213 protein-coding genes, 1 pseudogene and 1 riboswitch (2 of these 215 running past the window's edge) are annotated in these 230,686 nt (G+C 59.8%); of the genes and pseudogenes, 111 read left to right on the forward strand and 103 right to left on the reverse strand.

Annotated elements, in window-relative coordinates:
* The 8 genes from PH558_RS07420 to PH558_RS07455 all read right to left on the reverse strand — a co-directional run.
* On the reverse strand, positions 1-751 hold the 5' portion of the coding sequence (locus tag PH558_RS07420) for a DUF1028 domain-containing protein (RefSeq protein ID WP_285203099.1). 8 nt of this gene lie to the left of the window's left edge; the window shows 751 of its 759 coding nt (coding positions 1-751); its start codon is at positions 749-751; its stop codon lies off the left edge, out of view.
* A 5-nt stretch (positions 752-756) separates the two neighbouring features.
* Positions 757-2,544: a gamma-glutamyltransferase family protein gene (locus PH558_RS07425; RefSeq protein WP_285203100.1), complete on the reverse strand. Its 1,788-nt coding sequence runs from the start codon at positions 2,542-2,544 to the stop codon at positions 757-759.
* Between the two features lie 23 nt (positions 2,545-2,567).
* A complete protein-coding gene (locus PH558_RS07430; RefSeq protein WP_095436919.1) occupies positions 2,568-3,446 on the reverse strand; it encodes an ABC transporter permease in 879 nt (292 codons plus the stop codon).
* The gene (locus tag PH558_RS07435; RefSeq protein WP_285203103.1) at positions 3,443-4,390 is read right to left on the reverse strand and encodes an ABC transporter permease; all 948 of its coding nucleotides are present in this window, start codon (positions 4,388-4,390) and stop codon (positions 3,443-3,445) included. Before PH558_RS07435 ends, PH558_RS07430 begins: the two co-directional genes overlap by 4 nt.
* Positions 4,391-4,460: 70 nt before the next feature.
* Positions 4,461-5,969 (reverse strand): ABC transporter substrate-binding protein, encoded by a 1,509-nt coding sequence (locus PH558_RS07440; protein ID WP_285203107.1) that lies wholly within the window; start codon positions 5,967-5,969, stop codon positions 4,461-4,463.
* Positions 5,970-6,048: 79 nt separating this feature from the next.
* Positions 6,049-6,786: a FadR/GntR family transcriptional regulator gene (locus PH558_RS07445; RefSeq protein ID WP_285203108.1), complete on the reverse strand. Its 738-nt coding sequence runs from the start codon at positions 6,784-6,786 to the stop codon at positions 6,049-6,051.
* A gap of 191 nt (positions 6,787-6,977) precedes the next feature.
* Complete coding sequence (locus tag PH558_RS07450; RefSeq protein WP_285203109.1) at positions 6,978-8,420, reverse strand: M81 family metallopeptidase; 1,443 nt, start codon at positions 8,418-8,420, stop codon at positions 6,978-6,980.
* A gap of 7 nt (positions 8,421-8,427) precedes the next feature.
* Positions 8,428-9,561: an ROK family transcriptional regulator gene (locus PH558_RS07455; protein WP_285203110.1), complete on the reverse strand. Its 1,134-nt coding sequence runs from the start codon at positions 9,559-9,561 to the stop codon at positions 8,428-8,430.
* A 381-nt stretch (positions 9,562-9,942) separates the two neighbouring features.
* Between PH558_RS07455 and PH558_RS07460 the strand changes: the two genes are divergently transcribed.
* A complete protein-coding gene (locus tag PH558_RS07460) occupies positions 9,943-11,442 on the forward strand; it encodes an MDR family MFS transporter (RefSeq protein ID WP_285203116.1) in 1,500 nt (499 codons plus the stop codon).
* A gap of 35 nt (positions 11,443-11,477) precedes the next feature.
* Here PH558_RS07460 and PH558_RS07465 read toward each other — a convergent pair whose 3' ends face one another.
* On the reverse strand, positions 11,478-12,272 hold the full coding sequence (locus PH558_RS07465) for a FadR/GntR family transcriptional regulator (protein WP_113407558.1): 795 nt from the start codon (positions 12,270-12,272) through the stop codon (positions 11,478-11,480).
* Positions 12,273-12,682: 410 nt separating this feature from the next.
* Between PH558_RS07465 and PH558_RS07470 the strand changes: the two genes are divergently transcribed.
* Positions 12,683-14,146 (forward strand): DHA2 family efflux MFS transporter permease subunit, encoded by a 1,464-nt coding sequence (locus tag PH558_RS07470; RefSeq protein WP_285203117.1) that lies wholly within the window; start codon positions 12,683-12,685, stop codon positions 14,144-14,146.
* 21 nt (positions 14,147-14,167) lie between these two features.
* On the opposite strand, the gene PH558_RS07475 is transcribed toward PH558_RS07470, so the two are convergent.
* On the reverse strand, positions 14,168-14,308 hold the full coding sequence (locus PH558_RS07475; RefSeq protein ID WP_285203119.1) for a hypothetical protein: 141 nt from the start codon (positions 14,306-14,308) through the stop codon (positions 14,168-14,170).
* 258 nt (positions 14,309-14,566) lie between these two features.
* On the opposite strand from PH558_RS07475, the gene PH558_RS07480 reads away from it, so the two are divergent.
* Positions 14,567-15,613, forward strand: coding sequence for an NAD(P)-dependent alcohol dehydrogenase (locus PH558_RS07480; protein WP_095436911.1), 1,047 nt, complete (start codon positions 14,567-14,569; stop codon positions 15,611-15,613).
* A gap of 171 nt (positions 15,614-15,784) precedes the next feature.
* Positions 15,785-17,527 carry a cation:proton antiporter domain-containing protein gene (locus PH558_RS07485; RefSeq protein WP_285203122.1) on the forward strand — a complete coding sequence of 581 codons (1,743 nt, stop codon included), beginning with the start codon at positions 15,785-15,787 and terminating at the stop codon, positions 17,525-17,527.
* Positions 17,528-17,531: 4 nt separating this feature from the next.
* On the opposite strand, the gene PH558_RS07490 is transcribed toward PH558_RS07485, so the two are convergent.
* Both PH558_RS07490 and PH558_RS07495 read right to left on the reverse strand, forming a co-directional pair.
* Positions 17,532-18,443, reverse strand: coding sequence for an acetamidase/formamidase family protein (locus tag PH558_RS07490; RefSeq protein ID WP_285203124.1), 912 nt, complete (start codon positions 18,441-18,443; stop codon positions 17,532-17,534).
* A gap of 135 nt (positions 18,444-18,578) precedes the next feature.
* Positions 18,579-19,529 (reverse strand): GlxA family transcriptional regulator, encoded by a 951-nt coding sequence (locus tag PH558_RS07495; protein WP_285203126.1) that lies wholly within the window; start codon positions 19,527-19,529, stop codon positions 18,579-18,581.
* Positions 19,530-19,614: 85 nt separating this feature from the next.
* On the opposite strand from PH558_RS07495, the gene PH558_RS07500 reads away from it, so the two are divergent.
* The 3 genes from PH558_RS07500 (at position 19,615) to PH558_RS07510 (ending at position 22,751) form a co-directional block, all read left to right on the forward strand.
* Complete coding sequence (locus PH558_RS07500; RefSeq protein WP_285203127.1) at positions 19,615-20,304, forward strand: DJ-1/PfpI family protein; 690 nt, start codon at positions 19,615-19,617, stop codon at positions 20,302-20,304.
* 251 nt (positions 20,305-20,555) lie between these two features.
* Positions 20,556-21,560, forward strand: coding sequence for an alpha/beta hydrolase (locus PH558_RS07505; RefSeq protein ID WP_285203795.1), 1,005 nt, complete (start codon positions 20,556-20,558; stop codon positions 21,558-21,560).
* Between the two features lie 357 nt (positions 21,561-21,917).
* Complete coding sequence (locus tag PH558_RS07510) at positions 21,918-22,751, forward strand: alpha/beta fold hydrolase (protein WP_285203130.1); 834 nt, start codon at positions 21,918-21,920, stop codon at positions 22,749-22,751.
* Positions 22,752-22,829: 78 nt separating this feature from the next.
* Here the strand turns inward: PH558_RS07510 and PH558_RS07515 are convergent, their stop codons facing one another.
* The gene (locus PH558_RS07515) at positions 22,830-23,003 is read right to left on the reverse strand and encodes a hypothetical protein (protein WP_015342656.1); all 174 of its coding nucleotides are present in this window, start codon (positions 23,001-23,003) and stop codon (positions 22,830-22,832) included.
* A 350-nt stretch (positions 23,004-23,353) separates the two neighbouring features.
* Here PH558_RS07515 and PH558_RS07520 point away from each other — a divergent pair, with 350 nt between their 5' ends.
* The 5 genes from PH558_RS07520 to PH558_RS07540 all read left to right on the forward strand — a co-directional run bounded on the left by PH558_RS07520 (position 23,354) and on the right by PH558_RS07540 (position 25,382).
* On the forward strand, positions 23,354-23,563 hold the full coding sequence (locus PH558_RS07520; RefSeq protein ID WP_095436905.1) for a cold-shock protein: 210 nt from the start codon (positions 23,354-23,356) through the stop codon (positions 23,561-23,563).
* A 115-nt stretch (positions 23,564-23,678) separates the two neighbouring features.
* Entirely contained in the window at positions 23,679-23,978 is a 300-nt protein-coding gene (locus PH558_RS07525; RefSeq protein WP_095436904.1) for a cold-shock protein, read from the forward strand.
* Positions 23,979-24,013: 35 nt separating this feature from the next.
* The gene (rpsU, locus tag PH558_RS07530; protein ID WP_285203131.1) at positions 24,014-24,253 is read left to right on the forward strand and encodes a 30S ribosomal protein S21; all 240 of its coding nucleotides are present in this window, start codon (positions 24,014-24,016) and stop codon (positions 24,251-24,253) included.
* A gap of 47 nt (positions 24,254-24,300) precedes the next feature.
* Positions 24,301-24,531 (forward strand): hypothetical protein, encoded by a 231-nt coding sequence (locus PH558_RS07535; protein WP_113407564.1) that lies wholly within the window; start codon positions 24,301-24,303, stop codon positions 24,529-24,531.
* Positions 24,532-25,163: 632 nt separating this feature from the next.
* Positions 25,164-25,382: a hypothetical protein gene (locus tag PH558_RS07540; protein WP_285203134.1), complete on the forward strand. Its 219-nt coding sequence runs from the start codon at positions 25,164-25,166 to the stop codon at positions 25,380-25,382.
* Between the two features lie 119 nt (positions 25,383-25,501).
* Here PH558_RS07540 and PH558_RS07545 read toward each other — a convergent pair whose 3' ends face one another.
* The 16 genes from PH558_RS07545 to PH558_RS07620 all read right to left on the reverse strand — a co-directional run bounded on the left by PH558_RS07545 (position 25,502) and on the right by PH558_RS07620 (position 46,696).
* Entirely contained in the window at positions 25,502-26,008 is a 507-nt protein-coding gene (locus tag PH558_RS07545) for a hypothetical protein (RefSeq protein ID WP_113407565.1), read from the reverse strand.
* A gap of 62 nt (positions 26,009-26,070) precedes the next feature.
* Complete coding sequence (locus PH558_RS07550) at positions 26,071-27,102, reverse strand: CorA family divalent cation transporter (RefSeq protein WP_152093296.1); 1,032 nt, start codon at positions 27,100-27,102, stop codon at positions 26,071-26,073.
* 129 nt (positions 27,103-27,231) lie between these two features.
* Complete coding sequence (locus PH558_RS07555; RefSeq protein ID WP_285203138.1) at positions 27,232-29,889, reverse strand: nitrate reductase; 2,658 nt, start codon at positions 29,887-29,889, stop codon at positions 27,232-27,234.
* A gap of 351 nt (positions 29,890-30,240) precedes the next feature.
* Positions 30,241-30,576 (reverse strand): nitrite reductase small subunit NirD, encoded by a 336-nt coding sequence (nirD, locus tag PH558_RS07560; protein ID WP_069614617.1) that lies wholly within the window; start codon positions 30,574-30,576, stop codon positions 30,241-30,243.
* Positions 30,577-30,580: 4 nt separating this feature from the next.
* Positions 30,581-33,031: a nitrite reductase large subunit NirB gene (nirB, locus tag PH558_RS07565; RefSeq protein WP_095436894.1), complete on the reverse strand. Its 2,451-nt coding sequence runs from the start codon at positions 33,029-33,031 to the stop codon at positions 30,581-30,583.
* A 4-nt stretch (positions 33,032-33,035) separates the two neighbouring features.
* On the reverse strand, positions 33,036-33,833 hold the full coding sequence (locus tag PH558_RS07570; protein ID WP_095436893.1) for an ABC transporter ATP-binding protein: 798 nt from the start codon (positions 33,831-33,833) through the stop codon (positions 33,036-33,038).
* A gap of 10 nt (positions 33,834-33,843) precedes the next feature.
* Complete coding sequence (ntrB, locus tag PH558_RS07575; RefSeq protein WP_095436892.1) at positions 33,844-34,740, reverse strand: nitrate ABC transporter permease; 897 nt, start codon at positions 34,738-34,740, stop codon at positions 33,844-33,846.
* 34 nt (positions 34,741-34,774) lie between these two features.
* Positions 34,775-36,073 (reverse strand): CmpA/NrtA family ABC transporter substrate-binding protein, encoded by a 1,299-nt coding sequence (locus PH558_RS07580; RefSeq protein WP_113407803.1) that lies wholly within the window; start codon positions 36,071-36,073, stop codon positions 34,775-34,777.
* 367 nt (positions 36,074-36,440) lie between these two features.
* Positions 36,441-37,739, reverse strand: coding sequence for a CmpA/NrtA family ABC transporter substrate-binding protein (locus tag PH558_RS07585; protein ID WP_113407570.1), 1,299 nt, complete (start codon positions 37,737-37,739; stop codon positions 36,441-36,443).
* 55 nt (positions 37,740-37,794) lie between these two features.
* Entirely contained in the window at positions 37,795-38,382 is a 588-nt protein-coding gene (locus PH558_RS07590; RefSeq protein ID WP_095436890.1) for an ANTAR domain-containing response regulator, read from the reverse strand.
* A 115-nt stretch (positions 38,383-38,497) separates the two neighbouring features.
* On the reverse strand, positions 38,498-39,550 hold the full coding sequence (locus tag PH558_RS07595; protein WP_285203142.1) for a siderophore-interacting protein: 1,053 nt from the start codon (positions 39,548-39,550) through the stop codon (positions 38,498-38,500).
* Positions 39,547-41,538, reverse strand: coding sequence for a Fe(3+)-hydroxamate ABC transporter permease FhuB (fhuB, locus tag PH558_RS07600; RefSeq protein WP_285203798.1), 1,992 nt, complete (start codon positions 41,536-41,538; stop codon positions 39,547-39,549). The genes PH558_RS07595 and fhuB overlap by 4 nt, the downstream gene beginning before the upstream one ends.
* The gene (locus PH558_RS07605) at positions 41,531-42,376 is read right to left on the reverse strand and encodes an ABC transporter substrate-binding protein (protein WP_285203143.1); all 846 of its coding nucleotides are present in this window, start codon (positions 42,374-42,376) and stop codon (positions 41,531-41,533) included. Before PH558_RS07605 ends, fhuB begins: the two co-directional genes overlap by 8 nt.
* 237 nt (positions 42,377-42,613) lie before the next feature.
* Positions 42,614-44,800, reverse strand: a complete 2,187-nt coding sequence (locus PH558_RS07610) for a TonB-dependent siderophore receptor (RefSeq protein WP_285203145.1) — start codon at positions 44,798-44,800, stop codon at positions 42,614-42,616.
* Between the two features lie 167 nt (positions 44,801-44,967).
* Positions 44,968-45,852, reverse strand: coding sequence for an AraC family transcriptional regulator (locus PH558_RS07615; RefSeq protein ID WP_285203149.1), 885 nt, complete (start codon positions 45,850-45,852; stop codon positions 44,968-44,970).
* A 205-nt stretch (positions 45,853-46,057) separates the two neighbouring features.
* Entirely contained in the window at positions 46,058-46,696 is a 639-nt protein-coding gene (locus tag PH558_RS07620; RefSeq protein WP_285203150.1) for a hypothetical protein, read from the reverse strand.
* Positions 46,697-47,019: 323 nt separating this feature from the next.
* Here PH558_RS07620 and htpG point away from each other — a divergent pair, with 323 nt between their 5' ends.
* The 5 genes from htpG (at position 47,020) to PH558_RS07645 (ending at position 53,852) form a co-directional block, all read left to right on the forward strand.
* Positions 47,020-48,909, forward strand: a complete 1,890-nt coding sequence (htpG, locus tag PH558_RS07625) for a molecular chaperone HtpG (RefSeq protein WP_285203151.1) — start codon at positions 47,020-47,022, stop codon at positions 48,907-48,909.
* Between the two features lie 281 nt (positions 48,910-49,190).
* A complete protein-coding gene (locus tag PH558_RS07630; protein ID WP_285203153.1) occupies positions 49,191-49,964 on the forward strand; it encodes a siderophore-interacting protein in 774 nt (257 codons plus the stop codon).
* A 333-nt stretch (positions 49,965-50,297) separates the two neighbouring features.
* Positions 50,298-52,037, forward strand: a complete 1,740-nt coding sequence (locus tag PH558_RS07635) for a type I secretion system permease/ATPase (RefSeq protein ID WP_285203154.1) — start codon at positions 50,298-50,300, stop codon at positions 52,035-52,037.
* Positions 52,034-53,344, forward strand: a complete 1,311-nt coding sequence (locus PH558_RS07640) for an HlyD family type I secretion periplasmic adaptor subunit (RefSeq protein ID WP_285203155.1) — start codon at positions 52,034-52,036, stop codon at positions 53,342-53,344. Before PH558_RS07635 ends, PH558_RS07640 begins: the two co-directional genes overlap by 4 nt.
* 115 nt (positions 53,345-53,459) lie before the next feature.
* Positions 53,460-53,852: a GFA family protein gene (locus tag PH558_RS07645; RefSeq protein WP_095436880.1), complete on the forward strand. Its 393-nt coding sequence runs from the start codon at positions 53,460-53,462 to the stop codon at positions 53,850-53,852.
* Positions 53,853-53,928: 76 nt separating this feature from the next.
* Here PH558_RS07645 and eglC read toward each other — a convergent pair whose 3' ends face one another.
* Both eglC and PH558_RS07655 read right to left on the reverse strand, forming a co-directional pair.
* The gene (gene eglC, locus PH558_RS07650) at positions 53,929-55,365 is read right to left on the reverse strand and encodes an endo-1,3-1,4-beta-glycanase EglC (RefSeq protein WP_095436879.1); all 1,437 of its coding nucleotides are present in this window, start codon (positions 55,363-55,365) and stop codon (positions 53,929-53,931) included.
* Between the two features lie 209 nt (positions 55,366-55,574).
* The gene (locus PH558_RS07655) at positions 55,575-56,570 is read right to left on the reverse strand and encodes an ABC transporter substrate-binding protein (protein ID WP_285203159.1); all 996 of its coding nucleotides are present in this window, start codon (positions 56,568-56,570) and stop codon (positions 55,575-55,577) included.
* Positions 56,571-57,051: 481 nt separating this feature from the next.
* Between PH558_RS07655 and PH558_RS07660 the strand changes: the two genes are divergently transcribed.
* From PH558_RS07660 to PH558_RS07680, 5 genes are all read left to right on the forward strand, one after another.
* Entirely contained in the window at positions 57,052-57,432 is a 381-nt protein-coding gene (locus PH558_RS07660; protein WP_095436876.1) for a pore-forming ESAT-6 family protein, read from the forward strand.
* A gap of 312 nt (positions 57,433-57,744) precedes the next feature.
* The gene (locus tag PH558_RS07665) at positions 57,745-59,376 is read left to right on the forward strand and encodes an ABC transporter substrate-binding protein (RefSeq protein WP_285203162.1); all 1,632 of its coding nucleotides are present in this window, start codon (positions 57,745-57,747) and stop codon (positions 59,374-59,376) included.
* On the forward strand, positions 59,357-60,307 hold the full coding sequence (locus PH558_RS07670) for an ABC transporter permease (protein ID WP_113407584.1): 951 nt from the start codon (positions 59,357-59,359) through the stop codon (positions 60,305-60,307). The genes PH558_RS07665 and PH558_RS07670 overlap by 20 nt, the downstream gene beginning before the upstream one ends.
* Positions 60,304-61,173: an ABC transporter permease gene (locus PH558_RS07675; RefSeq protein ID WP_285203163.1), complete on the forward strand. Its 870-nt coding sequence runs from the start codon at positions 60,304-60,306 to the stop codon at positions 61,171-61,173. The genes PH558_RS07670 and PH558_RS07675 overlap by 4 nt, the downstream gene beginning before the upstream one ends.
* The gene (locus tag PH558_RS07680; protein ID WP_285203164.1) at positions 61,170-62,852 is read left to right on the forward strand and encodes a dipeptide ABC transporter ATP-binding protein; all 1,683 of its coding nucleotides are present in this window, start codon (positions 61,170-61,172) and stop codon (positions 62,850-62,852) included. The genes PH558_RS07675 and PH558_RS07680 overlap by 4 nt, the downstream gene beginning before the upstream one ends.
* Positions 62,853-62,986: 134 nt before the next feature.
* Here PH558_RS07680 and PH558_RS07685 read toward each other — a convergent pair whose 3' ends face one another.
* Complete coding sequence (locus PH558_RS07685; protein ID WP_285203166.1) at positions 62,987-63,196, reverse strand: hypothetical protein; 210 nt, start codon at positions 63,194-63,196, stop codon at positions 62,987-62,989.
* Between the two features lie 378 nt (positions 63,197-63,574).
* Here PH558_RS07685 and PH558_RS07690 point away from each other — a divergent pair, with 378 nt between their 5' ends.
* Positions 63,575-64,096, forward strand: coding sequence for an invasion associated locus B family protein (locus tag PH558_RS07690; protein ID WP_113407587.1), 522 nt, complete (start codon positions 63,575-63,577; stop codon positions 64,094-64,096).
* Between the two features lie 93 nt (positions 64,097-64,189).
* Here PH558_RS07690 and PH558_RS07695 read toward each other — a convergent pair whose 3' ends face one another.
* Positions 64,190-65,074, reverse strand: coding sequence for a GntR family transcriptional regulator (locus PH558_RS07695; RefSeq protein ID WP_285203171.1), 885 nt, complete (start codon positions 65,072-65,074; stop codon positions 64,190-64,192).
* A 154-nt stretch (positions 65,075-65,228) separates the two neighbouring features.
* Between PH558_RS07695 and PH558_RS07700 the strand changes: the two genes are divergently transcribed.
* From PH558_RS07700 to PH558_RS07760, 13 genes are all read left to right on the forward strand, one after another.
* Positions 65,229-65,912: an amino acid ABC transporter permease gene (locus tag PH558_RS07700; RefSeq protein ID WP_095436868.1), complete on the forward strand. Its 684-nt coding sequence runs from the start codon at positions 65,229-65,231 to the stop codon at positions 65,910-65,912.
* Positions 65,913-65,922: 10 nt separating this feature from the next.
* Positions 65,923-66,576 carry an amino acid ABC transporter permease gene (locus PH558_RS07705; RefSeq protein WP_285203179.1) on the forward strand — a complete coding sequence of 218 codons (654 nt, stop codon included), beginning with the start codon at positions 65,923-65,925 and terminating at the stop codon, positions 66,574-66,576.
* Entirely contained in the window at positions 66,560-67,288 is a 729-nt protein-coding gene (locus tag PH558_RS07710; protein ID WP_095436866.1) for an amino acid ABC transporter ATP-binding protein, read from the forward strand. Before PH558_RS07705 ends, PH558_RS07710 begins: the two co-directional genes overlap by 17 nt.
* 47 nt (positions 67,289-67,335) lie before the next feature.
* A complete protein-coding gene (locus PH558_RS07715) occupies positions 67,336-68,127 on the forward strand; it encodes a transporter substrate-binding domain-containing protein (RefSeq protein ID WP_285203182.1) in 792 nt (263 codons plus the stop codon).
* Between the two features lie 65 nt (positions 68,128-68,192).
* Positions 68,193-69,206, forward strand: coding sequence for a zinc-binding alcohol dehydrogenase family protein (locus tag PH558_RS07720; protein WP_285203184.1), 1,014 nt, complete (start codon positions 68,193-68,195; stop codon positions 69,204-69,206).
* 14 nt (positions 69,207-69,220) lie between these two features.
* Complete coding sequence (locus tag PH558_RS07725) at positions 69,221-70,006, forward strand: SDR family NAD(P)-dependent oxidoreductase (protein WP_285203185.1); 786 nt, start codon at positions 69,221-69,223, stop codon at positions 70,004-70,006.
* Positions 70,007-70,032: 26 nt separating this feature from the next.
* Positions 70,033-70,731 carry an RraA family protein gene (locus PH558_RS07730; RefSeq protein WP_113407595.1) on the forward strand — a complete coding sequence of 233 codons (699 nt, stop codon included), beginning with the start codon at positions 70,033-70,035 and terminating at the stop codon, positions 70,729-70,731.
* Between the two features lie 4 nt (positions 70,732-70,735).
* A complete protein-coding gene (locus PH558_RS07735; RefSeq protein ID WP_285203186.1) occupies positions 70,736-71,068 on the forward strand; it encodes a UxaA family hydrolase in 333 nt (110 codons plus the stop codon).
* The gene (locus PH558_RS07740; protein ID WP_285203191.1) at positions 71,065-72,258 is read left to right on the forward strand and encodes a UxaA family hydrolase; all 1,194 of its coding nucleotides are present in this window, start codon (positions 71,065-71,067) and stop codon (positions 72,256-72,258) included. The genes PH558_RS07735 and PH558_RS07740 overlap by 4 nt, the downstream gene beginning before the upstream one ends.
* 386 nt (positions 72,259-72,644) lie before the next feature.
* Positions 72,645-73,205 (forward strand): FMN reductase, encoded by a 561-nt coding sequence (msuE, locus tag PH558_RS07745; protein ID WP_285203193.1) that lies wholly within the window; start codon positions 72,645-72,647, stop codon positions 73,203-73,205.
* A 60-nt stretch (positions 73,206-73,265) separates the two neighbouring features.
* Entirely contained in the window at positions 73,266-73,436 is a 171-nt protein-coding gene (locus tag PH558_RS07750) for a hypothetical protein (RefSeq protein ID WP_154660809.1), read from the forward strand.
* 61 nt (positions 73,437-73,497) lie between these two features.
* Positions 73,498-74,082 (forward strand): RBBP9/YdeN family alpha/beta hydrolase, encoded by a 585-nt coding sequence (locus PH558_RS07755; RefSeq protein ID WP_113407599.1) that lies wholly within the window; start codon positions 73,498-73,500, stop codon positions 74,080-74,082.
* A gap of 107 nt (positions 74,083-74,189) precedes the next feature.
* Positions 74,190-74,849, forward strand: coding sequence for a peroxiredoxin (locus PH558_RS07760; RefSeq protein WP_285203196.1), 660 nt, complete (start codon positions 74,190-74,192; stop codon positions 74,847-74,849).
* A gap of 59 nt (positions 74,850-74,908) precedes the next feature.
* Here the strand turns inward: PH558_RS07760 and PH558_RS07765 are convergent, their stop codons facing one another.
* The gene (locus PH558_RS07765; protein WP_285203199.1) at positions 74,909-75,814 is read right to left on the reverse strand and encodes a LysR family transcriptional regulator; all 906 of its coding nucleotides are present in this window, start codon (positions 75,812-75,814) and stop codon (positions 74,909-74,911) included.
* Between the two features lie 94 nt (positions 75,815-75,908).
* Between PH558_RS07765 and PH558_RS07770 the strand changes: the two genes are divergently transcribed.
* Positions 75,909-76,943, forward strand: coding sequence for an aldo/keto reductase (locus tag PH558_RS07770; RefSeq protein WP_113407601.1), 1,035 nt, complete (start codon positions 75,909-75,911; stop codon positions 76,941-76,943).
* A gap of 61 nt (positions 76,944-77,004) precedes the next feature.
* On the opposite strand, the gene PH558_RS07775 is transcribed toward PH558_RS07770, so the two are convergent.
* The gene (locus tag PH558_RS07775; RefSeq protein WP_285203202.1) at positions 77,005-78,036 is read right to left on the reverse strand and encodes an aldo/keto reductase; all 1,032 of its coding nucleotides are present in this window, start codon (positions 78,034-78,036) and stop codon (positions 77,005-77,007) included.
* A gap of 259 nt (positions 78,037-78,295) precedes the next feature.
* On the opposite strand from PH558_RS07775, the gene recX reads away from it, so the two are divergent.
* Together recX and PH558_RS07785 are read left to right on the forward strand one after the other, a co-directional pair.
* Positions 78,296-78,832, forward strand: coding sequence for a recombination regulator RecX (recX, locus tag PH558_RS07780; protein WP_285203203.1), 537 nt, complete (start codon positions 78,296-78,298; stop codon positions 78,830-78,832).
* 64 nt (positions 78,833-78,896) lie between these two features.
* A complete protein-coding gene (locus PH558_RS07785) occupies positions 78,897-79,511 on the forward strand; it encodes a DUF922 domain-containing Zn-dependent protease (RefSeq protein ID WP_285203205.1) in 615 nt (204 codons plus the stop codon).
* A 51-nt stretch (positions 79,512-79,562) separates the two neighbouring features.
* On the opposite strand, the gene PH558_RS07790 is transcribed toward PH558_RS07785, so the two are convergent.
* From PH558_RS07790 to PH558_RS07810, 5 genes are read right to left on the reverse strand one after another with little or no spacing between them, the layout of a single operon-like run.
* Positions 79,563-80,288, reverse strand: a complete 726-nt coding sequence (locus PH558_RS07790; RefSeq protein ID WP_095436853.1) for a ribonuclease activity regulator RraA — start codon at positions 80,286-80,288, stop codon at positions 79,563-79,565.
* A gap of 18 nt (positions 80,289-80,306) precedes the next feature.
* Entirely contained in the window at positions 80,307-82,043 is a 1,737-nt protein-coding gene (araD, locus tag PH558_RS07795) for an L-arabinonate dehydratase (RefSeq protein ID WP_095436852.1), read from the reverse strand.
* 55 nt (positions 82,044-82,098) lie between these two features.
* The gene (locus PH558_RS07800) at positions 82,099-82,962 is read right to left on the reverse strand and encodes an ABC transporter permease (RefSeq protein WP_285203215.1); all 864 of its coding nucleotides are present in this window, start codon (positions 82,960-82,962) and stop codon (positions 82,099-82,101) included.
* A gap of 3 nt (positions 82,963-82,965) precedes the next feature.
* The gene (locus tag PH558_RS07805; protein WP_095436850.1) at positions 82,966-83,781 is read right to left on the reverse strand and encodes an ABC transporter ATP-binding protein; all 816 of its coding nucleotides are present in this window, start codon (positions 83,779-83,781) and stop codon (positions 82,966-82,968) included.
* Between the two features lie 53 nt (positions 83,782-83,834).
* Complete coding sequence (locus PH558_RS07810; RefSeq protein WP_095436849.1) at positions 83,835-84,839, reverse strand: ABC transporter substrate-binding protein; 1,005 nt, start codon at positions 84,837-84,839, stop codon at positions 83,835-83,837.
* A 129-nt stretch (positions 84,840-84,968) separates the two neighbouring features.
* Here PH558_RS07810 and PH558_RS07815 point away from each other — a divergent pair, with 129 nt between their 5' ends.
* The 6 genes from PH558_RS07815 to nadC all read left to right on the forward strand — a co-directional run bounded on the left by PH558_RS07815 (position 84,969) and on the right by nadC (position 90,497).
* Positions 84,969-85,661, forward strand: coding sequence for a GntR family transcriptional regulator (locus PH558_RS07815; protein WP_095436848.1), 693 nt, complete (start codon positions 84,969-84,971; stop codon positions 85,659-85,661).
* Between the two features lie 155 nt (positions 85,662-85,816).
* Positions 85,817-86,026: a hypothetical protein gene (locus PH558_RS07820; protein WP_095436847.1), complete on the forward strand. Its 210-nt coding sequence runs from the start codon at positions 85,817-85,819 to the stop codon at positions 86,024-86,026.
* A gap of 130 nt (positions 86,027-86,156) precedes the next feature.
* Positions 86,157-87,059 (forward strand): NUDIX hydrolase, encoded by a 903-nt coding sequence (locus tag PH558_RS07825; protein ID WP_095436846.1) that lies wholly within the window; start codon positions 86,157-86,159, stop codon positions 87,057-87,059.
* A gap of 69 nt (positions 87,060-87,128) precedes the next feature.
* Positions 87,129-88,100, forward strand: coding sequence for a quinolinate synthase NadA (gene nadA / locus PH558_RS07830; RefSeq protein ID WP_113407602.1), 972 nt, complete (start codon positions 87,129-87,131; stop codon positions 88,098-88,100).
* The gene (locus tag PH558_RS07835) at positions 88,097-89,638 is read left to right on the forward strand and encodes an L-aspartate oxidase (RefSeq protein WP_285203218.1); all 1,542 of its coding nucleotides are present in this window, start codon (positions 88,097-88,099) and stop codon (positions 89,636-89,638) included. Before nadA ends, PH558_RS07835 begins: the two co-directional genes overlap by 4 nt.
* 1 nt (position 89,639) lies before the next feature.
* The gene (gene nadC, locus PH558_RS07840) at positions 89,640-90,497 is read left to right on the forward strand and encodes a carboxylating nicotinate-nucleotide diphosphorylase (protein ID WP_285203219.1); all 858 of its coding nucleotides are present in this window, start codon (positions 89,640-89,642) and stop codon (positions 90,495-90,497) included.
* Positions 90,498-90,513: 16 nt separating this feature from the next.
* Here the strand turns inward: nadC and PH558_RS07845 are convergent, their stop codons facing one another.
* Together PH558_RS07845 and PH558_RS07850 are read right to left on the reverse strand one after the other, a co-directional pair.
* Positions 90,514-91,290: an SDR family oxidoreductase gene (locus PH558_RS07845; RefSeq protein WP_113407603.1), complete on the reverse strand. Its 777-nt coding sequence runs from the start codon at positions 91,288-91,290 to the stop codon at positions 90,514-90,516.
* Positions 91,291-91,391: 101 nt separating this feature from the next.
* Positions 91,392-92,252, reverse strand: coding sequence for a MurR/RpiR family transcriptional regulator (locus tag PH558_RS07850; protein WP_285203220.1), 861 nt, complete (start codon positions 92,250-92,252; stop codon positions 91,392-91,394).
* 227 nt (positions 92,253-92,479) lie between these two features.
* Here PH558_RS07850 and murA point away from each other — a divergent pair, with 227 nt between their 5' ends.
* The 14 genes and pseudogenes from murA (at position 92,480) to PH558_RS07920 (ending at position 107,975) form a co-directional block, all read left to right on the forward strand.
* Positions 92,480-93,736 (forward strand): UDP-N-acetylglucosamine 1-carboxyvinyltransferase, encoded by a 1,257-nt coding sequence (gene murA / locus PH558_RS07855; RefSeq protein WP_285203222.1) that lies wholly within the window; start codon positions 92,480-92,482, stop codon positions 93,734-93,736.
* Complete coding sequence (locus PH558_RS07860; RefSeq protein WP_285203223.1) at positions 93,733-94,632, forward strand: glucosamine kinase nucleotide-binding domain-containing protein; 900 nt, start codon at positions 93,733-93,735, stop codon at positions 94,630-94,632. The genes murA and PH558_RS07860 overlap by 4 nt, the downstream gene beginning before the upstream one ends.
* A gap of 97 nt (positions 94,633-94,729) precedes the next feature.
* Complete coding sequence (locus PH558_RS34210) at positions 94,730-94,981, forward strand: type II toxin-antitoxin system Phd/YefM family antitoxin (RefSeq protein WP_095436838.1); 252 nt, start codon at positions 94,730-94,732, stop codon at positions 94,979-94,981.
* On the forward strand, positions 94,978-95,427 hold the full coding sequence (locus PH558_RS07870; protein ID WP_095436837.1) for a type II toxin-antitoxin system VapC family toxin: 450 nt from the start codon (positions 94,978-94,980) through the stop codon (positions 95,425-95,427). The genes PH558_RS34210 and PH558_RS07870 overlap by 4 nt, the downstream gene beginning before the upstream one ends.
* A 394-nt stretch (positions 95,428-95,821) precedes the next feature.
* A complete protein-coding gene (murQ, locus tag PH558_RS07875; RefSeq protein WP_285203225.1) occupies positions 95,822-96,745 on the forward strand; it encodes an N-acetylmuramic acid 6-phosphate etherase in 924 nt (307 codons plus the stop codon).
* A gap of 156 nt (positions 96,746-96,901) precedes the next feature.
* Entirely contained in the window at positions 96,902-98,347 is a 1,446-nt protein-coding gene (locus PH558_RS07880; RefSeq protein ID WP_285203799.1) for an ABC transporter substrate-binding protein, read from the forward strand.
* Between the two features lie 128 nt (positions 98,348-98,475).
* Positions 98,476-99,435 (forward strand): ABC transporter permease, encoded by a 960-nt coding sequence (locus tag PH558_RS07885; protein WP_113407608.1) that lies wholly within the window; start codon positions 98,476-98,478, stop codon positions 99,433-99,435.
* Positions 99,435-100,274 carry an ABC transporter permease gene (locus PH558_RS07890; protein ID WP_113407609.1) on the forward strand — a complete coding sequence of 280 codons (840 nt, stop codon included), beginning with the start codon at positions 99,435-99,437 and terminating at the stop codon, positions 100,272-100,274. The genes PH558_RS07885 and PH558_RS07890 overlap by 1 nt, the downstream gene beginning before the upstream one ends.
* Complete coding sequence (locus PH558_RS07895; protein WP_285203227.1) at positions 100,271-102,010, forward strand: ABC transporter ATP-binding protein; 1,740 nt, start codon at positions 100,271-100,273, stop codon at positions 102,008-102,010. Before PH558_RS07890 ends, PH558_RS07895 begins: the two co-directional genes overlap by 4 nt.
* A gap of 21 nt (positions 102,011-102,031) precedes the next feature.
* Positions 102,032-103,051, forward strand: a complete 1,020-nt coding sequence (locus tag PH558_RS07900) for a serine hydrolase domain-containing protein (protein ID WP_285203228.1) — start codon at positions 102,032-102,034, stop codon at positions 103,049-103,051.
* A gap of 10 nt (positions 103,052-103,061) precedes the next feature.
* Entirely contained in the window at positions 103,062-104,177 is a 1,116-nt protein-coding gene (locus PH558_RS07905) for an anhydro-N-acetylmuramic acid kinase (protein WP_095436830.1), read from the forward strand.
* A gap of 106 nt (positions 104,178-104,283) precedes the next feature.
* On the forward strand, positions 104,284-105,234 hold the full coding sequence (locus PH558_RS07910; RefSeq protein ID WP_113407611.1) for a lytic transglycosylase domain-containing protein: 951 nt from the start codon (positions 104,284-104,286) through the stop codon (positions 105,232-105,234).
* Positions 105,235-105,393: 159 nt separating this feature from the next.
* Positions 105,394-107,664: an FdhF/YdeP family oxidoreductase gene (locus PH558_RS07915; protein WP_285203233.1), complete on the forward strand. Its 2,271-nt coding sequence runs from the start codon at positions 105,394-105,396 to the stop codon at positions 107,662-107,664.
* 70 nt (positions 107,665-107,734) lie between these two features.
* A pseudogene (locus PH558_RS07920) lies at positions 107,735-107,975 on the forward strand (plasmid stabilization protein).
* Here PH558_RS07920 and PH558_RS07925 read toward each other — a convergent pair.
* The 7 genes from PH558_RS07925 to putA all read right to left on the reverse strand — a co-directional run bounded on the left by PH558_RS07925 (position 107,972) and on the right by putA (position 119,254).
* A complete protein-coding gene (locus PH558_RS07925) occupies positions 107,972-109,045 on the reverse strand; it encodes an ABC transporter ATP-binding protein (RefSeq protein ID WP_285203234.1) in 1,074 nt (357 codons plus the stop codon). The pseudogene PH558_RS07920 and the gene PH558_RS07925 overlap by 4 nt on opposite strands.
* A 1-nt stretch (position 109,046) precedes the next feature.
* A complete protein-coding gene (locus PH558_RS07930) occupies positions 109,047-110,978 on the reverse strand; it encodes a glycoside hydrolase family 127 protein (RefSeq protein WP_285203235.1) in 1,932 nt (643 codons plus the stop codon).
* Between the two features lie 23 nt (positions 110,979-111,001).
* A complete protein-coding gene (locus tag PH558_RS07935) occupies positions 111,002-111,865 on the reverse strand; it encodes a carbohydrate ABC transporter permease (protein WP_113231050.1) in 864 nt (287 codons plus the stop codon).
* A complete protein-coding gene (locus PH558_RS07940; protein ID WP_285203238.1) occupies positions 111,862-112,779 on the reverse strand; it encodes a carbohydrate ABC transporter permease in 918 nt (305 codons plus the stop codon). The genes PH558_RS07935 and PH558_RS07940 overlap by 4 nt, the downstream gene beginning before the upstream one ends.
* 66 nt (positions 112,780-112,845) lie before the next feature.
* Positions 112,846-114,084: an ABC transporter substrate-binding protein gene (locus tag PH558_RS07945; protein WP_285203239.1), complete on the reverse strand. Its 1,239-nt coding sequence runs from the start codon at positions 114,082-114,084 to the stop codon at positions 112,846-112,848.
* A 44-nt stretch (positions 114,085-114,128) separates the two neighbouring features.
* A complete protein-coding gene (locus tag PH558_RS07950) occupies positions 114,129-115,085 on the reverse strand; it encodes a LacI family DNA-binding transcriptional regulator (RefSeq protein WP_350223800.1) in 957 nt (318 codons plus the stop codon).
* Positions 115,086-115,549: 464 nt separating this feature from the next.
* Entirely contained in the window at positions 115,550-119,254 is a 3,705-nt protein-coding gene (gene putA / locus PH558_RS07955; RefSeq protein ID WP_285203242.1) for a trifunctional transcriptional regulator/proline dehydrogenase/L-glutamate gamma-semialdehyde dehydrogenase, read from the reverse strand.
* A gap of 185 nt (positions 119,255-119,439) precedes the next feature.
* Here putA and PH558_RS07960 point away from each other — a divergent pair, with 185 nt between their 5' ends.
* Together PH558_RS07960 and PH558_RS07965 are read left to right on the forward strand one after the other, a co-directional pair.
* The gene (locus PH558_RS07960) at positions 119,440-119,901 is read left to right on the forward strand and encodes an Lrp/AsnC family transcriptional regulator (protein ID WP_015342703.1); all 462 of its coding nucleotides are present in this window, start codon (positions 119,440-119,442) and stop codon (positions 119,899-119,901) included.
* A gap of 144 nt (positions 119,902-120,045) precedes the next feature.
* Positions 120,046-120,300: a hypothetical protein gene (locus PH558_RS07965; protein WP_285203244.1), complete on the forward strand. Its 255-nt coding sequence runs from the start codon at positions 120,046-120,048 to the stop codon at positions 120,298-120,300.
* 57 nt (positions 120,301-120,357) lie between these two features.
* On the opposite strand, the gene PH558_RS07970 is transcribed toward PH558_RS07965, so the two are convergent.
* Positions 120,358-120,543: a 4-oxalocrotonate tautomerase gene (locus tag PH558_RS07970; protein WP_095436818.1), complete on the reverse strand. Its 186-nt coding sequence runs from the start codon at positions 120,541-120,543 to the stop codon at positions 120,358-120,360.
* Positions 120,544-120,659: 116 nt separating this feature from the next.
* Here PH558_RS07970 and PH558_RS07975 point away from each other — a divergent pair, with 116 nt between their 5' ends.
* The 4 genes from PH558_RS07975 to vapC all read left to right on the forward strand — a co-directional run bounded on the left by PH558_RS07975 (position 120,660) and on the right by vapC (position 123,399).
* A complete protein-coding gene (locus PH558_RS07975) occupies positions 120,660-121,544 on the forward strand; it encodes a LysR family transcriptional regulator (protein ID WP_285203245.1) in 885 nt (294 codons plus the stop codon).
* 70 nt (positions 121,545-121,614) lie between these two features.
* Positions 121,615-122,619 carry a LacI family DNA-binding transcriptional regulator gene (locus tag PH558_RS07980; protein ID WP_285203246.1) on the forward strand — a complete coding sequence of 335 codons (1,005 nt, stop codon included), beginning with the start codon at positions 121,615-121,617 and terminating at the stop codon, positions 122,617-122,619.
* A gap of 148 nt (positions 122,620-122,767) precedes the next feature.
* The gene (gene vapB, locus PH558_RS07985) at positions 122,768-123,001 is read left to right on the forward strand and encodes a type II toxin-antitoxin system VapB family antitoxin (RefSeq protein WP_095436815.1); all 234 of its coding nucleotides are present in this window, start codon (positions 122,768-122,770) and stop codon (positions 122,999-123,001) included.
* Positions 123,001-123,399, forward strand: coding sequence for a type II toxin-antitoxin system tRNA(fMet)-specific endonuclease VapC (vapC, locus tag PH558_RS07990; protein ID WP_095436814.1), 399 nt, complete (start codon positions 123,001-123,003; stop codon positions 123,397-123,399). The genes vapB and vapC overlap by 1 nt, the downstream gene beginning before the upstream one ends.
* A gap of 53 nt (positions 123,400-123,452) precedes the next feature.
* Here the strand turns inward: vapC and PH558_RS07995 are convergent, their stop codons facing one another.
* On the reverse strand, positions 123,453-124,322 hold the full coding sequence (locus PH558_RS07995; protein WP_285203247.1) for a LysR substrate-binding domain-containing protein: 870 nt from the start codon (positions 124,320-124,322) through the stop codon (positions 123,453-123,455).
* Positions 124,323-124,448: 126 nt separating this feature from the next.
* Between PH558_RS07995 and PH558_RS08000 the strand changes: the two genes are divergently transcribed.
* Positions 124,449-125,309 (forward strand): urea carboxylase-associated family protein, encoded by an 861-nt coding sequence (locus PH558_RS08000; RefSeq protein WP_285203249.1) that lies wholly within the window; start codon positions 124,449-124,451, stop codon positions 125,307-125,309.
* 101 nt (positions 125,310-125,410) lie between these two features.
* On the opposite strand, the gene PH558_RS08005 is transcribed toward PH558_RS08000, so the two are convergent.
* From PH558_RS08005 to PH558_RS08035, 7 genes are all read right to left on the reverse strand, one after another.
* On the reverse strand, positions 125,411-125,755 hold the full coding sequence (locus PH558_RS08005) for a hypothetical protein (protein ID WP_095436811.1): 345 nt from the start codon (positions 125,753-125,755) through the stop codon (positions 125,411-125,413).
* 162 nt (positions 125,756-125,917) lie between these two features.
* The gene (locus PH558_RS08010) at positions 125,918-126,529 is read right to left on the reverse strand and encodes a thiamine phosphate synthase (protein WP_285203251.1); all 612 of its coding nucleotides are present in this window, start codon (positions 126,527-126,529) and stop codon (positions 125,918-125,920) included.
* The gene (locus PH558_RS08015; protein WP_285203252.1) at positions 126,526-127,299 is read right to left on the reverse strand and encodes a thiazole synthase; all 774 of its coding nucleotides are present in this window, start codon (positions 127,297-127,299) and stop codon (positions 126,526-126,528) included. Before PH558_RS08015 ends, PH558_RS08010 begins: the two co-directional genes overlap by 4 nt.
* Before the next feature lie 2 nt (positions 127,300-127,301).
* Complete coding sequence (gene thiS, locus PH558_RS08020) at positions 127,302-127,499, reverse strand: sulfur carrier protein ThiS (protein ID WP_095436808.1); 198 nt, start codon at positions 127,497-127,499, stop codon at positions 127,302-127,304.
* Positions 127,490-128,467, reverse strand: a complete 978-nt coding sequence (thiO, locus tag PH558_RS08025) for a glycine oxidase ThiO (protein ID WP_285203256.1) — start codon at positions 128,465-128,467, stop codon at positions 127,490-127,492. The genes thiS and thiO overlap by 10 nt, the downstream gene beginning before the upstream one ends.
* Before the next feature lies 1 nt (position 128,468).
* Positions 128,469-130,295 (reverse strand): phosphomethylpyrimidine synthase ThiC, encoded by a 1,827-nt coding sequence (gene thiC, locus PH558_RS08030; RefSeq protein ID WP_285203257.1) that lies wholly within the window; start codon positions 130,293-130,295, stop codon positions 128,469-128,471.
* A 93-nt stretch (positions 130,296-130,388) separates the two neighbouring features.
* Positions 130,389-130,521: riboswitch (TPP riboswitch) on the reverse strand.
* 131 nt (positions 130,522-130,652) lie between these two features.
* Entirely contained in the window at positions 130,653-131,396 is a 744-nt protein-coding gene (locus tag PH558_RS08035) for a hypothetical protein (protein WP_095436806.1), read from the reverse strand.
* 604 nt (positions 131,397-132,000) lie between these two features.
* Here PH558_RS08035 and PH558_RS08040 point away from each other — a divergent pair.
* Positions 132,001-133,092, forward strand: a complete 1,092-nt coding sequence (locus tag PH558_RS08040) for a porin (protein WP_069614542.1) — start codon at positions 132,001-132,003, stop codon at positions 133,090-133,092.
* 235 nt (positions 133,093-133,327) lie between these two features.
* Here PH558_RS08040 and PH558_RS08045 read toward each other — a convergent pair whose 3' ends face one another.
* Entirely contained in the window at positions 133,328-133,969 is a 642-nt protein-coding gene (locus PH558_RS08045) for a TetR family transcriptional regulator (RefSeq protein ID WP_095436805.1), read from the reverse strand.
* 452 nt (positions 133,970-134,421) lie between these two features.
* On the opposite strand from PH558_RS08045, the gene PH558_RS08050 reads away from it, so the two are divergent.
* From PH558_RS08050 to PH558_RS08075, 6 genes are all read left to right on the forward strand, one after another.
* Positions 134,422-135,255 (forward strand): EF-hand domain-containing protein, encoded by an 834-nt coding sequence (locus tag PH558_RS08050; RefSeq protein ID WP_285203261.1) that lies wholly within the window; start codon positions 134,422-134,424, stop codon positions 135,253-135,255.
* Between the two features lie 355 nt (positions 135,256-135,610).
* Positions 135,611-136,183: an RNA polymerase sigma factor gene (locus tag PH558_RS08055; RefSeq protein WP_285203262.1), complete on the forward strand. Its 573-nt coding sequence runs from the start codon at positions 135,611-135,613 to the stop codon at positions 136,181-136,183.
* Positions 136,176-136,628 carry a hypothetical protein gene (locus PH558_RS08060; RefSeq protein ID WP_285203268.1) on the forward strand — a complete coding sequence of 151 codons (453 nt, stop codon included), beginning with the start codon at positions 136,176-136,178 and terminating at the stop codon, positions 136,626-136,628. The genes PH558_RS08055 and PH558_RS08060 overlap by 8 nt, the downstream gene beginning before the upstream one ends.
* The gene (locus PH558_RS08065; RefSeq protein ID WP_113407626.1) at positions 136,625-137,074 is read left to right on the forward strand and encodes a periplasmic heavy metal sensor; all 450 of its coding nucleotides are present in this window, start codon (positions 136,625-136,627) and stop codon (positions 137,072-137,074) included. The genes PH558_RS08060 and PH558_RS08065 overlap by 4 nt, the downstream gene beginning before the upstream one ends.
* Positions 137,075-137,149: 75 nt before the next feature.
* Positions 137,150-138,682, forward strand: a complete 1,533-nt coding sequence (locus PH558_RS08070) for a DUF1800 domain-containing protein (RefSeq protein WP_285203271.1) — start codon at positions 137,150-137,152, stop codon at positions 138,680-138,682.
* A gap of 2 nt (positions 138,683-138,684) precedes the next feature.
* The gene (locus PH558_RS08075) at positions 138,685-139,905 is read left to right on the forward strand and encodes a DUF1501 domain-containing protein (RefSeq protein ID WP_285203274.1); all 1,221 of its coding nucleotides are present in this window, start codon (positions 138,685-138,687) and stop codon (positions 139,903-139,905) included.
* 48 nt (positions 139,906-139,953) lie between these two features.
* Here the strand turns inward: PH558_RS08075 and PH558_RS08080 are convergent, their stop codons facing one another.
* Positions 139,954-141,135 carry an MFS transporter gene (locus tag PH558_RS08080; RefSeq protein WP_285203276.1) on the reverse strand — a complete coding sequence of 394 codons (1,182 nt, stop codon included), beginning with the start codon at positions 141,133-141,135 and terminating at the stop codon, positions 139,954-139,956.
* A gap of 189 nt (positions 141,136-141,324) precedes the next feature.
* Between PH558_RS08080 and PH558_RS08085 the strand changes: the two genes are divergently transcribed.
* Entirely contained in the window at positions 141,325-142,038 is a 714-nt protein-coding gene (locus PH558_RS08085) for a FadR/GntR family transcriptional regulator (protein WP_285203278.1), read from the forward strand.
* Here the strand turns inward: PH558_RS08085 and aspA are convergent.
* The gene (gene aspA / locus PH558_RS08090; RefSeq protein WP_285203279.1) at positions 142,010-143,437 is read right to left on the reverse strand and encodes an aspartate ammonia-lyase; all 1,428 of its coding nucleotides are present in this window, start codon (positions 143,435-143,437) and stop codon (positions 142,010-142,012) included. The genes PH558_RS08085 and aspA overlap by 29 nt on opposite strands.
* Positions 143,438-143,709: 272 nt before the next feature.
* On the opposite strand from aspA, the gene PH558_RS08095 reads away from it, so the two are divergent.
* From PH558_RS08095 to PH558_RS08110, 4 genes are all read left to right on the forward strand, one after another.
* Positions 143,710-145,161: an amino acid permease gene (locus PH558_RS08095; RefSeq protein ID WP_285203280.1), complete on the forward strand. Its 1,452-nt coding sequence runs from the start codon at positions 143,710-143,712 to the stop codon at positions 145,159-145,161.
* Entirely contained in the window at positions 145,158-146,117 is a 960-nt protein-coding gene (locus PH558_RS08100; protein ID WP_285203281.1) for an asparaginase domain-containing protein, read from the forward strand. Before PH558_RS08095 ends, PH558_RS08100 begins: the two co-directional genes overlap by 4 nt.
* Before the next feature lie 107 nt (positions 146,118-146,224).
* On the forward strand, positions 146,225-146,494 hold the full coding sequence (locus tag PH558_RS08105) for an antitoxin (protein ID WP_285203285.1): 270 nt from the start codon (positions 146,225-146,227) through the stop codon (positions 146,492-146,494).
* Positions 146,491-146,895 carry a type II toxin-antitoxin system VapC family toxin gene (locus tag PH558_RS08110; protein WP_285203286.1) on the forward strand — a complete coding sequence of 135 codons (405 nt, stop codon included), beginning with the start codon at positions 146,491-146,493 and terminating at the stop codon, positions 146,893-146,895. The genes PH558_RS08105 and PH558_RS08110 overlap by 4 nt, the downstream gene beginning before the upstream one ends.
* Before the next feature lie 59 nt (positions 146,896-146,954).
* Here PH558_RS08110 and PH558_RS08115 read toward each other — a convergent pair whose 3' ends face one another.
* Together PH558_RS08115 and aceA are read right to left on the reverse strand one after the other, a co-directional pair.
* The gene (locus tag PH558_RS08115) at positions 146,955-147,200 is read right to left on the reverse strand and encodes an SMc00767 family acetate metabolism repressor (RefSeq protein WP_095436792.1); all 246 of its coding nucleotides are present in this window, start codon (positions 147,198-147,200) and stop codon (positions 146,955-146,957) included.
* 26 nt (positions 147,201-147,226) lie between these two features.
* On the reverse strand, positions 147,227-148,516 hold the full coding sequence (aceA, locus tag PH558_RS08120; RefSeq protein ID WP_285203288.1) for an isocitrate lyase: 1,290 nt from the start codon (positions 148,514-148,516) through the stop codon (positions 147,227-147,229).
* 206 nt (positions 148,517-148,722) lie between these two features.
* Here aceA and PH558_RS08125 point away from each other — a divergent pair, with 206 nt between their 5' ends.
* Positions 148,723-150,135 carry a helix-turn-helix domain-containing protein gene (locus tag PH558_RS08125; RefSeq protein WP_285203289.1) on the forward strand — a complete coding sequence of 471 codons (1,413 nt, stop codon included), beginning with the start codon at positions 148,723-148,725 and terminating at the stop codon, positions 150,133-150,135.
* A gap of 77 nt (positions 150,136-150,212) precedes the next feature.
* On the opposite strand, the gene PH558_RS08130 is transcribed toward PH558_RS08125, so the two are convergent.
* From PH558_RS08130 to PH558_RS08200, 15 genes are all read right to left on the reverse strand, one after another.
* Complete coding sequence (locus PH558_RS08130) at positions 150,213-151,934, reverse strand: ABC transporter ATP-binding protein (RefSeq protein WP_285203291.1); 1,722 nt, start codon at positions 151,932-151,934, stop codon at positions 150,213-150,215.
* A gap of 217 nt (positions 151,935-152,151) precedes the next feature.
* Positions 152,152-153,114, reverse strand: a complete 963-nt coding sequence (locus PH558_RS08135; RefSeq protein ID WP_285203292.1) for a sugar kinase — start codon at positions 153,112-153,114, stop codon at positions 152,152-152,154.
* Complete coding sequence (locus PH558_RS08140; RefSeq protein ID WP_113407632.1) at positions 153,111-154,169, reverse strand: ABC transporter ATP-binding protein; 1,059 nt, start codon at positions 154,167-154,169, stop codon at positions 153,111-153,113. Before PH558_RS08140 ends, PH558_RS08135 begins: the two co-directional genes overlap by 4 nt.
* A gap of 33 nt (positions 154,170-154,202) precedes the next feature.
* Complete coding sequence (locus tag PH558_RS08145; RefSeq protein ID WP_095436787.1) at positions 154,203-155,018, reverse strand: carbohydrate ABC transporter permease; 816 nt, start codon at positions 155,016-155,018, stop codon at positions 154,203-154,205.
* 1 nt (position 155,019) lies between these two features.
* Positions 155,020-155,955: a carbohydrate ABC transporter permease gene (locus PH558_RS08150; RefSeq protein WP_113407633.1), complete on the reverse strand. Its 936-nt coding sequence runs from the start codon at positions 155,953-155,955 to the stop codon at positions 155,020-155,022.
* Positions 155,955-157,286, reverse strand: coding sequence for an ABC transporter substrate-binding protein (locus PH558_RS08155; RefSeq protein WP_285203301.1), 1,332 nt, complete (start codon positions 157,284-157,286; stop codon positions 155,955-155,957). Before PH558_RS08155 ends, PH558_RS08150 begins: the two co-directional genes overlap by 1 nt.
* A 59-nt stretch (positions 157,287-157,345) precedes the next feature.
* Entirely contained in the window at positions 157,346-158,005 is a 660-nt protein-coding gene (locus PH558_RS08160) for a GntR family transcriptional regulator (protein ID WP_095436784.1), read from the reverse strand.
* A gap of 21 nt (positions 158,006-158,026) precedes the next feature.
* Positions 158,027-158,911, reverse strand: a complete 885-nt coding sequence (locus PH558_RS08165) for a dihydrodipicolinate synthase family protein (protein ID WP_285203304.1) — start codon at positions 158,909-158,911, stop codon at positions 158,027-158,029.
* Positions 158,912-159,172: 261 nt separating this feature from the next.
* Positions 159,173-160,465, reverse strand: a complete 1,293-nt coding sequence (locus tag PH558_RS08170; RefSeq protein WP_285203306.1) for an amidohydrolase family protein — start codon at positions 160,463-160,465, stop codon at positions 159,173-159,175.
* A gap of 14 nt (positions 160,466-160,479) precedes the next feature.
* Positions 160,480-161,421: an ABC transporter permease gene (locus PH558_RS08175; protein ID WP_285203307.1), complete on the reverse strand. Its 942-nt coding sequence runs from the start codon at positions 161,419-161,421 to the stop codon at positions 160,480-160,482.
* The gene (locus PH558_RS08180) at positions 161,418-162,467 is read right to left on the reverse strand and encodes an ABC transporter permease (protein WP_285203309.1); all 1,050 of its coding nucleotides are present in this window, start codon (positions 162,465-162,467) and stop codon (positions 161,418-161,420) included. The genes PH558_RS08175 and PH558_RS08180 overlap by 4 nt, the downstream gene beginning before the upstream one ends.
* Positions 162,457-163,983 (reverse strand): ABC transporter ATP-binding protein, encoded by a 1,527-nt coding sequence (locus PH558_RS08185; protein WP_285203313.1) that lies wholly within the window; start codon positions 163,981-163,983, stop codon positions 162,457-162,459. Before PH558_RS08185 ends, PH558_RS08180 begins: the two co-directional genes overlap by 11 nt.
* Positions 163,980-165,404, reverse strand: coding sequence for an amidase (locus PH558_RS08190; protein ID WP_285203314.1), 1,425 nt, complete (start codon positions 165,402-165,404; stop codon positions 163,980-163,982). The genes PH558_RS08185 and PH558_RS08190 overlap by 4 nt, the downstream gene beginning before the upstream one ends.
* A 15-nt stretch (positions 165,405-165,419) precedes the next feature.
* Positions 165,420-166,406, reverse strand: a complete 987-nt coding sequence (locus PH558_RS08195) for a BMP family protein (RefSeq protein ID WP_285203315.1) — start codon at positions 166,404-166,406, stop codon at positions 165,420-165,422.
* Between the two features lie 198 nt (positions 166,407-166,604).
* Positions 166,605-167,186 (reverse strand): TetR/AcrR family transcriptional regulator, encoded by a 582-nt coding sequence (locus PH558_RS08200; protein ID WP_095436776.1) that lies wholly within the window; start codon positions 167,184-167,186, stop codon positions 166,605-166,607.
* A gap of 69 nt (positions 167,187-167,255) precedes the next feature.
* Between PH558_RS08200 and PH558_RS08205 the strand changes: the two genes are divergently transcribed.
* The 3 genes from PH558_RS08205 to PH558_RS08215 all read left to right on the forward strand — a co-directional run bounded on the left by PH558_RS08205 (position 167,256) and on the right by PH558_RS08215 (position 169,478).
* Positions 167,256-167,687 carry a VOC family protein gene (locus PH558_RS08205; protein WP_113407641.1) on the forward strand — a complete coding sequence of 144 codons (432 nt, stop codon included), beginning with the start codon at positions 167,256-167,258 and terminating at the stop codon, positions 167,685-167,687.
* Positions 167,688-167,803: 116 nt separating this feature from the next.
* Positions 167,804-168,010, forward strand: a complete 207-nt coding sequence (locus PH558_RS08210; RefSeq protein WP_092706279.1) for a KTSC domain-containing protein — start codon at positions 167,804-167,806, stop codon at positions 168,008-168,010.
* Positions 168,011-168,167: 157 nt separating this feature from the next.
* Entirely contained in the window at positions 168,168-169,478 is a 1,311-nt protein-coding gene (locus PH558_RS08215) for an MFS transporter (protein ID WP_285203320.1), read from the forward strand.
* A gap of 85 nt (positions 169,479-169,563) precedes the next feature.
* Here the strand turns inward: PH558_RS08215 and PH558_RS08220 are convergent, their stop codons facing one another.
* From PH558_RS08220 to PH558_RS08240, 5 genes are all read right to left on the reverse strand, one after another.
* Positions 169,564-170,751, reverse strand: a complete 1,188-nt coding sequence (locus PH558_RS08220) for a galactarate dehydratase (protein WP_095436773.1) — start codon at positions 170,749-170,751, stop codon at positions 169,564-169,566.
* 129 nt (positions 170,752-170,880) lie between these two features.
* Complete coding sequence (locus tag PH558_RS08225; RefSeq protein ID WP_285203322.1) at positions 170,881-172,602, reverse strand: ABC transporter ATP-binding protein; 1,722 nt, start codon at positions 172,600-172,602, stop codon at positions 170,881-170,883.
* 7 nt (positions 172,603-172,609) lie between these two features.
* Positions 172,610-173,731 (reverse strand): ABC transporter permease, encoded by a 1,122-nt coding sequence (locus PH558_RS08230; RefSeq protein ID WP_113407642.1) that lies wholly within the window; start codon positions 173,729-173,731, stop codon positions 172,610-172,612.
* Between the two features lie 8 nt (positions 173,732-173,739).
* Positions 173,740-174,726 carry an ABC transporter permease gene (locus tag PH558_RS08235; protein ID WP_285203323.1) on the reverse strand — a complete coding sequence of 329 codons (987 nt, stop codon included), beginning with the start codon at positions 174,724-174,726 and terminating at the stop codon, positions 173,740-173,742.
* Positions 174,727-174,812: 86 nt separating this feature from the next.
* Positions 174,813-176,759 carry an ABC transporter substrate-binding protein gene (locus tag PH558_RS08240; RefSeq protein WP_095436769.1) on the reverse strand — a complete coding sequence of 649 codons (1,947 nt, stop codon included), beginning with the start codon at positions 176,757-176,759 and terminating at the stop codon, positions 174,813-174,815.
* Positions 176,760-176,971: 212 nt separating this feature from the next.
* Between PH558_RS08240 and PH558_RS08245 the strand changes: the two genes are divergently transcribed.
* Complete coding sequence (locus tag PH558_RS08245) at positions 176,972-177,685, forward strand: FadR/GntR family transcriptional regulator (RefSeq protein ID WP_095437639.1); 714 nt, start codon at positions 176,972-176,974, stop codon at positions 177,683-177,685.
* 88 nt (positions 177,686-177,773) lie between these two features.
* Positions 177,774-178,694 (forward strand): dihydrodipicolinate synthase family protein, encoded by a 921-nt coding sequence (locus PH558_RS08250; RefSeq protein WP_095436768.1) that lies wholly within the window; start codon positions 177,774-177,776, stop codon positions 178,692-178,694.
* A gap of 237 nt (positions 178,695-178,931) precedes the next feature.
* On the opposite strand, the gene ampC is transcribed toward PH558_RS08250, so the two are convergent.
* Positions 178,932-180,089 (reverse strand): class C beta-lactamase, encoded by a 1,158-nt coding sequence (gene ampC / locus PH558_RS08255; RefSeq protein ID WP_285203805.1) that lies wholly within the window; start codon positions 180,087-180,089, stop codon positions 178,932-178,934.
* Between the two features lie 130 nt (positions 180,090-180,219).
* Positions 180,220-181,113: a class A beta-lactamase gene (gene bla, locus PH558_RS08260; protein WP_285203328.1), complete on the reverse strand. Its 894-nt coding sequence runs from the start codon at positions 181,111-181,113 to the stop codon at positions 180,220-180,222.
* Between the two features lie 170 nt (positions 181,114-181,283).
* Between bla and PH558_RS08265 the strand changes: the two genes are divergently transcribed.
* A complete protein-coding gene (locus PH558_RS08265; protein ID WP_285203330.1) occupies positions 181,284-182,162 on the forward strand; it encodes a LysR family transcriptional regulator in 879 nt (292 codons plus the stop codon).
* 74 nt (positions 182,163-182,236) lie between these two features.
* On the opposite strand, the gene PH558_RS08270 is transcribed toward PH558_RS08265, so the two are convergent.
* Positions 182,237-183,739, reverse strand: a complete 1,503-nt coding sequence (locus PH558_RS08270; protein ID WP_285203336.1) for a globin-coupled sensor protein — start codon at positions 183,737-183,739, stop codon at positions 182,237-182,239.
* A 331-nt stretch (positions 183,740-184,070) separates the two neighbouring features.
* Between PH558_RS08270 and cml the strand changes: the two genes are divergently transcribed.
* On the forward strand, positions 184,071-185,267 hold the full coding sequence (cml, locus tag PH558_RS08275) for a CmlA/FloR family chloramphenicol efflux MFS transporter (RefSeq protein WP_285203338.1): 1,197 nt from the start codon (positions 184,071-184,073) through the stop codon (positions 185,265-185,267).
* A gap of 102 nt (positions 185,268-185,369) precedes the next feature.
* On the opposite strand, the gene PH558_RS08280 is transcribed toward cml, so the two are convergent.
* The gene (locus tag PH558_RS08280; RefSeq protein WP_285203340.1) at positions 185,370-186,392 is read right to left on the reverse strand and encodes an LLM class flavin-dependent oxidoreductase; all 1,023 of its coding nucleotides are present in this window, start codon (positions 186,390-186,392) and stop codon (positions 185,370-185,372) included.
* A gap of 360 nt (positions 186,393-186,752) precedes the next feature.
* Here PH558_RS08280 and PH558_RS08285 point away from each other — a divergent pair, with 360 nt between their 5' ends.
* The 8 genes from PH558_RS08285 to PH558_RS08320 all read left to right on the forward strand — a co-directional run bounded on the left by PH558_RS08285 (position 186,753) and on the right by PH558_RS08320 (position 195,981).
* Complete coding sequence (locus PH558_RS08285; RefSeq protein WP_095436760.1) at positions 186,753-187,253, forward strand: invasion associated locus B family protein; 501 nt, start codon at positions 186,753-186,755, stop codon at positions 187,251-187,253.
* 181 nt (positions 187,254-187,434) lie between these two features.
* Entirely contained in the window at positions 187,435-188,364 is a 930-nt protein-coding gene (locus PH558_RS08290; protein WP_095436627.1) for an ArsR/SmtB family transcription factor, read from the forward strand.
* A 218-nt stretch (positions 188,365-188,582) separates the two neighbouring features.
* A complete protein-coding gene (gene arfA, locus PH558_RS08295; protein ID WP_285203346.1) occupies positions 188,583-190,091 on the forward strand; it encodes an arabinosylfuranosidase ArfA in 1,509 nt (502 codons plus the stop codon).
* A 191-nt stretch (positions 190,092-190,282) separates the two neighbouring features.
* Positions 190,283-192,184, forward strand: a complete 1,902-nt coding sequence (locus tag PH558_RS08300) for an ABC transporter substrate-binding protein (RefSeq protein WP_285203350.1) — start codon at positions 190,283-190,285, stop codon at positions 192,182-192,184.
* A 117-nt stretch (positions 192,185-192,301) separates the two neighbouring features.
* Entirely contained in the window at positions 192,302-193,306 is a 1,005-nt protein-coding gene (locus PH558_RS08305) for an ABC transporter permease (protein ID WP_285203354.1), read from the forward strand.
* A gap of 3 nt (positions 193,307-193,309) precedes the next feature.
* The gene (locus PH558_RS08310) at positions 193,310-194,167 is read left to right on the forward strand and encodes an ABC transporter permease (RefSeq protein ID WP_015342901.1); all 858 of its coding nucleotides are present in this window, start codon (positions 193,310-193,312) and stop codon (positions 194,165-194,167) included.
* A gap of 3 nt (positions 194,168-194,170) precedes the next feature.
* Positions 194,171-195,160 (forward strand): ABC transporter ATP-binding protein, encoded by a 990-nt coding sequence (locus PH558_RS08315; protein ID WP_285203360.1) that lies wholly within the window; start codon positions 194,171-194,173, stop codon positions 195,158-195,160.
* Complete coding sequence (locus tag PH558_RS08320) at positions 195,157-195,981, forward strand: ABC transporter ATP-binding protein (RefSeq protein WP_095436622.1); 825 nt, start codon at positions 195,157-195,159, stop codon at positions 195,979-195,981. The genes PH558_RS08315 and PH558_RS08320 overlap by 4 nt, the downstream gene beginning before the upstream one ends.
* A gap of 10 nt (positions 195,982-195,991) precedes the next feature.
* On the opposite strand, the gene PH558_RS08325 is transcribed toward PH558_RS08320, so the two are convergent.
* Complete coding sequence (locus PH558_RS08325; RefSeq protein WP_285203372.1) at positions 195,992-196,423, reverse strand: Lrp/AsnC family transcriptional regulator; 432 nt, start codon at positions 196,421-196,423, stop codon at positions 195,992-195,994.
* A gap of 138 nt (positions 196,424-196,561) precedes the next feature.
* Between PH558_RS08325 and PH558_RS08330 the strand changes: the two genes are divergently transcribed.
* On the forward strand, positions 196,562-197,665 hold the full coding sequence (locus tag PH558_RS08330; RefSeq protein WP_113407656.1) for a saccharopine dehydrogenase family protein: 1,104 nt from the start codon (positions 196,562-196,564) through the stop codon (positions 197,663-197,665).
* Positions 197,666-197,747: 82 nt separating this feature from the next.
* On the opposite strand, the gene ydiJ is transcribed toward PH558_RS08330, so the two are convergent.
* From ydiJ to hglS, 4 genes are all read right to left on the reverse strand, one after another.
* Positions 197,748-200,783 carry a D-2-hydroxyglutarate dehydrogenase YdiJ gene (gene ydiJ / locus PH558_RS08335; RefSeq protein WP_285203378.1) on the reverse strand — a complete coding sequence of 1,012 codons (3,036 nt, stop codon included), beginning with the start codon at positions 200,781-200,783 and terminating at the stop codon, positions 197,748-197,750.
* 135 nt (positions 200,784-200,918) lie between these two features.
* Positions 200,919-202,154, reverse strand: a complete 1,236-nt coding sequence (locus PH558_RS08340; RefSeq protein WP_285203381.1) for a pyridoxal phosphate-dependent aminotransferase — start codon at positions 202,152-202,154, stop codon at positions 200,919-200,921.
* A gap of 5 nt (positions 202,155-202,159) precedes the next feature.
* Positions 202,160-203,692, reverse strand: coding sequence for an L-piperidine-6-carboxylate dehydrogenase (gene amaB / locus PH558_RS08345; protein WP_285203384.1), 1,533 nt, complete (start codon positions 203,690-203,692; stop codon positions 202,160-202,162).
* A 58-nt stretch (positions 203,693-203,750) separates the two neighbouring features.
* Positions 203,751-205,145, reverse strand: coding sequence for a 2-oxoadipate dioxygenase/decarboxylase HglS (gene hglS, locus PH558_RS08350; RefSeq protein WP_285203386.1), 1,395 nt, complete (start codon positions 205,143-205,145; stop codon positions 203,751-203,753).
* 104 nt (positions 205,146-205,249) lie between these two features.
* Between hglS and PH558_RS08355 the strand changes: the two genes are divergently transcribed.
* The 4 genes from PH558_RS08355 (at position 205,250) to PH558_RS08365 (ending at position 207,611) form a co-directional block, all read left to right on the forward strand.
* Positions 205,250-206,152, forward strand: coding sequence for a LysR family transcriptional regulator (locus PH558_RS08355; RefSeq protein ID WP_285203389.1), 903 nt, complete (start codon positions 205,250-205,252; stop codon positions 206,150-206,152).
* 194 nt (positions 206,153-206,346) lie between these two features.
* Positions 206,347-206,970 (forward strand): P-loop NTPase family protein, encoded by a 624-nt coding sequence (locus PH558_RS08360; RefSeq protein WP_285203390.1) that lies wholly within the window; start codon positions 206,347-206,349, stop codon positions 206,968-206,970.
* Positions 206,971-207,029: 59 nt separating this feature from the next.
* Positions 207,030-207,167: a nucleotidyltransferase family protein gene (locus PH558_RS34215; RefSeq protein ID WP_350223801.1), complete on the forward strand. Its 138-nt coding sequence runs from the start codon at positions 207,030-207,032 to the stop codon at positions 207,165-207,167.
* A 15-nt stretch (positions 207,168-207,182) separates the two neighbouring features.
* Entirely contained in the window at positions 207,183-207,611 is a 429-nt protein-coding gene (locus PH558_RS08365) for a nucleotidyltransferase family protein (protein WP_350223802.1), read from the forward strand.
* Between the two features lie 39 nt (positions 207,612-207,650).
* Here the strand turns inward: PH558_RS08365 and PH558_RS08370 are convergent, their stop codons facing one another.
* Both PH558_RS08370 and PH558_RS08375 read right to left on the reverse strand, forming a co-directional pair.
* Complete coding sequence (locus PH558_RS08370; RefSeq protein ID WP_285203393.1) at positions 207,651-208,568, reverse strand: ornithine cyclodeaminase family protein; 918 nt, start codon at positions 208,566-208,568, stop codon at positions 207,651-207,653.
* 37 nt (positions 208,569-208,605) lie between these two features.
* Entirely contained in the window at positions 208,606-209,853 is a 1,248-nt protein-coding gene (locus tag PH558_RS08375; RefSeq protein WP_285203394.1) for an argininosuccinate synthase, read from the reverse strand.
* 127 nt (positions 209,854-209,980) lie between these two features.
* Between PH558_RS08375 and PH558_RS08380 the strand changes: the two genes are divergently transcribed.
* The 4 genes from PH558_RS08380 to PH558_RS08395 all read left to right on the forward strand — a co-directional run bounded on the left by PH558_RS08380 (position 209,981) and on the right by PH558_RS08395 (position 213,609).
* Entirely contained in the window at positions 209,981-210,451 is a 471-nt protein-coding gene (locus PH558_RS08380) for an Lrp/AsnC family transcriptional regulator (RefSeq protein WP_285203396.1), read from the forward strand.
* 112 nt (positions 210,452-210,563) lie between these two features.
* Positions 210,564-211,313, forward strand: coding sequence for a nucleotidyltransferase domain-containing protein (locus tag PH558_RS08385; RefSeq protein ID WP_285203398.1), 750 nt, complete (start codon positions 210,564-210,566; stop codon positions 211,311-211,313).
* A 125-nt stretch (positions 211,314-211,438) separates the two neighbouring features.
* Positions 211,439-212,530, forward strand: a complete 1,092-nt coding sequence (locus PH558_RS08390) for an LLM class flavin-dependent oxidoreductase (protein ID WP_285203401.1) — start codon at positions 211,439-211,441, stop codon at positions 212,528-212,530.
* 416 nt (positions 212,531-212,946) lie between these two features.
* Complete coding sequence (locus tag PH558_RS08395) at positions 212,947-213,609, forward strand: hypothetical protein (RefSeq protein ID WP_285203402.1); 663 nt, start codon at positions 212,947-212,949, stop codon at positions 213,607-213,609.
* A gap of 171 nt (positions 213,610-213,780) precedes the next feature.
* Here the strand turns inward: PH558_RS08395 and PH558_RS08400 are convergent, their stop codons facing one another.
* The 8 genes from PH558_RS08400 to PH558_RS08435 form a co-directional block, all read right to left on the reverse strand.
* Positions 213,781-214,620 carry a mechanosensitive ion channel family protein gene (locus PH558_RS08400; protein WP_285203406.1) on the reverse strand — a complete coding sequence of 280 codons (840 nt, stop codon included), beginning with the start codon at positions 214,618-214,620 and terminating at the stop codon, positions 213,781-213,783.
* 121 nt (positions 214,621-214,741) lie between these two features.
* Entirely contained in the window at positions 214,742-216,208 is a 1,467-nt protein-coding gene (locus tag PH558_RS08405) for a sensor domain-containing diguanylate cyclase (protein WP_095436607.1), read from the reverse strand.
* Between the two features lie 222 nt (positions 216,209-216,430).
* Complete coding sequence (mntR, locus tag PH558_RS08410) at positions 216,431-216,880, reverse strand: manganese-binding transcriptional regulator MntR (RefSeq protein WP_069614474.1); 450 nt, start codon at positions 216,878-216,880, stop codon at positions 216,431-216,433.
* Positions 216,881-217,032: 152 nt separating this feature from the next.
* Entirely contained in the window at positions 217,033-218,103 is a 1,071-nt protein-coding gene (locus tag PH558_RS08415) for an LLM class flavin-dependent oxidoreductase (RefSeq protein ID WP_095436605.1), read from the reverse strand.
* A gap of 85 nt (positions 218,104-218,188) precedes the next feature.
* Positions 218,189-219,043: an ABC transporter permease subunit gene (locus PH558_RS08420; protein WP_095436604.1), complete on the reverse strand. Its 855-nt coding sequence runs from the start codon at positions 219,041-219,043 to the stop codon at positions 218,189-218,191.
* Positions 219,040-219,828 (reverse strand): taurine ABC transporter ATP-binding protein, encoded by a 789-nt coding sequence (locus tag PH558_RS08425; RefSeq protein WP_285203417.1) that lies wholly within the window; start codon positions 219,826-219,828, stop codon positions 219,040-219,042. The genes PH558_RS08420 and PH558_RS08425 overlap by 4 nt, the downstream gene beginning before the upstream one ends.
* A gap of 55 nt (positions 219,829-219,883) precedes the next feature.
* Positions 219,884-220,897, reverse strand: a complete 1,014-nt coding sequence (gene tauA, locus PH558_RS08430; RefSeq protein ID WP_285203418.1) for a taurine ABC transporter substrate-binding protein — start codon at positions 220,895-220,897, stop codon at positions 219,884-219,886.
* A gap of 270 nt (positions 220,898-221,167) precedes the next feature.
* Positions 221,168-221,521 carry a hypothetical protein gene (locus PH558_RS08435; protein ID WP_285203419.1) on the reverse strand — a complete coding sequence of 118 codons (354 nt, stop codon included), beginning with the start codon at positions 221,519-221,521 and terminating at the stop codon, positions 221,168-221,170.
* Positions 221,522-221,662: 141 nt separating this feature from the next.
* Here PH558_RS08435 and PH558_RS08440 point away from each other — a divergent pair, with 141 nt between their 5' ends.
* The 3 genes from PH558_RS08440 to PH558_RS08450 are packed head-to-tail and all read left to right on the forward strand — an operon-like array spanning position 221,663 to position 225,115.
* Positions 221,663-222,313, forward strand: a complete 651-nt coding sequence (locus tag PH558_RS08440; RefSeq protein ID WP_285203428.1) for a UdgX family uracil-DNA binding protein — start codon at positions 221,663-221,665, stop codon at positions 222,311-222,313.
* A 43-nt stretch (positions 222,314-222,356) separates the two neighbouring features.
* Positions 222,357-223,499, forward strand: coding sequence for an HlyD family secretion protein (locus PH558_RS08445; protein WP_285203440.1), 1,143 nt, complete (start codon positions 222,357-222,359; stop codon positions 223,497-223,499).
* Between the two features lie 5 nt (positions 223,500-223,504).
* On the forward strand, positions 223,505-225,115 hold the full coding sequence (locus PH558_RS08450; RefSeq protein ID WP_285203443.1) for a DHA2 family efflux MFS transporter permease subunit: 1,611 nt from the start codon (positions 223,505-223,507) through the stop codon (positions 225,113-225,115).
* A gap of 43 nt (positions 225,116-225,158) precedes the next feature.
* Here PH558_RS08450 and PH558_RS08455 read toward each other — a convergent pair whose 3' ends face one another.
* Complete coding sequence (locus PH558_RS08455; RefSeq protein WP_244575393.1) at positions 225,159-225,368, reverse strand: hypothetical protein; 210 nt, start codon at positions 225,366-225,368, stop codon at positions 225,159-225,161.
* Positions 225,369-225,734: 366 nt separating this feature from the next.
* Here PH558_RS08455 and PH558_RS08460 point away from each other — a divergent pair, with 366 nt between their 5' ends.
* The 5 genes in view from PH558_RS08460 to PH558_RS08480 are tightly spaced (at most 40 nt apart) and all read left to right on the forward strand, a layout consistent with a single transcriptional unit that may run on beyond the window.
* On the forward strand, positions 225,735-226,727 hold the full coding sequence (locus tag PH558_RS08460) for an LLM class flavin-dependent oxidoreductase (RefSeq protein ID WP_095436596.1): 993 nt from the start codon (positions 225,735-225,737) through the stop codon (positions 226,725-226,727).
* A gap of 24 nt (positions 226,728-226,751) precedes the next feature.
* A complete protein-coding gene (locus tag PH558_RS08465; RefSeq protein ID WP_285203455.1) occupies positions 226,752-228,101 on the forward strand; it encodes an LLM class flavin-dependent oxidoreductase in 1,350 nt (449 codons plus the stop codon).
* Between the two features lie 15 nt (positions 228,102-228,116).
* Positions 228,117-229,316, forward strand: coding sequence for a M20 aminoacylase family protein (locus tag PH558_RS08470; RefSeq protein WP_285203460.1), 1,200 nt, complete (start codon positions 228,117-228,119; stop codon positions 229,314-229,316).
* 8 nt (positions 229,317-229,324) lie between these two features.
* Complete coding sequence (locus tag PH558_RS08475; RefSeq protein WP_095437626.1) at positions 229,325-229,873, forward strand: GNAT family N-acetyltransferase; 549 nt, start codon at positions 229,325-229,327, stop codon at positions 229,871-229,873.
* A 40-nt stretch (positions 229,874-229,913) separates the two neighbouring features.
* Positions 229,914-230,686: the beginning of an amino acid ABC transporter permease/ATP-binding protein gene (locus PH558_RS08480; RefSeq protein ID WP_285203465.1), read on the forward strand. It continues 1,009 nt past the right edge of the window; 773 of the gene's 1,782 nt are visible here — the first part of the coding sequence; the start codon lies at positions 229,914-229,916; the stop codon falls past the right edge of the window.

A 230,686-nucleotide genomic window follows, 5' to 3' on the forward strand; every position in this document is an offset into this window, starting at 1 on the left:
GAACTGCTATCTTGGCGTGGGAGGCTGAAGGGCGACCTTCGGCAATCCTCTTGGCCTCGAGCGCGGCAATCTTTTCGTCGATCTCGCGGCGGTCGGTCATCCCGCTGGGGTTCTGCCGCGTTGGCATGGTTTCTGCGACATGCAAATAGCGTTCCTGCGCAACTGCATAGAGCCGTTCGAGTTCGGTCAGCGGATCAGCGCTGTCGTCGACTCGGATGTTCAGCCAGGCGTAATCCTGGTCGCGGTGGATGACGAGTGCTGCCGATTGCTTGCCACGCTTATCCCCGCCTGCATCTTCGCCCGCCCGCATGGCTTCGAGCAGCCGTTCGGCGAGTGGTTTGCCTGCGGTTTTCTTGAAGGTCGCAAGCGTTTCCGCGATCACCTGCGGGCCGGCCAGCATGTTGCCGGCCACTGATACATTGTCGTCGACCAGATGCCCCGCCCAATCGATACACCTGGCGCCGGTAAAGGCGGCGTTGTTACCCTTGTTGTCGATCAGGTGAAATTGCCGCTGCTCGCGGCCTTCGTCGCGGGCTCTCAGCGTTTCAAGAATTTCATGGGGTGCGTGACCGGATGCCAGCATCGCAAGTCCGTCAATGCCGTAAAGCGGGCTGGCAAAGGCCTGCGTCGCAACCGCGCCGATGCCGCCGCGAATATGCGGTACGATGCTGCCGACGGCAAAGAAGCGCGTGGCGACGGCGATGGCGAGATGGCCGGTTTCGGGTTCTCTGGCAACGATCGACCAGGTCATCGCCTCTATCTCCCAACGGCGTAAGCTTGCATCAAACGAGGTGTTGCCGCAGCGCGCAAGAGGCCGTCGGCGTCGCGCCGTGCGGCGGTCAGGCGGCCCACGGTCCATTCCGGCGCGACGGTCAGCTGGTGACCTCTCTTGCGAAGCGTATCGAGCACCTCGGCGCTGAAATTCGCTTCCGCCGTGAGGCCGCCCGGTTCGCGGGTGCGCGGATAGAAGGAGCTCGGGAAATGCGTGCTGTGGAACAGCGGCTTGTCGATCGCTTCCTGCAGGTTCAGCCCATGATGGACATAGCGCAGGAAGAAGGAGAGCTGCCACTGCTCCTGCTGATCGCCGCCGGGCGTGCCGAAAGCGAGCGTCGGGCGTCCCTCATGCAGTGCCATCGTCGGGGTCAGCGTCGTGCGCGGCCGCTTGCCCGGTGCCAGCGAGGAGGGCAGGCCCGGCTGCAGCCAGAACATCTGGGCGCGTGAATTGAGGCAGAAGCCGAGACCCGGAATGATCGGCGAGGATTGCAGCCAGCCGCCCGATGGCGTGACCGACACCATATTGCCTTCTCGGTCGATGACATCGATATGCACGGTGTCGCCGCGCTTCTCGGTGAGATGCGACATTGTCGGCTCGTAGACTGCGCCGCTCTTGGCTTCCGGCGCGTCGAGCATCGCCATTGTGAGATCGTACTGGCTTTCAAAGCCGGGCAGCTTACCGGGGCGCAAGGCAAGCGATGCCTCAGACGAAATCAGCCGCCTGCGTTCGTCGGCATAGGCATCCGACAGCAGAGTTTCGATCGGTACATTCGTGAAATTGGGATCGCCGTAATAGACCTCGCGGTCGGCAAAGGCGAGTTTCATCGCTTCCGTGACGGTATGGACGAAATCGGCGCCTGCGGGGTTCATCGCGGCCAGATCGAAACCCTTTAGCAGTGCCAACGTTTGGAGGAAGACGGGTCCCTGGCCCCACGGACCGATCTTGGCGACCGTCCAGCCGTGATAGTCATAGGTCAGCGGCTCTTCGATCGTAGCCTGCCAATTGGCCATATCGTCAGCGGTCAACACTCCCTTGTGGCGGGTGCCGCTCGCATCCATGACCTCGGTCTTGCTGACATAGCTGTCGATCGCTTCAGCGACGAAGCCGCGGTAATAGGCATCGCGTGCGGCTTCGATCTGCGCTTCGCGATCGCTCTTGCTTTCCGCCTCGGCGACGACCCGCTTCCAGGTTTCGGCAAGAACCGGGTTCTTGAAGTTGGACCAGGGTTCGGGGGCGGCACCGCCGGGAAGCCAAGTGTCGTAGGAGGTCGGCCATTCCTTGCGATAGAAATCGGCAAGACCTGCGATGGTGGCGGAGACGCGCGGCAGGACGGGATGGCCTTTTTCGGCATAATGGATCGCCGGTTCCAGCACGTCGCGGACGGTCAGCCGGCCGTAATCGCGCAGCATCAGCATCCAGCCGTCGAAGGAGCCGGGGATGACGGTGGCGAGCAGCCCATCGCCGGGAACGAGCTTAAGCCCCTCCCGCGTGTAGTGCTCGATCGTTGCAACGGCCGGCGCTGGCCCCTGGGCGCAGATGACCTCGACCTTGTCCTTCTTCTTCGAATAGAGGATGGCCGGCATGTCGCCGCCCGGCCCGCAGAGATGCGGCTCGACAATCTGCAGCACGAAGCCTGTCGCAACGGCGGCGTCGAAGGCGTTGCCGCCCTTTTCGAGAATGCTCATGCCGACGGCGGATGCGATCCAGTGCGTCGAGGTGACGACGCCGAAGGTGCCGAGGATTTCGGGGCGGGTGGTGAATGCGGTCATTGGGGGCATCCTTTTAAGTTTATTCATACTTCGCGAGGGTCGAGCGCATCGCGCAGGCCGTCGCCGAGGAGATTGAAGCCGATCACGACGAGAAAAATGGCGGCACCCGGCCACATGGCCATCCAGGGCGCCTGTTCGAGATAATTCTTGGCGACATTGAGCATCGAGCCCCAGCTAGGGGCAGGCGGCTGCTGGCCGAGGCCGAGGAAGGAGAGGCTGGCCTCTGCGATGATGGCGGTCGCGATGGTGAGTGTTGCCTGCACGAGGATTGGCGCGAAGACGTTCGGCAGGATATAGCGGGTGATGATGCTGAAATGGGTGAGACCGATCGATCGGGCGCCCTCGACATAATCCTCTGTCTTGACCGCCAGCACCTGGCCGCGCGTCAGCCGCACGAAGACTGGCGTTGCGGAAAATCCGATCGCGATCATCGCATTGGTGAGGCTCGGGCCGAGGAAGGCGGCAAGCGCAATGGCGGTGATAAGGAAAGGCATCGCCAGGAAGGCTTCGGTGATGCGCGAGATGATCTGGTCGATCCAGCCGCCATAGTAACCGGAGATCAGACCGAAGGGCACGCCGATCGCGACCGCAATAGCAACCGAGAAGACGCCGGCCATCAGCGATGCCCGTGCGCCCCAGATCATGCGGGAGAGAATGTCCCGGCCGAGGTCGTCGGTGCCGAGCCAGTGCGCAGCCGATGGCGCCTTGCGGATCGCCGACCAGCTGGTTGCGACCGGATCGGGAATAGGTAGGAGCGATGCCAGCGCGGCGAGTGCGGTAAAGAACAGGATGATCGCAAGCCCGACCAGTGCCCCTTTGTTGGCTCGCAGCTTACGCCAGGCCCGATTGGGAGCGCGTTTGGCGGAAGGGGTTGCCGCGGTCGTCTGAACGATCGTGCTCATAGGGCTGCCCTCATGCGCGGATTGAGGATGACGTAGAGAATATCGGCAATAAGGTTCATGGCGATGAAGCCGATGGCCGTGCAGAGCACCACGCCCTGGACGACGGCGTAATCCCGGTTGAAGACGGCGTCGACGATGAGCTTGCCGAAGCCGGGGATGGTGAAGATTTGCTCGGTCAGAACGGCACCGGCCAGGAGCTCCCCGAACAGCAGAGCGCTGACTGTCACGACCGGCAGGATGGCGTTGCGGAAGCTGTGCTGCAGCACGACGGCGGTTTCCGGCAGTCCCTTGGCGCGGGCCGTCCGGATATAGTCGGCGCTGAGCACGCTCAGCATCGACGAGCGCGTGTGGCGCATCAAGGTGGCCGCAAGCGCATTGCCGAGCACGAAGGACGGCATCAGCATCGTCTGGATCGAGCGCCATGGATCTTCGAAGAAGGGCTGGTATCCCGAGGCCGGCAGCCAATGCAGCTTCACCGAAACCAGCAGGATCAGCATGATGCCGAGCCAGAAATTCGGCACTGAGAGGCCGCACAGGGCGACGATATTGGCGAGAAAATCGATGAAGCTATTCTTCTTCACCGCCGCCAATATGCCCATGGGAATGCCGATGGCGAAGGCGAAGATCATCGACATCACGGCAAGCTGAATGGTGACCGGCAGTTTTTCGGCAACGAGCGTCAGCACCGGCTGATTGGTGCGCAGCGAAACGCCGAGATCACCCCTGGCGACGCCCTGCAGCCAGTAGCCATATTGATAGATGACTGGGTCGTTCAGGCGATATTTCTCGCGAAGCAGCTCCAGGACCTGCGGCTCGCGCTCCTCGCCGGCCATGGCAAGCACCGGATCGCCGGGCAGAAGCTTCTGTAGCGAGAAGACGAAGATCGAAATGATCAGCAGCGTCGGTATCGCGACGAGCAGCCTCTTTCCGATATAGCTATACATGGGCAGATCCTTGCCGCGATGTCGAATATGAAAGGGCCATGCAGGAAGGAGCCCGCATGGCGCTAGTCGCTCAGCTATTCTTCTTCACGCCAACGAGACGGATCATGCCATCCGGGGAGGGCACGAAGCCAGATACCTTCTTGTTGTAGGCCCAGATCCAGGCCTGATGCCCGAGGAAAATGATCGGCAGGTCCTGGCTGAGGATCGCCTCTGCAGCGTCGTATTTCTGCTTGCGTACGGCATTGTCCTGCGACTGGCGTGCCTCCAGCAGCAGCTTGTCGACTTCCGGATTGCTGTATTTGGAATCGTTAAGGCCGGCTCCAGTCGTCACAAACTGCTGGATGTTGCCATCCGGATCGGAGCGGCCGGACCAGTCGGAGCGGCTGAGCTGATAATTGCCGCTCGACTGTGCGTCGAGGAGGGTCGCGAATTCGGTCGTCTTCAGCGTCACGTCGAAACCGGCTTCGGCAACCATCGACTGGATGATTTGCATCATCTGCATGGAAACCGGATTGTTGGCGACGGCGAGCTCGACCGGGATGCGGTCGAAGCCGGCTTCCTTGACCAGCGCCTTGGCCTTGTCGATATCGCGAGCGGGCACCGGAATATCCTTGTCGAACCAGGGGCTGTTCGGTGCGAACGGCTGGTTGCCGGCAAGTCCCGTACCATCGAAGACGATCTGCATGGCGGCTTCGCGGTCGATTGCCAGCGAGAAGGCCTGGCGCAGGCGCTTGTCTTTGCCCATCGGATTGTCGGCGCGAGCGCCATTGCCGACATTGGCGTAGACGCCGAGCCAGCCGGTGCCGACAGCATCGGCGTAGACGAGATTGGGATCGCCCTTGACAGTGCCGGCATCGGAGGCTGCGACACGCTCGATCATGTCGAGGTCGCCCGAACGCAGGTTTGCGAGGCGCACCGTCGTATCGGGGATCGGCAGATAGGTCACCTTATCGATGAAGATATTGTCCTTGTTCCAGTAATCCTGGAATTTCTCCAGCACGATGCGGTCCTGCTGCACGCGCTCGACGAATTTGAAGGGGCCGGAGCAGACGGGATGATCGCCGAATTTGGCACCGGCAGCCTTTGCCGCTGTCGGTGAAACCATCATGCCGGAGCGGTCGGAAAGCTGGGCAAGCAGCGTGACGTCAGGTGCCTTCAGGGTGAAGGTGGCTTCGTATTCGCCGGATGCTTCGACCTTGGCGACAGAGGAAAGCTCACTCTTGCGGCGTGATTCCGGCATGGTCTGGTAGCGCTGGATGTTGTCGACAACAGCCTGCGCATTGAACGGTGTGCCGTCCTGGAATTTCACGCCCTGGCGCAGCTCCATGACGAGCTGCTTGCCATCGGCGGACCATTTCCAGGATGAGGCGAGCTGGGGCACGAACTTCAGGTCTGGCGTCACGTCGACGAGCTTGTCGCAGAGCGCGGTATAGACGATACGGCCGACGAAGGTGCGCGATTGGGCAGGGTCCAGCGCATCGGCATCGTCCTGCAGGCCGATCTTGAGTTCGACGGCGAATGCCGGCAGCGCGATCAGGGCGCCGGCGGCAAGCGATGCCATGAATTTGGCGATCTTCATTCTGTTCTCCTGTTTATCGTTTTCGTTCTTTGTGGTCTCGACCGGTTTCCTCTCCGGTCGTGGCAGGCAGGCTTTTGGGTCAGCCCACCTCCTCGGTCAGTGGCTCCTCAGCTTGGCGCGCATCCAGCGAGGTGATGCGGATCAGGCTTTCCTGCAGCATCAGCAAATGTTCGCGCATGGCCTCGGCCGCCTTCATCGGATTGCGCGCGGCAATCGCGTCGATGATCATTCTATGCTGGGCATAGGAGACCGGGCGGGTCTTGTTGACGTTGCGGGCCAATTCGCGAATGGTTTGCCAGGCTTCATCCTGACGGACATGGTTGATGACGTCGAAAATTGCCAGGAAGAACTGGTTGCCGGCGCTTTGCGCGATCAGCCGATGCAATGCGCCATCCCAGAGTTCGCGGCTGTCGGCATCGTCGCTGGCGGTGATCTTCTTTGCCAGTTCATACATGCGGTCGATGTCGTCAGGCTTGGCGCGCATGGCGGCGAGCTGGGCGAGCTGCGGCTCGATTCGCAGCCGGACTTCCATGACTTCCATGAGATCCGTGCCCGCCACAAGCGTGCTGACATGCTGGCTCCAGTCGTCCGGTCGCTGCCCGACATAGGTTCCGGACCCCTGGCGCCGCCAGACGCGACCTTCCGCTTCCAACACTTCTAGCGCTCGCCGGATCGCCCGCCGGCTGACACCCAGCGTCTCCGATAGAGCCCGCTCAGTCGGCAGTTTTCCGTCAGCCGGGAGATCGGCCGAATTCAAAAGCCCACGGAGCCTTTCCAGGGCATGGACCGAATTTTCCGGAAGGCTGTCGATTGCCATATTGAGAGGTGAACCAATTTGAAATTGGTTCAATAGAAATTGAACTCGCCCGCCTCGTCAAGCACTTTTTTGTGCAATTTCGGCGATGCACAATGTTTGTGCGCAATGCAGAAAGGCGACCCCCAAAAACGAGTCGCCTTCTTGAGATGACAGATCAACGATGCCGCTCTTGCGGTTCTTTGACTTGAGCCTCAGCGCCCGACGGCGCGCGCAGAAATCGCCGTCTCTGGCATGAAGTCGAAATCCTTGTCGAAGGGGTAAGTCGGCTTGGTCTTGCGCAGGCGCGGCAGGCGTTCGACGAACTGATCGACGACACCGGGGGACAGAGCCATTAGGCTCGGGTTGGCGATCGGCGCCAGCTCGGGCGAGAGGTAGCCGGATTTGACGACGATGATCTTTGCCTTGTGCGGATCGAGGCCAAGGCGGGTGAAATCGGCGATATTATGATAGGGGCGACGCTTGGCCGACAGCACAAGGTCGATGCCGCCGATGGAGACGACAGCCTGTCTGTCGCTCGCTTCCGTAGTGTCCAGCAAATGTTTGACGGTGAAGTTGCCTCGTACCGGCTTGCTGCCCTTGGTGTCGAGCGATGCGCCGACCGAGAGATCGAGGGTGGCGCCCAGGCCAGCGGCGTAGCAGGCTTCCGTGGCGGCCTTGTCGGCGATGCCGGCGAAAATGACGCCTTGTGCTTTCTTGGCAATCAGTGCCGCCAGCACATCGGCGCGGTCACCGACGCCGCCGCCCGTCGGATTATCGCCGGATTCCGCCAGAACCACGGGCGCGGTCGTGCTGGCGATTGCCTTGGCGACGCATTCCTCGATCGAGCCGGTCTCCGAGCCGAAAACGAAATCCTTGCGCACGTCCCAATAGGCCTGCGCCAGGCGTTTTGCTTCCCGCTCAAGCACGACGCGATCTGTGCCGGTCATGATGGCGGCAGCCGTGGCGCGCGGCTCGTCGGCCCAGACATAGCCGACCATGAGAGAGGCGTCCCAGACGCCGTCGAGGGCATCGATCCCGGGCAGCCTATCATAAAGGCTCTTGGCCGGCTCATCGACGGTACTGGTGCGTTCGCCCGGCAGCACGACGGGGATCGGCGCCCAGAGCAGGATCGGCTTCACGCCGGTCTTCAGACTCTCCGTCAGCATCTTGACGGCGCGGCGCATGGTTTCCTCGACATCGATATGCGGGGCAGTGCGATAGGTGGAGTACATGTCGAGCGCATCGATGATGCGCTGGGTGACATTGCCGTGCAGGTCGTAGCTTGCCGAGACCATGCAATCCTCGCCGACGACGGCGCGAGCCGCACTGATCCAGTCACCTTCGGCGTCTTCCATGCCTTCGACATACATGGCGCCATGCATGGCGAGATAGATACCATCGAGCGGCAGCAGCGCTTTCAATCCTTCCAGGAACTCCGCCTTGAAGGCCTCGTAGGTATGACGCGCGACAGGACCGCCGGCGATGGCTCTCGCATGGATGGTCGGCAGGAACTCGCCGTCATAATCTTTGAGAAAGGCGAAGTAGGGCGAGGTGGTCAGCTCCGCGCCGCGCAGAACGCGAAAATCCTTCTCTTCGTTCAGGACGGGATTGTAGGTGCTGCATTCGATGTGAATGCCTCCAACGGCAATGCGCATGGGAACCTCAATAGGGGTTGGGACCAATCAGGAAATTATGGGCGGCAATGCTGGCGGCACCGCGTGCCCAGACATCGCCATCGACGCGCTGCGTGCGGATCGGCGTCTGGCCGGCATAGCGCGGCAATACATTGCCCTCGACTGCCTGCCGCATGACAGTGCCGAACAGGCCATCAAACCGGCCTTCGACATGGGTAATCAGGATCAGGCCGGGATCGTTGAACTGGATGAGATGCGCAATCGCAAGCCCCAGTGCGCTGCCCGCGCGATGCAGGATGCGGATCGCCGCGGCATTGCCGAGTGATGCCTCCGTCTCCAGAGCGTCGAGGGATTGGCAGGCGAGACCTTCCGCCTTTGCCATTTCCTTGATCGCCTTCAGCGAGGCTACGGTATCGAGACAGCCGCGCTTGCCGCAGCGGCAGGGCGCACCATTGGGCTCGATCGTGCAATGAGCGATTTCGCCGGCGCCGCCATGATTGCCGCGGTAGAGTTTACCGCCGATGAAATGGGCGCAGCCGATGCCGTCGTCGAAGGAAACGACGCTGAAATTCTGCACGTCGCGGGCGCCGCCAAACAGCTTTTCGCTGACGGCGACCGCCTTGGCGTCGTTTTCGATAAAGGTGGCGATGCCGGTCTTCTGCCTGACAATGCCGGCAAGCGGCACATCCTGCCAGCCGAGTAACGTGGATTTGACGCAGCTCGCCTGCTTTTCATCGACGAAACCGGAGAGCGCAATACCAAGGCCTGAAAGCTTTCGTCCGGCATCTTTACATTCGGAAAGCAATTTCGGCAGCGTGTCGGCGATCATCGCGGCGATGACATCAGGATCGCGCGACAGTGGCATCGTCTGACGCGCGACGATATTGCCGTTGAAATCGCAGAGGACCAGCGGCGCCGGGTCTTCGAGCAGCGAGACGCCGCCGAAGAAGGCGCCTTCCGGATGCAGGTCCAGCAGGATCGAGGGCCGGCCTTGTCCGTAGATCGTTTCCGTTTCCCGCAAGACGCCGAGGGAAATCAGATCGCGCGCAATCCCGCTCATCGCAGCCTTGCTCAACCCCATGGAGGCTGCCAGAACCGTCCGGCTGGAAGGGCCTGATTGGCTGATGACCCGTAAAAGCTGCTGCTGGGAGGACGTTAGCAATTCGACGTTCCGCCTGGATTTTGCCTGTTTTGCGGAGAATAAGTTCAGAAAATAAACAAAGCAACCATATTTAGTTTTATTGCAGGCCTAATCATGCCGTGCCGCAATATATTGGAAGAGCGCATCGATTTGCTCGACCTGTTTTGTGAATGACGGCAGTCCAGGCGCCGTCTTGGGGCGATTTCGCGAAACATGTTCGCGTTTAAATAGTTGACATCGACCTGTATCAATATGCAAAGCTTATCATAACGATTCAGCCGGTGCTCGACCGCAATCGTCTCGTCCCTAGACTTTGATCCCACAAGCTAAGCGCTCGACCATGGCCGTTATAGCGGCATGTGCATGTTTCGATCCCGGGTGCCGCAGTCAGAAAGGAATGCCATGTCCAGCACGGTCGATCGTTCGAGACGCCCGTTGGTCATCGTCTCGATCATGCTTGCGACCTTCATGGTCGCCATCGAAGCGACCATCGTCGCGACCGCCATGCCGCGCATCGTCGGCCAGCTCGGCGGCTTCACCTATTATAGCTGGGTCTTCTCCGCCTTTCTGCTGGCGCAATCCACAACCACCGTCATCTATGGCAAGCTTTCCGATATTTTCGGCCGCAAGCCGATGCTGATCGGCGGCATCATCATCTTTCTCATAGGCTCGACGCTCGCCGGCTTCGCCTGGTCGATGGCCTCCCTTATCGTCTTCAGGCTGCTGCAGGGCCTCGGTGCGGGTGCCATTCAGCCTGTGACGATGACCGTCGTCGGCGATCTCTACAAGCTGGAAGAGCGGGCCAAGGTGCAGGGCGCGCTTGCCAGCGTCTGGGCGATCTCCGCCGTCATCGGCCCGCTCGCCGGTGGCATCATTGTCGACAATCTCTCCTGGGCCTGGATTTTCTGGATCAACCTGCCGCTTGGCGTGCTCGCCATCGCCGGGTTCATCCTCTTCCTGCACGAGTCGGTTACGCCGCGTGAGGCGAAGATCGATTATTTCGGCACGGTCCTGTTTTCGATATCGATCGTGTCGCTTCTCGTCATCCTGACGGAGACCGATGCAGGTTTCGCCGTTCTCTGTCCCCTGGCGATCGTCTTTATCGTTACCGGTATCCTGTTCCTGTGGCAGGAGCGGCGGGCGCCGGAGCCGATCATTTCGATCGCTCTCTGGAGCCAGCGCCTGATTGCGACCAGCAATGCCGCGACGCTGCTTGCCGGCATGGCGCTGATCGGCCTGACGACCGTTCTGCCGATCTATGTTCAGGGTGTCCTTGGCCGTTCGCCGCTGGAGGCCGGCTTTACGCTGACGATGCTGATTGTCGGCTGGCCGCTGGCCGTGATGCTGGCGAGCCGATTCTTCCGCATCTTCGGCATCCGCAACACCCTGCGCGCCGGCAGTCTCATGTTTCCCTTCGGCTCGCTTTTCCTGCTGTTCCTGACGCCGGAGAGCAGCCCGGTGATCGCCGGCATCGGCTCGTTCCTGATGGGCTTCGGCATGGGTCTCATCAGCCTTACGAGCGTCGTGCTGGTGCAGGAAAGTGTGGAGTGGTCGATGCGCGGCAGCGCCACCGCATCGATCATTTTCTCGCGCAGCCTCGGCAACACGCTTGGCGCAACCGCGCTCGGTGCGATCATGAATGTCGGCATCGCGCATTACGGCAGCGGCGAGCTGGCCAACAGGCTGCACGATATCCTCAACCAGCCGACCGGCCTTGCCGATCTCGTCACCGATCCGGCGATCAGAAGCGTTTTCGATGCGGCCCTGCACTGGAGTTTCTGGGGTGTCGTCATCGTCGCTCTGACGACCTGCGTGACCATCTGGCTGATCCCGGTTACGCGAGATGCCGGTCGCGGGTCGTCGGCGCCCAAGGCGGATGCGCAGGAAGCCATGACCCATTAGCGCAAGGGCAGGGCGGTCGAGCAGGGCTTGATCTGTCAGAAGCCGTAGTCGCGCGCAAGCCAGGCGTCCAGCAGGTTTCGCGATGCTTTGATTGCGGCGTCCGTGTCCTGCGTGACGATGGCGTCTAGGATGGCCTTGTGGAGGGGGAGGGCGCGTTTTTGCCCTTCGGCGACGTCCTCATGGCCGGAAAGCGTGCGATTGGCGTAGATCCCGACGGCGATCAGATCGATCAGCTGCGAATAGATCATGTTGTGTGTGGCGGCGAAGATCGCAGTATGAAAGCGCAGATCGGCATCGGCATTGCTGTTGACGTCTCCGATGGTGGACGCCATCTCCTCGTAGGCGGAGCTGATCGCGGCAATGTCGCTCTCGGTGCGGCGCAGGGCCGCGCGCGCCGTCGCCTCCGGCTCGAGTGCCAATCGCAGGTCCTTGATCGATCGCATGATTTCGACCGATGGGCCGGTCTCGTAGTACCAGACCATGACATCCGTATCGAGATGATGCCAGTTGGAGCGTTCCTTGACGCGCGTGCCGACGCGGGTCTTGATCTCGACCAATCCCTTGCCGGCCAGGCACTTCATCGCTTCGCGGATGACCGTGCGGCTGATGCCGAATTGTTCGACCAAATCAGGCTCGTTTGGCAGTGTTGCGCCGACTGGATAGTCTCCGCCGACGATACGGCGGCCGAGCTCGTGGACGAAATAGCCGAAGACGCCACGCCGGGGGATTGTGCCGTATTTTCGCACAAAGGCATCGAAGGGCGACTGTGTTACGATCAGTTTCGACTCCGGGGTAGCCCTGGAGGTTATTGCGTCCTGGCCATGTTTCATTATGCGGGACTCTCGTTCCTTATTGATTCGCCGTTCGTGAGAACAATCATCAGCCTACGGCGATTTGCGAGGCTTCTTGCTGGTATCTTGGCCAGTTTGGGGCTGTTCCATATTGATGTTGTATCGATCCCATTGTTCTTCCCGCGGCATTTTCCAGTGAAAACCCTAGCATGTCTTACGTATGCATGCCTACTGGCACCGAGTTGATCGATCTGTTCACCAATTTGAACATGCTGATGCGTTTCGCCCCGGGCCTCTATTGGGATCGGCAGCGGTGAGCAAATTGCGCACCATCCGCTAAGCGAAACGTGATCGCTCAATCGATTGATGGGACGATTTCGACTATCGTAAACGTTACCGAACCGGTTAAATGCAGCCGGGATGCGAGGCGGATTCGGAGTTGCTGATCCATGAATGACATGTCCACGCCTGGGCAAAGGGAGGATGCGCAGGAAGCGGGTTCGCGCTCGCTGTTGATTGCATTGCTGGTGGCCGGTGCCTTCTTCATGGAAAATCTCGACGGTACGGTCATCGCGACCGCATTGCCGCAGATGGCCGTTTCGTTCGGTGCTCGCCCGGTCGACCTCAATATCGGCATGAGCGCCTATCTTCTGACCCTTGGCGTCTTCATTCCGATCAGCGGCTGGATCAGCGATCGCTTCGGTGCGCGTCTGGTCTTCACAACCGCCGTCGTCATTTTCACACTCGCTTCGGTTCTCTGCGGCTTTGCCAATGGCGTCGGCTCCTTCGTTGCCATGCGCATTCTGCAAGGCATCGGCGGGGCGATGATGGTGCCGGTGGGCCGGCTTGTCGTCTTGAACAATACGCCGAAGGACAAGCTGATTTCGGCCATTGCGACGATCACCTGGCCGGCGTTGGTGGCGCCGATCCTCGGGCCGCCGCTCGGCGGCTTCATCACCGACCATGCAAGCTGGCGCTGGATCTTCTTCCTCAACCTGCCGCTCGGCATATTGGCCTTTATCTTCGCGCTCATGCTCATTCCGGCGACGAAAAGTACGGCGCGCCCGCCTTTCGACTGGATCGGCTTCGTCGTCAGCGGCATCGGACTTGCGAGCCTGATGTATGGGCTGGAACTGATCGGACACCCCGATCCCGTCTGGCTGGAAGCCTGGACCTATGTGATCGTCGGCTTTGTCCTGCTTGCGGTCGCCGTCTTTCATTTTCTACGCACGGAGCATCCGCTCATCGATCTCTCGGGGCTGAAGCTGCCGACGTTCGCCATCACCATCTCAGGCGGATCGCTGTTCCGCACCGCTATCGGCGCGGTGCCCTTCCTGCTGCCGCTGATGTTCCAGGTCGGCTTCGGGCTCAGCGCCTTTCACGCCGGCATGCTGACGCTCGCCGTCTTTGCCGGCAATCTGGCGATGAAACCGGCAACGACGCCCATTCTGCGCCGCTTCGGCTTCAAGCCGGTGCTGATCGTCAACGGCCTATTGAATGCCGTCTTCATTGCCGCCTGTGCACTGTTTTCGCCCGATACGCCGCTCTGGTTCATCGTGCCGGTACTGTTCATTGGCGGCATGTGCCGGTCGATGCACTTTACCGCACTCAACACGATCGCTTTTGCCGATATCCCGCCAGGGCAGATGACGGGTGCCAATACGCTGTTCAGCACAGTCTTTCAGCTGACGATGGGCATGGGCATCGCCGTTGGCGCGATCGGCATTCGCATCGGTCAGGCGATCAGCGCACCGCTCGGAGTGGAGAGCACCGTCGCCATCGAGTTCCGCCTGGCCTTTGTGCTGCTCGGCATCATCGCGCTACTCGCCGTGCTGGATTGCTTGCCGCTTGACCGCAAGGCGGGCGAAAACGTCTCGCGTAAGCCAAAGAAGGGCGTGTCGAAAGCGGCGTAGCGATGTCTTCTTTCGAAGCGGTTAGTATGAGAGTTGGATGAGATTGTAATGCAGCAATATCGCTGGAATCGCCATCAGGATGATCAGAACTATTGCGACGCTTGCAGCGCGCATCATCCTCCTCCGGCGGGCGCGCTGACCGGTCCAATCATATACTGTCATAATGAGCCCTCCTTCTCATTAGTGATTAGAAAGACAAGAAATGGAACGCCAGTCAATATCGGCAATAGCGAGCTAAATAATAAGCGTTATCTAATATTTGGAAGGCGAAGCATACTTCGATGGCCGAAGAGAGCCGTCGAACTTCATCTGTAAGAGCCTAAAGAGCGTTTTATGATGCCGGCTCGCACGATATAACGGAAAAGGATTTCGTCCCTGTGTCAGCGGGACGCCGGCTGCTTTGGAAAAGAGGAAAAGGCAATGAGCAAGATGCGTGCCCTGGTTTTGGAGCGTCAGCATGAACTGGCGATCCGTGATATCGATCTGCCCCAGGAGGTCGGGCCGGGCCAGGTGAAGATCAAGATCCATACGGTCGGTGTCTGCGGGTCGGATGTGCACTATTACACGCACGGAAAAATCGGCCCCTTCATCGTCAACGAGCCGATGGTGCTCGGGCACGAAGCGGCGGGAACGGTGGTGGAAGTCGGCGCTGGTGTGACGCATCTGAAAGTCGGTGACCGGGTCTGCATGGAGCCCGGCATTCCCGATGCCAATTCCAAGGCCAGCCGTCTCGGCATGTACAATATCGATCCTGCGGTCACCTTCTGGGCGACGCCCCCGATCCATGGCGTGCTGACGCCTTTCGTCGTGCATCCGGCCAACTACACCTTCAAGCTGCCTGATAATGTCAGCTTTGCGGAAGGGGCGATGGTCGAGCCTTTCGCCGTCGGCATGCAGGCAGCCACCAAGGCGCGCATCACGCCCGGCGACACCGCTGTCGTGCTTGGTGCCGGCCCGATCGGTATCATGGTGGCGGTTGCAGCGCTTGCCGGCGGCTGCGCGCGAGCGATCGTCGCTGATCTCGCCCAGCCGAAGCTCGATATCGCCGCACAGTATCAAGGCGTGATTCCGGTCAATATTCGCGAGAAAAACCTCGTCGAGGAAGTCGATCGCCTGACCGATGGCTGGGGCGCGGATGTTGTCTTCGAATGCTCGGGCTCGCCGAAGGCGTGGGAAACGGTCATGACGCTGCCATGTCCCGGCGGCGTGATCGTCGCCGTCGGCTTGCCGGTCAATCCGGTCGGCTTCGATGTTTCCACGGCGTCGACCAAGGAGATCCGTATCGAGACGGTCTTCCGCTATGCGCATCAGTATGAGCGTTCGATCGCGCTGATCGCCTCCGGTCGCGTCGATCTGAAGCCCTTGATCTCCGAAACATTCGACTTCGAGGATTCCATCAAGGCTTTCGATCGCGCTGTCGAAGCCCGTCCGACCGACGTCAAATTGCAGATTGTCCTCAAGCAATAGGCGCTCGCTGTCACATCGTCTTGTCTCAAGTCATCAGCCGGTTTCGCGCTTCGGCAAGGCGATGTTTTCCCAAGGTTTCATATCTCCCGTAGACGGCCTGGCAAAAGCGATGCTAGGTAGCCTTTCACAGAGGGAAACAGGCTTTAACGCCGTGAAACGGGAAGGACAGCCGTGCCGCACGACGTTGCATTGATCGCATTGATTGCCGCGGGCTTCGTATTCGCGGCCATTTTCGGCTATCTGGCCGACAGGCTGCATCTGCCGCCGCTGGTCGGCTATCTGGTGGCCGGCGTCATCATAGGCTCGTCCACTCCGGGTTTCGTCGCCGATGTTTCGCTGGCATCGCAATTGGCCGAGATCGGCGTCATCCTGCTGATGTTCGGCGTCGGCCTGCATTTCTCGGCCGCCGACCTGTTGGCCGTGCGCGGCGTCGCCATTCCCGGCGCCATCGGTCAGATTGCGATCGCGACGCTGCTCGGTGTGGGCTTGACGTCGCTATGGGGCTGGAGCGTCGGCGCCGGCGTGGTCTTCGGCCTCAGCCTTGCGGTTGCCAGTACGGTCGTGCTGTTGAAGGCGCTGGAGGAGCGCAATCTCGTGAGCTCGACGAATGGCCGCGTCGCCGTAGGCTGGCTGATCGTCGAGGATCTGGCCATGGTCCTTGCGCTTGTGCTCTTGCCGGCCTTTGCCGGTGTTTTGGGCGGTCATGCGGATGCCGGCGGCCATGCCGTTTCCGGTTCGATCTGGCTGACGATCGGCATGACGCTGCTCAAGGTCGCAGCCTTTGCGGCTGTCGCCATCTTCATCGGTCCGCGTGTGGTGCCATGGCTCCTGACCTCGGTTGCGCGCACAGGTTCGCGTGAACTGTTCACGCTGTCGGTTCTGGCGATCGCGCTCGGTATCGCCTTCGGTGCGGCAGAAATCTTCGGTGTGTCCTTTGCGCTCGGCGCCTTCTTTGCCGGCCTCGTGATGAGTGAATCCCACCTCAGCCATAGGGCGGCGGCCGACTCTCTGCCATTGCAGAATGCCTTTTCGGTTCTGTTTTTCGTGTCCGTCGGCATGCTCTTCGACCCGACGGTGCTGATCCGCGAACCATTGATGATCATCGGCGTGCTTGCGCTGATCATGCTCGGCAAGGCCTTGATCGCCTTCGGCGTCGTTCTGTTACTGCGCTATCCCGCCAGCATCGGCTTTGCAGTTGCAGCTGGTCTTGCACAGATCGGCGAATTCTCTTTCATCCTGGCAGGGCTCGGGGTTTCACTCGGGCTGCTGACGCGGGAAGGACAGGATCTCATCCTTGCCGGTGCGATCCTGTCGATCACGCTCAATCCGCTGGCTTTCTACGCCACGGAAAAGCTGGAAAACTGGGCCTTTGCGCGCTGGCCGTTCCTGGCGGACAAATATGGCATGGCCAAGCAGGAGGCTCTTCGCCGCCAGTTGACCATCATCAACAAGCAGCGTGAGGAGCGGGATCGCCAGCATCATCTTGAGATCGAGCAGCTCATAGAAACCTTCCCGATGTTTGCCGAACTTGATGATAACGAGCACGAGGAACTTCTGCTGCTCTTCCGCCCGAGATCGGCTTCGCCGGGTGACCGGGTTATCCGCACCGGCGATCGCGGCGACAGCATGTTCTTCATCGCTTCGGGCGCGGTCGAGGTACAGCTGGAGGATGACGAGATCCGGCTCGGCGCCGGGGCCTTCTTTGGCGAAATGGCGCTGCTGACGGGCGCGCGCCGCACGGCTGATGTCGTCGCCGTCGATTTCTGCCAGCTTTTCGTACTGGATCGCCGGGACTTCAATCTGTTCATGTCGCGCCATCCACAGCTGCGTGCCGCCGTCAGCCGCATGGCGCGGGAGCGGCAGGAGAGCAACGTGTCGCGCCAGCGGCGCGACCTTTCCCAGGACGCAGGCTGATATTTTATCGGCGTTTCAGCCAGGTTTTCGAGACACGGCAAGCCATCGTATAAGCAGGGTCGAAGACGTTGCCGACATCGTAGCGCACGACCTGACCGAGCAGGTGGCTGGCTGCGGTCCTGTCGAGACCGTAATCTGAGCCGAGCCAGCGCAGCATTTCGCTGGTGGCATGTTGCAGGGCCTGATCAAGCGGCCGGGCATTGCCAATGGTGAAAATATCCTCCGCCGTCTCGCCGCGCGGCCAGACGATCGTCCTTTTCTTTTCGACGCTGAGGCGCACCGTCACTTCGAAAGTGGTCTCGATCCCGGTGCCGACGATCTCTCCATCGCCCTGGACGGCATGGCAGTCGCCGAGGAAAAAGAGAGCGCCAGGCGTCGAGACCGGAAACCAGATGGTCGTCCCTGGCCCGAGCAGACGATAATCCATGTTGCCGCCGAATTCGCCGCTGGTGGCGGTCGATATGGCCTGGCCGAGAGATGGTGCGACCCCGAAGCAGCCGATCATCGGCGACAGCGGCAGAACAAGCGCTTCCAGGCCCGCAACGGGTTCGGCAAGCCGCGCCGTCAGGGCCTCTCGATCGATCTGCCAGTATACCTTCTTGCTCGCCGGCAAGTCGCGTACGTCATGCGGGTCGACGACGTTGCTTGCTACCACACTGCGGGTAAAACCCGTGTCGCGCGTCGGCACCATGGCGAGAATCTCGACCTTGAGGCTATCGCCCGGTTCCGCGCCGTCGACGAAGATCGGCCCATTCATCGGATTGGGGCCGGATATCTGGCGGACATCATGCTTGTCGTAGCCGGCGGCATCAAGGGTTTCGGTAACAACAGTATCGCCATCGGCGATATGTAAGGCTGGCGGCAGCGAGCCGATGACATTGTGATAGGTGTCGGGAACGAAACGATGGGTCGCCATTTTGCTGAAGCCTTGTGTGGAATCCGGTGGCGGTAGCCTATGACGAGTCCGAACGTCTGGGAAAGGGCGGGCGACGATATTAGGCAAAGATCACTTCGCTTGTCGCGCGCAAATGCCTGCCACGGCAAACAGCCCTCAAGCAAAATGATCGCGAAATGCCTGCGGTGTCGTCCCGAATTTCCGCATGAAATTGCGCCGCATGGTTTCTTCCGAACTGAAGCCGCAGCGCATGCGTGCCTGATGCACGCTAAGGCCTTCCTCCAGAAGGCGGCGGGCTGCCTCGATGCGGATTTCCTCCACCGCGCGTGCAGGCGTCCGTCCGGTCGCCTTCAGATAATGGCGCGAGAAGCTGCGTGCGCTCATATTCGCCTGCTCGGCCAGCGTCGGCAGGGAAAGGTCGGCGCGCAGATTGTCCATGATCCAGCCATGCAGACGGTCGAAGCGTTCGCCGCCCTCCTGAAGTCTCAGTGCCGCGCTGAACTGCGCCTGACCACCCGGGCGCTTGAGGAAGACGACGAGTTCGCGCGCGACGGAGAGCGCCAGCGAGCGACCAAGATCGGCCTCGACCAATGCAAGCGAGAGATCGATGCCCGCAGTTACGCCGGCGGAGCTCCAGATCTGCCCGTCCTGAACGAAGATCGGATCGGGCTCAAGCTTCACTTGCGGAAAGCGCTTGGCAAATTCTTCGCACCGGTTCCAATGCGTCGCTGCCCGTCGCCCATCCAGAAGACCGGCTTCCGCAAGCAGAAAGGCGCCGCTGCAGACCGAGGCTATCCGTCGGGTATTCGCGGCGCGCCGGCGCACCCATTCGATCAGGCCGAGGTTCTCGCAGGCTTTATTGACGCCCCAGCCGCCGGCGATGATCAAGGTGTCGGGCGGATTATGGATATCGGAAAGCGGGGCGGTCATGAGCGCGAGACCCGAGCTGGTTCGGGTCTGTGGGTTTTCCGCGACCACGATGGCTTCGTAGGGTTTCGGCTGATCGAGCTCACGCGCCGCCTCGTTGGCGCTGGTGAAAACCTGCAGCGGACCCGTGATGTCAAGCAGTTGGGCGTTGTCGAAGGCAAGAATTTCGATGGGGCGCATAATTGGCAAAAAATGACGGTGGTTTGGCAAATGTGCCAGAGCATTGTCGCATAGGCTTGGAAAAGTCAATCATTGGAGACATGCCATGACCATCCGCTTCGGCCTGCTTGCGTTTCCAGGCGTCCAGCAACTCGATCTGACCGCGCCCTACGAGGTATTCGCCTCGATGGATGATGCGGAGGTGCATCTCGTGTGGAAGGACACGTCCCCCATCGTATCGGCAACGAAGCTGGCGTTGCAGCCAACAACGACGTTTGCCGAATGCCCGCCGCTTGACGTCATCTGCGTGCCCGGCGGCGTCGGCGTCAATGCATTGCTGGAGGATGCGGACGTTCTGAGCTTTGTCCGGAAACAGGCGGCCAAAGCCCGCTTCGTAACATCGGTGTGCACCGGTTCTCTCGTCCTTGGAGCGGCCGGCCTGCTCAAGGGCAAGAAGGCCACGACCCATTGGAATGCGCTTGATTTCCTCGAGAGTTTTGGAGCCGTAGTCACGCCGGGCCGCGTCGTGCGGGACGGTAATCTCTTCACAGCGGGCGGCGTGACCGCCGGCATCGATTTCGGGCTGACGATTGCTGCCGCCTTGCGCGGTCGAGAGGAAGCCGAAGCGATCCAACTGTCGCTGGAATACGCGCCGGAGCCGCCATTTCATTCCGGATTGCCTGAGAAGGCTAGTGCTGAGGTATTGGCCAGAACCAGGCAACGCCTTGCCGGCTCGAGAATGGCGCGGCAGGAGATCATCGCCCGCCTTACGGCGGTCAGACATGAGCCTGAATGAACATCGACTTGTCCACCGGCGCTGTCACCTCAATGAAACGGAGCACCGATAGGCAAGCGATCATCGGTCGATCGTGTCGAGGCAATGATGGGTAACGGATGAATGGAAATTCCAGTCTCACATCGCCTATCATACTTGACACAAATAGCTTTTCTGCGACCGTGGCATCACAATAGCGTCCACGGCCTTACGGGGAAAAGGCTTATTTGATGAACGAGTTCCGATCATTGCGCCGCATATTCCGTTTCGTCATGGCAGTGACCGTTCTGATATGTGCAGGCCTGGGGTCGATATCGCAAGCTGCAGCCGCCGAGACATCCGAGATTGCTCCGCAAACAAAGACTTCGAGCGAGCAGACCGAGAAGCTGATCGGCACCTTGCGCGACAGCGGCGCGGTGTCCGGAGCCGACCTGTTGCAACGCCGCTCCGATTTCGAAAAGCTCATGTCATCGACCCCAGGCCCGGCGCGTGTCCAGATACGTCATGTCGACGCCAACGGGGTGGATGGCGATCTGATCTGGCCGGCACGGTTGCATCATCCGATCGGGCGGCGTGCCATCCTTTATTTGCATGGCGGCGGCTTCTATAGCGGCTCCCTTCGCACGCACGCCAACATAGCGGGTTCGCTCGCCAAGGCCGCCTCAGCCGATGTGCTGTTGATCGACTATCGCCTCACGCCCGAAAATCGCTTTCCCGCGCAAAGGGACGATGCCATTGCGGCCTATCGCTGGCTTCTGACATCAGGATACAAGGCCGGCAACGTCGTTATCGTCGGCGAGTCGGTTGGCGCAACTCTGGCCATCGAGGTCGTTTTGAACCAGCTTAGGCTGAGTGGTCCGCTTCCCGCTGCCGTGGTCGCGATGAGCCCGATTACCGATTTCGCCGCAACGGGCGCGTCCCTGGCCGCCAACGCCGCCAGCGATCCCTTCATGAACAAGGCCGAGTTGACCCTTATCCACGATGCGTTCGCGCGCGACCGTCCTCTTGCCGATCCCGATATATCGCCGCTCTATGGCAATGTCTCCGGGTTTCCTCCGCTGCTGATCCAGGTCGGCGCTCGCGAGGTGCTACTTGATGACGCCTCGCGGTTTGCAGACAAAGTACGCCAGGCGGGTGGTAACGTGAGCCTGGAAGTCTGGCCGGGGATGATCCATCAATGGCAGATTTTCCCGTTCTGGCTCGACGATGCGAGGAAATCGAACGAGCGCGTTGCGCAATTCGCGATTGCGCATTTTGTCGATAAGCCAGTGCAATAGCTCGCACACCTGGTCGAACTCAATCTGATTGCGAAAATGTCTGCTCTTCTGCGGTGCCTCATTAAGCGCGCTCGGCCGATTGGACTATGGCGTCTAATTATTTATCGCAATAAATAATCGTGGATCAATTTTTTATATGGACAGGGCAGGTGAAAGCCATTATGCATGTCCATGTCGCGATAATAAATCGCACAATAAATTTAAGTGGAGATTGAAATGAGCCAGTCTATCCCTCAAGCTACTCGTCGGGGCGTTATGACAGCCGGGCTTGGCCTTGCCGCTGCTGCAGCTGCCAGCCCCTTCGCTCAACCTGCGCAAGCCTCTACAAAGCAATCAACTTCGAAAGGTAAGGACACAATGAGCAGCAGCACGATCACCACCAAGGACGGAACCCAGATCTTCTACAAGGATTGGGGAACGGGCCAGCCGATCGTCTTCCATCACGGATGGCCCCTGAGCTCTGACGATTGGGATGCCCAGATGCTATTCTTCCTTCACCAGGGCTACCGCGTCATCGCCCACGACCGTCGCGGCCATGGCCGTTCCAGCCAGACCGCAACAGGCAACGAGATGGACACCTATGCCGCCGATGTCGCGGCGCTGGCAGAACATCTGGATCTCAAGGGCGCCATCCATGTCGGCCATTCGACAGGCGGCGGCGAAGTTGCCCGCTATGTCGCCCAGTATGGCGGCCATGGCCGCGTCTCGAAGGCCGTGCTGATCGGCGCCGTACCGCCGATCATGGTCAAGTCCGACAAGAACCCCGGCGGCCTGCCGCTGGAAGTCTTTGATGGCTTCCGTACAGCGCTTGCGGCCAACCGCGCTCAGTTCTTCCGCGATATTCCGGCGGGGCCCTTCTACGGTTTCAATCGTCCCGGCGCAGCTGTTTCGCAGGGCGTTATCGATAATTGGTGGCGCCAAGGCATGATGGGCGGCACCAAGGCCCATTATGATTGCATCAAAGCCTTTTCGGAAACAGACTTCACCGAAGACTTGAAGAAGATCGAAGTTCCGACCCTCGTCATGCATGGCGATGACGACCAGATTGTGCCGATCGCGGATTCGGCGCTTCTCTCCTCGAAGCTGCTAAAGAATGGCACGCTCAAGGTCTATAAGGGCTTCCCGCACGGTATGGCCACCACGTATGCGGACGTGATCAACGCGGACCTGCTCGCCTTCTTCAAGGCCTAAGCATTAAAAAGGTCATGCGCCCGCCAAAAAGGCGGGCGCTTCACAGCCTGCCGGGTGCTGGTTACAGCCCTTGCCTCTTCAGCTGTCGAGTTTCAACGAAAGCTGAACGGCGCGGGGCAAGGGCGGTAGCGGCCGGCTGATTTCAACGCGGCGCGTCCATGTGGCGCGCCGTTCCTGTTCGCGCTCCCGAAGGGCCTTCGAGACAGCGACAAAGGTCATTGCACGTTCGATGACTTGTTCTGCCTTGGTCATGGAAAACTCCATTTGTTCACTTTATGTTCTCATATGGAGTTCTGAAAGTCAAGCAAGACAGCGTCCGGGCCGCGGCCGCCGATAAGCGCAGCGGCTTGCCAATGAAAACGCTAACCAGCGATCCTAATTCCCTTGTAATGTATGGGTGATTTTTAGCCAAACTCATCAATCAGAAAATGTAGCCTTGCCTTCGCCCTATTTCATACCTATGTTCTTTTTGTCGATCTTGCTTGATGATCTTTGTTTGCCCGGAAGCGTGGCGCGAATTTTCTTTCAATTTCGGTTTGTAATACTGCCGAGAACGGTTTTCGGCGGAACGAAATCCCATGTCTAATTGAAAGGAAACCGCTATGAATTCAGGAACAGTAAAATGGTTCAATAGCGCCAAGGGCTTCGGCTTCATTCAGCCTGAAGATGGCGCAACCGATGTGTTCGTTCACATTTCCGCCGTCGAGCGCGCGGGTATGAATGCTCTCGCAGAGGGTCAGAAGGTCAGCTACGAACTGGTGCGCGATCGCAAGACCGGCAAGAGCTCCGCTGATAATCTGAGAGCAATCTAATTGTCACTCATCTTGCTGACCACGGATGTACTGGCAGCAATGATTTGATTGACGGAGAAGGTCGGGTTATGGCCCGGCCTCTTGTATTTCTGCGACCCATCTGCAAGGGGATGCGATGAGCAGAATGAAATATTCAGTTGGAGACACCGTGGCCCTGAAGGCTGATCTCACCCGGCTGAAAGCGGCTCCGAGACTATGTCGGATCGTAAATACACTGCCCTCAGATTCCGACGAGATCCATTATCAAGTGCGCTTTTTGGACGAGAGTTTCGAGCGGCGCATCTTGTCGACCGAAATCGAGAAATTGAGCACGGATCCAACTGCCGATCAGCAAGGATCAATTTCTCGTAAACAGGAGCCATGGCTCAAACCTCTCGCGATAGGTGGCAAAGGCAAGCATTCCGTTAAGACATAAAGCATCGCAGAAACACTCCAGGGAAAGAGTATGTTTTGCAAGTTTTTGTAAGAGATAACGATGTTGATCAAGCGCTGCGCGTGCTCAAGAAGATAATGATCCGAGATGGTGTATTCCACGAGATAAACATGCGCTCGGCCTATATAAAGCCATCCGAGCGCCGTGCTCGGGAAAAGACGCAAGCCATTCGGCGGCAGCGCAAGTTGCTGCGAAAAAAGTTGCAAAGAGGTGGTTTGCTGCCCAAAAGTAATCGCAGCAGGGGGCCAAGTCGTTAACATCTGGGCATTCATCCCCATTCGGTACTCCGCAGGAAGGAGCGATCATGTCAGCTACCAAGGAACAGTTCTTTAGAAAGACCGCGTCTCTCGGCAATGATAAAGCCACCATTACCGATAACGCGGCAAAGACCATTGTCGCGGCAGAAAACTCCGCACGGGAAAAGAAAACGGAGGCTTTACGAGCCCTTCGCCTGCAGCGAGAAGCAATGGTGGAACCGAAGGCAGAAAAGTCGGTCAAAGCACGGAAAAACTCCATGCGGCGTGGTAAGGCATGAGCTTGATTTTGTTTAACCGGCGCAATGAATAATACGCGGAGAATTCGGCTGCGGAAGCCGACACTGATAGTCTAAAATCCCAGTCGCTCGACGTCTTTGACGTTGAGAATGGTGCAATAAGCCTTCGCCTCTTTCTCAGTCAGAAGACTTAAAATCCAAGGTGTAGGCTGAGCAGCTCTTCCTGTGAAAATATCGTACACAGTCCAAGTGCGGTCACACTCCTGGCGAACCGCGTATCTGAGCGTCACCCTCGACATGTGCCACCTATGAAGGATGGCGGCGGAACGATTTCCGTGTCGCATCGATCGGTTTCAATTTATTAGCTATTCGATGTCCAGAGAAGCTGAATTGATGACTGCGCTTCCGTTTCGCGAAAACTCTTTTTATCCACGCGATCGAATGGCACTTCTATAGAAATAAATTTTCTAAACGCTTGAATTCTACGGAATAATGGCCTAAGTGTAGGAAATGGCATTGTTCGTGAGCGCCAATCAAATTTGGAGACTCGCAATGTCTTAGTCGCTTTCCTCTTCTGACCACGGATGTACTGGCATTGGTACGAAGGCGATATCGGGAAGGTCGGCGCGATTTCGCTCCGGCCTTTTTTGTTGCCGGCTGCTCAGGGAGGCAACATGAGTGCATATAGGATCAATCGGCAAAACAAGCCTTTGTCCAAAGCCGAGAAGGCTGCGATTGTTACGAATGAATCTGCGTGGACCATCATTCACAACGAAGAGGCCGCGCGTGAAACCAAGACTGAGCGGCTTCGCAAGGCAAGGCTGGCCAAGGAAACCTCTGAGCCGTTGGTTGAGAAGCCAGCGGGTAAACGGCCCCGCAAAAGCAGAAGCTGACCGATCGCCAAAATCCAATTCGACACGCATCTGTCGTGCCGACAGATCTGATCTCGACGAACGTCGGGCCGACGACCGGCTTTGGTTGACGAAGAAGCAACGGGCTTTCGTTTTCAGCCTCATTGGCGATGCAGATTGATCTCGCTGGTTACGACCGATTTGCCGGAGCTCAGATCCTTGTCGATGGTCCGGAGCGTCAGCTGGCCGTTGCCCTGCCTGCGAATGGTCATACTGGCATCGCGATCGCCGTTGACGAGACGTGCCCAGCGCACCTTCAGATCGATGACATCGCCCTGCCTGCTGCCCGACAGCTGCGATGTCGCACCGGAAGGACCGGTGTAGGTGCCTGAGTATCTGCTTCCGCGCGCCGTGAGCTGGGCCGATATCGCGCGACTGATGATGAGAAGGCCGCGGCAATTTCCTCTCATCGAAATCGACGAATCCGGCGCGCTGATGGTGAATCTGCAGGAGACATTGATCGGCGCGTCGCCGATCTTTCGAAGCACCTTGCCGGTTCCCGTCCAGCTGCCGTTCAGCGGCTTCAGAAATCCGATTTCATCGGCGGCGGCAGGTGTCGCCAGGCAAGCAGCGGCAAGGAGGGCAAGAAGGCACGCTTGATAACGCATGGTATCAATCCCTTCGTCAGATTAACTAGGAACGCCGCAGGCTATGCTCGGTTCCCAGATAGTCAGAGCCAGTTGATGCGTTTCAGAATATAGAGGGTGACGATGGAGGTGACGGCGACCAATACGACGATGATGACAAAGGCCCAGGTATCGTTGACGCCTGGAATGCCGCCGACATTCATGCCGAACAGGCCGGCAACGACGCTCGGCGGCAGCAGCAACGCGGCAAGCGCTGCAAGCCTGTTGGAGTTGCGGGCGATGCGCTCGCTGATGACGGTCGAAAGGTCATCGTGCAGGATGCCCGTCCGGTCGCGGATTGCATCCAGATACTCGATGCAGCGCATCAGCTTGTCGATCACCTCACGCATGCGCAGCTTGTCGCGTTCGGCAAGCCAGGGAGCGTCGTCATGTTCGATGCGATTGAGGGCATCGCGTTGCGGCGAAAGATAGCGTCTTAGCTGCACGGCGCGTCTGCGAAGTAGCTTTAGGCGCTCGCGGACTTCGGCGGCCTCGCCATGGAAGATCAGCTCATCCAGCTCGTCAACTTCCTCATCCATCTGATCAAGAACGGGCTCCAGGTCCCTCACGAGCTTGTCGCTGACGAGAGCAAGCAGTTCGCCGGTGCGCTTCGGCCCCTTGCCCTTTTCGAGCGCCTGGCGAATGTCCCGAAGAGCGGTGATGTAATGGCCGCTGTCGCGAAGCGTCACGACGCGGTTCTCGTCCACCCAGGCATGCAGGGGAACGAGATCCAGATCCTCGACCGCCACATCCGCCTCGTCGGGCGGTGCAGCGCAGACGCCACGAAGAATGATCAGCAGGCCGTCGTCAACCGGCTCGACACGGGGACGCGATTCATCCTCGAGCAACGCGTCGGCGACGAGCGGATCGAAACCGCCATTTCGTGTTATCCAAGCGGCCGCCGCATCATGGTCACGCTCGAGATGAACCCAGAGAATTCCATCTGCCGGCTTCCAACTCTGCAGGCCGGCGGCACCGATCTCGCGACAGCTGCCATTGCCGTCAAGAAGGACGGCGAAGCGTATGCCCGGCTCGGCGCCGTAGCTGAGTTGAACCTTCCGGCCCTCGATCTCCATCCGCTCCCATCCTCCCCCGAGTGTAAAAGGAAAGCGAAATCATGCAGCTATTTTCAATAGTTCTAGCACCGAGAACATTAAGGTGAAACTGCAGTTTAACACGAATGATCGGTTATGCTGCCAGACCGTTCATTCTGCCGCCGCGGCAAGACAGCTATCGACGATCGTACGGATCTCGGCTCGGCAGGAGCCGCAATTGGTTCCGGCATTAAGCTCCTTGCCGACGGCTTCGACACTGTAACAGCCGCCGCGAATGGCCGCGACGATCTGGTTGACGCCGACGCTGAAGCAGGAGCAGACCGTTGCACCGGCGTCGATCGTATCGGCTCCCGGTCTGCCGGCGATGAGCGCAAACCGTTTGCTGAGATTGCCATGCGATGCCGAAAGCTGCGCGATTGCCCAGTTTCGGGCGACTGCGACGGGTTGGCGGGCGACAAATAGGGCTGCTAGCAGCCGCTCGCCATCGAAGAAAGCAAGGCGCAGGTCTCCGGAGGCCTGATCGGCATAGCCGAGCGGTTCGAGGTCAACTGGTATATCGAATGTCGCGCGACACCACCCGATCCAGTCGTCCGGTGCCAGATCGAACGCAAGCTCTGTCCGCCAGCCGCCATCGGCCTTGGCGAGCGCCCAATAGGCGCTGTCGAGATCGTGCGGCTTTGCTGTGGAGACCGCGAAGCAATAATGCGAGGCCTGGAAGCGGCGGGCGCGGACTGCGACATTCTTCGAGGCGGGCTGGCCGGAAATCGGGTCCGTAAGGGGAGCGACTACGGCATCGACGCGGGCTTTGGCGGCGAAGCTATCGTTCCAGTGCATCGGTACGAAGAGGCTGCCGCGCGCCTGGCGCTCTGTCACCAAGGCGCGGACGATTACTCTGCCATACGGGCTCTCGATCTCGACCAGGCCGGCTTCGGCGACACCGATCTCGATTGCATCACGCGGATGGACCTCGACGAAGGGCTCGGCGATGTGGCCAGACAGGCGGGCGCTCTTGCCGGTCCGTGTCATCGTATGCCAGTGATCGCGAACGCGTCCGGTATTGAGCGTCAGGGGGAAGTGGCTGTCTGTTCGGTCGGTTGCCGGCGGCTCTATGGCGACGAAGCGCGCTTTGCGATCGGGATGATAGAAACCGCCATTCGCAAAGAAGCGGGTGATCCGTGGTGCCGCCCCGGCTGGCTGTGGCCATTGGAACGGCGTGAGCGCGTCATATTCTTCTGTGACGATCGCTTGATAAGCGCCGATGTCGAAGTCCCGGCTTCCCTCGTTTTCGAAGCCGGAAAGGCCCGCGTGCTCGGCGAATATCTCGGCATTCGTGCGAAAGGAGAAGGCTTGCGAAAATCCCATGCGGCGGCCGACTTCGGCCATTTGCCACCAGTCGGGCCTGGCTTCGCCGGGCGCTGTGAGAAACTGACGCTGCCTCGAAATCCGCCGTTCGGAATTGGTGACGGTGCCGTCCTTCTCGCCCCAGCCGAGCGAGGGCAGCAGCACATGCGCGTGCCGCGTCGTATCCGTCTCACGCAGGACGTCGGAGACGACGACGAACGGACAGGCCTTGATGGCCGCCTCGACGGCATCGGCGTCCGGCATGGAGACCACGGGGTTGGTCGCCATGATCCACAATGCCTTGATGCGGCCGTCGGCGACGGCGCGAAACATGTCGACCGCCTTCAATCCCGGCTTTCCGGCAATCCGCGGCGATTGCCAGAAGCGCTGAACGCGGTCGCGATCCCCGGCATTCTCGATCGCCATGTGAGTGGCGAGCATGTTGGCGAGACCGCCGACCTCGCGGCCGCCCATGGCATTCGGCTGGCCGGTCAGCGAGAAGGGTCCCATGCCGGGCCGGCCGATGCGGCCAGTCGCGAGATGGCAATTGATGATGGCGTTGACCTTGTCGGTGCCGGATGAGGATTGGTTGACGCCCTGGCTGTAGCAGGTAACGACCTTCTCGGTCTGGGCAAACAGCCGGTAGAATTCGCGAAGCTGCATGGCGGGCAGGCCTGTCAGCTCAAGCACGCGGTTGAACGACATGGAGCTGGCGGTGGCGAAAGCCTCGGCAAAGCCGCTGGTGTGCTCGGCAATGTAATTCTGGTCGATGGTGTTGTTTGTAATCAGATGCTCGAAGAGACCCAGGAACAGGGCGACATCGCCATCCGGCCGGATCGCCAGATGCAGATCGGCGATATCGCAGGTCATGGTCCGGCGCGGATCGATGACGACGATCTTCATCGCCGGCCGTGCCGCCTTTGCCGTCGCCAGCCGCTGATAGATGACCGGATGGCACCAGGCGAGATTGGAGCCGGTGAGGATGACAAGATCGGCCAGCTCGATATCCTCGTAAGTGCCGGGCACCGTATCCGACCCAAAGGCGCGGCGATGACCGGCGACCGAGGATGACATGCAGAGCCGCGAATTCGTGTCGATGTTGCCCGAGCCGATGAAGCCCTTCATCAGCTTGTTGGCAACGTAATAATCCTCCGTCAGCAGCTGGCCGGAGACGTAGAAGCCAACGGCATCAGGGCCATGCTCGGCAATCGTCTCACTGAAGCGCTTTGCGACCAGACCAAGCGCCTCGTCCCAGCTGGCCCTCTGGCCGGCAATTTCCGGATGGAGCAGGCGTCCGTCGAGGTCGATCGTTTCGGCAAGGGCGGAGCCCTTCGAGCACAGACGTCCGAAGTTGGCAGGGTGGTCAGGGTCGCCTTTGACGGAAACCTTGCCGTCATGGTCGACCTTGGCGATGACGCCGCATCCGACGCCGCAATAGGGGCAGGTGGTTTTGGTTTCAATGGACATGGATTGCGTCCATGAAGGTTAGAGCCTGGGAGAACACCCCCCTCTGTCCCTGCGGGACATCTCGCCTACAAGGCAGGGGTATCGCATATGAGCGGAGATCGCCGCTGTCCCCCTTCTCCCCAGCGGGAAGAAGGTGCCGCCAGGCGGATGAGGGGGTGCCCGCCAAGACCACAAAAATCCATGAATTCAAATAGATAATCCCCTCATTTGACCCTTCGGGCCACCTTCTCCCCAAGGGGAGAAGGAGCTTATGGTGCTCGTCCGCCTCCATATGCGATAGCCCTGCCCCTTGTGGGGGAGATGTCAGCGAAGCTGACAGAGGGGGGTGATTTTTCCCGCGCACCGTCATCGTCACTCCGCCGCCATCATCAGGCTTTCGAGCGCGATGAAAAGCGCACCGTCCTCGTTGCGGACGGGAATGGTCCGCACCTCGCCCTGGTCGGCTCCAAGTGCCTTGCCGGTTTCGAGCGAGATCACCCAGTTGTGCAGCGGGCAGGTCACGGCTTTCCCGTGAACGATTCCCTGGGAGAGCGGGCCGCCCTTGTGCGGGCAGTGGTCCTCGATGGCGAAGACCTCGTTTTCGGCCGTGCGGAACACGGCGATTTTGCCCTGCGGGGTTTTCACGCAGCGTGCGCCGCGAGGCGGGATGTCGGAGATGTCGCCGATTTCGATCCAGTTCATATTCATCTCCTCACTCGGCGGCCTGCGGGAAGCCGACTGTCGCCATCGGCTTGAACTCGTGTTTGTCCTTACCGGAGACGCGCTCGGACCAGGGGTCGACCTGTGCGAATTTCTGACTGAAGACGAAGCGCTCGTAATAGGCCTTGCGCTTTTCGGCATCGCCCATGATCTGGCGGCGGATTTCGTCGAGGCCGATGCGCTTGGCCCATTTGTAGATACGTTCGAGATAGCGGGCCTGCTCACGGTACATCTGCGTCAGCGCCACGATGTGTTCGAGCGCCTCGTCTTCCGTCTTGACGAGGCCCAGCACTTCCGTGCCTTTGATGTCGAGACCAGCGGCACCGGCGAAATGGATTTCGAAGCCGCTGTCGACGCAGATGACGCCGACATCCTTGCAGGTCGCCTCGGCGCAATTGCGCGGGCAGCCGGAAACCGCCATCTTCACCTTCGCCGGCGTCCACGAGCCCCACATGAATTTTTCGATGCGGATGCCGAGGCCGGTCGAATCCTGCGTTCCGAAGCGGCACCAGTCGGAGCCGACGCACGTCTTCACCGTGCGCAGGCCCTTGGCATACGCCTGGCCGGAGATGAAACCGGCCTTGCCGAGGTCGGCCCAGACGGCGGGCAGATCCTCCTTCTGCACGCCAAGCAAGTCGATGCGCTGACCGCCGGTGACCTTCACCATCGGGATCTCGAACTTGTCGACGACATCGGCAATCGCGCGCAGCTCGTTCGAACTGGTGACGCCGCCCCACATGCGCGGCACGACGGAATAGGTGCCGTCCTTCTGGATGTTGGCGTGAACGCGCTCATTGATGAAGCGCGACTGATAGTCATCGGCATATTCATCCGGCCAGTCGCAGACGAGGTAGTAGTTCAACGCCGGGCGGCATTTCGCGCAGCCGCAGGAGGTCTTCCATTCAAGCTCCTGCATGACGGCGGGAATGGTCTTCAGGCCCTTGGCTTTTATCAGCCTTCTGACATCGTCATGGCCGAGCTCGGTGCAGGTGCACATCGGCTGGACGGCGGCAGGATTGTAGCTGTCGCCGAGCGTGATCGACATCAGCTGTTCGACGAGGCCGGTGCAGGAGCCGCAGGAGGCCGAAGCCTTCGTGTGGGCGCGCACGTCGTCGAGTGAGGTTAGGCCTCTGGCCGTGATCGTCGAAGTGATCTTGCCCTTGCAGACGCCGTTGCAGCCGCAGATCTCCGCATCATCCGGCAAGGCTGCAACGGCCGCCATAGGGTCCAGCGGCGACCCTCCCTGATAGGCCTGGCCGAAGATCAGGGTCTCGCGCATCTCGGAAATGTCGGTCGCCTTCTTCTTCAGGTCGTTGAACCAGGCGCCGTCGGCCGTCTCGCCGTAAAGCACGGTGCCGATGATCTTGTTATCTTTCAGCACGAGGCGCTTGTAGACCCCGGCCGCCGCATCGCGCAGAACGATCTCCTCGCGGTCGTCGCCATCGGCGAAGTCACCGAGCGAAAACAAATCAATGCCCGTGACCTTGAGTTTCGTCGGCGTGTCCGAGTGCACGAAGGCGGCGCTCGTATCGCCGGCCAGATGCGAGGCGGCCACACGCGCCATCTCGTAGAGTGGGGCGACGAGGCCATAGACCATGCCGCCAACTTCGGCACATTCGCCAAGCGCCATGATCGAGCCGTCCGAGGTCTGCATGCCGTCATCGACGACGATGCCGCGGTTGACGGCGATGCCGGCTTCCTTGGCAAGGCCGACATTGGGACGGATCCCGACGGCCATGACGACGAGCGTGGCCGGGATCACGCGGCCGTCGTCCAGTTCGATCCCCTCGACCTTGCCATCACCGATGATCGCCTTGGTATTGGCCTTGGTGATGACCTTGATGCCGCGCTCCTCGACGGCCTTTTGCAGGAGATAGCCGGCGGCCGGATCGAGCTGACGTTCCATCAGCGTCGGCTGCACATGGAGAACGGTGACATCCATACCACGCAGGCTGAGGCCGGCGGCGGCTTCGAGACCGAGCAGGCCGCCGCCGATGACAACGGCCTTCTCGCGCGACTGAGCCGCAAGCAACATGGCCTGCACATCGTCTAGATCGCGATAGGTGATGACCCCGCGCAATTCCTTGCCCGGAACCGGAATGATGAAGGGGACGGAGCCGGTTGCGATGACAAGCTTGTCGTAGCTTTCGGTCACGCCGTGATCGGAGGTGACCGTCTTTGCCACCCGATCGATGGCGATGATCTTGTGTCCCTTGTAGAGGGTGATGCCGTGTTTGATGTACCAGCCGTCGCCGTGGATGATGATCTGCTCGAAGTCCTTTTCGCCGGAGAGAACCGGCGACAGCATGATGCGGTCGTAATTGACGCGCGGTTCGGCGTTGAAGATCGTGACCTGATAGAGATCCGGCGCTTTTTCCAGCAGGTGCTCCAGCATGCGCCCTGGCGCCATGCCGTTGCCGATGATGACGAGTTTCTGGGTCATGATATCACTCCGCGGCTTCAACGAAGCGGTGGCGTTCGTAGAGGAACTTCAGCACGGCCTCGCGGCATTTGAGGTAGGTTCTGTCGGATGCAAGCTCGATGCGGTTGCGCGGCCGCGAGATCGGTACTTCGAGGATATCGCCGATATGAGCGGCCGGGCCGTTGGTCATCATGACGATGCGGTCGGAGAGCAATACGGCTTCATCGACATCATGGGTAATCATCACCATTGTGCTGCCGAGGCGGGCATGGATTTCCATGACGGCATCCTGAAGATGGGCGCGGGTGAGCGCATCCAGTGCCCCGAAGGGCTCGTCTAGCAACAGGATCTTGGGCTGCATGGCGAGCGCGCGGGCAATGCCGACACGCTGCTTCATACCGCCTGATATTTCCGAGGGACGCTTGTCCTTGGCATGTGCCATCTGCACGAGATCGAGGTTGCGCATGACCCAGTCATGGCGCTCGGCCTTTGTCTTCGTGCCACGGAACACCTTCGAAACGGCGAGATTGACGTTCTCGTAGACGCTGAGCCAGGGCAGCAGGCTATGATTCTGGAAGACCACGGCCCGATCCGGACCCGGTGAGTTCACCTCGCGGTTCTCAAGCAGCACCGCGCCGGCAGAGACCGGCGTCAGGCCGGCAATGAGGTTCAAAAGGGTCGATTTGCCGCAGCCGGAATGGCCGATGATCGACACGAATTCGCCCTTGTCGATGACGAGTTCGATGCCATTCAGGACTTCGGCACGCTGGCCGCCGCGGTCGAAATACTTGTCGATATGATCGAGCTTCAGATAGGCGCTCATCCGGTTCTCCTCAATTGCCAGTCATGCCGCGGGTCACGACGGCACCAAGGCCAGCGACCAGACGATCGAGGACAAAGCCGGTGATGCCGATATAGGCGAGCGCGACGATGATGTCGGGCAGGCGCGACGAGTTCCACGCGTCCCAGATGAAGAAGCCGATGCCGACACCGCCGGTCAGCATTTCGGCGGCAACGATCGCAAGCCATGAGAGCCCGGCGCCGATGCGAAGACCCGTGAAGATGTAGGGGGCGGCCGCCGGCACCATGATGCGGAAGAAGAATTCGATCTGGTTCAGCCGCAGCACCTTGGCGACATTGCGATAATCCTGCGGAATGTTGCGAACGCCGACCGCCGTGTTGATGATGACGGGCCAGATCGAGGTGATGAAGATCACGAAGATCGCGGAGGGGTTGGAATTCTGGAAGGCCGCGAGCGACAGCGGCAGCCATGCCAGTGGCGGCACGGTGCGCAGCACCTGGAAGATAGGATCAAGACCGCGCATCGCCCAGACCGATTGCCCGATCACCGCGCCGACGAGCACGCCGGCAACGGCGGCAAGGCCGAAGCCATAGGCGACGCGCTGCAAGGAGACGAGCACGCGCCAGGCAAGCCCGATATCCTGGGGCCCGTTGTAGAAGAAGGGATAGACGATGAGGTCGTAGCTGTCCTGCCAGACTTGCGAGGGCGGCGGCAGGCTGGCGCCCGGCTGCTCACAGAGCAGCTGCCAGATAGCGAGCAGAAGCACGAGCACTACGAGGGGCGGCAAGACGTTGCGCAGGACTGCGAGCCCGATATGACGGATGTCGATGCGGCGAACAGGGCGGACCGCCAATGTCACGACATGGCTCTTTGCGGGAGCAGGCGTTTGCGCAACGGAGGCTTGCTGTTTGCGGGCGGTTACGGACATTGAACGAATCCTTTTTGGAGGAGAGTGCCGACCATCACGACGCCACCTTGATCGAGAGACTTTCGAGGTAGGCAGTCGGGTTTTCGGGATCGAAAACCTTGCCGTCGAAGAAGGTTTCCTTGCCGCGCGAGGTCGATGCCGGAATGTCCGATGCGGCGACACCGAGTTCCTTGGCGGCGTCGCGCCAGATGTCCTGGCGGTTGACCTGGCCGACCAGCGTCTTGATATCGGTATTGGGCGCGAACTTGCCCCAGCGAATGTTCTCGGCAAGGAACCAGGCGTCATGGCTCTGATAGGGATAGGAAACGCCGCCCTTCCAGAACTTCATGTAGAGATCGGTGCTTTTGGCGATCCGGCCGTTGCCGTAGTTGATGTCGCCCTTGAGTCGGCCGAGCACGTCCTTGGGTGGCACGTTGAACCATTGCCGCTTGCCGAGGATGGTGGCCATCTCCTCCTTATTGTCCATGCTGTCGCACCATTGCTGGGCCTCCATGACCGCCATCAGCAGGGCCTTGGCGGCATTCGGATTCTTCTCGATCCAGTCGGCGCGCATGCCGAGCGCTTTTTCCGGATGGCCTTTCCAGATCTCGCCGGTCGTACAGGCGGTGAAGCCGATGCCTTGGTTGACGAGTTGCTCGTTCCAGGGCTCGCCGACACAGAAGACGTCCATGTTACCGACCTTCATGTTCGCCACCATCTGCGGCGGCGGTACGACGATGGTCGAGACGTCCTTGTCGGGATGGATGCCGCCGGCGGCCAACCAGTAGCGGATCCAAAGATCATGCGTGCCGCCCGGGAAGGTCATGGCCGCCTTGATCTCCTTGCCCGCGGCTCTTTTCGCGTCGAAGGCTGCTTTCAGCTTGGATGCGTCAAGCTGCACACCGGTTTCCGCATATTCCTTTGCGACCGAAATGCCCTGGCTGTCGTAATTAAGGCGCGCGAGGATCGCCATCGGCACGGGCTGGTTGTTCTGCGTCACCTTGCCGGTGTGCATGAGGTAGGGGAGCGGCGAGAGAATATGGGCGCCGTCGATGCCGTTTGCCGCCCCGCCGAGCACGAGATTGTCGCGGGTTGCACCCCAGGATGCCTGCTTGGCCACATCGACATTGGAAAGGCCATGCTTTTCGAACAGGCCTTTTTCCTTGGCGATGACCAGGGGCGCGGCATCTGTCAGCGCGATATAACCCAGCTTCACGTCTGACACCTCAGGTCCGGCGGTTGCTGCGAAGGCACCGGAAGGGAAGGCGGCCTTGACCGCGCCGATCAGGGCTGCGGTGGCGGATGTCTTCAAAAGGTTTCGGCGCGTAACACCACCGGACAAGATCTTCTTCACTTGCAGTCCCCTTGTTTTGCTCGTGACGCGTGGATTTTGGACATAAAAAAACGCCGCTGGGTCGATGCAGCCCGGGACAGGAAGGAAATCCTCGGGGCAAGAACCTTGCGACGTCGATGTCTTTGCGAGCGCGTTTTCCGCGCATTGCTTGCTTCGATCGCCGTTGACCGAAGCGAAATTGAATAAGCAAGCCGCGTGCCAGTTTTTCACGGCGAGATCATGGCATTGTAATTGCTCGATTATTCAGGGGGATGGTCCGATGGCTCCTTTTGCGGGCAGTTGCGATTTCTGCAAATATTTTGAGCGGATGCCATTCATGCGGCTCTCGATCCTGCGCTTATTCTATGCAGAGCAGCATAAGTGGACGCTAGATGTCGTCGCTCGAAGACTGCGTCGCGCTTGTCGTTTTCACGGCAAATCCGGCGACATAGGCGGCGATCTCCGCTGGATCGAAAATATGGCCGTCCATGAAGCGGTCGCCATCCCGGTCACCCTCGATACGGATATCGGCATCGTCGGGAGACGCCTCGCTGCCGAGTGCCCGCCGATAGAGGTCGGAACGGTAGGCCGAGGCCGCCATCTTCATGTTCTGCTCGGAAAATGCGCTTTGCCCCCAGCGTATCATCTGGCTGAAGATCCAAAGCGCGTGGCTCGGGCGCGGATAGTTGGCAAAGCCGCCATGGAAACTGAAATACCTGTCGATGATGCGGCGATGGCCCCTGGCATCAAGGTTGAATTCGCCCGCCAGCACATGGCGGATGATGTGCACGGGTGCTGCAATATAGCGCTGATCGGCAAGCGCTTCGGCAAGGGCGTCATGATTTTCCGGCCGGTCACACCAGCGCGCTGCTGCGTCCAGCGCCACGATAAGGCGCGACACGGTTTCCGGATGGCTTTCGGCCCATTCCGGGCGCATGCCGATCACCTTTTCGGGTGCGGAGGGCCAGATATCCTGCTTGGCCGCGACGATGCGGCCGACGCCTCGTTCGGATGCGACCATGTTCCAGGGTGCGCCGACGCAGAAGCCATCGATAGCTCCGGCGGCAAGCGCGTCGGATGTGAGAGGTGGCGGCACGACGACAAGCTTCACGTCCCGGTCCGGATCGATGCCGCCGGCGGCCAGCCAATAGCGGAATTCGTAGTTGTGCGACGAGAAGGGATAGGTCATGCCAAGCGTTGGCGGCTGCTCCCCGCGCGCCTTCATGGTGTCGACCACTTTCGCAAGCGCCTGCGAATTTTCCAGTGCGCTTGCCTGATCGGAAAGACCTGTTTCTTCGCACATGCGGTCGAACAGCCGCGTCGATAGCGTGATGGCATTGCCGCCGCAGCCGAGAGAGAATGGCGTAATCGTGGGCGAGGGATTCGAGCCAAGCCCGAGCATCGCCGCGACCGGCATCGGCGAGAGCATATGGGCGATGTCGAACTGGCGAAAGGCAAGGCGGTCGCGGACATTGGCCCAGGAGACGTCCTTGACGAGATCGAGGGCGATCCCCTCCTTGCGGGCGAAACCGAATTCCGCCGCCGCAATCAGGACAGAAGCATCGACGAGCGGAATGAAGCCGGCGCGCAATGTACGCGGGCCTTCGCCGGTAATTTGGGCAGGCGCCGAAGGATTGCTGTCGCCTGCCCGTTGGGCTTTGGCGGAACGGGCTGTTTGCACTCTCATATTCACTCCGATGCCTCCCCTCTCAAGGCGACGGACAAGATGGAACTCGGTACGCTCACATCAGCAACCCCGCTGCCGTCACGACGCTTTGCGCGATCTCGGACATCTTCTTCTTCTCGTTCATGGCCGTCTGTCGCAGCAGCGCGAAGGCCTCGTCTTCCGAAAGGCCGCGCATCTTCATCAGGATGCCCTTGGCGCGCTCGACGATCTTGCGTTCCTCCAGCGCCGACTTGGCATCCGCCAACTCCCGCTGCAGCCGGCTGAAGGCATTGAAGCGGCTGACGGCCATGTCGAGGATCGGCTTGACCCTCTCCTTCTTGAGGCCGTCGACGATATAGGCTGAAACGCCGGCCTCGACGGCTGCCTCGATCGAGGCGGTGTCGGAGCGATCGACGAACATGGCAATCGGCCGCCCTACCGTCCGCGTCAGCTGAAACAGATGCTCCATCATGTCGCGATTCGGATTTTCGAGATCGATAATGATGACGTCAGGACGAAGTGTCTCGATCGTGCGTGCGACGCCCTGCACTTCGTGGATAACCGTCACCCGCGCATGACCAGCCTCCCGCAGCCCCTCTTCGATGATCGAGGCGCGGATCGTGTTTTCATCGATCACGAGAATGGTCAGGTCGAGACGGCTCATTGCATCTTTATGACGCAATGCAGCAAGGCGAACAAGTGTTGTTCGCTGAAATATTGGGCGATTTTAAAATCGCCTAAATATTAGGCTATTTCGACCTGTTCTGGCTATTTCCTCATCAACGCTGCCAATAGGCCGCGATGCTGAAGGTGCCGGGATCCCTGACGATCTCGCTCTTGACGAAAGCGCGAACGGCACGGGCCTGCTTCTGTTCGCAGGCAACCCAGACTAAGGTTTCCGGATCGGCCGCAGGCACGATGTCGCGCAGGATGCGTTCCAGCGCATCCGTCGTCCCGGCAGCGGCGCCATTGCGATGCAGCCAGGTGATGTCCATCGATGCTTTTGATGTCAGCGGCTGCTCTTCTTGTTTGTCGGCGACCTCGAGAAAGATGCGCAGCTCGGCATCGGCAGGCACGGAGGCTGCGATGCGGGCGATGGCGGGCAGCGCGGTTTCGTCGCCAGCGAGAACGAGCTTGCGCGCTGTCGGCACGCCGCCACCACCGGGGCCGATCAGGCCGGCACGATCGCCCGGGCGCGCGGTCATCGCCCACGTCGCTCCCGGCACATCGTCGCCTTCATGCACAACGAAATCGATGTTCATCTCGCCGCGGTCAAGATCGATGCTGCGTATCGTATAGGCGCGGATGGTCAGCGCATCATCGCCCTTCGGCCAATGGATGCGGCCGTCCGGCTCCGTATGCGGCCAGACCGGCTCGCGGCCTTTCGGCGGGATGAGCAGGCGGACATGCATGCCGCCCTCGACGAAATGCCTGGCGTCCTCGGTCGCGACGACGACGCGGCGCGTATGCGGCGTGATATTGTAGGCATCGGCGACGCTGATCTCGCGGAAGTTCGGTATGGCAGACGGCTGCGGCCCGTCAGCCCAATCGAGGGCGAGCGTGTGGCTGGTAGAGAGTTCGAACAGGCTTTCGGCGACCATGCTGCGGATCGTGAAGAGCATGGCTGCCGTCGGGCAACGCAGCTTTATGTCGAGACGATCGTTGCTGACGGCGATGTCGGCGCTGCCGATGACGGTATCGAGGCGGGCTCCGGCCACGCTTCGCGTGATGGTGACATGTTCGGCAAAACGCGCGCAGAACTGTTCCAGCAATTGACCGGCATCCTTGTGGGTCGCCACGCCGGAAGCGGTGAAATCCCTTGCATGCATCATTTTTTCGTCTCCTTGCGGGTCAGGAACCAGATGAGATAGGGGCCGCCGATCAGCGCCGCGAACAGGCCGACGGGAACCTCATAGGGAAAGATCACCATTCGCGACAGCCAGTCGGCCAGCACCAGCAGCATGGCGCCAAGCAGCAGGCTGGCCGTTAATTGCTTGACTGTATCGCGGAAGCCGATGAGGCGCCCGAGATGCGGCGCGATCAGCCCGGTCAGGCTGAGCGGGCCGACGAGGAAAGAGGGGATCGCAGTCAGGAGAGCCGCAAGAACTGCCAGAGTGAGGCGGCTTGCTGCAACCGAGAGGCCGATGGAGCGCGAAACGTCGCCACCGAGCGGCAGCACATCGAACCATCGCCGCAGGATCGGCAGGATCGGAACGAGAAGCGCAAGCGAGATGATGCCGGTCCAGGCTTCAAGGGAACCGGCCCGATTGGTGGAGCCCGACAGCCAGGTCAAGAGGAGATAGGCGCGCAGATCGCCGCGTGAGAGAACGACAGTGACGATTGCCATGCAGAGAGCGCCGATGGCGACGCCCGAAAGCAGCAGTCGCTCGGGGTCGAAGCTGCCGCGCGCGCTGAATGCCATCATGGCAAGGAATGCAATCAGCGCGCCGATCGTCATTGCTGTGATCGTGACGACGGGCGAGGGGAATGCAAAGAGAAAGAGCGCGATCGTCAGGCCCGCACCGCCGCCGGCGCTCACTCCCAGGACCTCGGGGCTTGCGAGCGGATTGGCGGTGAGGCGCTGCATGATGAAGCCGGCTGCAGCGAGCATCGCGCCGGCAGTCGCCGCAACGACGGTACGCGGCAGACGGAAAGGCAGAAGTTCCCGAAACTGGCTGCCGATCGCCACGTGCCAGCCATCGAAACTGCGCCCGACCGACAGAACAATGAGGATCAGAAGAACGAAGCCGAGCGCGAGCAAAGCAAGCGCTCGTCCCGGTGCTGCAATAGTCAGCCGCGCCCGAGGACCGCCAACGGCGCGGAGCGCATGGCCGGAATGCAGGCGCCGCAGAAGCAGCAACAGGAGCGGTCCGCCAAGGAGCGCGGTCGCTGCTCCCGTCGGGGCAAGATCGGTGAACCCCGACGAGAGGAGCTGCACCAGGCAATCCGTCAGGAACAGCAGGCCGGCGCCGGCGATGGGGGCGGCGATCAGCAGCTGCCGGGTGCACCGCGCGCCGCAGAATCTGGCGATGTGAGGTGCGGCAAGCCCAAGAAAGCCGATGATGCCGACCTGTGCCGTCACCGAAGCCGCAAGCCATACCGCGAGGGCCAGAATGGCAAAGCGCATGCTGTGCAAGGCAAGGCCGAGGTTCTTGGCGCTGCTGTCATCCAGGCTCATGACAGTCAGAGGACGGACCAGTACCAATGCGGCAGCAAGGCCGACGACCAGGCGCGGCGCAAGCGTGATGACGCCATTCCAGTTTTGCTGGTTCAGCGCGCCGGCGCCCCAGATGAAGACGGACATGGCATATTCGCCGCGCGCGAGAATGATCGTGACGCTAAGTGCGGTTGCTACCAGCGTCACCATCATGCCGCATAGCGCCACCGTCACCGGGTCGAGACCACGTCGCCAACTCAATGCCAGAACGATCAGGACCGCCGAAAGGCCGCCGACAAAGGCAGAGATTTCCCTTGGCAGGCCGATCAGCAACGGAAACAGCCCGACAGCGATCGTCATCGCCAGCTGCGACCCGGCGGCGATCCCGAGCGTCGAGGCGTCGGCGATCGGATTGCGCAAGACTCTTTGCAGCAAGGCGCCGGAAAGGCCGAGAGCCGCGCCGGCTATGATTGCGATCGCCGATCGCGGCAGCAGGCTATCGGTGAGCAAGATATGGTTGAGGGTGGTTGCCTCGCGCACATCGGCGGTAAGCTGTGGCCGCAGGAAGACGAGGGCCGCAAAAGCAAGGATGCAGATAGCACCGAGCAGAGCACCGTTGCGTGCCAGCGATTTGCCTTGGGCAATCACAGGCCGATCAACCATTCCATGCACGGTTGAGTCCTCCTGCAAGGAGATCGGCAAAGCGTTCTGCCGCCGGCAGCGCGCCATAGGGATTGATCGAGCCGAGCATGAGGACACGACCTTGCCGTACCGGCGGAAGCGCATTCCAGAACGCGCTTTGCTGGAGTTCCGCCAGAGCTTCGGCCGGATGCGGCGGGATGAGGACGATCCATGCATCCGGCATGGCGGCGAGCCGCTCAATGCCGACGGGTGCGGTCGCCGAATAACTCGTCAAATCCGGCCAGGCATTGGTCAGGCCGGCGCGGGTGAGAACTTCCCCGAACATGCTGTCGGAGCCGAAGACGCGAAAGTGCCTGGCGTCGCCCAGATTGATCGGCAGAATCGGCCGATGATCGCCCTTGCTGAAACTGGCGCGATAGACTTCGAGCTTCTCGCGCGCCTTATCGACGAGGGCGCGACCCGTCGTAAGCCCGAGCCGCTCGCCGATCGCAAGGGTTGCCTGCTCCGAAAGCTGGTAGGGGCTGGCTCCGGGTTGATAGATGGCGTGGCTCTCGACCGGTGCGATCAGCCGCATGCGATTGTCGGCCCAGGCATAGAAATTGGAATTGAAGATCAGATTTGGCCGGGATGCATAAAGGACTTCGAAGTTCGGCGTGCCGCGCAGCCCGAGATCGGCAACGCCTGCGGGGACGGCCGGGGTGACGGCAACGTCGCGGAATTGTAGTAATTCGGTGCCGGCAACCACATTTGCGCCGATCGCCAGAAGGGTTTCCAGAATGGCCCAATCGAGCGTCGCCACACGCGGGCTCGTCGCCGCGCGCGCAGGCGTCAGGCCGGCGATCGCGCCTGCGGCTGCCATCGCAATGAACTGTCTTCGAAACAGCTTATGAGCGTTTCCTGCTGTCATTGGAAATAGCTGACCAGGCTGCAGCACTGTGACTGGGCAAGCATCCCCGCGCCGACGCGGTAAATTCGCAGCCACTGCGTCGTCATGCGTAAGCGTTGCCTTCGGTTTGAAACGAGTTCGAGGATTGCCTTGCGGCAATCCCCGGTTTCTTGCCATGCTCGAAAATGAAAGTATACTCTAATTCTCAACTTACCACTTCTTGCTGAGCTTGAAGGTGATGGTTCTCGCTTCGCCGTAGCCGCAGACATTCTCGCCGGCGCAGCCCGAGACATATTCCTTGTCGAACAGGTTCGAGACGTTGAGTGCAGCACCCCAGCCCTTCTTCTCGTAGCGGATGCCCGCATCGAAGAGTGTTGCCGAGGGTACGCGCAGCGTATTGGCTTGGTCTGCCCAGGACTTGCCCTGGTAGCGCACGCCGGCGCCGATGCTGACCCCGTCAAGCGCATCACTCGTGAAGGCGTAGTCGAGCCACAGGGATGCGGTGGAATTCGGCACCAGATAGGGCGAGTTGCCGATGATGGAGGAGTCGAGGTCCTTGGTGATCGTCAGATCTGTGTAGGAATAGGAGCCGAGGAGCTTCCAACTATCATCCAGATTGACCTTGCCTTCAAATTCGACACCGCGCGAGCGAACCTCGCCGACCTGGCGCTGCAGGAAGGTGACTGGATCTGTCAGGGCCATGTTCTTGCGGTTAATCTGGAAGATGGAAGCCGTGAACAGACCGTCGATGAAGTCGGGCTCATACTTGATGCCAGCCTCGTACTGCTCGCCCTTCTCCGGCGTCAGGCCGCCACCGGTAACGCTGGTGCCGATCAGAGGATTGAAGAAGGTGCCGGCGCTGACATAGGGCGTGATGCCGTTGGAAAACTCGTAGGCGAGGCCCGCACGGCCGCTTGGCGCTGATGCGTTCGACTTGTAACTCGTGCCGACCTTCGAGTCGGAATTGGTGTCGACAAAGTCGTAACGGCCGTTGAGGGTCACCAGCCAGCCATCGCCGAAGCGCATCTGGTCCTGCGTATAGATACCGAGTTGCTGCTGCGTCATGACCTGATTGAGGTAGACGAAGTTGGTTCCCTGCGGCGTGCCGTAGACCGGGTTCGTTGCGCTGATCGGATTGGAGCCGCAGCACGCCTGGATCTGGTCGAGGCGGTAGATCGAATAGTCCGTGCCGATCAGGAAATCATGGCTGATCGGGCCGGTATCGAACTTGTTTTCCGCGCGCGTGTCGACGGAGAAGGTATCGACCTTGGAGCGCTCGAAGAAGCCGATGCGGTTTAGCATGTAGTTGGGATCGTCATAACCAGGGCTGAGCGGATTGCCGTCGACATAGCCGTTCAGATACGGGCCTTCCTCGCGCTTGTAGAGGTGACCGTAGCGCGCATTCTGCGACACGGTCCAGCCGCCGTCGAAATCGTGCGAGAATTCGTAACCCAGCATCTGCTGGGCATATTTGAGATTATCGATGCTTCGCTCGCCATAGAATGCGTCGCGCTTGATCTTGCCGAAGGGCGCATCGACAACGGTGCCGACGTAAGGGAAGAAGCCGTTGCCGCTGTGGATTTCGTCGAGACCGCTCAACATGCCGAAGACGGTGAGCTTGGTGGACTCGTCAGGCGAGATGGTGACCTGCGGCATGATGAAGCCGCGCAGGTCATGGGTGCCGTCGCTATAGGTGTCGCCGCCGGCAATCTTGCCGGTCAGGCGGTAGCGATAGACGCCGTCGGCCGAAAGCTTGTCGGAGAAATCGAAGCCGACGAAGGCATTGCCGAGATTGTTGATGCCGATCTCGGTCGAATATTGAGGAGTGTCCGTCGGCTCCTTGCGGACCATATTGACGAGGCCGCCCGGATTGGCGCCGCCGTAAAGCACGGAGGAAGGCCCCTTCAGCACTTCGACGCGCTCGAGCATATAGGGATCGATCTGGAAGCCGCCGAAGCCGTAGCTATAGAGCGTCAGGCCATTCATGAAAACGCCGCTCTGCGTCGCGTCGAAGCCGCGAATGTAGAACCAGTCGGTATCGCCATCATTGCCGAAGGGCTGCGCGGTGACGCCGGGCGTATAACGCAGAGCCTCGTCCACCTTGTTGGTGATGCCGCGATCCTGCATTTCCTGCTGGCCGATGACGGAGACCGATTGCGGTACCTCGGTGATCGGCGTGTCGGATTTCGAGCCCGACGTGGTCTTCTTGGCGACATAGCCCTTGACCGGCGCGGTGCCGCTGTCTTCGCTCTTCTGTTGCGAACCCTGAATAACCAAAGGCTGCAGCTCCGTCGGCGTTTCCTGCGCCATGACACTGGAGCCTGCCAGCAGCGCGATAATGGCTACGCCTGCCGCCATGAACCGCGCTCGCGATACGTCCTGCTTCAATCCCTGCATTTTAGTTATTTGTCCCGAATTCTTGCGCCCGTACGGCTCGTGGCCGATCCCTCGATAAGATGAGCAGTTAACTCATATTTACGGGCACGGCTTGTCTGTCATGGGGGAAATTGAATGTTTTTGGGCAATTCTCCGCAAAACGTGCAATTGCTCGCGGACTGTGGTTTTCAGGCAAGCCTGCTCCGCTTCCAACTGGCGGGCGCGGTGCCGACATTCTTGCGGAAGACACGGGTGAAATGCGCCTGATCGGCAAAGCCGGTTTCGACGGCGACGGTCGTCAACGGCATCTTGCTGTTCAGAAGAAGATGCTTCGCCCGTTCGAGCCTGGCCTGCGTTTGCCATTGATGCGGCGGCAGACCCGTCGACGCCTTGAAGGCGTGGCTGAAATGCGACTGCGAGAGGCCGGTCAGCGCCGCCAGTTCTTCCAGCCGGATGGCGCGCGTGCAGTTCTCTTCGATATAATCGACCGCGCGCCGCAGCTGCCAGGTAGCAAGGCCGCTGCGTTTGCGTGGCTGGGTTCCGCGTAACTGCAGCACGTCGATCAAAAGCGAAAGCGTCAGACCATCGCCGTAGAGATCGTGCAGCGGCTCGGGGTTTTCACATTCGGCGGCGATAAGCTCGGCGAGCGCCATTACCCGCGGGTCGTTGAAATGCAGCTGCGGCCGGTCGAGCTGTGCCGGATCGATATTTTCCATCAGGCGTTGGCTGACAACCCCAGCATCGAAATGAATATCGAGGTGGCGCACGAACTCGACGCCTGCCATGTCGACCCAGAGCTCCATGCCGGCGGGGATATAGGAGATGCGACCGCTACTATAATCCTGCAGCTGGGCCTGCGCGCGAGGCGAGGGGCGGACATTGGTCTTGCCTGCACCACGCTGTTCCAGAAGGATGAACAGGCGCGGATCGCGTGCCACATAATATCCGCCGGCCTGTGCGGCGCAATTGACGTTCCAGATATCGGCAACCATGCCGTTCCAGTAGCGGCGATGCATACCGCCGATGACGGAAAAGCCTCCGATCTTGTTCTGCATTCTCGGCTGAAACGTCATTTGCTGCTTCCGGCGTCGCCTTTGTGCAATAATCCTTCAAATTAAACTCAAGTTATTATAGCAACACTGCCCGGATAGCAATCCGCATGGTCGCGAGGGCGATTGCTATGCAAAAATATCTCCACCCGCGTCTCCAAAGACAAACGGGATGCCCTTTCGAGCATCCCGCCTTTGAGATCGATACTGCCGACTTGGGGTCTGTATCCTAGAACAGACCTGCCAATTTCACCGTTTTTGCATCGGGCTGAAACGAAGCCTGGATCACGTTGGACGGCTGATGGTTGGGAGATGGCTGAGGCGCAATGGCATGTGCCGGCCGGGTAGCCAGGCTCTGAGCCGGGCCGCAGCTTCCGGAGCTCGTTTTCTCGACCCGAGGTTTGCCGCTGCCGGAGCTGAAATACTCCACGGTTCGAGTGCAGGTGCCCTTGGCCGATGTGGTGGAGATGACCGTATATCCTTTCACGCCTGTGGGGAGCTTCGACAGATCGATCTTCATGAGATTATCCGAGCCATCCGGCCACGGCGCGAAAAGATGGGGATCATTCATCAGGGCTGCAGCCTCGCGATCCATGGCAGCCGAGATACGTTCTATGTCGGCGAAGGGCGAGATGTCGTCGAATGGAGCAAAGCCCGCCATCGACGCCGGATCGTCCCGGAAGGTAATCGTCGGTGGCTGAGCGCCGCTGTAGCGGATCAATTCCAGCGAGCCGTCCGGCAGGCGAACTGTCATTTGGTGCGTATTGGCGGATTGCTCAATCTTCTGCTGAGCGACGGCCTGGCTCGCCAATCCTGTGGCTGTGATAAGGCCGGCGCCGATAAGAAATGCATTGCGGAGGGTTAGCACGATGATCTCCTTTGCGTTGAGAGCATGTCGGATCGGCTCCCGCTTGAATGGCTTGGAGCGCCGATCGATGCGACCCTTTCGATCTTGGTCTCGCCTCTGCCAAATTTATGGCAGTGACTGCGGCACCGTGCCGCAGTCGGGCCGCACTGATGTCAATCCTGCGTGATAAGCCCGTGACAGAAGCGTCGCGTGAACGCTTCCGCACGCGAAAGCGGGCCTATTCGCTCGTTTTGAGCTCCGTGAGACAACGCAAGCTTGAAATTTCCCTCGTCTTCCGCCACCTGTGCGGCGCGACTTTTTTATTCCCAGGAGACTAGACGCTTATGACGACCACCACCGCAGAAAATACCGCCGAGAGCCACGTTTTCGAGGCCGACGTTGCCCGCCTTCTGCATATGATGGTTCACTCGGTTTATTCGGACAAGGATGTCTTCCTGCGCGAGCTGATCTCGAACGCGGCCGATGCCTGCGAGAAGCTGCGCTACGAAGCGATTGCCCATCCCGGCCTGCTTGCCAACGATCCCGACAGCCGCATCCTGCTGACGCTCGATGCCGATGGCGGCAAGCTCGTTGTCGAGGATAACGGCATCGGCATGAGCCGCGACGAGATGATCGAGGCGCTCGGCACGATCGCCCGCTCAGGCACGCGCGCCTTCATGGAGCGTATCGAGGCCAACAAGCAGGGCGAGGGTGCGCAGCTCATCGGCCAGTTCGGCGTCGGCTTCTATTCCTGTTTCATGGTTGCCGACCGCGTCGACGTCATCTCGCGCCGCGCCGGTGCCGAGGATGCCTGGCTCTGGTCTTCGGACGGCAAGGGCGGCTACAGCGTTGCGCCTGTTGACGTCGGCGAAGCGCCGGTGCGCGGCACCCGCATCACGCTGCATCTGATGGAAGATGCCAAGAGCTATGCTTCGCGCTGGAGCGTCGAGCGTATCGTCAAGGAGCAGTCCGGCCATGTCCCGGTGCCGATCAAGATCGCGGAGAAGCCCGGCGAGGAAGCGACGCAGCTGACCGACGGCACCGCGCTCTGGACGAAATCGAAGAACGACATCACGTCCGAGGAATATACCGATTTCTATCGCGGCGTTTCCGGCCAGTATGACGAGCCGGCGCTGACGGTGCATTTCCGCGCCGAGGGCCGCCATGAATATTCCGCGCTTGCCTTCGTGCCCGGTTCGCAGCCGTTCGATCTCTTCGATCCGGATCGCAAGGGCCGCATGAAACTCTATGTGAAGCGCGTCTTCATTACCGATGAAGCCGAATTGCTGCCGCGCTATCTCCGCTTTGTGCGCGGTCTCGTCGATACGTCCGACCTGCCGCTCAACGTCTCGCGCGAGATGATCCAGGAAAGCCCGATCCTGACTGCGATCCGCAAAGGCGTGACCAATCGCATCATCACGGCGATCGAGAAGCAGGCCGAGAGCGATCACGACGCCTTCCTGAAGATCTGGGAGAACTTCGGCAGCCTCATCAAGGAAGGCCTCTACGAGGACTTCGAGCGTCGCTCACAGCTTCTGGCGCTCTCGCGCTTCCGCACGACTACCTCGGGAGATGGCTATCGTTCGCTCGCCGATTACGTCAGGGATGCGAAGGAAGGTCAGCAGTCGATCTATTATCTGGTCGGCGGCAGCCTCGAGCAGCTGAAGGCGTCGCCGCAGCTTGAAGGTTTCCGTGCCCGCGGCATAGAAGTTCTGTTGTTGACCGATTCCGTCGACAGCTTCTGGGTGACCAATGCACCGGAATTCGAAGGCAAGAGCTTCAAGTCGATCACGCAAGGCTCGGCTGATCTCGCCCAGTTCAAGAAGCAGGATGAAGACAAGCCGGAAAGCGAAAGCGCACCCGCGGACGTGCAGGCTTTCCTTGACTATGCCAAGCAGAAGCTTGCCGACGAGGTATCCGATGTCCGCGCCTCCGACCGCCTGATCGAAAGCGCTGTCTGCCTCGTTGCCTCGGAGCAGGGCTATGATCGCCAGCTAGAAAAGATCCTGCAGGGGGCCGGCCGCCTGCAGTCCGGCGCCAAGCCGATCCTTGAGATCAACATGGATCACCCGGTCGTCAAGGCGATTGCCGCCAAGGCGGATGCGCCGTCCCTGCGCGACGATGCTGCCTTCCTACTGCTCGATCAGGCTCGTGTTCTGGACGGCGACAAGCCTGCCGATCCGCGTGCCTTTGCCGAGCGGCTGGCGCGTTTGATGGAGAAAGCGCTGCAGTAATCCCATGGAGATCGGCACGGTTCGAAGCAGCCGTGTCGATCTGCTTCGCAGAGGCCTGCGATGGCGCTCGATTTTCTATGACTCAGAAAACTTGTCTAGAAAAATCATCTTTTTGTTGCGGTGTAAGAATTCTTCTTCTATAGGTGACGCAGATTGGCTTGATATCGTCCAGCCACGTAAGCGTTAACGTCACTCAACGCGTATGATCGAACGGCTCTGCGGCTTCGGTCTGCGCGACTGTGTCCTGCGGATCGAGATCGAGGCGCCTCGAAAGGACACCCATGGGTACCCCCCATAATTCAAACCCGGCCGTCTCCACTCCGAAGATCGAGCGCGTGCGCCATGAACTGAAGCGGCGCACCCTGACTGTAACTGCCATCGACAGGATCACGCCCGGCATGCTGCGCATTTGGCTGGCCGGCGAAGATCTCGCCGATTTCGTCAGCCTTGCGCCCGACGACCACATCAAGGTGATGGTTCCAGGCGTCGGCGAGGAGATGGAGCGGCGTGACTATACGCCTCGCCATTACGACACCGACGCGCGGACACTCGTCCTCGATTTTGCCGTCCATGAGGCAGGCCCTGCCACGCAATGGGCGCTCGACGCTCGCGTCGGCGACAGGCTGGAGATCGGCGGTCCCCGCGGCTCGGCCGTCGTGTCCGCAGATATCGAGAACTGGCTGCTGATCGGCGACGAGACGGCGCTGCCGGCCATCGGCCGCCGGATTGAGGAGGCTCGTATAGGGGCGCATATAACGGCGATCGCCGCGGTTGCCGATGCTCATGAACATCAGGCATTTCAAACTGATGCGCAGCTGGATATGCGCTGGGCATATCGGCCTCTTTCGGAAGCGGCGGATCCGTCCTCGCTTCTGAAGATATTGCAGTCGATCGATGTGGTGCCCGGCACGTTCGTCTGGATCGCCGCCGAAGCCTCCGTTACGCGCGCCTTGCGCTCCTATCTCGTCGAAGACCGCGGCTATCCGCTGAGCTGGATCAAGGCGTCCGGCTATTGGGTCAAGGGCAAGGCGGACACGACGGAGAAATTCGATTGAACGCGGGAGGCAGGCGGCAAGATGCCGCTTGCTCATCCTAATATGATGGGTCAGGCATCTTGCCGGAACAGGCTGCTGCCCCATTTCATGGCGCAATTGTCCCGCAAGTGGACAAGGCGTTCCGCGATAAGGTTGAGTTCACCGAAACTGCATTCTGGATAGATTTCGACTTCTTCAATTGCATGGGATCGTCGAAGGTTAGGCTTGAAGCGGGAATAGTGGCGAAGCCATAGGCGATCGCTTTGCAGGTCCATGCGCCGAGCGGGAGGCGGTGCTTTGGGCGTCATGTAAATCCTGCCGTACGCGACGGCCAATGTTGAGGATCGACGCAAGGTGCTTGCCGTCCCGAAAGACCCGCCGCAAACATTCGTTGCGCTGATGCTGTCGGCGCTTCGCAGGGCCTTCATCGGCATCGCCCTAGCGAGCGCCGCCATAAACGTGCTGGCGCTGACCGGCTCCTTCTTCATGCTGCAGGTCTATGATCGGGTCATTCCGAGCCATAGCCTGCCGACGCTGTCCGGTCTCGTCATCATCGTCGTGACCCTCTATCTGTTTCAGGGCGTCATCGAATTCCTGCGCTCCATGCTGCTTGTGCGCATCGGCATGTCGCTCGACGAGCGTCTAAACAGGAAGGTCTTCGGCGCGCTTCTGTTCCTGCCGAGCAAAAAACAGACATCGGACGATGGGCTGCAATCCGTGCGTGATCTCGAGCAGATCCGCTCCTTCCTTTCCGGTAGCGGTTCGACGGCGCTGTTCGATCTGCCATGGGTGCCGTTCTATCTGCTCCTTTGCTTTCTGTTCCACTTCTGGATCGGCTTTACAGCTCTTTGCGGTGCCTTGTTGCTCGTCGGCATTACCGTGGCTGCCGAAATGCTGTCGCGTCGACCGGCGCTGGAGGCGGCCAAGTCTTCGGCGGCGCGCCTCGGCTTTGCTCAGGCTGCGCGGCGCAACTGGGAGGCTGCTATTGCCATGGGTTTTTCTGGCCGCCTCACCGATAAATGGGCTGTTATGAATGAGGATTATCTCAGTCACCAGGCGATAGCGAACACCCGTGTCGGCGCGCTGACCATCGCCGCCAAGATTGCACGCATGATGCTGCAATCCGGTGTGCTTGCCGTCGGCGCGATCCTCGTCATTCGCCAGGAAGCGACGGGAGGCATCATCATTGCCAGTTCGATCTTGGTGACGCGGGCGCTGGCGCCCGTCGAGCTTGCGATCGGCCAATGGAAGGGTTTTGTGGCTGCACGCCAGGGCTGGACGCGGCTTGCTGCACTCCTCGATGCAGCGCCGCCCGAGAAGCAGGCTTTCGCCTTGCCCGCGCCGTCGCGGGAGCTCAGCGTCGAGAATATCACCGTGACGTCGCCCGGCAGCCGCGATCTTATCCTGCGCAATGTCTCGTTCAAGATATCGGCGGGAACCATACTCGGCGTCATCGGCCCGAGCGCATCAGGCAAGTCTTCGCTGGCACGTGCGATCGCCGGCTTGTGGCCGGTTGCAATCGGCTCGGTGCGGCTCGATCGCGCCGCTCTTTCGCAATGGGATACCGATGAGCTTGGGCAGCATATCGGCTATCTGCCGCAGGATGTGGACCTCTTCGACGGCACGATCGCCGAGAATATTTCGCGTTTTGCCGAGGGCATGCGAACCGAGTCGATCATTGCGGCGGCGAAGGCGGCGGGTGTCTTTGACATGATCGTCAAGCTCCCGGATGGCTTCGATACCAAGATCGGCGAAGGCGGATCGCGCCTGTCGGCCGGGCAAAGGCAGCGTATCGCCCTGGCGAGGGCGCTTTATGGCGATCCCTTTCTGGTGCTTCTCGACGAGCCGAATTCCAATCTGGATGCGGAAGGCGAAGCGGCACTGACGGCGGCGCTTGCAGGTGTGAAGGAGAGGGGTGGCATTGCGATCGTCATTGCCCACCGGCCAAGCGCTCTTGCCGCCGCCGATATGGTCATGATCGTTGCCGGCGGCCAGGTCCAGGCATTCGGACCGAAGAAGGACATCCTCGGTCCGTCGCCCAAGCAGCTCGCAACGGCTCATCTGGCCATCGCCGGCGGGGAGACGCACGGATGATCGGCAAGGCCCCGTCATCGAACGAACGGACGATCCGCCGCCTGTCGCTGTTGGTGATAGCTGCCATTCTGCTGCTGTTCGGCGTCATGGGCGGCCTTGCCGCCGCAACGAAGATTTCTGGCGCGGTCGTCACCTCTGGCACGCTCGTCGTCGACAGCTATGTAAAACCAATAAAGCATTTGAAGGGCGGGATCGCTCGTGCGATCCTGGTGAAGAACGGCGATCATGTCGCCGCCGGCCAGGTGCTCGTCCGGCTTGACGACACCCAAACTAGAGCCAACCTCTCGATCATCCGCAAACGGCTTAACGAACTTTCTGCCCGCACGGCGCGTCTGGCAGCGGAGCGCGACGGCCGACAGGATATCGACTTTCCGGCCGATCTGCTCTCGTTTGCTGAAGATGCTGATGTGGCAGCTATCATGGCAGGCGAGCGACGGCTCTTTCGCGATCGTCAGATATCGCGTGACGGGCAGAAGTCGCAGCTTCACGAGCGCATTCAGCAGCTCAGGCAGGAGATTGACGGTCTCGTCGCTCAGGAAGAGGGCAAGCGGCGGGAGATCGCACTCATTGCCAAGGAGCTCGGCAGCCTACAAGGCCTGCTCGATCAGGGCATCATTTCGGCGACGAAGGTCTACTCGTTGCAGCGGGAAAGCGCTTCGCTGAACGGCGATCTCGGAAACCTAGTCTCGTCCATTGCCCAGACCAAAGGCAAGATTGCGGAAACCGAGCTGCAGATCCTGCAGATCGATGCCGACCGCAGTTCGGAAGTATCCGAGCAATTGCGCCAGGCGGAAAGCGATAGCGGCCAGTTTGCCGAGCGCCTGATCGCCGCCGAGGACGATCTGAAGCGGATCGACATTAAGGCGCCGCAGGCGGGGATTGTGGATCAGCTAAGCGTCCATGCCGAAGGGGCTGTCATTTCGCCGGCAGAGGCGATCCTGCAGATTGTTCCGGACAAGGACGCGCTGGTCGCAGAGCTGAAACTCGCTCCCCAGGATATTGATCAGATTACGGTAGGGCAGGCGGTATCCCTGCGTTTTCCTGCTTTCAATCAGCGGATCACGCCGGAATTGAACGGGCAGGTCGATACCATTTCCGCGGATCTGGCGACGGATCAGCGTTCGGGCCAAAGCTATTATGTCGTGCGAGCAAAGGTGGCGAAGCCGGAATGGGATCGGCTGGGGCAGCTTACTCCGCTGCCCGGCATGCCTGTGGAGGCCTTTCTGCAGACAGGCCAGCGAAGCGTCCTTGCTTATCTGACAAAGCCGATGACCGACCAGATCAGGCGAGCGTTCAAAGAGGATTAGGCATATAGGTGCATCGGCTCAGAATTGTGATGCGCGGGAGCGCTATTGCTCACAGCGATCAATTGCACAGCGGTCGACGCAAATGCTTCATCGCTTGACTTTTGAGGAGGGTAACATGGATCGATACAAGGGCGGTTGCCTATGCGGCGACCTCCGATTTGTGGCATCGGGTAGGCCGTACCGGGTCGGTCTCTGCCATTGTCTCGACTGTCGCAAGCATCATGGTGCGCTTTTTCATGCCTCTGCGATATTCCCCGAGCGCGCGGTCAAGATCGACGGCGAAGCCCGGGATTATGCCGGCCGCTTCTTCTGTCCCCGCTGCGGCTCCTCCGTTTTTTCCCGCACCGCGGATGAAATCGAGATAAGTCTGGGCTCCCTGGATGCTCCCGACCAGCTAAAGCCCACTTACGAGCTATGGACCATCCGTCGCGAATCTTGGCTGCCGCCTTTTCCGCTCGAGAAGCGATACGCACGCGATCGCGAGGGTACCAGTCGCTTCGAGGAATAGCTCCCGATGACGGTCGCTTTCGGCCGGATCGATCCGTCCGAAGCACCTGGTTTGACGCACCGATTGTTCGATGCAGTCAGATGTGCCAGTCTGTCGTGTGGGCGGATTGCGTCGAGGCGGCAAGCTGGGCGCTGTGATCGTCCAGGGAATAGGCCTTGATATAGTCGATCTTCATCTCCGACCCATTCGGGAGACCGTCCGTCGGAGTGCCCGCCACGCCGCCGACGGCGAGGTCGACCAGCATATACATCGGTCCGTGCATATCGGCCGGCGTATCGGCATGGGCAACGGCAACGTCGTCGAAATACCAGACGATCTGATCCTTGTCCCAAAGCACGCCATAATTGTGAAAGCCATCGGTGCTTGGCACTTCCACCGGAATAGAGGTCTTCGTGTGTTCGCCGGTGGCATTCGAATGAACCGTCACATTGACCGTGGTCGGGTTTTGTCCGCGCATTTCCACCACATCGAGTTCCGGTGGCCAGGAACCATCCTCCGGCAGCAGCCAGAAGGCAGGCCAGACGCCCTGGTTATGCGGCATCTCCGCCCGCATTTCGAAATAGCCGTAGGTCTGCGAGAAGGTGGAATGAGTGGTCAGAATGCCTGATGTATAATCATGGTTCTCGACGATCGATTTCAATGCATCCGGCGTCTGCTTTGCCGTGATCGTCAGAACGCCGTCGGAGACGGAAAACGGGTTTACTGAGGCAGTCGGCGCATAAGAAGGATTGATGTACCACTGCAGTTCGTCATTCAGGCTGCTGCCCTTGTCCGGCGCCCAGGAATATTTCGCATCCCAGGTGCCCTGCGTTCCCTCATGCAGCGAGAGCGTGTTGAAATCATCCGAAAAGGTCTGCGTCAGCGATGATCTGTCAAGCCCAAGCTGAAACTGGTCTTCATGCAGGTCGGAAATGGTCTTGTTGGCGAAGACCAAGCTTTCGCCATTGCCCAGATCGAGTCGGACATTGGCGCCTTCCTGCGTGGAATGGCTGACAACCTGATCGAACGACGTCAGGCCATATTGATTGAGCCTGACCTTGTCGTCATCGCTGAAATCGGTGATGAGATCGCTGCCGTTGCCCTTGCTGATGACGAAGGTGTCGGCCCCGCCGCCGCCTGTCAGCACGTCGTTGCCGGCACCGCCATCGATGGTCTGGCTGCCGCTGCCGCCGGTGATGATGTTGTCGGCGTCATTGCCATAGGCATGACGGTTGTTGCCGGTGACCGTGAGATTTTCGAAATTTTCCGGCAGCGTATAATCCATCCAGGTATTGATGGTATCGACGCCGGCATTGGGCGCCTCATAGGCATGATTGATGCTGGAATAGAGATAGTAGATATCGTCGCCGGTGCCGCCCATCATCGTCACATTGACGGAGGCGTCACCCCACATGGAGTCGTTGCCGGCGGTGCCGTAAAGCACCGGGCCAGAGCCGGTGGCGGAAAAGAAGCCTGTCGACGTGTCGCTATAGTAAAGTGGCTGTCCAAGGGCATTCAAAACTGAATTGGGCATGAGAATCCTCTTCCTTTGTGCCGGACGACCTCCTCCATCGAGCTAATATTTCTCCTCGCTCATATGCATCAAATAGCGTGCATTGTTTTTCTGCCCACCCCCGACGGCAAGTTTTTTCGCCAAGCTGTCCAAAAGTGCTGGTTGGAGCATTCGCGCTCATGGCTATGAGGCCGGGACGCAGTGATTCACCGCGTCCCCAAAGCCAGAATTTAGAGCGCGGCCTTTACCTTGGCAGCGGCATCTGGGCTTACCCATGCCGTCCAGATGTCTTCATGGTTCTTCAGGAAGTATCGGGCGGTGTCTTCGTTGGTGCCCTGATTGTCCGTCTGCCAGGCAAGAATGCTGTTGACGAGATCGTTCGTCCATTTCCGTTTCTTCAGATAGTCCATCGCGACGCCGGCGTGATCGGCAAACTTCTTGGTGACGACGGTGTAGACTTCCGAGACGGGATAGGAATTGACCTTTGGATTGGCGCAATCCATGATCGAGGTGCATGCGTCCCATTCGGCCTTGTCGTGGGGTACGCCGAAGGAAAGGCGCACCATTGGATACTTACCGAGGATAGCGGTCGGCGACCAATAATAGCCAAGCCAGCCCGTCTTCTTTTCGAAGGCATTGGCGATCGTGCCGTCGAGAGCGGCGGCAGAGCCGGTCTCGACGATTTCAAAGCCCTTCTTCTCGCCGTCGAGCGCCTGGAAGAGATTGCCGAGCGACGCCTGACACTGCCAGCCGGGCGGGCAATTGTAGATGACGCCCTTTTTCGGATCGTCCGGCGCGGGGAAAAATTCCGGGTGTTCCAGCGCCTGCTGGACGGTCTTGATATCAGGATGGGCGTCGGCCAGGAACTTCGGAATCCACCAGCCATCCTGGCCGCCATCGGAAAGAATGCCGGCAGCGATGACCAACCGTCCCTCGGAAACGGCCTGATCGAGCGGCGTGCGCACCGCATTGATCCAGAGTTCCGGAGCGATGTCCGGCTGGCCCTTCTCGTTCATCGAAGTAAATGTTGGCAGCGTGTCGCCCGTGAGGAGTTCGACCGAGCAGCCATAGCCTTCCTGGAGGATGATCTTGTCTACATTTGCCGCAACGCCGGCCGATGCCCAGTTCATTTCGGCGATGGAGACCGAACCGCAATCGGCATGCGCGGCACCGGCAAAGGTATAAAGTGCTGCAGCGAAGACGGCGGCAGCAATAAGCTTCTTCATGTAAGACCTCCAGGTCCTGATGTTGCTGTTGTCGAAGGATGTCGCGGGTGAAGCCGTCGATCTTTTCCTTCGCTCTTACGATGCCCCGGCAGCGCAACGGCCACGCAGGGGCAAATCCGGACAGTCAAAGCCGTCCGGGCGCGTCCGGATTACTGCCACATCAATCCCGATGCCATGTGTTGGCCGGATGAAGTTTGAAGCTTTCCCACAGGAAATGAACCGATGCTACCGGCGTCATCAGCGCCTTATGCCCAATGTGGAAGCTGGAGATCCGTTTGATCGCTGCCGAACGGACCTGCGCGCGAGCTGCGGAGGGAACGGGCAGTTCCGTTGGCGACCACGATGATATCGAAGGCTTCAGCTTTCTTTCGGCCCTCCACAGTGATGCTCTTCTGGGTAGAACGCTTTCCGACTTTGCAGCTATTGCCTTCAAGGCGTTCGAGGATACATCGCAGCATGTTGAAGCAATCAGGAGTTTCATATGCGGAAGATCATTCTGATCGGTATCGTGGCATGCGGATTTGCCGCGCCAAGCTATGCACAGGTATCAAACGACCAACTGGAATTGGCGTATAATTCGGCACGCAATCAACTTGGCGTGCTGAAATATTGCCAGAATGCAGGCCACATCGATGGAGCCGCTGTCGAGACTCAAGCGAAAATGCTCGCTCTCATACCGGCGCCTTCGGATACGGCGAAGGGCGATGCGGCCGAGCAAGAAGGCGAAAAAGGCAAGATCTCCGCCATGGGCGTGAATCAGGATCTTGCAGCCATTACGAAAGCGCAGAACGTGACCGAAAAGCAGTTTTGCGAAACCATCGCAAATGCGGTGAAGCAGGCTGGCGCGCAACTTCCAAAATGAAATGCCAAACTGCGACGGTGCGAGCCGTCGCAGTTTGGCACGTGCAGTATCCTCTTGGCATCTGCATCGCTTCGAGCTGCCTGAGAGTTTGCTTGAAATCATTCCAACGCCAATGAACGAGCCACGGGTCAGGTTGCTGCCGACGGTCTCAGCGATCTTGAAACGGATTTCCGCCTGTCTTCGCATAAACGCATCACAATGCCTTTAGTCTAGTATTCTTATAGACAATTATCGTGCCGTTCAGTCTGAGCGATGTCGAGTGGCCTCTTGGCCGCATGATCGATGTCGTGGCAGCCAAAATAGGGACGGGATATGAGAAAAACGCATTCAAGCGAGAAGACTATCAGGCGAAGCAAGATCCGCATTGCCCTGGCATTTTCTTTTGTGACGATGATGGGCACTGTCGCAAATGCCGCATCCGACACGGCAAAGCCGGTCGATGGGGGCACTCTCAACGTCGGGCTGGCCACGGATGCCTCCATTATCGACCCGTCGATCACGGGCAACTCGGTCACGGCGTTGATTACCCGCAATATCGTCGACTCGCTTGTCGGGCAGGCCGAAGACAACAAGTTCACGCCGTGGCTGGCAGAAAGCTGGGACATTAACGGCGACAATACCGTCTATACTTTCCATCTGCGTCAGGGCGTGACATTCAGCGATGGCACCCCGCTCGACGCAGCCGCGGTCAAATACAATTTCGATCGCATTCTCGATCCGAAGACGACATCGAGCTACGCCAAGTCGCTGCTCGGACCGATCGACAAGATCGAGGCGCCGGATAGCCGTACGGTTGTGATCCGCTATCGCCAATCCTTTGCTCCCTTGCTGCAGGGATTGAGCCTTCCCTATCTCGGTATCCAGTCTCCGACCTATCTTCAGAAAGCGCAGAGCACGACGAATACGGTCATCGGATCGGGTCCCTACGTGCTCGACAATTTCACCAAGGGCAGCGGCAGCAAGCTGAGCCGCCGTGCGGATTACAATTGGGGTCCCGGCTATGCCGCGCATAAAGGGCCGGCCCATTTCGATCAGATCGTCTTCAAATATCTGCCGGAGGCTTCCGTGCGTCTCGGTGCGCTGGCAAGCGGTCAGCTGCAGGCGATCGACGCGGTGCCGCCGGCAAATTATCGCTCCGTTCAGGGTAACGGCAAGCTGCAGGTGGTGACGCGGGAAAACCCAGGCGTCAATAGCGCCTATTTCCTGAACACCTCGAAGGGACCGTTTCAGGATTTGAAGGTGCGGCAGGCTTTCCAGAGCGCGGTCAATGGACCCGCAGCGGTCAAGGCCGCCTTCTTCGGAACCCTGAAGCCGGCCGACAATATCCTCGGCCCCTCGACGCTCTATTATGACCACGATATTTCCAGCTCATGGAGCTTCGATCTGGCAAAGGCCAACCGGCTGCTTGATGAGGCGGGCTGGTCGCAGAAAGACGCCGATGGTATCCGCAAGAAGGACGGCGGCCGGCTGACCCTGCATTATGTCTACGACAGCACCTCGCTCGCCGCGACGGAAGTGACCTTGGCGCAGGCCGTTCAATATCAGGTGCGGCAGGCCGGTTTCGATTTGCAGCTTGATCCAGTCGATTCCGGTGGCTGGACCGCTCGCGCCAATGCCAATGATTACGATCTCGTGTCCTTCTACTATGTGCGTGCGGAGCCTGATATCCTGCGCACGGTATTCCATTCGGCCTATATTCCTCCAGCCGGTCAGAATGCGTCTCGCGTTAAAAGCCTCGATGAAAAGCTGACGAAAGCGGTCGGGGCTTCCGATCCCGAGCGTAAGAAACTCTATGCCGAGATACAGAAGGAAGTGATAGAGCAGGCTTATGCCGTCCCACTTTTCGTGGCCGCCTATCAGCTCGGCGCCTCGAAGAGCCTGCATGGCATTTCCTGGGCCACCAATGCGAAGCCGAATTTCTACGATGCCTGGCTGGGCCGCTAAGCTCTTCCAAACCGCTGTGCGGCGGACCGGGGTGATCGTTGCCGTGCTTTGGGGTGCGGCAACGATTGCCTTTATCGCTGTAAAGCTCATTCCCGGCGATCCCGTCGCGATCCTGGCTGGCGGGGAGAACGTCGTCGATGAGGCAGAACGGGCCGCATTGGTGCATCAATATGGCCTCGATCAGCCGCTTGCGCTGCAATATGCGCATTATATTGGCAAGGCTTTAAGTGGCGATTTCGGACAAAGCTATCAGTACAGGCAGCCTGTTTTAGAGGTGATCTATGAGGCGGCTGGGCCGACATTGCAGCTCGCCGGGAGCGCGATCGTGCTTGCTCTCCTTCTGGCGATCAGCGTGGCTCTCGCGACAGCCGGTCGTCGTAGAAGCCTGACGCTGCTGTCCTCGGGGATAGAGCTGATCCTTCTGAGCACGCCCGTCTATTGGATCGGCATCGTCCTGTTGACGGTCTTCAGCTTCAATCTCGAATGGTTTCCGGTCACAGGCAATGATGGGCCATCGGCACTTGTGCTGCCTGCGATTGCCTTGAGCCTGCCGCTCGCCGCACTCTTAAGCCAAGTATTGCGTGACGGCCTGGAAGAGGCGCTCTCCCAGCCGTTTTCGCTGACGGTCCGGACACGCGGCGTAGGCGAGACGGTCCTACGTATCAGGCATGGTTTGCGGCACGCCGCACTGGCGGCCTCGACCCTTACCGGTACTCTGCTCGCCACCACCCTCGGCGGCTCGATCCTGACCGAGTCGGTGTTCGGCCGTTCGGGAATCGGGCAGATCACGCTTCAGGCGATCAAGACCCGCGACATGCCGTTGATCCTCGGTCTGGTGATGCTGTCTGCCTTTGTCTTCGTCATCGTCAATCTGCTGGTCGATGCGCTCTACCTTTTGATCGATCCACGTCTACGGAGGATAGGCCTTTGAGCGATGTCGTGCTGGCAGAACGCGGGCAGCAGCGCCGCATCACGCGCAGACGCCCGGTCTGGCTGTCTTTCGGACTGCTTGTTCCCTTCGCCTTTGTCGTCCTTCTTTGTGTTGCGGTCTGGGCGCCACAATGGCTCTCTACGCTCGATCCCGAGGCAGTCGATCCGAATGCGATCTTGCTGCCGCCTGATGGGCAACATTGGTTTGGAACGGACGAACTGGGGCGGGATCTGTTTTCACGCGTCGTTTACGGAACCTCGCAGTCCCTGACGATCGGCATCGGGGCGACCCTGATTGCCAGCCTCGGCGGTATCGTATTGGGGACGACGGCAGCGCTGGCTCCGAGGCCGATCGGCCGGCTTCTCTTGCGCATCATCGATATCCTGCTTGCCTTTCCGGAAATGCTGCTTGCGCTGCTGGTGATCGCAGTTCTCGGCCGCGGGCCTGGCAACACGCTGTTGGCAGTCGGGCTTGCCAGCATCGCCGGCTATGCCCGGCTGATCCGCTCGCAGGTGCTTCACATCAGGCTGTCGGGCTATGTCGAACATGCTGTGGCACTTGGCGAGCATCCGTGGACGATCATCAGCCGGCATATCGTCCCCAATGCCATCCGGCCGCTTCTCATCCTTGCGACGGTTGGTGTAGGGAGTTCGGTACTGTCCGCTTCGGCCTTGAGCTTCCTTGGCCTGGGCGTCGTGCCTCCGGCGGCTGAATGGGGTGCGCTCCTCGCCAATGGCCGCAATTTTCTCGATATCGCGCCCTGGACCAGCCTGTTGCCGGCGACGGTGGTTGCGCTTTCCGTCATTTCGATCACGCTTTTGGGCCGCCGACTGCAAACCCTCCTCGCAACGGGAGATCTGCGATGAATATTCAGTCCGGCGTGCAAAACTTTCAGACCGCCGATTCAGAGCTGCCGCAGCTGCTTGCAGTCAAAGGATTGAATGTGGCCTTTCAGACCCCGCAGGGCCGCGTGGATGCGGTTCGCGACCTGTCGTTACAAATCGCGCCTGGCGAGATCCTCGCATTGGTTGGCGAATCCGGCTCCGGAAAGTCTGTAACGGCCCGGGCGATTGTCGGTCTCGCTGGATCGCGCTCCGTGGTAAAAGCCGACAGGATGGAACTGAGCGCGCATGATGGCCGGCCGCTCGACCTCCTCGATCTGTCGGAAAAAGCCTGGCGCCATGTGCGCGGTCGCGAAATCGGTTTCATTCTTCAGGATGCGCTCGTATCGCTCGATCCCTTGAGGACAGTCGGTCGTGAAATAGCCGAGCCCATCCTCACGCATCGACTGGCACCACGCTCGCTCGTATCGCAACATGTCGTGGAATTGCTGGAACGCGTCGGTGTTCCCGAGCCGGATTTACGGATGGGGCAATATGCGCATCAATTGTCCGGCGGATTACGGCAAAGGGCATTGATTGCCTCCGCACTTGCCGGCCAGCCGCGCTTGCTCGTCGCCGACGAACCGACGACGGCGCTGGATGTCAGCGTCCAGAAAAGAGTGCTCGCCATCTTCAAGGAGCTGGCCGCTGCCGGCCATGGCATCCTCCTGATCACGCATGATCTCTCCGTTGCCGCCCAGCTCGCCGATCGGGTCGCCGTGATGCAAAAGGGCCAGCTAATGGAAACAGGCCCGGCACGCAGCGTCCTGTCAGATCCACAACATGACTACACCCGGCAGCTCCTGGCAGCCGTACCGACAGCGGCCAATCGCGGCCGTCGCCTCAGTGCAGCGAATACGCCCTTGCCGCTCCGGAAGCCCGTTTGCTCCGCCGAGCGTCTGCTGGAGATACGCAACGTATCGATGAGCTTCAGGCACGCTGACGGCAGTCTTCTGCGCGCTGTCAGCGACGTATCGCTTCATATCGGCGGCGGCGAAACGCTGGGTGTGGTCGGTGAATCCGGTTCGGGCAAGACCACGCTCGGCAAGATTGCGCTGGCGCTGCAGCAGCCGGATGCGGGAGAGGTGCTGTATGAGGGGCGACCGTGGAGCGCGCTTTCCGAACGCATCCGCCGCCCCCTCAGAGCCGGAATACAGACCATCAGCCAGGACCCGCTGAGCTCCTTCAATCCGCGCTTCACCGTCGAGCGCATCATTGAGCAGCCTCTGCTGCTTCAAGGGGGTCTCGGTAGATCGGAGCGCCGCGAGAAGGTCATCGGTCTGCTGGCTCTGGTTGGTTTGCCACCGGATTTGGTCGCCCGGAGGCCGACCGCGCTTTCCGGTGGCCAGCGCCAGCGCGTATCGATCGCCCAGGCTCTTGCGGCCGCGCCGAAGCTTCTGATTTGTGACGAGCCGGTTTCGGCACTCGACGTCACGACACAAGCCCAGGTTCTGGATCTATTGGTCGATCTACAGGCAAGGCTCGGCCTGTCGATGATGTTCATTTCGCATGATCTGGGGGTGATCCAGCATATCAGCCATCGGATCGTCGTCATGAAGCAGGGAGCGATCGTCGAGGCTGGGTCCGTCGAAGAGGTCTTCGAACGGCCTCGTCATGCCTATACGCGCGAACTTATTGCATCCGTGCCGAGGTTTTCGCGCTAAAAGGCCTGATCGTAGCGTGGTCGGCCTCATTCCTTACGCCTCCTGCCGCCGGTAAAATAGCCGGTTCCGGCCTAATTGCTGTCGGCGCGTCACCCTTGAGAAGCATCACACCGTCAAACTGCTGGGTATCAGCTTCATAATATCTGCCAGAACGGACCGGAGCCGAGGCTGCTGACGTTGCCGCCGGGATCGTTGGCGACCAGCGTTTCGCCGGAAAAGCCGCCGCCGCTGATCTTGCTGTCACCGGGGCGGCGAGAGAAATTGTCGGTGCAGTCTTTCTGGGAGCCGTCATTCAATTGACCGACCAGCCTCGCTCTATTCGTGAGCGGCTTGTGCAATATCATTCAAACCTATTTTGTCTGTAATTGTTATTTTCAATATAAGTGAAATTGAAGTAAAGATTAATAATACAAATTGAAACAGATATTTTTAAATCATAAATTCTATGTATACTCTACAAAAATACATGGCGAAGGCTGACGGAGGTTATGGTAATTGAACATGATGAAAATGTAATTCTTATCGCTATATAAATTATATGATGCAATGGCATAAAATTAACGCTATTGTTATCGTAACCTCGCGTTTTGAGGACCGAGAGGTAAGGTGGGGCGCATAATGTTGCGGGGAGCAGAGATGAATGGGATGGCGTTGTCCGCGCCCATACGGCGTGCCGATAGGCATTTGCCCATATGGGCAAATCGACCGAGCGGACGATTGTGATGGTTGGGCGGACTACCATCGCCGCCGGCTCAAGCACATTGCAGGAGCGTTACGGCGACTGGACGCTTACCATCGTCAATCAGGGAACTGCCGATCAAGCGCGGCCGCATTATGCGATTTCCTATACGCTGTATGATCTGCAGACAAACGCGCCTGTGCTTTCGATCGAACTTACTCCCGACGGCGGGAGCCTAAGGGGTATACTGGCCTTGCCGCTGGGGCTGCATCTGCGGAGCGGGCGGCTGCCGCGGGGTGACGAAGCTGCTTTGGGTCTGGCTCAGCCGTTCGGTGCGGCTTCTTCGCGCGGCTGTCCGGTCGAGCTGAAGCTCGATGCAGCCATGATTGCCAACCTGCGGCGACGGCGTAGCCTCCGCGTGATGCTGGCGGCGACCGACACGGGTCGTGACAAGAGCTACGTCATTTCGCTCAATGGGTTTGCCGAGGCTCTCAGCCGGGCGCTCTCCATTGTCGATCCTTATGCCGCAAGAGCCGACATCAGATCGGGCTTGACCCTTCAGTAGCAGGTTGGATTTCGGGCAGGGTTGCCCGTGCGATTGGCCGTGCCGCCAACCGCACGATTTCCTTCGCTCCGGCAGTATGCTCGAATTCCGATGTCAAATTTCCCGACTGATGCTTGCAAGCAATGTCCGGCGCGCCTCGCTCAGATGTGCCGTGCAGGTCTGGCTAATTTTCCTTTGGTCTCTTGAGAGAATCGCATCGATGTAAGCCAGATGCTGGTACACGGCCGCTTCGTTGCGAATGCGCTCGTCTTTCTTGTTCCATTGATAATGGTAGAAGAAAATCAGCGAGATGACGTGGTAGAATTCGGTGACGAAGCGATTGCTGGAAGCGCTGTTGATCAGGCGATGCAGTTGCTCGTCGAGAAGCGAGAACCGATGATAATCGGTCTCGATCGTCTCCAGCAGCGCAAGGTGTTCGGTGCGCAGCCTGCGTAGCTCGTTCCAGCTCGGGTCGCTGTCATCGAGTTCCGCAAAGCGCATGACGGACCGCATTTCGAAAATTTCGCGGATATCGGAAAGCTCGTTGGCGAATTCCAGCGTCATGCCGCGGAAGACCCATTTGCCGCCGGCTTCGCGCTCCATCAGGCCAAAATGCCGGAAGCTCTGCAGAAACTCGCGGATCGTCGTCGTGGACACGCCAAATTGCCGCGCGAGCTGAAGCGCATTGATTGCCTGGCCCGGACCGCTATCGGATTGGAGTATCCAGGTCAGGAAGGCGCGCTCGACGATCAATGTCGGCGGGATAGTCTCTGCTTCAGCATAGAGCTCGGATGGCTCTGCCTGCCGCAGCACTATCCTGTCCCTGGATAGAAGGCCGCCCTCCATCGCGGCCGCCAGGCACTTGCGGACTGTCGTTCTGCTGGTCCCGAGGGTTCGGCCGATCTCGCGTTCCGAGCCAAGAGGGTGGCCATGACCGACCGATTGTATGTGGCGCAGGAATTCGTTGAACTGCCGTTTGAAGAGGTTTTCAGAACGCATGCCGATTTGGTTTCGTTGGTTTTTTAAACAAAAAATACCACTTTAAATCGCTCGCCTCAACCGTGTAGATTCCGCCTCAGGCTAGGGAGGATAGCTCGGGAATGAGATCAGCACATCTCGTTGCTCATTGGCGCTGCCGGGAAGATGGCGTCGCATGAGCTACACTTTTGATTTCGAGGGCCTGCTTCCTTATTGGGACCAGTTTGCGGAAGGCGTCTGGCTGACGATTCAGCTTTCGGTGGCGGCAACTATCGTGGGGTTTGTGCTGGGTACATTCTGTGCGATCGCACGGACCAGCGGCTCGGCGACGCTGAAGACAGTCGTCGGCGCCTATGTCGACGTCATTCGCAACACGCCGCTGCTGGTGCAACTATTCATCATCTATTTCGGCATCGCCACGCTTGGCTTGCGCATTCCGGCCAATATCGCTGCGACCATCGCGCTCGTCGTCAACATCGGCGCCTATGTCTGCGAGATCATGCGTGCCGGCATTGAGGCGGTTCCGAAGGCTCAGATCGAGGCGGCCGAATGTCTCGGGCTTTCGCCTGCGCAAACCTACTGGCATGTCATTCTCCAGCCGGCGGTCGAGCGGGTCTATCCAGCGCTGGTCAGCCAGTTCGTGCTGCTCATGCTCGCGTCGTCGATCACGTCACAGATTTCAGCGGAGGAGTTGACGGCAGTCGCCAACCGTATCCAGTCCGACACCTTCCTGTCCTTCGAGACCTACATCGTCGTCGGTGCTCTCTATCTGGCGCTGTCCTTCCTCATGCGGTGGGCGCTTCTTGGAGTAGGTTTCATGGTTTTCAAACGCCAGCGCAAGCTCGGCACGGCCCTGTGAGGAGGATCCCATGCCCACCTTCGGCCTGACACAGTTCATCTTCCTGCTCGATGCGGCCGTCTGGACGCTCGCATTGTCGGCCCTCGGTTTCATCGGCGGCGGTTTGGTTGGCTTCGTCGTGGCTCTGGCACGGATCTCGCCGAGCCGCACCATTCGCTGGACTGCGACGATCTATGTGCAGCTGATCCAGGGAACGCCTCTGCTGGTATTGCTTTTCATCGTCTATTTCGGGCTCAGCATTGCCGGGTTCAACAATCTTCCGGCCTTGCTGGCCGCCGGTGTCGCGATCACGCTCTACACTTCGGCCTTTCTTGCCGAGATCTGGCGCGGTTCGATCCGGTCGATTGCCAAGACGCAATGGGAGGCTGCGGAATGTCTTGGTCTCTCGCGCTGGCAGCGCATGACACGGGTCATTCTTCCCCAGTCGCTGCGCATCGCGACGCCACCCACGGTCGGCTTCCTCGTTCAGGTGATAAAGAACACGTCGCTCGCCTCGGCGATCGGTTTTGTCGAGCTCGCGCAGGCCGGCAAACTGATCAACAATTCCACCTTCCAGCCCTTCAGCATCTTCATGGTGGTCGCCGCAATCTATTTCGCTATCTGCTTCCCGCTCACGCTCGCCAGCCGGAAGCTGGAAAGGAAACTGAATGTCTCCAATCGTTAGATTATCCGATGTCCGCAAGAGCTTTGGCGCGCTGCAGGTCCTGAACGGTGTTTCCTTCTCGGTCGATGCAGGCGAAGTGGTCGCCATCATCGGACAGTCCGGTTCGGGCAAGTCGACCGCTTTGCGATGCATCGATGCGCTGGAGACCATTCAAGGCGGCGAGATCGAGGTTTGCGGGCACAAGATCCACTCGCCGGATCTCGACAAGCGCGCGCTTCGTCGCGATGTTGGCATTGTCTTCCAAAGCTATAACCTATTCCCGCATCTGACCGTCCTGGAGAATGCCTCGTTGGCGCTGACCTGCGTCAAGAAGCTGAGCAAGGCTGAAGCCCGGGATATATCGCTCGACTGTCTCGGCCGGGTGGGGCTCGCGGAAAAAGCCTCTTTCTACCCTGAACAGTTGTCCGGCGGCCAGCAACAGCGCGCTGCAATCGCCCGGTCGCTGGCCATGCAGCCACAAGTCATGCTGTTCGACGAGGTGACGTCCGCGCTTGATCCGCAGCTGACCGGCGAGGTGCTGAAGGTCATCGAAAACCTAGCGCGGGGCGGCATGACGATGATCCTCGTCACCCATGAAATGGCTTTTGCCCGGAAAGTGGCAAGCAATGTCCTTTACATGCATCTCGGCAGGGTCTGGGAGCATGGCCCGGCGGCCCTGCTCGATGCCCCTCAGACCGAGGAACTGCGCAGTTTCGTCGGCAACGGGCTTTGAGGACCACGGGCAGCGAAATGCAATCAAAACTAAATCGGAGGAGAACCATGAAGCGCCGTCATATTCTAGCAGCCACCGCACTTGCGATCCTGGGCACGTTCGCCAGCTATGCGCAGGCAGACGCCCTTGCGGATATCCAGGCCCGGAAAAAGGTCCTTATCGCCCTCGATCTCGGCTCGCCGCCGTTCGGCATGATCGATGTCAACATGCAGCCCTATGGCTCCGATGTCGAAGTTGCCAAGCTTCTTGCCGAGCAGCTCGGTCAGCCGCTTGATATCGTCCAGGTGACCAGCCCCAACCGCATTCCTTATCTGCAGACGGGCAAGGCGGATATGGTCATCGCGTCGCTCAGCGTGACAGACGAGCGCAAGCGGGTCATCGACTATTCAAAGCCCTATGGTGTGATCCAATCGGTCGTCGCAGCACCTGCCGGCCAGACCATCAAGACCATGGCCGACCTGAAGGGCAAGCGCATCGGCACCACGCGCGGCAGCGTCAACGACAAGGAAGTCACGAAGGTCAACGACGGCTCGGAAATCGTGCGTTACGATGATGACGCCACTCTGGTCACGGCACTCGTCAGCGGCCAGGTCGATGTGATGGCGACGTCGCCGCAAATCATGAAGGCGGCGAACGAGCGCAATCCAGCGTCGAAATTCGAGGTGAAGATGGTGCTCAAGGTATTCCCCTATGCCATAGGCATCCGCAAGGGAGAGGCTGCCTTGAAGCAGCGGCTCGACAAGTTCGTCGACGAGAACCTTGCGACCGGCAAACTCAACGAGATCTACAAGAAATACAACGGCGTCGACCTGCCGGCCGACATCGCTACCCTGAACTGAACAGTTTCCAGCGAACCGGGCGTAAGCGTCCGGTTCACGCCCCCAAACCGGAAAGGTATCGTCCCGTGAAAGCCCTGTTGATCGAAAGTGAAGGTGTCAGCCGTTTCATCGATGTCGCCCGCCCGCAGCTCGGAGAAGGCGATGTCCGTATCGCCGTCCGCCATGTCGGCATCTGCGGGAGTGACCTCAACACGTTTCGAGGCCTCAACCCGCTGGTGGAGCTGCCGCGCATCCCAGGGCACGAAATCGGTGGCGAGATCATCGAGACAGGGGCGGGCGTTTCGTCCGCCTATCAACCGGGACAGCGCGTCATCGTTCTTCCCTATACCAGTTGCGGCACTTGCTCTTCCTGCCGCAAGGGTCGCGTGAATGCCTGCCGCTACAATCGGACGCTCGGTGTTCAGCAGGATGGCGGGCTTGCCGAAGAGATCGTTCTTCCCGCGGAGAAGGTGATTCTGAATGACACGCTCGATCCACGCTTTCTTGCCTTGGTCGAGCCCCTCTCGGTGGGCTTCCATGCGGTGGCGCGCGGCCGCGCTTCGTCGAGTGATCGCATCATCGTGCTGGGCTGCGGCATGATCGGCATGGGCGTGGTCATCGGAGCCGTTGCTCGCGGAGCCGAGGTGATTGCCGTCGATCTCAGCGCGGAAAAGATCGCGCTGGCGAGGCAGTTCGGCGCTCGTCACACAATCGATGCCAGCACGGAAGATGTCGCGGCGCGCATTGTCGAACTGACTGATGATCAGGGCGTCGACGTGGCTTTCGAGGCGGTCGGTCTTCCGGAAACCTTTCGCCAGGCGATCGATCTTGCCGGCTTTTGCGGGCATGTCGTCTATGTCGGCTACGCCAAGGCTCCTGTCACCTATCAAACACAAATGTTCAATCTCAAGGAGTTGGATATCATGGGGTCGCGCAACGCGACCAGGTCCGATTTCGATGCGGTGATCGCTTACCTCGAGACGATCGGCGATCGAGCCGCCTCGCTCATTTCCAAGGTCATACCTTTCGCCGAGGCCGAAGGTGCATTGCCCTTTTGGGACAAGAATCGCGACGTTTTGAAGGTCATTGTCGAAAGATGAATATGCAAGCAAGCATGAAATCTCCAACCGCGCTTCCGGACTGGTATGGTGCGTTCCGACTGGACGGGCAGCGCGCGCTGGTGACCGGCGGAGGTAGTGGACTGGGCCTCGCGATCGCGCGTTGCCTCGCGGCCTCGGGTGCTGAGGTGGTGCTGGCAGGCCGCAGGTCGGATCTTCTTGAGGAAGCCGCGGAATCGATTGGCCCCCTGGCGAAGGCCGCACAGCTCGACCTTCGTGATCTTGCCTCGATCAATGCTTTCGCGGCCGGAGTGGAGGAGGCGCACGGCCCGGTCGATATCGTCGTCAACAATGCCGGGAATACGGTGAAGAAGCCGTTCGAGGAATCCGATATTGCCGACTTTGACGAAGTCATGGACGTCCATGTTCGCGGCGCGCTGGAATTGACCCGGCAATTTCTGCCTGGGCAGATCGCAAGAGGAAGCGGTTGCGTGCTCTTCACCGCATCCATGACATCCTTCATCGGCCAGCCGTTGGTGATGGGCTATACGACGGCGAAGACGGCGCTGACGGGTGCCGTGCGCGGGCTTTCGGCCGAGTTCGCCGGCCGAGGAATCCGTGTCAATGCCGTGGCGCCCGGCTGGATCGATACGGATCTCTTTCAGAAGGCTACGGCCAACGATCCGGCTCGCCGCGCCAAAATCATGGGCCGCATTCAGATGAACCGCCTCGGCTCGGCCGAGGAAATCGGCTGGACATGCGCGTTCCTCGCATCACCGGCCGCCGGCTATATCACCGGCCAAACCATCATCGTAGACGGCGGCGCCGTCATTGGCTTCTAAAAATTGCAATGAAGGGAGGTTTCCCGATGGATACCACAGCGACCTACTCAACCGATGCCGATCTGTTCCGCGTGTTGAAAGCCGAACTCTTTACCGCTGTCGTCGGCGATATCCTTGATACGCTTGGCTATCGTCGACAGTTCCTGCCCGCTGGCATCAAGCCTCTGCGCGACGACATGAAGATCGCCGGCCGCGCAATGCCGGTGCTTGAAGCCGATATCTTCTCGGACGGGAAGGGCTCTTTCGGCCCGCTCGCTGACAAGCCGTTCGGCATCATGTTCGAAGCGCTGGATTCACTGAAGCCGGGCGACGTCTATGTTGCTACGGGTTCGTCGCTTCGCTACGCGCTTTGGGGCGGTCTGATGTCGACGAGAGCCACTCATCTGCAGGCCGCGGGTGCCATTCTCGACGGTTATGTGCGCGATGCCGGCGAAATCGAACGGCTTGGCTTCCCGGCCTTTTCCCGCGGGATCTATGCGCAGGATCAGGGGCCGCGCGGTAAGGTCATCGACTACAATACCCCGATCGAAATCGAAGGTGTCCGCATCGAACCTGGCGATCTGCTCTATGGCGACCGCGAAGGCGTTCTCGTCATCCCGAAGGCGGTAGAAAAGGAAGCGATCTCGCTCGCCCTGGAGAAGGTGCGTACCGAAAACAAGGTGGCGGAGGCAATCCGCGACGGCATGAGCACGGTCGAAGCCTTCGCGACGTTTGGAGTGATGTGAGGTCATGGGCTCTGGCGCGCCGCTAACACATGCCGATGATCCACGGCTGCTGCTGCTTTCGGAAAAGGACAATGTTTTCGTCTGCCGCGAGGATATTCCCGCAGGGGAACATGTTCGTGTCGGGGAACGGGAGATGACACTCGCAAAGACGATTTTGCGAGGCCACAAGATCGCCCGGCATGAGATCGCACCGGGCGCCAAGGTCTACAAATACGGCGCTCCGATCGGCTCTGCCATTGCGCCGATCGCGCCCGGTGACCACGTCCACGTGCACAACGTCAAGAGCGACTACACGCCGAGCCACTTCTTCGACATCCAGGAGGTTATCAAAAAATGACCTTGCAAGGCTATCTGCGGCCGGATGGCCGCAAAGGCATTCGCAATATCGTCGCCGTCGCCTATCTGGTCGAATGTGCCCACCACGTCGGACGTCAGATCATCTCGGCTTTCGACGGACAGGAGGTTCATCTCATCGGCTTCCCCGGCTGTTTTCCCAATGCCTACGCCCAACGAATGATGGAGCGGCTCTGTACCCATCCGAATATCGGTGCGGTTCTGCTGCTGTCGCTCGGCTGTGAAAGCTTCAACAAATACTCGCTATCCAAGATCATCGAGGAGAGCGGCAGGCCGGTGAAGACACTGACCATCCAGAACGATGGCGGCACGCGCAGCACGATTGCGGCCGGTCGTGCCTGGGTAAGCAAGCAGCTCGAAAACCTGGCGTGCGATGTACGGGTGCCGATGGACATCAGCGAGCTGATCGTCGGGACGGTTTGCGGCGGGTCGGACGGAACCAGCGGGATTACCGGCAATCCGGCGGCGGGCCGGGCTTTCGATTCTCTGGTGGCGGCCGGTGCTACCTGCATTTTCGAGGAAACCGGTGAGCTCATCGGCTGCGAGGAGATCATGGCCGACCGTGCGGTCACGCCTGAACTTGCCGACGAGCTTCGTGCGGCGGTTGCCAAGGCGGCACGCTACTATGCCACGCTCGGCTACGGCAGCTTTGCACCGGGCAATGCCGATGGCGGGCTGACGACGATCGAAGAGAAATCGATGGGCGCCTATGCCAAGTCGGGGGCGTCGCCGATCTCCGGCCTGATCAAGCCCGGTGATATTCCGCCGCGTGGCGGTCTTTATCTGATGGACGTGGTGCCTGACGGCGAGGTGCGGTTCGGCTTCCCGAATATTTCCGACAATGCCGAAATTGTCGAGATGATAGCGTCCGGCTGTCACATGGTGTTCTTTGTCACCGGCCGCGGCTCGGTTTCAGGCTCGGCAATCTCGCCGGTGATCAAGATCTGCGCCAATCCGGATACTTACCGCCGGCTGGAGGAGGACATGGATGTCGATGCTGGCCGTATCCTCGAGGGGCGAGCAAGTCTTGATGAGGTCGGCCAGGAGATCGTCACGCTTCTTCAGGACGTTGCCGGTGGTAAACCGACGAAGTCGGAAAGCCTCGGCCATCAGGAGTTCATCCTGACCTACAAGTCTTTTGAGCCGATCGGGCCGGCATGTCTGCCGGCCTAGAATCTATCGGAGTTAGATTTAAGCATATCCGGCATGTCCTGATATGCGGCGCAACGATGTAGGGCAAAAGGCCTCAGGAACTTCGTCGACACGGCATATATTGCGATGCGATCCAGCTAAAAGCTGACCTCCTCTAATAGAGGACAGCCGCCGTCTTCAGCGTGCCATGTCCTGCCGTGTCGCGGGTTTCTTACCCATGACGCAGCCCGAACTGTGCCTTTCGGCCCGCGCACCGACATTGTCGCGCCCCGTCCAGCTGGTTGCAATGTAGAAAGAGATTTTCCAATTCCTGTACCTTTCAGAGATCGCTGTTTCTTTTAATCTACTATTTTTATGGACAATATTTGCATTATCGAAAATGCATGCGATCTTCGGAAGGGATGAGAATGAGTGCGCCCAAACTCGTCGGCATTGCCGGCAGCTTCAACAGGCCGTCGAAGACCTACGCGCTGGTCCAGACCGTCGCGGATCTGACCGTTGAGCGATATGGCTTCTCAAGCAAGGTCTATGATCTGCACGATGTTGGTCCGTCCCTCGGCGCCGCTCAGTGGCGCAAGGAGCTCGACGACCAGGCGAAAGGCGTGATCGACGATATCGTCTCATCGGATGCGCTGATTATCGGTTCGCCGACGTTCAAGGGATCCTATCCCGGACTGTTCAAGCATCTGATCGATCTTATCGATCCGCACGAGCTGCGCGCCAAGCCGATCATCATCACCGCGACCGGCGGCGGAGACAGGCATGCGCTGATGGTGGAACATCAGCTGCGGCCGCTCTTCGGCTTCTTCATGGCACACACCCTGCCAACCGCTGTCTATGCGTCGGATCGTGATTTTGCCGACTATAAGGTCTCTTCGGAACCGCTGGCCAACCGGATCAATGAGGTCGTCGGTGAGCTCTCGGCTTTCTTCCCGCATTCGATAAGGGTGCTCGCTGCGGCCGAATGATGGGCCGACGGATAAATTGTCTTCAACCGCCTCGGATCTATCAACCAAATGGAGGGTTACATGAAATGGAACGTCATTAGCCGCCTGAAGACGATTTTCGCTGGGCGTGCGTTGCGGGATGAGGATGGGCGCATCCGGTCCGTCGATCGGCCCGAGCCTGGCGAGCGAGAGCTCTCCGCGCGCGACTACGAGATCTACTATTGGTGTACATCCCCCGCGCCTTGGCATTGAAGGGATGCATTTTTGATTTCCTGTCGCAAGCTTTGTGTTCGATCTTTCTCGTGAGGCTCATATGACCAGAGTACTGATTGTGCCTGGCCTTTTCGGCTCGGGCGAGGGACATTGGCAGCGCTATTGGCTGCAGGATCATAGCGACGTCCGGCTTGTCGAACAGGATGATTGGGACTTTCCCAATCTCGGCAGCTGGATGGAGAAGTTGGAAGCCGCGCTGGAAGAGGCCGGTGAAGCCTATATCGTCGCCCACAGCCTGGGCTGCGTGTTGACGGCGAGGCTGGCTGGCCGCGAGGCCGCACGAAGGGTCAAAGGTGCGCTGCTCGTCGCGCCCTGCGATATTCCGGTGACGGAAACACTTCATGCCGGACATCTGTCCTTCGGCACCATGCCGACCGACACGCTGCCATTTCCCAGCATGACAGTCGGAAGCCTGAACGACATCTATATGAGCCTCGACCGGCTCGGCATGTTCGGACGGCTATGGAATTCGGACGTCCGCAATATCGGTCTTGCCGGGCATATCAACGTAGCGAGTGGTTTCGGGCGCTGGGCAAGCGGCTACGGCTTCCTTGAAATGCTGAAGGCGCGCAGCAGGCATCGCAGGCCGCAAGGGTTTTCAGCGGCAATCGCGGCGTCCATTTAAAAGAAGGGCTTTTCATATCCGACATTCGACGCCATTGTGCGACGAATTTTTTTCTCGTTCCCTGGCTGTTACAAATGCGCGCCGGGGCAGGTTTTGGAGGTAAGACAATGAGTTTGCGCATCAACGATATCGCGCCGGATTTTGCGGCCGAGACGACGCAGGGCGAGATTAAGTTCCATGACTGGATCGGTAACGGCTGGGCCGTGCTCTTCTCGCATCCGAAGAACTTCACGCCGGTCTGCACGACGGAACTCGGCGCAATGGCTGGCCTCGAAGGCGAATTCCGCAAGCGCGGCGTCAAGATCATCGGTATTTCCGTCGATCCCGTAGAGAGCCATGGTCGCTGGAAGAACGACATCAAGACGGCGACCGGCTTCGACGTCGACTATCCGCTGATCGGCGACAAGGACCTGAAGGTCGCCAAGCTCTACGACATGCTGCCGGCAGGCGCCGGCGAAAGCTCGGAAGGCCGCACGCCGGCTGATAATGCCACGGTTCGCTCCGTTTTCGTCATTGGTCCCGACAAGAAGATCAAGCTGATCCTTACCTATCCGATGACGACGGGCCGGAACTTCGGCGAAATCCTGCGTGCGATCGACTCTATCCAGCTGACATCCAAGCATCAGGTCGCGACGCCGGCAAACTGGCAGCAGGGCGAGGATGTCATCATCACCGCCGCTGTCTCCAACGAAGACGCCATCACCCGCTTCGGCTCGTTCGACACGGTATTGCCCTATCTGCGCAAGACCCGCCAGCCATCAGCCTGATAGGCGTGGTGACTGAGAGTTTTAGCTGACGCGATGCGGCCTTGACGGCCGTGTCGCTTTTACAGGTGAACGTTTTCGCGCAAAAAATCCAGCAAGGCACGCACGCGCGCTGGCAGGGGGCCGCCGCCCTGACCGATATAGACGGCGTGGAATTCCTCGATATCGCCGGAATTGAATTCTTCCAGCAGGGGCTTTAGCCGCCCGGCCGCGATATCCGATTTGACGGTAAAGGCGGCAAGGCGAGCCAGGCCGGCACCGGCTAGCGCAAGATGCCGGATGGCTTCGCCATCGCCAACCTGCAGGTTCCGCGCTGCCGGTACCGTCGCAATTTCGCCGTCAATGAGCAGCGGCCAACCTTCGATCGCTCGGGAATAGCTAAAGCTGATGCGGCAATGTTTTGCCAATTCTGCGGCGGAGCGAGGCGTTCCATGCCTGCGTAGATAGGCCGGGGAGGCGACAATGAGATTTCGCGTCCCTCCAAGCTTGCGGGCCGTGAGGCTGGAGCTCTTTAGCGGCCCTGCGCGGATGGCGATATCGGCGCGCTCCTCCATCAGGTCGACGATGCGATCCGTATGGAAGATCTCCAGCGAGACATCGGGATGTAGCGCCATGAAGCTTGGAATGAGCGGAGCAAGCACATGATTGCCGAAGGAGCCGCTGGTGTTGATGCGGATATGGCCAGCGACCTGCTCTCCCGCCGACGCATGGCGTTCGGCTTCGGCAATATCGGCAAGAATGGCGACGCTGCGCTCGAAGAAGGCGCAACCTCCTGGAGTGAGCTGCAGACGCCGCGTCGAGCGGTGAATGAGACGCGCGCCAAGGCGCTTTTCAAGTCGCGTGACAAGTTTGCTGACGGCGGACGGTGTCATCCGGCAGGCCGCAGCCGCGGCAGTGAAGCCACCGAGTTCCACGGCGCGCACGAAGACTTCCATTTCACCGGAACGGTTGATCTCTTGGCGGCTCATGATGAATTTAAATCATAAATCAGTTTCTTTCCGGCAATCTATATCACCTTCGACCGAGCGTCTATCTATCTGAAGAACCAATAGGAGACAGACGATGGAATACAGAAATCTCGGTGCTTCCGGCTTGCGCGTTCCGGTTCTCAGTTTCGGCGCCGGCACCTTTGCCGGCAGCGGGCCTCTCTTCAGCGCCTGGGGCTCGACGGATGCGATAGAAGCGCGGCGCTTGGTCGACATCTGCCTCAAGGCCGGCGTCAATCTCTTCGACACGGCCGATGTCTATTCGGCAGGCGCATCGGAAGAGGTGCTTGGTCAGGCGATCCGGGGCAGGCGGGATGCTGTCCTGATCTCGACGAAGACAGCTTTGCCGATGGGCGATGGACCGGCCGATTGGGGGAGTTCGCGTTCGCGCTTGATTACATCGGTGGACGCCACCTTGCGGCGGCTCGGCACCGATTATATCGACCTTTTGCAATTGCATGCTTTCGACGCCTCGACGCCCATTGAGGAAACGCTTTCCACCCTTGATGGCCTCGTGAAGGCGGGAAAGGTCCGCTACATCGGCGCTTCCAACTTCGCCGGCTGGGAGCTGATGAAATCGCTCGCTGTTTCGGAGAAGCACTCCTACGTGCGTCATGTCGCCCATCAGGTCTATTACTCGCTCGCCGGCCGCGATTACGAATGGGAGCTGATGCCGCTCGCTGCGGATCAGAATGTCGGCGCCCTGGTCTGGAGTCCGCTGGCATGGGGCAGGCTTACCGGCAAGATTCGTCGCGGACAGCCATTGCCCGAAAAGAGCCGCTTGCACGAAACCGCGACCTTCGGCCCGCCCGTCGATGACGACAAGCTGTTCGATATCGTCGATGTGCTGGATGAGATTGCTGTCGAGACTGGGAAGAACGTGCCGCAAATCGCCATCAACTGGCTACTGAGCCGGCCGACCGTTGCAAGCGTCATCATTGGCGCGCGCAACGAGGAGCAGTTGCGGCAGAATCTCGGTGCGGTCGGCTGGACGCTTTCGAAAGAGCAGATCGAGAGGCTGGATAAGGTCAGTGAGATAACGGCTCCCTATCCCTATTTTCCCTACCGACGCCAGGAAGGTTTTGCCAGACTTAACCCGCCGCTCGTCTGACGCAGCAGGCGATCCCAACGACGGCGGCGAAGCAGGCAAATGCTTCGCCGCCGGATGCGACTTAACGGCCACCCTCTATCTTGCGATGGCGCTGGTTCCGGCCGCTTTCGCCATAAGGATAGGCAGCGGGTTGCGGCGCGCTGACCTCGTTCAGCCGATCCATCTCCGCCTCCGAGAGCGTCAGCTTGGCGGCGCCAAGATTGTCGGCAAGCTGCTCGGGCGTGCGGGCGCCGAGAATGACTGACGTTACCGCCGGGCGTGCTGCCGTCCAGGCAAGCGCTACCTGTGCCATGGTCACGTCTCGTGTTCTGGCGATCTCCTCGACGGCGGCAATGATTGCCCAGGTCCGTTCCTGCGCGTTGCGTGGCGCGAAGGATTCGCTGCCGCGGTTGGGGTTCTCGCCAAGCCGCGTGGCGCCGGTCGGCATTTCGTCGCGCTTGTATTTGCCTGTTAGCCATCCGCCGCCAAGCGGCGACCAGGGAAGCAGGCCCAAGCCGGCATCAAGGCAGGCATCGACGATCTCGAGTTCGATGTCGCGCACGAGCAGATTATATTGCGGCTGCAGCGTCACCGGCCGCGTGTAGCCCTGGGCCTTGGCGATCTCGACGGCCTTGGCGATATGCCAGCCGACGTAATTGGAAAAGCCGTAATAGCCGATCTTGCCGGCGCGCACGGCATCGTCGAGAAACCGCAACGTCTCCTCGATCGGTGTCAGGGCATCCCAGGCATGCATCTGATAGAGATCGATATGCTCGATGCCGAGACGACGCAGCGAGTCGTCCAGGGCTTGACCCAGGTGCCGGCGGGACAGACCGATATCATTCGGACCGTTGCCCATCGGAAAGCGGCCCTTGGTGGCGATCACGGCCTGGCGCGCTTCCGTCGGACGAGCCTTCAGCCAGCGGCCGATAATCTCTTCCGACTTGCCTGCACTATAGACATCGGCGGTATCGATGAAGTTGCCGCCCCATGCAAAATAATCGTCGAGAAGTTTATGCGACGCGGCCTCGTCTGCTTCCGCGCCGAAAGTCATGGTGCCAAGGCAATAGGCCGTGACAACGGCCCCGCTTGGGCCGAGCTTGCGATAATCCATTCCTGCCTCCTCTGAACGGAGCGCTGGCACCCGATCGGCAAAGCTGTCGGGAAAGCGGCAGGCTCCGTGATCCATAGCAATGTGGTGCTTGAGACGGCCTCCACCGTCGATGGGATTCGACGCTCGGCGTTTTACCGCCTTGGCCGCGAAGAGAGCATAGCTAATCATCCCATGATTACCAAGCGTATTCATTGCCTGGGCGGCCTGGCTTGCGTAAAATTCTCCGTAATGATTCTTCTCTCGCCGAATGCTTCCTTTCATGGATGAAACGCCGACAAGCCGCATGCTTTCCTGGGCACGCAACTCGACCATCTATCGTCTCGAGCGCCGGATGATGACCGAGAAGCAGCTGTTCGATGCGATTTCCAAGAAAGCCGAGCACAAGTTCGAGGATATTAGCGAAACTCAGATCAAGGCACTTGCCGAGTTCGCGGTGAAATTTGCCTATGAACTGAAGGTGCTTGATGACGTCGCTTTTGCCGAAATCAGCACACGCTCGGCAGTTCGTTCGGGCAAATCGAAGAAAGCCATCGCCTTCAAGCTCGCGTCGAAGGGCATAGATGGCGAAACGGTCGTCGCGGCGGTGGAGGAGGTCGACGATCTCCATTCCGCCGTCATCTTTGCCCGGAAGCGTGGTTTCGGCCCATTCCGGCGCGGCGATCTCGATGAAAAGCGCAAGGCAAAGGAACTATCTGCCTTCGCGCGCAACGGTTTCAGCTTCGCAGTTGGTAAAAGGGTCTTCAATATGGAACGAGAGGACGCCGAGGAACTATTGCTGTCGGCCTCGGCATTCTGAAGCTCTATGCTCGTTGAAATAGCCGAGACCAACGGATAGCTTCGCGGCGCTTGAGACCGTGAATATGAGGACGTTGGTGACAGTGAATTTTCGATTGCTCGCAGTGGCGATGTGCATCGCTTCCTTGCCGATGACGGCCCACGCCGAGTGGCAGGCAGTCGAGACGATCAAGACCTATGCGATTACCGGATCCTCGGGGCGCGAGCTATATGACTCTATCGGCGATCGCGGCCCCTTGCTTGGACCCAAGGTGAGGGCGATCGCCCATACCGATTTCAAGCTGACCTGGACGCGCAAATACGAGCCGCAGCCGAACGGCGCCTGTATGATCACGGTCAACATACCCAAGCTGATCATTACCTACACGCTGCCGAAGCCTTCGGCGCAATTGCCGGCGTCGACCCGCAAAAGCTGGCAGAAATTCATCGCCGGAGTCGAGGCGCATGAGCGGGTACATGGCGGCTTCATCAAGGATATGGTCAAGGAGATCGAGACGATGAGCGTCGGCTTTTCCGTGCCCGACGACCCGAAATGCAGCAAAATCCGCGTGGAACTGACGAAGCGGCTCGGTGAGATTTCCAACAGGGAACGGCAGCGCAACAGCGATTTCGATAGGGTCGAATTCAGCGATGGCGGCAATCTCCAGCAGCTCGTTCTGAAGCTGGTCAAGGAAGAGTAATTAAGAGAGCCGCAGCCGGATAAATCCGCCGGCTGCGTGACCTATGTGGTCTTATCGACCCTTCCGCTTCCGCCATTCGGCGAATTTGAGTTTCGGCGCGTCGCTGGTCGCCGGATAGAGGCCGATGATGGTCGCACCGTTCATGACCTCTTCCGTGACGAAGTCCTCATAGGCTGTCATTTCCACGGTCTCAGTGGCAATCTCATCGGCAAGGTGCGCGGGGATGACGATGACGCCCTCATTATCGCCAACCAGCACGTCGCCAGGAAAAACTGCCACATCGCCGCAGCCGATCGGACCGTTGATTTCGATGGCCTGATGCAGCGTCAGGTTCGTCGGTGCGGACGGGCGGTGATGATAGGAGGGGATATCGAGGGCGGCGATTTCCGGGCTGTCGCGGAAGCCGCCATCGGTGACGACGCCGGCCACCCCACGCACCTGCAGACGCGAGATGAGAATGGAGCCGGCAGAGGCGGCGCGTGCATCTTTGCGGCTATCCATGACCAGCACGAAGCCGGGCGGGCATTGCTCGACGGCGGCACGCTGCGGATGCTCTGGGTTGCGGAAGACTTCCAGCGTATTCAGGTCCTCGCGCGCCGGAATATAGCGCAGCGTGAAGGCCTGGCCGACCATGTTTGCCTTCTTCGGCGAGAGCGGGCGCACATCCTGGATGAACTGGTTGCGCAGGCCGCGCCGGAAAAGCGCGGTGGCGATCGTCGGTGTTGCGACACCCATCAGCTTGTCGCGCGTCTCTTTGCTCAGCACATAGTTGCTCATGCGATATATCCCTCGTGATTAGTAGATGTCGGGTTCGCCCGGCATCGGGCCGAAGCTGTTTTCCAGGAAGTCGAAATCACAGCCGGTATCGGCCTGCGCCACATGGCGCGAGAACATCCAGCCATAGCCTCGGCCGAATTTTTCCGCCGGCTTGACCCAGGCATCGCGACGGCGCTGCAATTCGTCTTCGTCAACGAGCATGTCGATGCGCCGTGCCTCGAGATCGAGGCGGACGATATCGCCGTTACGCAAGAGCGCCAGCGGGCCGCCGATATGGGACTCGGGTGAGACGTGCAGAATGCAGGCGCCATAGCTGGTGCCGCTCATGCGGGCATCGGAGAGGCGGAGCATATCCCTATGCCCTTTCTTCAGAAGCGCCTTCGGGATCGGTAGCATCCCCCATTCCGGCATACCGGGACCGCCTTGCGGGCCGGCACCGCGCAGCACCATGACGTGATCGGGCGTAATGTCGAGATCCTCATCGTCGACCGCCGCCTTCATCTCAGGATAGCTGTCGAAGACGAGTGCCGGACCCTGGTGCTTGTGGAAGCGCGGATCGCAGGCGGCCGGCTTGATGACGGCGCCGGTTGGTGCAAGGTTGCCCTTCAACACCGCAAGCGAGCCTTCATGATAGACCGGATTGTCGAGCGAGCGGATCACGTCGTCATTGTAGCATTTCGCCCCCTCCAGCGTTTCGCCGAGGGTGACGCCGGAGACGGTCAGCGTGGAAAGATCGAGCTTGGAGGCGAGCTTGGACATCAGTGCCCGGAGGCCGCCGGCATAGTAAAAATCTTCCATCAGATAGGTCTTGCCGGTCGGCCTGATATTGGCGAGCACGGGTGTCGTGCGTCCGGCCTTGTCGAGATCGTCGAGCGAGAGATTGGTGCCGGCGCGGCGTGCCATGGCAATCAGATGGACGACGGCATTGGTGGAACAGCCCGTCGCCATCGCGACAGCGACGGCATTGTTGACGGCGGCCTGCGTGACGATTTTCGAGGGGACCAGATCTTCCCAAACCATCTCGACGATACGCCGGCCGACAGCTGATGACATGCGGATATGGTTGGCATCCGGTGCGGGGATCGAGCTTGCGCCGGGGAGGGTGAGGCCTAGCGCCTCGGCGATCGCCGTCATCGTGCTCGCCGTGCCCATCGTCATACAGTGGCCGTAGGAACGCGCGATGCCTGCCTCGACATCGACCCATTCCTTCTCCGAAATGGTGCCGGCGCGGCGCTCGTCCCAGAACTTCCAGGCGTCGGATCCGGATCCCAGATATTCGCCGCGGTAATTGCCGCGCAGCATCGGGCCGGCCGGCAGATAGATCATCGGCAGGCCCATGGAGAGCGCGCCCATGACGAGACCCGGCGTGGTCTTGTCGCATCCGCCCATCAGCACGGCGCCGTCGACCGGATGGGAGCGCAAAAGCTCTTCGGCCTCCATCGCGAGCATGTTGCGATAGAGCATGGTCGTCGGCTTGACGTAGCTTTCCGATAGCGACAGCGCCGGCAGCTCCAGCGGAAAGCCGCCGGCCTGCAAGATGCCGCGCTTCACGTCCTCGACGCGATGCTTGAAATGAGCATGGCACGGATTGGCGTCGGACCAGGTGTTGAGGATGGCGATGACGGGCTTGTCCACCCATTCCTCGGGTGCATAGCCCATCTGCATGGTGCGCGAGCGATGCCCCGAGCTTCTGAGATCATCCGGGGCGAACCATCTGGCGCTGCGTAAATCCTGGGGCTTCTTCCTGCTGTTCATTGTAGTTGCGCCTTGTATTCGAATGTTGGTCGAAGGGATAAAAGCATGCGCCGCATCATTCCTTCATGCCCCATTTTAGCAGGGTGCGGCGTTCGATCGTTTGGAAAACCAGATTTTCGACAATAAGCCCGATGACGATCACAGTCAGCAGGCCGGCAAATACCGAGGGTATGTCGAGAAGATTGCGGTTTTCGAAGATGAACCAGCCGAGGCCGCCCTGGCCGGAAGAGACGCCGAAGACGAGCTCGGCGGCGATCAGCGTGCGCCAGGAGAAGGCCCAGCCGATTTTCAACCCCGTTAGGATCGACGGGAAGGCCGCGGGGATCAGGATGCGGAAGACATAGGAAAGACCCGTCAGCCCATAATTGGCGCCGACCATGCGCAGGGTGCGGGAAACGCCGAGAAAGCCGGCATGCGTGTTAAGCGCGACGGCCCAGAGCACAGAATGTATAAGCACGAAGACGAGGCTTGCCGGACCGAGGCCGAACCATATGAGGGCGAGCGGCAGCAGCGAGATGGCTGGCAGCGGATTGAACATCGCCGTCATGGTCTCGAGAAAATCGGTGCCGATGCGGGTGTTGATCGCAACGACCGTCAACACGGCGGCAAGCACCGTTCCCGAGATGTAACCGGTCACCAGTATCTTCAGCGTGGTCCAGATGCGGGCCGGCAGCGCGCCGTCCGCGAAGCGGTCATAAAGCGCGGTCAGCGTGTCGCTCAGCGTCGGAAACAGCAGCGGATTGTCGAGGTGCCGGGCATAGGCCTCCCATATGACGGCGAGGATAACGATCAGCAATGACTTGCGGAACAGGCCCGACTGCCAAAGGAGTTCCATCGTGCCGAGCTTTTGCTCGACGGCTGCGATGTGGCCGGCGACTTCCGTTGTCTGTGGAGCAAGGATGATCTGTGGCGCGCTCATGGTTTACTCCCTGTGTCCCTGCTCGGCAAACAGCATGTGATGGATCTCCTGTTCCAGCTTGGCGGCAGCAGCGGGATCGTCACGGACGGCTTCCACCTCGCGCACTTCGGCCTTGACGCGGCCGGGATGCGGCGACAGCAGCAGGATGCGGTTGGAGATCTTGATCGCCTCGGCGATCGAGTGCGTCACGAAGATGACGGTAAAGCGCGTGTCTTCCCAGAGCTGCAGGAGTTCGTCCTGCATCTGTCGGCGGGTGAGGGCATCGAGCGCGGCGAAAGGCTCGTCCATCAGGAGGATATCGGGCTGCATCGCCATGCCGCGGGCAATGGCGACACGCTGCTTCATGCCGCCGGACAGCATGTGCGGGTAAGTGTCGACCGCGCGGGTGAGCTTGACCTTGTCGATATAATCGCGGGCGATGGCCTCGGCTTCGCCGCGCGGTAGGCGGCGGGCCGTTGTCAGGGGGAACATGACATTTTCCAGAACGGTCTTCCATGGCAGCAGCTGGTCGAATTCCTGGAAGACCATCATGCGGTCGGCGCCCGGTTTCTTGACCGGCTGCCCCTTGATTTCGATGCGGCCCGTCGTCGGCGTCATATAGCCGCCGATCGCCTTCAGCAGCGTCGATTTTCCGCAGCCTGAGGGGCCGAGGAGGACGAAGCGATCGGACTGGGCAACGGAGAAGCTGACATTTTCCGTTGCGGTGATCAGCAGGTTCGGCGTCTTGTAGCGAAGCGTTACCCTGTCGACATTCAGAAGCGGTGTTGCAGTCATTGTTTCCGTCATCGGCATTTCGGCGTGCGTTTTTGCCTGAAGCATGAGGGCTCCTCCAAGAAATGGCGCGACGGCGGCATTCGCGCCGCCCGCAGGCGTCAGTTGCCATTAAGATCGGCTGCTTCCGGCAGGTAATAGTCGGTCCAGGCCTTGGGCATCGTCTTCAGCGTGCCGATCTTGTAGAGATGGGTCGCAAACTTCATGGTCCCCTGCGGATCCATGCGGAATTCCATCATGTGCGGCTCATTCAGGATCGCTAGCAGATCTTCGACGCTGGTCTTGTCACCGCTGACGGTCTTGTAGGCTTCCACAGCCGATTTCGGATCCTTCTTGATGAGATCGATGGCCTCAGCCGTCGCCTCGCGCACGGCCTTGATGATCGTCGGGTTGGCGCTTGCGAACTGGGTGGTGGTGAAGAAGGTGCCCTGAGTCAAATCGCCGCCAATGATGTCGCGGGAATCGATGACCTTGTGAACGCCCGGCTGCTTCAGCTCGAGATATTGGAAGGGCGGGGCGGAGAAGTGGTTCTTGACCTCATGGGTCTGGTTGGCGAGCGCCGCCATCGCATCCGGGTGGCCGAGCTGCACCGTATTGGCGTCGAACTTATGCACCTGGTCGTCGCCATACATTTGCGCGGCGGCCATCTGCAGCAGGATTGCCTGCGTCGAGACGCCAACCGTCGGCACGGCGATCTTGTCGTTCGGTTGAATATCCTTCAACGACTGGATGCGCGCATCGCGCGAGACCATGATGACCGGCTGCGCCGAATTGGTGACGATCCCCTTGACCTTGCCTCGGGTGCGGTCCCAAAGCAGCAGCAGATTACCGGTGCCGGTATTGACGATGTCGACGTTGCCGGACAGCAGCGCGTCGGTCTGCGCGCCGCCACCGCTGAAGGTCCGCCATTCCACTTTGACGCCCTGAAGGCCATCGGCGGCCGCATGTTTCTCGATCAGCTTCTGCGTCTCCATCACATGGCTGGCGAGATAAAGAATGCCCGGCTGGCGCGTGATCGAAATATCGGTCTTTTCGGCCGCACCGGCCGAAAAGTTGCCTGCGACCACCATGCCGACCGCGGTCAGACAGCGAAGAAATCCTCTCATTTGCTCCTCCCGATTGGTCCAACTTTGAAAAACGAAGTTGGCTTGGATCAACTAAAGCACTAATGTATCAGTGCATCAAGCCCTGAACTGTGTTTAATGAGCAAACGCTCTCGATCAGAAAGGCCGCCAGTGAAGCTCAACCCGAAAGAATTCGCCCTCGATCGCTCCCGCCAAGTTGGGCCTCAGATCCTGGAGATCCTGCGATCACGCATTCTTTCGATGAGCCTACCGCCGACGACGGTCTTGTCGCGCATCTCGCTGCAAAGCGAATTCAATGTCAGCCAGACCCCCGTGCGCGATGCCCTGATCCGGCTTGAGGAGGAGGGGCTGGTGGAGGTCTATCCGCAATATGCGACTGTCGTTGCGAGGATCGATATCCGCAACGCGACAGAGGCGCATTTCCTGCGATTGTCGATCGAACTGGAGGCTGTTCGCAGGCTGGCTGCGGAATCACCTGCAGAAACCGCAGCAATCCTGGAAGGCATCCTGGCTCGACAGAAGCATGTGGTGTCACAGGAAACCTATGATCTCTTCGATATGCTCGACAAGGATTTCCATCGCGTTCTCTATGAGCGCGCCGGCATTCTCGGCCTCTGGTCCACGGTCCGGCGCCAGAGCGTGCATCTGGACCGGCTGCGCATGCTCAACCTGCCCATGCCCGGCAAGCTCGAGCAGATCATTGTCGATCATCAAGCCGTGGTCGATGCTATCAGCTCGGCCGATGCGGAGGCTGCCGTCGCTGCTTTGCGCCGGCATTTGTCGGGCACCTTGTCGATCGTCGATCTCATTTGCGAACAGTATCCAGACTATGTGAGCCGCTAGGCCCGAAATTTGCGTGGCTGCCTTGTAGGGTTGCAGCGGCACCAACAAGGATCGATGCCGCCGGCAATCTAACAGCCGCCAAAACTCATCGAGCGCATCATGACAATGATGGCCTGAGGGTTTATATTTTCGCTTCACCACTTAGGGAGGTGATATTGGAAGCGCCCAATAGCCTTGTCATTGATCTCCTGGTTTTTTTGAAAGCTGGTCCGCGACCTTATCGCGAGGTCATGGATGCGTGGCGGACGAGCTGTCCCCGATTGCCCATCTGGGAGGATGCAATGGATCTTGGTCTCGTTGAGCGGGAGCAAGGTTTTATCGTGCTGACCGATGCGGGAAGAAACCTGGTGGAATCTCGTCAGTAAAGATCGCTATTTCCACGATTGATTCGATACGCTTCATTTTGCCAGTAGATGTGGAGCGCGCCAGCACCCGCATTGGCTTGCGCCTCGCTTCATGCGACAAAGTCCCAGGGAAACAATTCATGGAGTTCGCTTGACCATCGGGCTTGCGCATGCGGAGCTGATTGCGGTTCTGACGGCCGTTACGGGTAGTGATCCGAGGGTAATGACGGTGCGGTCGGGCGATGCTTTGCCATCCGGCCCGTTTGAGCTCGGACATCGCACGCTGCAGAGCGGATTGCGCGAATGGGTTCAGGAGCAGACGGCCCATCCCGTCGGCTATCTGGAGCAGCTTTATACCTTTGCCGATCGCGATCGAAACAATGACATTCTCGGCGGTCGCACGATTTCCATCAGCTATCTGGGGCTGGTGCGCGAGCAAGCGGCACCCGGCGGCGGGATGCCGGGGTGGCATGGCTGGTACGAATATCTTCCGTGGGAGGATCATCGAGATGGCCGGCCGCCGATCCTCGACGATATCGCCGCTCGGCTTGAATCCTGGATCGGGGAGGACGCGATGCGCAGCAGCCAGCGCCGCCGCCGCGCCGACTTCGACTTCGGGCTGAATGGTGCGGCATGGAACGAGGATCTTGTCCTGCAGCGCTATGAACTGCTCTACGAAGCACGTCTCGTCACCGAGGCGGGTTGCGATCTCAAGCATAATTTCGGCCGATCGATGTTTGCCGATCATCGCCGCATCCTTGCGACCGGCATGGCGCGGCTTAGGGCCAAGATCAAATATCGGCCCGTCGTCTTCGAACTCATGCCCGAAAATTTTACGCTGCTGCAATTGCAGAAAACCGTCGAGGCATTGGCAGGGCTGATGCTGCACAAACAGAATTTCCGCCGGCTGATCGAGCAGCAGGAGCTGGTCGAGGAAACCGGCGGCACCGAAAGCGAGACCGGCGGCCGTCCCGCCAAGCTCTTCCGCTTCCGCCGCGCAGTCCTCGAAGAACGCGAATTCGCCGGAACGAAATTACCGCTCTCCCGCAATTGACATATGCTCGTACTGAGAATATCTATTTGCTCACGATATACTCAAAATGAGTATAATAAGGAGCCGGCCATGAATCTTCCCGTATCCGCATCCTCCCTTTACGATCGTGTCAGCCGCGTCATCCCGAAAGCCGAATGGCTGACGTTCCAGGATGATGTCGAGGCGATCCTTGAATTGAAGCGACGGCACAATGCCGTCATTCTCGCTCACAACTATCAGACGCCGGAAATCTTCCATGGCGTTGCCGATATCGTCGGCGACAGCCTCGCGCTCGCCCGCAAGGCAGTCGAAGTGGACGCCGACATCATCGTCCTTGCTGGCGTGCATTTCATGGCCGAGACGGCGAAGCTGTTGAACCCGGAAAAGACTGTGTTGATCCCCGACATGGAAGCCGGATGCTCCCTCGCGGAATCGATCACGCCGGAGGATATCGCTTTGCTACGTCAGGCCCATCCCGGTGTTCCCGTCGTCACCTACGTCAATACGTCGGCAGCCGTGAAGGCTGCCTCCGACATCTGCTGCACGTCGGGCAATGCCCGGCAGGTGGTGGAATCGCTCGGCGTGCCGAAGGTATTGATGCTTCCGGACGAATATCTGGCGCGCAATGTCGCGCGCGAAACCAATGTCGAGCTCATCGCCTGGCATGGGCACTGCGAGGTTCACGAGCTCTTCACGGCAGACGATATCCGCCAGCTTCGCGAGAATTATCCCGGCGTAACTGTGCTGGCCCATCCGGAATGCCCGCCCGATGTCGTCGAGGCAGCGGACTTTGCCGGCTCGACGGCCGTCATGTCCGATTATGTCGGCAAAAGGCATCCATCGCGCGTCGTTCTCCTGACCGAATGCTCGATGAGCGACAATGTCGCCGTGCATCATCCGGATGTCGAATTCATCCGGCCCTGCAATCTCTGCCCGCACATGAAACGCATCACGCTTGGCAATATCCGCAAGGCCCTGGAACAGGGGCAGCATGAGGTGACGGTCGACCCGGCAATTGCCGCAGATGCCCGTCGGGCGGTTGAAAGGATGCTGGCGATATGAGCGAGATTCGTGAAGACTTGAGCGGCCGCATCGTCGTCGTTGGCAGCGGCCTCGCCGGATTGATGACGGCGCTGACGCTGGCGCCTCAGCCGACGGTCATTGTTACCCGCGCCCTGATCGGTGCGGAGACATCGAGCGCCTGGGCGCAGGGCGGCATTGCTGCCAGCATCGGCAAGGGCGATAGTGCAGCCCTGCATCTCGCCGACACGCTTGCAGCCGGCGACGGGCTCTGCGACGCGAAGGTGGCGGCGAGGATCGTTGCGGAAGCGCCTGCCGCCATCGCCGCGCTGGAACGGGCGGGTGTCGAATTCGACCGCGATGATGCCGGAGAATTGTCCCTCGGCCTCGAGGCTGCACATTCGTTTCGGCGTATCGTGCATTCCAAAGGTGATGGTTCGGGGGCTGCCATCGTCCGCGCGCTTGCCGAGGCGGTCGTCCGCACGCCGTCGATCACGGTGCTCGAGGGCTATCAGGCGCAGAGGCTGCTGCTGGATGGGGATCGCGTCGCCGGCCTTTTGTGCTTGACTGACAAGGGCAATGTCGTCTTGCCGTCCTCCCGTGTCGTCCTTGCCACGGGCGGCATCGGCGGCCTCTTCGATGCCACCACCAATCCAGTCGGCAATTTCGGGCAGGGGATTGCGCTTGCGGCACGGGCAGGGGCGCGGCTTGCCGATATGGAGTTCGTGCAATTCCATCCAACGGCGCTCGATAGCCGCAGGCGTCCGCTGGCGCTTGTCAGCGAGGCGGTTCGCGGCGAGGGCGCGCTCCTCATCAATGAAAGCGGCGAGCGCTTCATGGCCGATGTCGAAGGCGCCGAGCTTGCGCCGCGCGATGTGGTCGCCCGTGCCATCAGCGCGGAAATCGCGCGCGGCGGACGGGTTTTTCTCGATGCGCGAGCTGCGCTCGGCAATCGCTTTGGCAGCCACTTTCCGGTGATCGAAGCCCTTTGCAACGAGGCAGGCGTCGATCCGGCGAGCGATCTCATCCCGGTGCGTCCGGCCGTTCACTACCACATGGGCGGCGTTGCGACCGACGAGAGCGGCCGCAGTTCGGTTCCCGGCCTATGGGTGGTGGGCGAGGCGGCTTCCACCGGCCTGCACGGCGCCAACCGTCTCGCCAGCAATTCTCTGCTTGAGGCTGCGGTTATGGGCATGGGGGCAGCGCGCGATATCGCCGGCACGGACGGAGGTGCCACAAGGTTGCCGAAGCATCTTCCCGAGACATTCGCGCCAGACCTGACGCTTGTCCGGCCGATCGTGTCGCGCCATCTCGGTGTGCTGCGTAACGCAGGCGCCATCCATGGCTCGATCGCTGCTCTTCTGCCGCTTTGCGAGAGCGAAGGTCCAGCGACAGATCCCGCGGTGGTGGCTTTGCTGATCGCCGTCTTTGCAAGCCTCAGGACGGAGTCGCGCGGCGCCCATGCCCGCACGGATTTTCCGCTGAAACTGCAACATGCGCAGCGCCGCATGATGAACCTTTCCGACGCCTTGGATATTGCCAGGTCCGTCACCCCCTATTCGCTCGCAAGGAGTGCCTGACATGACGCTTGCTCTCCTCCCGCGCCTGATTGTCGAGCCACTGGTGCGCAATGCGTTGGTCGAAGATCTCGGCCTCGCCGGCGACATCACATCTACGGCCGTCATCCCGGCGGAACATCGGTCCCGCGTTGCTATGGTCACCCGCCAGCCGGGCGTGGTCGCCGGTCTCGATGTCTCCGAACTTGCCTTCGAGCTGGTCGATCCCACTATCGTCATGACCCGGCACGTGCCCGATGGTGCGAAGGTTGATGTCGGCGAGGTCATCGCGACGATCGAAGGGCCATCCCGCGGCCTGCTGACGGCGGAACGCACCGCGCTTAATTTCCTCGGCCATCTCTCCGGTATTGCCTCTGTGACCGGCAGCATCGTCGAGGCGATCGCCGGCACGAAGGCCTCGATCGTCTGCACCCGCAAGACGACACCGGGACTCAGGGCGCTTGAGAAATATGCAGTTCGCGCCGGCGGCGGCATGAACCATCGCTTCGCGCTCTATGACGCGGTGTTGATCAAGGACAATCACGTCGCGATTGCCGGAGGCATCACTGAAGCCATTCGCCGAGCCAAGGCGGGCGTCGGTCATATGGTCAAGATCGAGGTCGAGGTGGATACGCTGGAGCAGCTTCGCGAAGCGATGCAGGAAGGCGTCGATGCCGTGCTGCTCGACAACATGACGCCGGATCAACTGCGCGAGGCGGTCCATATTGTCGGCGGCCGGGCGATCACCGAAGCATCCGGCCGCATCACGCCGGCGACGGCCGCCGCAATCGCCGCTACCGGCGTCGATCTCATCTCCGTCGGCTGGCTGACGCATAGCGCGCCGACGCTCGATATTGGGCTGGACTGGAAGGCTGCGGCCTAGAGCCGCCGATCGCCGGTCAAACGACGACCGGCACCTGCGCGCCGTCCATGCTGATCACGACGCCGGTGACGTAGCCGGCCTTGGCCGAACTCAGGAAAGCAACGACATTGGCGATGTCGCCCGGATCGGCCATACGGCCGATCGGGATGCGCTTCAGGGCATCGGCCAGCGCTTCCTTCTCGGTCGAGCCGGAAGCCTTCGCGGCCGCCTTCAGGCCCTCGGCGACGCGGTCCGTCTCGGTGAGGCCGGGATTGAGGCCGACGACACGCACACCTTTGCCGGCATAGGCGTTGGCAAGGCCAACGCTTGCGAGCATCAGGGCGGCATTGGCCGATCCACCGGCCAGGTGGACGGGCGAGGCGATCTTGCCGCCATTACCGATGATATTGATGACGGCACCTGAGCCGCGCGCGCCCATGCGTTTGATGACGGGATCGATCACGTTGATGTAGGAAAAATACTTCGCATCCATCGCAGCCCGCCAGATGGCAGGCGTCAGCTCATCCGCCGGCGTGCGGGCCGCGGCACCTGCGCTGTTGACGAGGATATCGATCGGGCCGACATCGGACTCGACCTTGTTCACCACGGCAAGTGCCTGCTCGTCGGAGATCAGGTCAGCGGCGTAGCCGCGCGCACCAGGAAGACGCGAAAGTGCAGTATCGATATTCGACTGTGAGCGCGAGCAGATCGCAACGCGCGCGCCTTCCTGCAGGAAGAGTTCAGCACAGGCAAAACCGATGCCCTTCGAGCCGCCCGTGATCAGAACGACTTTATCCTTGAGGCCGAGGTCCATGGAATATCTCCGGAATGATTTGCTTGGATCACCAAGCTATGTCCCGAAATCACCACCGTACAGGGTCGCGGTCGTCACAGCTTGGTTACCCGATCGCGATCTTATGAAAGACGCTTGGCCTTCAGCACGGAAACGGCCGTCTCGCTATTATGGACATAGTCGTTGGCATCGGGCTGACGCTGCACCAGGAGAATGAACAGCAGATCGGTCAGCATCAGCTGCGCGTCACGGGCGGTGATCGCCGAGGAGCGGACGCGATCCTCGTCGCCGACGGTATGGAGGCAGATATCGGCGACGCGGGCGAGCGGATTGTCCTGCAGTCCGGTAACGGCAATGACCGTCGCCTGGCGCTGGCTAGCCAGTTCCGCGATCCTGAGGGTTTCAATACTGGCGCCGGAATAGGAAAGCGCAAAGAGCAGGTCGTCCGGCCCCAGCGTCGATGCATTGGCCATCTGCACATGGCTGTCGCTGTCATGCAGCACGTTGCGGCCGAGCTTCATCAGCTTGTAGGAAAAGTCGCGCGCCACCAGCGACGAGGCGCCGACACCTGCCAGATGGATGCGCCGAGCATCATGAAGCGCCTCGAGCGCTTTTGCGATATCGGCTTCGTTGTTGACGGAAATCGTCTGCTGCATGGCCTGCATCTTGCTGCCGAGCAGCTTCTGCAGGATCGTGAGATAGCCGTCGCCCACTTCGATCGTGCCGTGGATCATACCGGCCGGCGCCTGCCATTCCTGCGCCTTGGCCTCGCTGACGGCCAGCTTCAGCTCTTGATAGCCAGCATAGCCGAGCTTCTGGCTGAATTTCACGACGCTCGACTGGCTGCGACCCGTTTCGACAGCAAGCGCGGCGGAAGAAAGGCGCAGCATCTGGTCGGGATTGTCGATGATGAACTGTCCGATCTGGCGATCGGCAGGGGCCATGGTTTCGAGCTGCGCGCTGATTTTCTTTAAGATCGACATTTGTCCCTTCTAACCATCCAGGCCGCTTTACCCATCGACACGAGCGAACCAAAAATAGCATCCGGTTCAAGCTCGGCAATCTCGCTTCGTGCGATCGGACATTATCACAGCAGCTTGGAATAAAAAATTCCAAATCTGGTTGACACTCTGGAATGGCCGATTAGTCTTTGGAGGAAACGCGTGAAGGACTCGTGGCGTCCTCACCTTTTCCTCGATGGATTTTCATCATGGACAGACTTCGCATCTCCGGCGGCAAAAGGTTGCAGGGCGCGGTGACCATCGCTGGCGCCAAGAACGCCGCCTTGCCGCAGATCGCAGCGGCGCTCTTGAGCCCGCATCCGCTGGAGCTCACGAACCTGCCGGCCGTCAGCGACGTCGAAAACATGCTCGGCGTTATTGCGCTGCACGGCGCCAAGATCGCACGCTGGCCGCATGGCACGACGATCGATGCGAGCGAGATCGTCTCGAAAGAGACGTCCTACGATACGGTCAGGCGCATGCGGGCGACCGTGCTGGTGCTGGCGCCGCTGCTCGCCCGCTTCGGCCATGCGCGTGTTTCCCTTCCTGGCGGCTGTGCCATCGGCGCCCGGCCCGTTGATATGCACATCAAGGCTCTGGCGACTCTGGGCGCCGATATCGCGATCGAAAGCGGTCTGATCGTCGCTTCAGCCTCGAAGGGGCTGAAGGGGGCGCGGATCGTGCTGAGCTCGCCATCCGTCGGTGCGACGGAAACGGCGATGATGGCCGCCTGCACCGCCGGAGGCGAAACCGAGATCCTGAATGCGGCACGCGAGCCGGAAGTGGCTGATCTGGCAGCCTGCCTTTGCGCCATGGGGGCGCGGATCGAAGGAGCCGGCACACATCGTATTCTCATCGACGGCGACACCAGCTGGCGCCCTGCCAAGCATCACGGTATTCCCGACCGCATAGAGGCGGGCACTTATGCCGTGGCGGCAGCGATCACCGGCGGTCAGCTCGAGCTCATTCATGCCAGGCTGGAAAATCTGGCCTCCGTCGTCCAGGCTTTGGAAGCCATGGGTGTGAGCGTCTGGCCGAGCGATCGCGGACTGGTCGTCTCTAGGGACGGTCCGCTCAAGGGGGCCGATATCACCACGGAACCCTATCCTGGCTTTCCGACTGATCTGCAGGCGCAGTTCATGGCTCTCGCCTGCTGTGCCGAGGGCGCCTCGCTAATCCGTGAGACGGTGTTCGAAAACCGCTTCATGCATGTGCCGGAGTTGACGCGCCTCGGCGCCAATATCACCTTGCAGGGCACGACTGCTTTGGTGCGCGGCGGAGCGCCGCTCAAGGGCGCGCAGGTGATGGCGACGGATCTTCGCGCATCCGTTTCGCTCGTCCTGGCCGCCCTAGTGTCGGAAGGTGAAACCATCATCAACCGCGTCTATCATCTTGATCGTGGCTACGAGCAACTGGATCGCAAGTTGCGCCTATGCGGCGCTGATATCGAACGGCTGACGTCATGACGGCCGCATCGGAAAACGCTCCCTATTTCCTCGGCATTGACGGCGGTGGCACCGGCTGCCGGGCTCGTATCGAGGATGCTGAAGGTACGGTTTTGGGGCAGGGATTGTCCGGCCCGGCAACGACCAGGCTCGGGATAGCCGAAGCATGGGCGTCGATTTCGCGTGCCTTTGACGCAGCAATCGAAGAAGCCGGGTTGAGTGCCGACCATATCGGGCGCATCCATGTCGGAGTCGGGCTGGCGGGCATCGGGCGTAAGGGCGCGCTTGATGCGTTGAAGGCGATAGAACATCCATTTGCTAGCATCGATTTTATCAGCGATGGCGAGGGCGCCTGCCTTGGCGCGCATTCCGGTCGCGATGGCGCCATTGTCATCGCCGGGACGGGCTCGATCGGTCTCGGCCTCGTCGAAGGACGGCAATTGCGGGTCGGCGGCTATGGTTTTCCCATTTCGGATGAGGGGAGCGGCGCCTATCTCGGATTGAAGGCGGTGCAGCTTGGGTTGCGTGCCCATGACGGCCGCGAACAGAAGACGGCATTACTGGCCGAAATCATGCAGCGCTTCCAGAACGATCCGATGGAGGCGGTCGCCTGGATGGACCGGGCATCGGCCACGGATTATGCCACCCTTGCACCGATGGTCCTGCGACATGCCGATCAGGGCGATGCTGCCGCACGGCGGATCGTGCAAAGCGCGGCCGGCCATATCGATACTCTGGTTCGCATCCTGTTCGAGAAAGGTGCACCGCGCGTCTGCCTGCTCGGCGGTCTCGCAAGCCCGCTTGAACCCTGGCTCTCGCCCGATGTACGCCGTCGGTTGAAACCCAGCGATGGCGACGCGGTATCCGGTGCGATCATTTTGGCAAGACAGGCAATTTGCGACTCTCGAACCGAATGACCCATGGGATGTAATAAACGTCTTTCTCTTTCCTCTTGATTCTATCGACGGCAGGCCCTATTTTGACTATATATGGTCATTTTCGATTGAGGGCGTGATGTCAACAATTAGCGTAGCAGAGGCAAAGGCAGGCTTTGCCAATTTGGTCGATGAAGCCGCCAACGGTGATTTTGTCACCATTACGCGCCACGGGAAGCCCGCTGCCGTACTTGTGTCGGTCGAAGCGGCAGAGGCCGCAAAGAAGGCTTTGGAGAAGCCAAAGCCGAATTTCGGGGATTTCCTGCTCACCTTTCCCGGTGGTGTCGATCTGGATCGAAACTCCTCAAAAATGAGGGACGTTGATCTGTGACGGAGTACCTGCTCGATACGAATATTATCAGCAGATTTGCGCCGGATAAGGTGCCGCCCTCCGATGCCATCCGGATGTGGTTCCACAATCAGGGCGAAGCCGATGCGCTATTTCTGTCGGCCATGTCTGTCTCGGAGATCGAAAAGGGAATACGCTCCCTTCATCGTCGCGGCGGAACTGAGCGAGCCAAGCGTCTCTCTGACTGGCTCGATTTCATCACGGATAGTTTCAGCGATCGTATCCTACCCATGGATACGGTGGTCGCGCGGGTCGCCGGTGCTCTGGAAGACGACGCCCTGAGCAAGGGCCACAATCCTGGCCTCGGCGACATTATCATTGCAGCGACGGCGCGGGCTTATGACCTGACCGTCATCACCGAAAACTTACGGCATTTCCGGCCGCTCGACGTGTCGGCTGATCTTCCGATGGTTTTCAGATCGGAATGATCGCTCTCTTCCTATTGAATACCAGCGTGATGATGGCGACGTCTAAGAGCAAGCTGACCGATCTGGAGCCGAAGCGTTAGCTTGCGTCGGTCGGTAAATCACACTTACCGCTGTGTGCTGTCGCCGCATAATCCGCAGTGGTGAATTCGCGCGGCAGAATTGGAATATTTTATTCCTTTATAGATTGACGAAAGGAATAATCAGACATAGTGTTAACCAAGGTAAACAGGGAGTGGGCAGGAAGCGAAGCCGAAAAAGGCCGTCCGAGCCCTGGCTGATTTTGATCGGCCGTCTGACTGAAAGCCGAACTTTGCTGAGGGGTGTTCGATACTGAAATGGTCGAACTTGCCACTGCGAGTTATTGATATCGAAGCGTTATTTCGCGAGCAGGCCCATGACAGAACAGACGTTGATATCCGAACTGGAGCAATTGGTTTCCGAAGGGCGCAATCCGAATACGATGCATATCGATCTGTTGCCGACCTTCGATATCCTGCGTGAAATCAATTATGAGGATCAGACGGTGCCCGTCGCCGTCGAGAAGGTCATTCCGGCGATTGCCGCTGCCGTCAATCAGATCGTCGCCGCCTTCCGGAAGGGTGGACGGCTGATCTATATGGGAGCCGGCACCAGCGGTCGTCTCGGCGTTCTCGACGCCTCCGAATGCCCGCCCACCTTCAGCGTGCCGCCTGATATGGTCATTGGATTGATTGCGGGCGGCCCGGATGCGCTGCGCCGTTCGATCGAAGGCGCAGAAGATGATCCGGTACAGGGACGTCAGGCGCTGGAGGAGATCAAACTCACCAAGGATGATGTGGTCGTCGGCATCGCAGTCAGTGGCCGCACGCCCTATGTCATCGGTGGTCTGAACTACGCCAAGAGTATCGGTGCCTTTACCGTCGCACTATCCTGCAATCCCAATTCCACCATCGCCGGCATTGCCGATCTGGCGATCTCGCCTGTTGTCGGCCCGGAAATCCTGACCGGCTCGACCCGGCTGAAATCCGGCACGGCCCAGAAACTCATTCTCAACATGCTGACGACGGCCAGCATGATCCGCATCGGTAAGAGCTATCAGAACCTGATGGTCGACGTCAGCGCCAGCAACAAGAAGCTGGTGGCGCGCGCCTCGCGCATCGTCATGCAGGCGACCGGTTGCACCCAGCAGGAGGCCCGCCGGGTGCTTGATCTCACCGGCAATGACGTCAAGCTAGCCATTCTCATGGAAATTACCGGGATGGGCATTGAAGAAGCCCGCACGGCATTGCAAAACGCTGATGGATTCCTGCGCAAGGCCATCAACGCCAGGACTGCTTGAGACAACCATCGCGGCATGCCGCGACGGCAATCAATGGGCCAAAATCGGCCGGGGACATTTAAAAAATTTGGAGGACTGAAAGTGGAAGGGAATTTTGGAAAGAAGTTGATTTCGGGCGTGGCGCTGGCCGTGGGGATCGGTCTGGCGACGGTTGCGATGCCCGTAGAGGCAGCGACGTTGCGCATGGCATGGTCGCAGGACGCAACCGGGCTCGATCCGCATAAGCAGACGGCCTTCTCCTCCATCCGCCTGCTGGAGCTGATCTACGAACCGCTCGTTCGTCTCGACAGCAATCTGCAGATCGCGCCTGGCGTTGCCGAAAGCTGGCAGTTCTCGCCCGACGGCAAGCAGCTGACCTTCAAGCTCAACGCAAAGGCTAAATTCCAGAACGGCGCAGCCGTCACATCGGCCGACGTCAAGGCCTCCTTCCAGCGCATTCTCGATCAGGCGACCGGCGCTGTCGCCCGTGCCAACTTCCTGTCAATTGCAAGCATCGACACGCCCGATGCCGCAACCGTCGTCTTCAACCTGTCGCAGCCCGACGTCCCGCTTCTGACTGCCATGACGAGCCTTAACGCTGCAGTCGTGCCGGCCAGTGAAATCACAGCCGGCACCATCGGCACTAAGGCGATTGGCTCCGGCCCCTTCAAGCTCGACAGTTGGGTTCCGAACTCCAAGGAGGTCCTGAGCGCCAATAAGGATTGGGCGGGGGGTGCCACCGGCGCCGATGGCATCAACATCAGCGTGCTGCCGGATGAAACCGCGATCCTTGCCTCGCTGCGCACCGGCCAGATCGATTTCGCGCTGTTGAACGATCCGCTCGTGGCAACGCTGGTGCCGAAGGAGCCGAAGCTGCAGCTCACCCGCACGCCGGTGCTCTCCTACAACGTTCTGCAGCTCAATCCATCGCGCAAGCCGATGGATCAGCTGGCCGTGCGCCAGGCGATCTCGTGTGCCATCGACCGCAAGGATGTGATGGACACCGCAGCTCTCGGCGAAGGCAAGGTAACGGGGCCGCTGACGATGCCGCTCTATGCGACCGATCCCAGCAAGCTCTTCTGCTACACGCGCGATGTCGCCAAGGCGAAGAAGCTGATGGCCGATGCCGGCTTTGCCAACGGCTTTTCGGCGACTGTGATTGCCGCAACCGGCGAGCCGCCGACCGCTACGGCCGAGGCGCAGGTCATTCAGTCGCAGCTCGCCGAAATCGGCATCAAGCTCGATATCAAGGTGATGGAACTCAACGTCTATGTCGACACCTGGCTGAAGGGCAATTTCGACATGGCTGTCGCGCTCAATGGCGGCAGTGCCGACCCCTATTCGATGTACAACCGTTATTGGACAAAGACCGGCAACCTGCAGAAGGTCGCCAACTATATCGACGACACGCTCGACAGCTTGATGCAGAAGGGCCGCGCCGAGACCGATCCGGGCAAGCGCAAGGAGATCTTCGCCGAATTCGAAAAGCATCTCGCCGAAGTCTCGCCCTGGATCTGGCTCTATACGGCTTATGGCTATACGGCCGAGCAAAAGAACGTCGAAGGTTTCGTGCCTACACCGACCGGCTCGCTGTTCGGCCTCAGCAAGGTTTCGATCAAGTAGCGATGACCGGGACATAGAGCATTTCCCTTCAATCTATGTCATGGAAATGCTCTATCTCTTTGTTTTTAAGCAATTTCAGCTGTCAGTTCACGTCTTGGTTTAGCTGAAGTTGTTCTAGAGGAATTGCAATGTCATATCTGACGCGCCGGCTGATGACATTCCCGCTGATCATGCTGGGCGTTTCCATCTTCGTCTTCGTCGCCATCCGGCTGGTGCCGGGCGATGCGATCACGGCGATGCTCGGAACCAATGCGGGCCTGCTGACGCCGGAGCAGCGAGAGGCTCTAGCCGCCTATTTCGGCATCGACCAGTCCTGGCCGATCCAGTACTGGCACTGGCTGCTCGGTGTATTTCAGGGCAATCTCGGCATATCGGTTACCTATGGCAAGCCGGTGCTCGACATCATCCTGGAACGCTTTCCGCTGACGCTCGAGCTTGCCTTGCTTTCCATGACGATTGCGCTTGCCATCGGCCTGCCGGCGGGAGTCTTCGCCGCTACGCGGAACGAGAAACTGTCCGACCTTGCCGTGCGCATCGTCGCCATGATCGGACAGTCCACGCCGAATTTCGTTCTCGGACTGCTGCTGATCTATGCCTTGTCGGCGAGATTTGGCGTGTTGCCGACCATGGGTGCATTCACACCCCTTTGGGAGAACCCGCTCGAAAATCTCGGCCAGATGATCCTGCCGGCGCTGACGCTCGGTTTTGCCTTTGCCGCTTCCGTGACACGCGTCGTGCGCTCCGCCATGCTCGATGTCCTGAGCGATGATTATGTCCGCACCGCCCGCAGCCGTGGCGTGCCGGCGCGTGGCGTCATCTGGCGGCATGCTTTGCCGAATGCATTGATCCCGGTGGTGACCTTGAGCGGCGTCGAATTTGGCTATCTGCTTGGCGGTGCCGTGCTGGTCGAGCAGATCTATGCCCTCCCCGGGCTGGGGCGCATGGTACTCGATGCCATCCTGCAGCGCGACTACGCGCTGGTGCAGGGCAGCGTGCTATTCATTGCCTTCAATTTCATGATCGTCAATCTGCTGGTCGATCTCGCTTACGTCGCGCTTGATCCGCGCGTTCGGCTTGGAGAAGGCTGATGCGCATCGTCAAAGCCATCTTCGGACATATGAGCGGCCGGATCGGCGGCGTTATCGTTCTTATCTATATCCTGCTTGCCATTCTCGGCACGCTCGGTGTCACGCCGCACGATCCACTGACGCAGAATCGCATCGATAGGCTGCATGCGCCGAGCCTCACATACTGGATGGGCACGGACCTCTTCGGCCGCGATGTTGCGAGCCGCCTGATGCACGGCATCGGCGAATCCTTCATAGTCGCCTTCTTTTCCGTCGCTGCTGCGACCCTGATCGGCACCGTGCTTGGCTTGACCGCTGCCTGGTCGGGCAAACGTTGGGATGGCGTCATCATGCGCGCGATGGATGTGCTTCTAGCTTTCCCGGCGATCCTGCTGGCGCTCCTGATCATCGCCATTGTCGGGCCTGGTACCTGGACAAGCGTTGCCGCAATTGCGATCGTCTATACGCCGATCTTCACCCGCGTCGTGCGCGGCCCGGCTCTTTCCTTGAAGGGACGCGATTTCGTCGATGCCGCCCGCACCTTCGGCAGCAGCCGTTCTTACATCCTGACGCGGCATCTCCTGCTCAATCTCGTCGCACCCTTGACGGTGCAGGTAACACTGGCGCTCGCCTGGTCGCTGCTGACGGAGGCGGGTCTCAGCTTCCTCGGCTTGGGAACGCAGCCGCCGGCTTCTTCGCTTGGGCTGATGCTGAGCGACAGTCGCAATCTCATGGAAACGGCGCCTTGGCTGCTGATCTTCCCCGGCGTGACCATCATGATTTCCATTCTCGGCTTCAACCTGCTCGGTGATGCCCTGCGCGATATCCTTGATCCGAAGATGCGGAGGGCGACCGTATGACACCGCTTCTTTCCGTCTCCGATCTCAGCGTCGGCTTCGGACGCAATGCCGAGGCCAATCCCATCGTTCGCAGCGTCAGCTTCGATCTCGAAGCGGGCGAGACGCTGGCGATCGTCGGCGAGAGCGGCTCGGGCAAGTCAGTAACGGCACTGTCAATTAATCGCCTCGTCGATTTCGGCGGTGGCCGCATTATCGGCGGCTCGATCCGGTTCAAGCGTGGCGACAACAGCATCCTCGATCTCACCAAGGCGGGCGAAGCGGAACTGACGAAGATCCGTGGTGCCGAGATCGGCATGATCTTCCAAGAGCCGATGACCTCTCTTAATCCGGTTCTGACCATCGGCACGCAGATCGAGGAATCCTTCCGGCTGCATCGCGGCCTGACCGGCAAGCAGGCGAAAGCGGCGGCCAAGGACGCCCTGGATCGTGTGCGTATTCCGGATGCGGCGCGTCGGTTGACCTATTGTCCGAACCAGCTTTCCGGCGGCATGCTCCAGCGCGTGATGATCGCAACGGCCCTTGCCTGCAATCCGCGTCTATTGATTGCCGATGAGCCGACGACGGCGCTCGATGTCACCGTGCAGGCGCAGATCATGGCACTGCTCGCCGAATTGAAGCGCGAGACCAGCATGTCGATGATCTTCATCACGCACGATATCGGCCTCGTTGCCGGCATTGCCGACAAGGTGATGGTGATGCAGGCAGGCCAGGCGGTCGAGCAGGGTGAGCTTAATCAGATCCTCGACCATCCAACCCATCCCTATACCCAGCATCTCTTGCATTCCGTTCCGCATTTTGCCTCAGGACGGGCTGCACGCACCGATTTTCAAAGGGATGAGGCGTCGTCCAAGCCGGCATTAAAGGTTGATGGCTTGACCGTCCGTTTTCCGGTCAAGGGCGGCCTCCTTTGGCGGTCGAGCGGCGCCGTTCATGCCGTCGAAGGCGTCGGTTTCGACCTGATGCCCGGCGAGACCCTGGCAATTGTCGGCGAGAGCGGATCGGGTAAATCCACCACGGCCCGCGCGATCCTCGGATTGGTGAAATCGACCCGAGGCACCTTTACGACGAATAGCGGCAAGGCGGCGGATCGCAGCAGCGCGGTGCAAATGGTTTTCCAGAATCCATACGCTTCGCTCAATCCGAGACTGCGCATCGATAGCATTCTTGCCGAACCGGTGATCGCCGCGGGCGGCCGCATCTCAGTCGAGACGCGAGACCGCATGGTCATGCTTTTGAAGCGCGTGGGCTTGCCGGAAAACGCCCTGGAGCGCTATCCGCACGAATTTTCCGGCGGCCAGCGTCAGCGGCTTTGCATCGCGCGCGCTTTGATGCTGAATCCCTCGGTGCTGGTGCTTGATGAAGCGGTTTCCGCGCTCGACGTGTCCGTTCAAGCTCAGGTTCTGGAATTGTTGATCGAGCTTCAGCGCGAATATGGTCTTGCCTATCTCTTCATCTCACATGACATGGCTGTCGTGGAGCGGATCGCCCATCGCATCGCGGTGATCTATGCCGGCCAGATCGTCGAGATCGGCGATGCCGCCTCGGTCTTGTCCGAGCCCAAGCATTCCTATACCAGGCGGTTGATCGCGGCGGTTCCGACGGTTGCGCGGCGCAAGGAAAACTTCACGCTCGATACTCGCCAGGTTCCGTCGCTAGTGCGCCCCTTGGGCTTCGAGCCGGCCGTTCCCGAGTGGCGCCGCTTTGCGCCGGATCACATCGCACTGGCAGAAGCCTGAGCGATGCCTAGGAGAGGCGAGATGGCAGCAGGGGGGAGCATGCGGTTTCAGGAGCGTTTCGATCGGGCCTTCGCGCCGCTCGAGCAATCGGTTGCGGCGGCGCGCATTCCCGGCGGCGTGCTTGGTATCGTCGATCTCGACGGCAACCGACGGGTTCGCGCTGCCGGTTCGGCACAGAAGGTACCTGACATCAGGCCGATGCTGGCCGATACCTGGTTCGATCTCGCATCCCTTACGAAAGTCATTTTCACCACGCCGCGCATCCTGGCCCTGGCCGAGGCTGGCACGATCGACCTTGATGCTCCGTTGACGACGCTGCTCCCTGACCTGCGTCAATACAGCGCCGAGGCATGGGAACGGAAGGTGACGTTCCGCCAGTGCCTGGGTCACCAGACACCGTTTCCGGCAGTCGAGCCGATCTACAGCTACGGCCGCGACCCCGACCTCCTGCGCACCTTCATTCTGCAGCGCGAATGGCGCGCCGGCCCGCCCGTCTATTCCGATATCAATTTCATCCTACTCGGCTTCGCGCTGGAGCGGCTGAATAGAAAGACAATCCGAGCCATGGATCCGGGGCCGGGATTTGCCTTCTCCACGCCGCCGGAATTGGCTGCTGCAACGGAAGACTGCACCTGGCGTCACCGCGTTCTCTCGGGCGAGGTTCATGACGACAATTGTTCGGCGCTGCAGGGCGCCGGCCATGCCGGGCTGTTCGGCACGGTGGATTCGATCCTCGATTTCGCTAAGGGATTGCTTGACGGTAGCGGCGCGTCGGCGCAGTCAATCGCGCTGATGCGGACACCGCTTTCGGCCACACGCACGCATGGCTGGGAACGGCCCTATGACGGTTGGCATGGCGGCACTCTTTGCTCGCCCGGCACGATCGGCCATACGGGGTTTACAGGCGTGGCCCTCTGGATCGATTTCGACCAAGGCCGAGCCTGGACCCTCCTTACCAACCGCATCCATCCGACGCGCCACTTCGACAGCGGCATTCTGGCGCTCCGTCAGACCGTCAGCGATCTCGTCAACGCAGCATAGGAGCCTGACCATGGAACCAATCTGGGCAGTCGGTCTGATGACCGGGACCGTCCTCGACGGCAATATCGATGTCGCCATGCTGAAGACGGACGGCGAGCGGATCGAGGAATTTGGCCCCTATGTTCTGGCTCCTTATCCCAGCTGGATTCGGGAACTGCTGGAAGAGACGCTGCGGCAGGCGCGCGCGTGGAATTTTGAGGGACCCGAACCGGCGATCTTCAAGGCGGCCGAGGAAGCTTTGACGCGAGCGCAGTCGGAGGCCGTGAAGGAACTCGTGGAAAGCAACGGCATGACGATGGCCGACATCGGCGTTGTCGGTTTCCATGGCCAAACCGTGCTGCATCGCGCGCCGCAGAAGGACCGGCTGGGGCAGACGCGCCAGCTTGGGGACGGTGAGCTGATGCGGTCCATTCTCGGCACCAAGGTCGCCTATGATTTCCGTTCGGCCGACATGCGTGCCGGCGGGCAGGGCGCACCGCTTGCTGCTGCCTATCATACCGCGCTGCTGCGCGGGGCGGGCGCCGCAGGAGAGGCGGCCATTCTCAATCTTGGCGGCGTTGCCAATGTCACCTGGTGGGATGGAGAGGGCAATTTCGTTGCCTTTGATACCGGTCCTGCCAATGCGCCGCTCAATGATTTCATCAAGTCCCGCGGGCTCGGCGAAATGGACCGTGACGGTGCGCTTGGAGCTGCCGGCAAGGTCGATGAGGCGCGGCTCGAGCGGCTGTTGCAGCACCCATATATGACTGCGCCCTATCCGAAATCGCTGGATCGTTTCGATTTCGGTGCCGCCATGGCGGATGGCCTCAGCCCGGAAGATGGCGCCGCCACGCTTTCGGCCTTCACGGCAAGCGCCGTCGGCAAGGCGCTGGACCTGCTGCCGCGCAGGCCCACCAAGGTCGTCGTCAGCGGCGGCGGCCGGCACAACCCGACGATCATGTCGATGCTGAAAAGCCGGGCCGGCGTCGAGCCGATCTTTGCCGAAGATCTCGGCTGGCGCGGCGATGCAGTCGAGGCGGAATGCTTTGCGTTTCTCGCCGTACGCGTTCTGCGTGGCCTCCCGATCAGCTTCCCCGGCACGACGGGCGTGCCGGCGCCGATGCGCGGCGGACGCCTCGCAGAGTAACAGCCTTAGCGCTGGCTGTCGGGCGAGAGGTTTTCGCTTCCGTCCATCGATGATATGAAGAGGCCGCGAATTTGCGATCGGTTGGTCTCGGACGGATATCGCTTAAATGGCAGGCAGGCATTACCGGGCAGGCTTCTTCGGCATCATCGTCGCTTTTGCGATCGCGTTTTCCGTTAACGGTGTTGCTTTCAGACCCGCGAGAGCTCAACCGGAATGGACTGTCGCACCGCCTGTCTGCATTTCGGGGCCGCTGACGACGGAGACGGGCCAAACGCTGTGCCTGCGCAGGGACAGCTACAATCGCGATCTCTGCACGGCCATAGAGTATTTCGCTCATGCCAACCATCTGCCGCCGGATTATCTCGCACGGCTCGTCTGGCGCGAAAGCCTGTTCCGCTCCGATGCCGTCAGTCCCAAAGGCGCGCGCGGTATCGCGCAGTTCATGCCGGGAACGGCGAAGCTGCGTGGTGTGCGCGACAGCTACGATGCGCTCGAAGCGCTCGGCAAGGCGGCAACCTATCTCGATGAATTGCGCGACCGCTTCGGCAATCTCGGGCTTGCGGCGGCTGCTTATAATGCCGGCGAGGCCGGCCTTGCCAATTTCCTGAATTCCGGCGGGCTTCCCTATGAGACCCGCAACTATGTGAGTGCCATCACGGCCCACAGTGTCGAAGAATGGCGCGATGATCCGCCCGATATCGCGGCCCCAGTGCTCGACAAGGGCAAGCCTTTCGTCGACTCCTGCGTCGCCCTCGCCCAGAGCCGGCGCCTGAAACCGTCGCCCCTGGAGCAGGAGCGGCCGTGGGCGCCCTGGGGCGCTCAACTGGCCGAGCATTTCCAGCTGGATGCGGCTCGGCGGCTATTTGTCGCGAATATCCGGAAGCTGCCTTCGCCATTGAATGTTGAGAAGCCGTTGATCGTGCGTCAGCGCAACGCAGATTTCGGTCGCCGCATCCGCTACGCGGCGCGCATAGGCCGCGACACCCGCGAAGAGGCCGATGCCGTTTGCATTCAGGTGCGGCAGCAGGGCGGCAGTTGCCTGGTTTTTAAGAACTGAGTTTGAGGCGCGTCAATACCAGCGTCATTTGCGGCCAGCGCGTATCGATTGTTTTGTCAAGTGCCTATTGGTAGCGCTTTACTCTCTCCTGCCGCCCGCTTATTCGTTAGAAATCGGCATTTGGGAGGAAAGCCGCTTGGGTAGCCAAAGGAGCGTATGATGGCGCAGAAGCGTGAAGTCCCCGGTATTCGTCCCTACAATAGCCCGGCCGGCGGCTGGGGAGCCCTGAAGGCGACCGCCAATGCGGTGCGCTTGCAGATGGACGTTACGGAAGCGCCCGGCCTGCTACTGCGCACCAATAAGCCCACGGGCTTCGATTGTCCGGGTTGCGCCTGGCCAGACAAGGAGCATACCTCCACGTTCCAATTCTGTGAAAACGGCGCCAAGGCCGTCACCTGGGAGGCGACGAACAAGCGCGTGACGCCGGAATTCTTTGCCGAGCACACGGTAAGCGAACTTCTGACCTGGAGCGACTACGAGCTGGAAAATGCTGGCCGGCTGACCCATCCGATGGTCTACGACCACGCATCCGATACCTACCGGCCTATTGCCTGGGAAGATGCCTTTGCCCGCATCGGCGAGGTCATGCGCAGCCAGCCCGATCCGGATATGGTCGAGTTCTATACGTCCGGCCGAGCCTCCAACGAGGCGGCCTTCCTCTTCCAGATCTTTGCCCGCGAATACGGCACCAACAATTTCCCCGATTGCTCGAACATGTGCCATGAGGCAACCAGCGTCGGCCTGCCGCAATCGATCGGCATCGGCAAGGGCACCGTCTCGCTCGACGACTTCGACGAATGCGATCTGATCATTTCCATGGGGCACAATCCTGGCACCAATCATCCGCGCATGATGGGCACGCTGCACGAATGCTCGCGTCGCGGCGTGCCGATCATCGTCTTCAACCCCTTGAAGGAGCGGGCGCTCGAGCGTTTTGCCGATCCGCAGGATCCGATCGAGATGGGAACCTTCAGCTCGACCCGGATCGCCTCCTCCTATTATCAGGTTAAGATCGGCGGCGATGCGGCGGCGCTGAAGGGCATCATGAAGGCGGTCCTGGCGCTGGCCGAGACCTCCCCTGACGTTCTCGATCACGCCTTCATCGCCGAGCACACCACAGGCTTCGACGCCCTTGTTGCCGATATCAACCAGACGGAGTGGGCTGATATCGAACGGGTTTCGGGCCTTGCCCGCGCCGATCTGGAACGGGTAGCAGAGATCTATGCCAAGTCGAAGGCAACGATCATTGCCTATGGCATGGGTATCACGCAGCATGCCAAGGGGACGGCGAATGTCCAGCAGATCGCCAATCTCTTACTGCTGCGCGGCAATTTCGGCAGGCCCGGCGCCGGCATCTGCCCGCTGCGCGGTCATTCCAACGTGCAAGGCAATCGCACCGTCGGGATTACCGAAAAACCCACTCCTGCGCTGATCGAAGGCATCGAACGTGCCTTCGGTTTCACCTCGCCGGCTCATCATGGTCACGATGCCGTTGCCGCCATGCAGGCGATGGCGGAGGGACGCTCCAAGGTGCTGCTATGCCTCGGTGGCAATTTCTCGATCGCGCTTCCCGATCCGGAACTTTGCGCGCAGGCAATGCGTAAGCTCGATCTTGCGGTTCATATGAACACCAAGCTCAATCGCTCCAATCTGCTTATTGGCAAGGAATCCTTCTTGTTCCCCGTGCTCGGCCGCACCGAGCAGGACGTTCAGGCGACCGGCGCGCAATCGGTGACGATCGAGGATTCGATGTCGATGGTGCATGCGTCGCGCGGCAGGCTGAAACCGGCCTCCGACCAGCTGCGTTCGGAGCCGGCCATCGTTGCCGCTATGGCGCAGGCCACCCTGCCGACCAGCAAGGTCGCCTGGATGGAGCTCATCACCGACTACGATCTGATCCGCGACAAGATCGAAATCGTCTATCCGGATTTTGCCGATTACAATGAGCGCATCCGCGTGCCGGGCGGCTTTCGCCTACCGATCGGACCGACGGAGCGCGTCTGGAAGACGCCTTCCGGCAAGGCGGAGTTCAAGCTGTTTTCCGGCCTCAACGAGGATATTTCGCTTTCAGATGGGACTATCCTCAAGCTCGCCACCATCCGCAGCCATGATCAGTACAACACGACCATCTATGGCCTCGATGACCGCTATCGCGGCGTCTTCGGCCGCCGCGACGTGCTGTTCATGAACGATAAGGATTTGAAGGCAAAGGGGCTGGAGCACGGCGATCTCGTCGAGATCGAGACGGCACTTCCCTCAGGCGGCAAGCGGCTCTTGAAGCTGACGGCGATTTCCTACGATATTTCCGAGGGCTCCGTCGCAGCCTACTATCCCGAGGCAAATTGCCTGATCCCGATCGACTACCAGGACAAGGAAAGTGGCACTCCTTCGTATAAGTCCATTCCGGTACGGGTCAGCAAGGCGCCTTGATACGCAGACATCCAGCCATCTTCATGGCTGGATGTCGTATCGCTATATTGGTTCCCGATGAGAGATAAACATGGCTGAACCAAAATTGTCGGTTCGTAGTGCTAAGGCACGTGATCTCGCACATCGGCTTGCTCGACGTGAGAACCGGACGATTGTCGATATCGTCGAACGAGCCCTGGAAGCCTATGATTAGTGAAGCCGGTCGCGAACCCGCTTCGTCTTTCTATGCTCGAATGGCTATGACGGACGATGACGATATCGACCTTGAAGCCGTTATTCGTGAAGAGCGTCAACTCAATCACAACGCTTAACGCAGCTGTCCTCCCTGCTTGTCGAAATAGCGCCGACGTTCGGGTGGGCAATGCAGATGGAGCGTGTCGCCGCGCTCGATTTCCGGCCCGTCGCGATATTCGGCGATGATCGCCTGGCCGTCCTCTGTCTGGCAGTAGAGATAGCGGGTGCCGCCCAGATATTCGGTGACGTCGACCGTGACCCGCATGGCATCGTCGGCATTTGACGCGACGACGAAATGTTCGGGGCGCATGCCAAGCAGGATCTTTTCTCCCGCCGATGGCTTGGTTTGTGAAAGGTCGACCTTGATGCTGCAGTTTCCCAGCTTCGCCGTCCCGTCGCCGGACCACGTCACTTCGATCATATTCATCCTTGGCGAGCCGATGAAGCCGGCCACGAAACTGTTGGCCGGATCTTCATAGACCTCTCGCGGGCTGCCCACCTGCTCGATCCGGCCGTCTCTCAGCACGACGATCCTGTCGGCAAGCGTCATGGCCTCGGTCTGGTCATGGGTGACATAGATCATCGTATTGCCGAGTTCGCGATGCAGCCGGGCAATTTCGATGCGCATGGAGACGCGTAATTCCGCGTCGAGGTTGGAAAGCGGTTCGTCGAAGAGAAAGACATCGGGCTCGCGAACGATGGCACGGCCGATGGCGACACGCTGGCGTTGGCCGCCGGAAAGCTGTCCCGGCCGGCGGTCCAGGAGATGGTCGATCTTGAGGATCGCGGCGGCGGAGCGCACGCGTCTTTCGATTTCGGATGCCTCGGTCCGGGCCATTTTAAGTCCGAAACCGAGATTGTCGCGAACGCTCATATGTGGATAGAGCGCATAGGACTGGAAGACCATGGCGATGCCACGCTCGGATGGGTCGAGATCGGTGACATCTCGGCCCTTGATAGCGATCTCACCGTCGGTCACCTCCTCCAGCCCGGCAATCATGCGCAGCAGCGTGGACTTGCCACAGCCGGAGGGGCCGACGAAGACGACGAAAGCGCCTTCCGGTATGTCGAGATCGATGCCGTGGATGACCGCGAGACCGCCGAAACTCTTGCGGACGCCGGTCAGGCGCATGCCGTTCTTCGTCATGTCAGGCTCCGCGCTGCAGCTGGTCGGCGCGGATCCAGACCAGCATCTCGCCGGGATCGCGATTGTCCCAGAGATGATAGGGCACGAAACGCGCGGTGGAGGCAGCCCTTTTCGGGGGTGTCGTCCGGTAGAGGTCGGAACCCCAGTCCGCCTCATCGCGCGTGACCGAAACATCGAGCGCCACCGCACCCTCCAGTGCGGCAATTTCCGTCGTCTTGGCGGAGGCCGGGTCGCTGGAAAGCGAAATGCCGTTGAGGTCATGACCATTGTCGGTGGTTTCGACGCAATAGACGAGCGGGCCGCGCATCAGGGCCGCGCGTCCGGCATCCTGGCGGACTTTCGGATTGGCAAACAGCGTGCGCGGGATCAGCGGAAGGGTCAGGTCGACGCTGTCGCCCGCCTGCCACTCGCGCTCGATGCGAGCATAGCCATCAACGGTGACCGTTGCGGGATCGACCGGTGCGCCATTGATAGCGAGCGTCGCGCCCTCGGCCCATTCGGGAATGCGCAATGAAATGGCAAATCTAGCCGAGCGATCCGGATTGACCTCGAAGCGAATCGCGCCGTCCCACGGATAGCGCGTCTCTTGGGAAAGCTGCACGGTCAGACCACCGGCGAGAGGGACGCGGGCTTTGCTCTCGCCGTAGAGATGAACGGCGATCTCGTTGTCGGCGGCGGCATACATATAGGAGCCGACGGAGGCGAGCAGACGCGCGATATTCGGCGGGCAGCAGGGGCAATGATGCCAGGTCCAGCGATGATGCTTGCCGGCGCTTTCCAGAGGGTTTTCGTAGAAGAAGGTTTTGCCGTCCTGTGACAGGCCTGCCATCGCGCCGTTATAGAGCGCCACTTCCATGATGTCGGCATAGCGGCGGTTCGGGCCGCGGCCGAGCATGCGGTTGGCCCAGAAGACCAGACCGACGGAGGCGCAGGTCTCGGCATAGGCGCTTTCATTCGGCAGGTCGTAATAGTCGGTAAAGCCCTCGTTCGAGGCTGCCGGTCCGATGCCGCCGGTCACATACATCTGCTTGGTCGTCAGGTCGTTCCAGAGCGTTTCAAGGGCCGAGGTCAGCGTATCGTCGTTATATTCCGTGGCGATATCGGCCATGCCGGAATAGAGGTACATGGCGCGCACCGCATGCCCCACCACCTTGGTCTGATCGCGCACCGGCTCGTGCGACTGGCTGTACTCATAGGTCTTCTGCACGAAATTCTTGGGGTCGCGGCCGTCGCGAAGCGCTTCCTCGGTGAAGAAATGCGGTTCCTGGCCGCGCTCGTCGATGAAGTATTTGGCGAGATCGAGATATTTCTTCTCGCCGGTGACACGGCCGAGCTTGACGAGGGCGAGTTCCACCTCTTCGTGGCCGCAATAGCCGCGCAGCTGACCTTCGCCATGGCCGAAGACGGTAATCATGTAATCGGCAAAACGGCTCATGATATCGAGCAGCTTGCGCTTGCTCGTTGCTTGGTAATAGGCGACGGCCGCCTCGATCAGATGGCCTGCGCAATAAAGTTCGTGATGATCGCGCAGGTTGGTCCAGCGCCGGCCGGGCTGAACGCGCTGGAACCAGGCGTTCAGATAGCCGTCTTCCTGCTGCAGCTTCTCATACATGTCGATGATGGCGTCCGCACGCGCCTCCAATTCGGCATTGGGACGGCGATAGAGGGAATAGGCGATGGTTTCGATCGACTTGCCGAGATCACTGTCCCAGAACATCTGCGTCGAGCCCGACCATGTCTGCAAGGGGATGACGATGCCGGGGCTTGGCTGGCTGACGTCGATCGCCTGGATCATGCCAGCTTCGACGCAGCGGTCGAGCAGGGTTGCCGCGGTGGAGTTGCAGATGGCATCCTGGCGGGCGCCGAAAAGGCCAGCGAGCTCGACATTCGGAACGGGCAGGGGGCGAAACTGGCGGTTTTGCTTGTCAGACATGGCTTTGATCCTTGCTTAAAAGGTTATTTCACCGCGCCGGCCATCAGCCCGCGCATGTAGTAGCGTTGCAGAAGCAGAAAGACGATGACGCAGGGGATGGTCATGACGGCGATGCCGGCCTGGACCGCGCCCCAGTTGACGGCGCCAAGGCGGCCGGTCCTGACGGCGATCATCAGCACCGGCAGGGTGAATTTCTCGTTGCTCGACAGGAGCACCAATGCGGCCAGAAACTCGTTCCAGGCATTGAGGAAGGCGAAGATCGCGACGGTCGCGACACCCGGCAGCACCAATGGGAAGAGGACGCGAAAGAGCAGTTTCAGATCGCGCGCGCCATCGATGCGCGCCGCTTCCTCGATTTCCTTCGGCACGGCGTCGAAGGCGTTGCGCATCATGAAGACCGAAAAGGGAAGCTGCAGCGTCACATAGACGAGCGTCAGCCCGATCAGCGAATTGTTAAGACCGAGCCTTGCCAGGATAATGAAGAGCGGCGTCAGGATCGACTGGAAGGGGATCATCAGCGTCGCGATGATCAGGATAAAGAGCGCGCCCTTGAAGGGGAAATGATAGCGCGAGAAGCCATAGCCGGCGAGCAGGCTGACGATGACGGTCAAGAGCACGGTGGCGACCGAGACGAAGAGCGAGTTCAGCGTATGTTGGATGACCCCGGCGCCAAAGCCGTCGAGCGAGCGATAGGCGTCGAAACTGAAGCCGGTTGTTGGCCATGGCGGCAGCGGCGGCAGGCTCGCCTCGGTTCCATGCCGGAACGACGACAGCAGTGCGATGGCGAAAGGCGCGAAGAAGAAGATGACGATGATGACGCCGATCCCGTGATAGCCGATGCCATCCAAGAGCTTGCGCCTTGCGCGGCGTTCCTTTGCGGTGGTCATGGCTTATCCTCCCCGACGCGCAGCAGCCAGAGTTGCACGATGCTGATCAGTACCAGGATGACGAGAAGCGCGATCGAGAGCGCCGCGCCATAGCCGAGATTGAAGGACACGAAGGACTGGTTGAAGATGTAGTAGACGACCGAAATCATGCGATTCTGCGGGCCGCCTGATGTCATGATGTAAAACTGGTCGAAGGCAAGCACCGAACCCGTGATGGAGATGATCAGTGCAAGCGCGATCGTGCGGCGCATCAGCGGCAGGGTCAGATGCCGGAAGCGCTGCCAGCGCTTGGCGCCATCGATGCGGGCGGCCTCGGTCAATTCGGAAGGGATTGCCTGCAGGCCGGTCAGCAGAATGATCATCGTGAAGCCAGCGATCTTCCAGACCACCATGACGATGATCGTTGCAAAGGCCATGTCGAAATCGGCAAGCAGGTTCGGCCGCTTGTCGACAAGACCGAGTGCCAGTGCGGCGGGCGCGAAAAAGCCGGCGTCGACATTGGCAAGCCAGACCCAGAGCAGCGACGCCGTTGCAAGCCCGACGACAACGGGAAGGAAGATGATGGTTCGGTAAAAGCCGACGAGTGGCTTGTGCTTTTCAACAAAGAAGGCGAGCGGGAAGGCCACGGCGAAAATCGCAATGGTCACGATGATGGTGTAATAGGCGGTGAAGCGCAGCGCTGCCATAAAGCGCATGTCGGAGACCATGCGAATATAATTACCGAAGCCGATCCAGCGGGGATTGCCGAGCAATGGCCAGTTGTGGAAGCTCATCCAGAAGGTAAAGACCACGGGTAGCACGAAAAAGACGATCACGAGCGCCATGGCCGGCGCGATATAGACAAACCCGTGCCAACTGGCACGTCGTCGCCGCTTTCGCGGACATGCGATTGCGATAGCTCCAGGGCCAGCCATGGAATGCTCCCGATATTGCGATGGAGGAACCGGGGAGCCCAAAGCTCCCCGGCGCGGGTGAGTTTACTATTGTTGGGCGTTGTCGATGATCGACTGCATCTCCGACTGGGCATTGGAGAACGCGCCATCGACGTCGCTTCCGAAGATGGCTGCGTTGGTGAAACCTGCCCAGGGACCGTTGGCGCTGTTGATCAGGTCGTTGAACTGCAGCGTATAGGGCGTCTTGGCGACGGCGATCGCCTTCAGCCCGACCTGCATGCGCGGATCGAGGCCCTGAAGCACCTGGTCGGCGATATCGCCGCGCGTCGGCAGGCTGCCGTACTTCGCCATGATCTTCTGCCCGTCGAGCGAATAGGTATATTCGAGGAACTTCTTCACCGCATCGAGCTTCTTCGTGCCCTTGGAGATGACGAAATTGTCGCCGCCGGCAAAGGAAGACGGCTTGCCATCGGCGCCCGGGATCAGCGTCACGCCGAAATGGATATCGGGATATTGCGTGATCAGCGTGCCGATCGAGAAGGCGCCGATGCTCTGCTGGCCGATCTTGCCGTTGCTGATGCTGAGGAAGTTGGCGCCGGTGTCGCTTGCGGCTCCCGCCGGCACCAGATCCTTCTTCACCAAATTGCGGTAGATGTCGACCGCCTTGCGCATCTGCGGTGTGTCGAGCGTCGCCTTCTTGCCGTCTTCCGAGAGAATGTCGGCGCCCGCACCCCAGACGAGCGGCGTGAAGGTGAAGATCATGCAGCCGCCGCAACCGCCGCCGGAGAAATAGAACCCATAGGTATCGCCGCCGAGTGCGCGGATCTTTTCGGCGTTGCTCGTAATCTCCTCCCATGTGGTCGGCGCCTTTTCAGGGTCGAGGCCCGCCTTTTTGTAGAGATCTTTGTTCCAAGCAAAGACCGAGGTCTCGACGGAGAGAGGCAAGCCATAGATGTGACCGTCATAGGTGCCGAGCTTCACGTGTGAGGGCGACAGCGAATTGAAATAGGGCAGGCTCTTTGCCCAGTCCGTCAGGTCTTCAAGCTGGCCGGCGGCGGCAAAAGCCGGTGTATAGATGAGGTCCATCGACAGGGCGTCCGGTGCCTGACCGCCGGCAATGGCCGTCGCATATTTTTGCACGAGTTCGGCAAAAGGCACTTCGGTCAGCGTGACCTTGTCCTCATGGCCGGCATTATAGGCCTCGACGACCTTCTTGAAGGAATCGCCGATGCCGCTTCGAACCCACATGGAGATGTTTTCGGCGGATGCGGCGGATGCAAGGCACAAGGATATAAGGCCGGTTGCGGCCAGAAATCGCTTCATCATGTTCTCCTCCCATGGGCTACTCCCGTCAGCCCCTTTTTCCTCTATCAACGATCGGGGCTTCCCCCGCATGATTGCCGGACGATAAGCTCGCACGGCAAAGTTCTGATGCCAGGTTCGACGCTGCGCCCTTCCGCAAGCGCGAGTACCGTCAGCCCGGCCTCGCGGCCAAGCGCCTTGAGATTCATGTCGACCGTCGTCAGCGGTGGCCGTGTCTGGGCAGCGACAATCTCCCAATTGTCGAAACCGACCACCGAGACATCCTCGGGCACCCGCACGCCGCGCTCGCGCAGCGCATCGACGACGGCGCGGGCGATCTGGTCGTTGCCGCAGAAGATCGCGTCCGGCTTTGCTCCGGTCACGCTCCAAAGCTGTGCGACAGCATCGTGTCCCCAAGCCTCGGACCATGTACCGTACATGACCGGCAGCCCGTCTCCGGCGCGGTCGCGATAGGCCTTGGCGCGCTCACGCACTGAAACGAAGCTTTCAGGACCGGTCACATGGGCAATCCGGCGTCGGCCAAGCCCCTGTAGCCATTCGACGGCAAGGGCGGCCCCCTGATAGTCATCTGCGCAGAAGGTGACGCTTCCCGGCGCACCCTCGGTGAATGCATAGATCACCGGGACCGGCAGATTGGACAGATCCACCGGCAGGCGGCGGTCGATCCGCTTCCCCGAGGCGATGATACCATCCACATGCTTGTCCAACATCGCGTCCACATGAACCTTTCCAAGTGCCGGATCGTCCTCGATCGTGCAAAGGAAGACCGAGACGCCGTGATCGACGAGTGCCTCTGTGATGCCGGCCATGACCGGCAGCGTGAAGCGACCGTATGTATCGTTGGTCAGAAGACCGATTGTGAACGTGCGATTGCTGAGCAACCCCTTGGCCAAGGCATTCGGACGGAAGCCGATGTCGGCGGCGGCACGCTTGACCCTCTCGCGGGTCTCGTCGCCCATGCGGCCGGTATTGTTCAAGGCCTTGGATGCCGTTGAAATGCTCACGCCCGCAGCCGCCGCAACGTCATGGATCGTTGCGCGTCCGCTTTTCGCACGCTGATTTTCCAGATGTCTTCTCCCAGTCAGTTTTTATGAGAAAAGCTTTTCTCAGTGCAAGAGTCAACTAGAGAAAAGCTTTTCTCAAAAATTTCTCCATTGACCATTGAAGAGAATGAGGCGGCGAAATGCAGGGCGCGGTCTTTCATCACCCGCCCTCGTGGTTCGAGGCTCCGGCCCTTCGACAAGCTCAGGAGCCTGCGCACCTCACCATGAGGTCTAACCTTCTGCGCAAGACCGCACACAGAGTTGGCTTGCTACCGCGGGAACCGGTGTTATGTGAAGATGCGCACTCCATCCTCACCCTGAGGTGCGAAGCCTCGAAGGGCGAGGATGGCCCGGGTTTTCCGATAAAAATGGCAGCCGAAACCTTCCGGTCCGGCCACCGCGTCAATTTCAGATCGTTGGTGGTGTTAGCCGATCGTCATCAGGCTGGCATTGCCGCCGGCAGCCGCCGTGTTGATCGATGTCGTCACCTCTTCAAGCAGCCAGTTGAGGCAATAGGCATCGGCGTTCTCAGCAATTTCCTCGCTCGACGCAGCCTGTGTGAGAATCAGCGGGCCGGGGATAGCCGCGATCGTCTTGATCGCCTGCTGAACCCGCTCGGCATCACCTTCGATGAGAGCGCCCGCAAACGGCCCATCCGCTGCCCAGTCCTTTGTCCAGGAGATGCGGTTTGCGATCTGTACCGGCAAGCCATGAAGCTCACCCTGCAAGCCCGATGCTGCATCGATGACGATCGAATTGCCTGTTGCAAGGCCGGCGGCGATTTGGACATGCAGGCCAAGTGCCGTCTGCGGAGCGAGGAGGATCCGGCCGCGCGGATGCAGGGCATAGAGGTTCAGCTCACCGACCGGGCCTTGCAATTCGGTATTAAAGCCGAGCGATGATTGGGCGGCGACGGCACGGGCCTGTTTGGCCACATCCACAGCACCCCTGCTTTCGAGCCAGGCGATAAACTGCTGTGCAGCCGGATCGACCTGCACGGAGGCATCGCGCAACGGTTCCGTCGAGGAGGCGACCAGACGGCGCAGATACATCGGGCCGCCGGCCTTCGGGCCTGTGCCGGAAAGACCGCGGCCGCCAAAGGGCTGGACGCCGACGACTGCGCCGATGATGTTGCGGTTGATATAGAGGTTGCCGGCCCGAACACGCTCGGTGACATGGGTGATCGTATCGTCAAGTCGGGTGTGTAGGCCGAAGGTCAGGCCATAGCCGGACGCATTGATATCGGCAATCAACTTGTCCAGCCCCTTGCGCTGATAGCGCATGATGTGAAGGACCGGGCCGAACACCTCGCGCTTCAGATCGCTGAGTTTCTTCAGCTCGATGATCGTCGGAGCGACGAAGGTGCCCTTGGCGGCGCTTTCGGGCAGGTCGAGCTGTTCGACATTGCAGTCGAGCTTGCGCATGCGTTCGATATGCTCGTCGATGCCGCGCTTGGCGTTGTCGTCGATGACAGGGCCGATATCGACCGCGAGCCGATCGGTCTTGCCGACCGAGAGTTCGCGAAGAGCGCCGCGCAGCATGGTCAGCGTACGATCAGCGACTTCCTCCTGCAGGCAGAGGACGCGCAGGGCCGAGCAACGCTGGCCGGCGCTGTCGAAGGCCGAGGCGATGACATCGCCGACGACCTGTTCGGCAAGGGCCGAGGAATCGACGATCATGCCGTTCTGTCCGCCGGTTTCGGCGATCAGCGGGATCGGCTTGCCGAATTTGGAAAGCCGTTCGGCCAGCTGCGCCTGGATCAGGCGGGCAACTTCCGTGGAACCGGTGAACATGACACCGGCGGTTTCCGAGGCGTCGATGAGGGCGGCACCCATTTGTCCGCCACCCGGGACAAATTGCAGGACATCGCGCGGAATGCCCGCTTCATGCAGGATGCGAACGCCTTGGGCTGCGATCAGCGGTGTATTGCCTGCGGGCTTAGCGACAACCGGATTGCCTGCGACCAGCGCGGCGGCGATCTGGCCGGTGAAGATCGCCAGCGGGAAGTTCCATGGGCTGATGCAGACGACGGGGCCGAGGGGCACGCTCTCCGGCTTCAGCACCTGGCGGGCCTGAGCGGCGTAATAGCGGAGGAAATCGATCGCTTCCCTGATTTCGCCGACTGCGTTTGCGGCCGATTTGCCGGCTTCGCGGATGGTGAGGCCGACGAGAACAGGCATCTCGCTCTGCATGAGATCGGCGGCGCGCTCAAGGATCGCGGCGCGCTCGTCAGGGTGCACGGCTGCCCAACGCTCGGCTGCTGTGGCGGCAAGCCGCATGACGTCGGGGGCATCTTCCGGCTCGAGCTCGAGGACATGGCCAACGAGGTCCGCATGGTCGGCAGGATTGAGAACTGCACGGGCCACGCCGCGTTCGGAGCCATCGGCGAGAAGCGGCTTGGCGATCCAGTCTCTGGCCGCCGAGGCTTGCAGCTGCGCGGAGAGATCGGTGAGCGCGGTTTCATTGGAGAGATCGACGCCGGCAGAATTCCGCCGCGCGCCGCCGAACAGATCCGCCGGGAGAGCGATCTTGTCGTGCTGCGCGCCGACCACGGTCATAGCGCGCACGATCTCGACGGGATCGGCAATCAGCTCGGAAACGGAGACGGCCGGGTCGGCGATCTTGTTGACGAAAGAGGAGTTGGCGCCGTTTTCGAGCAGGCGGCGGACAAGATAGGCGAGCAGCGTTTCATGCGTGCCGACTGGCGCGTAGATCCGGCAGGGACGATTGAGATTTTCGGCGCCAACAACCTCTTCATAAAGCGGCTCGCCCATGCCATGCAGGCACTGGAATTCGTATTTGCCGACCGCGAAGTCGTTCCCAGCCAGATGGTAGATTGTTGCCAGGCTCTGGGCGTTGTGGGTCGCAAACTGCGGGAACACCACGTCGGTCGCGGCCAGGAGCTTCTTGGCGCAGGCGATATAGGAGACGTCTGTATAGATCTTGCGGGTATAGACCGGGAAACCTTCCAGGCCGTCGAGTTGCGCGCGCTTGATCTCCGCGTCCCAATAGGCGCCCTTGACGAGGCGGACCATCAGGCGGTGTCCCGAGCGGCGGGCAAGATCGATGATGAAATCAAGGACGAAGGGGCAACGTTTACCATAGGCCTGAACGACGAAGCCAATGCCATCCCAGCCGGACAGATCCGGATCGAGGCATAGCTCTTCCAGAAGATCGAGCGACAGCTCCAGCCGGTCGGCTTCCTCTGCGTCGATGTTCAGGCCGATATTGTAGCCCTTGGAGAGCAGCGCCAACGCCTTCACCTTCGGCAGAAGCTCGCCCATCACCCTGTCGGCCTGCGAGCGCGAATAGCGCGGGTGCAGCGCCGAAAGCTTGATGGAGATGCCGGGGCCTTCATAGATGCCGCGGCCAGCCGAGGCCTTGCCGATCGCATGGATAGCGTTTTCATAGTCGCGATAGTAGCGCTCGGCATCGGCATGAGTGGTCGCGGCTTCGCCGAGCATGTCATAGGAATAGCGGAAGCCCTTTGCTTCGAGCGCGCGTGCTCGCTTCAATGCCTCATCAATGGTCTCGCCGGTGACGAATTGTTCGCCCATCATGCGCATGGCCATGTCGACGCCACGGCGAATGACGGGCTCGCCGGCGCGGGCGATCAGCTTCGTCAGCGCGGCAGAAAGGCCGCCTTCGTTGACGGTGGAGGTTAATTTGCCTGTCACAACGAGGCCCCAGGTCGCGGCATTGACGAACATCGAGCGGCCACCGCCGATATGCGACTTCCAGTCGCCGCCGGCAATCTTGTCGCGGATCAGCGCATCACGGGTTGCGGTGTCAGGAATGCGCAGCAGCGCCTCGGCAAGGCACATCAGTGCGACGCCTTCCTGGCTGGAAAGGGAATATTCCTGCACCAGCCCCTCGACGCCGTCGCCCCTGTGCTTGGCACGCAGCGCTTCGATCAGTTTTTTGGCTGTCTTCTTTGCCGCTTCGCGCGTGGCGCCCGGCAAGGTTGCCGCTTCCACGAGAAAGGGCAGGCATTCCGTTTCGGGGCGTCTGTAGGCGGCGGTAATTGCCTGGCGAAGCGGACTCTGGGCGCGGATGGGCGGAGCGAAATGCGAAAATGGGGCAGCGTCTGGAGCTGGTTCTTCAGTTGCGAGCTTGGCAGAGACAGTCATGATAACCTCAAGATGCAAGGGCCTGGATGGCTGTGGTTGATGCCAGCGATATCGCCACCCGTAGCCCTCCCGTTGCTTCGGGCAGAACATACTTCATTCCAAGAAAGCATTCCGCCTTGAAACTGCGGCTTTCCAGTCATATTGAACTTCAATAGACGCCATTTCAAATATGAATGCCTGCGAAAATGACCAAATCCAGTGAAATTGACCAGTTCGACCAAAAGATCCTCGATGCCTTGGTGGAGGACGGCCGCATGTCGATCACGGAGCTTTCCGAGCGAGTCGGCCTTTCCAAGACTCCCTGCCAGGCACGCCTCAAGAAACTGATTGATTCCGGCTATATCGACGGCTTCAAGGCCATCCTCAATCCGATCAAGCTTGGCCTCGATCACGTCGCCTTTGCCGAAGTGAAACTCACGGATACCCGTGAGGAGGCCTTGCTCAGCTTCAACAATGCCATCAAGAAAATCAAGGAAATCGAAGAGTGCCACATGATCGCCGGCCGCTTCGATTATCTCCTGAAGGTCCGGACTTCCGATATTCGCCGCTACCGCATCGTTCTCGGCGAAAAGATTTCCAGCCTGCCTTTCGTCGCAAGCACTTCGACCAATGTCGTGATGCAGTCGGTCAAGGAAAACTGGTCGTGAATCCGCGCTCTATTTCATGCACTTCGTTGCACTTCTGATGAGGCTGCCATTCTCCAACTCATCTTGCCGGCTAAACAATGACCTAGATTTCGCCATTCGAATCGGATCATTGCAAGGCGCTAAAATAAGTAGGATGGAGTACGCATGGAGACCAGTGCAGGCGACCGAGACCTTGTCGAGGTCATGAAGCGGTACTTTGCGGTGAAGGCCGAAGTCGAGGAAATAAAGCTCCGCCTGGAGACGGCAAGGCGGGAAAGCGGCGAAGAGATCGAGGCATTCTACAATCCGCGCAGCAATCTGAGCCACGCCGCCGATATTATCCGTTCGCATGCTCTCAAGCAGGAAATGGCGCGCCTGATGGAGTGGGCCGAAGCCTGGGGCGGCAGAGCCTGGCGCTAAACGAGGCCTGACGGTCGAATAAAAACCGCCAGGCCGCGATCACGAAATCGGGTCGTTTCAGCTATCCGATTTCAGCTTTCCTGCCACCGCCCAGGACTCCTTCGAAATCTCGGTGATGATGATTTCCACCGATTCCGGCGGGCAGACGAGCGTTTCGACGGCGGCTTTGGTCGCTTCTCGAACGAAAGCACGCTTCTGGTCTTGTGTGCGGCCGGGATGCATTTCCAAGCGTAGGATGGGCATGGTGACTCCTTGAGTAATTGTCGCCGGATGTTCGACGCCTATGGACTATCTTGCAAAACCATCTGGCGATAAATACGCTCCTATTTGCTTCATTCCGAACCTATAGGTATGCAATTATGGACAAGTTGGCGGGAATGACGATGTTCGTCAGAGTGGTCGAGCAGGGCAGTTTCGCCGCCGCTGCCGACATAAGCCGCGTGTCGCCGGCCATGGTTGCCAAGCATATCAGGACGATCGAACAGCGGCTTGGTGCACGCCTGCTTCACCGCACCACGCGTCGCCATCAGCTCACCGAAGTCGGCAAGCTTTATTTCGAGCGCTGCAAGACGGTGCTGGCGGAGGTGGAGCTTGCCGAGCAATCGGCCTCCGAATTGCAATCGGCGCCGCGCGGGCGCCTGCGGCTCGTCGCGCCCGTCAGTTTCGGAACGCAAAGTCTTGTGCCGGCGCTTGTCGACTATCTGCATGAGAATCTCGAGGTCAGCGTCGATCTGGCGCTCGATAATAGTCCGCATGATCTGATCGGCGAAGGCTACGAACTCGGCATCCATATCGGCGATCTAACGGATACCAATCTCGTGGCGCGTCCGTTGAAACCTTATCGGCGCATTCTTGCGGCGTCGCCTGATTATCTGGATCGCTGCGGCAGGCCGCAAAGCCCCGAGGAGCTTGCCAATCATATGTGCCTCGGCCATTCCTACTGGCGTCTTCAGGGGCGTTGGCATCTCGTCGGTCCGGACGGGGAAACGCGCGAGATCGCCATCAACGGCAGGTTTACCACCAATCAGGGCGGTGCTCTGCGCGTTGCCGCTCTGCATGGAGCCGGCATTGTGCTGCAGCCGGAACTGCTTCTGGCGGCCGATCTCGATGCAGGCCGGCTTGAGCCCGTCCTGCCCCTCTGGTCGTACCAGCCGACACCCATGCACCTTGTCTATGCGCCGGACCGGCGTCCGACGGCCATGCTGCGCAGCGTCATCGATTTTCTCGTCGCTCGCTTCGGCTGATATTCCTCCTCTTTCATCTGCCGCGAATCCATGATCAAATCTGATCATCGGGCTGGAAAATGAGGAAAGCGTGGTCAAGATTACATTGAAGGATGTGGCGGCGGCCGCGGGTGTGGGAGCAGCCACTGTCGAGCGTGCGCTCAACGGCCGCGGCAATGTGTTGCCTGAGACGGCGGAAAAGATATTCATCGCCGCAAAGCGGCTCGGCTACCGCACGCCACATGCCGGGATCAGGCATGGTCTGGTGCGCATCGAAGTCGTGCTGCTCCGGCCTGAGACCTATTTCTACTCAAGGCTTAATCGCGCTTTCGAGCGCATCGCCGCCTTGCTCGATAAGGATATTTTGATCCAACGGACTTTCGCCAAGGAAGACGATCCTGCCGATTTTTCGCGCCATATCGCCAATCCGCAGGCGCGGCGTTCCGCCTTGATCGTCGTTGCACCCGATCATCCCGATGTGGTCGGTAGCATCCGTAAGGCTGCCAGCGGCGGCATTCCTGTCGTGCAGATCATGACGCGGCCGGCATTGGAGCTGCCTTACGTCGGCATCGACAATGAGGCGGCCGGCCGCACCGCTGCCTTCTATATGGCGCGCATGCAGGCTGGCATCTCAGGCACTTTCATCGCGCTCTGCCACAGCGGCGCTTACGAGAATCACAAGGCACGCATCCGCGGCTTTTCCAACTATCTGCTTGATCATGCGAACCCATCGCATCGCTTCCTCGAAGTCATGTTCGATGAGGATGATGAAATGAAGACGGTCGAGCTGCTGACGAGTGCCTTTGCCAGATATCCCGACATTGCCGGCCTTTATAGCGCGGGCGGCGACAATGCTGCGATCGCGACGGTTCTGCGCCGATATCGTCAGCAGCCGGTCTTTTGGGTCGGGCATGAATTGTCCGATGCGACGCGCGCCTATCTCATGGAGGATCTGATGACGATCGTTCTCGACCAAGCTCCGGAAGTTCAGGCCCGGCGTGCCATCGATCTGACGCTGAAGCGGCTCGGCCTGATCGATACCGACGTTGATCTCGAACCGGTGCGCTTTCTGACCGTAACCCCTGAAAGCCTTTGAGAACGTTGGCGAGTTGGCTCAGATATCTCCAGCCAACCAGCGCTCGTGGCTTAAACTGCATAGGCGCCTGTTGGAGCGATGTCTTGATTTTTTATGCCTACAGAGCTAAGTATATCCCAATTGCATATCCCAAAATCAGGAGCCGGACATGACGAGTTCGACTGTATTCATCAGCAACAGAAGCCAGGCTGTGCGTCTGCCCAAGGCTGTAGCATTCCCCGAGGACGTACATCAGGTCGATATCCTGAAGATCGGCCGCAGCCGCGTGATTGTGCCCCAAGGCAAACGATGGGATGATCTCTTCCTCCATGGCCCCCGTGTCAGTGACGACTTTCTGGACGAGCGTGAACAGCCAGTGGCGGAAGAACGCGAGTCCTTCTGATGCTGACCTATATGCTCGATACGAATATTTGTATTTATGTAATGAAGACTTATCCTCCCGCCGTGCGGGACAAGTTCAACGCGCTGGCGGAACAGCTTTGCATATCGAGTATAACGCTTGGTGAGTTGTACTACGGTGCAGAGAAGTCGGCTCGGCGCGTGGAAAACTTGACTGCCATTGAACATTTCGTGGCGCGTCTGGAGGTTCTGTCGTTTGGCGACAAGGCGGCTGCGCACTACGGACAAGTGCGAGCTGAGCTGGAACGCGCAGGGACCCCATGTGGTCCGCATGACATGCAGATCGGAGCCCATGCCCGCAGCGAGGGACTGATCGTGGTGACGAACAACATGAAGGAGTTCGCCCGCATGCCCGGCGTTCGGGTGGAGAATTGGGTATAGCCGTCGCCGCCATGATCTTGGCGAGGGGCAGTTCGAGTCGTCCAGATTGACGCCTAAGCGATTGCGGCATCGGCAGCAACCAGCCAGTTGCGAAACGTTTCAGCTTCGTCGGAAAGACGGTTGGCTTCGATCAACCAATAGGATTTATCGGTGTCCAGAGCCGTATTGGATAGGGCAACCAGCGTTCCATTGTCCAATTCTTCTGCAATTAAGGCCGAGGGGCAGAGACCTACACCTTGCCCGCCGATAACGGACCCGATCATCAAGCCGAAATCGGCAAAGATCGGGCCGGCCCTTGAAGGCTGGTGGATACCTTCGAGGGCGAACCAGCGTGTCCATGCGGCCGTCGTTTCATCGTGCAGGAGGTCGAGATTAAGGAGATCGGCTGGCGTCCCGATCGGTCCGTGACGGCGCTCATATTCTCTCGAACAGGTCGGCCGCGTTTCGGCCGTCAATAGCGAGATGGCATGCGTTGAAGGTCTTGGTCCGTGACGGATCAGAAGATCGACGCTTGCCTCCTCCGGCGTCCTCGCATCGAGCGCATAGACAATATTGATCTGGATTTCGGGGTATTCCTTCTTGAATGCCGGCAACCGGGGTATCAGCCACCGGGTGGCGACGGAAGCGATGCAGGCTACGCTCACCGGCCTGTTGCTTCCGGCAAGCCGTAGTTGTCGGGCGGCAATATCGATATGTCCAAGGCCGTTTGCCACTGCTGCCCCGAAATCGCGACCGGCCATGGTCGCCGTTACGCCGCGGGCGTGGCGCGTAAACAACTTGACACCCAGCCATTCCTCCAGGGTACGCACGTGCTGGCTGACGCCCGCGGCAGTGAGATTTAGCTCGGCTGCCGCCTTGGCAAAACTCTCATGGCGAATAGCAGCCTCGAAGGCGCGAAGGGAGGCAAGGGGGACATGTTGCATTCCATCAGGCTAAGTAAGGCTTAGCCAAAGCGCAAGCGCGATCACCGTTGCACAAGGAGCTGGTATCCTTACAGTGCAGCCAAAATGAATGTCTTCTTGTCAGATCGGTGAGGAATGAAAGCCGCCATGAACAATATTTTCGATATGCCAGCACCCGCCGATGCCGAGGAGCGGCGCGGCAAGCCCCCCGTTGTCGTCTATCCGAACGGGACGCTGCCGCCGGCCGACATGGATGTACTGCGGGCAGCAAGGCAAACTATGACCAAGATTGCCGAAATCCTTGTGCCTCCGCGCGAAGGCGGCAGTTTTCGCGTGCCGAAGGGACATTTCTTTCGGATCGTCAGCGTGGAGGGGGCGCAGGTCGGCGATCTCAATCTGTGGAATGCCGCCGATCTTTCCGAGCGTTTCTTCAGCGGCAAGACGCGGGCGTTGCATGCCACCCATGTCGGTCTCGGCGATCGGCTGTGGAGCACGTTGCCCTATCTGCGCCCCATGGCGACGATCACTCATGATACGCTTGGCTGGTATGGCTGGGACGCGGACGGGGCAGGCGTTCATGACGTCATCGGCACGCGCTGCGATCCCTATACGAACCGGCTGCTGAAGGGCGACGACTATCACCATTGCTGCCATTCGAACCTGTCGCGCGCGCTCGCCAAGGAAATGAATATCCCCGTCCTGGAGGCGGAGTTCCACATTCACGACGTGCTGAATGTCTTCATGTGCACGGGCTTTACGCGCGACACGCGCCAATATTTCATGAAGGCAAGCCCGGTGCGGCCGGGCGATTTCATCGAGTTCTTCGCGGAGATCGATCTTCTCGGCGCGCTTTCAGCCTGCCCCGGCGGCGACTGTGGCAGCGAGCATTCGAGCGATACGGTGCCCTGTTATCCGTTGCTGGTCGAAATCTGGCGGCCCGAGCCTGAAAGCCTCGTCGGGCGAATATTCCCGGAGCGCAATGCCTATCCGAGGACGCACGGCCTATAATTCGCCAGCCTCATATAGTTTTGCCGGCGGTCTTGGCCGCCGGCAAATCAAAATCGTCCCTGAAACGATGCATCCATTTAGGCAAATGCATCGTCTATCGCTTAGTTACAAACGCGAATGCGCTCGTAATGCCAGCCATAGTCATACTCGTTCTGGACGCGGCGGTCCTCGTACCAGCATCTCGGCGGCGGTGGGGCGACTTCGTAAACCGGGCCTCTATTGGCAAGGGCGCCGCCGACGATCAGTCCGCCGAGGAGACCGGCAGCAACACCGCCGGCGATCGCGCCGCCATTGCCATGGTGGTGATGGCGACGCCAATCATCATGGCCGCGCCAGTCGCCGCGATGGCCATCGTAATACTGCGCCTGTGCGCTGCTGACGGGCGCCAATGCGCCGCCTACGACCGTAGCGGCCAGCAAGACCGTAAGAATTGTCTTCTTTATCATGACTACCTCCAAAGCAGCCTTTGTGCTCAGCGAATACGCGAGCCAATCTGATTAACGTCTTCAGCATGAATATGTTCAGCTGAATATTCTATGAATGGCCCGTTCATCGGCCAACAGCGACTGAAAGTAACCCCTCGTACGGGGCTCTGGGGCGCGAACTTGTCAATTTGGAGGCAGCCGCCGCGTCGCCTTCACCCATTCGAGTGTTCGCGAATCGGGGTCAGGATTGCGGGTGATATCTGTCACGACCGCGGCGATATCGGCGCCGTGCTCGAATACGCCCGCAAGGCGCTCGACCGTCAGGCCGCCGATTGCGACAAGCGGCCGATCGCCGATGCGAGCCTTCCATTCGCCGATCCGCTCAAGGCCCTGGGGCGCCCAGGGCATGATCTTGAGCACGGTCGGATAGATCGGCCCCAGGGCTATATAGTCGGGTTCGGCAGCAAGCGCCGTCTCCAACTCCGCCTCATCATGTGTCGAAAGCCCCAGCTTCAATCCGGCATCCCCTATGGCGGATAGATCGGCGGAAGCGAGATCTTCCTGGCCGAGATGGATGAAATCGCAACCCTCCTCGATCGCCAGCTGCCAATGGTCGTTGACGATCAATTGGCATCCATGCGCGGCGCAAATTGCCTTCGATTCGCGAATTTCAGCACGTACGTCGGAGGTTGGGCGATCCTTGACGCGCAATTGCACCAGCTTGACGCCGAGCGGCACCAGGCGCCTGATCCAGGCCGCACTGTCGACGATCAGGTAGAATGGGTCGAGCTTCATGAGAACACCGCCTTGCCGATGACCGGTGTCGATGGCACGGCCATGTCGCGCGGCTCCAGCATGCCGGCGCCAAATGCCTGTCTGCCGGCATCGATTGCCTTGGCGAAGGCTTCCGCCATCGCTGTCGGGTCGCCGGCGCCGGCAACGGCCGTGTTCAGGAGCACGGCATCGAAGCCTAGCTCCATGACGGTCGCCGCATGCGAAGGCCGGCCGATGCCGGCGTCCACGATCAGCGGCACCTGGGGAAAATGTGCCCGCATCGAGCGCAGAGCGGAGAGATTGAGCGGGCCTGCCGCCGTCCCGATCGGTGCGCACCAGGGCATCAGCACCTTGCATCCGGTTTCCAGCAGCCGCTCGGCGACGATGAGATCGTCCGTCGTATAGGGAAAGACCTCGAAACCATCGTCGGCGAGAATTCTTGCCGCTTCCACCAGCGCGAAGACATCGGGCTGCAATGTATCGTGGTTGCCGATCACCTCGAGCTTGACCCAGTTGGTCCGAAACACTTCGCGCGCCATTTTCGCGGTCAGGACCGCCTCGGATACGCCATGGCAGCCGGCGGTATTGGGAAGGACGCGAACGCCGAGTTCGCGAATCATCTCGAAGAATGCACCGCCATTGCGCCCTCCTGCGGTTTCCCTGCGCAGCGACACGGTGACGATCTCTGTTTGCGAACGTTTGACGGCTTCTGCCAGCACAGACGGGGAGGGGTAGCGTGCCGTGCCGAGAAGAAGGCGTGATGTGATTTGGGTTCCGTAGAGTTCAAGCATGGTCAGCCTCCCTGCATTGGTGTCAGGATTTCAATCCTGTCATCGTCGGTTAGGATGTGGTCGCCGCGCTCATCGCTATGGACGAGCTCGCCGTTGACGGCGGTTGCCAGCCACTCGCCCTCATATTCGAGCGCCGTGAGAAGCTGCGAAAGCGTAGTTGCTTCGACAATCTGCGCTTCGCCATTGATGATCAGGCGCATTGGCGGCTCCTTTCGTTGTGTCCGGAAAAGACGAGATTGGCGGCTTTCTCGGCCATCGCCGGCGCCAGCAGGAAGCCGTGACGATAAAAGCCATTGACGAAGACGGTCTCTCTCTCGCGTGTTACGCGGGGAAGATTATCAGGAAAGGCAGGTCGGATGCCGGCGTCTGTTTCGATTACGGCGGCTTCCGCAAAGGCCGGGTGCAGCGCATAGGCTGCATTCAGGAGCTCCATCAGCGAACGGGCGCTGATCGGCCCTTTGAAATCGGTCTCGATCATCGTCGCGCCGACCATGAACAGGCCGTTGCCGCGCGGCACGATATAGACGGGAAAACGCGGATGCAGCAGGCGGACGGCGCGCGAAAGCGAGACCTCGTCGCTTTGCAGATAGAGCATTTCGCCGCGCACGCCGCGCAAATCGCGGATGCGGCCAATGCTGGCAGCCCCCGTGCAGTCGACGATGTCAGAGAAGCTATCGTCATCCAGGGGCCCGTCGACAAAGGTGACGCCTTTTGCAGATAGATCGTCCTTCAATGATTGCAGGATCTCGCGCGGATCGAGATGTGCTTCCTGCGGAAAGACCAGACCCTGGCGGAACCGGCCGGCAAGCGAAGGCTCAAGGGCGGCGATGTCGTCTTCGTCCAGCCAGCGGTAATCCGTCGTGCGGCTGGCGAATCGCTTCAGCTCGTTTTGATCGCGGTTCGGCGCGACGACGAGCGTTCCGTTGCGGACGACCTTGCCCGGCAGAATCGCTTCCCATCGATCGGCGGAATCGCGGCCGAGTGTCAGCACAGCTTCATCGGCACTTTCACGTTCGCACCATGGCGCCAACATGCCGCCGGCAAGCCAGGAGGCGGCGCGCTGAAAATCCCGGCTTGGATCTGAGATCGTCACCTCTGCTCCGCGCCGGATCAGCTCGTGAGCGACCGTGAGGCCGGCAACGCCGGCCCCTTTGACGAGGATGTGCATGTCATTCGGCCGGCTGGGCAGGGGCTTCGACCGGCATATAGAGATCGCCGCCCTCCCGATATTTCGCCGCCATGGCTTCGAGCCCTTCCTTCTGTGCTTCGGCGCGGATGTCATGCGAGATCCGCATGGAGCAGAATTTCGGCCCGCACATCGAGCAGAAATGCGCAACCTTGTGGGCTTCCTTCGGCAAGGTTTCGTCATGGAAGCTGCGAGCGGTATCCGGATCGAGCGACAGGTTGAACTGATCCTCCCAGCGGAACTCGAACCTCGCGCGTGACAATGCGTCGTCGCGAACCTGCGCGGCCGGATGCCCCTTGGCGAGGTCGGCCGCATGAGCGGCGATCTTGTAGGTGATGACGCCGGTCTTGACGTCGTTGCGATCGGGCAGACCCAGATGCTCCTTCGGAGTGACGTAACACAGCATCGCCGTGCCGAACCAGCCGATCATGGCAGCGCCGATCCCGGAAGTGATGTGATCGTAGCCCGGGGCGATATCCGTCGTCAGCGGCCCAAGCGTGTAGAAGGGCGCCTCGCCGCAGACGGCGAGCTGCTTGTCCATGTTCTCCTTGATCTTGTGCATCGGAACATGGCCGGGGCCTTCGATCATCACCTGGCAGTCTTTAGCCCAGGCGATCTTCGTCAACTCGCCAAGCGTCTCGAGTTCGGCAAATTGCGCGGCGTCGTTGGCATCGGCAATCGAGCCTGGTCGCAGGCCGTCTCCGAGCGAGAAGGAGACGTCATAGGCGCGGCATATGTCGCAGATTTCCTCGAAATGCTCGTAGAGGAAGCTCTCCCTGTGGTGATGCAGACACCACTTGGCCATGATCGAGCCGCCGCGCGAGACAATGCCGGTGACGCGGTTGACGGTGAGCGGGATGTAGTGCAGCCGCACACCGGCATGGATGGTGAAGTAGTCGACGCCCTGTTCGGCTTGCTCGATCAGCGTATCGCGATAGATTTCCCAGGTCAGTTCCTCGGCAATGCCGCCGACCTTTTCCAGCGCCTGATAGAGGGGCACGGTGCCGATCGGCAGTGGCGAATTGCGGATGATCCATTCGCGAATGTTGTGGATGTTGCGGCCGGTCGAAAGATCCATGACGGTATCGGCACCCCAACGGGCGGCCCAGATCATCTTCTCAACTTCCTCCGCCATCGAGGAGGTGACCGCGGAATTGCCGATATTGGCGTTGATCTTTACCAGGAAGTTCCGGCCGATGATCATCGGCTCGCTTTCCGGGTGATTGATGTTGGCCGGAATGATCGCGCGGCCGGCTGCGACTTCCCGGCGGACGAATTCAGGCGTGACGTGATCGGGAATATGCGCGCCGAAGCTTTCGCCGTCACGGACCAGCGCTTCGGCCTTGGCCTTGCGGCCGAGGTTCTCGCGGATGGCGATGAATTCCATTTCCGGCGTGATGATGCCGGCGCGCGCATAGGCGAGTTGGGTGACTGCCTTGCCATCCTTGGCGCGCAGCGGCTGGCGCTTGGCCGGAAATTCCGGTGTCAGCCGTTCACCTGTGACGAAGCCGTTGTCTTCGGGACGCACATGGCGGCCCTCATAGGCCTCGACATCGCCGCGGGCGAGCACCCAGTCGCGGCGCAACTGCGGCAGGCCCTCTTCGATGCGGATATCCGCGCCTTCGACGGTATAGGGGCCGGACGAATCGTAGACGATAACTGGCGGCTCGCCCGATGTCGGATGGACGCTGATTTCGCGCATCGGCACGCGGATATCGGCATGGATATCCCCGGTGACATGGATTTTTCGAGAGGCCGGCAGCGGGCCGGTGGTGACGGTCGGAGTGAGGTTCTTTGCGGCAATATTCATGGTGTGAGGCTCCAAGTTGCAGTTGGAGACCCAGTCAATCAGCCGGAATGATGAAAAGACGCCCGGCATGGAATCCAGGCGGGAATCCGAAGCCATCGAGCGCTTGCACCGTCCCTACGCCAGTATGAACTGGATCAGGTTCAACGGGTCACTGCGCCCACAATCGGCAAAGCCGTATTGTTCAGCAGTATCTCAGCCCCTTGCCGGGACCCCCCTGGTGAATGTCAAAAAGGCTATGCCTTACTCTTGTCCTCTGTCAACCCCGCAGCGACGGTCGCATTTTTCGGGAGATTGATCATTGCTGCGCCGTCGAATTACAACTTTATCGCGCAGATCATCGCGCGGGCTTGCCGCGCCCTAGTAACGTGGTGTCGTATTGCCGACGAAGCGATGGGGACCGGTATGAGACAGTTTGCTCGCGGTATCGAGCCAGATCTTGCCGCCGAGGGCGCGCCAGCGGTGACAGAAGGCGAAGTCCTCGCTGAGATAGATCCCCGTTCCCTCCTCGACCATGCATTCGAACAGGGCGTATTGGGTGCTGGGCGAGCGTTTGGTGCTGGGATAGGCATGGATTGCGTTGTAGCGCAGCTCTGGATAGGCCGCGATCATTCTTTCTATGACGTTGCGCTTGATCAGAAGCATGCCGGTGCCTGCATAGATGGCGCTGACGAAATCGCCATCACGCTCTGCAACCTGGCCGACAAGTGGGGTTCCGACATAGTGAAGTGCGGCTGCCGCAAGTGTTTCGCCGTCTGCTGAATTGATGCGGGCCGCCGTCTCCCAATCGTAATCCTTGATCGGATACATGGCGGCGACCACATCCTTATCGGCTTCCAGAAGCCTCATGACCTGATCAGGCTCGAAGCTGATGTCCGCGTCGATGAAGAGCATATGGGTGGCCGTCGTATCGTTCAGGAAGGACGAGACAAGCGTGTTTCGGCTGCGGGTAATCAGGGCGTCATTGCCGAGCAGAGCCAGCGTCAGCTGTATGCCTGCCTGCGCTCCCGTCTGCATCAGCGAGAAAATGGATTGCATGTAGTCCTTGGTAACGAGGCCGCCGAAGCAGGGGGTCGCTATGAAGATCAGCCGGTTCTCATTCATTCGCGATTTTCCCTCTTCGATGGCGCGAGTCGGCGGAATCTAGGAAAATTCAATATTTCTGTGTGTAGCGAATTATTGAATTTTATTGCTGATCTTTGCTCAAGCCGACGGTCATTGTGCCGCGGAATTCCCCATGGCCATATCACGACCAGATTGAGCCGCCACGGCGTCATCGACTGTCGATATCGCGCTGGCCCCGGATGCGGTGACGGCCCTGACTGACAGGCGTTCTTGTGAACAGGGATATCCTTGCGATCCCTGCCGGGTGCCGCCATGGCCTGCTGTCGCGAGTTGCATTTAAGCAACAGAGGCCAAGACTAACGCCCCAGCGCCCTTCATATAATTGACAAACATACGGGCTGTTTGTAAATCCAATACAGGACATAAGTTGTCTTACGGTCGAGCAATCGGCCGGATCGGTAGAGGCATTTCAAAACCTTTTACCGCGGGGGTAATCATGAAGGTTCGAGGGGACTCAAGCCAACATTAGGTGCGTATTTGCCGGGCTGCCCGGTCGTGTTTAGACCAAACCGATCCCCAGGGTAGTGTTCCAGTTCTGCGCTCGCGGTAAAATAGAAATGCATAATACAACCAGGAGTTTAAAATGAACATCAAGAGCCTTCTTCTCGGCTCCGCTGCTGCTCTGGCAGCAGTATCCGGTGCCCACGCAGCAGACGCGATTGTCGCCGCTGAGCCGGAGCCGCTGGAATACGTTCGCATCTGCGACGCATACGGTGCTGGCTACTTCTTCATTCCGGGCACGGAAACCTGCCTCAAGATCGGCGGCCGCGTCCGTACCGAAGGCGAATGGTACGATGCCTACAACCCGAACAGCAAGAACGGTACGCTCTGGCATACCCGCGCCGAGCTGAGCGTCGATACCGCGACCGATACCGAGTACGGCCCGCTGAAGACCAACACGGTCATCCGTTGGGACTGGAACGACGGCAACTCGACCTCCACCAAGCTGCTGTTCGCCAACATCAGCCTCGGCGGCTTCCTCGTCGGTAAGGCCGACTCGCAGTATAACTACTACATCGGTTACGCCGGCGACGTCATCAACGACGACGTGATCTATGACGGCCCGTACGAACTCAACCAGTTGACCTACACCTACGATGCCGGCAATGGCTTCACGGCTGTCGTCTCGGTTGAAGACTCGAACTCCAGCGGCTCCGACGCCTCCTACGGCTCAAGCTGGTGGTCTGACGACAAGGGCAACCACTACGCTCCTGACGTCGTTGCCGGTGCTGGCTTCAAGTCCGGTGCATGGGGCTTCAAGGTCGTCGGCGGTTACGACTCGATCGTCGAAGAAGGCGCCATCAAGGCTCGTGTCGATGCCGACTTCGGTACCTTCTCGGCCTTCTTGATGGGCGGCTGGAACACGGACGGCGACAAGCTGAACAAGTACGCAGGCACCAACCTCGATCGTTCGGCTTGCCCTGTTAACGATGAATCGAAGTGCGGCTGGGGTGACTGGGCTGTCTGGGGCGGCGTTGGCGTTCCGATCAACGAAAAGCTGAAGTGGAACCTCCAGCTCGCCTACACCGACTCCAAGATCTTTGCCGCAACCACCAACGTCAAGTGGAACCCGGTCAAGAACCTGCTCATCGAGCCGGAAGTCTCCTACACCAACTTCGATTCTGTGAACCAGGATCAGTGGGCTGGTATCCTGCGCTTCGAGCGTAGCTTCTAATATTGAATTACCCGGCTTAGCGCCGGGTATGAGAAGCCTGACGTTCCAATCCGTCAGGCTTCTTCTATCGATCGGTTGACCTCCGATCAAAGCAAAGGATCTGGCTTTCCCTCCGGATCCTTTTTTATTTCCAGCTTTTGGCAACCGATTCAGCGCTCAGCAGAAGCTTAAAGCCGCTATCGTTGGTTCTCTTCACTTCCGAAGGGAAAACCGCTGTAAGCTTTTTCCGATACCGTCACATCGCGGTAATCGCCAGCTCCTGCGTCTGTGCCAGCGGGAACCAGGTCTTCAGCACCATCCTTATGAACATCTGTCCACACGGGACCAGTTCGAAACTGCCCCGGTCGAGCGTCCATTCGGTGATCAGGCCGCCGATGACTGCTGTCAGAGCGGAAGCGGCCGTATCCGGCGTCCAGGGAGCCGGAAGCTTCGTCTTTTCGTCCATCAGGGTGAAAATGCGTTCGAAATTTTCATGCATGTCATGCCGGAACGAGCTCGCCCGGCTTGTCGTCCCGTCGCAAAATGCCATGTCGAGATGCATCATCACCTTCAACATGCTGCGCTTGCGCGGATCGCTGTGAATGTCGTCGAATATCGCAGCTATCGTATCGGCGATGAGATCAAGCGGATTGGGCGGCAGTTCTTTCGACATCCGCTCCGCCAGATCCTTGAACGGCTGCTGGGCCTCGTCGCGAATCGCAAACATCAGACCTTGCTTGTTCTTGAAATGCCAGTGCACTGCCCCCCGCGTGACACCGGCGACTACGGCTATCTCTTCCAGGCTCACATTCTCGTAGCCCTTGTCGAGAAACAGAGCTTTTGCGGATTGCAAAATCTCGCTCCTCGTTTCCGCCGCCTCCTCCTTAGTTCGCCTCATTCACCTCTCCACAGAAACCGATGTTCAAGCTGTGCCCCTCTTCTTCGTATTCTTTTCCATCAATGCCGCTCAGTGCTGGAGCCCATATACCAGCAATGCCTCAACAGAGTGGCGGAATTTATATATTCCCTAAAAATCGAGGAAGGAAATCGCAACAGGATGTTTTCGTCAAGCGTCTATAAGCCACGCGCAAGTTTCCTTGTGCAATTTCCCCACGTTGGGAAGTGAAAATCGAAATGTGCAGATGCCGATATAGCCATGATGGCGACATACATATTGCTGGGGTGATCCCGGATACGCCTGCTCTGGAAAAGATGCATCGGTCAAGTTGGGGCGCAAGATGCGTTTGATCGGCGGCGTTCGCAAGTCCATCCGTACATGTCGATTGTGTTCAAGTCGCGTACGCATAAGCCATCCGAGTTCCTCTCAACGCTCGTATCTGGAGGCCCCCAATGACGAGCATCTACTCGATCTCATCGAGCAATTATTATCAATACCAGACCTCGCGCTCGACAGCATCGACGGCTGACGATTCTATCGCCTCCCTGCTGTCCGACAGCTCCTCCGGCAATTCGTCGGGCAGTTCTTCCGGCACGAGTTCCTCTTCGTCTTCGGACGATCAGTCTCAGATCGCTTCGGCAGAACAGCTCGTCGCGCAGCTGATGAACATGATTCTCAATCTGCAGGCCGGCATCGGCAGCGATAGTTCGACATCGGACTCCGACAGCAGCTCCACCAGTTCGGCGTCAAGTAGTCAGCAGACTTCCGCAACCGGCAGCCAGGATGGCAGCCAAAGCGATATGATCAGCGCTATGGACACCGATGGCGACAGCAATATCAGCGAAGCGGAATTCGTGGCCGCACGTCCGTCCGACGTCAGCGAAACCCAGGCGCAGCAATTGTTCCAGAGCTTCGACACCGACAATACCGGATCTCTCACTGAGGCGCAGCTTGCAAAAGCCATACAGGCAGGCCATCACGGCCGTCCCGCACCGGGTGAAGGGCAGATGAGCGAGGACGATCTCTCAGCCGCATTTTCCTCCATGGACACGGACGGCGACGGCAGCGTCAGCGAATCCGAATTCGTGGCCGCCCGTCCTTCCGATGTAAGCGAAGACCAGGCAACATCGCTGTTCAAGAGCCTCGACACGTCCGGCTCCGGATACTTGACGCAGAGCCAGTTCGAGCAGGCCATGAAGGCGCAGCAACCGCAGATGCCGGATTTCGGAAGCTTCTATGCGAACAATGAACAGGATCTGACGACGAGCGACCTGCTGACGCTCTGATCGAGTCTGAGCTTTCGCATTCCACCATGCGAAGTGCCGGCAAGCCCGGGTAGGGAAGGTTGAAACTCCCGCCTCCGGGTGAGCCGGCTCTTTTGTTTCTGCTCAACAGAGGGCCTTTGGGCTCGAAAAGAAAATTCGAAAACCGTCGACATGAAAGCGACGGAATTCGGCAGATGCGGCGTTCAATCCTTGTGAGCCTGTGTTTGATGTCGAAGGATGATACGCTGACCGAGATGCTGCGATCTAAGTGGCGCCGCTTGCCGAAGTTGACGGCGAGGCGGGATTTGCCGGCCGCAAGCCCAAGGCCCATGTGCCATGCCGGTATCGCAGGAAACTGGAGCGGTAGCGATTGTCGATGAAGTGGGATCGCGCGCCCAAGAGTGGCGACCCGGATGAGGACCTGCTCGGTCGCATCGCTGCGGGCGACGTCCCGGCCATGCGTATGATGATAACACGGCAGTTGCCGCGTATCGTTGCCGTGGCAACCCGCATGCTCGGCGATGCGGCCGAGGCCGAGGACGTGGCGCAGGAAACATTCCTGCGCGTCTGGCGGAATGCCGGCGGCTGGCGCCAGGGCAATGCCCGCTTCAGCACCTGGGTGCATCGCGTAGCGACCAACCTTTGTCATGATCGCCTGCGGCGTCGCAAGGACGTTCTTGCCGAGCATCCACCCGATGTCGAGTATGAAGGGCCGGCGCCGGATGCGGGCTTAATGAGTGAGGACGATCCGTCCAGACGCGTGGAACGGGCCATGCAGATGATCGCACCCAGGCAGCGCGAAGCGATCATTCTGGTTTACTATCAGGCGCTGTCGAATGCCGAGGCAGCTGAGATCATGGACGTCAGCGTCGACGCACTGGAAAGCCTGCTTGCGCGTGGAAGGCGCTCCTTGCAGGCGCTTTTGTTGAAGGATGAGGGCGATGGTTGAGAAGATCGCGGATCCAATGAATGCCGAGCGGTTCGAGGCGCTCACCGCGGCCTATGGCGGCGATATCCGCCGATGGCCGCAGGCTGAGCGCGCGGCCGCACGGGATTTTGCCAAGAGTCATGCCGCCGCCGAAACGCTTGCGCGCGCGGCCGATCTGGATGCGTTGCTCGACACCTACGTCGTGAAGCCTCGCCACGCCGGCCTTGAAGAGCGAATTCTCGCAAAGCTCGTTCGCCGCCTGACGATAAGAAACTGGTTTCGCTTCGGCTCGGCCGGCATCGGCCTCGTGGGGGTTGGCATAGCCGGGGCGCTTGCCGGCAGCATCGCCATCGCCGTCTTGGCCCCGAGCTTCACGGCCGATGCCTCAGTCGTCTCCGAAGGAACCGCGACCATGTTCGGCGATATAGGGCCGGATGCGGGTGCAGCACAGCAGGACAGCCAATGACGGAACGCAGCTTTCGAATAGTGGTCATTTTTCTTTTGGTGCTGAATACGTTTCTGGTCGGAGCATTGGCCGGCGGTGGGCTGACTTGGATACGCAAGACGCAGGCTCGGGCCGGAATGATGCCGCTCGCCGGCGAGCAATTGCCTTCGGCGCAGAAGAAGGCTCTACGCGCCGCGCTCAACGAAGCCCGCAAGGACGAACGTCAGATCATTCTCGAGGCACAACAGGCCAAGGTCGACGCCGCGTCCATTCTTGGGCAGCCGACTTTGGATAAGGAGGCGCTCTCGGCCGCGCTGGCGAGGGCGCGCGATGCCGATATCGCCTTGAGGGCGAAGCTGGAGCAGCGTGCCGTCGATTTTGCGGCAGGGCTTTCCTACGATGAGCGTCGGGTGCTGGCGGAAAGCCTGGTCCGCCGCAGCATGCCTAAAGCCGCTGCCACAAAATGATCATACTTCCCAAGCGACGGATCGAAACCAGGTCTGCGTTGAAGGAGCATGTTTGATGCAGGAGTTGGCAAGGCCATGGCCCAACAGTCCAATGATGTTTATGCCGCGCTCGCGCTTTCCCGCTTTGGGCTAGGAGCGGACCACAACGGCACCACGTCGATCGCAACGGATCCGCGCGGTGCGTTGCTGGAAGAAATCACCGAACGCTTCGTCCCGGTTCCGGTCGGGCCGCAGCTGCAATCGACGGCCGATCTTCTCGTTTCTCTCTATGCATTCCAGGAACAGCGCAAGGAGGCCAGACAGCAGGCCGCAGCCGCTGTCGCCGCCGTGCCGCAGGACAAGCAGATGCAAGGCCCGCAGCCGCCGCAGAAGCCGCCGCTACAGCCTCCCGGCGCCACGGCAGGGCAGCCGAACAATAAGGCCGAGCCGAATAACCAGGCCATGGCGGCTATCATCGGCAAGGCAGTCGAGAAGCTGGAAAAGCCCGCAATGCCCTACCTGCCGCAGCAGGTCTTGCTGGCCGAAGTGGACGCCCGCTTCAACGGCACCATCCGGCAGCCATTGATCGGCTTTGGCGAGCGGCTTGCCATGTTCTGGGCAAACCATTTCGCCGTGGCCGTGTCGAAGAGCGAAGAGGTGCATATGGTTGCCGGCGCCTTCGAGCGCGAGGCGATCCGGCCCCATGTCTTCGGGCGTTTCGCCGACATGCTGCTTGCTGTCGAGACCCACCCCGCTATGCTCGGTTATCTCGACAACCAGCAATCGATCGGACCGAACTCCAAAGCCAATGCCAACAAGAAACGTGGTCTCAATGAAAACCTTGCCCGGGAAACGTTGGAGCTCCACACCCTCGGCGTGAACGGCGGCTACACACAGACCGACGTGACGACGCTTGCCAAGATTATCACCGGCTGGACGGTGGCACGCAACGAAGGCAAGCTTGGGACGCCCGGCACCTTCGTCTTCAATGCCGGTGCCCACGAACCCGGCGACCAGACCCTGATCGGCCTCACCTACGCCGACAATGGCGTGGGGCAGGGGCGCGAAGCGTTGCGCGATCTCGCCCGCCATCCGGCAACAGCACAGCATATCGCCACCAAGCTCGTCCGGCATTTCGTCGCCGATACGCCGCCGCCGGGACTTGTGCAAACCGTTGCGGCGACCTTCAGCAAGACGGATGGCGATCTCTCCGCCGTCTATCGGGCGCTCGTAAGCTCCGAAGACGCATGGAATCCGACACTGTCGAAGGTTCGCTCGCCGTTGGAATTCATGACCGCGCTCTTGCGGGCAAGCGGCGAGACACCGAAGCCGAATTTCATCCTCGGCGCCTTGACAGCGATGGGCCAGCCCTTCTGGGCGCCGGCCGGTCCCAATGGTTTTGCCGATACCGTCGATGTCTGGGCCTCCAGCGAGAGCCTTAGTATGCGCATGGATGTCGCCAATATGATCGCCAATGCTGTGCCGCCTCAGGTCGATCCCCGCAGTTTCGTGTCCGACAGTCTCGGGCCACTTCTTTCGAGCGAAACGCTGCAGGCAGTAGCGCGTGCGGAAACCCGCAAGCAGGGCCTGATGATCGCTTATCTTTCTCCCGAATTTCAAAGGCGCTGACCATGACCTGCGAACTCATGACCCCCACCCGTCGTGCCGTGCTTGGCGCTTCTGGCGCCTTGTTTGCCTGGGCCTTCATCCCGCGCTTCGCTCACGCAGCCGGCGGACGCGACCCGCGCTTCATCGCCATCATCCTGCGCGGGGCGCTCGATGGTCTGACAGCTGTCCCGCCCGTTGGTGACCCCGACTATCAAGCCTTGCGACAGTCGATCGCCATGACGACGAGCGGCCCCGGGGCGGCGTTGCCGCTCGACAGCTTCTTTGCGCTGCATCCATCGATGCCGAATTTCAACAGGCTCTATCGGGCAGGGCAGGCGGCCGTCGTGCATGCCAGTGCGACGCCCTATCGCGACCGATCCCATTTCGATGGTCAGGATGTGCTGGAGTCCGGTTACGAAATGCCTGGCCGAGTCGAATCCGGATGGCTGAACCGGATGCTCGAGGGACTGCCGAAGGGCGACAAGGTTTCACCAGGCGCTTCGGAGATCCGAGGCCTCTCGGTCGGTGCCAATGCACCGCTCGTCATTCGCGGCAAGGCGCCGGTACTCGGCTGGTCGCCATCGACCCTTCAGCCTGTGAGCGATGATCTGCCACCGCGGCTGATGGATCTCTATAACCATACCGACCCGCTCTTTGCGAAAATCCTCGCTGAAGGCATTTCGACCGGTAAGATCGCCGCCGGCCTCGATGTCGAGGCCAAGGGAGGCCCTGGCGACCCTACCGGCATGGAACAGATGGCCAGAGGCGCCGCGCGCCTGTTGGCTCAAGACGACGGTCCTCGCGTTGCGGCACTGGCCTTCGAAGGATGGGATACCCATGCCGGAGAGGTCGATCGGCTGAACAAGCTGCTCGTCGGGCTCGACAATTCCTTTGCCGCCTTCCAGCGGGAGCTTGGTCCGGCCTGGAAGGATACCGCCATTCTTGTCGCAACCGAATTCGGCCGCACGGCGCAGATTAATGGCACCCAGGGCACCGACCACGGCACCGGAACAGCCGCCTTTCTCGCCGGTGGCGCAATCAAGGGCGGCCGAGTGATTGCCGATTGGCCCGGTCTCAAGCAGGCGCAATTGCGTGATGGCCGTGATCTTGCCGCCACGACGGATCTGCGCGCTGTGGTCAAGGGGATCGCGGTTGATTTGCTTGGTGCATCGCCGACCCTATTGACGCGCGATGTCTTCCCGGGTTCCGATCATGTCCTGCCGATGAAAGGGCTGATCGCCTGACTCATGTGCCGGCGGCCGGTGTTAAGGGCCGCCGCCTTCCAATAGAAATTACGTAAGAGCCGCATTGGGAGGAACTGCGCCGCTGCGCCTTTCGCGCGCCGCGGAGAGGATGGCAACCACGCAGGCCAGGGCAAGCGTGATCGCGCCGAGCACCGGCAAACTGCGATAGCCATATCCACTCTCGAGCAGCGCCGCACCGACGCTTGCTGCGATCGCAATCCCTATATTGAACCCGGACGGAATGAGTGAGGAAGCAAGGCCTGGTGCATCGGCGGTCCACATCAGGATGCGAGCCTGGATGGGGGTGCCGATCGCAAAATTAAGCGCGCCCCAAACGAAGATCGCCACACTCATCGGTACGGGGTAGGGGCTGACAAGGTAAAGGACGACGAGTATCGCGGACTGGATGGCAAGCATCGCGATAAGCGACGGCATCAGCTTCCAGTCCGACAGCCTGCCACCGATCACAACCCCCAATGTCGCTCCGACCCCATTGAGCAGAAGAACCCAGGGAATAAGCATGGCATCCAGGCCCGTCACTTCGCGCAGGAGCGGCGTTATGTAGGTGAAGGGCACCATCTGCCCGATCATTAGAGCGAGCATCATGATGAGGGAGGTCCAGACTTGCTGGCGACCGAGAACGCGCACTTCACTGCTCAAATGGCCAGATTGCTGAGATTCTGCCTTCGTCTGCGGGATCAAGGACGATATGGCGACCAATGCGAGGACACCGACCAGGGTCATCGCCCAAAACGTTGTCCGCCATCCCCACAATCCACCGATTGCCGCGCCCAGAGGAACGCCGACAATATTGGAGACCGTCAGGCCTGCAAGGATCACGGAGATCGCGCGTCCTCGAAACGCTTGCGGCACGAGGCCGACGGCAACCACCATGGCGATGCCGAAATAGGCGCCGTGGGCGACGGCGGTCGCAACACGGAAGAGGAGCATGGCGGCGAAATCAGGTGCGAGCGCGCAGGCGATCTGGCCCATGCAAAAGGCGATCGTCAGAGCGATCAGAATGGTTCGGCGGGAAATCTGTCGTGTCGCCATGGTCAGAAGTGGCCCGCCGAGTGCAATCCCCAGCGCATAGCCGGAAACCAGATAGCCGGCAAAGGGGATCGAGACTCCTAGGCCCTCAGCGACATCTGGAAGAATGCCCGCGATGACAAACTCGGTCGTGCCGAAAGCAAACGCGGCCAGAAACAAGGCGAAGAGGGGTAAGGGCACGTCCAGCTCCGATATAAAGGAATAAGGATTTCTTTATATCGCCATGAAGGAGACATCAAGCAGGAGTTGCCGTCGATGACATTCTCCACATAACGCCAGTTCCTTCGGATGGCTTTGAGCCAGGCGGACGCGCACCAATTCGTGACCCGATCCTTGACAAGCGAAAAATGTTTGTGAAGTTTGGCTATCATGAGTGAGGTGGCTGATTGGTTATCTTATACAAGTCCGATCAGTCGGAAAAATGCTGCCGAAGCAGTGTTTGAGGATATTCGTTCGGCGATAACATCGGGACGGTTGGCGGTCGGGACACGGCTGCCCGCCGAGTCGCATCTTGCGACGCGTTACGGTGTCAGCCGTCCAATCATCCGCGAAGCGCTCCGCTCGCTTCAGACGCTCGGCCTCACCCAGACGCGCACCGGCAGTGGTACCTACGTTCTGACCTCCACTCCCGGTCCGGAGCTCCGTTACGGCGGTTATTCCGCCCGCGACTTGATCGAGGCGCGTCCGTTCATCGAAGTCCCGGCCGCAGGCTGGGCGGCGCTACGGCGCACGGAGCAGCAGCTGGCGCGCCTGCTTGAACTTTGTGATGAGATGGACCGGGAAGAAGACCCCTTGACGTGGGTAACTCTGGACTCGGGATTCCATTCCATGATTGCCGAATCCTCTGGAAATGCCGTCTTTTCCAAGATTGTTTCCGACGCCCGCGACGCACTGATGCGTCAATCGGAGCTGGTCAACATGATGGCGCAGCGTCGCGTGGCCTCGAATGTCGAACACCGCCGCATCGTCGAGGCGATCGCGGCGGCGTCGGAGGAGGAGGCCATCGCGGCGATGGAAGCCCATCTCGGTCAGGTCAAGCGCGTGGTGACCACGATTATTGGCGAGGGGCAACAGCCTCATTGAGAGCGACCGGTAGGTTGGCGAGCCGTTCCGGCCGCAGGGCCTCGAAGAGCTGCTCGGCGGTCAGATATCCATGATCCAGCACGATTTCCGGCACTGTGCGCCCAGTTGCCAGCGCCTCGCGAGCAACCTTGGTCGCCGCCTGGTAGCCGATCAATGGATTGAGTGCTGTCGCAAGGCCGATCGATTCTTGCAGGCGCTGTGCCATCAGAGCCGGATTGGCGGTAATGCCATCGACGCAGCGTTCGGCAAGGATATGGCAGGCGGCGGTCAGATGCATGATGCTTTCCGACAGCGCGCGCACGATGATCGGTTCGAAGGCATTGAGCTGCAGCTGGCCCGCTTCCGCCGCCATCGTCACGGTGATGTCGTTGCCGATGACGGAGAATGCCACTTGGTTGACCATTTCAGGGATCACAGGATTGACCTTGCCGGGCATGATGCTCGAACCGGCCTGCATCGCCGGCAGCGTGATCTCGCCGATGCCGGCGCGAGGACCGGAAGAGAGCAGGCGCAAGTCATTACAGGTCTTTGACAGCTTGACCGCAACGCGCTTCAGCACGCCGGAAAGATGGACAAAGGCGCCAGGATCCTGAGTTGCTTCGATGAGGTCGCTTGCCGTGACCAGGGGACGGCCCGTCAGCCGGGCGAGGTGGGCGCAGGCAAGGGCGGCATAGCCGACAGGCGCATTGAGGCCGGTGCCGATGGCAGTGGCGCCGAGATTGACCTCATGCAGCAGGGCGGCCGATTCGATCAGGCGAGATCGATCTTCCCCGAGCATGACGGCAAAGGTCCTGAATTCCTGGCCGAGCGTCATCGGCACGGCATCCTGTAGCTGCGTGCGGCCGATCTTTAGAATGCCGTCGAATTCCTTGGCCTTGCGCTCGAAAGCCTCCTGCAGCGTTTCCATTGCGACTGCCAGACCGTCGATCGCTTCGATCAGCGCGACATTGACGGCCGTCGGATAGGCGTCGTTGGTCGACTGGCTGAGATTGACGTGATCATTCGGATGAAGGTGAGCATAGTCGCCTTTGGCATGGCCCAACAATTCGAGCGCGCGGTTGGCGATGACCTCATTGGCGTTCATATTGGTGGAGGTGCCGGCACCGCCTTGAATCACGTCGACGACGAACTGGTCGTGAAGCTCGCCGGCACGGATTTCGCGGCAGGCGCGCACGATTGCATCGAGCTTATCCTCGCTCAGCAGCCCCAACTCGTGATTGGCAAGAGCCGCTGCCTCTTTGACGAAGGCCAAGCCTCGAATGAGATGCGCATAGCGGCCGATCGGTGTTCCCGTGACCTGGAAATTCTCTACGGCTCTTGCCGTGTGTACCCCCCAATAAACCTCGGCGGGAATATCCTTCTCGCCCAGCAGGTCATACTCGCTTCGCGCCTTGACCACATTATCCTCCTACGTGGAAATCAAGCTAAATCTGTCAAGCTGTATGACAGATTTAGAGATCTGTTATCTGCTCGCTCGTGCGACGTCAATAAGCGCCGCTTGGCTTGACCTGCCGTTATTTCTATGTCTAAGAGGAAATCTGTCATACAGCATTACAGCATGACCGGCGATCGTTAGGCTCGATCGACGGCCAGATTAAGGCAACGGCATCCGGTCGGGTGCGAAATCAGCGCCCGGATCCGCCCATGGACAAACGGCTCGAGGGAGGAGCAATGTCAGTCGAACCTATTCAGAATATTCCGGCGGACCGCCGGCCGCCAGTCAATGAGGATCTTGGTTATCACAAGGCCTTGAAGCCGCGGCAGATCCAGATGATCGCCATTGGCGGCGCGATCGGCACTGGTCTTTTCCTTGGCGCCGGCGGGCGTCTTGCCGCAGCCGGTCCGGCTCTCATCTTCGTCTATGCTCTGTGCGGTTTCTTTGCCTTTCTCGTGCTGCGCGCGCTTGGCGAACTGATCATGCACCGCCCGAGTTCCGGCTCCTTCGTTTCTTATGCCCGTGAATTCTACGGTGAGAAGATGGCCTTTGCCGTCGGCTGGATGTACTGGCTGAACTGGGCCATGACCTCGGTTGCCGATGTGACGGCCGTCGCTCTCTATATGAATTTCTTCAAGCACTACGTTCCCTGGCTTGCCGGCATCGACCAGTGGGTTTTCGCGCTGATCGCGCTGCTGGTCGTGCTGGCCATGAACCTCCTGTCGGTGAAGGTCTTCGGCGAACTCGAATTCTGGTTCAGTTTGGTGAAGGTTCTGGCGCTGGTCAGCTTCCTCGTCATCGGCATCTATTTCGTCGCCTCCGGTACGCCGATTGCCGGTCATTCGGCAGGCTTCAGCATCATCACCGATAGCGGTGGCTTCTTCCCCAATGGCATCTTGCCGGCCTTCGTCATCATACAAGGTGTGGTCTTTGCCTATGCGTCGATCGAGCTGATCGGCACGACCGCCGGCGAAACCGAAGATCCGCGCAAGGTCATGCCCGGCGCGATCCGCACGGTAGTCGCCCGCCTGCTGATTTTCTACGTCGGTTCGGTCCTGCTTCTGTCGCTGCTTCTGCCCTATACGGCCTACAAGGCAGGCGAGAGCCCGTTCGTCACCTTCTTCGGGACTATCGGTATTCAAGGCGCCGATATCATCATGAACCTCGTCGTGCTGACGGCCGTGCTGTCGTCGCTCAATGCCGGCCTCTATTCCACTGGCCGTATTCTGCATTCGATGGCGGTTTCGGGCTCGGCACCGGCAGCGCTAGCCAAGATGAACAAGGCAGGCGTGCCCTATGTCGGCATTGCCGTGACGGCTGTTGTGACCGTCATCGGCGTGGCGCTGAACGCCGTCGTTCCGTCGGCCGCTTTCGAGATTGCACTCAATATCTCGGCGCTCGGCATCATTTCGGCTTGGGGTGTGATCGTATTGTGCCAGTTGAAGCTCTGGAAGCTCTCCAAACGTGGCGAGATGGCCCGTCCGGATTTCCGCATGTTCGGCGCGCCCTATACCGGTATCCTGACGCTCGTCTTCCTCTTTGCGGTGCTGGTGCTGATGGCGCTCGACTATCCGGTCGGAACCTGGACGATTGCATCCCTCGTCCTGATTGCACCGGCTCTGGTCATCGGCTGGTATCTGCTGCGTGACCGCATCTATCGGCTCGCAGCAGAGCGGGGTCAAGCGTGACGGGCGGAAAGGCCAATCCGCTGGTGGCGGTCATTGCCACCGGCGGCACCATCGCAAGCGAACGCACCGATAGCGGCGCCAGCATACCCTCACTGACGGGTGAGAGCCTGCTGGCGCTACTTCCTGACATGCCTGTCGATCTCAGACCCATCGAGCTGATGGCAAAGGATTCGGCGAGCCTGACGCTCGCCGACATGCAGGAGATCAGCGACAAGGTCGGTGAATTGCTTGCCGATGACGCCATCAACGGGATCGTCATTCTGCATGGTACTGACGCGATGGAAGAGACGGCGCTGCTCGTTCATCTGCAGCACGGCCTGAATAAACCGACCGTGTTCACGGGCGCGCAATTCACCGCGGATCATCCCATGGCTGACGGGCCCGCCAATCTCGCCGCCGCTGTTGCCGCTGCCAGCGATCCGGACAATGCAGGCCGCGGCGTGCTCGTCTGTTTCGGCGGCCGTCTGCTGCCGGCCTGGGGGCTTTATAAGCATTCTTCGGATATCGCTGACGCCTTCCGTCAATCACGGCCGCTCGAAAATCCGCCAAGTTCGAGGCTTGTGGCGGCGCTCGATAACGTGCGGATTGATGTCGTCGCAATCTACCCTGGCTGTGACTCGGTGCACGTGGATGCAAGCCTGAGGACCGATGCCCACGGCATCGTTCTGGCTGCCCTCGGTTCCGGCAACGCCAATCCGCGTCTGGTCGAAGCCGTCAGGCGCTGTGCCGATGTCGGCGTACCCGTCGTGGTTTCCAGCCGCGTACCGGATGGATTGCTCGTTTCCAGCTATGGCGGCGGCGGTGGCGGGCATGACCTTGCTGCGGCCGGGGCAATCCATTCCTCGACGCTACGCCCGGGGCAGGCGAGAATTTTGCTGGCAGCCCTGGTTGCCTCTGGAGCCACTGCGGACGTCGTCAAGCAGGCATTCTCCGATTTCGCAGACATAAAGTCCTGAGCAAGGGCTTTCGTGGAAAAGTAATCTTGTATCGTTGGATTCAGCGGGCTTGAAATCAGGTCTGCTATCTTGCATATACAGATGGATATGCAAATAGGGAGGTCAGCGTGCGCCATCTTCGACATAACGAACCTAGTCCGCCACGAGAAGCCAAGCTGTTTCGCAACAACAAGAGTCAGGCCGTACGCATCCCGGCTGACTTTGAACTTCCTGGCGATCGGGTGATGATCCACCGCGATGGAGATCGTCTTATCATCGAGCCGGTGCGCCGCAAGAACTTGCTTGATGTCTTGGCGAGTTTGGAACCACTCGGACCAGAGGATCAGTTTCCCGAGATCGATGATACTCTGCTGCCGGCGAAGGACATCGAGCTTTGAGCAGGCTCTACATGCTGGATACCAATATCGTATCCGAACTTGCGCGAAACCCACAGGGTGCTGTTGCCAGGCGCATCGCCGATGTCGGGCCAGATGCAATTTGTGTCAGCATCGTTACGGCCGCAGAGTTGCGCTATGGCTGCGCTAAAAAGGGATCGCCGAAATTACTGGCACAGATAGAGGCCATCCTGGGAAGCATCCCGGTACTCGCGCTCGATGTTCCTGCCGATGCCGAATACGGCGCCATCAGGGCTGAGCTGGAAGTTGCCGGCAAACCTATCGGTCCAAACGACCTGCTGATTGCTGCCCACGCCCATGCGGTAGAGGCCGTCTTGATAACGGCCAATGTCGGAGAGTTTAAGCGCATCCGCGACCTCCGTGTCGAAAACTGGCTGGATTGAGCGGCGGGCCGCCCGTCGATTGACGGCGCGGCCCGAACATTCGCTGAATACTGTCTTCGTTATGCCGTTTGCGCAGCCTTGGCGACAACGACGGGTATCAAGAGATCGCCCCAATTGCCGTTGCCGCCGTGATGGCGGGCCGAGCGGACGAGCTCGACGGACACGCCGGCCTCGACCGCATTCATGACGGCCTGATTGAGGCGATGCAGCTCGTTGGCCAGCATACGGATGACCGCCTGCTGATCGGCATTCATGGTGAGAGATTGCTCCTCTGCTCTCTCGCGAACGCGTGCTATCGATGCCATGTCATTCTCCTCCTAAGATCCTGAAATCACTCTGCTGCCGGCTTGAACTGGGCATGCTCGGTCGATCCGTGCATGGCCGTCGTGGATGATTGGCCGCCGGTGATCGCCAGCGAGACCGCATCGAAATAGCCGGTGCCCACTTCGCGCTGATGCTTGGTGGCGGTATAGCCATTAGCTTCCGCTGCGAACTCCGCCTGCTGTAGCTCAGAGTAAGCGGCCATCTGGCGGGCTTTGTAACCACGGGCGAGCTCGAACATGCCGAAATTCAGCTGGTGGAAGCCGGCAAGCGTGATGAACTGGAACTTGTAGCCCATGGCGCCCAGCTCGCGCTGGAACTTGGCGATCGTTGCATCATCCAGGTTCTTCTTCCAGTTGAACGAGGGCGAGCAATTGTAAGCCAGCAGCTTGCCGGGATGGACCCGATGCACGCCCTCGGCAAATTTACGCGCTTGCTCCAGATCCGGCTTGGAGGTCTCGCACCAGATGAGGTCGCAATGTGGCGCATAGGCGACGGCACGGGCGATGCAGGGCTCGATGCCGTTCCTGACCTGATAAAAGCCTTCGACCGTCCGTCCGGCGTCGTAGTCAACGAAAGGCTGGTCGCGCTCATCGATGTCCGAGGTCAGAAGCTTGGCGGCCTCGGCATCGGTACGCGCAACCACTAGGGTCGGCACGCCCATGACGTCGGCGGCAAGCCGCGCCGCGTTGAGATTGCGGATATGGGCTGCAGTCGGAATGAGCACCTTGCCGCCGAGATGGCCGCATTTCTTCTCCGATGCCAGCTGATCCTCGAAATGGACGCCCGCAGCCCCCGCTTCGATATAGGCCTTCATGATCTCGAAGGCGTTCAGCGGACCACCGAAGCCCGCTTCGGCATCGGCGACGATCGGCGCAAACCAGGTGTCGACGGAAAGACCCTTTCCTTCCGCGGTCTCGATCTGGTCGGCCCTTTGCAGCGTGCGGTTGATGCGCTTGGCCAGCTCCGGGCCCGCATTCGCAGGATAGAGCGATTGGTCGGGGTACATGGCCGAGGCCGTATTCGCGTCGGCGGCAACCTGCCATCCTGAGAGATAGATCGCCTTCAGGCCGGCGCGAACCATCTGCATGGCCTGATTGCCCGAAAGCGCGCCGAGCGCATTGACGAAATCCTCCTCGTGGATGAGCTGCCAGAGGCGATTCGCACCCATCTCGGCCAGTGAATGGCGGATGCTGACCGACCCGCGCAACCGCTCCACATCCTCGGCCTTGTAGGGACGCTCGATACCATCGAAACGCCCAGTGGGTGCGCTGGGAACCAATTTGTAAAAGTCTGTCATGCAAATCTCCCGATATTTCCTCTCGATCCTCCGATCGATCTCGATTGCATGACTATTTTTACAATACTTACACAGCAAGCGCGAGAAAAAGCGGAGAATCGCCTTAGATAAAAGGGTTAGGATGTGCTATCGTTGACAGCAATGTTCAGTTAAGTTGTAAATCTTGTAAATATCGACCTTCAGAGGATTTGTAAAAGGTATGACACATGGTTGAGCGCAAGATCTTTGCCGGGCCGAGGGTTCGGCGCATCCGTATGGGCCTCGGTCTGACGCAGACGACGATGGCGCAGGCGCTCGATATCTCGCCATCCTATCTCAACCTCATCGAGCGCAATCAGCGGCCACTGACCGTGCAGCTGCTATTGAAGCTATCGGCAGTCTACAAGGTCGATCTCGACGAATTGCAGGGCGAGCAGGGCGGCAGCGCAGGGCAATTGCGTGAAATCTTTGCCGATCCATTGCTGGCAGGCGAGATCCCTGGCGATCAGGAGTTGATCGAGCTCGCCGAAGCTGCACCGAATGCTGCAAACGGCATGATCCGGCTTTATCGCGCCTATCGCGAACAGGCGGCAAGGTTGTCCGATCTCGCCGAGCTTCTGGGCCGCGAGGGCCGCGTTGCCGAGGTTGCCGGACCACGCCTGCCGCTCGATGAGGTTCACGATCGCCTGCAGTCGCGTCCGAATTTCTTTGCCCGCATCGAAGATGCCGCCGAAGCCTTCAATGATCGCCTTTCTGCCGGCGACGATCTGGCGGGTGCATTGAAAGCATGGCTGAAGGCCGAGCATGGTATAGCAGTGCGTCTGTTGCCGGTGCGCGCCATGCCCGGCTTGCGTCGGCGCTACGATCGGCATTCGATGCGGCTTTTCCTGTCGGAGCGTCTTTCGCCCTTCGATCAGATCCGGGAGATTGCAACAGAAGTCTCTCTTTTGGCCCTTCGCGAGGAGATCGCCGCCGAACTCAACGCTCTTGCGCTCTCGACTCCTGAGGCTAATCGCATCGCCCGTTTCGAGCTGGCGCGCTACACTTCCCACGCACTTTTGATGCCATATGGCGCCTATCTCTCGGCAGCGCAGCGACTGCATTATGATATCGAAGCACTCGGCGCTCGCTTCGGCGTCTCCTATGAGCAGGCAGCCACGCGGCTGAGCAGCCTGCAGCGTCCAGGCGCATCCGGCATTCCGTTTTTCCTGATGGAAATCGATAGTGCCGGCCATCGCCTGCGCAAGGCGGGCGCCCAAGGCTTTCCGCAGGCGCGTTTCGGCGGCGCCTGTCCGAAGCTCAATATCCATGCCGCTTTCACCCAGCCTGGCCAGATATTGGTGGACGCTACGCAGATACCTGACGGGACCGGCTTTCTGACCGTATCGCGAACGATCGAGGGGCCTCGGGCCGATTTCGGTGAAAGGGTGCGCCGCACCGCACTTCTGATCGGCTGCGATATCGCCCATCGTGACGAGGTGGTCTATGGCAAAGCGCTGGGTACCAATCAGGTCATGATCGGTCCTGCCTGTCGCCTGTGCGAACGGCAGGGTTGCCTGGCGAGAGCCGAACCGCCGGTCACGCGCCCGCTTGGCCTCGATGAAATGGCGGCTGGTCTAAGTGTGTTCGATTTTCAGTGATTGTATTGATTATCACTGTTCGAAAGAAGGCGGGGTCGTCGAGCCCGGCTCCTCTTTTCTCTGATCTTGCAGCCAAATCAGGCATACAGCCCGAATTGTGCATTATGCAGCCGTGCATAAGCGTCGTGATGGGCAAGCAGCTCGTCATGCGATCCCTGTTCGACAATGCCGTTATTGCCCATGACGATGATGCGGTCCGCATTGCGGATCGTTGATAGCCTGTGAGCGACGACAAGAGTCGTACGCCCTTTCGCAAGCTCCAATAGAGCCCGCTGGATCGCGTATTCGGTCGCCGTATCGAGCGCGGACGTGGCCTCATCGAGAATGAGTATCGGCGGATCTTTCAGGAAGATGCGGGCGATCGCCAGGCGCTGCTTTTGTCCGCCTGACAGCTTGACGCCTCGCTCGCCCGTTGGTGTGTCGAGGCCGGCGGGCAGGGATCGGACGAACTCGTCGAGCGAAGCGCGCTGTAACGCCTTCATGATGTCTTCGTCGGTGGCGCCGAGCTTTCCGTACGCAATGTTCTCGCGAATGGTCGAGCCGAACAGGAAGACGTCCTGCTGCACGATACCGATCTGGCTGCGCAGCGAGGCCTGGGTCATATCGCGGATATCGATGCCGTCAATGGTGATGCTGCCGGCCGTCACATCATAAAAGCGCGGCAGCAGCGAGCAGATGGTCGTCTTGCCGGTACCTGAAGCGCCGACGAAAGCGATGGTCTCGCCGGGCGCGATCGTAAGAGAAAGATCGCTGAAGATAGCAACTTGGTCGGAATAGCCGAAACCGACATGGCTGTAGGTGATATCACCTTTCAAATGATCGACCGCGATCGCATTCGGCCGGTCGGCAAGATCGGGTTCCGTATCGATCAGCGACAGGAAGCGTTTGAAGCCGGCAATGCCCTTTGGATAGGTCTCGATGACAGAGGTGATCTTGTCAATCGGGCGGAAGAAGACATTGATGAGCAGCAGGAAGCTGATGAAGCCGCCGTAACTCAGTTCTCCGGAAATGACGAACCATGTACCCGCCATCATCACGACCAGCTGCACGAGGCGCGTGCTGAAATAGCTGAGTGCGATGCTCGCCGTCATATAGGCATAGCCGTCAAGTTTGGTCGCCTTGTAATCCTCGTTGTCGCTAGCAAAAAGCTGGCTTTCGTATCGTTCATTGGCAAAAGCCTTGACCACAGGGATGCCGCCAACGGTTTCCTGCATGCGTGTGTTGAAGTTGCCAACCTTGCCGAACAGGCTGCGCGAATTCAGCGTCATTTTCGAGCCGTAGCGGCTGACGAGCCAGGTCATGAACGGCACGATGGTTGTGGTCAGCAACGCAAGCTTCCAATGGACGCTGAACATCAGCAGGAAGGCGCCGACGAAGGTCATGATCGCGATGAACAGGTCCTCGGGGCCGTGGTGGGCAATCTCGCCCACTTCCTCGAGATCCTTGGTGACGTGGGTAATCAGATGGCCGGTGCGGTTGTTGTCGAAATAGCGGAAGGAGAGCTTCTGGATATGGTCGAAAGCCTGGCGGCGCATGTCGGACTCGATCGAGATACCGAGTGCATGGCCACAATAATTGACGATCGCCGAGAGTCCAGTCGCCATCGCATAGACGATAAGCAGCAGCGCCGCTGTCGCGAAGATCAGACCCCAATCGCGGCTCGGAAGCAGTTCATCAACGAAAAGCTTGACCGCCAGAGGGAAGCCGAGTTCTAGCAGGCCGGCGAGCACGGCACAGCCGAAATCGAGGAAAAACAGCTTTTTATAGCGTGCATAATAGGAGAAGAAACGACGAAGCATGAATGCCCTCCATGGGCACTGAAGAGGATGCCGCTAGACGAGAATAGGCCGGACAGCAGCCACATTCGGCATTGCCGTTCAGCGTCAATTGGTGCTGAAATTTCTCATCTGGCGATCCTCCTGCTTGAGTCGCGCAATTTTTATAATCCAGGCGTGCATCGGTGTCACCCCCATTAACGGCGGATGGTCAGTGCTATGCCAGGATTTGATGCTTTCTCTATACTGGGCTTGACGCGTCATCCACGCCAAGGCGTGCGCTGACCTCAGCCCGCGTCGGCGCCCCCGAACGCCCCCCAAACGACCCGCATTTGATGGCGGCGGCGATAGAGGAAAAGCGGATTGCGTCCGCGGGTGCCATTCCTTCCGCGATTGCGAGCGCGAAGGCGCCGTGGAAGATGTCCCCTGCGGCAAGCGTGTCGACAGCCTTGACGGAAATGGTCGGGCAATGCGCGACGTCGTTGTTTTGTTCGTCGAACCAGTAGCTGCCGGCCGCCCCTGCCGTCACGCAGATGAAAGCGTGATCGAAGCGCTGTTTCAGACGCTGCGTCATCGCGGACACATCGCTTGTTTCCGTCAGGCGAAGTGCGGCCGGTTCGGAGAAAACGATATGGTTCGCTTCCGGCGCCAGTTGTTCGATGATGCCGTCAGGCGCCACGTCGCCGTCGAGAATGGCCGGCTTGCCCATCGCTCTGGCAGCTTTGAGAACCTGCAATGCTAGCCCCGGCCAGCGCACATCGACCAGCACAGCATCGAATGCAGCGATATCCTCGGCCGTGAAATCCTTCACCGTGTGGTGCAGTTTCGGATCGTAGAAGGGAACGATCAGCCTTTCGCCGTCATCGTCCACCAGGATGGTCGAGACGGCGGAACGGGCGCCCTCTAACCGCGACATGCCCACGACATCGATGCCGACGGCACTCAGATCGCGGATAATGCGTTCACCGGTATCGTCGTCACCAACGGCACCCCACAGGCTGGCCTTGCCACCGAGCCGGACGATGGCATAGGCAGCGCTGGAGGCCATGCCCTCCGCGATCTGCAGCATGTCGTAAGGCAATACTTTGCCCTGACCTTGGGGAAGGGTGCGGACGCGAAAGAGCGTATCGAGAACGGCAGCGCCAACACAAAGGACGTGCTTGGCCCTACCGACCGGTGGATCGAAGATGGAAGGAGTGTTCAAAGCCGTTTTCCGCTCGCCTTGTCGAAAAGATGGATGCTTGCCGGATCGATGGCGATTTCGATCTTGTCGCCGAAGCGGATGTTCAGCCGCTCGCGGAACAGGCAAGAGATCTCCTCGCCACCACAATCAAGCTTGGCGTAGATTTCAGATCCCGTGCCCTCGACAATTCCGACCCTGGCCGACAGGCCGCTTGCCACAGCGCGGATATGTTCGGGCCGGATGCCGTAGACAAGTGGGCGCCCGCCGTGCTCTGGGATGGCAAAGTCTTTCGGTAAGGGCAGGATCAGCCCCTTGTCGCTGCGGAAGATGCCTTCTTCGATCCTGCCGTCGATGAAGTTCATCGACGGTGAGCCGATGAAGCCGGCGACGAAGAGATTGGCCGGTCGGTCATAGAGATCGAGCGGCGCGCCGACCTGCTCGATAAGGCCGCCGTGCAGCACGACGATCTTGTCGGCCATGGTCATCGCCTCGACCTGGTCATGCGTCACGTAGATCGTCGTCGTGCCGATGCGCTGATGCATGGATTTGATTTCGCCGCGCATCTGCACGCGCAGCTTTGCATCGAGATTGGAGAGCGGCTCATCGAACAGGAAGACCTGGGGATCGCGCACCAGTGCGCGGCCCATGGCGACGCGCTGGCGCTGACCGCCAGAAAGCTGACGAGGCAAGCGATCCAGCAGATTTTCGAGGCCGAGGATGGCAGCCGCCTTCTGCACCTTGGCGGCGATTTCCGCAGCTTCTGCCTTTTTCAGCTTTAGCGCAAAGCCCATGTTTTCGGCGACCGTCATATGCGGATAGAGCGCGTAGTTCTGGAAGACCATCGCGATGTCGCGGTCGCGTGCCGGCAAATGGCTGACCTCGCGCCGGCCGATGTGGATCTCGCCGTCGCTCACCTCCTCGAGCCCGGCGATCATCCGTAGCAGCGTGGACTTGCCGCAGCCCGAGGGACCGACAAGGACGACGAATTCGCCATCGGCGATATCGACGCTGATGTCGTGAATGACCTTCACCTGGCCGTAGCGCTTCTGGATGCTCTGTATGTTGACGGGTGCCATGAATGTGATCCTATCCAAAAGACAAAGGCTGCGTCATTTGACGGCGCCGGCCGTCAGACCGGCGATGATCTGCCGTTGCGCGAACATCGTCAGCACGAGCACCGGCAGCGTCACGATGAGGGCGGCCGCCGCAAGCGGTCCCCAGCTCACCTGCTCGAAGGAGAGCATGTTATAGACCGCCACCGGCAGCGTGCGGGTCTCGCGGCTCGCAAGCACGATGCCGAAGACGAAATTGTTCCAGGAGAAGATCACTGAGAGGATGAAGGCGACGACGATGCCGGGGCGTGCGATCGGTAGCGCGACGAGCCGGAAGACCTGCCACGGCGTTGCGCCATCAATGCTTGCAGCCTCCTCCAGTTCCATCGGAGTCGTCTCGAAATAGCCGATCATGATCCAGACGACGATCGGCACGGTGACGACGAGATGGATGATGATCTGCGGCCAGAGCGTTCCGAGCAGATTGAGCCATTGAAACAGCAGGAACAGCGGGATGAGGAAGGATAGGCCCGGCGTCATGCGGGCGATCATAATGACGATGGCCGACTTCTCTGCCTTCAGCCGCGCGATACCGTAGCCGGCCGGCACGCCGATGACGAGTGCGAGCAGGGTAGCTGCCCCCGTCACGAGAATGGAGTTCCAGAAATAGAGGAAGAAGTTGTTTTCCTGGAAGACATTGACGTAGTTCGTCCAGGCGAAACGATCCGGAATAAGTATCGGCGGATAGGCGCCGTTATCGATCTCGTATTTCAGCGACAGCGAGATCATCCAGAGGAAGAACAGAATAACGGGCGAGACGATGACCAGGGCCACGAAGAACAGGCCGATACGGTTGAGTGTCGAACGCTTCATCTCAATGTCCCTCCGCGTCGGTCCATTTCGTCCGCTGCCGCATCATCAGGAGCATGAAGGAAAGCGCGACGATGAGGATGAAGAATACCACTGCCATGGCCGAGCCATAGCCGATGTCGTAATAGGAAAAGGCGGTATTGTAGAGGTAGATGTTGATCGTTTCGGATGCCGTTCCCGGGCCGCCCTGCGTCATCGCATAGATGATGTCGAAGCTCTTGATCGCATCGATGCCGCGAATGATGACGGCGATCATCAGGAAAGGCGAGATCATCGGCAGCGTCAGATAGCGAAACTTCTGCCAGGCATTCGCGCCGTCGATTTCGGCGCTTTCATAGGGATCGCGCGGCACCGAAGCGAGACCGCCGAGCACGATCAGCATGACCAGCGGCGTCCATTGCCACACCTCGACGAGCACGAGGGAGGGGATGACGCTCGCCTGATTGTAGATCCATTCCTGCGGTCCGACGCCCACAAGCGAGAGCAGATAGTTCAGCACGCCGAGCTGCGGGTGGAACATCATGGTCCAGACGAGGGCGACGGCAACAGGCGTCGCCATCATCGGCATGACAAAGATGCCGCGCAGGAACCCGCGTAGCGGAAAGTTTGCATCGAAGATCAGTGCCGCCAGCGTTCCGAAGATCAAGGGGCCGACGACGGAGAGCATTGTATAGAGAACGGTGTGCCAAAGGGATTCCCAGAAACGCGTGTCGGTCGCCAGCCGGACATAATTGTCCCAGCCGACGAAGCTCTGCGATTGACCGAGTGTCCACTTGTTCACGCTCATCCACAGGGTGAAGACCCAGGGAAAGACGATGACAGCGGCAATCACGATCAGCGCGGGGATGACGAAGGGCCAGTAGTTGGGAGCAAGCCGTTGCGGCTTGCTCCTTCCTTTGGTTGCCTTGGTGGCGGTATCTTCAATACTCACGGAGGCCATTATCCCTCGCTTCGTGCCAGAACCGGCTCGAACTGGGCGGTTGCCGTCTTCAGTTCGGCTGCGGGATCTGCGCCGCCGATCATGTTCGTAAGCGCGACACCATAGATGTCGCGGAACTCAGTGACAGGGATGATAACGGGTAGCGCCAGCTGAGAGACCTTGGCGGAACCGGCGACGGCATCGAGCCAGGCGCCCGGCATCTTCACGCCTTCGCGCACCTTCTGATCCTCCAGAATGGACTGGCGGAAGGGAACACCTGCGCCGGCCTGCAGGAGGCGTGCACCCATGTCATGCGAGATCGCCCATTGGCAGAAGAGATAAGCGGCTTCCTTCTTCTGGCTGGCTGCCGTCACGCCCAGGCCATCGCCGGTCGTCGCAGCTGCCTGCGCGTTCGGTCCCTTCGGCATGACGCCGTAGCCGACTTGCCCGACTACGCGGGATTTTTCCGGATTTTCGATCGGCGGCGCAAAGCCGACGCCATCGACCCACATGCCGATCTTGCCCTGCAGGAAGGCCGATTGTGCTTCCGCCCAGTTGAAGCCGGAAACACCGGGAGGTGCCGATTTCGTCATCAGGCGCTGATAGAGCTTGGCGGCGTCGACGGCGCCCTGCGATTCCGTCTGCAGCTTGCCGTCAGCCGAAAGCGGCGTCGTGCCATAGCCGAGCATGAAGGTCGTCCACACCGGCGCGTTGGCATTCTTCAGGCCGCGGGCGACGAAGCCGTAGGTGTTGGTCGATTTATCCGTCAGCGCCTCGGCGGCTTTCGCCATATCTTCGAAGGTTTCCGGATAGGCGAGGCCTTTCTTCTCGAACAGGGCCTTGTTCCAGTAGATGATCCAGTAGTCCACCGAGAAGGGCAGGGAGCGCATGACGCCTGCGGAATCCTTGGCGAATTTCAGCCCGGCCTCGGCGAAATCGCTTTCCGTCAGCGAGGGATCGGTGAGCGACGGGTCCTTCATGAAGCTGCTGATATCGGCAAGCCAGCCGCCTTTTTCGAACTGGCGCTTCTGGACATGGTAGCTCAGATGCACGACGTCGAAGCTTGGCTTGCCGGAGCTGAGCTCGATCGTTGTCTTCTGACGCTGCTGCTGCTCGGGCGTCGCCTCGGCATTAACCTTGATGCCCGTCAGAGCCTCGAACTCGCTCAGATATTTGAGGATCGTCTCACTGCGCGGGCTCTTGACCAGATTGACTTCGAGCGTCGTGCCGGCAAAGCGCTTCCAGTCGACGGCTGCCGAAGCGGTGCGGACACCGAGAAGGCTTGCCGCGCCGAGTGCGGCGCTGCCGGCCATGAAGCCGCGCCGTGTCGGGTTGAAAAATGACGATGACATTCCGTTCCTCCTCCTTTGGCCGAAAATCTCCTCATTCGCGGCCTGTTATCTAAAACTGTTTACATCTTTAACGCGCGATCCCGCGCTCCACCGATATGGGCTACCAGCGCGGTAACCGCCTCTTCGGCTGAGCGCCTCTCAATGGCTTCGAGCACTTTCAGATGCTCTTCCATGACCGGCCCGACATGGCCGTTGATGCGAAACCTGTCCTGGCTGATCAGCCGCATCTTGATCGAATTGACCCGATAGGCGTTCGAGATGATCGTGTTGCCGAGCGCATCGATGAAGGCATCGTGCATGCCCCAGTCCACCGATTGCGCGTGAAGCTCTAGTTCCTGTGAGCTGTCGCCGGAGCGGATCGCATCGGCGATATCGCGATGGTCCTTCAGAAGCTTGGCAATCGTCTCGTCAGATGCCGAATAGGTGAACAGTGCGACGGCTTCCTTTTCCAGAAAAAGACGAAGCTGGAAAGCTTCGCGGATCAGGTCCAGATCGATATGGGCGATCTGCAGCCCGCGCTGCGGCACCGTCTTGATCAGCCCTTCGGCCTCCAGGCGCGGGATCAATTCGCGGATCGCGCCGAGCGTCAGTCCCGTCAGCTCGACGAGCCGCCGTTGCGAGATGAATTGCCCGGGCCGAACGTCGCGCGCCAAAAGATGGCGTGTGAAGCTCTCATAGGCTTTCTCTCTCAACGTCGTCTGTTCGCCTGGTCCGTCCATGGGGAGCTCCGGGCTGATCGGTTAGGCTGCCTTGGCGCGAAACAGCGCGCCGAAAGCAGTAAAGAGCGTGTCGGAATCTTGGCTGTTCAATGCCACGAGCGGCGGGCGCACGGCAAGCCAGCTATCATTGTCAGTCAAACGGGCGAGAATGGCCTTGATCGAGGGAATGACCGGATAGTTCAGCAGCTGCCCGACGAAGCGCTCGACATTGGCGTCGTCGATGCCCTTTTCCGCCATGGCCTGCACTTCGCGGGGAAGGAGATTTGCCATGCCGGAAATTGCTCCCTGTCCGCCGAGCCGAACGCCGCGGGCAAGATGGCGCTCGTCGCCAATCAGAATGATGAGATCGCCATGCGTCTTCAGAAGTTCCTCGGTATAGGGCCAGTCACCGGAGGAGTCCTTGACGCCGACAACGACATCCGGAAATGCGGCGCGCAGGCGGCCAACGAGGGAAATGGAGAGCGGCACCATCGTCACCGACGGGATATTGTAGACGATCACGTCGCGGGCATGAGTGCCCAGCATAGTGAAAACGGCCGAAAACCATTTGAAGAGGCCGTCTTCGCTGACGTTCTTGAAGTAAGAGGGTGGGGCGAGGAGAATGTTGCGGACACCTTGCGCCAGCGCCTGTCCGGCCTGTGCGGCAGCATCCTCGGCGGCATCGACGAGCACGCCCATGACGATCTGCTTGGGCGTGATGCCGGCGGCGATCATGGCGGCAAGAACCTGCTTGCGCTCCTGCGTGCCGATCGAAGCGCCTTCGCCCGTGGTGCCGAAAAGGGTGACGCTCTTGCAGCCATTTGCAAGGCAATGCTTCGCCTGCTCGATCACGCCCGGGATCGCAATCTCGCCATCCGCATTGAAGGGTGTTGCCAGGGCGGCCGACAGGCCAAAATTCTCACTCATCCGATCCTCCCGATCTTGTAGGATCATTGAGTATCACGCTGACATGTTAGTTGTAAAGTGAGTTTATATCAGTAGCGCATATGTGATTTATGTGGACGTGGGAATAACGACAGTAGGGAAAGAAAAGCGGGTGATGGGGTGGGAATTTCACGGAATCTGTTGGCGCGGGATCAGGCAACGAGAGTGTTGCGAGATCCCGCCAGGCGGTAAGAGCGAGCTCCAAGCCACGAACTGCCTGGTTGTGGCTCAGGGGGTGGTCTATTAGCCCCTTACAGGCACGTAATCGAGCCCGCCATCGATCTGTGAGGGTCGACCATCGAGGAAAAGCTCGCCGATGCGCGGCGCGGACCGGGCGATGATCTTGCCGCGCTTGATGACAGCGAGACGATTGGGCTTCAGGCGCAGCGCCTCCAGTGTGTCGACGGCCTGCAGCACGACGAAATCGGCATTGCAGCCCTTTTCCAGGCCATAGTCTTCCAGGCCGAGCGTCTTGGCGGAATTGACAGTGAGTGCGTCAAAGATCTTCTTCTTGTCTTCGATGCCGGCCATCTGTGCGACATGGATGGCCATATGGCCGACCTCGAGCATGTCGCCCGAGCCCATCGAATACCAGGGATCCATCACGCAATCATGGCCGAAGGAGACATTGAGCCCGGCATCCATCAGTTCGCGCACGCGCGTCATGCCGCGGCGCTTGGGATAGGTGTCGTGCCGGCCCTGCAGCATGATGTTGATCAGCGGGTTGGGGATCACATTGATCTTCGCCTCTGCCATCAGCGGGATGAGCTTGGAGACGTAGTAATTGTCCATCGAATGCATCGAAGTCAGGTGCGAGCCGGCAACGCGGCCCTCCAGCCCGAAGCGGATGGTTTCCGCCGCCAGCGTCTCAATGTGGCGCGACATCGGGTCGTCGGTCTCGTCGCAATGCATATCGACGGGCAGGCCACGGTCGGCGGCGATCCTGCAAAGCGCCTCGACCGAGGCTCTGCCCTCATCCATCGTGCGCTCGAAATGCGGGATACCGCCGACGATATCGACGCCCATGTCGAGTGCGCGTGAGAGGGAGGCTACACCGTCCTTGGCCCGATAATAGCCATCCTGCGGGAAGGCGACGAGTTGCAAGTCGATATAGGGCTTGACCCTGTCCTTCACCTCCAGAAGCGCCTCGGCCGTCACCAGCTTCGGATCGGAAGTGTCAACATGGCTGCGGATGAACAGCAAGCCTTGGGTGACGGCGAGATCGCAGTAGCGCAGCGCGCGATCGACAAGCTCCTCCTTTGTCACGATCGGGCGCAATTCTCCCCAAAGCGCGATGCCCTCCAGAAGCGTGCCGGAAATATTCATGCGCGGCAGGCCAAGTGAAAGCGTTGCATCCATATGGAAATGCGGGTCGACGAAGGGCGGGCTTACCAGCCGGTCGGTCGCATCGATCTCTTCCTTGGCCTCCGCCGCGATCGAGGCTTCGATTGTTGCGATCTTGCCATCCTTGACCGCGATGTCGATGCCCTTGCGGCCATCGGGCAGATTGGCATTGCGAATGATCAGATCGAACATGGAAGCTCCTCGAATTATCTTTCGCCACGGCGATAGGGTTGCATCAGCGCCTGCGGCACGCGGGCGCGCCTGCTCATGACGGCAAGGGCAACGATGGACAGGATATAGGGCGTCATCAGGAAGAGCTGATAGGGCACACCCTGCACCGCTGTCTGCAGGCGCAATTGGAATGCATCGAAAAAGGCGAAGAGCAAGGCGCCGAACAGCGCCCGGCCCGGCCGCCAGGACGAAAAGACGACCAGCGCGATGCAGATCCAGCCGCGGCCCTGCACCATCGTCGGAAAGAAACTGTTGAAGGCAGAAAGCGTCAGGAAAGCGCCGCCCATGCCCATTAGGGCACTGCCGGCGATGATGGCGCCGTAGCGGATCTTCATGGGGTTGAGGCCTTGCGCCTCGGCCGCATGCGGATTTTCGCCGGTCATGCGGATTGCAAGCCCGATGGGCGTGCGGAAGATGAGATAGACCATGACCAGCGCTACCAGGATCGCGAGGTAAGTGGGTGCCGTCTGTGTGAAGAGCGCCGGACCAATGAAGGGCAGGGTGGAAAGCCCGGGAATGGTGATCGGTTGGAACGGCGTGATCGTCGGCGGCGTCCCGGCGAGAGGGACGATCAGCCGGAAGACATAATAACTGAAACTGGAGGCGAACAGTGTCACACCGAGGCCGGAAACATGCTGCGACAAGCCGAGCGTCACCGTCAGAGCCGAATGCAGAAGCCCGAAAATGCCGCCGGCGATCGCCGCGATCAAAAGACCGGTCCAGAGATCGGCGCCGTGATAGATGGAGAGCCAGCCGATCATTGCACCGAATGTCATGATGCCCTCGATGCCGAGATTGAGGACGCCGGCCCGTTCGCAAAGCAGCGCACCCAGCGTGCCGAAGATCAAGGGTGTCGCAATCCGCAGTACGGCAGCCCAAAGTCCGGCTGAAGCAATGATATCGACCAGCGTGCTCATCGGCGGATCCTGTACTGTGTGAAGAACAGCGCGATCAGCATGGTCAGCAGCGATAAGGCGACCGTGACGTCGGCGATGTAAGTGGGGATGCCGAGGCTCCGGCTCATGCCGTCGGCACCGACGAACATGGTGGCGGTGAAGATAGCCGCAAGGACGACGCCGAGCGGGTTGAGGTTTGCAAGCATGGCAACGACGATGCCGGCATAGCCGAAGCCGGGCGACAGATCGGTCGTGACGTAACCTTTGACGCCCATGACTTCGATGGCGCCGGCAAGGCCGGCAAGCCCGCCCGAAAGGCAGGCGACCTTGACGAGGGTCGAACCGAGACGAACGCCGGCAAAGGCGGCGCCCGAAGGATTGAGGCCGGCCGCCCGCGACTGCATGCCGAAGATCGTGCGCGACTGGACGAAATAGACGAGCGCCGCAATGATGATCGCAATTGCAAAGCCGATATGAAGGCGCGATCGGGCGATCAGCTTCGGCAGCATGGCGTGATCGGCGAGCGCCTGGGATTGCGGCCAGCCGAACGCCGTCGGGTCCTTCAGCACACCGTCGATCAGCATGGAGACGAAGAGAACGGCGATGAAATTCAGGATGAGGCTGGTGACGACTTCGTCGACGGAAAAGCGCAGCCGCAGCCATAGTGGCACGAGGATCAGGACCATGCCGGCCATGGCGCCGATCACCATCAATAGCGGAATAAGGATCGGGCCGGGCAGGCCGGCGAGCATTGTCGAGCCGAAACCCGCAACGGCAATGGCGCCAAAATAGAATTGTCCCTCGGCGCCGATGTTCCACAGGCGGGCGCGAAAGGCGACGGCGGCGGCCAATCCCGTCAGGATCAATGGCGTCGCGCGGGTCAGCGTCTCCGTTGCCGAAAGCCTGGAGCCGAAGGCTCCAAGCAGAATCCGGCGATAAGCTTCTAGGACAGGTGCGCCGGCAATCGCGATCAGGATGCCGGCGAGCGCGAGGGCTGCGATGATTGCAAGCAGGGGAGCCAGGGCCATCATGTAGAGTGGGCGGTGCTCGCGCCGTTCAAATCGCATGTTCGGTCCCACTCTTGTCTTTCCATTCTCCGGCCATCATCAACCCCAGCAGGCGCGCATCGGCCTCACCAGTATCGATCGGTGTCGAAAGGCGACCGCCGACGATGGCCTGGATGCGATCGGCCAAGGAGATCACTTCGTCCAGATCCTCCGAGATCAGCAGAACGGCGGTGCCTTGCCGGCGCGCTTCCAGAATGCGCCCATGAACGGCGGCGACGGCCCCTTCGTCCAACCCGCGCGCCGGCTGGGCGGCGATCAGGATTCGTGGTCGTTCATGGAGATTGCGGCCAAGGATCAGCTTCTGCATATTGCCGCCCGACAATAGGCGGGTGCGGGTCGCAGCAGTGCCGCCACGCACATCGAATGCCTCGATGATCTCCTGTGCAAAGGCCATGGCGGCGCCTTTGTCGACGAGACCGTGCTTCGAATAGGAAGACAGGCGCTCGAGCACGGCATTCTCCCAGATCGCCATTTCGCCGATGGCTCCGTCGCGGTTTCGGTCTTCCGGAATGCGCCCGATGCCAGCCTCGATGACCGCGGCCACGTCAAGATCGCCGACGGGCTTGCCGAACAGAAGAAGCTCGCCCGAGGAACGGCTTGCGGTGCCGGATAGCATCTGCCCCAGGCTCGCCTGTCCGTTGCCCGATACACCGATGATGCCTAGAACCTCGCCGGCCCGGACATGAAAACTGATCTTTTTCAGCCGTTCGACGCCACCGGTCTTGACGGTGATATCGCGAGCTTCGAGTGCAATGGCGCCAGGGATGCTTTTCTCGCGGGTTGGGCGCGTGACGCGATGTCCGACCATCAACTCCGCAAGCTCGGCCTTGCTGGTCTGAGATGCCTTTCTTTCGGCTGCAACCTTGCCGCCACGCAGGACAACGATACGGTCGGCCGTGGCCATAACCTCATCGAGCTTGTGCGAGATGAAGATCAAAGACAGGCCTTGTGCGGCCATCTGCTTCAACGTCGAAAACAGCTTTTCCGCCTCGATCTGGGTGAGAACGGCGGTCGGCTCGTCGAGGATCAGGATGCGCGCATCGTTGTAAAGCGCCTTCAGTATTTCCACCCGCTGCTGCTCGCCGACGGAAAGATCGCCGAGCCGGGCATCGGGGTCGACCTTCAGGCCGAAACGCTCGGAGATCGCCAGGAGTTTTTTGCGGGCCGCACCCGTTTGAGACTTGAGCGACCAAAGTCCCTCCGTACCTGTCATAATGTTTTCGAGTACCGTCAGATTCGGCGCCAGCGAGAAATGCTGATGTACCATGCCGACGCCGGCCCGGATTGCTGCGCGAGGCTTGCCCTGTGGCAGCTCCACATTGTCGATCAGGATGCGGCCGGTATCGGGCACATAGTGGCCGAAGAGGATGCTCATCAACGTCGTCTTGCCGGCGCCGTTCTCGCCGAGCAGGGCAACGATCTCGCCTTTTGCCAAGGACAGCGAGATATTGTCATTGGCGAGGGTGCTGCCGAAGCGCTTGCTGACACCTTCGATGGTGAGAACGGCTGTGGTCATGTCGGGAAGCCTGCAATCGGGAAGCGGTGCTGCCAACGTTGTTCGGCCTCGAGCGAGAATGCAAGCTGCAGCAACAGCTTATCCTCACCCATCGGCGCCATCATCTGGATCGGTAGCGGCAAACCTTGCGTATCTTCACCGAAGGGAAGCGTGATTGCCGGGAAGCCGGATATGTTGGCGAGCGAGGCAAGAGGCGCACAGGAGCTCATGCGCTCGAGGTGCAAATCAGTGTCCGAATGATCCGTGGGGAAAGACCCGATCGGCGGTGGCGCCGAGGCGAGCATCGGCATGACGATGACATCGACCCTGTCGAAGATATCCCACAGAGTGCGACTTGCCCTGATGGCACCATTGAGCGAGTTCCACAGGGCGGTTGCCGGCATGGCGCGTCCGCGCATAATGAAGGCTTGCGTCATCGTCTCCGCAAGGCGCATGTCCAGTTCGAGATCGTCAATCAGGTTGGCGATATTGATGGAAATGACATCGCCAAAGGCACGGGCGCTGGCCTGAACGGCACTTTCAACCTCGTCCCAACGGAGGGATAGCAGCTCGTTTCCTTGGCTTTCCAGAGTGTGGGCTGCGGCTTCGACAGCTTGAGCTCGGTCGGCTGCGATGGGATAATGCTGTCCGGTATCGGTAAGCAGACCGACGCGAAGTTTGCCCGTTTTGGCCGGGTGTTGAACGATGTCCGCGTACGGCCCCCTTGCCCTTCCCCGGACAATATCGAAGATCGCTGCGGTGTCGCGCACGGAGCGGGTGACAGCGAGTTCGCTGGCGATGCCGCCGAGATGATTGCCGAAGGAGGGGCCGGCAGGCACGGCGCCGCGTGTCGGCTTCAGTCCGACAAGGCCGCAGCAGGCAGCCGGCACACGGATCGAGCCCCCCGCATCCGTCGCATGCGCGATCGCCACGATACCGGCGGCGACTGCGGCCGCGGCACCACCCGACGAGCCGCCGGCAGTTCTGCTAGGATCTAACGGATTTCGGCAGATCGGGCCGATTGCCGGTTCGGAGGCGAGCGAGAAGCCGAATTCCGGGCTGGTGCTCAAGCCGAAGGCGCAGAGGCCGGCGTCGCGAAAACGCCCTGCTAAATCGCTGTCCGCGCCTTGACCAGTGCGGGCGAACAGGCGAGAGCCAGCCGTCACCGGCAGCCCGCGGAAGGGGCCGCCGAGATCCTTGGCGATCGTCGGCACGCCGGCAAAGGCGCGCTGCGCAAAGCGTTCGGGATGTTCCGATGCCTCATGATCCAGGGCGCGCGCCGCCGCAAGCCCGGCTTCAGGATTGATATAGGTAATGGCGCCAAGCTCATTTTGCTTGGCGCAGGCGGCAAGCGCTGCCTGCATGGCATCCACACAGGTAAGCTTGCCGGACTTAAGAGCGCCAGCCAGCTCCGTGGCATCGGCGGATGACGAACCGCTCATGATTGAGCCGGAGGGCTACTTCGGCTGATCCGCAACCTTCGGCACTTCGAAGGTGCCGGCTTTGATGTCGGTTCGAACCTTCTCCATTGCAGCTTCCGCTTCTGCCGGTGCTGTGCCCTTCACATAGACGATGTCGCTGCCGCCTTCCTTCATCAGGCCGTAGGCTGTGTAGTTGCGGCCGACCGACTTGCCGGCGGCAACGTCGGCGATCGCCGCATTGAGAATGGGGCGGAAGTACCACATGGCGTTGGCAAAGACGGTATCGGGGTAGCGCGGCGTGTAATCGATCAGCGATCCCACGGATTTGATGTGACGTTCCTTCGCGGCATCGGCTGTGCCGATGCGCTCGCCGAAGAGAACGTCGACACCGGCGTCGATCTGTGCGAGACCGGCTTCGCGCGCTTTCGGCGGGTCGAAGAAGGTGCCGATGAACGAAACGAGATGCTTGCAGTCCGGATTGACCGCTTTAACACCGGCCGCAAAGGCGTTGATCAGCATGTTGACTTCTGGGATCGGAATGGCGCCAACGGATCCCACCACATTCGATTTGGTCATCTTGCCCGCCAGCATGCCGGCGAGATAGGCGCCGTCATAGTTCCAGGTGCCGAAGACACCAAAATTGCTGCCGGTTGCCTCGCCGCTGGATCCCAGCACGAAGGCCGTGTCCGGATAATCGGCGGCCACCTGGCGCGCTTCCTTCTCCACGGCATAGGCCTCGCCGATAATCAGCTTGTTGCCTTGTTCGGCATATTCGCGCATCGCGCGGGGATAGTCCGTGCCCGAGACGCCCTCGGAAAAGACGTATTCGATAACGCCTTCCTTGGCTGCATCCTGAAGTGCCTTGTGAAGACAGGAATTCCAGGCATTTTCGACCGGCGAGGCGTGAATCCCCGCCACCTTGAGCGGCGCGGCTGCGCGGGCAGCCGGCGCAAGGGCGCTGACGCCAAGCGCAATGCCTGATGCAATGACGGCGCGGCGTGACAGTATGATTTCATTGGTCATTTTTTAGTTCCCCTGCTTTTTGATCATTTGGTAAAAATCATAGAAGGAGGCTAAAAAAGTGTCAAGCAATAGGCGTGCTCAAATAATATGCGAGAACGCTCGAAATCTGCTTGCAGCATGCATCAATAGATGCCCGCGCGGGTATTCAATTGTGTTTCAGGCTACCACCGCTTGTGGTCTGGCGAGCAAGCATAATTATCAGCCTGCAATACGTTCGATCATATGTGCAATGGCTGCGCGATAACGATCCGCATCATCCCCCGCATCGATGGCAAGGGCGGCGCGATCGAAGGCCGCTGAGAGAATGTCCGCGAGGGCCTCAACGGCGATATCCGACTCTTGCCCACGACTGAGCGCCGCTTCCAGACCATGCTTCAGCGTGAGCGTGGTGGTTTCCTCGTCCAACTGCTTCATGTCGACGAAGCCGAGGACGGTTGGCCCCTCGATCAGCAGAAGTCGTGTGCGGCCGACAATCCGCATCGCTTCAAGATAGGCATTGCTACCGGCAATGAGGGCGGTGCGTGGCGCAAGCTGATCAGGGGTCGCCTTGTCTATGGCGGCTTTCACTGCGAGCGCTTCCTCTTTGACGACAGCACGAAAGAGCGCGCGCTTGTCCTCGAAATGATGATAGAGCGCGCCGCGCGTGATACCGGCGGCGGCCACGATCTCCGGCGTCGAGGTCTCGGCATAGCCCTTTTCCACGAACAAGGCGCGGGCAGCCGCGATGAGTGCAGCCTTGGTCTTCTCGGTTCTCTCACGATTGGAGCGTGGATCTTGCATGCATGCAGCCTGTATGTTATTCGAAATAATACAGGCAGATTGTATGTCTTTTGAAGGGGGAAGTGAAGCATGAAGGTAACGAGCTATTATCCGGTGATCATGACCGAGCGCGTCGAGGAAACCGCTGCCTTTTACGTGAAGCATTTTGGCTTTCAGGAGAGTTTCACCAGTGATTGGTACGTCCATCTGCAGTCGGCTGAGCACAGCGCTGTCAATCTCGCCATTCTGAATGGGCAGCATGAGACGATTCCGCCGCAGGGGCGCGGTAAGGTCGCGGGCTTATTGCTCAACTTTGAAGTGGATGATGTCGATGCCGTTCATGGGCGCTTGCAGGCGGCCGGCCTGCCGATCCTGCTTGCCATCCGCAACGAGGATTTCGGTCAGCGTCATTTCATCACGTCCGATCCGAACGGCGTCTTGATCGACATCATCAAGCCGATACCGCCAAGTGCGGAGTTCGCATCTCTCTATGCCGAGGCTGCACTTCCGCAGGATCGTTAAGGTGCTGGGCGCAATCGATAAAATCGAGCGCTGCAACTCTATCTTTGATTAACTAGGTCGCTTCACCCAATATTTCGGTTTTCATGCGATAAAGCGAGCCAGAGGTAAGGTGACCCATGCAAGAGCTCCCGGTTTCGTCAAAAATCATCAAATCAGTCTATTTCCGCCCGGATGACGGACGGCTTTACATCCGCTTCAAGAATGGTGAGGAGCGTCAATTCACCGGCGTTCCGCAGAAGGCGGCGATCGCCATGGTGAAAGCGCCGTCGCCCGGCCAGCACTATATCGAGCATATCCGCACGCAGTTCGAACGCGTCGCTTGAAGCGCGAGCCGCCGGCTGACCGGCGTCTTCGCTTTGAAGGAGCCAGCTCGTTCGTTTTCCATCACGAAGTCGAACGAGCTTTATGACTCGGTGCATTGATAAACGCTGAGTTGCGCTATCTATATCAATCATAATCATCTTTCAGGGAGGAAGAGGCGTGATTGATGAGAAGCAGCTTATTTCCAAGATCACCTGGAGGCTTATGCCCTTTCTGGGTATCCTCTATCTGATCGCCTATATCGATCGCCAGAATGTCAGTTACGCCAAGCTTGAGATGGTCGATGCGCTCGGCATGAGCGAATATGCCTATGGCCTTGGTGCGTCGCTGTTCTTCATCGGCTATTTCATCTTCGAGGTGCCGAGCAATCTGCTTTTGGACAGGTTCGGAGCCAGCAGGTGGTTTGCACGCATTCTGATCTCCTGGGGCGCGGTCACGGTCGCGCTTGCCTATACGCAGAATGCGACCATGTTCTATATTCTTCGCTTCCTGCTGGGGGCTTGCGAGGCCGGATTTTTTCCAGGCGTACTCTATCTGCTGACCCTTTGGTATCCATCCGCCTATCGCGGCACGATGGTCGGGCTTTTCATGATCTTCAGCGCCTTCGCCAATGCGATCGGTGCGCCGCTTGGTGGTGTGCTGCTGGACTTGAACGGGCTTTATGGTATTGCCGGCTGGCAATGGGTCTTCCTGGTGACCGGTATCCCAGCCATTATTGCCGGCTTCATCACCCTGTTTTACCTGCCGGATCTGCCGTCCCAAGCGACGTTCCTCGACGATACGGAAAAGAACTGGCTGAAGGACCGGCTCGCGGTGGAAAATTCTGGCATGGAGCAGAACGCCGCCGATGGCTTTAAGGCGCTCGTCAATCCGCGCGTGCTGCTGATGGCGCTTTGCTATATCGGTTTCCCGCTCGCCGCCTATGGCCTCAGCTACTGGCTGCCGACGATCGTAAAGAATTTCGGCGTCAGCAACACGACGAACGGCTTCCTGAACATCATCCCGTGGATTCTCGTCGCCATCGCTCTTTATGCCGTGCCGCGTGCAGCGGACAAGGCGGAGTCCAAGACGCCCTATATCGTCATTCCCGCGCTGGTCGGCGCCGTAAGCCTGGTGTTATCCGCCGTTATTCCCGACCATACGCTGCAGTTTGTTTTCCTCTCCATTGCGGCGGCCGGTATCTTCGCCGGCCAGCCGGTGTTCTGGAGCTTGCCGTCCCGCTTCCTGCAGGGAGCGGGGGCCGCCGCAGGCCTTGCCGCGATCAACTCCGTCGGCAATCTCGGCGGCTTCATCGCCCAGAACGTCGTGCCCTGGATCAAGGATTCCACGGGAAGCACGATTGCGCCGATGTTCTTCCTGGCCGCCTGCCTTCTGATTGCGGTGCTGTTGGTCCTTGTGATCGGACGCATGATACCGCGCCCACCCCGGCGAGAAGATCTCGACAATCCGAACACAGCCCGCGTGAGATAATTGCGCTCACGCTTGTAAACGCATCCACCAAATGAGAGAGGCGGCCCAATGGCCGCCCCAATTTTTTCAGGTGCTGATACCAAGCTCACGCAAAGGCGTAGGAACCATCCGGACGTTTGGGCACGCGCCGCTGCCAATGGATATAGCCTTCCTCTTCCATGGCCTTTTCATCCATCTCGACGCCCCAGCCGGGACGGTCGGGTCTGAGTTCGAGATAGCCGTCCTTCGGCAGATAGGGATCGACGACATAGCGGGTTTCGCCCTGTCGCTGCTCGACCTCGTTGCCGCCATAGACATAAGCCTGACCCTTCGGCAGCCGGTATTCGAGGATTTTGAAGTTCTGCGCGGCGGCCGAGAAATGCACGTTGACGGCAGTCGCGAGCGGACCCATCGGGTTATGCGGAGCAACGCCGACGAAATGCGCCTCGGCGATCGTCGCGATGCGCCGCATCTCGCTGATGCCGCCGACGACGCAGATGTCGGGCTGGATCAAGTCGGCGCCCTTGACCTGCAGCAGGCGCAGGAACTCGTTGCGATTATAAAGGGATTCGCCGGTCGCGAGCACGCAATTGAGACCCTGTTTCAGCTCGCCCCACATCTCGATGTTTTCGGGCCGCAGCGGCTCCTCGTAGAAAAGCGGATCGTAAGGAGCCAGCGCATTACCGAGCTGGCGAGCGGCGACCGGCTCGAAGATTTTCGCATGGGCGTCGAAGGCGATCTCATAGTCGTCGCGCACGGTCTCGCGCAGCGAACGGAAATAGTCGGCCGATGCCTTGACGACATTGCCCCAGCGATGGGCGTGCATGTCGATGCGCCATGGGCTGAGCTTGAAGGCGGTAAAGCCCCATTCGGCGTTCAGACGGTCAAGCTCATCGCGGGCAGCCGGCGCATCCGGTGCGGTGTAGACGCCGGCATAGACCTTGATGCGATCGCGCACCGCGCCGCCGAGCAGCTTGTAGACCGGAACATTGAGCGCCTTTGCCGAGAGATCCCAGAGACAATGATCGAGCGCGGAAATGGCCGAAAGGCCAAGCGCGCCCGGCGGGAAGCGGCTCTGCTGGATCAGCAGGTTGACGAGATAGTCGACGCGGCTTGGATCCTGGCCGGCGAGGAAACCGTAGAGATAGTCGAGGATCGGCGGCAGTGCCAAATCGGGGCCGTGATTGTAGCACTCGCCCCAGCCCGTCAGTCCGTCATCCGTATCCAGCGCCACGATAACGCGCGGGCGATCCTTGTCGCGGGTCACGAATACCCGCATGCGGTCGATCTTCATCATTTCTTCCTTCTATCGATTGACATGAATGCGGCATGGGAGCTGCCGCAGGTGGGGAAATCGTTGCGCGCATCGCGGCGAAGCCTGGCTCGTGGAAAATGGGCGTTGCGGCGTTGTCGAGGGAAGGCATCACGCCGCGCTCCCGTTCTTCACGGTTTCGGACTCGATATAGCGAAAGCGTCGCGAGCGATCCCGATCGCGAGGGTCGGGGCGCGGGATCGCAGAGATCAGCGCTTGCGTATAGGCATGTTCGGGTGCGTTGCAGACCTTGTCGGCATCGCCGACCTCGACAAGGCGCCCTTTGTACATGACGCCGACGCGGTCGCACATGTAGCGGATGACGCCGATATCATGACTGATGAAGATATAAGCGAGGCCAAGTTCGTCCTGCAGCCGCATAAGGAGATCGAGTACCTGCGAGCGGACGGAAACATCGAGAGCCGAGGTCGCCTCGTCGGCGACGATCACGCGGGGATTGAGTGTAATGGCGCGGGCAATGCCGATGCGCTGGCGCTGGCCGCCTGAGAAGGCATGCGGATAGCGCTCGCGCGCCCTCGGATCGAGACCGACTTGCTCCATCAGGTGGCAGACGCGCTCGTCCAGCGCCCGGCCCCTGGCGATGCCGTTGACGAGCAATGGCTCACCGATGATCTGTGAGACGGTCATGCGCGGATTGAGCGAGCCGAATGGGTCCTGGAACACCATGCGCAGCTCGCGGCGCGCTGCCGCAAGGGCCGCCCCCTTCGCGCTTGCGAGATCGGTGACGTCGCCATCGGCGCGGCGATAGAGAATTTCGCCCGCACTCGGATCGATAAGGCGCATGATCGAGCGGCCCATCGTCGTCTTGCCCGATCCGCTCTCGCCGACGATCCCAAGTGTTTCGCGCGGCAGAAGGGAGATCGAGACATCATCGAGCGCGCGAACCTCGCCAAAGGCCATCGAGACGTTGCGCAATTCGAGGATCGGGGTCGCGGACCTATCGAGCGGCGGTCGCGCCAGCCGGATTTCGGCCTTCCTCTCGAGCTTCAGCACCGAGCCGATCAGCATGCGGGTATAATCATCCTTCGGCGCATGGAAGATCTGCTCGACCGGACCGTATTCCCTGACGACGCCATTGTGCATGACGAGCACGTCGTCGGCGATCTGCGCGACCACGCCCATGTCGTGGGTGATAAACAGCACCGCCATGCCATTGGCTTTCTGCAGCCGGGCAATGAGGTCGAGGATTTCGGCCTGAGTCGTGACATCGAGTGCCGTCGTCGGCTCGTCGGCGATCAGAAGCTGCGGCTTGCAGGCAAGCGCCATGGCGATCATGGCACGCTGGCGCATGCCGCCCGAATATTGAAAAGCGTAGCGGTCGATCGCCTTTTCGGGCGAGGGGATTTCCACCTGTTTCAGAAGCGAGATCGCCTCGGCGCGTGCCTCGGCCTTGCTCATCTTCGTATGGAGGCGCAGCGCCTCCATGATTTGATCGCCGACCGTGTGGACCGGCGAGAGCGACGCCATCGGCTCCTGAAAGATCATGGCGATGTCGCGCCCGCGGATCGACCTGATCTGCCGCCCGCGCGGATTGAGCTTGACGAGATCGACCGAACTGCCGCCAGCACCGTTCAGAATGATCGAGCCGCCGGTGATGCGGCCGGGGGCATCGACGATCTGCAGAATCGAGCGGGCGGTCACGGATTTGCCCGATCCGCTCTCGCCGACGACGCAGAGCGTCTTTCCGGGCTCGATCGCAAAGGAGAGATTATCAACAGCGCGAAACGTGCCGGTTCGCAAGGGAAAGTCGACGGTGAGATTCTTGACCTGCAGCAACGGGCGGGCGGTGTTCATGGAAACGATATCAGTCATGCCCGCCTCATTTGTTGTAGGGATCGGCCGCATCGCGCAGGCCATCGCCGAGAAGGTTCAGGGCCATGACGGCGATGACGACGGCGACACCTGGCAGGAAGAGCCATGGTGCGGTTGCGATTGAGCGAATGTTCTGCGCCTCGCGCAGCAGCACGCCCCAGGAAATGGTCGGCGGCTGCAGGCCGAGCCCCAGGAAGGAGAGGGACGTCTCGGCTAGGATCATCGCCGGCACGGCAAGCGTGATAGAGGCGATGATGTGGCTGGCGAAGCTCGGCAGCATATGGCGGAAGATGATGCGCCCTTCGCTGGCGCCGTCGAGCCTGGCTGCGGCGACAAACTCTTCCGTTCGCAGCGACAGGAAGCGGCCGCGCACGACGCGGGCAAGCTGTGCCCAGCCGGTCAAGGATAGGATGATCGTGATCATCATATATTGCAGTGCCGCCGGCCAGCCTTGCGGCAGGGCGGCCGCCATAGCGAGCCAGATCGGAATGGTCGGCAGCGATAGCACGAAGTCGATCAAGCGCTGGATGAAGAAGTCGAGCTTGCCGCCGTAATAGCCTGAAATCCCTCCAAGAACGATACCGAGTAGAAGTGAAAAGAACACGCCGACGAGGCCGATCGATAGCGAAATCTGCGCGCCTTGGACGGTGCGGCTGAAGACGTCGCGGCCGAGCCGATCCGCTCCAAATAGTAGGAGTGGCGTCGATTTGTCCGAGGATGCCAATAAATGGATGTTGCTCGTGAAGAGACCAAGCACGGAATATTCGTAGCCGCGCCCGAACAGGCTGATTGAGACGCGCTTGGTCGTGTCTTCCTTGAAGATCGGCGCAAGCGTTTCCGGATCGCGTGTGAGCTTTAGCGGATAGTAGTGCAGCCCGAAGGAAAAGCCGTTGTCCGTATCGAAGAAATGCACCTTCTGCGGCGGGTGAAAGGTTGCGCGTGCATTCTGCTGATTGGGGTCATTGATGGCAAAGAAGCCGGGCGCGATCGCGACGATATACATCAGTATGGCGACGACGAGGGCGACCATGGCAAGCTTGTGTCGGCGGAAAGCCCACCAGATCAGCTGCCACTGCGATGCCACTGCGTTGCGGTCAGGGCGCAGGTTTGTGACGGCGATATCGGCCATGGGTGCTCCTATTCCAACCGGATGCGGGGATCGACGAGGGCAAGCAGAATGTCACTGATGAGTGACCCGATCAGCGTCAGCGCGCAGATCAGCAGCACGAAAGCACCGGCCAGATACATGTCCTGCGCCATCAGCGCCTGCAGCAGCAATGGCGCCGCCGTCGGCAGGTTGAGAACGATCGCGACGACGACGGATCCCGAAATGAGATTGGGCAGCAGCCATGCGATGGTGGAGATGAATGGATTGAGCGCTATGCGCAGCGGATATTTGACCAGCAGCCGGAACTCGGAGAGGCCTTTAGCGCGCGCCGTCGTCACATAGGGTTTCGGCAGCTCATCGAGCATATTGGCGCGCATGACGCGGATGAGGCTTGCGGTAGAAGAAACGGCAAGAATGACGACCGGCAGCCACAAATGCGAGAGCAGATCCAGCATCTTGGCGATGCTCCAGGACGCCGTCTCGAATTCGGTGGAGAACAGGCCGCCGACATCCTGGCCGAACTCGACGGCTGCGACATACATCAGCACCAGCGCCAGCAGGAAGGAGGGAATGGCAAGCCCGAGAAAGGTGAAGGCAGTAAAGAAATAATCGCCGATCGAATATTTCTTGACAGCGGAATAGACGCCGATCGGCAGCGCGATCGCCCAGGTGGCGATCAGCGCTGCAAGCGCCAGAATGAGCGTCAGCGCCATGCGCTCCCAGATAAGGCCGGAGACAGGCTGCTGCCATTCGAACGAGATACCGAAATCGCCGCGCGAAAGAATGCCCCACATCCATTTCAGATATTGGATGAGCATCGGCTGGTCGAGGCCGAAGCGTTCGCGCAATTGGGCAGCCGTGTTCTGATCGACCACTTCATTCGAAGAGGCGAGCGTGGCGATATAGGTCGTCACATAGTCGCCGGGAGGCAGCTGGATCAGCACAAAGGCAAGGAAGCTGATGGCGAAAAGGGATGGAATCATCCACAAGAGGCGTTTACCGATGAAGGCCAGCATGGCTGTTTCTCGCAGTAAGTGCTGCCACGGGCAGCTCCGCATCAAGGAAAGCGCCGCCCTGGCAAGGCGGCGCGTGATCGGCGTAATCAACTGGTGAAGAAGAATTGCTGCGGCATGGCCGGTCCTGGATTGGGCCAGGACCAGCTGTCCGGCTGCTTTTCCGGAACATTGTGCAGGTTATTGCGGATGATACCGAAGCCGCCGACGGCTAGACAAAGTCCAACGGTTTCAAATTCTTCGGCGGCGATGTCGAAGATCTGCTTCATGACGGCGCCGCGCTTGTCGAGATCGGCCGTCGAGCGCGCCTCGTCGAAAAGCTTCATGCGCTTCTTTTGGCTCTCCGGCGGCTCCTCGCCCTGTTTGCCGTTCGACGTATACCAGACCGACCATGGAATGGCGTAGCGCGAACCCTGCGGGTGGAAAGCGAAGAAATCGCGCGGATCAAGCATCGGATCGAGGCCGCCAGGCCCTGGCCAGACCTGGGCATCATGGGCATTGTCGTCGCCACGGGTGTAGTAAAGCGCACGCTCGATCGTGTTGACCTTCATGTCGACGCCGATCTGGGCCCAATGCGCCTTCACCAGTTCGAGGGCATCGACCAGATCGGGATAGAGGGTCGGTATGACGTCGACAGCGAAGAAGACTTTCTGGCCGTCCGGCCTCAGACGAAAGCCGTTTGCATCCTTCTTGCCGTAGCCGGCCTGATCGAGCATCGCGCCTGCCTTGTCTGGATCGTAGTCGGTGAATTGCCGCGCGTATTTCTCGTTGTACCAGGGATGCTCTGGCCGTGGTCCAGCCTGGTAGGGCTGGCTTTGGCCGAAGTAGACGATGTCGATGATTTCCTGCCGGTTGATACCGAGCGAGAGTGCCTGCCGGACCGATTTGTCGGCAAACATCTTGCGCATGGCCGGATCTTTATGGGTAATGTTGAAGTAAATCTGGCATTGCTGCGATGTGGAAGGGATAAGGGTTAGAAGGCGATAATCGCCTTTCTTCATGTTCTGCGAGAGTGTCGGCTTGTTGGCCAACACGCTGATATGGCGCTCCTGAATATCGATCTTGCCGGAGATGACATTCAGCATCAGCGATTCCACATCCTGCGAGATGCCGAAATTGATCTCGTCGACATAAGGAAGCTGGTTGCCTGATGTATCGACCTGCCAGAAGTATGGGTTGCGGGTCATGACGACGCGGGTTGCGCCGCCGGTATAGGGTTCCTTGACGACCCAGGGATCGAGTGTCGGCTTGTCCGGATTGCCCCACCGCGAAGGGATTTCGATGTCGCCGCAGCGGGCGCGGAAGAGTTCGGGCCAACTGCTGACGCCGGCCTTCTTCGCATCCTCTGCGACGTTCGGATTGTATTTGGGCAAGAACTGGCTGCAATAGTGCTTCGGAAACAGCGTTGGATGCTGGCCGAGCGGGGTTGCGAGATTTTCCAGATAAAGCGCGTTCGGAGCGGCAAAGGTAAATTTCACCGTATAGTCGTCAATCTTCGTGACATCGACTGCCTTGCCGGCGACGGAGAGCTGAGCCGGCGTCGCGCTATAGAGATCGGTATTCTTGACGCAATCCTCTATGGCGAAAACGACGTCATCTGCCGTGAACGGCTGGCCGTCGGACCAGCGTGCACCTTGGATGAGATAGAAGGTGAATTGCGAGGCGTCGGCATTGACGTCCCAGCGCTCGGCGAGGTTCGGCAGGACCTGAGTGAACTCAAGGTTCCAGCGTACCAGGCTCTGGTTGCCCACCATGCGCAGGATGCCGTTGTGGTCGGACGAGCCGCGCAGGCCGCGTCGTAAGGTGCCGCCATAAGTGCCGACTTTTTCGTAAGGGGTGACTATCATCGGCTTTTTCGGCAGCCGGTCGGCCAGCGGCGGCAGCTTGCCATCCTTGACGAGCGCAGCCAGGGCGGGTGCTTCGCCACCTGCATCGGCGGCGTTGACCCGACCGGCCAGAGATAGGGCTGCCATTCCTGCCATGCCGCCGAGGACAGCACGTCTGCTCACGCCGCGGGACAATATTTCATCGCGCATCGAATCCCTCCCATTTTGACTTCGGCCGGGTTTTGCCTCGACCGATGCGACAGGCTCCCGCCCCGTCGCCATGCACCCCTCTGGCGCAGCGTCGAGACCATATTACGTTCTCAGATAATTACAAGAGTTGACAGATTTTTACAGATTTAGTAGCCCTGTCGCGCAGGAAATGCGCTATGGCTGTCGCTGGCCGGCATTCATGAAGGACGATGATGAAACTCTCTGTCGCCAACGATTCCGGTGTGGGCGCGACGCGCTTCGGCGATATCATCTACGAGAGGATTGTCGCCATGATCGCGGATGGAACCTTTCCGGTGAATGAGCGGCTGCCGGCGGAAGCCAAGCTCGCGGAAATGTTCGGCGCGTCGCGACCTGTTGTGCGCGACGCTCTGGAGCGGCTGCGCATGGATGGTTTGATCGTGTCGCGCAAGGGGTCGGGTTCCTATGTGAGGCAAAGGCCGGATTCCTCGGTCCTGAAAATGGTGCCTGTGGGATCGCTTGCCGATGTCCAACGCTTTTTCGAATTTCGCGCCGGGCTTGAGGCAGAGGCGGCCGAGCTTGCGGCGCGCAACTGGCAGACGGCCGATAGGGAACGGATCACACTGGCGCTTCAAAAGATCGAACAGTGTCTCGGCGAAGGCCGCCTTGGTGCTGAAGAGGATCAGGAACTGCACGACGCCATTGCGATCGCGACCGGCAATCAGTTCCATATCACCGTCCGCGAATTGTTCCGGCCGCACTTCGCCATCGGTCATTCCGTGACCCGCAGCCTCAGCCTCAAGCGGACGCCAGAGCAGATCCGCAGTGTTCAGGATGAGCATGCCGTCATCGTACAGGCGATTTTCGCGCGGCAGGAAACCGAGGCTCACGACGCCATGAAGCGACATATCTTGAATGCACGCGCCCGCATGTTCCAGGGCGTATAGAGAATTGGATGAGGCGAAGGCGAGGTGATGTCTTCTTTACGTCTCCTCGTTTGCGTCTCGATGGATGATAAAGGGTAAGGGTAGGAAGATGAGCATTGAAACCATGCGGCAGGTGCTGACCGGCGTCTCCGGTGTTCCGGTCACGGCCTATGATGGAAGTGGCGAAGTGGAACCACGCGTCACCGCTCAGGTCTATCAGCGGGTAGCGGCTGCCGGGATTCATAACATCGTAGCAGCGGGCAATACGGGCGAATTCTATGCGCTGACGCCGGGAGAAATCCGCCGCGTCCACGAAGCTGCGATCAAGGGTGTCGAAGGCAAGGCGCCGGTGACGGCGGCGATCGGCCGTTCATTGCGCGAGGCGATCCAGATGGCGAAGGATGCAGCCTCGATCGGCGCCTCCGCCGTCATGTCGCATCAACCGGTGGATCCGTTCGCCGCACCCGGCTCGCAGATCGACTATTTTCGCGATCTGGCGGAGGCTTCGCCGCTCCCGCTCGTTGCCTATGTCCGTGCCGAAGGCTTCAGCGTCGACGACATGGTCCGTCTGGCCGGCCACGGCAACATTGCCGGCATCAAGTTTGCGACGACGGATCTGATGCTGCTTTCAAGGGCGATCGCAGCTTCCGATCCGAACGGCGCGCTGTTCGTCTGCGGTCTCGCTGAGAGCTGGGCCCCCACATTCGCCGCCGCCGGCGCGAGGGGCTTCACGTCGGGCCTCGTCAATGTTGCTCCGAAGCTGTCGCTTGCTGTGCATGCAGCTTTGGAGAAGGGTGATTTTGCCGCTGCCCGCGCCATCGTCAACGAGCTCGAGCCCTTCGAACGCATGCGCACCAAGTTCCGCAACGGAACAAACGTCACCGTCGTCAAGGAGGCCGTCACCTATTCCGGCCTGAAGGTCGGCCCCGTTCGCGTTCCAGGCGTGCCGCAACTCGATGTAAAGGATCGCGCGGAGCTGTTTGCCTTGTTGCGCAATTGGCAGGAAGCAGGTGAACTTGCCACTGCCTGATGCCCGTATCCGGCGGTGGCGACCTCTTCATGAACCGAACTTGACGCTCTAAATACGTCGCTACCAGACAGCCAGAATGCATTTGAAACAGCCTGCTTCATACATGTACGACATGGCATATCGTCACATATGTCAGAGCTTGGCGATTGGTGCTGCGTGCAATGATACTGGCCGACCCGTCAGCTTTTGCTGGAGTCGGCCATTTGTTGGAGCGGACCAAACCTTCGAGCCCGGTCTCTATTTTGCCTCGCTCAATCCGGGCAGGTTTTCGACGGCGGTCAGAATCTTGTAGACCGACGAAACGCGCGCAGGGATCGGAAAATTCCTGTTTGCCAGCAGGACGATGCCGACCTGCCGCGCGGGTATGAAGGCCGCATAGGCGCCGAAGCCGTTCGTCGAACCCGTCTTGTTCAGAAGGACATCCTTGCGCGCCTGCTGCGGTGGATCGAGGCGGGTGATCTTATGCGGCTCACGTGCCATGTCGGACGAGTTACCGGCAAGCAGCCGGGCAAGCGTCGTCGGATAGGCGTAGATCTCCCAACCGAGGGCTTGCGTCGTGTTGTCGACCCTATAATAGCCGACATGCGTCGCATCGATCGCCTGCTGAAGTCTGCCGTCGAGCTTTGCCTCGCCCATATTGGCTTCGAGAAAGGCAAGCATGTCGGAGTTCGTAGTCTTGATGCCATAGGCCTGCGTGTCGAAAACGCCACCATTGACGCGGATCGGCTTGCCCTGCTTCGAATAGCCATAGGCATAGTTGCCCATCTCCGCCTGTGGAACGCGGGCATAGGTGTGGCTGAGGCCGAGGCCGGAAAGAATTTTGTCCCGCATCAGCGTGTCGAACGGCTCGCTCATGGCTTGTGCCGCCAGATAACCGAACAGGCCGATGCTGGGATTGGAATATTGTCGATATGTGCCGGGCGCAAAGGAAGGATGCCAGTTGCGATAATAAGCAACCATCTTGTCCTGATCCGTCACGCCGTTGGGAAACTGCAGAGGCAGACCGCCGGCCGAATATGTGCCGAGATCGAGGAGGCTGATCTTGTCGAAGGCGGTACCCGCAAGTTCCGGCATATATTTCGTCGCCTTGTCGGAGAAGGAGAGCTTTCCGCTGATCTGGGCGTAGGAGCCAAGGACGGCCGTAAAGGTCTTGCTGATGGAGCCGAGCTCGAAGATCGTGTCGTTCGTCACCTTCTGGCCGCTCTCCTTCGAGGCGACGCCATAGTTGAAGATGTAGCGCTTGCCCTTGACGGTAATCGCGATCGCCATGCCTGGCACATCGTTATCCTTCATGAGCGGACGAATGATCTCGTTGACAGCTCGCTCCAGCTGCTCCCGGTCATCGACTTCGGTGGCGTGAGCGCCGATCCCATAGAAAAGGCAGACGGCGACCATACCGAGCTTCCGCAGAGAATTAGTGCGTATATTCAAGATGATATCCTCATTGTGATGATCGACCGTGCAGGATCGCATGGTCGAAAAGGAGGTGATGACCGGTGGCGGCTGTTATCCGGTGCGTATGATCTCAGATCGCCGCAGCGATCCGGCCGATCTCGGCAATGATGGCATTGCGCTCGTCGGCTGCGATTTCCGGTATCTCGCAATAGGCTGTTACGATGACGGGCGCACGGTTTGCTGGCCACAGCACCGCGATGTCGTTGGCATTGCCGGCTTTATCGCCGTTTGTCCCCGTCTTGTCGCCAACCAGCCAGTTCTTCGGAATGCCGGCGCGCAGGCGGGCATCACCCGTCTTGTTGGTGATCAGCCAGGCGGCAAGCTGCGATCGCGAGGCTGGCGTCAGCACATCGCTGAACAGAAGCCGCCGCAGATTTTCCAGCATGGCCGAAGCCGTCGTCGTATCGCGTTGATCGTCCGGAGTGTCGTGGTAGTTCAATGTAGGTTCTGTGCGGTCAAGGCGCGTGAGATCGTCGCCGAGGCTACGACAGAAAGCCGTCACCGCCTTTGGGCCGCCAAAGCTCGCGAGCAGCAGATTGGCCGCGGTATTGTCGCTGAGCGTCACGGCGGCCGCACAAAGTTCGCCAACCGTCATGCCATTGTCTCCGGCATTGGGTTCGGTCGCCGGAGAATAGTCGATGAGATCGCCCCTCTTATAGTGAATGCGCCGGTCGAGCTTCTCATCGCCCTTGTCGACCCGGGCAAGGACGAGAGCTGCGGCCAGCGCCTTGAAGGTGCTGCACATCAGGATGCGCTCGCCGGCGCGATGCTCGATGCGCTTGCCGCTTGCCATGTCGAGAATGCTGACGCAGATGCGGCCCGGATGCTTGCTTTCGAGTGCGGCAAGCTGCACCTCGCCCGTATTATCGTCTGCAGTACGTCCAACCGCGCTAAGCCCTGCCAGAACAGGCAGCGCAAGCAAGCTGCCGGCAAGGCTTTGCCGGCGCGACAATAAGATCGTCATCACGTTTCCACTTCGATTGATGTTGAGCAACTCGGTGCGTCTCGGGTCTCGTGGACGTCATTGGGACCCTGCAAATCACCTTGCGAGGCAGACTATGGCTCTGCTGCGTGCCCTAGACAAACGATCAATTCTGGGCTTAGACATGAGAAAAACTTGGTCTTAGGACACAAATGGATATTTCCCAGCTGCCGCTGAACGCGCTGCGCGTTTTTGAGGCCTCGGCGCGGCATTGCAGTTTTACGCGGGCTGGCCTGGAGCTTCGGGTCACGCAGACGGCGATCAGCCACCAGGTCAAGGCATTGGAAGACGTGCTGGGCGTGACTCTCTTCAAGCGCCTGCCACGCGGCCTTGCGCTGACCGACGAGGGACACGCATTGCTGCCGGTGCTGACCGATGCTTTTCGCCGGATGAGCGCCACGCTCAGCCAGCTAGAGGAGGGGAATTTTGCCGAAATCCTCACCGTCGGCGTCGTCGGCACCTTTGCCATCGGCTGGCTTTTGCCGCGTCTCGCGAGCTTCAAGGTGCAGCATCCGCATGTCGATCTGCGCTTGAAGACCAACAACAACCGCGCCGACATGGTGCTCGACGGACTGGATTTCTTCCTGCGCTTCGGTGACGGTGCATGGCATGGAACCGAGGCGATTCATCTCATGGATGCGCCACTGTCCCCAGTCTGCACGCCAGCGATCGGCAAGTGCTTGCGCAAGCCTGCTGATCTCGTCGATGTCGAGCTGTTGCGATCCTATCGGATCGACGAATGGTCGCTCTGGTTCAGGGCGGCGGGCCTGCAGCCTCCCCATCTTCGCGGCTGGATGTTCGATTCCTCATTGACGCTGGTGGAGGCGGCTGCACGAGGCGTCGGCGTCGCGCTCGTGCCCGTCGCGATGTTTTCCCATGACATCGAGGCCGGCAGGATCATGCAGCCGTTCCAGATCACGGCGATGACCGGCAGCTACTGGCTGACGCGCTTGAAATCGCGAGCGGAAACGGCGTCGATGAAGGTGTTTCGCCAATGGCTGTTGGCGGAAATCGAGGAGATGCCGAGCTAAATGCGCGGCAAAACGGCCCCGAACTATTGTCCGGAGCCATCTCATTGAAAGTGCTAACGACGTCATCGACCGCTTCAGCTTGCGAGTTTCAGCCTGACAGCGCCTGTCCGCGTTCCCGAACGCACCGTCTTGAAGCGTCCGACCAGACCGGCGAGTTCGTTGCTGATAGCGGCGAGGTGCCGCGTCGAGGCATTCGTCTCCTCCATCAGCGCGACATTCTGCTGCGTCATCTGATCCATGTTGCGGACGGCGGAATTGATCTCGCTGATGCCGACGGCCTGTTCCTGCGTCGAGCGGGCGATGGCGCCGACATTCCGGTCGATGGAAGCCACCTGATTGCCGATGAGCGCCAGCGCCTCGCCGGTTCTGTTGACCAGTTCGACACCGCGACGCACATCGTTGGATGACCTGTCGATCAGATCCTTGATTTCCTTTGCGGCGGTCGCCGAACGCTGCGCCAATTCGCGGACTTCCTGCGCGACGACGGCGAAGCCCTTGCCCTGTTCGCCCGCTCTCGCCGCCTCGACGCCGGCGTTCAACGCCAGAAGGTTCGTCTGGAAGGCAATGTCATCGATGACCGAGATGATATCGGTCATCTTGCGCGACGAGGTTTCGATATCGCCCATGGCTGACACGGCCTGCTGCACGACCTCGCGCGAGCGTTCCGCCTCCGAGGCGGATTCCTTGACGATTGCCTGAACCTCGCGCGTCCGCTCGGCGGTCTGTTCGGAAATCGTGGTGATCTGGTCGATCGCAGCGGCACTTTCCTCGAGCGCAGAGGCTTGCTGTTCCGTGCGCCTCGCCATGTTGTCAGCGGCAGACGAGATTGAACCGGCTTCGTCGCGAACGCGTGTCACCGAATCTTCGATGCGCTGCATTGCAGTGCCGAGGGATGCGAGCGACTCGTTGTAGTTGCTCTTCAGGATCTCGAATTCGGCCGAAAGGGCTTCTGTGATATCAGCCGTCAGGTCGCCGTTCGCAAGTCCGTTCAGCGCTACGCCGAGTGCGTTAAGCGCGCGTTCCTGCTCGCGCTGTGCAGCAGCCCGCTCGGATTCTGCGCGGTCGCGCTCATCGGCGAGCACCTGCAGGTAAACCGAAATGCCGTAATCCATGTCAACGAGGGCGGCCTTGACGATCGCCGACAACCGCCGAGACAGGGCTTGTTCGTGCTTGCGCAGCATGAAACCATTGAGCTGCTGCGCAACGATCGAACGCACCATCCCTTCGAGGATCAAGGCGTAGCCGCCAATGTACCAGCGCGGCTCGAGGCCGAGACGGGCATGGGTCCTGCCGACCGCCGAGACCGCTTCGACATAATCGGGTCCGTATTTGCCTGACGCGATCGTCTTCCAATGGTCCTGCTGCTTGGATTTGGCATGGTGCACATGCTGTTGCGACGAGAAGAATTTCGACATCGCCGGATGTTTGGTGATCTTCTCGTAAAAGATGTCGAGAGAGCTTTTGACGGCCGATTCGATAGTCGGCTGCAGCTCCGAAAGAGCCTGCCTGGCATCCTGTCCCAGTCCAACAAAGTCGAGCCGGTCGTCCAACTCGTCCATTTTCGATGCGCGCATCATAATCAGCTCCAAGAAAGAAATTACAAGCAGTTAGGGCATAGTTATGGTTAAAAATTCATTAGATTTTCACGTCATTTTCGATGCGCAGTAGACCGCATTGCAGGTGGTGGTTGCGACCGTGCCGTCGCAACATCATTGCTCGGTCCGATGCCATCTGCTAAACGCTGTGGTCATCACGTATCTCGACACGAGGCCATCGGCATGGGGAATTCCAAGTCAGCAGATAGATAAGCCGCAACAGCTTTTTGTTGTTGCGGCGTGCTGTCGAACTCATTCCCTTTGATGCCAATGGCAGGCGCCGCCCGATCTCTCTTTCGAGCGGAATTTTCTCATGTCTGACATACGCCCGTCCTGGGCTTACTCGCTGCCGGCGGCACTGCTGCTGATGGCGCCTTTTGATATCCTCGCCTCGCTGGCCATGGATATCTACCTTCCCGTCGTGCCGTCGATGCCCGGCACTCTCGACACGACACCTGCGGTGATCCAGCTGACGCTGAGCCTCTATATGATTATGCTGGGTCTCGGGCAGGTGGTGTTCGGCCCTCTTTCGGATCGTATCGGCCGCCGCCCGATCCTGCTTTCCGGCGCTGTTCTATTTGCCGTCGCCTCTCTCGGAGCTGCCCTTTCATGGGGTGCGCCTGGCTTCGTTCTATGCCGCCTGCTGCAGGCCACCGGCGCCTCGGCAGCCTTGGTCGCGACCTTCGCGACCGTGCGGGATGTCTACGGCAATCGTCCGGAGCAGGCCATTATCTATGCCACATTCGGATCCATACTCTCCTTCGTGCCGGCGCTCGGCCCCATAGCCGGAGCGATCATTGCCGATCGATTTGGCTGGCGTGCCATCTTCATATTGCTTTCGCTTCTGGCATTGGCTGCAACTTTTCATGCCACGGCGAAATGGCATGAAACGAGACCTCAAGGCTCGATCGGGCCGCGCCGGTCGATTTGGCCGATCTTCAGAAGCCGATCGTTCTGGACCTATACGCTCGCCTTCAGTGCGGGAATGGGGACGTTCTTCGTATTCTTTTCGACCGCTCCTCGCGTGCTGATCGGCCGGGCCGGCTATTCCGAGCTCGGTTTCAGCATCGCCTTTGCAACGGTTGCCGTTGTGATGATCGCGACGGCACGCTTTGCCGGATGGTTTGTCGAAAGATGGGGTATTGTGGGCTGCGTTGCGCGGGGCATGGGATTGCTTCTTGTCGGTGCGGCAGCTCTTGCGCTTGGCCAACTCTACGCAGTGCCGTCCTTCGCAAGTTTCGTGCTGCCGATGTGGATCATGGCGGTCGGTATCGTCTTTGCAGGATCTGTGACGGCGAACGGCGCTCTGGCGGAATTCGGCGATATCGCCGGCTCGGCCGTGGCGTTTTATTTCTGCATTCAGAGTCTGATCGTTAGTCTTGCCGGGACGCTGGCGGTCACCGGGTTGGATGGCGATAGCGCATGGCCGCTTGTGGCTTTCTCCACCCTCATGGGGCTGCTGGTATTGGCAGCACTCCATAGGCTGCGGCGTCACAACACCTTGGCTTGATCTGCCAAGCTTGTGCCCCGCAGCGGATAAATCTGAAACGACCGCCCGCGGAGGTTAGCTTCGCGGGTGGTCAGTTTTGTCTCTTCCCGTTTCAGGACCGTCCTAGCGCCAACCCAGTGCCGGTGCGACATGCGTCAGGATGCTCTCGATGACATGGGCGTTATAGTCGACCCCAAGCTGGTTCGGCACCGTCAGCAGCAGGGTGTCGGCTGCGGCGATGGCTTCGTCCTTTGCCAGCTCCTCGATCAGCACATCCGGTTCTGCAGCATAGCTGCGGCCGAAAATGGCGCGTGTCTTTTCATCGATGAAGCCGATCTTGTCAGCATCCTTGCCGCTCTGGCCGAAATAAGCGCGGTCGAGATCGTTCACCAGCGCAAAGATGCTGCGGCTGACCGAAACCCGCGGCTCGCGCTTGTGTCCGGCTTCTTTCCAGGCCTCGCGATAGAGCCTGATCTGATCGGCCTGCTGGACGTGGAAGGGCTGGCCGGTTTCGTCGTCCTTGAGGGTCGAGCTTTGCAGGTTCATGCCGAGCTTTGCCGCCCATACGGCCGTGGCATTGGAGGAGGCACCCCACCAGATCCGGTCGCGTAAGCCTTCGGAATGCGGCTCGAGGCGCAGTAGACCGGGAGGATTGGGGAACATCGGCCGCGGATTGGGTTGTGCAAATCCCTCGCCGCGCAAGAGATCGAGCAGCACTTCGGCATGCCTGCGCCCCATATCGGCATCGCTCTCGTCTTCCATCGGTGCATAGCCGAAATGGCGCCACCCGTCGATTACCTGTTCAGGAGAGCCGCGGCTGATGCCGAGCTGCAGCCGGCCGCCGGCGATAAGATCGGCAGCGCCCGCATCCTCGGCCATGTAGAATGGATTTTCATAGCGCATGTCGATGACGGCGGTGCCGGTTTCGATGCGGTTGGTCTTTGCGCCGACAGCTGCCAGCAGCGGGAAGGGTGATGCGAGCTGACGTGCGAAATGATGCACGCGAAAATAGGCGCCATCCGCGCCCAGCTGTTCAGCCGCAACGGCAAGGTCGATCGATTGCAGCAGCGTGTCGGCAGCCGAGCGCGTCTGCGATTGTGGCGACGGCGTCCAGTGGCCGAAGGAAAGGAAACCGATCTTCTTCATGATACCATCCTATTATAATCCGATTAGTACAGCCTATTGCGGATCACACATCTCCATGCAGACACACGGGGCGTCCAAGGCGCCGCCTGTTTACGTCTTCATGGCATGGCTCGCAAAAGCCGTAGGTTCAGGCGGCTATATGTGCATGGATGCAGCGGATGGAACAGCGCAAACTGTGAACTGATCGTCAATACCAACGAGGTTGTGTTCTTCCCATATTGGGTTTCCCGCGTGTTTCCTAACATGAACAAATTTTAACGAAGACATTAACAATCGGATAACGCACCGCACCGAAACTGCCGCGCGTGTGAGTGCATCTCTCGCTTTCAATGTCCTTGAAACAAGAAATGGCAGGAAACCATGTTTGCAAGAAATTTCGCCCCCGCTCTGGTCTTCGTCGCATTCAGCGCCGGTATCGCGCATGCGGAAGTGCCCGTCCGTATCGATCAATTCGATCACTGGGGTGCATATTCTTATAAGACCGGCGATAGTGTCAGTTGCTATGTCTTATCGAGGCCGGTTGCGCAGCAGCCCGCCGGTGTCGACCACGGCGACAATTTCTTCATCGTCTCGCGCCTGTCTCCCGGTGACAAACTGGTTCCGGAAGCCGCGATGGGCTATGACCTGAAAGACGGCGAGCCGATGACGGCGACGGTTGGCGACAAGACATTCCCGATGTTTACGAAAGACCGGCACGGCTGGGTAAGGAACGAATCGCAGGAGCCGACCATGGTCAACGCCATGAAAGGCGGTGCGCAGCTACAGCTGCAGGCAACCTCGAAGCGAGGCACCGAGACGAGCTATTCCTACTCTCTCTCCGGCATTACCGCCGCATTGAAGCGAATAGAAACTTGCCGGTGAGGCAGGCGGCGTCCGAGGATCTACCGGCGATTTCGTTGCGGTGGGTTGTGTAGCGGCCAAGCGGATTGGCGTCTTCTCATTCCGCGGAGAAGGCGCCAATCCGGGCTTTCGAACTGATATCTCTTGTGAAATCAAAAATCCTGATATAAATGAGACGTATTGATGGGGAATTCAGGATTTCATGCAGCGCGGCTTTCTGACAATTTATGCGGGTGAGAACGCTGCGGTCTTCAGGGCGCTTTCGGCCCCGGCGCGCGTCGATATGCTGAAGTTACTCTGCGCTAGGGGCTCGCTGAATGTCAACGAAATCGCCCGGGAACTGGATCTGCCGCAATCGACCGTCGCGACTGGTATCATGATCCTGGAGGAGGCCGGTCTTGTTGAAACCAAGGCTGCGAAAGCGCGCAAAGGCTACCAGAAGATCTGCACCGCGCTTTACGACGAAATTCTGTTAAGCTTCGAGGACCAGGCCTTCAAGCATGATGAGGACGTGATCGAAGTCGCCATGCCGATCGGTCTCTACACGAGCTGCGAGACGCATGCGCCTTGTGGCCTGTGCTCGACCGAGGGCGTTATCGGCCTACTCGATGTTCCCGACTATTTCCTCGACCCGCAACGCATGCAGGCCGGTCTTCTCTGGTTCGGCCGCGGCCATGTCGAATATAAATTCCCGAACAACGCCAAGATCTTGAACCGGAATGTCAATGCCATCGAATTCTCGATGGAGCTCTCATCCGAAGTGCCCGGCACCAATCCGGATTGGCCGTCCGACATCACTGTCTGGATCAACGGCGTTGCTGTCGGCACGTGGACCTCTCCCGGCGATTATGGCGACAAGCGCGGGGCCTTCACGCCAAGCTGGTGGAAGCTCGAAGGTTCTCAATACGGCAAGCTCAAGACCTGGCGAATCTCCAAAAAAGGCACGTTCATCGACGGGGTCGCCTCTTCCGATGTGACGATCGATGACCTCGCCATCAGTCAGCATTCCTCGATCCGTCTGCGGATCGGGATCGCCGACGATGCGCGCAACACCGGTGGCATCAATATCTTCGGCCGCGGTTTCGGCAATTATGGCCGCGATATCCTCATGCGCATCGATTTGGCACAATAGTATCATAATTTATGATACATAGCATATTATCGGGGCTAATTTCCGATAAGTCATATATTTCATAAGTGGCTGATTTTTTTGGCTATTTTATCGTCCAGCCGGTGCTATGCCCGTGACTTTTGCGATATTTCCCGCCTTGAATATGTTGACGGCCTTCCAAAAGTGTATCAAGATCAAGGTACAAGAACGAAATATCTGATATATAAGGGAGGAAGGCCGTGAAGGCGCATGTGATCGTCCACCGTGATTTCCGAATCGCCGACATCGATGATCGGCTTTACAGCTCTTTTCTGGAGCATCTGGGCCGGGCGATTTATGGCGGTATCTACGAGCCGGGCCATCCGACTGCCGATGAGAACGGATTTCGCAAGGATGTGATTGAGCTGGTGCGCGAGCTCAACTCGCCCTACTGCCGCTATCCCGGTGGTAATTTCGTTTCAGCCTATAATTGGGAAGATGGCATCGGACCTCGTTCCGAGCGACCGGTGCGTCTCGATCTTGCCTGGCGGACGCGCGAGAGCAACCAGATCGGCGTCAATGAATTCGTCGATTGGTGCAGGAAGGCCAATACCAAACCGATGCTTGCCGTCAACCTCGGCTCGCGCGGGCTGGATGCAGCGAGAAATTTCCTTGAATATTGCAATCATCCAGGCGGCACATACTGGTCAGATCTGCGGCGCAAGCACGGCTGGGCCGACCCGCATGGGGTGAAGCTCTGGTGCCTGGGCAATGAAATGGACGGTCCCTGGCAGGTTGGTCACAAGTCTGCCTATGAATATGGACGCCTGGCCGATGAGACTGCCAAGGCCATGCGCGGCTTCGATAAATCGCTCGAACTCGTCGTCTGCGGCTCGTCCAATTCGGATATGAAGACCTATCCCGATTGGGAGGCTGAGGTCCTCGATCAGTGCTACGACAGCGCCGACCACATCTCGCTGCATATGTATTTCGCCAACCGCGAGAGAAACACGCTGAACTATCTCGCCAAGGCCGAAAAGCTCGACCGTTACATCGTCACCATCGGCGGCGTCATCGACTATATCAAGGCGAAGAAGCGGTCGAAGAAGACCATCGGCATTTCCTTCGACGAATGGAACGTCTGGTATCACTCCAACCAGCAGGACAAAGAGATCCTTGCCCGCGATGAATGGCCGGATGCGCCGCATCTGCTTGAGGATGTCTATAATTTCGAGGACGTGCTGCAGGTCGGCGGCATTCTCAACACTTTCATCCGCCGCTCGGACCGAGTGCGAATTGCCTGCATCGCCCAGCTTGTCAACGTGATCGCGCCGATCATGACGGAGGATGGCGGTCCGGCCTGGCGGCAGACCATTTACTATCCGCTCTATTTCGCCTCGAAATATGGCCGCGGCTACGCGCTGCGCCTCGTCACGGATGGTCCGACCTATGACAGCGACGAGGCCGATGACGTGCCCTATCTCGATGTGTCGGCCGTACACGATGAGCTCGGCAAAATGGTTACGCTCTTTGCCGTCAATCGCCATCCCGACAGCGCGCTCGATCTCGATACGCGCCTCGAGGGATTTGCCGGAGCCCGTGTCGTCGAACAGCATGAAATGGTTCACAGCGATCTGCAGGCAACCAACACAGCAGCGCATCCGAACGCGGTCGTCCCGACCAATACAGGTGATGCCAAGATCGAGGATGGCCGGCTTCGTGCCACGCTGAAGCCGCTATCCTACACGGTGATCCGGCTGGCGGTCTGATGCCGTGTCGCCGGGGCGATACACCCGGTACTAAAAGCGGTCGAACAGTCGCGAGGAGGCGACTGACGACCCGTTGGAGGTCCGGCCGCCGCACGCTGCTTTGAGCGGCCGGCCAGGAAAAGGGGTGAAAATCGCGGTCTGCTCACCATTACTTGAGTGTGCCGCGCAGTCGATAAAAATGGGAGGAGATCATGAAGCAGTGGAAGAAGCTTGCCTTCGGCGTCGCGCTGGCCACGTTCGGCCTCATCGCGGCAGCCAAGGCTCAGGATTATACCGCCTTGCCCCGCAAGGAGACCTTGATCGTCGAAAACCCTGAGGGAACGATCAAGAATCCGGGCTGGTTCAACATCTGGGTCAATGGCGGCGGCGGCGTTTCGACCGGCCTCCAGCAGCTGACGATGGACACGCTCTGGTACATCGATCCGGAGAAAGGTCTGGGCGGCTCGGCCTGGGACAACTCACTCGCTGCCGACAAGCCACAATACAATGACGATTTCACCCAGATGACGGTGAAACTTCGCAAAGGTCTTTATTGGAGTGACGGCGTCGAGTTCACCGCCGATGACGTTGTCTACACCGTCAAGACCCAGATGGACCATCCGGGTATGAACTGGAGCGCGGCCTTCTCAGTCCAGGTTGCGAGTGTCGAAGCGCCGGATCCCTATACGGTCGTCTTCAAGCTGAAGAAGCCAAATTCGCGTTTCCACGCCATCTTCACCGTTCGCTGGAACGGCGCCTGGATCATGCCAAAGCATGTCTTCGAAAAGGTCGCCGATCCAGTACGCTATGACAATGCCAATCCCGTTTCGCTCGGGGCCTACAAGCTGAAGGCCTACGACCCACAGGGCAAATGGTACACCTGGGAGAAGCGTGACGATTGGCAGCGGACCTCGCTTGGCCGCTTCGGCGAGCCAGCCCCGAAATATGTCACCTATGTCGATCCAGGCCCGCCGGATAAGCGCACGATCGCGCAGCTCGAGCACAATCTCGATATCATTCACGACAACACGCCGGAAGGCATGTTCACGCTGAAGGAAAAGTCGAAGACTGTCGAAAGCTGGTTCCCTGGCTTCCCCTTCGCGCATCCGGATCCGACGCTGCCCGCCGTGATCTTCAACAATCAGGACCCGCTGTTCCAGAATCCTGATGTCCGCTGGGCGCTGGCACTGCTGATCGATATCAAGGCAGTCGACATGGCGAGCTATCGCGGTGCGGCCACGCTTTCCGCACTCGGTGTTCCGCCAACGGCGGTTGCCATGACGGATTACCAGGCGCCGATGCAGGATTGGCTGAAGAATTTCGAGATCGATACCGGCAAGCGCAAGATCAAGCCCTATGATCCGACGATCGGTCAGCAGATTGCTGATATCCTGCGCAAGCAGCCGAAATACAAGGATCAGATCCCGACCGATCCTGCTGCGATCAGCAATGCCTTCGGCTACGGCTGGTGGAAGCCTGATCCCCAGGCTGCCGGCGAGTTATTGGAAAAGGCCGGCTTCAAGAAGGTGGGCGGCAAATGGATGACGCCTGACGGGCAGCCGTTCAAGATCCGTCTGACGGTCGAAGGCGACACTCGCTCCGTCTTTACCCGTGCGGGCACTCTGATCGCCCAGCAATGGGCAGCCTTCGGGATCGATTCCAAAGCTGCTCCATCCACCAGCGTCTGGCAGGCGGGATTGCAGCCCGGCAATTATCAGGTTGCGATTGCGTGGAGTGTCGAGACGTGGGGCGGCGATCCTGATCTGTCCTTCTTCCTCGACAGCTGGCATTCGCAGTTTGTCGCCAAGAAGGGTGAGAACCAGGCGCCGCGCAACTGGCAGCGCTGGTCCAATCCGGATCTCGACAAGATCATCGAAAACATCCGCCGCATCAGCGCCGATGATCCGAAGGGCATCGAACTTGGCAAGGACTATCTGAAGCTGGTTGCGCAACAAATGCCGACCATTCCGCTGATGTCCTATAACGTCTTCACCTCAATGGATACGACCTATTGGAAAGGCTATCCGACCATTGCCGACCCCTATACTGACCCCGTTCCCAATTGGGCGAACTCCCGGTTGATGATGGTCAAGCTGAAGCCGGCACAGCCCTGATTTCTCCCGACCCCGATGCGGCAATCGCCGCATCGGGCACCTTTCGCCGGACACTAGGCACGTCCGGCGAATCTTTTGAATTGATGATGAAGCGCAAGCAGTAAGGAAGACGGCGGCATGACGTCCTATCCAGTTTTCGTATTGAGACGATTTGGCCAATTCTTGCTCGTTGTCTTCCTCGGTATTTCCGCGACGTTCTACATTACCCATATGACCCCGATCGACCCTGTCGAGGAAAGCATCGGGACCATCCAGCAGATGGGTCAATCCGATCCCCGCGCTGTCGAGCTGATGCGGCAGTCGTTACGTGAGCTTTACGGTCTCGAGGGCACCATTTGGCAGCAATATCTGCATTTCTGGGGGCGTCTTGCGACCGGTGATCTCGGGCCGTCACTGTCGGCATTCCCTACGCCGGTTTCCGCCATCATCGCGAGGGCGTTGCCCTGGACGATTGGCCTGATGACTGTTTCCGTCATCCTGACCTTTATTCTCGGCAACATGATCGGCGCGCTCGCAGGATATTATCGCAAGAGCGCGGTGCTGAAGGCTGTCAGCCTGGTTTTCATCGCCATGCAGCCGATCCCCTATTACATCCTTGCCTTCGTGCTCATCATTCTCTTCGGCTATGTCTGGCCGATCCTGCCGATCAATGGCGGTTATGAGATGAACACCAACCTCAATCTCTCCGTTGCGCTGGTGCTTGACATTCTTCGCCACTCCATCCTGCCGGCACTGTCGTTGATCCTTGTCGGGACAGGCGGCTGGCTGATCGGCATGCGGGCGCTCGTCTCCAATATCATCACCGAGGACTATGTTGTTTTCGCCGAGCTCGGTGGCGTGCCGAAGCGCAAGATCCTGGGCTCCTACATCGCCCGCAATGCCATGGTGCCGCAGTTCACCGGCCTTGCCATGTCCCTTGGCGCAGTCTTCAACGGCACGGTCATCACCGAAATCGTCTTCGGTTATCCCGGTATCGGCAATCTCCTGATTTCGGCCGTGCACGCAGGCGACTACAGTCTCGTCCTTGGGCTTAGCGCGCTGTCGATCGTCGGTGTCGCCGCGGCTGTCTTCATCATCGACATATTGGGTCCGCTGATCGACCCGCGCATCAAGGTGGAGTAGGCCATGCTGACGATCGTTCGTGACCTCGCACGCCAGAATATGGAATTCCTCTTCGGTCTTCTGTTGCTCGCCATCATCGTCGGGCTGGTGATCCTGTCCTATTTCTCGCCCTATGGCCCGGCCGATCTTTATCTGCTGCCGCCCGACATGCCGCCGGATGGGCAGTACTGGCTGGGTACCACATCGCGTGGTCAGGATGTCTTCTGGCAGCTGACGACAGCGCTTCGCAACACACTCTATTTTGGCATCGGCGTCGCCATTCTCTCGCGCATCATCTCGCTTGTCGTGGGGCTGGTGGCCGGCTATGCCGGAGGTGCCGTCGATCGTGTGCTGATGGCGATCAATGACAGTATCATGGTCATTCCGCAGTTTCCGCTGCTGATCCTGTTCTACTTTGTGCTCAAGGATGAAATGACCTGGACGGTGCTCATCATCGTCATGGCCTCGCTCGGCTGGTCCTACGATGCGCGCCTGATCCGCTCGGTTGCGATCAGCCTGAAGACGCGACCTTTCACCACGCAGAGCGTCTATTCTGGCATGAGCATGCGCAAGATCCTCGTCGAGGAGCATCTGCCCTATGTGTTGCCAATCGTCTTCGCCACCACGATGAACAATATGATCTGGTCGATCGGCATGGAGATCACGCTTGCGGTGCTGGGTTTCACCGATATCGAAACGCCGACCATGGGCATGATGATCTATTGGGCCAATGCGCATTCGGCGCTGATCGCCGGTACATGGTGGTGGGTTGCAGCGCCGGTTGCCGCCATCGTGGTGCTGTTCATGGCGCTCTTCCTGCTGTCGATGTCGATGAATGAATATAACGACCCCCGCAGTCGTTTGAACCGGATGGGAGGCTGAGGGATGGACGCTGTCGTCGAGGTCAACAACCTCAGGGCCTATTACCGGGCCTTCCTTTATGGTGTCGATCGCGAGGTGCGGGCGGTTGACGATGTCAGCCTGTCGATCGGCCGCGGCGAGATCTATGGCGTTGCCGGTGAATCGAGCAGCGGCAAGACGACGTTGATCAAGACGATTGCGGGCGCCATCCGGCCGCCGCTGCGCGTCGTCTCCGGTGCCGTCAAATTCCATTTCAACAATGGGACTCAGGACATTTACGCCATGACGGCGGAGCAGCGGGCATCGCTTCGCTGGCGGCATCTCTCCTATATCATGCAAGGATCGATGAATGTGCTCAATCCCGTGCGCCGCATCCGGCATTCGTTCACGGATTTCGCCTTCCGCCACATGAAGGCCGATCGCGGCACCTTCTTCGATCGGGTTGGCGCTCACCTTCAGCGGCTGAAGCTGGATGCGAATCTGCTCGATGCCTATCCGCATGAATTGTCCGGCGGCATGCGTCAGCGTATGACGATCGCGCTTGCGACCATCCTGACGCCGGAATTCATCATCGCCGACGAGCCGACGACGGCGCTCGATGTCATCGTCCAGCGCGACGTGCTGCAGATGATCCGCGAGATACAGCGCGAGATGGGGTCGTCCTTCCTTTTCGTCACCCACGACATGGGCGTTCACGCCGCGGTTTCCGATCGCATCGGCATCGTCTATGCCGGCCGGCTGGTGGAGGAGGCGCCGACGCGCAAGCTTTTCCATCTGCCGCTGCATCCCTATACGCAGCATCTGGTCGCAAGCCTGCCGCGGATCGGGGATGCCTCGACACGGCCTTCCTTGGAGGGACGGCCGCCCAATCTCGCCATGCCGCCGGAGGGATGTCGTTTTCATCCGCGCTGCCCGAAGCGCATGGACATTTGCAGCCGCGAAGTTCCGCCCATGGTGGCGGTAGAGCCGGATCGACGTGTCGCTTGCTTCGCGGTGACGGGAGGAGCGCGATGAGCGATCTTCTTTCACTCTCTCATGTCAGCAAGATCTATCGTCAAGGCGGCATGCTCAGTCGCCGTCATATCACGGCGGTTCGCGATGTCAGTCTGAGCCTCGGAGAGGAGCCGGAAATCCTCTCCATCGTCGGCGAGTCGGGCTCCGGCAAATCGACCATTGCGGCGATGATCCTTGGCCAGACGGCGGCGACATCGGGCAGCCTGAATTTTCGTGGAAGACCAGTGGCCATTCATGGCCGATCCGAACGACGCGCCTTCATGCGGGAGGTGCAGCCGGTCCTTCAGAATCCGTTCGAAGCGTTCAACCCCCTCAAGAGGGTTGATCGATATCTTTTTGAAACGGCAAGAAATTTTGCGCCGATGGGTCCAAGGCCAAGCCGAACCGATGTCGAGCGTATCGCAGACGAGGCGCTTGCCCATATCGGCTTGACGCTTGCCGAGGTGAAGGGGCGATTTCCGCATGAGCTTTCGGGCGGCCAGCTGCAGCGAACCGCCATCGCTCGCGCGCTCATACCGCAGCCCCGTCTGCTGGTGGCCGATGAGCCGGTTTCGATGGTCGATGCTTCGCTGAGAATGGCGATCGTCAATCTCTTCGGTCAGCTGAAGAAAGAGCTGGGGCTGTCGATCATCTACATCACCCATGATCTGGCGACCGCCTATTATATCAGCGATCGCATCATCATCATGAAGAAAGGGGAGATCGTCGAGCAGGGCGGTGCGCGCGCCGTCCTCGACAATCCGCAGCATCCTTATTCGCAGGCTTTGAAGGAAGCGGTGCTTTCCACTACACCCGAGATGGAGCCGGTCTCGATCGCGTAATCGGCCACTTTCAACGCGAGATCCTGGTCGAAAGAATGATGGACGACAGGGTGCGTTCGACGCCGTCGATCGTGCCGATGCCGTCGATCAGCTGATCCAGCTCGGAGATCGACGGTGCTGCGATAATGGCGATCAGATCGAACGTGCCGCTGACGGAATGAAGCGTCGTGACCTCGGGGATCGCATTCAGCGATGCGGTCACGACCGACAGCGCTTTCGGCGCGATCGTGATCAGCACATGCGCCCGGATGAGGCCGGACGAGTAGGTCTCCGACAGCCGCACGCCATAGCCTGCAATCACACCCTCCCGCTCCAGCCGTTCGAGCCTCGCCTGAACGGTGGTGCGCGACAGCGACAGCTTTTTGGCGAGAGTCGCGACGGGCATCCGGGCATTCTGGCCGAGCATGGCGATCAGTTCGCGGTCCTTATCGGTAACCTGCATGGCGGCTCCTGCATTTTGCAAATTCCATTCGTCAGTTTGTATAGTTTTCTACAACGAAATGCATTTTTTGTCGCTATGAATCGTTCAACTCCTACCTACACTTATAAAAATCTTATCAATGAAATGCAGGGGAGTCATATGAAAGACATAGTGGTCATCGGCGCGGGCAAGATCGGTGGGGCAATTGCTCTGATGCTGGCCGAAACGGGCGATTACACGGTCGTTGTCGCCGACCGCAGCCAGGAACAGCTGGACAAGATCGACCACCATCCTGCGATTTCCACCGCCGCCGTCGATATTGCCGACCGCGCCGGGCTCGTTGGCGTTCTGAAGGGCAAGTTCGCCGTCTTGTCGGCCGCACCGTTCCATCTCACCGGCTTCGTCGCCGAAGCGGCACTTGAAGCCGGCGTCCATTATCTCGACCTCACCGAAGACGTCGCGACGACGAAGAAGGTTGAGGAGTTGGCTCAGGGAGCAAATACTGCCTTCATCCCGCAATGCGGACTTGCGCCGGGCTTCATCTCCATCGTCGCCAACGATCTCGCCAAGCGTTTCGACAGCCTCGACAGTGTGCGCATGCGCGTCGGCGCACTGCCACAATATCCGTCCAATGCTCTGAACTACAATCTGACCTGGAGCACGGACGGCCTGATCAACGAATATATCGAGCCCTGCGAAGCGATCGTCGAAGGCAAGCTCGTTACCGTTCCGGCCATGGAAGAGCGCGAGGAATTCTCGCTCGACGGCGTCACCTATGAAGCCTTCAACACGTCCGGTGGGCTCGGCACGCTCGCCAAGACTTTGGCTGGCCGCGTGCGGACGATGAACTACCGCACCATCCGCTATCCCGGCCACCAGGCTATCATCAAGGCACTGCTGAACGACCTGAACCTCAAGAACCGTCGCGATGTGCTGAAGGATCTCTTCGAGAACGCGCTGCCCGCAACCATGCAGGATGTGGTCGTCGTTTTCGTCACCGTCTGCGGCTGGCGTGAGGGCCGTTACATGCAGGAAACCTATGCCAACAAGGTCTATGCAGGCATTGTCGCGGGCAAGAAGATGAGCGCCATCCAGATCACCACGGCTGCCGGCATTACGACCGTGCTCGATCTTCTCGCTCAGGGCAAACTGCCCTCCAAGGGCTTCGTCTGCCAGGAAGAAATCGATCTCAGCGATTTCCTCGCCAATCGCTTCGGACAGGTTTACAGCCTTGAGAAGATCAGGATGAAAGAAGCCGTCTAAGCGGCTATTCTTCTAATTGTTTTTATATGTGGCGCCTTCGGGCGCCACATATGTTTCAGCCCTTGAGGAAGCTTTACGAAAGCTAATCGATTAGCCGTTTAAGGATCTCGACGGGATGTGGGATGGCTTGATGATCAATCTTAGCGACCTGCGAGCGACAGGAAAAACCGGTGGCCATGACGACCGTCTGATTGCCGCTCTCGGCAATCCTGTCCACCCAGCTCATTGCGTAGAGCTTTTCCGAGATGGCGCGATTGCGCACCTCGTGGCCGAAGGTGCCGGCCATGCCGCAGCAGCCGACATCGGCCATATCGAGCTTGATACCCAATTTCCCGAAAAGCACGGACCATTGCTTGAGCGCAGCCGGAGCATTCGTCCGTTCGGTGCAGTGGGCAAGCAGCGTGAAGCGCTCTTGCGGCAAAGCCCGTGGCGTCGGCAACCGGTCGAGATTGGCCGCAAGCCACTCCTGAAGCAGCAGCACCGGCGCGTGCAGCTTAGCTGAAGGCAGGGCCGCATATTCGCTGCGATAGGTCAGCGTCATCGACGGATCGATGCCGACAAGCGGGATGCCTAGTTGCGAGATGCGATCGAGATAATCTCGCGATTTCGCCGCCGCTTTCTCGAAGCGACCGAGATAGCCGTGCACATGCAAGGCCTTGCCGTTGTTCCGTGATCCGGCGAGCCACGGCTTGAAACCCATTTTCAGGGCGAGCTTGAGCGCTGCGATGACGACGGCCGGATCGAAATAGGTGGAGAAGACATCGGCAACGATGACGACCGCTTGGGCCCGCTCCTCTGCGGAGAGCTTTCCCAACAGTTCCGGAGTGGCAACCTGCACACGGAGACGAGCGGCTTCCCGTTCGAGCGATACTGCAGGCATGGCGGGAAGCGCGGTGAGACCGGCAAGCCGCATCAAGGCCTGGCCGACGGTCGACCCGGTGAGCAGATTGTAGCCGGGCTTGAAGCGCGCCATCAGCGGCAGGGTCGTTTCGATGGCCGCAACGATTGGGTCCTTCAGCGGCCTAAGGTATCGACCGTAATAGAGCTCCAGGAATTTCGATCGAAAAGCCGGGACGCTGACCTTGACGGGACATTGGCCGGCGCAGGCCTTGCAGGCGAGGCAGGTGTCCATTGCCGCCCGCACCTCATGGGAAAAGTCGTCGCGATTGACCGGATTGAGCGAGTTGACCACTCGCCGCAAGAGATTGCCGAAAGGATTGGCGCGACGTAGCACTTCCGCCTCGCGCCGCGGGTCAATCTTCCGCTCCGCCAGCATGCGCAGCCATTCGCGCATCAGCGCCGCGCGGCCCTTTGGCGAATAGCGCCGGTCGCCGGTCGCCTTGAAGGAGGGGCACATCGGGCTTGTCGCGTCGAAATCGAAACAGGCGCCATTACCGTTGCAATAGGCTGCATTGTCGAAGGCGGCACGGATGTCGTTGCCGATGATACGATCGAAGTCGCCGCGCAGTGACACTTCGTCGATCTTCAGCAACGGGCGGGATGAGCCGGATGCGATCTTGCCCGGATTGAGGCGATCGCCGGGGTCGAATGCGCGCTTGATGTCCTGCAGGCTCGGATAAAGCTCGCCAAAATATTCAGGGACATATTCCGAGCGAACGCCCTTGCCATGTTCACCCCAGAGCACGCCGCCATATTTGCGGGTGAGGGCAACCACGCCGTCGCTGATCCTCCGGACGAGCGGCTGATGGTCGACGCGGGTAAGATCGAGCGCCGGGCGGACATGCAGCACACCAGCATCGACATGGCCGAACATGCCGTAATCCAACCCTTCGGCGTCAAGAAGGGCGCGAAATTCTCTTATGTAGGCGGCCAGATGTTCGGGCGGAACGGCAGTGTCCTCGACGAAGGGCACCGGCCGCACCGGCCCCTCAACATTGCCGAGCAGGCCGACAGCGCGTTTGCGCATCGACCAGATTGCTTCGATCTCGGCCTTTTCGCGGGCGATCGTATAGCCCTTGTGGCGCGCTGACGAGCGGTCATCAAGCGCGGCGGTGACATCCGCGAGCTTGCGTTCTAGCTCGTCGCGATCATCAGCCAGCACCTCGACGATATTGATGCCGTTGGCGGCGCCGGATGCATCCTCAGGGAAGAAGCGGGCGATGCCGCTCCAGACGATGTCGCCTTTGGCGAGACCCAGCACCTTCTCGTCGACTGTTTCGACCGAGGCCACCTTCAATGCCACCAGCCGCCTGGCATCCTCCAGCGCCGTGTTGAAATCATCATAGCGGATGTTAATGAGGGCCGATTGTGCCGGGATCGGCAGCACGTTGAGTTCGGCCTCGGCAATCAAAGCAAGTGTGCCTTCCGATCCGCACAGCACCGCATTCAGATCGAAGCGGCCGTCCTCGCGCCCGATATGGGCAAGATCATAACCGGTCATGTAACGATTGAGCTTCGGGAAAGTGGCCGCGATCAGCTCGCTTTTGTCCCTGGCGATTGCATCCACTACCCGGTGAATTTCGCCGATCCGATCGTCACGAGCCTTGATCTCCTTCAGCTCGGTATTGCCAAGTGGACGCGACCACCAATCGCTGCCATCGGAAAGCACCACGCGAAGGCCGAGAACATGGTTGCTGGTTTTGCCGTAGAGACACGAGCCCTGACCGCAGGCATCGGTGGAGATCATGCCGCCGATCGTGGCGCGGTTGGAGGTGGAAAGCTCGGGCGCGAAGAACAGCCCATAGGCCCTCAGCGCCTTGTTGAGCTGATCCTTGACGACGCCGGCCTCGACACGGGCAACCCTTCGCACCGGATCGATCTCCAGGATCCGGTTCATATGCCTGGAGCAGTCAACGACGACGCCTGAGGTAAGGGATTGTCCGTTCGTTCCGGTGCCACCACCGCGCGGGGCGATGACAAGATCGGAAAAGGCTGGTTCGGATAGGGCTTTGGCGATGATTTTCAGATCATCCGTGCCGCGCGGATAGAGAATTGCCGTCGGCTTGACCTGATAGATGGAATTGTCGGTCGAGGCGACCGTCCTGGCACCGTCATCTATCTCCACGTCACCGCTAAAGCCGAGTGCCGACAGCCGACGGGTGAAGGCGCCGGTTTGATGTAGAGAAGTGTCTCTCGCCGAAACAAGGCGTGGTATCATGATGCGAAGACTTCCGGCGTTTTACGCGGTGATTGGAGCATTCCCGCTTTTAAACAGAATTACGGGAATGCTCTATCTCTTTGTTTTCACGCTGTTCCGGATGGATAGCCGTTTTGTGCGTCGGTCGCAGCTGCTCTAGCGCCGGAGCGCCGCGCAGGCCCTTTCGATGCGATCAAGCGCTTCGACGAGATCGGCTTCCGATGTCGCATAGGAAATGCGGAAATAGGGCGACAATCCGAAGGCGGAGCCGGGCACGACGGCGACATGGGCCTCATCGAGCAGATAGGCGCAGAAATCCGCATCCGTCTCGATCATCTTTCCGGAGAGTGTCGTCGTTCCAAGCACGCCGGCGCAGCCGGAGAATGTGTAGAAGGCACCTTCCGGTATCAGGCAATCCAGGCCATCGATGGCGTTCAGCCTGTTGACGACGAGATCGCGTCGGCGCTGGAAGCTTGCCTTGCGACCCTCAAGAAAATCCTGCGGGCCGTTCAGCGCGGCAACGGCCGCCGCCTGGCTGACGGAGGAGGGGCAGGAGGTCGCCTGGCTCTGGATAACCGCCATGGCCTTGATGAGAGCCTTCGGACCGCCGGCATAGCCGATGCGCCAGCCGGTCATGGCATAGGCCTTGGAAACGCCATTCACCGTCAGCGTTCGGCTCTTGAGACGTGGCTCGATGGCGACGGGCGTGGTGAACTGAAAGCCCTCATAGACGATGTGCTCATACATATCGTCGACCATCAGCCAGACATGCGGATGACGCTGCAGCACCTCGATCAGCGGCTGATAATCGGCCTCGGAATAAGCCGCACCTGATGGATTGGACGGCGAGTTGAGCAGTAACCAGCGCGTCTTGGGCGTGATCGCCTGTTCGAGCTGATGAGCCTTCAGGCGAAAACCGGCCTTGGCATCGCAGGGGATCAGAACCGGCACGCCGCCGCAGATCTCGACGATATCGGAATAAGAGGTCCAATAGGGCGTCGGGATGATAACCTCGTCGCCCGGATCGATCGACGCCATGAAGGCGTTGAACAGGATCTGCTTGGCACCCGTCGCCGCGGTGATTTCGTCGAGCGCGTAGTCGATGCCGTTCTCACGTTTGAATTTTCCGGCGATCGCCTTCTTCAGCTCCGGCGTGCCGTCGAGCGGGGTATATTTCGTTTCGCCCCGATCGATGGCGGCCTTGGCCGCCTCCTTCACATTATCAGGCGTATCGAAATCCGGTTCGCCGGCGCCGAGAATGATGATCGGAAGGCCCTCCCGCTTCATCGCGCTGGCGCGCGCACCGATCTGAAGAATGGTGGAAACGCCGATGGAGGCGATCCGCGAAGCGGGCTTGAAGCCCGCTTCTTCGATTTTCGTGGCGACCGTCATGGAGCTTACTCGATGTCGAAGGAGACGCCTTGCGCCAGCGGCAGGGCCTTGGAGTAGTTCACGGTGTTGGTCGCCCGGCGCATATAGGCCTTCCAGGCGTCAGAGCCGGATTCGCGGCCGCCGCCGGTTTCCTTCTCGCCGCCGAATGCACCGCCGATTTCAGCGCCCGAGGTGCCGATATTGACGTTGGCGATGCCGCAATCGGAGCCGTCGGCGGCAAGGAAGCGCTCGGATTCCTGCATGTCGCGCGTGAAGATCGAGGAGGACAGGCCGGCGGCAACGGCATTGTGCTCATCGATGACGGTGTCGAAATCGTCATAGGGCATGACATAGAGGATGGGCGCGAAAGTTTCTTCCATGACCGGACCGGCCTGCTTCGGCATTTCCACCAGCGCCGGCTTTGCGTAGTAGCCGTCGGCATGGCCGACATCGACACGCTCGCCACCGGTGACGGAGCCGCCATGCGCCTTTGCTTCCGCAATTGCCTTCTGCATGTTGTCGAACGCCGCCTTGTCAATCAGCGGGCCCACGAGCGCGGAAGAGTGCAGGGGATCGCCGACCGATACGCTCTGATAGGCCTTCTTCAGACGCGGAACGAGCTGATCGTAGACGCTTTTGTGGACGAAGAGACGGCGCAGCGTCGTGCAGCGCTGGCCGGCCGTACCCATGGCGCCAAAAGCGATAGCGCGTAATGCCATGTCGAGATCGGCCGAGGGGCAGACGATGCCGGCATTGTTGCCGCCGAGTTCGAGGATGGCGCGGGCAAAGCGCTTGGCAAGCCGCGGTCCGACCTCACGGCCCATGCGCGTCGATCCGGTTGCCGAAACGAGCGGCACCTTCGGATGGTCGACCAGGATTTCGCCGATCGCACGATCGCCGATCAGTACCTGCGAAAGACCTTCCGGCGCGTCGCCGAAGCGGGCAAGTGCACGATCGAGGATTGCCTGCGAGGCAAGGGCGGTCAGCGGCGTCTTTTCCGAGGGCTTCCAGACGACGGCATCGCCGCAGATCAGCGCCAGCGCCGCATTCCACGACCAGACCGCGACCGGGAAATTGAAGGCGGAGATGATGCCGACGACACCGAGCGGATGCCAGGTTTCCATCATGCGATGGCCTGGGCGTTCGGTCGCAATCGTCAGGCCGTACAGCTGGCGGGAAAGGCCGACGGCGAAATCGCAGATGTCGATCATCTCCTGCACTTCGCCGAGGCCCTCGGAGCGGATCTTGCCGGCTTCGATGGAAACCAAGCGGCCGAGATCGTCCTTGGCGGCGCGCAGCTCTTCGCCGAGCAGACGCACCAGTTCGCCGCGCTTCGGTGCCGGAACAAGGCGCCAGGCGCGGAATGCGGCATGCGCCTTCTCGATTTTCTTCGCCGCTTCATCGGTCGAAACGGTCTTGAGGCTGCCGATCTTTTCGCCGGTGACCGGGGAATAGGAGGGCATGTCGCCTTGCGTGTAGAGCACCTTGTCGACGCCGAGTTTTTCGAGAATGGCGCCGGCTTCGGCTGCAACGGAAGGGGTCTTGGCTGCAATGTTCATCGTTTGAAACTCCACTTGTCTTGATCCGGGGGCGCGCGGCTGTTATCGCCGCATCACCTCATTCGGCGGCGTCTTGTTTGGAAAGGGCTCGCAGGCAGGCATTGATCGATGCCTGTTCGATGCCGGCATAATGGTCGAATTCGTTCAGCACCTTCATGCCGAGATCGGCTTCGAAGCGCCGCTGGTTCGGGCTGGCGACAAAGTCCTGCTGCACGCCATCGCCGAGGTTGGACTGGAAGATGCCGGCCGCGCTGACGGGAAGGAAATCCTCGTAGACGATCGGGTCGAACTGAACGAGGCGCTGGTCGATCAGCGCGTCGATATCGCCATGGCTCGTTGCGGCGGTCTTGCCTTTGGCCGTCAGCGAATAGGTGAAGTAGCCGAGGCCTTCGGCGCGGATTGCCGCCCAGTCATCCGGGAATTCGGCAAAGCTTTGAGCGAGCGCAGCTTCATAGTCGCGGGCGTTCGATCCATCAGCTGCCGGGCGCACAATCTTGCGCGATTGATCGAGCAGCTTGTCATAGAGCGCGCGGCCCTTCGGTGTTAGCGCAATGCCGCGTTGCTCGATCTCGCCGAAACGGGCGGTGTGTGAGCCTTCTTCCCAGACGCCATCGGCATTGCGGAAGGAAACGGGTTCTTCCAGCGCCTTGAACGAGGTCTGGCGCAGCAGGATCGGGCAGGAGCGCGTCGGCGGTCCTTCGACCACGGCCTTCGGTGCGATATCGTAATCCGGCATCAGCGCCTGCACCTGGTCGATATCCAGCGTGCGCGGCGTCAGATGATTGATGTGCGGTCCCTTGAAGGACACGACATCGGCAATCAGCCGATGGGCATCGTGGAGCCGATGATACATGCCAGCATCGACATTGGCTTCGTCATGCCAGCGGAAGGTCTCCAAAACCTCGTCAACGAAGCGCTGGGCATCGTCCTTGTTCAGGCCGCCTTCGCGCTCTGCCTTTTCGGTGAGTGCGACGGCACCTTCCGTGAAAATCTGGCGCTTCGCGAGAATGTCTGCGGCCGCCTTGCGAAGATCTTCATCGGCAATCAGATCGAGCCGCAGCAGAGAGGTGAAAACGCGGAAGGGATTGCGCTTCAGCTCCGCATCGCCGATCGGGCGGAATGCGGTCGAATGAACCGGCACGCCGGCCGTCGAAAGATCGTAATAGCCGACCGGATGCATGCCCATGACGGCGAAGACGCGGGCCATCATCGCAAGCTCTGCCGCGGTGCCGAGCCGGATGGCGCCGTGACGCTCCTCGGAGATGCGATCGAGATAATCCGTCGCCTCCAGCCGCTCCTTAAGCTCTGGCTGTGCCGCCAGCGTTTCGTCGTTGACGCGAGCGACCAGCTCCATGAGCGTGCCATAGGCGGGAACCTCCTCGCGATACATCGCCGACATGGCGGCGGAAAAAGCGCTGCGAATATCGCTGGTCGAGACGTGGTCAGGCTTCATGTGCAATCTCTTCCTGAAAGACTATGTCATTCCTATCTAGCAGAATATCTCTTGTTGGGCGGCTGGTGTTGTGAGAGAGAATTCTAACTTGATGCAAAAATGGAATGACTATGCGTCGACGTCTCATCCCTGACATCGTCAATCTTCAGGCATTCGAATGCGCGGCGCGCCATCAGAATTTCTCGCGTGCCGCCGAAGAACTCAATTTGACTCAAAGCGCGGTCAGTCGGCAAATCGGCGATCTGGAGCAGCAGACGGGCCTGAAGCTGTTCGAGCGCGTCCGCCAACGCGTCGTGCTCTCCGAGGCCGGACTTCGGCTGTTGCCGGAGGTGAAGGATCTGCTCTTGCGTTCGGAGCGGCTGATGATCGGCGCCGTTGCCGCCGGCCAGATGAAATTGTCTCTGAAGGTCGCAACCTTGCCGACCTTCGGCACACGCTGGCTGGTGCCGCGCCTCGGCCGGTTTCTTGACAAACATCGCGATGTTGCCGTCACGGTGGAATCCCGGTCCAAGCCCTTCAATTTTGAGGAGGATAATTTCGATCTTGCCATTCACTATGGCCTGCCGGCCTGGGCCGGCGCGGTTGCTACTTTTCTTTGCAATGAGACCGTGCTGCCCGTTGCCAGCTGGGAACTTGCCGGACGGCTGAGTCTGATCTCGCCGGACGAGCTGGTGGGTGCGCCGCTGCTGCATCTGACGACGCGTCCGAAGCTCTGGGCGCAGTGGTTCGATCTGCAGGAGCTGCCGACGGAGAATGCCTATCCCGGTGCGCGCTTCGACCAGTTTTCCATGATCATCGCAGCCGCCATCGCCGGGCTGGGTGTGGCGCTCCTGCCGACCTATCTGATCGAGGATGAGCTCAAGGCCGGCACGCTTCTGCCGCTGTTTAATCTGCCGATGCCGACCGAGAACAGCTATTACGTTGTCATGCCGGAAAGGAAGCAAACGAACGAGACTGCGACATTATTTCAGGACTGGCTGTTGAGTGAGGTGACGCCGCAATCGTAGATGATGTCGCCGCGCTGATTTGCGTCTGCTGATGCGAGGCGAAAAAATTCGTCGCAGATGAGCCAATCTGAAGGGATTTGAATTGTTGGGCGTTCAAGACGATTGGAGTGAGTGGACATCCGAACGGGCCGGAGCGCCCCGCTGATAGAATAGTGTCGCGCGACTTAGACATCCGTGTCGGACGGGAGGAATCTTTGCCAAACTATGTTTTGCTGCCCGAAGCTGCTGCACTACTTGCCGGCGCCAACAGGGTACTTGTCATTGGCTGCTCCGGAGGCGGCAAGACGACCTATTCCCAGAAGATTGCGACTACATTCGGTTTGGAGTTTCAATCGCTGGACCGGGACGTCCGATGGCTGCCCGGTTGGAAAGAGCGCGAAAAGGGTGAGCAACGGTCGATTATCTTCGAGCTGGCGCGACGGGAGAGGTGGGTCATGGATGGCAGTGGCGCATCCACCTTTGATCTGAGATTGCCGCGCACCGATCTCGTCCTTTGGGTTCGAGTGCCGAGGCGTGTCGCATTATTGGGTCTGGCGAAGAGGGTTTCGCGGCACTATGGAACAGTTCGCCCTGCAATGGCCGAAGGTTGCCCTGAACCTCTGCCAGATAGGGCTTTCCTCTCCTATATCTGGAATTTCGAGAGGAAATATGCGCCTCTGTTTGTTCGAAGTATCGACCTGTATGGGCCGCAAGTGCCGGTCGTCCTTTTGAATTCGTACGGCGAAATGGATCGGCTGCTCCGGCTTGCACGCAAAGGCGATGAGAGCCAGTCGGATACAGCGACCAAGTCTACAATTAAAGCCGAGAATCGTGCTTAAATACAGGAGGCGAGGCCATACACCATGGCCGCAGGGCCATTTCCAGTCGGGTGGGGGCAATGACGACAAGCGAACAGGCGGAACTGGAGGATATAGTCTTCGGAAGTCCATTGCTCGGGTCGCTTCTCCGGCGCTGGGATGAGATTGCGCTGCCGGATTGCTGGCTGGTGGCAGGAGCCATTGCTCAGACCGTTTGAAATTATGCCTTCGGGCTGCCCCTGTCTCATGGAATCAATGATCTCGACATCGTTTATTTCGATGCCGATGATCTGTCTGAACAAGCGGAGGCCGATCATGCCGCTCGGGTCCGCGGGATGTTTCCCGATTTGCCGGTTTGGATCGATGTGAAGAATGAAGCCCGGGTTCATTGCTGGTACGAAGCGAAGTTCGGATACCCGATCCCGCCTTACAAATCGACCCTGGACGCCATCACCACTTTTCCGACTACGGCAACCGCCGTGGGATTGCGTTCCAATAGTCACGGTCGTCTGGATTATTGTGCTCCGTTCGGTCTTTCTGATCTGCTGAATGGCGTCGTGCGCCCCAATAAGAAGCAGATCACGCAGGCGATCTACGAGCAGAAGGTCAATCGCTGGATTGCAGTCTGGCCGAGGTTGACGGTCGTTGGCTGGGACGACTGAGGAGTTTCGAGGCTCAGCCGCGCGATTTCCGAGCCGATGTCAGATCATGTCGAATATGGCCGATGCTACCACGACTTCCGTACCCGCGAGGCCGACCGAACAGAAGAGCGTGGTGTCGAGAGGAGATGTTCTACCGGCACCATGGCCGGCGACTATGGCCGCAAGATCGAGCATTCGCTCCTCGTGCATGGTTCCGGAAAGGAAAAATGGGGACGCATAGGCGCGCGTTTGCTCGGGAGAATCCGTAGCGATGATGCTGGCCATGTTCGCGACGTCCAGGCCGAGCTCATGCCCCTTGAGCGCCTTCGGGCCGATCGTATTGATGTGGACGCCGGCTTTTAACTCCGAAGCATCGATCACCGGCCTGTCGCTGCTTGTTGCGCATAATACGATATCGGCATCGGCCACGGCTTTTGCAGCACTTGTGACCGGTTCAACGGCAATGCCGAGTTCCAGTTGCATCTCTTCAGCGAAGGCGGCACAGTTTCTCGGATTTCGGCTGAAGACCCGGACAGAGTCTATGTCGCGAACGGCGGCAGCGGCAATGAGCTGCGTTCGCGCCTGCGCACCGCTACCAATGATGCCGACCGTGCGGGCGGTCGCAGCGCTGAGGTGACGGATGGCTATGCCTCCTATTGCCCCTGTCCTGATCTGGCCGAGCCGTTCGCCCAGGATGATCCCTCGAAGTTCAGCGGTGTCAGCACGCCAAACAGCGACCACTTGTGAATGCTGCTCGCCGGCAAAGGTCTCGTAGACGCGAAAGCCGGCAAGCGGCCGCTCGCCATCGATGCCGCCGACGGTAAACACGATATCTCCACGATCGGGAAAGGAGACGTGATGGCGGGGTGGGGACACCAGCTTGCCGGCGGCCTTGGCCCGGAAGGCTGCTTCCAAGGCATCGATTGCCCCACGCATGGCTGCGGCAGGGCATAAATCCTCGTCTTTCAATATCTTCATTACGGATTGACCTCCGTGTGCCGGCCACTTTGCAACCTCAAGCGCAGTCGAGGTCAAGAGCAGATGCCGCCATCCTGGCGTTTCGCATTGCCCAGCTCTTCAGACGTAGGCCATTGAGTTTGATGAAACCTTCCGCGTCGTGGTGATCATATGCTCCGGAGCTTTCCTCGAAGGTGACGAGGTCGGTCGAGTAGAGCGAGGCGGGCGAGGTACGCGCGATCACACCGGCTAAGCCCTTGTAGAGCCTGAGCGTCACTTCGCCGCCGACATGGATTTGGCTCCGATCGATCAATGCCTGCAGCATTTCCCGCTCGGGAGAATACCAAAATCCGTTGTAGATCAGCGCAGCGTAGCGGGGCATGATCTCGTCCTTCAAATGTGCAGCGGCGCGGTCGAGCGTGATGGATTCGATCCCGCGATGGGCGGCGAGGAGGATCGTGCCGCCCGGGGTTTCGTAAACGCCACGCGATTTCATCCCGACGAAACGGTTCTCGACGAGATCGATTCTGCCGATCCCGTGCCTGCCGCCCAATTGGTTGAGCTTCGTCAGGAGGCCTGCGGGCGTCATCGCTTCTCCATTCAGGGAAACCGCATCGCCCTTTTCAAAGCCGATGACGACGATTTCCGGCTCGTTTGGTGCCTCTAGAGGATCGACGGTGCGCTGATAGATATGGGCTGGCGCGATTTCAGCCGGGTCTTCCAGCACCTTGCCCTCGGTGGAGGTGTGCAGGAGATTCGCGTCGGTCGAAAAAGGAGCCTCGCCGCGCTTGTCCTTCGGCACGGGAATTTGATGCGCTTCGGCATATTCGATCAGCTGGGTGCGCGATTGGATGGCCCACTCGCGCCATGGCGCGATGATCGTGATCGACGGGTCGAGCGCATTGGCCGCCAGTTCGAAACGCACCTGATCATTGCCCTTGCCTGTGGAGCCGTGAGCAATGGCATCGGCATCCACCTCGCGTGCGATATTGATGAGATGCTTGGCGATGAGCGGGCGGGCGATGGAGGAGCCGAGGAGATATTGCCCCTCATAGAGCGCGTTTGCCCGGAACATCGGGAAAACGAAATCCCGAACGAATTCCTCGCGGACATCCTCGATCCTGATATCTGTGACGCCCAATTGCTCGGCCTTTCGGCGGGCGGGCTCAAGCTCCTCGCCTTGACCAAGGTCGGCGGTAAAGGTCACGACTTCGCAGCCGTAGGTTTGCTGCAGCCATTTCAGGATGATGGATGTGTCCAGGCCTCCCGAATAGGCGAGTACGACTTTCTTGAGCTTTTTCGACATCGGCTTCCGTCTCCATGTTGACGGCTGGAACGATAGGTCAATCCTTGCGCAATGAGCTTGCGAAGAGTTCAATAATACGAGAAAGTTTGGCATATTATGCCACTTGATTGGCAGTAGGAGCTATATTGTGTCAGCGACTTTGGACGAGATCGATCGGCGTATCCTCCGGGTGCTACAGCGCGACGGACGCATCTCCAATGTGGACCTCGCGAAGGACGTGGGGTTGTCGCCGTCACCCTGTCTTCGCCGCGTGCGATTGCTGGAGGATGCTGGCATCATCGATCGCTATGTTGCCGTCCTAGACCCGGCAAAGGTGGGTGCGGGCCTTACCGTGTTTGCCCGTGTCTGGTTCAAGACGCAGGATGCGCAAGTCACCCTGCAATTCGCGGAGGCCGTCAGGCGGTTTCCTGAAGTCATGGAATGTTATCTGACGACGGGCGAATGCGATGCCGTCCTGCGCATCGTCACGGCTGATCTGCACAGCTATTGGCGGTTTCAGGCTGACCACTTGACGCGCATCCCGAGCGTATTGAACGTCAAGACCGATGTGCCAATGGAAACGCTGAAGCGAAGCTTTGAGCTGCCTCTGGCCTCGTAATCATTCGTCGACAGATTATTGCAGCCACAACGCCGTTCAGATCGAGGAGCAGATACCCTCTGCTCAGACTTGGTCAGCATATCGGACCGGCAATTGATATTTGGAGAGCGAAATGAGCATATTTGAAACGGCAATGCAGGCGACTCGTTCGGTTCTCGCCAGCCGTTTTGCGAGCTATTCATTTGCCTTTGCCTCAGGGTCGATCATACGAGGCGAGGGAAGAAAGGGCTCCGACATCGATCTGGTCGTGGTCTTCGATCATCTCGAAACCGGTTGGCGCGAGACCTTTATCGAGGGCGAGTTTCCGTTCGAATTGTTTGTTCACGACCGGGAGACACTCAGCTGGTTTTTCGAGAACGATATTGCGCGTGGCTATCCCGTTATCATTCATATGGTTGCGACAGGCCAGATCCTCGGGCCAAATCCTGACAAGGGGCAGGCCTGGAAGGACTATGCTACCAGCATCCTCCATAATGGCCCACCGAAGCTGGAAGATGAGAAGCTGAATGCTCTGAAATATCAGATCACCGATCTTCTCGATGACCTGCATGGAGAGCGGGCGGCTCGGGAGATACGCGCGATTGCCGCGCAACTCTATCAGCCTTTGGCTGACCTTATGTTGCTCGGGCGAGGCAAATGGTCGGGCAGGGGCAAGTGGATTCCCCGCCTGCTTCGAGAGATGGATCGGGACCTTGCCGATAGGTTCGACGACGCCTTCGGGCGTGCCTCAGCCGGAGAGTTGGAGGCATTGTGCAATCTGACGCATAGCGAACTGGACCGGCACGGCGGGCCGTTTTTCGCCGGAGACAAGCGCATCGCGCCGCAACAGGCGAGACGCAAGAGCCTTGTGCCCCGTGGTTGATTAGTATGCGCGGATCGAAAAACTTTAAGCTTGAAATTCTTCGTTACGACGCTAACACATTTCTATCGGGTCGCTGCGGATTTTGCAGGATAGACGCGAGGTGAATTCGGGAGGAGGAGGCCGCCATGAACATGCATCCGCTGAAGGGGCCGAACAGGCTGAAGCTCGGTGTTTTCTCGACCAATGCGGATGGCGGGCTCGCGATCACCGACGTGCCGGAGCGTTGGACGGCAGGTTGGCAGGATAATCTGACCGCAGCACAGATCGCCGACCGGGCGGGGCTCGAATTCTTTCTGCCGATTGCCCGCTGGCGCGGTTTCGGCGGCAAGAACCGCGTGCGTGAATGGTCGTTCGAGACCTTCACCTGGGCTGCTGCGCTCTCCGCTGCGACCGAGCAGATCGGCCTTTTCATGACGGTGCACGTACCGCTCGTCCATCCCCTTTATGCTGCCAAGTCGCTTGCGACGGTCGATCATATCAGCCAGGGGCGAGCCGGGCTGAACATTGTCTGTGGCTGGAACCCGAAGGAATTCGGCATGTTCGGCGTGCCGCTGGTCGAAAAAGGCTACGACCAAGCCGCCGAATGGCTGGAAGTTGTCGAAAGGCTCTACGCCTCCGATGAGCCGATCGACTATGGCGGCAGCTACTATAATCTGAAAGAAGCCGTCAGCCGTCCCGCAAGCCTGCAGGCGCCACGGCCGGTGACGATGAATGCGGCCTTCGGCGACCCCGGTCGAGACTTTGCCGCGGCGCATTGCGACTATCTCTTCACCACCTTCACCGAGATCGATGACGCCGGAAAGCATGTGACTGACATCGCTGCACGGGCGGAAGGCAAAGGCAGGCAAGTCGGCGTTTATACCGTCTGTCACGTCGTCTGCCGCGAGACACAGACGGAGGCAGAGGATTACTATACGCTCTATGCCGTGACCATGGCCGATCACGCTGCCGTCGACCAGCACATGGCCGGCAAGAAGGAGTTCTCGCAATCTCATGATCGCGAGGCCTATGACCGCTACCGCCAGCGGTTTGCCGGTGGAGCAGGCAGCTATCCGCTGATCGGCACGCCGCAGCGCATTGCCGAAGAGATGATCGCCATTGCCGAGCAAGGCTATGCCGGCATCGCCTTGTCCTTCGTCAACTATACGCAGGAACTGCCCTATTTCTGCGATCGGGTGCTTCCGATTCTGACGAAGGCTGGGCTCCGCGCGGGGTGAACCACCGGTTCGATGCTTCGCGCCGCGGCCGCTCGCGGGAATGTGATCATCCTTCAATGACGACTTGGCTATCCGGCAAGGGCTGGTTTTTCAGGCCGTTCGCGGTGATGTCGCTTTCATGCTGCGGCGTCGCAGGTGCGACATGTGTGCAACGCAACAAAAAACATGAGATCAAGGGGTTTACAAGCGCGACCCCGGATGGGATTCTTTCAGGCGAAGGGTGCTTCTTGATTGGAAGCTGCGTCATTCCCTTCAATCGGATGCCGTAAATCTTGGCTCCGATGCGCCGCTATCTTGCTGGTGCTTAACCGAACAAAATCAATCCGAAGCCGGCATGCGGGTGTTTCCGTGTCCGGCTGTTGCCTTGATGCGCCCTGAACATCACGAGGTCGGGGTAAGAGAATGCGGGCTTTAACATGGGCTTCAGGTCAAAACGCGTCCTTCGCGGCGTTCTTGGTCTTCTTGCGAGTGTCAGCTTGCCGCAGGTCACCAAAGCCAGCGATCTGATGATCTGGTCGCCGGTCAAGGTCGCACCCAGAACATACAAGACCACTCTGGGTTTCCGGCTGCCGATGGCATGGGATGTCAGCGCTGGCATGGATCTCGGACTTGGCAGCGCGGCCACCGGCGCCATCCTGCGCAGCAGCAGCCTGGCGACCCTGTGGGGTACGGCAATCGACGATCACAAGCGCTTTTCGACCATATGGCGTCGCGAGGTGTCATTGAGGGTTGATGCGCTCAACAGCACCGGAACGCTTTGCCTCGAACGCTCGCGGAGCTGGACGGTGTCGGAAAACCTGGACATGAGCACTTCTAGTTCGCTGAACGTAAATTACGCGGGCGCGCGGAATGCGGCAAATTCCATTACCGCGACACAAGCCGTTACCGTTGCTGTTCCCTGGACGGGAACGTCCTTATCTGCGATCGGCAATCTGAAGGACGTCGGCAGCGTCTTTTCCAGCACGGTCTCGTTTCAGCAGCCTTTGGCGCCGAACCTCAATTTCTCGGCCTCCTTCGCCGATCCGCAGACTTTGACGCCGGCTGGTAATGTGCGGGTGGACTACCGCATCAAATGGTAGATTCACGACGTTTCTAGTTCGTCCCTTGCATATCACGGCAGGGAACAAATACCGCTCGCTGAAGTTTAGAACGGGCAGGACATCGATCTTGCTCGAGGTGTCATGACCTCGCGAAGCCTGCCGCTGGTTCGACTCCCTGCCGGCGGCAGGCTTAGCGTTCGAGCAGCGACCTCAGTCGGCGGGCCCTGTCGCTTCCGTCGGCGATTTGATCGTTATATCGGGCTCGGCAAGCCTGGCCTTGAGCTTCGAGACGACATCGTGCCGGACATCGGACCAGGACGAGGTGATCGCCCAATATTCGATGTTGAGCACGGCTTGATCGACGGCCAGCTCGTCGAGAAAAACCTTCGGTGTGGGTGTGGTCTTGATGCGCTGATCCCCTTTCAGGATGTCGAGGATCGTTTTGCGGGCAAGATCGATGTCAACTTTCTCACCCATGGCAACGGACAATTGCTGGCGGCGGTTCGGCTCGCGGCTGTGATTGATGATGGGCGTGTTCCAGAGCGTAGAGTTCGGCGCCATCAGATAGAGGCCGTCGGCCGTCCTCATCTCCGTCGCGAAGAGCCCGATCTCCTTGATGTAACCTTTGACGTTCGCCGTCTCGATATATTCGCCGACCCGGAATGGCCGCAGGATCAGCAGCATGATGCCGGCGGCGATATTTTGAAGCGTGCCTTGCAGTGCCAGGCCGATCGCGAGGCCGGCAGCACCGAGAGCGGCGATGATGGAGGCTGTCTGAACGCCGAATTGGCCAAGGACGGTGATGAAGACAAGGATGAGCAAGCTGTAGTGCAGGACATTCTGGAAGAAGCTCGCGAGCGTTTCGTCTATGCCGCGAATGCGTGAGATGACACGGTAGGCCGAACGGCTGATAATGCCCGCAAGAAGCCAGCCACCGATCAGAAGAATGATCGCGCCGAGAAGCGAAAATCCATATTGAACCGCGAGTGCCGAGGCCTGGTCGAGTGCCGAGCGAGTGGCGACGACGATATTGGTCGTTTGATCGTCCATGTCAAAACTCCATCTTTCCCAGAGAGCCAAATGAGAAGTCGCGTTTTTTGTTCCTGGCAATCGGGCGCATGAAACCCAACGGTTTCAATGGATTATGCGGGTCGGTCTCTATGCGAGAGCGTCAGGCGCCGTGCTTTGCCTGATGCGGACCTATGGTGGCAGCTGCGGCGTAGTGAGCCTTCTTCTGCTCGTACATGCCGAGATCCGCGCGCTTGATCATGGCTTCCATCGTTTCGCCGGGCAGGCTCGTGGCAATGCCGATGGAGACGCTGAGCGGCGCACTGGAATAGAACTGATTGTTGATCTTCAGCAGTTCGTTGATCGTCTCGACCATCGCGGCAGCCGCGATTTCATCGGCGCCTGGCATGAGAACGGCAAATTCGTCGCCGCCGATGCGGGCGGCGTGGTTCGGCAGGGAGACGACGCTGTTCAGCACCTCGCCCATACGACGCAGCAGCGCATCGCCAGCATCGTGGCCGCTCTCGTCATTAGACTCTTTCAGTCCGTTCAGATCGAGAATGATGGCCGATACCGGCCGAAGCGATTTGCGCTCCAGCCTGTTGAGCTCCTCCATATAGAAGGCGCGGTTGAAGAGCCGGGTGAGCACGTCGTGCTTGCCGAGATATTCGAGATAGGCTTCCGCCTTCTTGCGCGCGGTAATGTCGGTGAGTGCCACCTGCACCAGCGACCAGTCTTCCTCGTAACCGGGAAAGACCGAAAACTGAAGGAGGACATGACGCTCCGATCCGTCGAGCGCGTAGTTCAGCACTTCACGCTGATGGAAGAGGCGGCCGTTCCACAATTCCACCAATTGCCCACGGAAATGCTTCTCCATGTCATCGCGGAACACTTCGCCGATCCGCTGATGCAGGGTCTGGCGGTCTGGTGCGCAGAAGAGATCGAGCGTTGCCTGATTGACGTCGAGCACGCTGATCTCGCTCATGCATTGCTGGACGAACTCCGGATGCACGTCGAGAAATACCTGAAAGTCGACAATGCCTCGGTGGCGGATCTCATCGAGCAGGATCTTGATGCGGCTGAAATCCTCGACCCATAGGGAGACCGGCGAATGCTCGAACATGCCCTCGGCATAGCGGCGCTGCCGCTCTTCCTGCCGTCTCGCCTCCTCGCGGGCCGTCACGTCTTCCGTCGTTAGCAGCAGCCGGCTCCACGAGGTCTCGTGGCCCGGCAGGATGACGCCGCGTAGCTGGATGTCGAGCCTTTTGCCGCCGAGGGAATAGTTGATTGCGGTGCCCGAAAACTCGGTCTTGCCTTCCCAGAGCGCCACCAGCTCATTCACATGGCTTTGCAGCATCTCGTCGCGGAAGACCCGCGAAAGGCTTTCGACGAGCGTCTCGAAGGACGGCGCCTCGAAGAGCTCCAGCGTCCTGGCATTGACGGCAAGAAGCTTGATCTTTTGCGAGCAGGATGCGACGCGCTGCACGTCGGCCAACAGATAGGAACGCAGGTCCGTCACGCCTTCCGCACGCCAGACTTCGAACTGCTCCTTGACGCCGCTGAAATCCTCCAGCCACATGGCGACGGGAGCAAGGTCGAAAACGGTGCTGCTGAAGTCCTGGGCGTTCATCATGATTCCCTGTGCCGGCAGTAAAAGTAAGTATGCGAAATGAAGGGCCGGCAGTTCGCCAAGTTCTGCTTAGCGAGCATTCGTAAACCTTGCGTTGATATCAGGTAGCGGGTCAAGCCGGACGGTCACTGTCCGCTTCTTTTCAACTCATTCTTGTCAAAACTGTGCCCCAAATGGCTCTTTGGCCCGATCGCTATCGGGTTGATCCGATGTATGGGGCAGTCATGTCTTCAAAAAACGCTCGAAGGCTTCGAGGGTCTTTTCGCTGACATGGTGTTCGATGCCTTCGGCATCATTCCTTGCCGTATCAGGATCGACGCCGAGGCGGCACAGAACGGCCTCGACGATCTCATGGCGCCGGCGGGTTGCCACCGCCAGGCGGTGCCCTTCTTCAGTCAGGAACACGCCACGATAAGGGCGCTGGGTGATCAGGTTTTCCTCGGCGAGCCGCTTGAGCATTTTTGCAACCGTCGGCTGTGTTACTCCCAGTCTTTGCGCAATATCGGTCTGGCGCGCTTCGCCAGCATGCTCTATCAGATCGGCGATGAGCTCGACGTAATCCTCCATCAATTCCGTGCGTCGATCGTCGCGGCTTTTCTGAAAGGCCTCGGCATGCGTCTCGATCTCGGTCGAAGAAAGACGGCTTTCCGGGGCGGCAGGCAATTTCGTCAAGGCGGCTCATCTCCCTCGTGATTAAGAGTCGTGTAATGATGTTTAGCCTCGACTATAAATAATTCAAAGACGTTATGAAACCCCGGCGGCCGATCCCGGTCGGCCGTGAAATCGAAATTTCCGTGTCTCAATTGGCTCGTCGCGCCACGCCTTCAGGCGCGCAACAGCGGCAGCAGTTGCTCACCCTGCCGCTTTATTTCCGAGAGGTAGGGTGTGTCCGAAAGAACGAAATGCGTGATGCCGAGATCGCGGTACTTGCGCAGGGAGCGGGCGACATCCTCTGGCGAGCCGACCAGCCAGGTTGTGCCGGCACCGCCGCCGCCGAACTTACCCGGCGCGGTATAGAGATTGTCGTCAAGCACGTCGCCGCGCGCGGCGAGATCGAACAGTCGTTTCTGGCCCACTGCGATCGATTGTCGGTGATCGTTCCAGCCGACGCCCTTATTCTTAGCCATCTCGGCGACTTTCGCCTCGGCATCGGTCCAGGCCTGCTCCGTCGTGTCGCGCACCAGCGTCGTAATGCGCAGCCCGAATTCCAGCGGTGGCAGATCGCGATCAAGGTCCCGGCTTAATGCCTTCAGTCGGCTGATCCGCTCGGCAATGTCGGCGAGTGGCTCGCCCCAGAAAAGCTGAACATCTGCCTCCGTGGCGGAAACGCGTTCTGCAGCATCCGAAGCGCCGCCGAAATAGAGCCTGGGATGCAGACGTTTATCGCGAGGCTCGATGCGCGGCGCAGCCGTGGATTCGCTGACGCGAAAGTGTTCTCCCTCATAGGTGACATTCTCTTCGGTCCAGAGCTTGCGGGTAAGCCGCATGAATTCCTTGGTCCGGCCATAGCGATGGGCTTGATCGCCCTCACTGTCGCCATAGGCGGCAAGATTGTCCTTGCCGGAAACGATGTTGATGCGCACCCGGCCGCCGCTCAGCTGATCCAGCGTGGCAGCAGCGGAAGCGAAGTGCGCCGGGCGCCAATAGCCTGGGCGGATTGCGATGAGCGGCTCGAAGCTGGTGGTGCGCGCAGCAAGTGCGGCCGCCACGGTGAAGGTGTCGGGCCGGCCCCAGCCGGTGCCGATCAATGCACCCTTCCAGCCGTGATCCTCCAGCGCCTTGGCATGGCTCGTGAGCGTTTCCAGGCTGTTGTGGTTTTCGACGGCAGAATCGCCGCGGTGACCCGGCTTGACGTCGTTCGGGATGTACCAGAGAAATTCGCTGTTATCGCTCATGCCTGCGCCTGTCGGTCTGTCTGAATTGATAAGGGATTTGTGGCGAGGAGAGCCGCGGTGAATCCTCGGCTCATCTCTCTTGAGTCTAAAGCTTGCCCTTCCAAGGGACGAGCACTGCTTCAAGAATGCGGACGGCGGTCGAGAAGGCGAAGGCACAGACCGCAATGATGCCGATGCCGACGAAGACGACGTCGGTGGCAAGGAACTGCGATGCCGACATGATCATGAAGCCAATGCCGCGGGTTGAAGCGATGAGTTCGGCCGCCACCAGCGTTCCCCAGCCGATGCCGAAGGCGATCCGGATACCGGTTAGGATTTCCGGCAGGGCCGAAGGCAGGACGACGTTGAAGAAAAGCTGCAGCTGGTTCGCGCCGAGAGACCGTGCGGCATTGACCCGCTCCAGGGGCAGCGAACGCACGCCGGCTTGGGCGGACAGGCAAATCGGCGCGAACATGGCAAGCACGAGAAGGGTGATCTTCGAGGTCTCGCCGATCCCAAGCCATATGATCATCAGCGGCAGATAGGAAAGGGGTGGCAGTGGCCAATAGAATTCGATCGGCGTATCGAGAATTCCCTTTGCCCAGCGGTTGAGCCCCATCAGCAGACCGACAGGAATGCCGACCCCGATCGCGATGGCCGCGGCGACGACGATGCGGAACAGGCTTGCCAATATATGTTCGGAAAGCGAAGCGCCGGCATAACCATCGCGGTAGACGACGCCGATCTGCGTCAGCACTTCATCGGGGCGAGGCAGGAAGAGATGAGATACCAGGCCGAGCTCGGCGACGAGCCACCACAATGCCAGGCAGACGATTGCAGTCACGATGCTGATGGCGATGGTGGGTTTCTCGCCAACGCCGAAGCCGGGAACACGAACCAGCTTCGGTTGTGTTTCCCTTTGAGAAACGGTGGCGGAGTGCGTTTCGATGACATCGCTCATGCCGCACTCCTGATGTTGTCGGCACTGTGAAGGATGGCGCGAATTTCGTCCCGAAGATTGCCGAATTCGGGAGAAGACAGGATCGCTCTCGTATCGCCGCTGGCGGCAAAACGATGCACGAAATCAAGCTCGAAACGCGCAACGACACGCCCCGGCCTCGGAGACATGACAAGCACCTCCGTGCCGAGAAACAGCGCCTCCTCGATCGAGTGGGTAATGAAGAAAATGCGCTTGTCGGTTCTGGCCCAGATGGAGATCAGCAATTCCTGCATCTGTTCTCGCGTCAGGCTGTCGAGAGCGCCGAATGGTTCGTCCATCAGCAGGATATCCGGATCCGTGGCGAGCGCCCGGGCAATGCCGACGCGCTGGCGCATGCCGCCCGACAGTTCGTAGGGCAGGGCATTGGCAAAATCGCTCAGGCCGACAAGCCGTAGCAGTTCCGATGCGCGATCCCGGCGTTCCCGTTTGCCCAACCCGGCAAATTGCAGGCCGAGGGCCACATTGTCGATGACCGACTTCCATGGCAGCAGCGAATCCTTCTGGAAGACGACACCGCGATCAGCGCCGGGACCGGAAACCGGCCTGCCGTCGAGCGTAATCCGTCCCTCCGAAAGCGGCAGGAAACCGGCAATCGCATTGAGCAGGGTGGATTTGCCGCAGCCGGACGCGCCGAGCGCCACGACGATACCGCGCTCCGGAATGTTGAAGGAAACGCGATCGAGCGCGTGAACGGTTCTGCCGTCACGCGCTGCAAAGAAGACGCTTGCATGGTCGACTTGAAGCATGGGCTCTCTCGATATTGCGACGCCGGCGCGACAAGCGCGCCGACGCCAGGGAGGATCAGTTGCTTGCGCTGACGAGCGCGTCGGCGGTGACGAATGCGCCGTATTTCGGTAGAACCTCGGAGACTTTCCCCTGGCTCTTCAGGAAGGCTGCCGTGTCCTTGAGGATTTTTGCCGCGCCGGACTGATCGCCGCCACCAAGCCAGGCGGTCGATGCCTGCACCTCGGGCGTCAGCAGAGTGAGGTTCTTGAGCGCGGCCGCCTGCTGGTCTGCCGTGCCGCCCAGAAGCTTGGCGAGCGCCTTGGCGTTGTCGCTGTCAGGCCCCCAGGCGGCCTTGTCGGCGGCAAAGGAGGCGTAGTATTTGTTGATCACCGAGGCATAGACCTTCAGGAATTGCGGATTGTCTGCTGCGAATTTCGAGGTTGCGACCCAGGCGGAAAATGTCGGAGCGCCCTTGTCGGCGACATCTTTGGAGGTGACCAGGACTTTGCCGTTCTTCTTCAACTCAGTGAGTGCCGGGTCCCAGACGAAGCCGCCGTCGATATCCCCGCGATTATAGCTTGCGACGATTTCCGGCTGCGGAACGGCAAAGACCTGCACGTCCTTTTCGCTCAGGCCAAGGGACTTGATGAGAGCGAGCAGCTGATAGTGGTCGGTGGAAACGGGGGCTGCCGCGAGCTTCTTGCCCTTCAGATCGGCAAGCGTGTTGATGCCGGAGCCATTGCGTACCACCAGAGCTTCATCGACGCCGGAGATGGACGAGAGGTAGAATGCCTTCACCTCCAGCCCGCGCGAGGCGGCAGCGGCAAACGGGCTTGAGCCGACATAGCCGATCTGGACGTCGCCGGATGCGATGGCGGCGAAGATCTCCGCTCCGGAATTGAATTTGCGGAAGTCGATCTCATAGCCGGTCTCCTTCGCGAAATCGCCGTTGGCGATCGCGACCGAGGAGGGCAGGGCATCGGTCTGATAGGCGACGACGACCTTCTTGTTGGCAGCGGCCGCGCCGGCGGCTATGGAAATGCTGGCGAGACCTAAGACGGCCGCAGCGATCAGTGTGTTGAATTTCATGACTAGTCCCCTTGGCCGGATCAGATTTTCCAGCGGTTCCCTGAATGCAATGCGTAGAACCTAGCGAAATCGGGGGCAGGATCGATAGAAATAGCAAACTATTTTTATAGATTATTATAGGAATTGTTTGTCTGAATTCACGAAGATGACAGGGCTAGCGCCTTTTCGGTGGAGCGAAGCCGACATAAGTAGCGACGCTCAGGAACGCGTCAAAATCCTGAACTCTGCTCGAGATCGGTCATTCCCATAGCAAAGCGAAAGCCTGCCGGCCTAACTGGTGCTTTCGCGCTCGTTGAGATCGATCTGGCCTCTTTCCGCCAGAATCGGCAGGGCGATATTATGCTGCGCCTCGTTCATTTCCTGCACCGTGACGAGCGTTCCTCCTCGTTCGAGGGCGGCTGCATAGGCGGCACGCTGCTCCTCGTGAAAGAAGATGCCCGTCAATGCATCCAGAAAGCCCATGTGATCGGTCGGTGAGGTATCGGGCCGGTTGCCAGGTGTCATGGTGATTGCGTCCTTCGGGATACCGGCATCCATCAACGCCTGGACTGCAGCTTCCGCGTCATATTCGTCGTCGAAGAATGCGGTCAATGCAAAGGAGTCGGTTTTACTTTCGCTGTTCATGGCGGGTTCTCCGTTCTCGTGGTCTCACTGTCTTAACGAGCACCTGGGAAGGGTGTTCCCTTGTGATGAGCATCCCGCATGGAACAAACAGAAGGACGATTAGTTGATCGTCATAGAATCTGGAACCATAGCGAGCCCCCAATGCTCGATAGATTTCCTTCGGCCGGCGCAGGCCCATCGCTCACTTATGAGCATGCGAATGCAGAGACACTTGATAATCTGCATGAAGATGCTCGATCCTGCACACGCTGCGATCTCTATCGCAACGCCACTCATCTGGTGTTCGGCGAAGGGCCGGCCCGGGCCGACATCGTGCTGGTCGGCGAACAGCCGGGCGACAAGGAGGATGTGGCCGGCCGGCCTTTTGTCGGACCGGCGGGCCGGCTCCTTGATGAATGCCTTGAAGAAGCCGGCGTGGATCGAGACCGCTGCTATGTCACCAACGCCGTGAAGCATTTCAAATATCAGATGCGTGGCAAGAAGCGATTGCATGCCAGGCCCAATGCCGGCGAGGTGCAGCGCTGCGCCTGGTGGCTGGGAGCAGAGCTCGAATTGCTAAAGCCGAAACTTGTCGTCGCGCTTGGGGCGACGGCCGTATCCTCGCTGCTCGGCTCGAAAGTCAGGGTCATGCGCGACCGCGGCCAGATTCTGCATCCGTCGCGAAAACTCGATGTCCTAGTGACCATTCATCCTTCGGCGCTCCTCCGGATCAGGGAAGCGGACGAGAGGGAAAAAAACCGGCTCACCTTCATTCGGGATCTCAAAAAGATCCGAAGTTTTCTGCGGCACTGACAATCCTCTCCAGACGCAACTGCAGAACAGCAAAGGTCATGTCATGGCTGACAATCAACCCAATATTGCGGAAACCAAGCCGGATCGGCTGAAACAGCAGCCTGTTGATGACGCCGGTCGCCAAAATGATGCAACGGCTGAAAAGCGCCCATCCTTCATTCGCCGTCATCCTCTTTCCATTCTGCTCGGCATTGTCGTTTTGCTCGCACTGATCGTAGCCGCATGGTTCGTCTGGAAGATCTATTTCTATCCCTACGAGTCGACGGATGATGCCTTTGTCGATGCGCGCAGCTTTTCGGTTGCTGCCAAGGTATCCGGCTATGTTGCCGAGGTTCCGGTGACCGATAACCAGTCCGTCAAAGCGGGCGATGTCATCTTGAGGATCGATCCGCGTGACTATCAGATCGCGCTCGATCAGGCGAACGGGCAGGTAGAGGTGGCAAAGGCCTCGGTCGACAGCGCCGGCGCGCAGATCGAGGCGGCGAGCGCCGCCGTCGACGTCGCCAGGGCGCAACAGAATTCCGCCACCGCCGCGCTGCAGTTTGCGCAGCAGGAATCCAATCGCCAGCAGCAACTGGTCAAGACCGGCTCCGGCAGCGTGCAGGCCGTGCAACAGGCTACGGCAACCCTGCAGCAGGATCAGGCAAGTCTTGCCCAGATGCAGGCAAATATTACCTCGGCGCTGAAGAACAAAGCCGTTGCCGAAGCGCAGAAATCCAGTGCGCTCGCAAGCCTCAAGCAGGCGCAGGCACAGGCCGAAGAAGCGCAGCAGAACCTTAATTACACGACGATCACGGCGGCTCAGCCGGGGCGCATCGTACGCCTTACCGGCGCCAAGGGGCAGTATGTGGAGGCAGGGCAGGCGATCTCGACATTCGTTCCCGACGAGGTCTGGATCACGGCGAACTTCAAGGAGACGCAGCTCACAGACATGCGGCCGGGTCAGCCGGTGGACATCACGATCGATGCCTATCCCAACCACACGCTCCACGGAAAGGTAGCATCGGTTCAGCCGGGCTCTGGTACTGCCTTTTCGCTGTTGCCAGCAGAAAACGCGACCGGCAATTACGTCAAGGTCACGCAGCGCGTGCCGGTCAAGATCATCGTCGACAGATGGCCCGCTGATGTTGCAATCGGTCCCGGCATGTCCGTGGTGCCGACAGTGACGGTACGCCCGAGGAGCTGAGCGAGATGAGCGATGCAGGCGCAGCGGCGGGTGGAAGAGGAGCGTCACCCGCGCAAGTCACGAATCCCTGGCTAATCGCCATGGTGGTGTCGCTGGCAACCTTCATGGAAGTGCTGGACACTACGATTGCCAACGTGGCGCTGCGCTACATTTCAGGCGGCCTCGCCGTCAGCTCCGACGAAGCCTCCTGGGTGGTCACGACCTATCTCGTTTCCAATGCCATCGTGCTGGTTGCCAGCAGCTATTTCGCCGAACGGTTCGGACGCCGTCGGTTCTATCTCCTGTGCCTGGTGACATTCACGATCGCTTCCGTTCTGTGCGGTCTGTCGTGGAATCTCCAGGTGCTGTTGATTTTCCGCGTCATACAGGGTTTTGCCGGCGGCGGCATGGTGCCGACCTCGCAGGCGATCCTTGCCGATGCTTTTCCGCCGGCAAAACGTGGTCAGGCTTTTGCACTCTTCGGTGTCGCCGTGGTCGTCGCGCCGGTCATCGGACCGACCTTGGGCGGTTATCTCTCCGATAACCTTTCCTGGCACTGGTGCTTCCTCATCAATGGGCCTGTCGGCATATTCGCCTTCGTGCTCGTCTATGTGCTGTTGAAGGAAACCCCGAAGACGAGGAGCATGCGCGAGGAATTCCGCCGGAAGGGCGTGCGTTTCGATCTCATCGGCTTTCTGCTGGTGGCGACCTTTCTCGGCTCGCTGGAACTCATCCTGGATCGGGGACAGACCGATGACTGGTTCGGCTCCGACTTCATCATCGTCATGGTCGCCATATGCGTTCTCGCCTTCCTGGCTGCCATACCGTGGGTTCTGACGAAGGCGAATCCGATCATCGATGGGTGGCTACTCGGCACCCGGCAATTCGGCTCCTGTTTCATCGTGATGATGGCAACCGGCGCAATCCTGATCGCGACGACGCAGTTCATCCCAGAGGTCGTGCAGCAGAACTACGGATATACAGCGACCTGGGCAGGCCTGGCGCTCTCACCGGGCGGGATCGTGACCATGGTCATGATGTTTGTTGCCGGTCGCGTGAATTCCTTGGTTCAGCCGAAATATCTGATCGCCATCGGTGCGGCGATCATTGCGATGTCCATGTGGCAGCTGACGCGGCTCTATCCTGGTCTGAACTTCAGCTTCTTCGTCTGGTCTCGTCTCTATATCGGGCTTGGCCTGCCGCTGATCTTCATCCCCATCACTTCCGCCTCCTACTATGGTTTGAGGCCCGAGCAGACCAATCAGGCGTCGGCCATGATCAATGCCGCGCGCAACATCGGCGGCTCCATCGGCGTCTGTATCGCGTCAAATGTCCTGGCGCATCGGGAGCAGTGGCACCAGAGCCGCCTGGTGGAACATGTCACGCCATCGTCGCCGGCCTATCAGGAGACGCTGCGAACCATGACGCGCTATTTTGCCGAGAAAGGTGCGACCATAGCGGATGCCCAGGCGCAGGCGGCGGCCTGGATAGGACAGCAGGTGCAGACCCAGGCGAGCTTCCTCGCCTATATCGATGTATTTCATGTGCTGATGCTGATCGTGCTCTGCGCCATTCCGCTTGCGCTGATCCTGAGCAATGTCGATCTCAAGGAGGGTGGCGGCGGCGGCATGCATTGAGCACCGCAACGATCGACCTCCCTGCAGGTGGACGGTTGGCTGACTAGGTCATTCGCCGCAGCAGCGCGATGAGGGCGTCGGTATTGTCATGGGTCTCAAGCGAGAGCAAATGCTTGTCCGCGAGCTCGGCAATCGCCAAGGCAACTTCACGCTCCGACCATCCCGCCAGGGTCGCGGCATTCAGCAACTCTCGAAAAGCGGCTTGCAGCGCGTCCTGGCAGCGAATGTCCCGGTCGGGATCATCATCGGTCACGAATGGTCGTGCGATATCGGGCATAGATGAAAGGTGAACTGATTTGCGGGTTTTGGCAATCTATTGCGTCCATCGCTGTCGATTGCGCCGTCTTTCCGTCGTGAGAGGCATCACAGCCGGTCGAAATGATCGGTAACGGCCTGTGACGCTATGCTCTTCCTTGAACAGGCTTAGTCCCAACAGGCGCTCGATCCTGTCACTGGAACCTGCAGCGGCATCCATCGATGCCGCCTTTGGTCGCTGCTGATTTTTTCCGCATCCGGCGAAAGAAAAAGAAAGCTGTTTCTTAAATAACTTAAAATCTATGTTTTTTATAGACTATGGCGCTTCATGGTCGGCATTGGGCGCAAACATGGATGAAACGGCATGACTTATCTCCTCAGCCTTCTTGACAAGAGCCCGATCGAACAGGGGCTCAACGCCACCGATGCGCTCGGCGCCACGGCTCGCTTGGCCATCCGGGCCGAGGAGCTCGGCTATCATCGCTTCTGGGTCGCCGAGCATCACAATATGGCGAACCTCGCAAGTTCGGCTCCGGAAGTCCTGATCGCTCATCTTCTTGCGCGGACTTCAAGGATCCGCATCGGTTCCGGCGGCGTCATGCTGCAGCATTACAGCGCCTACAAGGTTGCGGAGGTTTTCAACCTCCTGGCCTCACTGGCGCCGGGGCGTGTAGATCTCGGTGTCGGCAAGGCGCCGGGCGGATTTCCGCTTTCGACCCGCGCATTGCAGCGCGCTTTCGATCCTGAGAAGAAGCCGGATTTTGCCGAACAGCTCTCTGATATCAACACCTATTTCGCGGCCGATCCTCATTCCGATGGCGCGCTGGCGACACCATTTCCGCCGCGCGCGCCCGAGCGCTTCCTTCTCGGCGCCAGCGTCGAAAGCGCGAAGCTTGCCGCGGAGAAGGGTTGGAGGCTGGTGTTTGCCGGCCATCTGAACGGTGATCCGGAAAATCTGCGCAATACGTTTGAAGCTTACGCCAGCGCGACGGATGGCAAGGTGCCGATCCTAGCGCTTGCCGCCTTTGCTGCGGAAAGCGAGGCCCATGCCCGCGAGCGCGTCGGGCAGCTGCGCATCGTCAAGCTCTTCCTGCCTAACGGCCAGAGCGTCAATGTCGGCACCCAGGAGCAGGCGGCGGAATTCGCGCGTCAGGCGGGCTTCTCGGAGTTCCGGACCGAAGAGAAGGTGCCGAGCGTACTGCATGGCACGGCGGCGCAGATCCGCGGCGAACTCGACGCGTTTCATCGCCGTTATGGTGTCGAGGAATTCGTGCTCGACACGCCGGCGCTGACCGCGGCCGAACGGCTGAACTCCATAGAATTGCTCGCCAAAGAACGCCTTTCCCTCGTTGCCTGAACGGCCTGTCCCAGGAGGATCATCATGGTTCAAAAACACGTTACCTTCGGTATCATGCTGCAAGGCCCGGGTGGCCACATGAATGCCTGGAAGCATCCAAGCGTTCCGGCCGATGCCAGCACCAATCTGAACTTCTTCGTCAAGACGGCCCGCAAGGCCGAAGAGGCCGGTATCGCCTTCGCTTTCGTCGCGGACGGGCTCTATATCAACGAGCAATCTATCCCGCATTTCCTCAACCGCTTCGAGCCGCTGACCATTCTGTCCGCGCTTGCCGCCTTTACAACGAAGCTCGGCCTCGTGGGCACGGTCTCGACCTCTTATAGCGATCCCTTCACCATTGCCCGGCAATTCGCCTCGCTCGATCTCATCAGCGGCGGCCGCGCCGGCTGGAACGCCGTGACGTCTCCGCTCGAAGGCTCGGGCCGAAACTATAGCCGCGAGCATCCCGAGCATGAATTGCGCTACGAGATCGCCGACGAGTATCTCGACGCCATCAAGGGTCTGTGGGACTCCTGGGATGACGATGCCTTCGTGCGCGACCGCGAGACCGGCGTCTACGCCGACAAAACCAAGCTGCATCGCCTGAACCACAAGGGCCGGTTCTTCCGCATCGAAGGCCCCCTCAATATCGGCCGCTCCAAGCAGGGGCAGCCGGTGGTATTCCAGGCGGGCGCCTCCGACTCCGGCATCCGACTTGCCGGCAAGCACGCCGATGCCGTCTTCACTAATGGCGGACCGCTGGAAGACGCAAAGACCTTCTACAAGCAGGTGAAGCAGAGCGCGATCGCGCATGGCCGCAGTGCGGCCGATGTGGGCATCTTTCCCGGCATAGGGCCGATCGTCGGCGCAACGCAGGAGGAGGCGGAGGCCAAGTACCAGGCGATCCGCAACCTCGTCACCATCGAAGAGGCACTGGCCTATCTCGGCCGCTTCTTCGATCATCATGATTTCAGCGCCTATCCCCTGGACGAGCCTTTCCCCGATCTCGGCGATATCGGCCGCAACAATTTCCGCGCCACGACCGACCGCATCAAGAAGACCGCGCGGGAGAAGGGGCTTACCTTGCGCGAAGTGGCGCTCGATGCTGCCACGCCGCGAACCTCCTTCATCGGCACCGCCGGGCACATCGCCAATGAGATCATCCGCTGGGTGGACGAAGAGGGCGCCGACGGCTTCATCCTCGGCTTCCCCGTCATCGGTGAAGGCTTCGACGATTTCTCCAGGCATGTCCTGCCGATTCTGACCGAGCGCGGCTATTTCGACCCCGCTTTGAAAGGCGAGACGCTCCGCGATCATCTCGGGCTTCCATATCGCGAAAGCCGTTATGCGGCAGAGGATTCAAACATCGCGCCCGCAAAGGCCGTAGGCGCCTGAGCCGGGACGATCACCATGAACGCCATCATCAAGACCGCTTCGATTGCCGATCCGATCGAGACAGGCATTGCCGCCTTTCTCGATGAGATCGTCGCGCTCAGGCACGACCTGCATCAATATCCCGAACTCGCTTTTCAGGAGCATCGCACCGCCAAGAAAGTGGCCTCGCTGCTTGCTGATTGGGGCTATGAAGTCGCGACCGGCATAGCCGGGACAGGCGTGGTCGCGACTCTGAGACGAGGCAATGGCAACCGCAGTATCGGCATCCGCGCCGACATGGATGCCTTGCCGATCGAGGAAGCGACCGGACTTGATTATGAGAGCGCCAATCCAGGCGTCATGCACGCCTGCGGCCACGACGGACATACTTCGATCCTGCTCGCTGCTGCTCGTTACCTCGCAGAAAGCGGCAATTTCAGCGGCACGCTGCGGCTGATATTCCAGCCGGCCGAGGAGATTGGAGCCGGCGCGCGTAAGATGTTGTCCGAAGGGCTTTTTGATCGGTTTCCGGTCGATGCGGTCTTCGGGCTGCACAATTGGCCCGGCGTGCCGTCGGGGCAGTTCGGTTTCGTAGCCGGCCCGGCGATGGCCTCCGTCGATAAGGCGGTCATCACGATCGTCGGAAAGGGGGGGCATGGCGCAGAGCCGCATCGTGCAGTCGATCCGGTGCTGGCTTCAGCCTCGTTCATCACGGCCCTGCAAAGCGTCGTCTCGCGCAATATCGATCCTCAAGAAATGGCGGTCGCGACGGTCGGTTCCATTCATGCCGGTTCGGCTTCGAACGTCATCCCGGAAAGCGTGGAGATGAAGCTGACCATGCGCGCCTACAATGAGACCGTCCGGGCCAGATTGCAGGAGCGGATTCCCGCACTCGCGCGTGCGCAGGCGGAAAGCTTCGGCGCTGCGGCCGAAGTCGATTACCGTCTCGGTTTTCCCGCACTCGTCAATCATGCCGAAGAGACAGAATTCGCCAGGAATGTCGCCTTGCAGGCGCTTGGAAGTGCGGCCGTCGAGGCGGATTTCCGGCCGCGGACGGCGAGCGAAGACTTTGCCTTCCTGCTGCAGGCCAAGCCCGGGAGCTACCTCTTCGTCGGCAATGGCGATAGCGCGCCGCTGCACAGCGCCCGCTACGATTTCAACGACGCGATCATCGCGCCGGCAGCCCGCTATTGGGTGCGGCTCGCCGAAGCTTTCCTCGCGAATGATAACGGGTGACGAACGACATGAGCGACACGTTTCTTTATACGACCACGCTGGACCCGCGCGCCAAGCCGCTGATCGACGAACTGATCCATGAATATGACAGCCGCTACGGCAACTATTTCAACGCTGAAGGGGCGGCTGCCGAACTCAACCGCTATCCGCCGGAGGCCTTCGCGCCACCGCATGGCAATTTCCTGCTCCTTCTCCGAAACGGGGAGACGATCGGCGGCGGCGCTTTCAAGCACTATGACGACCAAACCGCCGAATTCAAACGGATTTGGACGCGGCATGATCTCCGTCGTCAGGGATTGGCGCGTAGGCTGCTGGTCGAACTGGAGGCCCAGGCGGCGCGGCAGGGCTATCGCCGCATCTACCTGACGACAGGCTTTCGCCAACCCGAGGCGGTCGGTCTTTACCTCAACAACGGCTATACAGCCCTGTTCGATACCTCCGTCGATCCGGAAATCTACAAGAGCCTCCCTTTCGAGAAGGATATCAGCCATTTGGCTCTGGCCTATATCGCCGAAACCTCGGGCTCGCAGCAGCGCTTGGCAGCCGCCGGCCGGTAATGCGTAGCGGATCAACGACAATCAAAAAGGGGTAAGGATCATGGCGCTAACGACGGATTTTGTGGGTGTCGATCGAGGCACTGGGGCCGCCGAGACGAAGACAGATTACTCGCGTTATCGCATCGTGCCGGCGAGGCATCCTGGGCGAACCGCCGGCACGATCTTTGCCGCACTCGTCATAGCGGTCGTCCTCTATTCCACCTTCACCAATCCGCGCTGGGGCTGGGGTGTCTTCGCCGAGTGGTTCTTTGCGGAGCCGGTGCTGCTTGGTCTTGGCAGGACGTTGCTTCTGACAGCACTTGCGGCGGTGTCGGGTTCTATCCTCGGAACGGCCTTGGCGCTGGCGCGCGTCTCGAAGTCGCCGCTGCTGGCAAGCCTCTCCTGGGGTTACATCTGGCTCCTGCGTTCCATCCCGATGATCGTGCTGCTGCTGGTTCTCAACAATCTCGGCTATCTCTATGAAACTATTAGCATCGGAGTCCCGTTCAGCGACAAGGTCCTGCTCGATTATCCGACCACGCAGCTTCTGACGCCGTTTGCCGCGGCCTTTCTCGGCCTGACGCTGAACCAGTCGGCCTTCTTTGCCGAAATCGTGCGCGGCGGCATTCTGTCGGTCGATCAGGGTCAGCTGGAAGCGGCCGCATCCCTTGGCCTGTCTCGCCGCCGCCAGGCGTTCCGAATCGTTCTGCCGCAGGCGATGCGCTCGATCCTTCCCACGGGTTTCAACGAGATCATCGGCCTCGCCAAGAGCACCTCCATGGTCTACGTGCTCGCCCTGCCGGAACTCTTCTACACGGTGCAGGTCATCTACCG

The sequence above is a fragment of the Rhizobium pantanalense genome (assembly GCF_030182525.1).
Taxonomy (GTDB): domain Bacteria; phylum Pseudomonadota; class Alphaproteobacteria; order Rhizobiales; family Rhizobiaceae; genus Rhizobium.

Coding starts and splice junctions, on each gene's coding strand:
- PH558_RS07425 (WP_285203100.1), bottom strand. CDS start 2,544: ATGACCGCATTCACCACCCGCCCCGAAATCCTCGGCACCTTCGGCGTC.
- PH558_RS07430 (WP_095436919.1), bottom strand. CDS start 3,446: ATGAGCACGATCGTTCAGACGACCGCGGCAACCCCTTCCGCCAAACGC.
- PH558_RS07435 (WP_285203103.1), bottom strand. CDS start 4,390: ATGTATAGCTATATCGGAAAGAGGCTGCTCGTCGCGATACCGACGCTG.
- PH558_RS07440 (WP_285203107.1), bottom strand. CDS start 5,969: ATGAAGATCGCCAAATTCATGGCATCGCTTGCCGCCGGCGCCCTGATC.
- PH558_RS07445 (WP_285203108.1), bottom strand. CDS start 6,786: ATGGCAATCGACAGCCTTCCGGAAAATTCGGTCCATGCCCTGGAAAGG.
- PH558_RS07450 (WP_285203109.1), bottom strand. CDS start 8,420: ATGCGCATTGCCGTTGGAGGCATTCACATCGAATGCAGCACCTACAAT.
- PH558_RS07460 (WP_285203116.1), top strand. CDS start 9,943: ATGTCCAGCACGGTCGATCGTTCGAGACGCCCGTTGGTCATCGTCTCG.
- PH558_RS07465 (WP_113407558.1), bottom strand. CDS start 12,272: ATGAAACATGGCCAGGACGCAATAACCTCCAGGGCTACCCCGGAGTCG.
- PH558_RS07470 (WP_285203117.1), top strand. CDS start 12,683: ATGAATGACATGTCCACGCCTGGGCAAAGGGAGGATGCGCAGGAAGCG.
- PH558_RS07475 (WP_285203119.1), bottom strand. CDS start 14,308: ATGACAGTATATGATTGGACCGGTCAGCGCGCCCGCCGGAGGAGGATG.
- PH558_RS07480 (WP_095436911.1), top strand. CDS start 14,567: ATGAGCAAGATGCGTGCCCTGGTTTTGGAGCGTCAGCATGAACTGGCG.
- PH558_RS07490 (WP_285203124.1), bottom strand. CDS start 18,443: ATGGCGACCCATCGTTTCGTTCCCGACACCTATCACAATGTCATCGGC.
- PH558_RS07495 (WP_285203126.1), bottom strand. CDS start 19,529: ATGCGCCCCATCGAAATTCTTGCCTTCGACAACGCCCAACTGCTTGAC.
- PH558_RS07500 (WP_285203127.1), top strand. CDS start 19,615: ATGACCATCCGCTTCGGCCTGCTTGCGTTTCCAGGCGTCCAGCAACTC.
- PH558_RS07505 (WP_285203795.1), top strand. CDS start 20,556: ATGGCAGTGACCGTTCTGATATGTGCAGGCCTGGGGTCGATATCGCAA.
- PH558_RS07510 (WP_285203130.1), top strand. CDS start 21,918: ATGAGCAGCAGCACGATCACCACCAAGGACGGAACCCAGATCTTCTAC.
- PH558_RS07515 (WP_015342656.1), bottom strand. CDS start 23,003: ATGACCAAGGCAGAACAAGTCATCGAACGTGCAATGACCTTTGTCGCT.
- PH558_RS07520 (WP_095436905.1), top strand. CDS start 23,354: ATGAATTCAGGAACAGTAAAATGGTTCAATAGCGCCAAGGGCTTCGGC.
- PH558_RS07525 (WP_095436904.1), top strand. CDS start 23,679: ATGAGCAGAATGAAATATTCAGTTGGAGACACCGTGGCCCTGAAGGCT.
- PH558_RS07535 (WP_113407564.1), top strand. CDS start 24,301: ATGTCAGCTACCAAGGAACAGTTCTTTAGAAAGACCGCGTCTCTCGGC.
- PH558_RS07540 (WP_285203134.1), top strand. CDS start 25,164: ATGAGTGCATATAGGATCAATCGGCAAAACAAGCCTTTGTCCAAAGCC.
- PH558_RS07545 (WP_113407565.1), bottom strand. CDS start 26,008: ATGCGTTATCAAGCGTGCCTTCTTGCCCTCCTTGCCGCTGCTTGCCTG.
- PH558_RS07550 (WP_152093296.1), bottom strand. CDS start 27,102: ATGGAGATCGAGGGCCGGAAGGTTCAACTCAGCTACGGCGCCGAGCCG.
- PH558_RS07555 (WP_285203138.1), bottom strand. CDS start 29,889: ATGTCCATTGAAACCAAAACCACCTGCCCCTATTGCGGCGTCGGATGC.
- nirD (WP_069614617.1), bottom strand. CDS start 30,576: ATGAATATGAACTGGATCGAAATCGGCGACATCTCCGACATCCCGCCT.
- nirB (WP_095436894.1), bottom strand. CDS start 33,031: ATGACCCAGAAACTCGTCATCATCGGCAACGGCATGGCGCCAGGGCGC.
- PH558_RS07570 (WP_095436893.1), bottom strand. CDS start 33,833: ATGAGCGCCTATCTGAAGCTCGATCATATCGACAAGTATTTCGACCGC.
- ntrB (WP_095436892.1), bottom strand. CDS start 34,740: ATGTCCGTAACCGCCCGCAAACAGCAAGCCTCCGTTGCGCAAACGCCT.
- PH558_RS07585 (WP_113407570.1), bottom strand. CDS start 37,739: ATGAGAGTGCAAACAGCCCGTTCCGCCAAAGCCCAACGGGCAGGCGAC.
- PH558_RS07590 (WP_095436890.1), bottom strand. CDS start 38,382: ATGAGCCGTCTCGACCTGACCATTCTCGTGATCGATGAAAACACGATC.
- PH558_RS07595 (WP_285203142.1), bottom strand. CDS start 39,550: ATGATGCATGCAAGGGATTTCACCGCTTCCGGCGTGGCGACCCACAAG.
- fhuB (WP_285203798.1), bottom strand. CDS start 41,538: ATGGTTGATCGGCCTGTGATTGCCCAAGGCAAATCGCTGGCACGCAAC.
- PH558_RS07605 (WP_285203143.1), bottom strand. CDS start 42,376: ATGGCAGCCGCAGGCGCGATCGCCGGCCTGACGCCTGCGCGCGCGGCG.
- PH558_RS07610 (WP_285203145.1), bottom strand. CDS start 44,800: ATGCAGGGATTGAAGCAGGACGTATCGCGAGCGCGGTTCATGGCGGCA.
- PH558_RS07615 (WP_285203149.1), bottom strand. CDS start 45,852: ATGACGTTTCAGCCGAGAATGCAGAACAAGATCGGAGGCTTTTCCGTC.
- htpG (WP_285203151.1), top strand. CDS start 47,020: ATGACGACCACCACCGCAGAAAATACCGCCGAGAGCCACGTTTTCGAG.
- PH558_RS07630 (WP_285203153.1), top strand. CDS start 49,191: ATGGGTACCCCCCATAATTCAAACCCGGCCGTCTCCACTCCGAAGATC.
- PH558_RS07640 (WP_285203155.1), top strand. CDS start 52,034: ATGATCGGCAAGGCCCCGTCATCGAACGAACGGACGATCCGCCGCCTG.
- PH558_RS07645 (WP_095436880.1), top strand. CDS start 53,460: ATGGATCGATACAAGGGCGGTTGCCTATGCGGCGACCTCCGATTTGTG.
- eglC (WP_095436879.1), bottom strand. CDS start 55,365: ATGCCCAATTCAGTTTTGAATGCCCTTGGACAGCCACTTTACTATAGC.
- PH558_RS07655 (WP_285203159.1), bottom strand. CDS start 56,570: ATGAAGAAGCTTATTGCTGCCGCCGTCTTCGCTGCAGCACTTTATACC.
- PH558_RS07660 (WP_095436876.1), top strand. CDS start 57,052: ATGCGGAAGATCATTCTGATCGGTATCGTGGCATGCGGATTTGCCGCG.
- PH558_RS07665 (WP_285203162.1), top strand. CDS start 57,745: ATGAGAAAAACGCATTCAAGCGAGAAGACTATCAGGCGAAGCAAGATC.
- PH558_RS07670 (WP_113407584.1), top strand. CDS start 59,357: ATGCCTGGCTGGGCCGCTAAGCTCTTCCAAACCGCTGTGCGGCGGACC.
- PH558_RS07680 (WP_285203164.1), top strand. CDS start 61,170: ATGAATATTCAGTCCGGCGTGCAAAACTTTCAGACCGCCGATTCAGAG.
- PH558_RS07685 (WP_285203166.1), bottom strand. CDS start 63,196: ATGATATTGCACAAGCCGCTCACGAATAGAGCGAGGCTGGTCGGTCAA.
- PH558_RS07690 (WP_113407587.1), top strand. CDS start 63,575: ATGGTTGGGCGGACTACCATCGCCGCCGGCTCAAGCACATTGCAGGAG.
- PH558_RS07695 (WP_285203171.1), bottom strand. CDS start 65,074: ATGCGTTCTGAAAACCTCTTCAAACGGCAGTTCAACGAATTCCTGCGC.
- PH558_RS07700 (WP_095436868.1), top strand. CDS start 65,229: ATGAGCTACACTTTTGATTTCGAGGGCCTGCTTCCTTATTGGGACCAG.
- PH558_RS07705 (WP_285203179.1), top strand. CDS start 65,923: ATGCCCACCTTCGGCCTGACACAGTTCATCTTCCTGCTCGATGCGGCC.
- PH558_RS07710 (WP_095436866.1), top strand. CDS start 66,560: ATGTCTCCAATCGTTAGATTATCCGATGTCCGCAAGAGCTTTGGCGCG.
- PH558_RS07715 (WP_285203182.1), top strand. CDS start 67,336: ATGAAGCGCCGTCATATTCTAGCAGCCACCGCACTTGCGATCCTGGGC.
- PH558_RS07725 (WP_285203185.1), top strand. CDS start 69,221: ATGAAATCTCCAACCGCGCTTCCGGACTGGTATGGTGCGTTCCGACTG.
- PH558_RS07730 (WP_113407595.1), top strand. CDS start 70,033: ATGGATACCACAGCGACCTACTCAACCGATGCCGATCTGTTCCGCGTG.
- PH558_RS07735 (WP_285203186.1), top strand. CDS start 70,736: ATGGGCTCTGGCGCGCCGCTAACACATGCCGATGATCCACGGCTGCTG.
- PH558_RS07740 (WP_285203191.1), top strand. CDS start 71,065: ATGACCTTGCAAGGCTATCTGCGGCCGGATGGCCGCAAAGGCATTCGC.
- msuE (WP_285203193.1), top strand. CDS start 72,645: ATGAGTGCGCCCAAACTCGTCGGCATTGCCGGCAGCTTCAACAGGCCG.
- PH558_RS07750 (WP_154660809.1), top strand. CDS start 73,266: ATGAAATGGAACGTCATTAGCCGCCTGAAGACGATTTTCGCTGGGCGT.
- PH558_RS07755 (WP_113407599.1), top strand. CDS start 73,498: ATGACCAGAGTACTGATTGTGCCTGGCCTTTTCGGCTCGGGCGAGGGA.
- PH558_RS07760 (WP_285203196.1), top strand. CDS start 74,190: ATGAGTTTGCGCATCAACGATATCGCGCCGGATTTTGCGGCCGAGACG.
- PH558_RS07765 (WP_285203199.1), bottom strand. CDS start 75,814: ATGAGCCGCCAAGAGATCAACCGTTCCGGTGAAATGGAAGTCTTCGTG.
- PH558_RS07770 (WP_113407601.1), top strand. CDS start 75,909: ATGGAATACAGAAATCTCGGTGCTTCCGGCTTGCGCGTTCCGGTTCTC.
- PH558_RS07775 (WP_285203202.1), bottom strand. CDS start 78,036: ATGGATTATCGCAAGCTCGGCCCAAGCGGGGCCGTTGTCACGGCCTAT.
- recX (WP_285203203.1), top strand. CDS start 78,296: ATGGATGAAACGCCGACAAGCCGCATGCTTTCCTGGGCACGCAACTCG.
- PH558_RS07785 (WP_285203205.1), top strand. CDS start 78,897: ATGAGGACGTTGGTGACAGTGAATTTTCGATTGCTCGCAGTGGCGATG.
- PH558_RS07790 (WP_095436853.1), bottom strand. CDS start 80,288: ATGAGCAACTATGTGCTGAGCAAAGAGACGCGCGACAAGCTGATGGGT.
- araD (WP_095436852.1), bottom strand. CDS start 82,043: ATGAACAGCAGGAAGAAGCCCCAGGATTTACGCAGCGCCAGATGGTTC.
- PH558_RS07800 (WP_285203215.1), bottom strand. CDS start 82,962: ATGAGCGCGCCACAGATCATCCTTGCTCCACAGACAACGGAAGTCGCC.
- PH558_RS07805 (WP_095436850.1), bottom strand. CDS start 83,781: ATGCTTCAGGCAAAAACGCACGCCGAAATGCCGATGACGGAAACAATG.
- PH558_RS07810 (WP_095436849.1), bottom strand. CDS start 84,839: ATGAGAGGATTTCTTCGCTGTCTGACCGCGGTCGGCATGGTGGTCGCA.
- nadA (WP_113407602.1), top strand. CDS start 87,129: ATGAATCTTCCCGTATCCGCATCCTCCCTTTACGATCGTGTCAGCCGC.
- PH558_RS07835 (WP_285203218.1), top strand. CDS start 88,097: ATGAGCGAGATTCGTGAAGACTTGAGCGGCCGCATCGTCGTCGTTGGC.
- nadC (WP_285203219.1), top strand. CDS start 89,640: ATGACGCTTGCTCTCCTCCCGCGCCTGATTGTCGAGCCACTGGTGCGC.
- PH558_RS07845 (WP_113407603.1), bottom strand. CDS start 91,290: ATGGACCTCGGCCTCAAGGATAAAGTCGTTCTGATCACGGGCGGCTCG.
- PH558_RS07850 (WP_285203220.1), bottom strand. CDS start 92,252: ATGTCGATCTTAAAGAAAATCAGCGCGCAGCTCGAAACCATGGCCCCT.
- murA (WP_285203222.1), top strand. CDS start 92,480: ATGGACAGACTTCGCATCTCCGGCGGCAAAAGGTTGCAGGGCGCGGTG.
- PH558_RS07860 (WP_285203223.1), top strand. CDS start 93,733: ATGACGGCCGCATCGGAAAACGCTCCCTATTTCCTCGGCATTGACGGC.
- PH558_RS34210 (WP_095436838.1), top strand. CDS start 94,730: ATGTCAACAATTAGCGTAGCAGAGGCAAAGGCAGGCTTTGCCAATTTG.
- murQ (WP_285203225.1), top strand. CDS start 95,822: ATGACAGAACAGACGTTGATATCCGAACTGGAGCAATTGGTTTCCGAA.
- PH558_RS07880 (WP_285203799.1), top strand. CDS start 96,902: ATGCCCGTAGAGGCAGCGACGTTGCGCATGGCATGGTCGCAGGACGCA.
- PH558_RS07885 (WP_113407608.1), top strand. CDS start 98,476: ATGTCATATCTGACGCGCCGGCTGATGACATTCCCGCTGATCATGCTG.
- PH558_RS07890 (WP_113407609.1), top strand. CDS start 99,435: ATGCGCATCGTCAAAGCCATCTTCGGACATATGAGCGGCCGGATCGGC.
- PH558_RS07895 (WP_285203227.1), top strand. CDS start 100,271: ATGACACCGCTTCTTTCCGTCTCCGATCTCAGCGTCGGCTTCGGACGC.
- PH558_RS07900 (WP_285203228.1), top strand. CDS start 102,032: ATGGCAGCAGGGGGGAGCATGCGGTTTCAGGAGCGTTTCGATCGGGCC.
- PH558_RS07905 (WP_095436830.1), top strand. CDS start 103,062: ATGGAACCAATCTGGGCAGTCGGTCTGATGACCGGGACCGTCCTCGAC.
- PH558_RS07910 (WP_113407611.1), top strand. CDS start 104,284: ATGGCAGGCAGGCATTACCGGGCAGGCTTCTTCGGCATCATCGTCGCT.
- PH558_RS07915 (WP_285203233.1), top strand. CDS start 105,394: ATGGCGCAGAAGCGTGAAGTCCCCGGTATTCGTCCCTACAATAGCCCG.
- PH558_RS07925 (WP_285203234.1), bottom strand. CDS start 109,045: ATGACGAAGAACGGCATGCGCCTGACCGGCGTCCGCAAGAGTTTCGGC.
- PH558_RS07930 (WP_285203235.1), bottom strand. CDS start 110,978: ATGTCTGACAAGCAAAACCGCCAGTTTCGCCCCCTGCCCGTTCCGAAT.
- PH558_RS07935 (WP_113231050.1), bottom strand. CDS start 111,865: ATGACCACCGCAAAGGAACGCCGCGCAAGGCGCAAGCTCTTGGATGGC.
- PH558_RS07940 (WP_285203238.1), bottom strand. CDS start 112,779: ATGGCTGGCCCTGGAGCTATCGCAATCGCATGTCCGCGAAAGCGGCGA.
- PH558_RS07945 (WP_285203239.1), bottom strand. CDS start 114,084: ATGATGAAGCGATTTCTGGCCGCAACCGGCCTTATATCCTTGTGCCTT.
- putA (WP_285203242.1), bottom strand. CDS start 119,254: ATGACTGTCTCTGCCAAGCTCGCAACTGAAGAACCAGCTCCAGACGCT.
- PH558_RS07960 (WP_015342703.1), top strand. CDS start 119,440: ATGACCAAATCCAGTGAAATTGACCAGTTCGACCAAAAGATCCTCGAT.
- PH558_RS07965 (WP_285203244.1), top strand. CDS start 120,046: ATGGAGACCAGTGCAGGCGACCGAGACCTTGTCGAGGTCATGAAGCGG.
- PH558_RS07970 (WP_095436818.1), bottom strand. CDS start 120,543: ATGCCCATCCTACGCTTGGAAATGCATCCCGGCCGCACACAAGACCAG.
- PH558_RS07975 (WP_285203245.1), top strand. CDS start 120,660: ATGGACAAGTTGGCGGGAATGACGATGTTCGTCAGAGTGGTCGAGCAG.
- vapB (WP_095436815.1), top strand. CDS start 122,768: ATGACGAGTTCGACTGTATTCATCAGCAACAGAAGCCAGGCTGTGCGT.
- vapC (WP_095436814.1), top strand. CDS start 123,001: ATGCTGACCTATATGCTCGATACGAATATTTGTATTTATGTAATGAAG.
- PH558_RS07995 (WP_285203247.1), bottom strand. CDS start 124,322: ATGCAACATGTCCCCCTTGCCTCCCTTCGCGCCTTCGAGGCTGCTATT.
- PH558_RS08000 (WP_285203249.1), top strand. CDS start 124,449: ATGAACAATATTTTCGATATGCCAGCACCCGCCGATGCCGAGGAGCGG.
- PH558_RS08005 (WP_095436811.1), bottom strand. CDS start 125,755: ATGATAAAGAAGACAATTCTTACGGTCTTGCTGGCCGCTACGGTCGTA.
- PH558_RS08010 (WP_285203251.1), bottom strand. CDS start 126,529: ATGAAGCTCGACCCATTCTACCTGATCGTCGACAGTGCGGCCTGGATC.
- PH558_RS08015 (WP_285203252.1), bottom strand. CDS start 127,299: ATGCTTGAACTCTACGGAACCCAAATCACATCACGCCTTCTTCTCGGC.
- thiS (WP_095436808.1), bottom strand. CDS start 127,499: ATGCGCCTGATCATCAATGGCGAAGCGCAGATTGTCGAAGCAACTACG.
- thiO (WP_285203256.1), bottom strand. CDS start 128,467: ATGCACATCCTCGTCAAAGGGGCCGGCGTTGCCGGCCTCACGGTCGCT.
- thiC (WP_285203257.1), bottom strand. CDS start 130,295: ATGAATATTGCCGCAAAGAACCTCACTCCGACCGTCACCACCGGCCCG.
- PH558_RS08035 (WP_095436806.1), bottom strand. CDS start 131,396: ATGAATGAGAACCGGCTGATCTTCATAGCGACCCCCTGCTTCGGCGGC.
- PH558_RS08040 (WP_069614542.1), top strand. CDS start 132,001: ATGAACATCAAGAGCCTTCTTCTCGGCTCCGCTGCTGCTCTGGCAGCA.
- PH558_RS08045 (WP_095436805.1), bottom strand. CDS start 133,969: ATGAGGCGAACTAAGGAGGAGGCGGCGGAAACGAGGAGCGAGATTTTG.
- PH558_RS08050 (WP_285203261.1), top strand. CDS start 134,422: ATGACGAGCATCTACTCGATCTCATCGAGCAATTATTATCAATACCAG.
- PH558_RS08055 (WP_285203262.1), top strand. CDS start 135,611: ATGAAGTGGGATCGCGCGCCCAAGAGTGGCGACCCGGATGAGGACCTG.
- PH558_RS08060 (WP_285203268.1), top strand. CDS start 136,176: ATGGTTGAGAAGATCGCGGATCCAATGAATGCCGAGCGGTTCGAGGCG.
- PH558_RS08065 (WP_113407626.1), top strand. CDS start 136,625: ATGACGGAACGCAGCTTTCGAATAGTGGTCATTTTTCTTTTGGTGCTG.
- PH558_RS08070 (WP_285203271.1), top strand. CDS start 137,150: ATGGCCCAACAGTCCAATGATGTTTATGCCGCGCTCGCGCTTTCCCGC.
- PH558_RS08075 (WP_285203274.1), top strand. CDS start 138,685: ATGACCTGCGAACTCATGACCCCCACCCGTCGTGCCGTGCTTGGCGCT.
- PH558_RS08085 (WP_285203278.1), top strand. CDS start 141,325: ATGAGTGAGGTGGCTGATTGGTTATCTTATACAAGTCCGATCAGTCGG.
- PH558_RS08095 (WP_285203280.1), top strand. CDS start 143,710: ATGTCAGTCGAACCTATTCAGAATATTCCGGCGGACCGCCGGCCGCCA.
- PH558_RS08115 (WP_095436792.1), bottom strand. CDS start 147,200: ATGGCATCGATAGCACGCGTTCGCGAGAGAGCAGAGGAGCAATCTCTC.
- aceA (WP_285203288.1), bottom strand. CDS start 148,516: ATGACAGACTTTTACAAATTGGTTCCCAGCGCACCCACTGGGCGTTTC.
- PH558_RS08125 (WP_285203289.1), top strand. CDS start 148,723: ATGGTTGAGCGCAAGATCTTTGCCGGGCCGAGGGTTCGGCGCATCCGT.
- PH558_RS08130 (WP_285203291.1), bottom strand. CDS start 151,934: ATGCTTCGTCGTTTCTTCTCCTATTATGCACGCTATAAAAAGCTGTTT.
- PH558_RS08140 (WP_113407632.1), bottom strand. CDS start 154,169: ATGGCACCCGTCAACATACAGAGCATCCAGAAGCGCTACGGCCAGGTG.
- PH558_RS08145 (WP_095436787.1), bottom strand. CDS start 155,018: ATGAAGCGTTCGACACTCAACCGTATCGGCCTGTTCTTCGTGGCCCTG.
- PH558_RS08150 (WP_113407633.1), bottom strand. CDS start 155,955: ATGGCCTCCGTGAGTATTGAAGATACCGCCACCAAGGCAACCAAAGGA.
- PH558_RS08155 (WP_285203301.1), bottom strand. CDS start 157,286: ATGTCATCGTCATTTTTCAACCCGACACGGCGCGGCTTCATGGCCGGC.
- PH558_RS08160 (WP_095436784.1), bottom strand. CDS start 158,005: ATGGACGGACCAGGCGAACAGACGACGTTGAGAGAGAAAGCCTATGAG.
- PH558_RS08165 (WP_285203304.1), bottom strand. CDS start 158,911: ATGAGTGAGAATTTTGGCCTGTCGGCCGCCCTGGCAACACCCTTCAAT.
- PH558_RS08170 (WP_285203306.1), bottom strand. CDS start 160,465: ATGTTCGATCTGATCATTCGCAATGCCAATCTGCCCGATGGCCGCAAG.
- PH558_RS08175 (WP_285203307.1), bottom strand. CDS start 161,421: ATGAGCACGCTGGTCGATATCATTGCTTCAGCCGGACTTTGGGCTGCC.
- PH558_RS08180 (WP_285203309.1), bottom strand. CDS start 162,467: ATGCGATTTGAACGGCGCGAGCACCGCCCACTCTACATGATGGCCCTG.
- PH558_RS08185 (WP_285203313.1), bottom strand. CDS start 163,983: ATGACCACAGCCGTTCTCACCATCGAAGGTGTCAGCAAGCGCTTCGGC.
- PH558_RS08190 (WP_285203314.1), bottom strand. CDS start 165,404: ATGAGCGGTTCGTCATCCGCCGATGCCACGGAGCTGGCTGGCGCTCTT.
- PH558_RS08195 (WP_285203315.1), bottom strand. CDS start 166,406: ATGACCAATGAAATCATACTGTCACGCCGCGCCGTCATTGCATCAGGC.
- PH558_RS08200 (WP_095436776.1), bottom strand. CDS start 167,186: ATGCAAGATCCACGCTCCAATCGTGAGAGAACCGAGAAGACCAAGGCT.
- PH558_RS08205 (WP_113407641.1), top strand. CDS start 167,256: ATGAAGGTAACGAGCTATTATCCGGTGATCATGACCGAGCGCGTCGAG.
- PH558_RS08210 (WP_092706279.1), top strand. CDS start 167,804: ATGCAAGAGCTCCCGGTTTCGTCAAAAATCATCAAATCAGTCTATTTC.
- PH558_RS08220 (WP_095436773.1), bottom strand. CDS start 170,751: ATGAAGATCGACCGCATGCGGGTATTCGTGACCCGCGACAAGGATCGC.
- PH558_RS08225 (WP_285203322.1), bottom strand. CDS start 172,602: ATGACTGATATCGTTTCCATGAACACCGCCCGCCCGTTGCTGCAGGTC.
- PH558_RS08230 (WP_113407642.1), bottom strand. CDS start 173,731: ATGGCCGATATCGCCGTCACAAACCTGCGCCCTGACCGCAACGCAGTG.
- PH558_RS08235 (WP_285203323.1), bottom strand. CDS start 174,726: ATGCTGGCCTTCATCGGTAAACGCCTCTTGTGGATGATTCCATCCCTT.
- PH558_RS08240 (WP_095436769.1), bottom strand. CDS start 176,759: ATGCGCGATGAAATATTGTCCCGCGGCGTGAGCAGACGTGCTGTCCTC.
- PH558_RS08245 (WP_095437639.1), top strand. CDS start 176,972: ATGAAACTCTCTGTCGCCAACGATTCCGGTGTGGGCGCGACGCGCTTC.
- PH558_RS08250 (WP_095436768.1), top strand. CDS start 177,774: ATGAGCATTGAAACCATGCGGCAGGTGCTGACCGGCGTCTCCGGTGTT.
- ampC (WP_285203805.1), bottom strand. CDS start 180,089: ATGGTCGCCGTCTGCCTTTTCTATGGGATCGGCGCTCACGCCACCGAA.
- bla (WP_285203328.1), bottom strand. CDS start 181,113: ATGACGATCTTATTGTCGCGCCGGCAAAGCCTTGCCGGCAGCTTGCTT.
- PH558_RS08265 (WP_285203330.1), top strand. CDS start 181,284: ATGGATATTTCCCAGCTGCCGCTGAACGCGCTGCGCGTTTTTGAGGCC.
- PH558_RS08270 (WP_285203336.1), bottom strand. CDS start 183,739: ATGATGCGCGCATCGAAAATGGACGAGTTGGACGACCGGCTCGACTTT.
- cml (WP_285203338.1), top strand. CDS start 184,071: ATGTCTGACATACGCCCGTCCTGGGCTTACTCGCTGCCGGCGGCACTG.
- PH558_RS08280 (WP_285203340.1), bottom strand. CDS start 186,392: ATGAAGAAGATCGGTTTCCTTTCCTTCGGCCACTGGACGCCGTCGCCA.
- PH558_RS08285 (WP_095436760.1), top strand. CDS start 186,753: ATGTTTGCAAGAAATTTCGCCCCCGCTCTGGTCTTCGTCGCATTCAGC.
- PH558_RS08290 (WP_095436627.1), top strand. CDS start 187,435: ATGCAGCGCGGCTTTCTGACAATTTATGCGGGTGAGAACGCTGCGGTC.
- PH558_RS08300 (WP_285203350.1), top strand. CDS start 190,283: ATGAAGCAGTGGAAGAAGCTTGCCTTCGGCGTCGCGCTGGCCACGTTC.
- PH558_RS08305 (WP_285203354.1), top strand. CDS start 192,302: ATGACGTCCTATCCAGTTTTCGTATTGAGACGATTTGGCCAATTCTTG.
- PH558_RS08310 (WP_015342901.1), top strand. CDS start 193,310: ATGCTGACGATCGTTCGTGACCTCGCACGCCAGAATATGGAATTCCTC.
- PH558_RS08315 (WP_285203360.1), top strand. CDS start 194,171: ATGGACGCTGTCGTCGAGGTCAACAACCTCAGGGCCTATTACCGGGCC.
- PH558_RS08320 (WP_095436622.1), top strand. CDS start 195,157: ATGAGCGATCTTCTTTCACTCTCTCATGTCAGCAAGATCTATCGTCAA.
- PH558_RS08325 (WP_285203372.1), bottom strand. CDS start 196,423: ATGCAGGTTACCGATAAGGACCGCGAACTGATCGCCATGCTCGGCCAG.
- PH558_RS08330 (WP_113407656.1), top strand. CDS start 196,562: ATGAAAGACATAGTGGTCATCGGCGCGGGCAAGATCGGTGGGGCAATT.
- ydiJ (WP_285203378.1), bottom strand. CDS start 200,783: ATGATACCACGCCTTGTTTCGGCGAGAGACACTTCTCTACATCAAACC.
- PH558_RS08340 (WP_285203381.1), bottom strand. CDS start 202,154: ATGACGGTCGCCACGAAAATCGAAGAAGCGGGCTTCAAGCCCGCTTCG.
- amaB (WP_285203384.1), bottom strand. CDS start 203,692: ATGAACATTGCAGCCAAGACCCCTTCCGTTGCAGCCGAAGCCGGCGCC.
- hglS (WP_285203386.1), bottom strand. CDS start 205,145: ATGAAGCCTGACCACGTCTCGACCAGCGATATTCGCAGCGCTTTTTCC.
- PH558_RS08355 (WP_285203389.1), top strand. CDS start 205,250: ATGACTATGCGTCGACGTCTCATCCCTGACATCGTCAATCTTCAGGCA.
- PH558_RS34215 (WP_350223801.1), top strand. CDS start 207,030: ATGACGACAAGCGAACAGGCGGAACTGGAGGATATAGTCTTCGGAAGT.
- PH558_RS08370 (WP_285203393.1), bottom strand. CDS start 208,568: ATGAAGATATTGAAAGACGAGGATTTATGCCCTGCCGCAGCCATGCGT.
- PH558_RS08375 (WP_285203394.1), bottom strand. CDS start 209,853: ATGTCGAAAAAGCTCAAGAAAGTCGTACTCGCCTATTCGGGAGGCCTG.
- PH558_RS08385 (WP_285203398.1), top strand. CDS start 210,564: ATGAGCATATTTGAAACGGCAATGCAGGCGACTCGTTCGGTTCTCGCC.
- PH558_RS08390 (WP_285203401.1), top strand. CDS start 211,439: ATGAACATGCATCCGCTGAAGGGGCCGAACAGGCTGAAGCTCGGTGTT.
- PH558_RS08395 (WP_285203402.1), top strand. CDS start 212,947: ATGGGCTTCAGGTCAAAACGCGTCCTTCGCGGCGTTCTTGGTCTTCTT.
- PH558_RS08400 (WP_285203406.1), bottom strand. CDS start 214,620: ATGGACGATCAAACGACCAATATCGTCGTCGCCACTCGCTCGGCACTC.
- PH558_RS08405 (WP_095436607.1), bottom strand. CDS start 216,208: ATGAACGCCCAGGACTTCAGCAGCACCGTTTTCGACCTTGCTCCCGTC.
- PH558_RS08415 (WP_095436605.1), bottom strand. CDS start 218,103: ATGAGCGATAACAGCGAATTTCTCTGGTACATCCCGAACGACGTCAAG.
- PH558_RS08420 (WP_095436604.1), bottom strand. CDS start 219,043: ATGAGCGATGTCATCGAAACGCACTCCGCCACCGTTTCTCAAAGGGAA.
- PH558_RS08425 (WP_285203417.1), bottom strand. CDS start 219,828: ATGCTTCAAGTCGACCATGCAAGCGTCTTCTTTGCAGCGCGTGACGGC.
- tauA (WP_285203418.1), bottom strand. CDS start 220,897: ATGAAATTCAACACACTGATCGCTGCGGCCGTCTTAGGTCTCGCCAGC.
- PH558_RS08435 (WP_285203419.1), bottom strand. CDS start 221,521: ATGAACAGCGAAAGTAAAACCGACTCCTTTGCATTGACCGCATTCTTC.
- PH558_RS08440 (WP_285203428.1), top strand. CDS start 221,663: ATGCTCGATAGATTTCCTTCGGCCGGCGCAGGCCCATCGCTCACTTAT.
- PH558_RS08445 (WP_285203440.1), top strand. CDS start 222,357: ATGGCTGACAATCAACCCAATATTGCGGAAACCAAGCCGGATCGGCTG.
- PH558_RS08450 (WP_285203443.1), top strand. CDS start 223,505: ATGAGCGATGCAGGCGCAGCGGCGGGTGGAAGAGGAGCGTCACCCGCG.
- PH558_RS08460 (WP_095436596.1), top strand. CDS start 225,735: ATGACTTATCTCCTCAGCCTTCTTGACAAGAGCCCGATCGAACAGGGG.
- PH558_RS08465 (WP_285203455.1), top strand. CDS start 226,752: ATGGTTCAAAAACACGTTACCTTCGGTATCATGCTGCAAGGCCCGGGT.
- PH558_RS08470 (WP_285203460.1), top strand. CDS start 228,117: ATGAACGCCATCATCAAGACCGCTTCGATTGCCGATCCGATCGAGACA.
- PH558_RS08475 (WP_095437626.1), top strand. CDS start 229,325: ATGAGCGACACGTTTCTTTATACGACCACGCTGGACCCGCGCGCCAAG.